The organism is Pseudomonadota bacterium (genome assembly GCA_038533575.1).
Classification (GTDB): domain Bacteria; phylum Pseudomonadota; class Alphaproteobacteria; order Rhodobacterales; family Rhodobacteraceae; genus Shimia_B.
Genome location: JBCAYL010000001.1, coordinates 769,934 through 996,454, shown reverse-complemented (window position 1 = coordinate 996,454; position 226,521 = coordinate 769,934). Strand labels below are relative to the sequence as shown.

General features: G+C 66.1%; 211 protein-coding genes, 4 tRNA genes and 1 pseudogene (1 of these 216 running past the window's edge). 111 read left to right on the top strand and 105 right to left on the bottom strand.

The window, feature by feature from the left end; translation table 11 throughout:
* Positions 1-164 precede the first annotated feature (164 nt).
* Positions 165-1,532, top strand: a complete 1,368-nt coding sequence (locus AAFM92_05100) for a 3-deoxy-7-phosphoheptulonate synthase class II (protein ID MEL7299743.1) — start codon at positions 165-167, stop codon at positions 1,530-1,532.
* A 42-nt stretch (positions 1,533-1,574) separates the two neighbouring features.
* On the opposite strand, the gene AAFM92_05095 is transcribed toward AAFM92_05100, so the two are convergent.
* On the bottom strand, positions 1,575-2,264 hold the full coding sequence (locus AAFM92_05095; protein ID MEL7299742.1) for a PAS domain-containing protein: 690 nt from the start codon (positions 2,262-2,264) through the stop codon (positions 1,575-1,577).
* Between the two features lie 186 nt (positions 2,265-2,450).
* On the opposite strand from AAFM92_05095, the gene AAFM92_05090 reads away from it, so the two are divergent.
* Genes AAFM92_05090 through AAFM92_05075 form a run of 4 tightly spaced genes read left to right on the top strand, consistent with a single transcriptional unit; the run spans position 2,451 to position 5,658 of the window.
* Positions 2,451-3,338, top strand: a complete 888-nt coding sequence (locus tag AAFM92_05090; protein MEL7299741.1) for a YicC/YloC family endoribonuclease — start codon at positions 2,451-2,453, stop codon at positions 3,336-3,338.
* A gap of 3 nt (positions 3,339-3,341) precedes the next feature.
* The gene (gene gmk, locus AAFM92_05085) at positions 3,342-3,977 is read left to right on the top strand and encodes a guanylate kinase (protein ID MEL7299740.1); all 636 of its coding nucleotides are present in this window, start codon (positions 3,342-3,344) and stop codon (positions 3,975-3,977) included.
* Positions 3,974-4,501 (top strand): gamma carbonic anhydrase family protein, encoded by a 528-nt coding sequence (locus AAFM92_05080; GenBank protein ID MEL7299739.1) that lies wholly within the window; start codon positions 3,974-3,976, stop codon positions 4,499-4,501. Before gmk ends, AAFM92_05080 begins: the two co-directional genes overlap by 4 nt.
* Complete coding sequence (locus tag AAFM92_05075) at positions 4,498-5,658, top strand: PLP-dependent transferase (protein ID MEL7299738.1); 1,161 nt, start codon at positions 4,498-4,500, stop codon at positions 5,656-5,658. The genes AAFM92_05080 and AAFM92_05075 overlap by 4 nt, the downstream gene beginning before the upstream one ends.
* Positions 5,659-5,661: 3 nt before the next feature.
* Here AAFM92_05075 and AAFM92_05070 read toward each other — a convergent pair whose 3' ends face one another.
* Positions 5,662-6,051 carry a hypothetical protein gene (locus AAFM92_05070; protein ID MEL7299737.1) on the bottom strand — a complete coding sequence of 130 codons (390 nt, stop codon included), beginning with the start codon at positions 6,049-6,051 and terminating at the stop codon, positions 5,662-5,664.
* A gap of 108 nt (positions 6,052-6,159) precedes the next feature.
* Here AAFM92_05070 and AAFM92_05065 point away from each other — a divergent pair, with 108 nt between their 5' ends.
* The 8 genes from AAFM92_05065 (at position 6,160) to AAFM92_05030 (ending at position 14,464) form a co-directional block, all read left to right on the top strand.
* Positions 6,160-7,194, top strand: coding sequence for an ATP-binding protein (locus AAFM92_05065; GenBank protein MEL7299736.1), 1,035 nt, complete (start codon positions 6,160-6,162; stop codon positions 7,192-7,194).
* Between the two features lie 179 nt (positions 7,195-7,373).
* Positions 7,374-8,411, top strand: coding sequence for a substrate-binding domain-containing protein (locus AAFM92_05060; protein MEL7299735.1), 1,038 nt, complete (start codon positions 7,374-7,376; stop codon positions 8,409-8,411).
* A 107-nt stretch (positions 8,412-8,518) separates the two neighbouring features.
* The gene (pstC, locus tag AAFM92_05055) at positions 8,519-10,003 is read left to right on the top strand and encodes a phosphate ABC transporter permease subunit PstC (protein ID MEL7299734.1); all 1,485 of its coding nucleotides are present in this window, start codon (positions 8,519-8,521) and stop codon (positions 10,001-10,003) included.
* Positions 10,000-11,328, top strand: coding sequence for a phosphate ABC transporter permease PstA (gene pstA, locus AAFM92_05050; protein ID MEL7299733.1), 1,329 nt, complete (start codon positions 10,000-10,002; stop codon positions 11,326-11,328). The genes pstC and pstA overlap by 4 nt, the downstream gene beginning before the upstream one ends.
* 15 nt (positions 11,329-11,343) lie before the next feature.
* A complete protein-coding gene (gene pstB / locus AAFM92_05045) occupies positions 11,344-12,144 on the top strand; it encodes a phosphate ABC transporter ATP-binding protein PstB (GenBank protein MEL7299732.1) in 801 nt (266 codons plus the stop codon).
* Between the two features lie 4 nt (positions 12,145-12,148).
* Positions 12,149-12,862, top strand: a complete 714-nt coding sequence (gene phoU / locus AAFM92_05040; GenBank protein ID MEL7299731.1) for a phosphate signaling complex protein PhoU — start codon at positions 12,149-12,151, stop codon at positions 12,860-12,862.
* On the top strand, positions 12,859-13,545 hold the full coding sequence (gene phoB / locus AAFM92_05035) for a phosphate regulon transcriptional regulator PhoB (protein MEL7299730.1): 687 nt from the start codon (positions 12,859-12,861) through the stop codon (positions 13,543-13,545). Before phoU ends, phoB begins: the two co-directional genes overlap by 4 nt.
* Positions 13,546-13,678: 133 nt before the next feature.
* Positions 13,679-14,464 carry an alpha/beta hydrolase gene (locus tag AAFM92_05030; protein ID MEL7299729.1) on the top strand — a complete coding sequence of 262 codons (786 nt, stop codon included), beginning with the start codon at positions 13,679-13,681 and terminating at the stop codon, positions 14,462-14,464.
* A gap of 76 nt (positions 14,465-14,540) precedes the next feature.
* Here AAFM92_05030 and AAFM92_05025 read toward each other — a convergent pair whose 3' ends face one another.
* Together AAFM92_05025 and AAFM92_05020 are read right to left on the bottom strand one after the other, a co-directional pair.
* Positions 14,541-16,403 (bottom strand): alpha-amylase family glycosyl hydrolase, encoded by a 1,863-nt coding sequence (locus AAFM92_05025; protein MEL7299728.1) that lies wholly within the window; start codon positions 16,401-16,403, stop codon positions 14,541-14,543.
* Between the two features lie 14 nt (positions 16,404-16,417).
* The gene (locus tag AAFM92_05020; protein ID MEL7299727.1) at positions 16,418-17,593 is read right to left on the bottom strand and encodes a phytanoyl-CoA dioxygenase family protein; all 1,176 of its coding nucleotides are present in this window, start codon (positions 17,591-17,593) and stop codon (positions 16,418-16,420) included.
* A 125-nt stretch (positions 17,594-17,718) separates the two neighbouring features.
* Between AAFM92_05020 and AAFM92_05015 the strand changes: the two genes are divergently transcribed.
* The 3 genes from AAFM92_05015 to AAFM92_05005 all read left to right on the top strand — a co-directional run bounded on the left by AAFM92_05015 (position 17,719) and on the right by AAFM92_05005 (position 20,013).
* Positions 17,719-18,732 carry an NAD-dependent epimerase/dehydratase family protein gene (locus tag AAFM92_05015; protein ID MEL7299726.1) on the top strand — a complete coding sequence of 338 codons (1,014 nt, stop codon included), beginning with the start codon at positions 17,719-17,721 and terminating at the stop codon, positions 18,730-18,732.
* 91 nt (positions 18,733-18,823) lie between these two features.
* Positions 18,824-19,261, top strand: coding sequence for a type II 3-dehydroquinate dehydratase (gene aroQ, locus AAFM92_05010; GenBank protein MEL7299725.1), 438 nt, complete (start codon positions 18,824-18,826; stop codon positions 19,259-19,261).
* Positions 19,258-20,013 (top strand): LuxR family transcriptional regulator, encoded by a 756-nt coding sequence (locus tag AAFM92_05005; GenBank protein ID MEL7299724.1) that lies wholly within the window; start codon positions 19,258-19,260, stop codon positions 20,011-20,013. The genes aroQ and AAFM92_05005 overlap by 4 nt, the downstream gene beginning before the upstream one ends.
* A 346-nt stretch (positions 20,014-20,359) precedes the next feature.
* Here the strand turns inward: AAFM92_05005 and tsf are convergent, their stop codons facing one another.
* On the bottom strand, positions 20,360-21,235 hold the full coding sequence (gene tsf / locus AAFM92_05000; protein ID MEL7299723.1) for a translation elongation factor Ts: 876 nt from the start codon (positions 21,233-21,235) through the stop codon (positions 20,360-20,362).
* A gap of 76 nt (positions 21,236-21,311) precedes the next feature.
* A complete protein-coding gene (gene rpsB / locus AAFM92_04995) occupies positions 21,312-22,154 on the bottom strand; it encodes a 30S ribosomal protein S2 (GenBank protein MEL7299722.1) in 843 nt (280 codons plus the stop codon).
* Between the two features lie 243 nt (positions 22,155-22,397).
* Between rpsB and AAFM92_04990 the strand changes: the two genes are divergently transcribed.
* From AAFM92_04990 to AAFM92_04975, 4 genes are all read left to right on the top strand, one after another.
* Positions 22,398-23,300: a PfkB family carbohydrate kinase gene (locus AAFM92_04990; protein ID MEL7299721.1), complete on the top strand. Its 903-nt coding sequence runs from the start codon at positions 22,398-22,400 to the stop codon at positions 23,298-23,300.
* The gene (locus AAFM92_04985; GenBank protein ID MEL7299720.1) at positions 23,297-24,223 is read left to right on the top strand and encodes a pseudouridine-5'-phosphate glycosidase; all 927 of its coding nucleotides are present in this window, start codon (positions 23,297-23,299) and stop codon (positions 24,221-24,223) included. The genes AAFM92_04990 and AAFM92_04985 overlap by 4 nt, the downstream gene beginning before the upstream one ends.
* A gap of 64 nt (positions 24,224-24,287) precedes the next feature.
* Positions 24,288-25,058, top strand: a complete 771-nt coding sequence (locus AAFM92_04980; protein MEL7299719.1) for a DUF502 domain-containing protein — start codon at positions 24,288-24,290, stop codon at positions 25,056-25,058.
* Between the two features lie 10 nt (positions 25,059-25,068).
* Entirely contained in the window at positions 25,069-25,677 is a 609-nt protein-coding gene (locus tag AAFM92_04975; GenBank protein ID MEL7299718.1) for a LysE family transporter, read from the top strand.
* A 75-nt stretch (positions 25,678-25,752) separates the two neighbouring features.
* Here the strand turns inward: AAFM92_04975 and AAFM92_04970 are convergent, their stop codons facing one another.
* The 3 genes from AAFM92_04970 to AAFM92_04960 form a co-directional block, all read right to left on the bottom strand.
* Entirely contained in the window at positions 25,753-26,757 is a 1,005-nt protein-coding gene (locus AAFM92_04970; protein MEL7299717.1) for a patatin-like phospholipase family protein, read from the bottom strand.
* A 10-nt stretch (positions 26,758-26,767) separates the two neighbouring features.
* Entirely contained in the window at positions 26,768-27,541 is a 774-nt protein-coding gene (locus AAFM92_04965) for a 3-hydroxybutyrate dehydrogenase (protein MEL7299716.1), read from the bottom strand.
* A gap of 70 nt (positions 27,542-27,611) precedes the next feature.
* On the bottom strand, positions 27,612-28,262 hold the full coding sequence (locus tag AAFM92_04960; protein MEL7299715.1) for a hypothetical protein: 651 nt from the start codon (positions 28,260-28,262) through the stop codon (positions 27,612-27,614).
* A gap of 323 nt (positions 28,263-28,585) precedes the next feature.
* On the opposite strand from AAFM92_04960, the gene AAFM92_04955 reads away from it, so the two are divergent.
* Together AAFM92_04955 and AAFM92_04950 are read left to right on the top strand one after the other, a co-directional pair.
* A complete protein-coding gene (locus AAFM92_04955) occupies positions 28,586-30,409 on the top strand; it encodes an extracellular solute-binding protein (protein ID MEL7299714.1) in 1,824 nt (607 codons plus the stop codon).
* Positions 30,410-30,503: 94 nt separating this feature from the next.
* Positions 30,504-31,148 (top strand): MIP/aquaporin family protein, encoded by a 645-nt coding sequence (locus tag AAFM92_04950; protein ID MEL7299713.1) that lies wholly within the window; start codon positions 30,504-30,506, stop codon positions 31,146-31,148.
* Between the two features lie 72 nt (positions 31,149-31,220).
* Here AAFM92_04950 and AAFM92_04945 read toward each other — a convergent pair whose 3' ends face one another.
* A complete protein-coding gene (locus tag AAFM92_04945; protein ID MEL7299712.1) occupies positions 31,221-31,853 on the bottom strand; it encodes an XRE family transcriptional regulator in 633 nt (210 codons plus the stop codon).
* Between the two features lie 88 nt (positions 31,854-31,941).
* On the opposite strand from AAFM92_04945, the gene AAFM92_04940 reads away from it, so the two are divergent.
* The 3 genes from AAFM92_04940 to AAFM92_04930 are packed head-to-tail and all read left to right on the top strand — an operon-like array spanning position 31,942 to position 35,274.
* Positions 31,942-33,441 (top strand): class I adenylate-forming enzyme family protein, encoded by a 1,500-nt coding sequence (locus AAFM92_04940; GenBank protein MEL7299711.1) that lies wholly within the window; start codon positions 31,942-31,944, stop codon positions 33,439-33,441.
* Positions 33,434-34,084 (top strand): DsbA family oxidoreductase, encoded by a 651-nt coding sequence (locus AAFM92_04935; protein ID MEL7299710.1) that lies wholly within the window; start codon positions 33,434-33,436, stop codon positions 34,082-34,084. Before AAFM92_04940 ends, AAFM92_04935 begins: the two co-directional genes overlap by 8 nt.
* 8 nt (positions 34,085-34,092) lie before the next feature.
* The gene (locus tag AAFM92_04930) at positions 34,093-35,274 is read left to right on the top strand and encodes an MFS transporter (GenBank protein ID MEL7299709.1); all 1,182 of its coding nucleotides are present in this window, start codon (positions 34,093-34,095) and stop codon (positions 35,272-35,274) included.
* Here AAFM92_04930 and mfd read toward each other — a convergent pair.
* Positions 35,261-38,725 carry a transcription-repair coupling factor gene (gene mfd / locus AAFM92_04925; GenBank protein ID MEL7299708.1) on the bottom strand — a complete coding sequence of 1,155 codons (3,465 nt, stop codon included), beginning with the start codon at positions 38,723-38,725 and terminating at the stop codon, positions 35,261-35,263. The genes AAFM92_04930 and mfd overlap by 14 nt on opposite strands.
* A 51-nt stretch (positions 38,726-38,776) precedes the next feature.
* The gene (locus tag AAFM92_04920; protein MEL7299707.1) at positions 38,777-39,298 is read right to left on the bottom strand and encodes a component of SufBCD complex; all 522 of its coding nucleotides are present in this window, start codon (positions 39,296-39,298) and stop codon (positions 38,777-38,779) included.
* 139 nt (positions 39,299-39,437) lie between these two features.
* On the opposite strand from AAFM92_04920, the gene hemB reads away from it, so the two are divergent.
* The 3 genes from hemB to typA all read left to right on the top strand — a co-directional run bounded on the left by hemB (position 39,438) and on the right by typA (position 42,986).
* Positions 39,438-40,427: a porphobilinogen synthase gene (gene hemB, locus AAFM92_04915; GenBank protein MEL7299706.1), complete on the top strand. Its 990-nt coding sequence runs from the start codon at positions 39,438-39,440 to the stop codon at positions 40,425-40,427.
* Between the two features lie 90 nt (positions 40,428-40,517).
* On the top strand, positions 40,518-41,075 hold the full coding sequence (locus AAFM92_04910; GenBank protein ID MEL7299705.1) for a YSC84-related protein: 558 nt from the start codon (positions 40,518-40,520) through the stop codon (positions 41,073-41,075).
* Between the two features lie 90 nt (positions 41,076-41,165).
* Positions 41,166-42,986, top strand: a complete 1,821-nt coding sequence (typA, locus tag AAFM92_04905) for a translational GTPase TypA (protein ID MEL7299704.1) — start codon at positions 41,166-41,168, stop codon at positions 42,984-42,986.
* A 195-nt stretch (positions 42,987-43,181) separates the two neighbouring features.
* On the opposite strand, the gene alaS is transcribed toward typA, so the two are convergent.
* The gene (gene alaS / locus AAFM92_04900) at positions 43,182-45,839 is read right to left on the bottom strand and encodes an alanine--tRNA ligase (protein ID MEL7299703.1); all 2,658 of its coding nucleotides are present in this window, start codon (positions 45,837-45,839) and stop codon (positions 43,182-43,184) included.
* Positions 45,840-46,187: 348 nt separating this feature from the next.
* Positions 46,188-47,273, bottom strand: coding sequence for a recombinase RecA (gene recA / locus AAFM92_04895; protein ID MEL7299702.1), 1,086 nt, complete (start codon positions 47,271-47,273; stop codon positions 46,188-46,190).
* 195 nt (positions 47,274-47,468) lie between these two features.
* On the opposite strand from recA, the gene AAFM92_04890 reads away from it, so the two are divergent.
* Positions 47,469-48,074, top strand: a complete 606-nt coding sequence (locus AAFM92_04890) for a gamma-glutamyl kinase (protein ID MEL7299701.1) — start codon at positions 47,469-47,471, stop codon at positions 48,072-48,074.
* A gap of 181 nt (positions 48,075-48,255) precedes the next feature.
* Here the strand turns inward: AAFM92_04890 and AAFM92_04885 are convergent, their stop codons facing one another.
* The 3 genes from AAFM92_04885 to guaB form a co-directional block, all read right to left on the bottom strand.
* Positions 48,256-50,661: an ATP-binding protein gene (locus AAFM92_04885; GenBank protein ID MEL7299700.1), complete on the bottom strand. Its 2,406-nt coding sequence runs from the start codon at positions 50,659-50,661 to the stop codon at positions 48,256-48,258.
* Positions 50,662-50,770: 109 nt separating this feature from the next.
* Positions 50,771-51,916 (bottom strand): RsmB/NOP family class I SAM-dependent RNA methyltransferase, encoded by a 1,146-nt coding sequence (locus AAFM92_04880; GenBank protein ID MEL7299699.1) that lies wholly within the window; start codon positions 51,914-51,916, stop codon positions 50,771-50,773.
* Positions 51,917-51,944: 28 nt separating this feature from the next.
* The gene (guaB, locus tag AAFM92_04875) at positions 51,945-53,393 is read right to left on the bottom strand and encodes an IMP dehydrogenase (GenBank protein ID MEL7299698.1); all 1,449 of its coding nucleotides are present in this window, start codon (positions 53,391-53,393) and stop codon (positions 51,945-51,947) included.
* Between the two features lie 349 nt (positions 53,394-53,742).
* Here guaB and AAFM92_04870 point away from each other — a divergent pair, with 349 nt between their 5' ends.
* The 8 genes from AAFM92_04870 (at position 53,743) to AAFM92_04835 (ending at position 62,030) form a co-directional block, all read left to right on the top strand.
* Positions 53,743-55,776, top strand: coding sequence for an ASKHA domain-containing protein (locus tag AAFM92_04870; protein ID MEL7299697.1), 2,034 nt, complete (start codon positions 53,743-53,745; stop codon positions 55,774-55,776).
* Between the two features lie 84 nt (positions 55,777-55,860).
* Positions 55,861-56,451 carry an NAD(P)H-dependent oxidoreductase gene (locus AAFM92_04865; GenBank protein MEL7299696.1) on the top strand — a complete coding sequence of 197 codons (591 nt, stop codon included), beginning with the start codon at positions 55,861-55,863 and terminating at the stop codon, positions 56,449-56,451.
* A 121-nt stretch (positions 56,452-56,572) separates the two neighbouring features.
* Entirely contained in the window at positions 56,573-57,583 is a 1,011-nt protein-coding gene (locus tag AAFM92_04860; GenBank protein MEL7299695.1) for an ABC transporter substrate-binding protein, read from the top strand.
* A 122-nt stretch (positions 57,584-57,705) separates the two neighbouring features.
* Positions 57,706-58,533, top strand: a complete 828-nt coding sequence (locus AAFM92_04855) for an ABC transporter ATP-binding protein (protein MEL7299694.1) — start codon at positions 57,706-57,708, stop codon at positions 58,531-58,533.
* 10 nt (positions 58,534-58,543) lie between these two features.
* Positions 58,544-59,314, top strand: coding sequence for an ABC transporter permease subunit (locus tag AAFM92_04850; protein MEL7299693.1), 771 nt, complete (start codon positions 58,544-58,546; stop codon positions 59,312-59,314).
* Positions 59,315-59,371: 57 nt separating this feature from the next.
* Positions 59,372-60,322 (top strand): sulfotransferase domain-containing protein, encoded by a 951-nt coding sequence (locus tag AAFM92_04845; protein MEL7299692.1) that lies wholly within the window; start codon positions 59,372-59,374, stop codon positions 60,320-60,322.
* 68 nt (positions 60,323-60,390) lie between these two features.
* Complete coding sequence (locus AAFM92_04840) at positions 60,391-61,773, top strand: cytochrome P450 (protein ID MEL7299691.1); 1,383 nt, start codon at positions 60,391-60,393, stop codon at positions 61,771-61,773.
* Between the two features lie 183 nt (positions 61,774-61,956).
* Positions 61,957-62,030, top strand: a tRNA-Gly gene (locus AAFM92_04835).
* A gap of 1 nt (position 62,031) precedes the next feature.
* Here the strand turns inward: AAFM92_04835 and AAFM92_04830 are convergent.
* From AAFM92_04830 to cofG, 18 genes are all read right to left on the bottom strand, one after another.
* Positions 62,032-62,319, bottom strand: coding sequence for a DUF1330 domain-containing protein (locus AAFM92_04830; GenBank protein MEL7299690.1), 288 nt, complete (start codon positions 62,317-62,319; stop codon positions 62,032-62,034).
* Positions 62,320-62,413: 94 nt separating this feature from the next.
* On the bottom strand, positions 62,414-63,394 hold the full coding sequence (locus AAFM92_04825; protein ID MEL7299689.1) for an ABC transporter substrate-binding protein: 981 nt from the start codon (positions 63,392-63,394) through the stop codon (positions 62,414-62,416).
* Between the two features lie 20 nt (positions 63,395-63,414).
* On the bottom strand, positions 63,415-64,260 hold the full coding sequence (locus tag AAFM92_04820; GenBank protein MEL7299688.1) for an ABC transporter permease: 846 nt from the start codon (positions 64,258-64,260) through the stop codon (positions 63,415-63,417).
* The gene (locus AAFM92_04815) at positions 64,257-65,189 is read right to left on the bottom strand and encodes an ABC transporter permease subunit (GenBank protein MEL7299687.1); all 933 of its coding nucleotides are present in this window, start codon (positions 65,187-65,189) and stop codon (positions 64,257-64,259) included. Before AAFM92_04815 ends, AAFM92_04820 begins: the two co-directional genes overlap by 4 nt.
* Positions 65,186-65,614 carry a GNAT family N-acetyltransferase gene (locus AAFM92_04810; GenBank protein ID MEL7299686.1) on the bottom strand — a complete coding sequence of 143 codons (429 nt, stop codon included), beginning with the start codon at positions 65,612-65,614 and terminating at the stop codon, positions 65,186-65,188. Before AAFM92_04810 ends, AAFM92_04815 begins: the two co-directional genes overlap by 4 nt.
* Positions 65,607-66,383, bottom strand: coding sequence for an ABC transporter ATP-binding protein (locus AAFM92_04805; protein MEL7299685.1), 777 nt, complete (start codon positions 66,381-66,383; stop codon positions 65,607-65,609). Before AAFM92_04805 ends, AAFM92_04810 begins: the two co-directional genes overlap by 8 nt.
* On the bottom strand, positions 66,380-67,219 hold the full coding sequence (locus AAFM92_04800) for a dihydrodipicolinate synthase family protein (protein MEL7299684.1): 840 nt from the start codon (positions 67,217-67,219) through the stop codon (positions 66,380-66,382). The genes AAFM92_04805 and AAFM92_04800 overlap by 4 nt, the downstream gene beginning before the upstream one ends.
* 46 nt (positions 67,220-67,265) lie before the next feature.
* On the bottom strand, positions 67,266-68,723 hold the full coding sequence (hydA, locus tag AAFM92_04795) for a dihydropyrimidinase (GenBank protein ID MEL7299683.1): 1,458 nt from the start codon (positions 68,721-68,723) through the stop codon (positions 67,266-67,268).
* Positions 68,720-69,574 carry a hypothetical protein gene (locus tag AAFM92_04790; protein ID MEL7299682.1) on the bottom strand — a complete coding sequence of 285 codons (855 nt, stop codon included), beginning with the start codon at positions 69,572-69,574 and terminating at the stop codon, positions 68,720-68,722. Before AAFM92_04790 ends, hydA begins: the two co-directional genes overlap by 4 nt.
* Positions 69,571-70,818, bottom strand: coding sequence for a Zn-dependent hydrolase (locus tag AAFM92_04785; protein ID MEL7299681.1), 1,248 nt, complete (start codon positions 70,816-70,818; stop codon positions 69,571-69,573). The genes AAFM92_04790 and AAFM92_04785 overlap by 4 nt, the downstream gene beginning before the upstream one ends.
* A 3-nt stretch (positions 70,819-70,821) precedes the next feature.
* A complete protein-coding gene (locus AAFM92_04780; GenBank protein MEL7299680.1) occupies positions 70,822-71,457 on the bottom strand; it encodes a TetR family transcriptional regulator C-terminal domain-containing protein in 636 nt (211 codons plus the stop codon).
* Complete coding sequence (locus tag AAFM92_04775) at positions 71,454-72,455, bottom strand: TIGR03842 family LLM class F420-dependent oxidoreductase (GenBank protein ID MEL7299679.1); 1,002 nt, start codon at positions 72,453-72,455, stop codon at positions 71,454-71,456. The genes AAFM92_04780 and AAFM92_04775 overlap by 4 nt, the downstream gene beginning before the upstream one ends.
* Positions 72,456-72,467: 12 nt before the next feature.
* Positions 72,468-73,133, bottom strand: coding sequence for an NADPH-dependent F420 reductase (gene npdG, locus AAFM92_04770; protein ID MEL7299678.1), 666 nt, complete (start codon positions 73,131-73,133; stop codon positions 72,468-72,470).
* The gene (cofE, locus tag AAFM92_04765) at positions 73,130-73,894 is read right to left on the bottom strand and encodes a coenzyme F420-0:L-glutamate ligase (protein ID MEL7299677.1); all 765 of its coding nucleotides are present in this window, start codon (positions 73,892-73,894) and stop codon (positions 73,130-73,132) included. Before cofE ends, npdG begins: the two co-directional genes overlap by 4 nt.
* Positions 73,891-74,505, bottom strand: a complete 615-nt coding sequence (cofC, locus tag AAFM92_04760) for a 2-phospho-L-lactate guanylyltransferase (protein ID MEL7299676.1) — start codon at positions 74,503-74,505, stop codon at positions 73,891-73,893. Before cofC ends, cofE begins: the two co-directional genes overlap by 4 nt.
* Positions 74,502-75,455, bottom strand: a complete 954-nt coding sequence (cofD, locus tag AAFM92_04755; GenBank protein MEL7299675.1) for a 2-phospho-L-lactate transferase — start codon at positions 75,453-75,455, stop codon at positions 74,502-74,504. Before cofD ends, cofC begins: the two co-directional genes overlap by 4 nt.
* The gene (cofH, locus tag AAFM92_04750) at positions 75,452-76,717 is read right to left on the bottom strand and encodes a 5-amino-6-(D-ribitylamino)uracil--L-tyrosine 4-hydroxyphenyl transferase CofH (GenBank protein MEL7299674.1); all 1,266 of its coding nucleotides are present in this window, start codon (positions 76,715-76,717) and stop codon (positions 75,452-75,454) included. The genes cofD and cofH overlap by 4 nt, the downstream gene beginning before the upstream one ends.
* Entirely contained in the window at positions 76,714-77,790 is a 1,077-nt protein-coding gene (gene cofG, locus AAFM92_04745; GenBank protein ID MEL7299673.1) for a 7,8-didemethyl-8-hydroxy-5-deazariboflavin synthase CofG, read from the bottom strand. Before cofG ends, cofH begins: the two co-directional genes overlap by 4 nt.
* 288 nt (positions 77,791-78,078) lie before the next feature.
* Between cofG and AAFM92_04740 the strand changes: the two genes are divergently transcribed.
* Positions 78,079-78,552: a thioesterase family protein gene (locus AAFM92_04740; protein ID MEL7299672.1), complete on the top strand. Its 474-nt coding sequence runs from the start codon at positions 78,079-78,081 to the stop codon at positions 78,550-78,552.
* Here AAFM92_04740 and pgi read toward each other — a convergent pair.
* From pgi to AAFM92_04700, 8 genes are all read right to left on the bottom strand, one after another.
* Complete coding sequence (pgi, locus tag AAFM92_04735) at positions 78,549-80,132, bottom strand: glucose-6-phosphate isomerase (GenBank protein ID MEL7299671.1); 1,584 nt, start codon at positions 80,130-80,132, stop codon at positions 78,549-78,551. The genes AAFM92_04740 and pgi overlap by 4 nt on opposite strands.
* Positions 80,132-80,803, bottom strand: coding sequence for a 6-phosphogluconolactonase (gene pgl / locus AAFM92_04730; protein MEL7299670.1), 672 nt, complete (start codon positions 80,801-80,803; stop codon positions 80,132-80,134). Before pgl ends, pgi begins: the two co-directional genes overlap by 1 nt.
* Positions 80,800-82,251: a glucose-6-phosphate dehydrogenase gene (gene zwf / locus AAFM92_04725; protein MEL7299669.1), complete on the bottom strand. Its 1,452-nt coding sequence runs from the start codon at positions 82,249-82,251 to the stop codon at positions 80,800-80,802. The genes pgl and zwf overlap by 4 nt, the downstream gene beginning before the upstream one ends.
* A gap of 162 nt (positions 82,252-82,413) precedes the next feature.
* Entirely contained in the window at positions 82,414-82,998 is a 585-nt protein-coding gene (locus tag AAFM92_04720) for an HNH endonuclease (protein MEL7299668.1), read from the bottom strand.
* A 201-nt stretch (positions 82,999-83,199) separates the two neighbouring features.
* Entirely contained in the window at positions 83,200-83,868 is a 669-nt protein-coding gene (locus AAFM92_04715; GenBank protein MEL7299667.1) for an alpha/beta fold hydrolase, read from the bottom strand.
* A complete protein-coding gene (locus AAFM92_04710; GenBank protein MEL7299666.1) occupies positions 83,865-84,509 on the bottom strand; it encodes a DNA-3-methyladenine glycosylase 2 family protein in 645 nt (214 codons plus the stop codon). Before AAFM92_04710 ends, AAFM92_04715 begins: the two co-directional genes overlap by 4 nt.
* The gene (locus AAFM92_04705) at positions 84,488-85,219 is read right to left on the bottom strand and encodes a cobalt-precorrin-6A reductase (protein MEL7299665.1); all 732 of its coding nucleotides are present in this window, start codon (positions 85,217-85,219) and stop codon (positions 84,488-84,490) included. The genes AAFM92_04710 and AAFM92_04705 overlap by 22 nt, the downstream gene beginning before the upstream one ends.
* A 7-nt stretch (positions 85,220-85,226) precedes the next feature.
* Positions 85,227-86,261, bottom strand: a complete 1,035-nt coding sequence (locus AAFM92_04700) for a cobalt-precorrin-5B (C(1))-methyltransferase (GenBank protein MEL7299664.1) — start codon at positions 86,259-86,261, stop codon at positions 85,227-85,229.
* Positions 86,262-86,359: 98 nt separating this feature from the next.
* Between AAFM92_04700 and cobA the strand changes: the two genes are divergently transcribed.
* From cobA to AAFM92_04675, 5 genes are all read left to right on the top strand, one after another.
* On the top strand, positions 86,360-87,214 hold the full coding sequence (cobA, locus tag AAFM92_04695; protein MEL7299663.1) for a uroporphyrinogen-III C-methyltransferase: 855 nt from the start codon (positions 86,360-86,362) through the stop codon (positions 87,212-87,214).
* The gene (locus AAFM92_04690) at positions 87,211-88,473 is read left to right on the top strand and encodes a cobyrinate a,c-diamide synthase (GenBank protein MEL7299662.1); all 1,263 of its coding nucleotides are present in this window, start codon (positions 87,211-87,213) and stop codon (positions 88,471-88,473) included. Before cobA ends, AAFM92_04690 begins: the two co-directional genes overlap by 4 nt.
* 54 nt (positions 88,474-88,527) lie before the next feature.
* Complete coding sequence (locus AAFM92_04685) at positions 88,528-89,745, top strand: MFS transporter (protein MEL7299661.1); 1,218 nt, start codon at positions 88,528-88,530, stop codon at positions 89,743-89,745.
* Between the two features lie 2 nt (positions 89,746-89,747).
* Positions 89,748-90,923, top strand: coding sequence for a pyridoxal phosphate-dependent aminotransferase (locus AAFM92_04680; protein ID MEL7299660.1), 1,176 nt, complete (start codon positions 89,748-89,750; stop codon positions 90,921-90,923).
* A gap of 232 nt (positions 90,924-91,155) precedes the next feature.
* Positions 91,156-92,718: a trimethylamine methyltransferase family protein gene (locus tag AAFM92_04675; protein MEL7299659.1), complete on the top strand. Its 1,563-nt coding sequence runs from the start codon at positions 91,156-91,158 to the stop codon at positions 92,716-92,718.
* Here AAFM92_04675 and AAFM92_04670 read toward each other — a convergent pair.
* Positions 92,715-94,541: an ABC-F family ATP-binding cassette domain-containing protein gene (locus AAFM92_04670; protein ID MEL7299658.1), complete on the bottom strand. Its 1,827-nt coding sequence runs from the start codon at positions 94,539-94,541 to the stop codon at positions 92,715-92,717. The genes AAFM92_04675 and AAFM92_04670 overlap by 4 nt on opposite strands.
* A 74-nt stretch (positions 94,542-94,615) precedes the next feature.
* Positions 94,616-95,353, bottom strand: a complete 738-nt coding sequence (locus tag AAFM92_04665) for a GNAT family N-acyltransferase (protein ID MEL7299657.1) — start codon at positions 95,351-95,353, stop codon at positions 94,616-94,618.
* 121 nt (positions 95,354-95,474) lie between these two features.
* Here AAFM92_04665 and msrB point away from each other — a divergent pair, with 121 nt between their 5' ends.
* Positions 95,475-95,867 (top strand): peptide-methionine (R)-S-oxide reductase MsrB, encoded by a 393-nt coding sequence (gene msrB, locus AAFM92_04660; protein ID MEL7299656.1) that lies wholly within the window; start codon positions 95,475-95,477, stop codon positions 95,865-95,867.
* A 35-nt stretch (positions 95,868-95,902) separates the two neighbouring features.
* On the opposite strand, the gene AAFM92_04655 is transcribed toward msrB, so the two are convergent.
* Positions 95,903-96,382: an outer membrane protein assembly factor BamE gene (locus tag AAFM92_04655; GenBank protein ID MEL7299655.1), complete on the bottom strand. Its 480-nt coding sequence runs from the start codon at positions 96,380-96,382 to the stop codon at positions 95,903-95,905.
* Positions 96,383-96,479: 97 nt separating this feature from the next.
* On the opposite strand from AAFM92_04655, the gene AAFM92_04650 reads away from it, so the two are divergent.
* The 11 genes from AAFM92_04650 to AAFM92_04600 all read left to right on the top strand — a co-directional run bounded on the left by AAFM92_04650 (position 96,480) and on the right by AAFM92_04600 (position 104,076).
* Positions 96,480-97,016 (top strand): DUF177 domain-containing protein, encoded by a 537-nt coding sequence (locus AAFM92_04650; protein MEL7299654.1) that lies wholly within the window; start codon positions 96,480-96,482, stop codon positions 97,014-97,016.
* A gap of 140 nt (positions 97,017-97,156) precedes the next feature.
* The gene (gene rpmF, locus AAFM92_04645; GenBank protein MEL7299653.1) at positions 97,157-97,366 is read left to right on the top strand and encodes a 50S ribosomal protein L32; all 210 of its coding nucleotides are present in this window, start codon (positions 97,157-97,159) and stop codon (positions 97,364-97,366) included.
* 14 nt (positions 97,367-97,380) lie between these two features.
* On the top strand, positions 97,381-98,472 hold the full coding sequence (gene plsX, locus AAFM92_04640) for a phosphate acyltransferase PlsX (protein ID MEL7299652.1): 1,092 nt from the start codon (positions 97,381-97,383) through the stop codon (positions 98,470-98,472).
* Positions 98,469-99,443 carry a beta-ketoacyl-ACP synthase III gene (locus AAFM92_04635; protein MEL7299651.1) on the top strand — a complete coding sequence of 325 codons (975 nt, stop codon included), beginning with the start codon at positions 98,469-98,471 and terminating at the stop codon, positions 99,441-99,443. The genes plsX and AAFM92_04635 overlap by 4 nt, the downstream gene beginning before the upstream one ends.
* A 100-nt stretch (positions 99,444-99,543) precedes the next feature.
* Positions 99,544-99,843 (top strand): integration host factor subunit alpha, encoded by a 300-nt coding sequence (ihfA, locus tag AAFM92_04630; GenBank protein ID MEL7299650.1) that lies wholly within the window; start codon positions 99,544-99,546, stop codon positions 99,841-99,843.
* A gap of 2 nt (positions 99,844-99,845) precedes the next feature.
* Positions 99,846-100,424 carry a MerR family transcriptional regulator gene (locus AAFM92_04625; protein ID MEL7299649.1) on the top strand — a complete coding sequence of 193 codons (579 nt, stop codon included), beginning with the start codon at positions 99,846-99,848 and terminating at the stop codon, positions 100,422-100,424.
* Positions 100,425-100,484: 60 nt separating this feature from the next.
* Positions 100,485-100,561: transfer RNA gene (locus tag AAFM92_04620), tRNA-Pro, on the top strand.
* Positions 100,562-100,657: 96 nt separating this feature from the next.
* Positions 100,658-101,722: a 2'-deoxycytidine 5'-triphosphate deaminase gene (locus tag AAFM92_04615; GenBank protein ID MEL7299648.1), complete on the top strand. Its 1,065-nt coding sequence runs from the start codon at positions 100,658-100,660 to the stop codon at positions 101,720-101,722.
* Positions 101,723-102,008: 286 nt separating this feature from the next.
* Complete coding sequence (locus AAFM92_04610) at positions 102,009-102,422, top strand: hypothetical protein (GenBank protein MEL7299647.1); 414 nt, start codon at positions 102,009-102,011, stop codon at positions 102,420-102,422.
* Positions 102,423-102,650: 228 nt separating this feature from the next.
* Positions 102,651-103,244: a hypothetical protein gene (locus tag AAFM92_04605; GenBank protein ID MEL7299646.1), complete on the top strand. Its 594-nt coding sequence runs from the start codon at positions 102,651-102,653 to the stop codon at positions 103,242-103,244.
* Between the two features lie 298 nt (positions 103,245-103,542).
* Complete coding sequence (locus tag AAFM92_04600) at positions 103,543-104,076, top strand: hypothetical protein (GenBank protein MEL7299645.1); 534 nt, start codon at positions 103,543-103,545, stop codon at positions 104,074-104,076.
* Positions 104,077-104,132: 56 nt separating this feature from the next.
* On the opposite strand, the gene AAFM92_04595 is transcribed toward AAFM92_04600, so the two are convergent.
* From AAFM92_04595 to AAFM92_04565, 7 genes are all read right to left on the bottom strand, one after another.
* Positions 104,133-104,354, bottom strand: a complete 222-nt coding sequence (locus AAFM92_04595) for a hypothetical protein (protein ID MEL7299644.1) — start codon at positions 104,352-104,354, stop codon at positions 104,133-104,135.
* Positions 104,351-105,079 (bottom strand): SMC-Scp complex subunit ScpB, encoded by a 729-nt coding sequence (scpB, locus tag AAFM92_04590; GenBank protein MEL7299643.1) that lies wholly within the window; start codon positions 105,077-105,079, stop codon positions 104,351-104,353. The genes AAFM92_04595 and scpB overlap by 4 nt, the downstream gene beginning before the upstream one ends.
* Positions 105,072-105,863: a ScpA family protein gene (locus AAFM92_04585; protein ID MEL7299642.1), complete on the bottom strand. Its 792-nt coding sequence runs from the start codon at positions 105,861-105,863 to the stop codon at positions 105,072-105,074. Before AAFM92_04585 ends, scpB begins: the two co-directional genes overlap by 8 nt.
* On the bottom strand, positions 105,860-106,870 hold the full coding sequence (nagZ, locus tag AAFM92_04580) for a beta-N-acetylhexosaminidase (GenBank protein ID MEL7299641.1): 1,011 nt from the start codon (positions 106,868-106,870) through the stop codon (positions 105,860-105,862). Before nagZ ends, AAFM92_04585 begins: the two co-directional genes overlap by 4 nt.
* Positions 106,860-107,834 carry an SPOR domain-containing protein gene (locus AAFM92_04575; protein ID MEL7299640.1) on the bottom strand — a complete coding sequence of 325 codons (975 nt, stop codon included), beginning with the start codon at positions 107,832-107,834 and terminating at the stop codon, positions 106,860-106,862. The genes nagZ and AAFM92_04575 overlap by 11 nt, the downstream gene beginning before the upstream one ends.
* A gap of 85 nt (positions 107,835-107,919) precedes the next feature.
* On the bottom strand, positions 107,920-109,659 hold the full coding sequence (gene argS, locus AAFM92_04570) for an arginine--tRNA ligase (protein ID MEL7299639.1): 1,740 nt from the start codon (positions 109,657-109,659) through the stop codon (positions 107,920-107,922).
* Between the two features lie 51 nt (positions 109,660-109,710).
* The gene (locus AAFM92_04565) at positions 109,711-110,850 is read right to left on the bottom strand and encodes a deoxyguanosinetriphosphate triphosphohydrolase (protein ID MEL7299638.1); all 1,140 of its coding nucleotides are present in this window, start codon (positions 110,848-110,850) and stop codon (positions 109,711-109,713) included.
* Positions 110,851-110,936: 86 nt separating this feature from the next.
* Here AAFM92_04565 and AAFM92_04560 point away from each other — a divergent pair, with 86 nt between their 5' ends.
* Positions 110,937-111,266: an iron-sulfur cluster assembly accessory protein gene (locus AAFM92_04560; GenBank protein ID MEL7299637.1), complete on the top strand. Its 330-nt coding sequence runs from the start codon at positions 110,937-110,939 to the stop codon at positions 111,264-111,266.
* Here the strand turns inward: AAFM92_04560 and AAFM92_04555 are convergent, their stop codons facing one another.
* A complete protein-coding gene (locus AAFM92_04555) occupies positions 111,267-111,650 on the bottom strand; it encodes a hypothetical protein (protein MEL7299636.1) in 384 nt (127 codons plus the stop codon).
* A 493-nt stretch (positions 111,651-112,143) separates the two neighbouring features.
* On the opposite strand from AAFM92_04555, the gene AAFM92_04550 reads away from it, so the two are divergent.
* The 3 genes from AAFM92_04550 to xth all read left to right on the top strand — a co-directional run bounded on the left by AAFM92_04550 (position 112,144) and on the right by xth (position 113,960).
* Complete coding sequence (locus AAFM92_04550; protein ID MEL7299635.1) at positions 112,144-112,464, top strand: hypothetical protein; 321 nt, start codon at positions 112,144-112,146, stop codon at positions 112,462-112,464.
* A gap of 300 nt (positions 112,465-112,764) precedes the next feature.
* Positions 112,765-113,088, top strand: coding sequence for a hypothetical protein (locus AAFM92_04545; protein ID MEL7299634.1), 324 nt, complete (start codon positions 112,765-112,767; stop codon positions 113,086-113,088).
* 92 nt (positions 113,089-113,180) lie between these two features.
* Positions 113,181-113,960: an exodeoxyribonuclease III gene (gene xth / locus AAFM92_04540; protein ID MEL7299633.1), complete on the top strand. Its 780-nt coding sequence runs from the start codon at positions 113,181-113,183 to the stop codon at positions 113,958-113,960.
* Here the strand turns inward: xth and AAFM92_04535 are convergent.
* Positions 113,957-115,087, bottom strand: a complete 1,131-nt coding sequence (locus tag AAFM92_04535; GenBank protein MEL7299632.1) for an FAD-dependent monooxygenase — start codon at positions 115,085-115,087, stop codon at positions 113,957-113,959. The genes xth and AAFM92_04535 overlap by 4 nt on opposite strands.
* A 15-nt stretch (positions 115,088-115,102) precedes the next feature.
* On the bottom strand, positions 115,103-115,522 hold the full coding sequence (gene dksA, locus AAFM92_04530; protein ID MEL7299631.1) for an RNA polymerase-binding protein DksA: 420 nt from the start codon (positions 115,520-115,522) through the stop codon (positions 115,103-115,105).
* A gap of 196 nt (positions 115,523-115,718) precedes the next feature.
* On the opposite strand from dksA, the gene AAFM92_04525 reads away from it, so the two are divergent.
* The 5 genes and pseudogenes from AAFM92_04525 (at position 115,719) to AAFM92_04505 (ending at position 120,269) form a co-directional block, all read left to right on the top strand.
* Positions 115,719-116,558 carry a MoxR family ATPase gene (locus tag AAFM92_04525; protein MEL7299630.1) on the top strand — a complete coding sequence of 280 codons (840 nt, stop codon included), beginning with the start codon at positions 115,719-115,721 and terminating at the stop codon, positions 116,556-116,558.
* A 190-nt stretch (positions 116,559-116,748) separates the two neighbouring features.
* Positions 116,749-118,137 (top strand): DUF2927 domain-containing protein, encoded by a 1,389-nt coding sequence (locus AAFM92_04520; protein ID MEL7299629.1) that lies wholly within the window; start codon positions 116,749-116,751, stop codon positions 118,135-118,137.
* 21 nt (positions 118,138-118,158) lie between these two features.
* Entirely contained in the window at positions 118,159-118,326 is a 168-nt protein-coding gene (locus tag AAFM92_04515) for a hypothetical protein (protein ID MEL7299628.1), read from the top strand.
* Positions 118,326-119,513 (top strand): VWA domain-containing protein, encoded by a 1,188-nt coding sequence (locus tag AAFM92_04510; protein MEL7299627.1) that lies wholly within the window; start codon positions 118,326-118,328, stop codon positions 119,511-119,513. Before AAFM92_04515 ends, AAFM92_04510 begins: the two co-directional genes overlap by 1 nt.
* 61 nt (positions 119,514-119,574) lie before the next feature.
* A pseudogene (locus AAFM92_04505) lies at positions 119,575-120,269 on the top strand (M48 family metalloprotease).
* Here AAFM92_04505 and AAFM92_04500 read toward each other — a convergent pair.
* From AAFM92_04500 to AAFM92_04490, 3 genes are read right to left on the bottom strand one after another with little or no spacing between them, the layout of a single operon-like run.
* Positions 120,266-120,814: a PIN domain-containing protein gene (locus AAFM92_04500; GenBank protein MEL7299626.1), complete on the bottom strand. Its 549-nt coding sequence runs from the start codon at positions 120,812-120,814 to the stop codon at positions 120,266-120,268. The pseudogene AAFM92_04505 and the gene AAFM92_04500 overlap by 4 nt on opposite strands.
* Entirely contained in the window at positions 120,811-122,022 is a 1,212-nt protein-coding gene (locus tag AAFM92_04495) for a class I SAM-dependent rRNA methyltransferase (protein ID MEL7299625.1), read from the bottom strand. The genes AAFM92_04500 and AAFM92_04495 overlap by 4 nt, the downstream gene beginning before the upstream one ends.
* Positions 122,023-122,066: 44 nt before the next feature.
* On the bottom strand, positions 122,067-122,672 hold the full coding sequence (locus AAFM92_04490; protein MEL7299624.1) for a DUF6778 family protein: 606 nt from the start codon (positions 122,670-122,672) through the stop codon (positions 122,067-122,069).
* 245 nt (positions 122,673-122,917) lie between these two features.
* On the opposite strand from AAFM92_04490, the gene edd reads away from it, so the two are divergent.
* The 3 genes from edd to eda all read left to right on the top strand — a co-directional run bounded on the left by edd (position 122,918) and on the right by eda (position 125,585).
* Positions 122,918-124,723, top strand: a complete 1,806-nt coding sequence (edd, locus tag AAFM92_04485; GenBank protein ID MEL7299623.1) for a phosphogluconate dehydratase — start codon at positions 122,918-122,920, stop codon at positions 124,721-124,723.
* Between the two features lie 99 nt (positions 124,724-124,822).
* The gene (locus AAFM92_04480; GenBank protein MEL7299622.1) at positions 124,823-124,957 is read left to right on the top strand and encodes a hypothetical protein; all 135 of its coding nucleotides are present in this window, start codon (positions 124,823-124,825) and stop codon (positions 124,955-124,957) included.
* On the top strand, positions 124,947-125,585 hold the full coding sequence (gene eda, locus AAFM92_04475) for a bifunctional 4-hydroxy-2-oxoglutarate aldolase/2-dehydro-3-deoxy-phosphogluconate aldolase (GenBank protein MEL7299621.1): 639 nt from the start codon (positions 124,947-124,949) through the stop codon (positions 125,583-125,585). Before AAFM92_04480 ends, eda begins: the two co-directional genes overlap by 11 nt.
* Here eda and AAFM92_04470 read toward each other — a convergent pair.
* Together AAFM92_04470 and AAFM92_04465 are read right to left on the bottom strand one after the other, a co-directional pair.
* Positions 125,577-125,843 carry a hypothetical protein gene (locus tag AAFM92_04470; GenBank protein ID MEL7299620.1) on the bottom strand — a complete coding sequence of 89 codons (267 nt, stop codon included), beginning with the start codon at positions 125,841-125,843 and terminating at the stop codon, positions 125,577-125,579. The genes eda and AAFM92_04470 overlap by 9 nt on opposite strands.
* Positions 125,844-125,863: 20 nt before the next feature.
* Entirely contained in the window at positions 125,864-128,587 is a 2,724-nt protein-coding gene (locus AAFM92_04465; protein MEL7299619.1) for a glutamine-synthetase adenylyltransferase, read from the bottom strand.
* Between the two features lie 71 nt (positions 128,588-128,658).
* Between AAFM92_04465 and AAFM92_04460 the strand changes: the two genes are divergently transcribed.
* The 6 genes from AAFM92_04460 (at position 128,659) to AAFM92_04435 (ending at position 132,146) form a co-directional block, all read left to right on the top strand.
* Positions 128,659-129,141 (top strand): YbaK/EbsC family protein, encoded by a 483-nt coding sequence (locus AAFM92_04460; GenBank protein ID MEL7299618.1) that lies wholly within the window; start codon positions 128,659-128,661, stop codon positions 129,139-129,141.
* Between the two features lie 99 nt (positions 129,142-129,240).
* Positions 129,241-129,705, top strand: coding sequence for a DUF2852 domain-containing protein (locus tag AAFM92_04455; GenBank protein ID MEL7299617.1), 465 nt, complete (start codon positions 129,241-129,243; stop codon positions 129,703-129,705).
* Positions 129,706-129,881: 176 nt separating this feature from the next.
* Positions 129,882-130,283 carry a DUF2852 domain-containing protein gene (locus tag AAFM92_04450; GenBank protein MEL7299616.1) on the top strand — a complete coding sequence of 134 codons (402 nt, stop codon included), beginning with the start codon at positions 129,882-129,884 and terminating at the stop codon, positions 130,281-130,283.
* Between the two features lie 81 nt (positions 130,284-130,364).
* The gene (locus tag AAFM92_04445) at positions 130,365-130,814 is read left to right on the top strand and encodes an RDD family protein (GenBank protein ID MEL7299615.1); all 450 of its coding nucleotides are present in this window, start codon (positions 130,365-130,367) and stop codon (positions 130,812-130,814) included.
* Positions 130,815-130,911: 97 nt separating this feature from the next.
* Positions 130,912-131,748 (top strand): arginyltransferase, encoded by an 837-nt coding sequence (locus AAFM92_04440; GenBank protein ID MEL7299614.1) that lies wholly within the window; start codon positions 130,912-130,914, stop codon positions 131,746-131,748.
* Entirely contained in the window at positions 131,745-132,146 is a 402-nt protein-coding gene (locus tag AAFM92_04435) for a VOC family protein (GenBank protein ID MEL7299613.1), read from the top strand. Before AAFM92_04440 ends, AAFM92_04435 begins: the two co-directional genes overlap by 4 nt.
* A gap of 35 nt (positions 132,147-132,181) precedes the next feature.
* On the opposite strand, the gene AAFM92_04430 is transcribed toward AAFM92_04435, so the two are convergent.
* From AAFM92_04430 to AAFM92_04420, 3 genes are all read right to left on the bottom strand, one after another.
* Complete coding sequence (locus AAFM92_04430; protein ID MEL7299612.1) at positions 132,182-134,533, bottom strand: TRAP transporter large permease subunit; 2,352 nt, start codon at positions 134,531-134,533, stop codon at positions 132,182-132,184.
* A 15-nt stretch (positions 134,534-134,548) separates the two neighbouring features.
* Positions 134,549-135,442: a TRAP transporter small permease subunit gene (locus AAFM92_04425; protein MEL7299611.1), complete on the bottom strand. Its 894-nt coding sequence runs from the start codon at positions 135,440-135,442 to the stop codon at positions 134,549-134,551.
* Positions 135,443-135,602: 160 nt separating this feature from the next.
* Positions 135,603-136,685 carry a twin-arginine translocation signal domain-containing protein gene (locus AAFM92_04420; protein ID MEL7299610.1) on the bottom strand — a complete coding sequence of 361 codons (1,083 nt, stop codon included), beginning with the start codon at positions 136,683-136,685 and terminating at the stop codon, positions 135,603-135,605.
* Between the two features lie 199 nt (positions 136,686-136,884).
* Here AAFM92_04420 and AAFM92_04415 point away from each other — a divergent pair, with 199 nt between their 5' ends.
* From AAFM92_04415 to AAFM92_04405, 3 genes are read left to right on the top strand one after another with little or no spacing between them, the layout of a single operon-like run.
* Positions 136,885-137,844 carry a homocysteine S-methyltransferase family protein gene (locus AAFM92_04415; GenBank protein ID MEL7299609.1) on the top strand — a complete coding sequence of 320 codons (960 nt, stop codon included), beginning with the start codon at positions 136,885-136,887 and terminating at the stop codon, positions 137,842-137,844.
* A 29-nt stretch (positions 137,845-137,873) separates the two neighbouring features.
* A complete protein-coding gene (locus tag AAFM92_04410; protein ID MEL7299608.1) occupies positions 137,874-139,292 on the top strand; it encodes a cache domain-containing protein in 1,419 nt (472 codons plus the stop codon).
* A complete protein-coding gene (locus AAFM92_04405; protein ID MEL7299607.1) occupies positions 139,289-139,921 on the top strand; it encodes a response regulator transcription factor in 633 nt (210 codons plus the stop codon). The genes AAFM92_04410 and AAFM92_04405 overlap by 4 nt, the downstream gene beginning before the upstream one ends.
* Before the next feature lie 35 nt (positions 139,922-139,956).
* Here the strand turns inward: AAFM92_04405 and AAFM92_04400 are convergent, their stop codons facing one another.
* Together AAFM92_04400 and AAFM92_04395 are read right to left on the bottom strand one after the other, a co-directional pair.
* Positions 139,957-140,085: a hypothetical protein gene (locus AAFM92_04400; protein MEL7299606.1), complete on the bottom strand. Its 129-nt coding sequence runs from the start codon at positions 140,083-140,085 to the stop codon at positions 139,957-139,959.
* A 115-nt stretch (positions 140,086-140,200) separates the two neighbouring features.
* Complete coding sequence (locus AAFM92_04395; GenBank protein ID MEL7299605.1) at positions 140,201-140,572, bottom strand: hypothetical protein; 372 nt, start codon at positions 140,570-140,572, stop codon at positions 140,201-140,203.
* 359 nt (positions 140,573-140,931) lie between these two features.
* On the opposite strand from AAFM92_04395, the gene AAFM92_04390 reads away from it, so the two are divergent.
* Positions 140,932-142,674 carry an acetolactate synthase 3 large subunit gene (locus tag AAFM92_04390; GenBank protein ID MEL7299604.1) on the top strand — a complete coding sequence of 581 codons (1,743 nt, stop codon included), beginning with the start codon at positions 140,932-140,934 and terminating at the stop codon, positions 142,672-142,674.
* 58 nt (positions 142,675-142,732) lie between these two features.
* Complete coding sequence (ilvN, locus tag AAFM92_04385; protein ID MEL7299603.1) at positions 142,733-143,299, top strand: acetolactate synthase small subunit; 567 nt, start codon at positions 142,733-142,735, stop codon at positions 143,297-143,299.
* A 56-nt stretch (positions 143,300-143,355) separates the two neighbouring features.
* On the opposite strand, the gene AAFM92_04380 is transcribed toward ilvN, so the two are convergent.
* Positions 143,356-143,613, bottom strand: a complete 258-nt coding sequence (locus AAFM92_04380) for a hypothetical protein (GenBank protein ID MEL7299602.1) — start codon at positions 143,611-143,613, stop codon at positions 143,356-143,358.
* A gap of 322 nt (positions 143,614-143,935) precedes the next feature.
* On the opposite strand from AAFM92_04380, the gene AAFM92_04375 reads away from it, so the two are divergent.
* Complete coding sequence (locus AAFM92_04375) at positions 143,936-145,081, top strand: aromatic ring-hydroxylating dioxygenase subunit alpha (protein ID MEL7299601.1); 1,146 nt, start codon at positions 143,936-143,938, stop codon at positions 145,079-145,081.
* Positions 145,078-145,317: a hypothetical protein gene (locus AAFM92_04370; protein ID MEL7299600.1), complete on the top strand. Its 240-nt coding sequence runs from the start codon at positions 145,078-145,080 to the stop codon at positions 145,315-145,317. The genes AAFM92_04375 and AAFM92_04370 overlap by 4 nt, the downstream gene beginning before the upstream one ends.
* A 101-nt stretch (positions 145,318-145,418) precedes the next feature.
* Here AAFM92_04370 and AAFM92_04365 read toward each other — a convergent pair whose 3' ends face one another.
* The 6 genes from AAFM92_04365 to AAFM92_04340 form a co-directional block, all read right to left on the bottom strand.
* Positions 145,419-147,818 carry an FAD-dependent oxidoreductase gene (locus AAFM92_04365; protein ID MEL7299599.1) on the bottom strand — a complete coding sequence of 800 codons (2,400 nt, stop codon included), beginning with the start codon at positions 147,816-147,818 and terminating at the stop codon, positions 145,419-145,421.
* A gap of 359 nt (positions 147,819-148,177) precedes the next feature.
* Positions 148,178-150,574: a Hint domain-containing protein gene (locus AAFM92_04360; protein MEL7299598.1), complete on the bottom strand. Its 2,397-nt coding sequence runs from the start codon at positions 150,572-150,574 to the stop codon at positions 148,178-148,180.
* Positions 150,575-151,459: 885 nt separating this feature from the next.
* Positions 151,460-151,545: transfer RNA gene (locus AAFM92_04355), tRNA-Leu, on the bottom strand.
* A gap of 509 nt (positions 151,546-152,054) precedes the next feature.
* Positions 152,055-153,413 carry a TRAP transporter large permease gene (locus AAFM92_04350; GenBank protein ID MEL7299597.1) on the bottom strand — a complete coding sequence of 453 codons (1,359 nt, stop codon included), beginning with the start codon at positions 153,411-153,413 and terminating at the stop codon, positions 152,055-152,057.
* On the bottom strand, positions 153,410-154,000 hold the full coding sequence (locus AAFM92_04345; protein ID MEL7299596.1) for a TRAP transporter small permease: 591 nt from the start codon (positions 153,998-154,000) through the stop codon (positions 153,410-153,412). Before AAFM92_04345 ends, AAFM92_04350 begins: the two co-directional genes overlap by 4 nt.
* Before the next feature lie 60 nt (positions 154,001-154,060).
* Positions 154,061-155,113 carry a TRAP transporter substrate-binding protein gene (locus tag AAFM92_04340; protein MEL7299595.1) on the bottom strand — a complete coding sequence of 351 codons (1,053 nt, stop codon included), beginning with the start codon at positions 155,111-155,113 and terminating at the stop codon, positions 154,061-154,063.
* A gap of 277 nt (positions 155,114-155,390) precedes the next feature.
* Here AAFM92_04340 and AAFM92_04335 point away from each other — a divergent pair, with 277 nt between their 5' ends.
* The 3 genes from AAFM92_04335 to AAFM92_04325 are packed head-to-tail and all read left to right on the top strand — an operon-like array spanning position 155,391 to position 157,038.
* Entirely contained in the window at positions 155,391-156,020 is a 630-nt protein-coding gene (locus AAFM92_04335) for an exopolysaccharide biosynthesis protein (protein ID MEL7299594.1), read from the top strand.
* Between the two features lie 2 nt (positions 156,021-156,022).
* Positions 156,023-156,490, top strand: coding sequence for a disulfide bond formation protein B (locus AAFM92_04330; protein ID MEL7299593.1), 468 nt, complete (start codon positions 156,023-156,025; stop codon positions 156,488-156,490).
* Positions 156,487-157,038 carry a hypothetical protein gene (locus AAFM92_04325; GenBank protein MEL7299592.1) on the top strand — a complete coding sequence of 184 codons (552 nt, stop codon included), beginning with the start codon at positions 156,487-156,489 and terminating at the stop codon, positions 157,036-157,038. The genes AAFM92_04330 and AAFM92_04325 overlap by 4 nt, the downstream gene beginning before the upstream one ends.
* A 146-nt stretch (positions 157,039-157,184) precedes the next feature.
* Here AAFM92_04325 and AAFM92_04320 read toward each other — a convergent pair whose 3' ends face one another.
* Positions 157,185-157,463 carry an usg protein gene (locus AAFM92_04320; protein ID MEL7299591.1) on the bottom strand — a complete coding sequence of 93 codons (279 nt, stop codon included), beginning with the start codon at positions 157,461-157,463 and terminating at the stop codon, positions 157,185-157,187.
* Between the two features lie 194 nt (positions 157,464-157,657).
* Between AAFM92_04320 and gyrA the strand changes: the two genes are divergently transcribed.
* Positions 157,658-160,399, top strand: a complete 2,742-nt coding sequence (gene gyrA / locus AAFM92_04315; GenBank protein ID MEL7299590.1) for a DNA gyrase subunit A — start codon at positions 157,658-157,660, stop codon at positions 160,397-160,399.
* A gap of 75 nt (positions 160,400-160,474) precedes the next feature.
* On the opposite strand, the gene AAFM92_04310 is transcribed toward gyrA, so the two are convergent.
* From AAFM92_04310 to AAFM92_04300, 3 genes are read right to left on the bottom strand one after another with little or no spacing between them, the layout of a single operon-like run.
* Positions 160,475-161,947 carry a carboxypeptidase M32 gene (locus tag AAFM92_04310; protein MEL7299589.1) on the bottom strand — a complete coding sequence of 491 codons (1,473 nt, stop codon included), beginning with the start codon at positions 161,945-161,947 and terminating at the stop codon, positions 160,475-160,477.
* Position 161,948: 1 nt separating this feature from the next.
* Entirely contained in the window at positions 161,949-163,079 is a 1,131-nt protein-coding gene (locus tag AAFM92_04305; GenBank protein MEL7299588.1) for a COX15/CtaA family protein, read from the bottom strand.
* On the bottom strand, positions 163,079-163,840 hold the full coding sequence (locus AAFM92_04300) for an RNA methyltransferase (protein MEL7299587.1): 762 nt from the start codon (positions 163,838-163,840) through the stop codon (positions 163,079-163,081). The genes AAFM92_04305 and AAFM92_04300 overlap by 1 nt, the downstream gene beginning before the upstream one ends.
* 124 nt (positions 163,841-163,964) lie before the next feature.
* On the opposite strand from AAFM92_04300, the gene AAFM92_04295 reads away from it, so the two are divergent.
* Positions 163,965-164,588: a thiamine phosphate synthase gene (locus AAFM92_04295; GenBank protein ID MEL7299586.1), complete on the top strand. Its 624-nt coding sequence runs from the start codon at positions 163,965-163,967 to the stop codon at positions 164,586-164,588.
* On the opposite strand, the gene AAFM92_04290 is transcribed toward AAFM92_04295, so the two are convergent.
* The gene (locus AAFM92_04290; GenBank protein MEL7299585.1) at positions 164,559-165,407 is read right to left on the bottom strand and encodes a lysophospholipid acyltransferase family protein; all 849 of its coding nucleotides are present in this window, start codon (positions 165,405-165,407) and stop codon (positions 164,559-164,561) included. The two genes, AAFM92_04295 and AAFM92_04290, sit on opposite strands and share 30 nt — an antisense overlap.
* A 6-nt stretch (positions 165,408-165,413) precedes the next feature.
* Positions 165,414-166,178: a GNAT family N-acyltransferase gene (locus AAFM92_04285; GenBank protein ID MEL7299584.1), complete on the bottom strand. Its 765-nt coding sequence runs from the start codon at positions 166,176-166,178 to the stop codon at positions 165,414-165,416.
* 255 nt (positions 166,179-166,433) lie between these two features.
* On the opposite strand from AAFM92_04285, the gene AAFM92_04280 reads away from it, so the two are divergent.
* Positions 166,434-167,063 carry a histidine phosphotransferase family protein gene (locus AAFM92_04280; GenBank protein ID MEL7299583.1) on the top strand — a complete coding sequence of 210 codons (630 nt, stop codon included), beginning with the start codon at positions 166,434-166,436 and terminating at the stop codon, positions 167,061-167,063.
* Here the strand turns inward: AAFM92_04280 and AAFM92_04275 are convergent.
* From AAFM92_04275 to AAFM92_04230, 10 genes are all read right to left on the bottom strand, one after another.
* The gene (locus AAFM92_04275; protein MEL7299582.1) at positions 167,060-168,310 is read right to left on the bottom strand and encodes a glutamate-5-semialdehyde dehydrogenase; all 1,251 of its coding nucleotides are present in this window, start codon (positions 168,308-168,310) and stop codon (positions 167,060-167,062) included. The genes AAFM92_04280 and AAFM92_04275 overlap by 4 nt on opposite strands.
* Positions 168,311-168,324: 14 nt before the next feature.
* Positions 168,325-169,425, bottom strand: a complete 1,101-nt coding sequence (gene proB / locus AAFM92_04270) for a glutamate 5-kinase (GenBank protein ID MEL7299581.1) — start codon at positions 169,423-169,425, stop codon at positions 168,325-168,327.
* A complete protein-coding gene (obgE, locus tag AAFM92_04265; protein MEL7299580.1) occupies positions 169,413-170,444 on the bottom strand; it encodes a GTPase ObgE in 1,032 nt (343 codons plus the stop codon). The genes proB and obgE overlap by 13 nt, the downstream gene beginning before the upstream one ends.
* Before the next feature lie 31 nt (positions 170,445-170,475).
* Positions 170,476-170,979, bottom strand: a complete 504-nt coding sequence (locus tag AAFM92_04260; GenBank protein ID MEL7299579.1) for a GNAT family N-acetyltransferase — start codon at positions 170,977-170,979, stop codon at positions 170,476-170,478.
* A complete protein-coding gene (locus AAFM92_04255; GenBank protein MEL7299578.1) occupies positions 170,976-171,518 on the bottom strand; it encodes a GNAT family N-acetyltransferase in 543 nt (180 codons plus the stop codon). The genes AAFM92_04260 and AAFM92_04255 overlap by 4 nt, the downstream gene beginning before the upstream one ends.
* Entirely contained in the window at positions 171,515-172,114 is a 600-nt protein-coding gene (locus AAFM92_04250) for a LysE family translocator (GenBank protein ID MEL7299577.1), read from the bottom strand. Before AAFM92_04250 ends, AAFM92_04255 begins: the two co-directional genes overlap by 4 nt.
* A 165-nt stretch (positions 172,115-172,279) precedes the next feature.
* On the bottom strand, positions 172,280-172,549 hold the full coding sequence (rpmA, locus tag AAFM92_04245; protein ID MEL7299576.1) for a 50S ribosomal protein L27: 270 nt from the start codon (positions 172,547-172,549) through the stop codon (positions 172,280-172,282).
* A gap of 20 nt (positions 172,550-172,569) precedes the next feature.
* The gene (locus tag AAFM92_04240) at positions 172,570-173,253 is read right to left on the bottom strand and encodes a 50S ribosomal protein L21 (GenBank protein ID MEL7299575.1); all 684 of its coding nucleotides are present in this window, start codon (positions 173,251-173,253) and stop codon (positions 172,570-172,572) included.
* A 189-nt stretch (positions 173,254-173,442) separates the two neighbouring features.
* Entirely contained in the window at positions 173,443-174,249 is an 807-nt protein-coding gene (locus AAFM92_04235; GenBank protein ID MEL7299574.1) for a hypothetical protein, read from the bottom strand.
* Positions 174,249-175,073 carry a DUF2059 domain-containing protein gene (locus AAFM92_04230; GenBank protein ID MEL7299573.1) on the bottom strand — a complete coding sequence of 275 codons (825 nt, stop codon included), beginning with the start codon at positions 175,071-175,073 and terminating at the stop codon, positions 174,249-174,251. The genes AAFM92_04235 and AAFM92_04230 overlap by 1 nt, the downstream gene beginning before the upstream one ends.
* A gap of 125 nt (positions 175,074-175,198) precedes the next feature.
* Here AAFM92_04230 and AAFM92_04225 point away from each other — a divergent pair.
* A tRNA-Ser gene (locus AAFM92_04225) sits at positions 175,199-175,288 on the top strand.
* Between the two features lie 285 nt (positions 175,289-175,573).
* A complete protein-coding gene (locus AAFM92_04220; protein ID MEL7299572.1) occupies positions 175,574-176,212 on the top strand; it encodes a PAS domain-containing protein in 639 nt (212 codons plus the stop codon).
* Here AAFM92_04220 and glpK read toward each other — a convergent pair.
* The 4 genes from glpK to AAFM92_04200 all read right to left on the bottom strand — a co-directional run bounded on the left by glpK (position 176,209) and on the right by AAFM92_04200 (position 181,319).
* On the bottom strand, positions 176,209-177,708 hold the full coding sequence (glpK, locus tag AAFM92_04215) for a glycerol kinase GlpK (GenBank protein MEL7299571.1): 1,500 nt from the start codon (positions 177,706-177,708) through the stop codon (positions 176,209-176,211). The two genes, AAFM92_04220 and glpK, sit on opposite strands and share 4 nt — an antisense overlap.
* The gene (gene glpD / locus AAFM92_04210; GenBank protein MEL7299570.1) at positions 177,705-179,273 is read right to left on the bottom strand and encodes a glycerol-3-phosphate dehydrogenase; all 1,569 of its coding nucleotides are present in this window, start codon (positions 179,271-179,273) and stop codon (positions 177,705-177,707) included. The genes glpK and glpD overlap by 4 nt, the downstream gene beginning before the upstream one ends.
* Positions 179,274-179,369: 96 nt before the next feature.
* Complete coding sequence (locus AAFM92_04205; GenBank protein ID MEL7299569.1) at positions 179,370-180,071, bottom strand: RlmE family RNA methyltransferase; 702 nt, start codon at positions 180,069-180,071, stop codon at positions 179,370-179,372.
* 150 nt (positions 180,072-180,221) lie between these two features.
* The gene (locus AAFM92_04200; GenBank protein MEL7299568.1) at positions 180,222-181,319 is read right to left on the bottom strand and encodes a Ppx/GppA phosphatase family protein; all 1,098 of its coding nucleotides are present in this window, start codon (positions 181,317-181,319) and stop codon (positions 180,222-180,224) included.
* Positions 181,320-181,487: 168 nt separating this feature from the next.
* On the opposite strand from AAFM92_04200, the gene AAFM92_04195 reads away from it, so the two are divergent.
* Genes AAFM92_04195 through AAFM92_04185 form a run of 3 tightly spaced genes read left to right on the top strand, consistent with a single transcriptional unit; the run spans position 181,488 to position 183,786 of the window.
* The gene (locus tag AAFM92_04195) at positions 181,488-181,784 is read left to right on the top strand and encodes a virulence factor (GenBank protein ID MEL7299567.1); all 297 of its coding nucleotides are present in this window, start codon (positions 181,488-181,490) and stop codon (positions 181,782-181,784) included.
* A gap of 9 nt (positions 181,785-181,793) precedes the next feature.
* Entirely contained in the window at positions 181,794-182,711 is a 918-nt protein-coding gene (locus tag AAFM92_04190) for a methylenetetrahydrofolate reductase (GenBank protein ID MEL7299566.1), read from the top strand.
* A gap of 10 nt (positions 182,712-182,721) precedes the next feature.
* The gene (locus AAFM92_04185; protein ID MEL7299565.1) at positions 182,722-183,786 is read left to right on the top strand and encodes a methyltetrahydrofolate cobalamin methyltransferase; all 1,065 of its coding nucleotides are present in this window, start codon (positions 182,722-182,724) and stop codon (positions 183,784-183,786) included.
* Here the strand turns inward: AAFM92_04185 and AAFM92_04180 are convergent.
* Positions 183,783-184,211 (bottom strand): hypothetical protein, encoded by a 429-nt coding sequence (locus AAFM92_04180; protein ID MEL7299564.1) that lies wholly within the window; start codon positions 184,209-184,211, stop codon positions 183,783-183,785. The genes AAFM92_04185 and AAFM92_04180 overlap by 4 nt on opposite strands.
* A 105-nt stretch (positions 184,212-184,316) precedes the next feature.
* Here AAFM92_04180 and AAFM92_04175 point away from each other — a divergent pair, with 105 nt between their 5' ends.
* Complete coding sequence (locus AAFM92_04175; GenBank protein MEL7299563.1) at positions 184,317-185,081, top strand: helix-turn-helix domain-containing protein; 765 nt, start codon at positions 184,317-184,319, stop codon at positions 185,079-185,081.
* On the opposite strand, the gene ugpC is transcribed toward AAFM92_04175, so the two are convergent.
* From ugpC to AAFM92_04150, 5 genes are all read right to left on the bottom strand, one after another.
* The gene (gene ugpC / locus AAFM92_04170) at positions 185,072-186,169 is read right to left on the bottom strand and encodes a sn-glycerol-3-phosphate ABC transporter ATP-binding protein UgpC (protein MEL7299562.1); all 1,098 of its coding nucleotides are present in this window, start codon (positions 186,167-186,169) and stop codon (positions 185,072-185,074) included. The two genes, AAFM92_04175 and ugpC, sit on opposite strands and share 10 nt — an antisense overlap.
* A 15-nt stretch (positions 186,170-186,184) precedes the next feature.
* The gene (locus AAFM92_04165) at positions 186,185-187,846 is read right to left on the bottom strand and encodes an alpha-glucosidase (GenBank protein MEL7299561.1); all 1,662 of its coding nucleotides are present in this window, start codon (positions 187,844-187,846) and stop codon (positions 186,185-186,187) included.
* A 63-nt stretch (positions 187,847-187,909) separates the two neighbouring features.
* Complete coding sequence (locus tag AAFM92_04160) at positions 187,910-189,142, bottom strand: carbohydrate ABC transporter permease (protein ID MEL7299560.1); 1,233 nt, start codon at positions 189,140-189,142, stop codon at positions 187,910-187,912.
* Positions 189,142-190,143: a sugar ABC transporter permease gene (locus AAFM92_04155; protein ID MEL7299559.1), complete on the bottom strand. Its 1,002-nt coding sequence runs from the start codon at positions 190,141-190,143 to the stop codon at positions 189,142-189,144. Before AAFM92_04155 ends, AAFM92_04160 begins: the two co-directional genes overlap by 1 nt.
* 152 nt (positions 190,144-190,295) lie before the next feature.
* Positions 190,296-191,654, bottom strand: coding sequence for an ABC transporter substrate-binding protein (locus tag AAFM92_04150; protein MEL7299558.1), 1,359 nt, complete (start codon positions 191,652-191,654; stop codon positions 190,296-190,298).
* A gap of 282 nt (positions 191,655-191,936) precedes the next feature.
* On the opposite strand from AAFM92_04150, the gene AAFM92_04145 reads away from it, so the two are divergent.
* From AAFM92_04145 to AAFM92_04110, 8 genes are all read left to right on the top strand, one after another.
* A complete protein-coding gene (locus AAFM92_04145) occupies positions 191,937-192,962 on the top strand; it encodes a substrate-binding domain-containing protein (protein ID MEL7299557.1) in 1,026 nt (341 codons plus the stop codon).
* Positions 192,963-192,975: 13 nt separating this feature from the next.
* Positions 192,976-194,307 carry a GH1 family beta-glucosidase gene (locus AAFM92_04140; GenBank protein ID MEL7299556.1) on the top strand — a complete coding sequence of 444 codons (1,332 nt, stop codon included), beginning with the start codon at positions 192,976-192,978 and terminating at the stop codon, positions 194,305-194,307.
* Positions 194,304-195,281 (top strand): ROK family protein, encoded by a 978-nt coding sequence (locus AAFM92_04135; protein MEL7299555.1) that lies wholly within the window; start codon positions 194,304-194,306, stop codon positions 195,279-195,281. The genes AAFM92_04140 and AAFM92_04135 overlap by 4 nt, the downstream gene beginning before the upstream one ends.
* Before the next feature lie 103 nt (positions 195,282-195,384).
* A complete protein-coding gene (locus AAFM92_04130) occupies positions 195,385-195,684 on the top strand; it encodes an STAS domain-containing protein (GenBank protein ID MEL7299554.1) in 300 nt (99 codons plus the stop codon).
* A complete protein-coding gene (locus tag AAFM92_04125; protein ID MEL7299553.1) occupies positions 195,681-196,046 on the top strand; it encodes a response regulator in 366 nt (121 codons plus the stop codon). Before AAFM92_04130 ends, AAFM92_04125 begins: the two co-directional genes overlap by 4 nt.
* A 4-nt stretch (positions 196,047-196,050) precedes the next feature.
* Positions 196,051-198,003 (top strand): chemotaxis protein CheA, encoded by a 1,953-nt coding sequence (locus AAFM92_04120; protein ID MEL7299552.1) that lies wholly within the window; start codon positions 196,051-196,053, stop codon positions 198,001-198,003.
* 12 nt (positions 198,004-198,015) lie between these two features.
* The gene (locus AAFM92_04115; GenBank protein ID MEL7299551.1) at positions 198,016-198,519 is read left to right on the top strand and encodes a chemotaxis protein CheW; all 504 of its coding nucleotides are present in this window, start codon (positions 198,016-198,018) and stop codon (positions 198,517-198,519) included.
* Positions 198,519-199,394, top strand: a complete 876-nt coding sequence (locus AAFM92_04110; GenBank protein MEL7299550.1) for a CheR family methyltransferase — start codon at positions 198,519-198,521, stop codon at positions 199,392-199,394. Before AAFM92_04115 ends, AAFM92_04110 begins: the two co-directional genes overlap by 1 nt.
* Here the strand turns inward: AAFM92_04110 and AAFM92_04105 are convergent.
* Both AAFM92_04105 and AAFM92_04100 read right to left on the bottom strand, forming a co-directional pair.
* Complete coding sequence (locus AAFM92_04105) at positions 199,374-199,931, bottom strand: chemotaxis protein CheD (GenBank protein ID MEL7299549.1); 558 nt, start codon at positions 199,929-199,931, stop codon at positions 199,374-199,376. The two genes, AAFM92_04110 and AAFM92_04105, sit on opposite strands and share 21 nt — an antisense overlap.
* Positions 199,928-203,026: a methyl-accepting chemotaxis protein gene (locus AAFM92_04100; protein MEL7299548.1), complete on the bottom strand. Its 3,099-nt coding sequence runs from the start codon at positions 203,024-203,026 to the stop codon at positions 199,928-199,930. Before AAFM92_04100 ends, AAFM92_04105 begins: the two co-directional genes overlap by 4 nt.
* Positions 203,027-203,136: 110 nt before the next feature.
* Here AAFM92_04100 and AAFM92_04095 point away from each other — a divergent pair, with 110 nt between their 5' ends.
* The 4 genes from AAFM92_04095 to AAFM92_04080 are packed head-to-tail and all read left to right on the top strand — an operon-like array spanning position 203,137 to position 206,659.
* Entirely contained in the window at positions 203,137-204,375 is a 1,239-nt protein-coding gene (locus tag AAFM92_04095) for a crosslink repair DNA glycosylase YcaQ family protein (protein ID MEL7299547.1), read from the top strand.
* 38 nt (positions 204,376-204,413) lie between these two features.
* On the top strand, positions 204,414-205,466 hold the full coding sequence (locus AAFM92_04090) for a succinylglutamate desuccinylase/aspartoacylase family protein (GenBank protein ID MEL7299546.1): 1,053 nt from the start codon (positions 204,414-204,416) through the stop codon (positions 205,464-205,466).
* A complete protein-coding gene (locus AAFM92_04085; GenBank protein MEL7299545.1) occupies positions 205,463-206,170 on the top strand; it encodes a fumarylacetoacetate hydrolase family protein in 708 nt (235 codons plus the stop codon). Before AAFM92_04090 ends, AAFM92_04085 begins: the two co-directional genes overlap by 4 nt.
* A 60-nt stretch (positions 206,171-206,230) precedes the next feature.
* A complete protein-coding gene (locus AAFM92_04080; protein MEL7299544.1) occupies positions 206,231-206,659 on the top strand; it encodes a globin domain-containing protein in 429 nt (142 codons plus the stop codon).
* A gap of 9 nt (positions 206,660-206,668) precedes the next feature.
* Here the strand turns inward: AAFM92_04080 and AAFM92_04075 are convergent, their stop codons facing one another.
* Positions 206,669-208,006, bottom strand: a complete 1,338-nt coding sequence (locus AAFM92_04075) for an NAD(P)/FAD-dependent oxidoreductase (GenBank protein ID MEL7299543.1) — start codon at positions 208,004-208,006, stop codon at positions 206,669-206,671.
* 152 nt (positions 208,007-208,158) lie between these two features.
* On the opposite strand from AAFM92_04075, the gene AAFM92_04070 reads away from it, so the two are divergent.
* Positions 208,159-209,310 (top strand): alpha-hydroxy acid oxidase, encoded by a 1,152-nt coding sequence (locus AAFM92_04070; protein MEL7299542.1) that lies wholly within the window; start codon positions 208,159-208,161, stop codon positions 209,308-209,310.
* Positions 209,311-209,388: 78 nt separating this feature from the next.
* On the opposite strand, the gene AAFM92_04065 is transcribed toward AAFM92_04070, so the two are convergent.
* The 3 genes from AAFM92_04065 to AAFM92_04055 form a co-directional block, all read right to left on the bottom strand.
* Entirely contained in the window at positions 209,389-210,234 is an 846-nt protein-coding gene (locus AAFM92_04065) for a DUF4394 domain-containing protein (GenBank protein MEL7299541.1), read from the bottom strand.
* A gap of 135 nt (positions 210,235-210,369) precedes the next feature.
* Entirely contained in the window at positions 210,370-214,452 is a 4,083-nt protein-coding gene (locus AAFM92_04060; GenBank protein ID MEL7299540.1) for a translocation/assembly module TamB domain-containing protein, read from the bottom strand.
* Entirely contained in the window at positions 214,452-216,221 is a 1,770-nt protein-coding gene (locus AAFM92_04055; protein ID MEL7299539.1) for a BamA/TamA family outer membrane protein, read from the bottom strand. Before AAFM92_04055 ends, AAFM92_04060 begins: the two co-directional genes overlap by 1 nt.
* Before the next feature lie 189 nt (positions 216,222-216,410).
* Between AAFM92_04055 and AAFM92_04050 the strand changes: the two genes are divergently transcribed.
* From AAFM92_04050 to AAFM92_04025, 6 genes are all read left to right on the top strand, one after another.
* Complete coding sequence (locus AAFM92_04050) at positions 216,411-218,006, top strand: alpha-amylase family glycosyl hydrolase (protein ID MEL7299538.1); 1,596 nt, start codon at positions 216,411-216,413, stop codon at positions 218,004-218,006.
* 104 nt (positions 218,007-218,110) lie between these two features.
* A complete protein-coding gene (glgB, locus tag AAFM92_04045; protein ID MEL7299537.1) occupies positions 218,111-220,285 on the top strand; it encodes a 1,4-alpha-glucan branching protein GlgB in 2,175 nt (724 codons plus the stop codon).
* Positions 220,286-220,305: 20 nt separating this feature from the next.
* Complete coding sequence (gene glgC, locus AAFM92_04040) at positions 220,306-221,568, top strand: glucose-1-phosphate adenylyltransferase (GenBank protein MEL7299536.1); 1,263 nt, start codon at positions 220,306-220,308, stop codon at positions 221,566-221,568.
* Positions 221,569-221,575: 7 nt separating this feature from the next.
* Positions 221,576-223,003: a glycogen synthase GlgA gene (gene glgA, locus AAFM92_04035; GenBank protein MEL7299535.1), complete on the top strand. Its 1,428-nt coding sequence runs from the start codon at positions 221,576-221,578 to the stop codon at positions 223,001-223,003.
* Positions 223,000-225,090 (top strand): glycogen debranching protein GlgX, encoded by a 2,091-nt coding sequence (gene glgX, locus AAFM92_04030; GenBank protein MEL7299534.1) that lies wholly within the window; start codon positions 223,000-223,002, stop codon positions 225,088-225,090. Before glgA ends, glgX begins: the two co-directional genes overlap by 4 nt.
* A 13-nt stretch (positions 225,091-225,103) precedes the next feature.
* Positions 225,104-226,521 carry the 5' portion of an alpha-D-glucose phosphate-specific phosphoglucomutase gene (locus AAFM92_04025; protein ID MEL7299533.1) on the top strand. 208 nt of this gene lie beyond the right edge of the window, so only the first 1,418 of its 1,626 coding nucleotides appear in the window; the start codon lies at positions 225,104-225,106; the stop codon falls past the right edge of the window.

Genomic DNA, 226,521 nt, shown 5'->3' with positions numbered 1-226,521 from the left:
CAAGACAGCCTTGGAGGCGCGCCTCGGCGGCGTCAAGTTGTGACCAATCAACAAAAGCTGTGCTGCGTCGAAATCCTCTGTTTCCAGGGCGGGAATGCAACGGTATACGCGTAACGCACTGAAAACTTCGGGGGGCGTGCCCCCAAGCGCATAGGATCGAGACAATGACCGAGTGGCAAAAATCTGGCTGGCGTTCCAAGCCAAGGGTCCAGATGCCGGAATATCTGGATGAGGCAAAGCTCAGCGCCGTCGAAGCGCAGCTCTCGCAATATCCGCCGCTCGTCTTTGCCGGCGAGGCGCGGTCGCTGAAGTCCGATCTCGCGAAGGCTGCCCGCGGCGAGGCGTTCCTGCTGCAAGGTGGGGATTGTGCCGAGAGCTTCGGGGAATTCTCCGCCGATCTCATTCGGGACACATTCAAGGTCATGCTGCAGATGGCGGTCGTGCTGACCTATGGCGCGAAGGTGCCGGTGGTGAAGGTGGGCCGCATGGCTGGCCAATTCGCCAAGCCGCGCTCCGCCCCCACGGAGATCGCCGACGGTGTGGAGCTGCCGAGCTACCGCGGGGACATCATCAATGATCTGGCCTTCACGCCCAAGGCGCGCATCCCCAACCCGGAGAAGATGCTGCACGCCTACACGCAGGCCTCTGCCACGCTGAACCTCCTGCGCGCCTTCTCGAAGGGTGGCTTCGCGGATATCCACCAGGTCCATGCCTGGACGCTGGGATTCACCGACCGCGAGGAGAGCGAGAAGTACCGGGAGATGGCGGGCCGGATCTCCGACGCGCTGGATTTCATGAACGCGGCCGGCTTCACGTCAGAGACGAATGACGAGATGTCGACCGTCGATTTCTACACCTCCCACGAGGCGCTCCTTCTGGAATACGAAGAGGCGCTGACGCGGGTGGATTCGACCACCGGCAAGTGGCTCGCCGGATCGGGCCACATGCTCTGGATCGGAGACCGCACGCGCCAGCCCGATGGCGCCCATGTCGAATTCTGCCGCGGGGTGCAAAACCCGATCGGGCTGAAATGCGGCCCCACGACCACGGAAGAGGATCTCAAGGTCCTCATGGCGAAGCTCAACCCGGAGAACGAGGCCGGTCGCCTCACGCTTATCGCGCGCTTCGGCGCGGGGAAGGTGGCCGACAACCTGCCGCGGCTCATCCGGACCGTGCAGGCCGAAGGCGCCAATGTCGTCTGGTCCTGCGATCCGATGCACGGCAACACGATCAAGAGCGCGTCGGGCTACAAGACCCGGCCCTTCGAGAGCGTGCTGCGCGAGGTGCAGGAATTCTTCGCCATCCACCGCGCCGAGGGCACCGTGCCCGCGGGCGTGCATTTCGAGATGACCGGCAAGGACGTGACCGAGTGCACCGGCGGGGTGCGCGCCGTGACCGACGAGGATCTCTCCTCGCGTTACCACACGGCCTGCGACCCGCGGCTCAATGCCTCCCAGGCGCTCGAGCTCGCGTTCCTCGTGGCTGAAGAACTCAGCCAGACGGCCCAGACGCGACAGGCGGCGGCGGTCTGAGGATTTCGGGCTTCGGGGCAGCCTGAGGGCCGGCCCCGGGTCTTACTCGTCGTCGCGCACAAGCTTCAGATAGGGCCGCTCCGCCGCGTGGCGGGGCGCCTCTGGCTTGCCTTTGAAGGGGGCCTTGTCCTCCGCGAACCCTTCCATGGGCTGGGGTCTCGGGGCCGGGCGGCGGTGTATCACCGGCGCCTCCTCGGAGGCCAGAGAGGTGCGCTTCAGCGCGCCGGACAGCTCGAAGCGCCGCGGCGGGCGCCCGATGCTGCCCCGCGTGGGAAAGCAACCGATGGCGCGGCTGATATCGCCGAGATCGCTTTTCAGGGGTAGCAGGACCATCTGCGCGGGCAGGGCAGGCTTCCCGGCGCCCGCCGGGCTCTCCAGCCCCACTTCGAGCACTTCGGGGCCTTCGAAGACGCCCTCGATCGCCTCCACGAGCTCGCCTCTGCTCTTGGGCCCGAAAAGCGAGGTGATCGGCATGCCCCGCACATCCATGCCAAGAAGCTCGTTGAGCTGCGACCCGGCCAGACGGAAGCGCACGATGCCCGCCGTCACGCGCTCCGCGATGAAGGCATAATCGAGCGCGCTCTCGATGCCGCGCGGATCGATATCGGCTCGCAAGGGCACCGTCCGGTTGCCGCGAACACTCATCCAGTAGGCCTCGAGGGCGGCAATCCCGTCGAAGCGCCGGCTGCCCTTGAACTCCACCATGGTCCCCTGCGCGCTGTCGTCGTTCATTGATACACCTTGTTTAATGGGCGACAAAGCCTGTCTGCAATTTGCCGCAGACATGGCCTCAATGTGGCAAGCCTCGTTCGGATTTGGCAGCAATTTTCAGGAATAAGGTTAATGAACATGCCCGCGCTTGAGGGCGGCGAGCGCCCCCTGTATGCGAAGGCAAAAGAGAGCGGGCAGGGAGGCCGAATGCTCAAATCCATGACAGCCTATGCCAGCGCCGCGGGCAGCGACGGCGCGCTTTCCTGGAGCTGGGAATTGCGGGGCGTCAACGGCAAGGGGCTCGACCTGCGCCTGCGCATTCCCGACTGGATTGAAGGGCTCGAGCCCGAAGTGCGCAAATCGCTCGGCGCAGCGCTCACCCGGGGCAACGTGCAGGTCTCGCTCCGCGTCACCCGCGGCGACGCGGCCGGCGCCATGGCGCTGAATGTGGACGCGGTCGATGCCGTTCTCGCGCAGCTGCGCGAAATCGAGGCCCGCGCGGCGCAAGCCCATGTGCCGCTCACGCCCACCCGCGCCGTCGATATCTTAACCATGCGCTCAGTTTCGGAGGGGCAGGGCAGCGACGATGGCGGCCCAGAATTCGCCGCAAAGTTGAAGGCCGACTTCGCAACCTTGGTTAAGGCCTTCGTCGCCATGCGCGTGGAAGAAGGGGCAGCGCTGGCGCGCATCATCAAGACCCAGCTCGAGGCCATCGCAGGCCTCGTGGCCGAAGCCCGGTCGCTTTTGCCCGATCGCGCTGCCGCCCAAGCGGAGACGTTCCGCGCCGGTCTCGCTCGCGTGATGGGCGAGGCGGATATCGACGAGGGGCGGCTTGCCCAAGAGCTCGCGCAGCTCGCGATCAAATCCGACGTCATGGAAGAGATCGACCGGCTCGAGGCCCACATCGCCGCCACGCGCGAACTGCTCGCAACCGAGGGGCCCGTGGGGCGCAAGCTCGATTTCCTCATGCAGGAGTTCAATCGCGAGGCCAACACGCTGTGCTCGAAATCCGGCGACAGCGCCCTCACGCGCATCGGGCTCGACCTCAAGGTCGCCATCGACCAGATGCGCGAGCAAATCCAGAACGTGGAGTAAGCCATGCGGCGCGGTCTTCTCATCATCCTTTCCTCGCCCTCCGGCGCAGGCAAGAGCACCCTCGCACGAAGGCTCCGCGCCTGGGACAGCTCGATCCGCTTCTCCGTCTCCGCCACGACGCGCCCGCCGCGCCAAGGCGAGGTCGACGGGCAGGACTATCACTTCACCGACGAGAGCGCGTTCAAGCGCATGGTGAAGGACGGCGACATGCTCGAATACGCCCATGTCTTCGGCAATTTCTACGGATCGCCCTTGGGGCCCGTTCAGGAGGCGGTGGAGGCGGGCTGCGACGTGCTCTTCGACATCGACTGGCAGGGCGCGCAGCAGATCAAGAACTCCGTCATGGGGCCGAACGTGCTCTCCGTTTTCCTGCTGCCGCCTTCCATCGCGGAGCTGCGTCGACGTCTCGAGGCGCGCGGGCAGGACGACGAAACGGTGATCGCCAAGCGCATGCGCAAAAGCTGGGACGAGATCAGCCGCTGGTCGGAATACGACTACGTGCTCGTCAACGAGGATCTCGACGCCACCGAGGAAAAGCTCAAGACCATCATCGAGGCCACGCGCATGGCCCGCGTCCAACAGCCCGCGTTGCAAAATCACGCCCGCGCGCTGCAACAGGAATTCGAGGAACGCTCATGACGCTCTACGCCCTGGATGGCCACGCGCCGCAGACGCCCGAGGACGGCGATTACTGGATCGCGCCCGGCGCCCATGTGATGGGCAATGTCGTCCTCGCGGGCGGCGTGGGGATCTGGTTCGGCGCCGTGCTGCGCGGGGATAACGAACGCATTACAGTGGGCGCCGGGACGAACATTCAGGAAAACAGCGTGCTGCACACGGATATGGGCTTCCCCCTCACGATCGGGGCGAACTGCACGATCGGGCACAAGGCCATGCTCCACGGCTGCACCATCGGGGAGAATTCCCTCATCGGCATGGGCGCCACGGTGCTCAACGGCGCCAAGATCGGGAAGAACTGCCTCATCGGCGCTTGCGCCCTCATCACCGAGGGCAAAGAGATCCCGGATGGCTCCCTCGTCATGGGCGCGCCGGGCAAGGTCGTCCGCCAGCTCGACGCGGCAGCCATCGATGGGCTCACGACCTCGGCGCTCGGATACCAGGCTAACATGCGCCACTTCCGCGCGGGGCTCGACCCGCAATGACGCGCCGCGTGGCCCCCGCGCCCTTTCCCGGCGTGCCCCTCGTGAGCCCGCTGCAGACCTCCGTGGTCTACACCGCCGAGACGCCCTCGGAGCTCGACGCCGTATACGTGGAGCGCTCAGGCTACACCTATTCGCGCGAAGGCCACCCCAACGCTGCCACGATCGCGGGCATGATCGACCGGCTGGAGGGGACAGAGGGCGGCGTCATGACCGGAAGCGGCATGGGCGCCGTGGCGCTGGCGCTCTTGGCAAGCCTCGACGCGGGCGATCATGCCCTGGGCTCCTCGCAGCTCTACGGCCGCTCGCTCCGCCTCATGGCGGAGGAGCTGCCCCGCCTCGGCATCGCCACCGACCTCTTCGATCCCACGGACGCCGCTGCCGCCGCCGCGCTGATCCGGCCCGAGACGCGCGGCATGCTGGTGGAGGTCGTCTCGAACCCGACGCTGCGCGTGGCCGACATCACGGGGCTCGCAGAGCTCTGCCGTGCCCATGGCATCACGCTCATCATCGACAATACCTTCACCACGCCGCTGGGGTTCAACGCGCTGGAGCACGGCGCGGATATCGTGCTCCATTCCGTGACGAAGCTGCTGAGCGGGCACTCGGACGCCATGCTGGGCTGGGTCGCGGCACGGGATCCGGAGGTGAACACCCGCCTCGATCTCCTCGCCGCCACCTGGGGGACGACGCCCGCGCCCTTCGATTGCTGGATGGCCGAGCGGGGCCTTCTATCCTTTTCGCTCCGCTACGAGCGCGCAGAGGCCAATGCCGCGGTGCTCGCCGATGCCCTCGCTGGTCTGCCCGGTGTGGCGCGCGTGCTCTATCCGCTGCGCCCTGATCACCCGGACCACAACCGGGCAGCCGGGCTTCTCGGCGGTCATGGCGGGACGATGGTCTCTTTCGAGATCGACGGGGGCAGGGCCGCGGCGGATGCGCTGGCCAAGACGGTGCCCGTGGCCTTCGCCCCCACGCTGGGCGATATCAGCACGACGCTCTCTCACGCGGCCACCTCGAGTCACCGCGCGTTGACGGAGGCCGGGCGGGCAGAACTCGGCATCTCAGAAGGGTTTTTCCGGATCTCGGTGGGCGTGGAGCCGATCGACGAGCTCGTCGCGGGCTTCGAACGCGCCGTGGCCGCCGCCGCGCGCGCCGCCTGAGGTTCAGTGCAGCGCAGGCGGCGCTTCGTCGAGCATGATGACGTCGAAATCGAGCTCGGGGGCGATGCGGTTGATATCGCGGCGGATGACGTCGGGCTTCGGCACGGATTTCGTCACCGCGCAGTAGCGGCCCCGGTACCCGAGCGCCTGCAGCCGCTCGGCCACTTCGCCCGGATCGATCTCGAGATCAAAGAGTGGGCTGAGCACCACGGCAGGCTGGAGCAGGGCGAGAAATTCGGGCGTGAGCTGGTCGAACTGGATTGAGCAATGCTCTGCCCCCGGCGCCGAATAGGCCCGCGACGCCGCTGCATAGTCGACCACGCCAATGAAGAGCACAGGCGCGGGCTGCAGGGAGTCGATGGGGGCCGGAAAAGAGGGCGCCTTGAACATCATGGGCCGGGATGCCTTTTAGCGGTGTACCCCTGAGGGTCGAGCGGAGGAAACGTGTTGGGTCTTTGAGTGGGAGTTGTTTCTTATCCCATGAGTTAAGACCGGTAAAGCATGGATAGAATCGCGGATTACAAGGCCGTCGTCGGTGCGCTTCCCCTGCCTGCAGTCATCGTGGGGCAGGGAAAACGCGTCCTCGTGATGAACGCAGCCTCCAGAGAGCTCCTTGGGCACAACGCCACGGGGGCGCACTACACGTTCATCCTGCGCCAGCCTTCCGCAACGGCAGCCTTGGAACAGACGCTTTCGGACGGCGCGGCGCGCACAGCTCGAATCGATCTCAGTGTCGGCGGGGAGCCTTCCGCCTTCACGATCGACATGACGCCGCTGGCGGCCGAGCCGAGCCCCGGGGTCCTTCTCGTCTTCCGCGATGTGTCCGGCGAGGAGGGGCTTGGGCAGATGCGGCGCGATTTCGTGGCCAATGTGAGCCATGAGCTGCGCACGCCGCTCACCGCGCTCAGTGGCTTCATCGAGACGCTGCGCGGCCCCGCCCGTGGCGATACCGCCGCCACCGACCGTTTCCTCGGCATGATGGAGGTGGAGGCCGAGCGCATGCGGCGCCTCGTGCACGATCTCCTGTCGCTCAGTCGGGTGGAGAGCGAGGCACGGCTTCGCCCGGAGACCCGCGTCGAGCTGACGGAGGCGCTGCGCGAGGCCGTGGAGACGGTGCGACATGCCATGAAGGATCACGCCGTCGAGTTGAGCCTCGATCTTCCCGAAGGAGAGGTCTGGATCAACGGGGACCGCGACCAGCTCATGCAGGTGGCGCGCAATCTCCTCGAGAACGCGATCAAGTACGGGGCAGGGGAGGTGGACGTGGCAATGTCGCTGCCCGAGCGCGAGCCCGCCATGCGCGGCCCGGCGGTCCTCCTTGATATCCGCGATAATGGCGAGGGCATCGAGCCCCATCACCTGCCTCGCCTTACGGAGCGGTTCTACCGGATCGATACCCACCGGTCCCGGGAGCAGGGGGGGACCGGCCTCGGCCTCGCAATCGTCAAGCACATCGTCAGCCGTCACCGTGGGCGCCTGCGCATCAGTTCGGTGCGCGGGGAGGGCTCGGTCTTCACCGTGGTTTTGCCTCGGTGAGCCCCTTGCGACGGGGCTGGATGGCCCGGCTCAGGGTGCCGTCGCGGCAAGACGGGACTTGTCGTAAAACCGTTACAAAACCTTTGCAAAAGCGTCGTGCCGCATGGGTAGTGGGTCGCGCATGGCCCCGAGCCACCCGGGGGAACCACACGCTCGAACAAGCTAAGGAGCAACTGTTCATGTCTTTCACAAAAATGACCGCATCCGCGATCGCGATCACGGCCATTGCCGGCGCTGCACAAGCCCGCGACCAGGTCCAGATCGCCGGCTCGTCCACCGTGCTGCCGTACGCGTCGATCGTGGCCGAACTCTTCGGCGACAACACGGACTTCCCGACGCCGGTCGTGGAATCCGGCGGGTCGTCGTCCGGTCTGCGCCGTTTCTGCGAAGGCGTCGGCGTCAACACCATCGACATCGCCAACGCATCCCGCGCCATCCGTGAGAGCGAAATCGCCGCTTGTGCGGAAGCCGGCGTCACCGACATCATCGAAGTGCGCATCGGCTATGACGGCATCGTCTTCGCCTCGCAGATCGACGGCCCGGCCTATGACGCCTTCACGCCGTCGGATTGGTTCAACGCCCTCGCGCCGCGCGTGATGGTGGATGGCGAGCTCGTCGACAACCCGCACACGATGTGGTCGGACTTCAACGCCGATCTGCCCTCCGAGGAGATCATCGCCTTCATCCCGGGCACCAAGCACGGCACGCGCGAAGTCTTCGAAGAAAAGGTGATCGCGGCAGGCTGTGAAGCCACTGGCGCCTTCGAGGCCATGATGGCCGCCGGCATGTCCGAGGATGATGCCGAGGATGCCTGCCTCGAGGTGCGCACCGACGGGCGCTCCGTGGACATCGACGGTGACTACACCGAGACCCTCGCGCGCATCGACGCCAACGCCAACGGCATCGGCGTGTTCGGTCTCTCGTTCTACGAGAACAACACCGACAAGCTGAAAGTGGCCACGATGTCCGGCGTGTCGCCGTCCACGGAGACGATCTCCACCGGCGAGTACCCCGTGTCCCGCCCGCTCTTCTTCTACATCAAGGCGGCGCATATCGGCGTGATCCCGGGCCTCAAGGAATACGCCCAGTTCTTCATGGCTGACCAGATCTCAGGCCCCGGCGGCCCGCTGGCGACCTACGGCATCGTGCCCGACCCCGAGCTCGCCGCGACGCAGGCGATGATCGAGGCAGAAGAGGTCATGGGCTCCGCCATGTAAGCCTTGCAGGGCCCCGCGCGGATGCTCTGCGCGGGGATCTCACGAAAAAAGCGAGGCAGCTCTGTCAGGGGCTGCCTCTCACGTCTCTAGGCTAGGATGCCAACATCATGTCGGCAGGAACCATCGTCCTTCTTCTCCTCGCGCTCGGCGCGGCCAGCTACGTGGTCATGCGTCGGCGGGCCATGATCTCTGCCGGGGGAGACCGCCGCAACCTCCATTCTCTGCCGTCCTACTACGGCTCGAACGGTGCGCTCTCCGTCCTCGTCCCCTCGCTCCTTGCCCTTGCCGCCTGGTCCATCCTGCAACCGATCATCATCGGCGCATCGATCCGCGGGGACATCACCGAACAGCAGCTCATCACCGATGGCCTGAACATGAGCCTCGTGCTCTCGGACGTGCGCCGCGTGGCTGACGGCCTCGACGTCGCCGTGGCGGAAGGTGCCATGACCGAGGAAATGGCCGAGAACATGCGCACCGACTTCACAGATGTGCGCCAGCGGCTGGGCGATGTGGGCGTGGCGCTCGGCTCGGACGTCGACCAGGGTATCCTGCGCAGCGCCCAGGACTACCGCGCGATGACAGCCACCGGCGATAGGTTGCGCATGGTCTTCGTGCTCTTCATCGCTGCTGCGGGCTTTGCCTATGCCTGGTTCCGCACGGACAAGGCCTTCCGGGCGCGCAATACCGTGGAACGGGCGGTGATGGCGCTCCTCGTCGCGGCGGCCTCCATCGCCATTCTCACGACCGTCGGGATCGTGCTCTCGCTGATCTTCAATACGGTCGAATTCCTTCAGATCTATCCGCCCGCGCAGTTCTTCTTCAATCTAGAGTGGGCGCCGAGCTTCACCGGCCGGGGCGGGGCCTCATCGCTGGGGGTGCTGCCGCTCCTCTGGGGGACGCTCTACATCTCCCTCGTGGCGCTCTGTGTAGCCGTGCCCATCGGCCTCTTCGCGGCGATCTATCTGTCTGAATATGCGTCGCCCGCCGTGCGTTCTGTGGCCAAGCCGCTTCTCGAGGTGCTCGCGGGCATCCCCACCATCGTCTACGGCCTCTTCGCGCTTCTCACGGTGGGACCTTTCCTCGTCTCGGTCTTCGGCGATGGCGGCACGCTTGGGGTGACGTGGATGTCCGGCGGGACGGCGGTCATGACCGCGGGCCTCGTCATGGGCCTCATGCTCATCCCCTTCGTCTCCTCGCTCTCGGACGACATCATCAATGCGGTGCCGCAGGCCATGCGCGACGGCTCCCTGGGCCTCGGCGCGACGCACTCCGAGACGATCCGGCAGGTCGTGCTTCCGGCAGCGCTGCCCGGCATCGTTGGCGCGATCCTTCTCGCCGCCTCGCGTGCCATCGGGGAGACGATGATCGTCGTCCTCGGGGCAGGGGCCGCGGCCCGGCTCTCTCTCAATCCGTTCGAGGCCATGACCACGGTCACCGCCAAGATCGTCTCGCAGCTCACCGGGGACAGCGATTTTGCCTCGCCCGAAGCCTTGGTCGCATTCGCCCTCGGTATGACGCTCTTCGTCATCACGCTCGGGCTCAACGTCTTTGCCCTCTACATCGTCCGCAAGTATCGGGAGCAGTACGAATGACCGACGCAACAGCCCCCGCCGCCGCACCTGCCAAGGGGAAATCGCTCCTCTCGGTCGATGATCGCACGAAGAAGCGCAACGCGGCCGAGACCCGCTTCAAGGCCTATGGCGTGGCCGCGATCACGACGGGCATCCTCGCGCTCGTGGTGCTGCTTTGGGCAATTCTGTCCAACGGCCTCCCGGCGTTCCAGCGGACGGTCGTCCAGGTCGACATGACTGTCTCGCAGGAACAGTTCGATGCCGCTGAGGGCACGCTATTCAAGACGGCCGAGTACGAGACGCTCTTCATCGCCGCGCTCTCGGATGCTCTGCAAGACGCAGGGATCGAGGCCGATCTCGACCCCGACGCTCTCGAGCGGCTCGTGGGCTCCGTGGGGGCCGATCTTCGCGAGTTCTATCGCGAGGACCCCGCGCGCATCGGCGAGACAGTACGCTTCGAGCTTCCGGCGGCTTCCGCCGTTGACCGGTATTTCAAGGGCTCGCTCGCCGTAGAGAACATTACCGCGGAAAACCGTTTCATTCAGCCGGAGGACCTCGTCGTGGCCGAGGCCATGACGGAAGCAGGGCTCATGGCCAGCGTCTTCGACTGGAACTTCATCACAGGCGTGGATACCGGCGTGGACAATGCCGGCGCGGCGGGCATCGGCGCCTCCGTCCTGGGCTCGTTCTTCATGATGATCGTGGTGCTCGTGCTTGCACTGCCCATCGGCGTGGCCGCCTCGATCTACCTGGAGGAATTCGCCCCGAAGAACCGCTTCACCGACCTCATCGAGGTCAACATCTCGAACCTCGCCGCGGTGCCCTCCATCGTCTTCGGCATCCTCGGGCTCGCGGTCTTCATCCAGTTCATGCACCTGCCGCAATCGGCGCCCCTCGTGGGCGGGCTCGTGCTCACGCTCATGACGCTGCCGACAATCATCATCTCCACGCGTGCTTCGCTGAAGGCCGTGCCGCCGTCGATCCGCGACGCGGCGCTCGGGGTAGGGGCCTCCAAGATGCAGGCCGTCTTCCACCACGTGCTGCCGCTCGCCGCGCCGGGCATCCTCACGGGCACCATCATCGGTCTCGCGCAGGCCCTCGGTGAGACGGCGCCGCTTCTTCTCATCGGGATGGTGGGTTTCGTGGCGCGCTACCCCGATACCTTCCTCAGTGGGCTCGAAGGGCCGAACTCGGCCATGCCCGCTCAGATCTTCAACTGGGCCTCGCGCTCAGACGCCGTCTTCACCGAGAAGGCATGGGGCGGGATCATCCTGTTGCTTCTCTTCCTCTTCACGATGAACATCATCGCCATTCTCTTGCGCCGCCGCTTCGAGCGCCGTTGGTAAGGAAGGATCAGACCCATGTACGACGATAGCAGACGAGCGGAGCGAGACGTGGCCAACAACGAAATCAAGATCGGGGCCAAAGGCGTTGATGTCTTCTATGGCGACAACCACGCCATCAAGGATGTGAGCGTGGAGATCGAGGACAAGACCGTCACCGCCTTCATCGGGCCCTCGGGCTGCGGCAAGTCCACCTTCCTGCGCTGCATCAACCGGATGAACGACACGATCGACAGCTGCCGCGTGACCGGCGATATCCGCCTCGACGGGGAGGACATCAATCACCGGGACGTGGACCCGGTGCAGCTCCGCGCCAAGGTGGGCATGGTCTTCCAGAAGCCAAATCCTTTCCCGAAGTCGATCTATGACAATGTGGCCTACGGCCCGCGGATCCACGGCCTCGCGAAGAACAGGGCGGAACTCGATGAAATCGTGGAAAAATCGCTGCGTCGTGGTGCCATCTGGGACGAAGTGAAGGACCGCCTCAGCGCCCCCGGCACCGGCCTCTCCGGCGGTCAGCAGCAGCGCCTGTGCATTGCGCGCGCCGTGGCCACCGAGCCCGAGGTGCTGCTCATGGACGAGCCGTGCTCGGCGCTCGATCCCATCGCCACCGGGCAGGTGGAGGAACTCATCGACGAGCTGCGCAAGAACTACTCGGTCGTCATCGTCACGCATTCCATGCAGCAGGCCGCCCGCGTGAGCCAGAAGACGGCCTTCTTCCACCTCGGCAACCTCGTGGAATACGGCGACACCGGCCAGATCTTCACCAACCCCGAAGACTCGCGCACGGAATCCTACATCACCGGACGGATCGGCTAGACCCATGCAAGACCAGCACATCGCCTCCGCCTTCGATCGCGATCTCGAAGGGCTGCAGGCCAACATCATGAAAATGGGCGGGCTGGTGGAAGCCGCCATCCTCGAAAGCACCCGCGCGCTCGCCGAGCGGGACGTGGAACTCGCCGAGACGGTACGCGCCGCCGACAGCGCAATCGACGATCTCGAGAGTTTCATCAACGAGGATTGCGCGCGCGTCATCGCCATGCGTCAGCCCATGTCCAGCGACCTGCGCATCATCCTCACCGTGATGAAGGTGTCCGCCAATCTCGAGCGCATCGCCGATTACGCCAAGAACATCGCCAAGCGGACCACCGTGCTCGCCGAGACCGGCCCGATCAACGGCTCCGACCAGGCTCTCAAGCGCATGGCGCGCGAGGTGGAGGCGATGCTCAAGGACACGCTCGATGCCTTTATCCAGCGGGACCCCGAGCTTGCCGGGGACGTACGCGACCGCGATCACTCGGTCGATCAGATGTACAACGCGCTTTTCCGTGAATTCCTCACCCACATGATGGAAGACCCGCGCAACATCACCGCCTGCATGCATCTCCATTTCATCGCCAAGAACATCGAGCGCATGGGTGATCACACCACCAATATCGCCGAGGAGGTCATCTACCTCGTCACCGGCGAGCATCCCGACGATCCGCGCCCCAAGGGCGACACCGCGCCGGGGATCGAACGGACGACCGCATGAGCGACCAGCCCTCGGTTCTCCTCGTGGAAGACGAGCCGGCCCAGCGTGCCGTGCTCTCCTACAACCTGGAGAGCGAGGGCTACCGCGTGATCGAGGCCGAGAACGGGGAGGAGGCCCTCCTTCTCGTCGACGAGGACAAGCCCGACGTCGTCGTGCTCGATTGGATGCTGCCCAACGTGTCAGGCATCGAGGTCTGCAGGCAGCTCAAGATGCGCAAGGAGACGCGCGCGCTCCCCATCATCATGCTGTCCGCGCGCACCGAGGAGGTGGACAAGATCCGCGGTCTCGAGACGGGCGCCGACGACTACGTCACGAAGCCCTATTCGGTGCTCGAGCTCATGGCGCGGGTGAAGGCGCAGCTCCGCCGCGCGCGGCCCGGCGCGACCGGGGAGAGGCTTCACTTCGAAGACATCACGCTCGATACCGAGCATCACCGGGTGAGCCGGGCAGGGCGGGACGTGAAGCTGGGGCCCACGGAATTCCGGCTCCTGACGACGTTCATGGAGAAACCCGGCCGCGTCTGGAGCCGCGAGCAGCTTCTCGACCGGGTCTGGGGCCGCGAGATCTACGTGGATACGCGCACGGTTGACGTCCATATTGGGCGGCTCCGGAAGGCGCTCTGCAAGGATGGCGGGGACGATCCCGTGCGCACGGTACGCGGCGCGGGCTATGCGCTGGGCTAGGGACATCAACTGCAACCCGCAAGGCGCTGCAGAGAAATGATATTTCTGGCTTAGACAGACGCCACTTGTGGCGAGGCCCGCTTTGCGACTAGCGTCGCGCAAAAGGGATGCGCCATGGCACGTGACTGGGATGATGCTTTCGCCAACATGGCTCATATTCCGGGCAGCGAGGCTTTTCCCAAAGCGGGCGCAGGACGCCGCGGACTTTCGCGCCCGCTGGGGCCGCCACGAGCGCATCAGCTATGGCGATAAAGCTGCTGAAATCATAGATATTTTCTCGCCGAAAGGCGCATCTCGAGGCCTCTTCATATTCGTCCATGGCGGCTACTGGATGCGCACGTCGCCCGATGACTGGAGCCACCTCGCGGAGGGCGCGGTGACGCTTGGATACACGGCCGCGCTCATCGGCTACACGCTGACACCCGCGGCCACGATCCCGGAGATCACCCAACTAGTGGCGCGCGGGATCCGGCACGTGGCGCGGGCCCATGCCGGGCCCATCCATCTGGTGGGGCATTCCGCGGGCGCGCATCTCGCAGCGCGTGCGCTCTGCGATGACACGACGCTGGAGCCCGGTATCCTCATGCGCATGGCAAGTCTGACGGGGCTAGGTGGTGTCTACGATCTCCGGCCGTTGCTCATGACGGAGATGAACTGGACGCTGGGGCTCACGGGCCAGTCCGCGGCGCTCGAGAGCCCGATCTTGCGCCGACCGAAAGTGGATGCGCCGATGACGATCTGGGTCGGCGCGGACGAACGGCCGGAATTCGTGCGCCAGTCTCGCGCCATGGCGCTGGTCTGGGAAGGTCTCGGGGCCGAGATCACGCTGGTGGAGGAGGCGGGTGCGCACCATTTCTCCATACTCGACGGCCTGCGGTCCGCTGATGCGGCGTTGATGCGACAGGTCATGGCTAGGTGACACATACAGGCAAAAGGCTTGTAATCAGTATTATGTGTAAAATACTGATGCCCGCTTATGGCGTTGTATCAACACCTTAGCGCAGCCAGAGCCGTCCATAGCCTGCCAACGAGAGATGATCGCCCGCCAAGACGAGCGGCGCGTCGCTCAGAAGATCGACACCTTCGCGCATGCCCGCCCATCGCAGCCAGGCCTCGCTAAGCTGCTGCGGTGCCTCGCTGAAATTGAAGATGCAGACGACGCTGCCATGGGGCGCGCGCCGTGCGAAGGCGAAGAGCCTCGGGTTGCCGGTCTCGAGCACGCGGCACGGATAGCCGCCGTGAAACTCCGGCACGCGTGCGCGGCGCGCCAGGATGTCCCGGATGCCTGACAGCACCTGCCCCGCTGCGCTTTCAGGATCAGAGAATGCCGCATCGACCGCTTCCCAGTCCATGCGCGGACGGTGGAGCCAGCGGCTGTCATGGGCATGCTCCGGCACGTCGCGATAGCTCCAGTCGTTCTCGAGCGCGATCTCGTCGCCCATGTAGACGAGCGGGATACCCCCGTGGCTGGCGATCAGCGCATGGCCCATGAGGATGCGCGCCACGGCCTCCCTCCCCGTCTCGAGCCCCGCGAGCGAGGCGCAAGTGCCCGAGATGCGCTTGTCGCCCGTGGCCGGATTGTGCTGGAAGAGCGCGCCGCGCGCGAAGGAGCCCGGGAAGACGCCCTCGTAGAAATCCGACAGGAACGCCCGGTGCGCGCCGCCGTCGAGGCCCACAGCGGCGGCGTCCTCGTCGGTCACCGCCCAGCCGATATCATCGTGGCAGCGCAGATAGGTGGCGTAGGTCGCGTTGGTCACGGTCTCGGGAAAGTGGCTGCGCATGACATGTGTCATCATCCGCGTGTCGCGCGCTGCCAGCGCCGACCAGAACTGCACCATGAGCGAGTTGTGATAGGCCAGATTGCCCTCGCGCCCGTCATGGATGCCGCGCCCGAGATAGCCCAGCATCTCTTCGGGGCCCACGATCGCCTCCTCGAGGTGAATGACCGCGGGCGCCACGATCCGGCTTACCGCGCGCAGCGCCTGCAGGATCATGTGGCATTCGGGCTCTGACTGGCAGCGCGTGCCCATCCGCTTCCACATGAATGCCACCGCATCGAAGCGCAGCACATCCACCCCGCGATTGGCGAGCGCGAGCATGATCTCGGCCATCTCGAGGAAGACCTGCGGATTGGCCCAGTTGAGATCCCATTGATGCTCGTTGAACGTCGTCCAGACCCAGCGTCCGGCGCCATCCGCGCCCGCATCCGGGTAATGGGTGAAGTTCCCCGGCGCGTCGTTTGGAAAGACCTCGAGCAGCGTCTCCTCGTATTGCCGGGGCAGCGTGTCATCCTCGAACATGAGGTAGTAATCGGCGTATTTCGCAGTGCCCTTGCGGGCCTTTTTCGCCCAAGCATGCTCCTTCGCGGTGTGGTTGAGCACCATGTCCACGCAGACGCTGATCCCGCGGTCGCGGCAGGCCTTCGTGGCGGCCTCGAAGCTTGCCATGTCGCCGAGCGCCGGGTTGATCCGCCCGTAATCCATGACCGAGTAGCCGCCGTCATTGTCGCCCGGGCGCGGCTTCAGGCAGGGCATGAAATGGACGTAGGTGATGCCGAGATCGGCGAGATAATCGAGCTTCCCCGGCACGTCACGGAAGGTGCCGCAGAAGCGGTCGACGTAGAAGGCATAGCCCGCCATGCCCGGCCGCTGGAACCAGTCGGGCTCGAGGTCTCGCTTGAGATCAAGAAGCCGCAGATCCGCCGGGCGCGCGTCCCACGCACGGCGCATCATCCGCTCGAGCGCGCGCGTGAAACGGGCATAGTCCGGATGCGCGCCATAAAGGCGCTCCAGCATGGGGGTGAGATCGGGCTCGCTCCGCGCGCGGCGCAGGTCGTAGATCGTTGTATCGTCCGTCACGGGTGCAGTGGTCCTCAGGCGCTCTGGCGCTCGGCAAGCGCGCTCAGGGTCGCCGCGAAGTCCACCTGCCCTGTTCCCGCCGCCACGGCCTCCGCGAGAAGATCGGCCATGGAGCGCGGCGCGAGCCCGCCCACCGGTGGGTCGGTGTCGAGATTGGTGGGAAAGGCATAGCCCTCCGCGCTGGCGGCGATGGCCGCGGCCACCTGCGCGGCGTCGAGCCGCCCGGCCTGCTTGAGCTGGATCAGCACGGGCAGGAGCGCCTCCGCCATGGCCGCGCGGTCGATCTGTTCCATGGCGCGCCCGAACGCGGAGGAGACCTGCAAGAGGTTCACCATGCGCGCGATGTCCGCGCTCTTGTTCTCGCCCGCCGCATGGAAGAGCGCGGGGTTGAAGAAGATCGCATCGCCCTTCTCTAGCGCCAGCTGCACGTAGTGCGCCTCGAAATGCGCGCGGAAGGCCTCTTGATGAAAGGCGAGGTAACCCGGCCCGTAGAGCTGGGAAAACGGCAGGAGCTTCGTGGGCCCGCTCTCGACGGGCATGTCCACGTGGGCGATCCCGCCCTGCAGCGTGAGCGTGGCGGTCACGTCATGGGCGTGGCGCGGATAGCGCGCGGCTTGGGCGGCGGACATGAAGCCCAGGTGATAGTCGCGATGCGCCGATTGCGCCTTGCCGCCCGGGCGGACCTGGTTGACCTGCGCCGTCACCTGGTAGTTCGGCCCGAGCCACGCCTCGCAGGCGGCCGCGATGGGCGCGTTGCCGAGATAAAGCGCGAAGCCTTCCGGATCGCGCAGACAGTGCTTTTGCAGGGCGTTCCACACGCGGTCATTCTGGCCCGAGGCGGCGAAGTGATCCCCCTGCCCCGCATTGCCCGCGCGCTCATCGGCGATAATGGCGTTGAAGACCGTCGTGGCCCGGTCGACGGCGCCGGTATCCGCATAGGCGCGCTTAAGCACGATTACACCCGCCGACGCGCCGAGCACCCAGGCCCATTCGGACAGAAGCGCCGCGCGTCCTGGCCCTGCCAGCGTCGCCGCCAGAGCCTCCATGTCGTAGAGCGGGATGTTCTTCTCCACCGACGCGGCGAAAGGCACGTCCGCGGGATCGAGCCGCTGGCTGGTGAGCGCGGCAAACGCGGCGAGGTCGATATCGGCGTCTCGGAAAAAGCCGGCGTCGCGAGGATGTTCGCCCATCTGTGTGCCTCCCATAGCTTTCCCGATCATTGGGTCATGGCACCGCGGCAGGTCAACTCCTTCTGCGCGCTGGCCAGTCCGGTGACGATCCGCTACGCGGAAAGAAAAGAGACGAAGGGGCAGCGATGGAACGGATCTTCATCACGGGCACGGCGGGCTTCATCGGGTATCACCTCGCCAAGCTCCTGCTCGACGAGGGCTACACCGTCGCGGGCTATGACGGGATGACGGCGTATTACGATGTCTCCCTCAAGCAGCGCCGACACCAGATGCTGCTCCAGCACGCCAATTTCACGGCCACCGAGGCCCTGCTCGAGGCGCAGGAGAGCCTCGATGTCGCCGTCGATGCCTGCGCGCCCGATGTCATCATCCATCTCGCGGGCCAGGCCGGGGTGAGGTACTCACTCGAAAACCCGCGCTCCTATATCGAGGCCAATGTCGTGGGCACGTTCAACGTGATGGAGGCCACCAAACGGCACGCCGTGCGGCACCTGCTCATGGCCTCCACCTCCTCGGTCTACGGGGCCAATACCGAGATGCCCTACGAAGAGGTCCACAAGGCCGACACGCCGCTCACGATCTACGCGGCCACCAAGAAAGCCAACGAGGCGATGGCCCATTCCTATGCCCATCTCCACGACCTGCCGACGACGATGTTCCGCTTCTTCACCGTCTATGGCAGCTGGGGCCGGCCGGACATGGCGCTCTTCAAGTTCGTGGACGCGATCCTCGAGGACCGGCCCATAGATCTCTACAATCACGGCGACATGTTCCGCGACTTCACCCATGTGCGCGATCTGGTGCGAGGCATCAGGCTCCTGATGGATGCAGCCCCCGTGCGCCCCGAGACGCCGGAAGACATCATGCCCGGCGACAGCCTGAGCCCCGTCGCGCCCCACCGCATCGTCAATATCGGCAATTCCGGGAAGGTGCGCCTCGAGGATTTCGTGGAGGCCATCGAGGCCGCCCTCGGCAAGACTGCCATCCGCAACTACATGGACATTCAGCCCGGCGACGTGCCCGCCACATGGGCGAATGCCGAGCTATTACAAAGACTAACGGGGTTCCGCCCGGCCACGGATATTCGTGACGGGATCGCCGAGTTCGTCGACTGGTTCCGCACGTATTATGACAAATAGGCTCGCTTAATCCTTGATCGCGCGCCCTGCCCGCGCATAGGCTCCCGCGGCGGTCCGCAGCATCGCCACACACGCACTAGAGACCTCGGGCATGACCTCCATTCTCGTTCTGAACGGGCCAAATCTGAACTTGCTCGGCACGCGTCAGCCGGAGATCTACGGCCATGCCACGCTTGCCGATCTGGAGGCTCTTTGCCGCGAGGCGGCATCTGGCCTCGGCTTCGAGGTGAGCTTCCTGCAGTCGAACCACGAGGGCGCGCTGATCGACGCCGTGCACGGTGCGCGGGGCGTCCATGACGGGCTCATCATCAATGCGGGCGCCTACACCCACACCTCCATCGCGCTGATGGACGCGGTGCTGGGCATCGGCCTGCCCACGATCGAGGTCCATCTCTCCAACACCCATGCCCGCGAGAGCTTTCGCCACGAGAGCTTCCTCGGACGTGCCGCCACCGGCAGCATCCAGGGCTTCGGTCCCGCCTCCTACACGCTTGCACTGCACGCGCTCAAAGAGGTGCTCGCGCCATGATGTCGATGTCCGCTTATCTGGAAGCCGTCACCGAGGCGCACAGCATCGAAGAGCTCTGGAGCATGCATACCGAGCGCATGGCGCAGTACGGCTTTGACCGCATCATGTATGGCTTCACCCGCTACATGACCGCCTACTCCATGGGCGATCCGCAGGACCTCGTGCTGCTCACGAACCACGCCCCCGAATACACCGACCAATTCATCACCGGCGGTCTCTACTTCCACGCGCCCATGGTCCAATGGGCCCGCCACAATGACGGCGCGGCGAGCTGGGAGGTCATCCGGCAGATGGAGAGCTCTGGCACGCTCACCGAACCCGAGCGCAAGGTCCTCGAGTTCAACCAGCGCATGGGCGTGACGGCGGGCTACACGATCAGCTTTAGCGCGGTTTCAACGCGCTCCAAGGGTGCCATCGCGCTCACCGGGCGCGCGGGCCTCAGCCAGGCGGACGTGGACGAGATCTGGGCCGATCACGGCGCGGACATCATCCTCATGAACAAGGTGGCGCATCTCAAGATCATCTCCCTGCCCTATCACGGCGCCCGCACGCTCACCCGCCGCCAGCGCGAGGTGCTGCAATGGGTGGCGGACGGAAAAACGACTCAGGACATCGCCACGCTCCTCGGTCTCACCGTGGCGACGGTAGAAAAACACCTCCGCCTCGCCCGCGAGAGCATGGACGTCGACACGACTGCCCAAGCCTTGCTCAAAATGGCTTTCCAGAACCAGATGTTCGTCCTCGAAGCGTGATTTTTTGAGCACGAGGTCAGTAGTAAGGGAAACCGGACTTCCCTTGCGTCAGCCTTGAGGTATGCTGCAAGCGTTCCGTGAGTGGAGGCTTTGAGCCGGGAACACGGGAGTGGCGCCACGAGATTACGCGGAAAGCGCTCCCATTCTTACTCTACCGGGGCTCCCGACCCGGTCCTTGCACCCTGACTCTTCCCCGATTTGGGGGGTGACAAGACTACGGCGCTGTCTGTCCCGGCAGCGCCGTTTTCGTTTCGGGCAGGCCGCTGCGAATTTTTGAGTGAGAAGAAAAAAAGCCCGCAGGGAAGATCCCACGGGCTTCTGCAATTTAACTTGACCAGAGAAGGACTTAGTTGCCGGCAGCCTTGGCCACTTCCTCGGCGAAGTTCTCTTCCTTCTTCTCGATGCCTTCGCCCACTTCGAGGCGCACGAAACCGGTGATCTCCACACCCGCTTCCTTGGCGGCGGCTTCCACCGTCAGGTCCGGGTTCACAACGAAGGCCTGGCCCAGCAGCGTGACCTCGGCCATGAACTTCTTCATGCGGCCCACGATCATCTTCTCGATGACCGCATCGGGCTTGCCCGATTCTTTCGCGATATCGATCTGGACCTGCTTTTCCTTCTCGACGATCGCGGGATCGAGCTCGCCTTCATCGAGCGCGGCCGGGTTGGCGGCGGCGATGTGCATGGCGACCTGCTTGCCGAAGCCTGCATTGTCGCCTTTCAGCGCCACGAGGACGCCGATCTTGCCCATGCCGTCGGCGGCGGCGTTGTGCACGTAGGAGACGACCTGCTCGCCCTCGACCTTGGCCATGCGGCGCAGCCCCATGTTCTCGCCGATAGTGGCGACGGCATCTGTGATGAGCTCGGAGACGGGCTTGCCGCCGATCTCGGCTTTGCTCAGCGCGTCGGTGTCGGCGGCCATGAGGCCCGCCGTGGCGATCTTGGCGACCATGCCCTGGAAGTCGGCGTTCTTGGCGACGAAATCGGTCTCGGAGTTCACCTCCACGGCCACGCCCGTGCCGCCATCGACGGCCACGGCCACGAGGCCCTCGGCGGCCGTGCGGCCGGATTTCTTCGCGGCCTTCGCGAGGCCCTTGGTGCGCAGCCAGTCCATGGCCGCTTCCATGTCACCGTCGTTTTCCGTCAGCGCCTTCTTGGCGTCCATCATGCCCGCGCCGGATTTTTCGCGGAGCTCTTTCACGAGTGCAGCGGTGATTGCCATCTGCCTATCCTCATTCTTGAAATGTCGTCGGCGGGGCAACGCGCACCCCGCCCTTTCGGGAATTTCGCGGGGGCGATCAGCCCTCGGCCTTCTCCTTGATCTCCTCGGCAGCAGCCTCGGCAGGAGCCTCGGCAGGTGCCTCCGCAGCAGCCTCGGCGGGCGTCGTTTCGGCCACGGCTTCTTCAGCGACCGCCTCTTCCATCTCGCCGAGATCGATGCCGGCGGCACCCATCTGCGCGGTCATGCCGTCGAGTGCTGCGCGGGCCGCGAGATCGCAATAAAGCGCGATGGCGCGCGCGGCGTCATCATTGCCGGGGATGATGTAATCCACGCCGTCGGGGGAGCAGTTGGTATCCACCACGGCCACGACGGGGATGCCGAGCTTCTTGGCTTCCGCGATGGCGAGGTCTTCCTTGTTGACGTCTATGACGAAGAGAAGATCGGGCACGCCACCCATCTCGCGGATCCCGCCGAGCGAAGCCTGCAGCTTCGCCTGGTCGCGCTCCATGCCGAGACGCTCTTTCTTGGTGAGGCCCTCGGCGCCCTGCTCCATCTGCTCGTCGATGGCGCGGAGGCGGTTGATGGACTGGGAGACCGTCTTCCAGTTCGTCAGCGTCCCGCCGAGCCAGCGGTGGTTCATGTAGTACTGCGCGCATTTCTCGGCCGCTTCGGCGATCGGGGTCTGCGCCTGGCGCTTGGTGCCCACGAAGAGCACGCGCCCGCCCTTGGCCACCGTCTCGCGGATGACGTTGAGCGCGGCGTCGAGCATCGGGACCGTCTGCGTGAGGTCCATGATGTGGATGCCGTTGCGGTCGCCGTAGATGAACTCGGCCATGCGCGGGTTCCAGCGCTGGGTCTGGTGGCCGAAATGCACGCCAGCTTCGAGCAGCTGGCGCATGGTGAACTCAGGAAGAGCCATGCTTCTATATCCTTTCCGGTTTCGATCCTCGGCGGGGCGACAGAGCCTATGCTCAACCGGCGGACCTGCGGGGATGTCTCCCCCACGAGGCCCAAGCCCCACCTGCGAAGTGCGCGCCGTTTATCCCCAGCCCCCGCGCGGCGCAAGTCCTCCCCTTCATGTTTCCGCAAATACCTCCCCCGGAGGGCCTGAGGAGGCAATCCCGCCCTTGCCGCCCGCGCGCCTGCCCGCCATGGAGGGCCCATGACTGACACGACGCCCAAACCGGACATCCTCTGCATCGGCGCGGTGCTCTGGGATATCATCGGCCGCTCGGCCTCGGCCATGCGCGTGGGCTCGGACGTGCCCGGCCGCATCTCTCGGCTGCCGGGCGGGGTGGCGCTCAACATCGCGATGACGCTCCAGGGCTTCGGGCTCAAGACCGCGCTCTTGGCCGCGGTGGGACGCGACGCCGAGGGCGATGAACTTATCCGCGCGCTGAAGGCGCTCGGCCTCATCACCGACTATGCCTACCGCTCCGCCGATCTTCCCACCGATCGCTACATGGCCATCGAGGGCGCAAACGGGCTCATCTCCGCCATCGCCGATGCCCATTCGCTGGAGGCCGCGGGGGCCAAGATCCTGCGGCCCCTGTCGGACGGGCGGCTCGGCGCGAAGGACGCGCCCTATGCGGGCATCGTCGCGCTTGACGGAAACCTGACCCTGTCGCTTCTCACCGAATGCGCCACCTCGCCGCTCTTCTCCGCCGCCGATCTCCGCGTCGCGCCGGCCTCGCCGGGCAAGGCGGAGCGGCTCCTGCCCTTCCTCACCCATGGCCGCGCCACGCTCTACGTCAACAAAGAGGAAGCCGGGCTCCTCGCCAAGGCGCCGTTCGAGACGGCCCGTGAGGCCGCCGAGGCGCTCGTGGCGCGAGGCGCACGGCGCGCGCTCGTCACCGACGGGGGCAAGAGCGCCGCTATGGCAACCGCCGTGGGCAGCCTCGAGAAATCGCCGCCCGAGGTCATGGTGGCGCGCGTCACCGGCGCAGGCGACACCTTCATGGCCGGCCACATCGCCGCCGAGCGCGACGGTGCCGGGCCGGAGGCGGCCCTTGACCGTGCCATCGCCGCCGCCGCAACTTTCGTCGCCGGGGAGACCCCGTTTTGAGCCCTGACATTCACTATTCGGAGGCCGTGGCCGCAGCCCGGGATGCGGGGGCGCCCCTCGTCGCGCTCGAAAGCACGATCATCACCCACGGCATGCCCTATCCGCAAAATCTGCAGACCGCGAGCGGCGTGGAAGCCGTGATCCGGGAGGCGGGCGCCGTGCCCGCCACGATCGCCGTGCTCGACGGGCAGCTCCATGTCGGGCTCGAGGACGCGGAGCTCGCGGCGCTGGCCCAGCGGCCCGACGCGCTCAAGCTCTCGCGCGCCGACATCGCCTTCGCGATGGCCACCGGCGCCACCGGGGCCACGACCGTGGCCGCCACCATGATCGCCGCCCATCTCGCGGGCATAGCCGTCTTCGCCACTGGGGGCATCGGGGGCGTCCATCGCGGCGCGGAGGAGAGCCTCGACATCTCCGCCGACCTACTCGAACTGGCCGAGACCCCGGTCACCGTCGTCGCCGCGGGCGCCAAGGCCATTCTAGACCTGCCGAAGACGCTCGAGGTCCTCGAGACCCACGGTGTTCCCGTCATAGCTTATGGCCAGGACGCCTTCCCAGCCTTCTGGTCGCGGGCATCGGGCCTCGCAGCCCCGCTCCGCGCCGACACCGCCGACGAGATCGCCCGAGCCCATGCCACACGCGGCGCGCTTGGGCTGCCCGGCGGTCAACTCGTGGCCAATCCGATCCCGGCGGAGGCCGAGATCCCACGCGCTGTCATCGATCCGATCATCGCCCAGGCGCTCGAGGAAGCCGAGACCACCGGCATCACCGGCAAGGCCGTCACTCCGTTCCTGCTCGGGCGCATCTTCGAGCTGACCGAGGGCGCCTCCCTGGCGGCCAATATCGCGCTCGTGCGCAACAATGCCCGCCTCGGCGCGGAGATTGCTCGCGAATACGTCACGCTGCGGGGCAGCATGTTGTGAAGCGGCCCACGAGCGCGTAAATATCTCTCGATTTCAGCCGATCTCCGGAAGCACGCTCCCCGCCATGGCCGCCACACCGTTCGAAGACCCAAAGAAGAAGCGCCGCGCCGGCTGGATCAGCGGCATGCGCACCAATTTCCTCACGGGTCTCGTGGTCATCGCGCCCATCGGTCTGACGATCTGGCTGATCTGGACGGTGGTGGGCTGGATCGACGGGTTCGTGCTGCCGCTCATTCCCAATGGCTGGACGCCGGACATCCTCCTCAGGCAGCTTCTCGGCCCCTGGGTGCGGGAACTGCTCGGGATCGAGGGTCCCATCGACCCGGATTTCGCCCCGACCTCGATCCGCGGCGTGGGCGTCATCATCTTCCTCGTTTTCACGATGCTCGTGGGCTGGATCGCCAAGGGCTTCATCGGGCGCTCGCTCCTCCGCTGGGCCGAGCAACTGGTGGAGAGCATCCCCGTCGTCCGCTCGATCTATGGCGGGGTGAAGCAGATCGCCGAGACCGTCTTCAACCAGACCGATACGAGCTTCGACAAGGCCTGCCTGATCGAGTATCCGCGCCGCGATATCTGGGCCATCGGCTTTATCTCCACGGATGCCAAGGGCGAGATCGCCAAGAACAACCAGGCTGGCAGCCCGCTCCTCTCCGTCTTCGTGCCCACGACGCCGAACCCGACCTCTGGCTTTCTTCTCTTCTTCCCGAAAGAAGACATCATCGAGCTCGACATGAGCGTGGAGGATGCCGCCAAGCTCGTGATCTCCGCGGGCCTCGTTTATCCCAACGGGAAGAACGGCGTGGACGTCATCGAGCAGCCACAGGCCGCTGAGTAACACGCCCCCGATGATCGAAGCCGCGTTTACCGGGTTCGTCACCGGGACCACTCTCATCCTCGCCATCGGCGCGCAAAACGCTTTCGTCCTGCGCCAGGGGCTTCTCGGCGCCCATGTGGGGCCGCTGGTGCTGCTTTTCTCGCTGTCGGATTTGGTGCTGATGGCGGCGGGTGCGGCGGGCTTCAGCGCGGTGGTGACGCTCGTGCCGTGGTTTCCCAAGGCGATGCTCCTCCTCGGCGCGGCGTTCCTGAGTGCCTACGGGCTCCTGCGGCTGCGCGCGGCCTGGGCGGGGGCCTACGAAATGGCGCTTGCGGGCGGGACACAGTCCCTGAGCAAGACCCTCGCCGTCGGCGCGGCCCTCACTTGGCTTAATCCCCATGTCTACCTCGACACCCTGGCGCTCATGGGCGCGATCTCCACGCAGTTCGAGGGCGCGGGCGGCAAGGTGGCCTTCGTGGCGGGGGGCAGCGCGTCGTCCTTCGTCTTCTTCTCGGTCCTGGGCTACGGCGCGCGCTGGCTCGCCCCAGTGATGCAGACCGCGGCGGCCTGGCGCTGGCTCGATGTGCTCGTCGGTCTCACCATGCTCGCGCTCGCCGCCACGCTCCTCGCCGGCCTCTAGGCCCGGCGCGCAAGAACTTTCCGAAGAAAATTCTCGCCCCGGCCACACACGAATTTCTTCGGAAATTCGTGGCGCCTAGTCGAACATCGCCCTGAGATCGACGGAGCTTTCGACGCCGATCTTCTCGGCATCACCGTCGAGGAATCTGCCCGCCGCGCGGCGGCCTGCGGCCTTGAGCTGCGCTATGACGGTGGCATTGGGCACGGTCTTCGTGGCCACCGATAATTCTGTCATCAGCGCGTCATCGGCGATCATGTGCACCTTCATGTCCTTCATGGCGCCTTTTTCCATCTTCCCCTCCGCGATCAGGCGCTTGACGAAGCTGATGGCGCGGAGTTCGCGGAAGAGCGAGGAATTGAAGCTGATCTCGTTGATCCGGTTCTGGATCTCCTGCGGCGTCGTCGGCAGCTTGCCCCGCTCCAGCGGGTTGATGTTGATGATGACCACGTCGTCGGGAAACTCCGGTTCGAAGAGCGGAAAGAGCGCGGGATTGCCGGTATAGCCGCCATCCCAATAGGCCTCGTCGTCGATCTCCACGGCCTGAAAGAGCGTGGGCAAGCAGGCGGAGGCCATGATCGCCTCAGTTCCGATCTCGTCGCCCTCGAAGACACGGATCTTGCCGGAGCGGACATTCGTGGCGCAAATGAAGAGCGCCGGCCCACGATCCGCACAGACCTCAGCGTAGGAAAAGCGCTCCACGATGCGGTGCAGCGGGTTCTGGTAGAGCGGCCCGTAGGCATAGGGCGACCAGACCCGGGTGGAGAGATCGCCGAGGATGTAGGGCAGCGAGAACTCGATGCTCTGGGAGATCATACTGGCCGGAAAGGCCTCCATCCATGGCGCGATGGCCTCGTCCTCGGCCGCGCCCACCTGCTGCCAGAGCCAGTCGAGATTTTCCCGCGCCGCCTCGCGCCCGCCATGGACGAGCCCTGCCTTGAGCGCCGCGCCGTTGAGCGCGCCGGCCGAGGTCCCCGTGATCGCGGCGATCTCGAGCTCCGGCTCCTCGAGCAGCCGGTCGAGCACGCCCCACGTGAAGGAGCCATGGGCGCCGCCGCCCTGAAGCGCGAGATTGATCCGCATCAGACCTCCATCACAGGGCCGTCCAGCCGCCATCGACGCTGATCGTCGTGCCGGTGATCTGATCGGCGTCCGGTGAGCAGAGGAAGGCCGCCACCCCGCCGAGCTGATCCGTCGTCGCGAACTCCTTGGAGGGCTGTCGCTCGAGAAGCACCTTCTCGATCACCTCCTCCTCGGACATCTCGTATTTCTTCGCCGTGTCGGGGATCTGCGCCTCCACGAGCGGGGTCTTCACGTAGCCCGGGCAGATGGCGTTGGCGGTAATGGGCTCCTTGGCGGTCTCGAGCGCCACCACTTTCGTCATGCCCACCACGCCGTGCTTGGCCGAGACATAGGCGCTCTTGTAGGGCGAGGCGGTTAGGCCATGGGCCGAGGAGATGTTGATCACCCGGCCCCAGCCGGCCTCCCGCATCAAGGGCAGCGCCACGGCGGTGGTGTGAAACGCCGAAGACAGCATGATCGCGATGATGGCGTTCCACTTCTCCACGGGGAATTCATCGATCGGCGCGACATGCTGGATGCCCGCATTGTTGATGAGCACGTCGCAGCGCCCGGCCGCCGCGATGAGCGCGCGGGCCTGCTCCCCATCGGAGAGGTCGGCCTGCACGTAGCGCGCCTTGGTCCCTGTCTCTTCGGAGATCTCCTTGGCCAGCGCGTGGTCCTCGTCGCTGTCGGTGTAGGAGTTCAGCACGACATCCGCGCCCTCCCGCGCGAGCCGCCAGGCAATCCCCAACCCGATCCCTGAATTCGAACCCGTGATGACGGCGGTCTTGCCGGTCAAAGTCATGATGCGCTCCCAAATTGCTGTGCTGCAGCATAAGAGCGGCGGGCGGGATTGCCAGACGAAAGCGCGCGCCTCAGGCGGTCTGCTTGAGGATTGCGCTCTTGGTCTCGGAGAGCCGCTCGGCCTTCAGGCGGTCAAAGGCGGTGAGAAGACAAAGCGCGGCCTGCGGCTCGAGGTAGGAGAGGAGCGCCAGGAGCCGCGCCGGGACCCGCACGTGGAGCGCGTCAGCGCGCCCTGCCCCGTCACTCTGCGCGAAGATCGCGAGCCCCGTGCGCCGCAGGAAGGCTTCCGTTCCCATGCGACAGAGCCCGGCGGCAGTTGCGTCCTCGACGAGAACGGCGCCGCGCATCTGTCCTTTGATCACGGCCCGGCGCAGCGCGTAGAGCTCCCGCATGCGCGCGCGCATCGTGCGCCGCCGCGCCCAGTGGACCCGCGCCATCTCGATGGCGTCATGGGGATGCTCGGTATCCGCGTGAAAAGGGTGCTGCTTGACCCTGTGGAAGACCAGCCAGAAGAGCTCGCCGTCGTGTGATATGGCGCGCAAGGCCGCCGTGCCGTCGACCGGATCGGCAACCCGGTTGCGCGGGTCATACCAGCACCGCACCCAGTTCGACGCGTCATAGACGAGCGTGTCTGCATGCGGTGGTTGGTTGTGGTTTCCCGCCAGGGGTGGGCGTGCATCGAGGAGAGCGGCCCGAAGCCGCCGCGTGTGAAATCCAAACATGAAAGGTCTCTTTAAAACGAGTGCTGAAAAAGTATTCGGTCTAAAATTAACGTGCCGAGAGGGTACACCCGCGCCGCCATCCGGACAAGCATCGCCCCAACACTCGCCGGCCCTATGGGCAGCGTTCCGCCCAAAAAAAACGCCGGCACAAGGCCGGCGTTAAGTCATTGAGGCAGGTTTCATACAGGCAAGAAACCTATCGAGCAGTGACGACAGGTATAAGCAATGTCGCGCCTGACTTAAAGGTAAAAGTTTGAAAACACGCATTTCGCCCCGTAACCTCGCGCTCAAGAAAACAAAGCATCACAGGGATTGTCTCCAAAATGCGACCACATTATTTCGAGCAGCTTCGCACCATCACCGCCGTTTTCGCCCTCGCCGTCCTGCCGGTCTCGGCAGCCGCCGACGGCCATAGCGCGCCCCAGCACGGCATAGCTATGTATGGGGACCCTGCACTCCCCCCGGATTTTGTGTCCCTGCCCTATGCGAATCCTGACGCGCCCAAGGGCGGGCGCATCGTGCAGGGCGAAGGCGGCAGCTTCGACAGCCTCAATCCCCACATCCGCAAGGGCACCGTTCCATGGCAGCTCCGCTTCCTCGCCTATGAGAGCCTCATGGGCCGGTCCTGGGACGAGCCGTTTACGCTCTACGGTCTCCTCGCCGAATCGATTGAGACACCGGAGGACCGGAGCTGGGTCGAATTCACCCTCCGCGAGGAGGCGCGATTCTCCGACGGCTCGCCCGTCACTGTCGAGGATGTCATGTGGTCTTACGAGACGCTGGGGACCGAGGGGCACCCGCGCTATGCCGGGCTCTGGGGCAAGATCGACACGATGGAGCAGACCGGCCCCCGCTCCATCCGCTTCACGTTCAACGTGGAGGACCGCGAGCTCGCGCTCATCACCGGCATGCGCCCGATCCTGAAGAAGGCGCAGTGGGAGGGCCGCGACTTTACCGAGTCAGGGCTCGAGCCGCCCATCTCCACCGCGCCCTATGTCATCGAAGACTGGGAGGCCGGCCGCTTCGTCTCGCTCCAGCGGAACCCGGACTACTGGGGCAACGATCTCAATTTCCGTCGCGGCACCAATAACCTCGATGAAATCCGCATGGAATTCTATGCCGACGGCGCGGTCATGTTCGAGGCCTTCAAGGCCGGTGAGCTCTCCACGCACCGCGAATTCAACGCGGAGGCCTGGGCCACGCGGTTCGACTTTCCGGCCGTGCAGCGGGGCGACATCGTCCTCTCCGAGATCCCCAATGACCGTCCCACGGGGATGACGGGCTTCGTGATGAACACGCGCATGCCCGTCTTCGCCGATTGGCGCGTGCGCCAGGCGATGATCGAGGCGTTCAACTTTGAATTCATCAACGAGACGATGACCGGCGGTCGGCAGGAGCGCATCCAATCCGTCTTCGGCGGCTCCGTGCTCGGCATGTCCACCGGCCCGGCCGAGGGACGCGTGCGGGAGTACCTAGAGCCCTTCGCCGCCGATCTCCTGCCCGGCGCGCTTGAAGGCTACGCGCTCCCCGTCTCGGATGGCTCCGAGCGCAACCGTGCGGGCATCGCCCGCGCCACCGAACTCCTCACCGAAGCGGGCTGGTCCATTCAGGACGGCTCCCTGAAGGACGCGAGCGGCACGCCGTTCGAATTCACCATCCTCCTGCAGGTGGGCGCGAGCGAGAACGAACAGATGATCGACATCTACGTCACCGCGCTCGAGCGCCTCGGCATCACGCCCCGGATCGACAAGGTCGACAGCGCCCAGCACAAGGAGCGCGTCACCAATTACGATTTCGACATGGCCTACTACCGCCGTGGCGTCTCGCTCTCACCGGGCAACGAGCAATTCCTCTACTGGGGCGGCGAGGGTGTGACCGAGCCCGGCACGCGCAATCTCATGGGGATGGACGTGCCCGCCGCGGAGGCCATGATCGATGCGTTTCTCAACGCCGAGCGCCAGGACGACTTCCGCGCGGCCGTGAAGGCGCTCGACCGCATCATCATGGCCGGGCGCTACGTGATCCCGATCTACCACTTCTCCACCGGTCGCATCGCCCACGACGCGGCGCTTCGCTACCCGGAGACGCTGCCCATGTACGGCGATTGGATCGGCTTCCAGCCCGATGTCTGGTGGTACGAAGACTAACGGACGACGGCCAATCGTCGCGTTCGCGCCGGGCTGAGTTGTGCCATGGCGCGAGCGTCACAAAATTGCAATGATCGCCGCGTAACCGCCCAAAATGACACGAAAACTCATCGCCGAAGCGCTCGGCACCGCGCTTCTTCTCGTCTCCGTGGTGGCCTCCGGCATCATGGCCGAAACGCTAACCGATGACGTGGCCCTTGCGCTCCTCGCCAATGCAGTGGCCACGGGAGCCATGCTGTTCGTCATCATCACGGTGCTCGGACCTATATCCGGTGCGCACTTCAACCCAGCCGTCACCCTCGCCTTCGCGCTCCGGGGCGAGATCACGGCGAGCGCGGCGATCCTTTACGTGCTCTGTCAGGTGGCGGGTGGCCTCTCCGGCGTCATCGCGGCCCATGCCATGTTCGCCCAAGAGCTGCTCCAGCTCTCCACGACGCCCCGCGGCACGCCCAATCTCTGGGTGTCGGAGGCCATCGCCACATTCGGGCTGCTCTTCGTGATCTTCGGAGGCCTCCGCGCAAATCCGCAAGCCGTCCCCGCCCTCGTGGCCTTCTACATCACCGGCGCCTACTTTTTCACGAGCTCCACGAGCTTCGCCAATCCCGCCGTCACCGTCGCACGCAGCTTCACGGACACGTTCTCGGGCATCGCGCCGGGCAATGCGCCCGCCTTCATCGCCGTGCAGCTCCTGACGGCGCTGATCGCCACGCACGCGCTCACGCGCCTCTTCCGCGCCTAGGCCAGTCTTCATCTCTCCAGAAGTACTTCGGGGGTGCGAGGGTTGGCCCCCACGCATACCCCGCTCCGCGGCTCAGGTGAGCGAGGTCACCCAGAGGATCGTCGCGTCCTCGGGACTGACGGAAATCACGTTATGCCCCATGGCAGCGTCATAATACGCGCTGTCGCCGCGCCGCATCTCCACGGGCTCGTAGAATTCCGTGTAGAGCCGCACGACGCCGGTGAGCACGTAGAGGAACTCCTCCCCGTCATGGCGCACCCAGCCGTCGAACTCCTCCACCGACCGCGCCCGGACCTGCGCGCGGTAGGGCAGCATGTGCTTTTTGGTGAGCGAGGTGGCGAGCATCTCGTGCTCGTAAGTGGCCGTGGCATGGGCCGTGCCCTCGCCCGAGACGGTCACAGCCATCCGCCCGTTCACCTGCCCCTTCGAGGGCGGCGTGAAGAGCTGCGGGACCGAGATCTCAAGCCCCACGGCCAGCTTTTTCAGCGCATCGTAGGTGGGCGACATCTGCCCGTTCTCGATCTTGGAGAGCGTGGAGCGCGCCAGCCCGGCCTGCTGCGCGGCCTGCTCCAGCGTCCAGTCCCGCGCCTTGCGGAGCTCGCGCACACGCTGCCCGAGATCGAGCGGCGCCGCGATCTCCGTCTCCCCGCTTTCGCGGGCAATACGAATGATGGAGGTCTGGTCGTTGAGCTCTTCCTTGGCCATGGGGCGTTCTAGGCTGCGCCAGCGAGGCTTGCAACGCCGCCGCCCCGCGCGGCTTGCAACTGTGCCCTGCGCGCCCTAGCCGTCCGGCATGGCCGCCCCGGACTTCAATCTCGCCGCCCACGTGCTGGCCCGCGCCCCCGAGCAGCCCGACAAGATCGCGCTCGCTGTCCTGGGCCCCGCGCGGGCGGAGCGCTGGAGCTACGGCAAGCTCGAAGCGGCGGTGCGCGGCGTAGGCCATGGGCTCTTGGAGGCGGGCCTCCGCCCCGGCGACCAGCTTCTACTCCGGCTGGGCAACGGCGTGGCATTCCCGCTCGCCTTTCTCGGGGCCATCGCCGTGGGCATCGTACCCATCCCAACCTCGGCACAGCTCACGCGGCCCGAGATCGACTCGCTCCTCGCCCACATCTCTCCGGCGGCGCTAGTCTGCGGCCCGGGCCTCGCCCTGCCCTCCGAGGCGCACCCGACGATCACGGAGGCCGCGCTCCTTGCCATGGCCAAGGGTCCACCGGCCCAGTTCGCGCGCGGGTCGGCGGAGCGGCTGGCCTACATCATGTTCACCTCCGGGACCTCGGGCCGCCCGCGCGCCGTGGCCCATGCCCACCGTGCCATCCTCGCTCGCGCGATGATGTTCGAGGGTTGGTACGGCCTCACATCCGAAGACCGCCTGCTTCACGCGGGCGCGCTTAACTGGACTTTCACGCTGGGCACGGGGCTCCTCGATCCCTGGACGATGGGCGCCACGGCGCTCGTGCCGGCGGAGGGGACGGCGCTCACTGCCCTGCCCCTCCTCCTCAAGCGCCACGACGCCACGCTCTTCGCCGCGGCACCGGGCGTGCTTCGGAAGCTCCTGAAGGCGCCAGAGAAACTCGTGCTGCCCCGGCTCCGCCACACGCTGACCGCGGGCGATCACCTTCAGCCCGCGCTGCGGGACGCATGGCAAGCGGCCACCGGCAAGGGGCTCTACGACGCCTACGGCATGACCGAATGCTCCACCTTCCTCTCCGCCTCTCCCGCGGGCGCGCCGTCCCTCACCGTGCAGCCCGGGCGCCGGGTGAAGATCATGGAAGACGGCACCATCGCCATCCACCGCGCCGAGCAGGGGCTCATGCTCGGCTACGTCGAGGCCGGACGCGCCGGAGAGACACACGCCCCGGGCCTGACCCAGAACCCAACTGAGGGCCTCTCCCTCTATCTTCCACTGCAAAACGATCACTTCCTCACCTCTGACCGCGCGCGCCAGGACGCGGACGGCACCATCCACTACGAGGGGCGTACAGGCGAGATGATGAACGCGGGCGGCTACCGCGTGAGCCCGCTCGAGGTGGAAGCCGCGCTCGGCAGCCTCGCGGGCATCGAGGATGTGGCCGTGGCCGAGGTGCCCGTGAAAGACACCTCGATCATCGTGGCCTTCCATACCGGGCCCGCGCCGATCTCGCCCGCGACATGGCAAGGCCATCTCGATGCCAGCCTCGCAGGGTACAAACACCCCCGTGCGCTGGTGCACTTGCCCGCCCTGCCGCGCTCTGCCAATGGAAAGCTCATCCGCCGCGCACTCCCCCAGCTCTTCGAGGCCGCCCCCGATGATTAAGCTCGACATCCTTTCCGACCCGATCTGCCCGTGGTGCTACATCGGCAAGACCCAGCTCGACCGCGCGCTGGCCGAGCATCCCGACCACCCGTTCACGATCGAGTGGCATCCCTTCCAGCTCAATCCAGACATGGCCCGCGAAGGGATGGACCGCGCGGAGTATCTGGAGCGCAAGTTTGGCGGCAAGGAGGCCGCCGTGCAGGTCTACGGCCAGATCCAGCGCCATGCCGACGAGATCGGCCTCACCGCGAACCTCGGCGACATCAAGCGCACGCCCAACACAATCGACGCGCACCGCCTGATCCATTGGGCGGGCATCGAGGCACGGCAGGGCCCCGTCGTCGACGCGCTCTTCCAGGCCTATTTCGTGGAAGGCCGCGACATCGGGGATGCGGAGGTGCTGGCCGATATCGCCGACAGCGCGGGGCTTGACGCAGCGGCGGTGCAGAAGCTTCTGGCCACCGACGAAGACGTGCAGATGATCCGCGACCGCGACACCCATAGCCGCGAGATGGGGGTGAACTCCGTGCCCACGTTCATCGTGGCGGGCCAGCACGCGGTGCCCGGCGCGCAGCCGCCGGAGCTGTGGTCGAAGGTCATCGCGGAAATCACTGAAAAGATGGACGAAAGCGACACCGCTTGAGTGCCGTCATGCCGTCGCTGACGGAGGAGCGCGCCTCCCTGCGCTTCATCGCGCTCTCGGCGTTCCTCGTCTCCACCGTCGCGCTCGGCATCGACATGATGCTAGCCTCCCTGCCCGAGATCGGCGTGGCGCTCTCGCCCGCCGATCCCGCCCGCGCCACGCTCGTGATGGGGTCCTTCTTCATTGCGCTCGGGTTCGCCACCCTCTTCGTCGGCCCGCTGCTCGATGCATACGGCCGCCGCCCGGTGATCTTGGCGGGTCTGGCGCTCTACATGCTGGGCGGGCTCGTGAGCTGGGTGGCGCCCACGCTCGAGGTGATGCTGGCGGGCCGCGCGCTCATGGGTGTGGGCGCGGCTGCTCCGCGCATCGGCGTGCAGGCGATCATCCGGGACAGATTTGAAGGCCGCAAGATGGCCGCCACGGTCTCCCTCGTGATGATGATCTTCACCCTCGTGCCGGGCATCGCGCCTCTTCTGGGCGCATGGATCGAGGCGCTTCTGGGCTGGCGGGCGGTCTTTGCGGTCTTTCCGATCTTCGGTACTGTCGGCTTCATCTGGTTTGCCCTGCAACAGCCCGAAACGCTGCGCACCCGCCGCCCCTTCTCCCCCCGCTCTTGGGGCGCGCAGGTCATGGTCTGCCTGCGCTTGCCGGTCTTTCGCCGCGCGGCCTCCATCCAGCTCTTCGTCTTCGCCTCGCTCTACGGGTTCCTGACGGCAGGCCCCGCGATCTTCACGGAGCGCTACGGGATCGGGGACCTCTATCACTACCTCTTCGGCGCGGCCTCGATCACCGGGGCGTTCTCCTCCTTCGTCAACGCGCGTCTTGTCGAGCGGCTGGGCATGGTGCGGCTTCTACGCGCCTCGCTCGTGGCATACGGGCTCGTCGTGGGGCTGAGCCTCCTGGGGCTTGTGGTGGGGCTCGGGCTGCCCGCCTTCTTCGTGGCGATGTTCTCGGGCTTTTTCGTGCTGGGCTTCGTGATCGGCAACGCGCAGGCGCTGGGGCTTCAGCCGCTGCCCGACGCCGCCGGTACGGGCTCGGCGACGTTGCAGGCGGTTTCCACGCTGGGCGCGGGCGCGCTCGCCATCCCCATCCCGCTCCTTTTCACGGGGAGCCCGGAGGCCATGGTAACGGCGCAGCTCCTCTTCGGGTCCGTGGCGCTCTGGTCGGCTTTCCTACTCACGCCGGACTAGGCGCGGCCTTCTTCTTCTTGATCGTCCCTGCGCGTTCCGCGAGGTCGCGGGCGATGGCGAAGGCGCCCTTGATCTTGTCGGCGTCCCTCTTCCAGTCCCGGCGGACGATGATCTTGTTGTCCTTCACCTTCGCGAGTCCGCGCTGATCCTCGATGAAGGCCACGAGCCCCTCGGGGGAGGCGAACTTGTCGTTGTGGAACTGGACCGTGGCGCCCTTCGGCCCGCCGTCGAGCTTGGCGATGCCGGCGCGTTTGCACATGGCCTTGATCCGCACGACCAGGAGGAGTGTGTTGACCTCTTTCGGGAGCGGCCCGAAGCGGTCGATCATCTCGGCGGCGAAGCCTTCGAGCTCCACCTTCGTCGTGAGCGACGACAGCCGCCGGTAGAGCCCGAGCCGCACGTCGAGGTCGGGGACGTAGTCCTCGGGGATGAGCACCGGCACGCCGAGGTTGATCTGCGGCGCCCATTGCCCGTCATCATCGTCGGTGAGGCCCTCGGCTTCGCCGGAGCGGATCTTGGCTATCGCCTCCTCCAGCATCTGCTGGTAAAGCTCGTAGCCCACGTCGCGCATCTGGCCCGACTGCTCCTCGCCCAGGAGATTGCCTGCGCCGCGTATATCCAGATCCTGGCTGGCCAAAGTGAACCCGGCGCCGAGACTGTCGAGCGAGCCCAGCACGCGCAGCCGCTTCTCCGCCGCGGGGGTAAGCTTCATGCGGGGCTTCGTCGTCAGGTAGGCATAGGCGCGGGTCTTCGCGCGGCCCACCCGGCCCCGGATCTGGTAGAGTTGGGAGAGCCCGAACATATCCGCGCGGTGTACGATCATCGTGTTCGCCGTGGGGATGTCGAGCCCGCTTTCCACGATGGTGGTGGCAAGCAGCACGTCGAATTTACCGTCGTAGAAGGCATTCATCCGGTCATCGAGCTCGCCCGCCGCGAGCTGCCCGTGGGCCGTCACGAACGTCACCTCCGGCACCTCCCGCTTCAGCCAGTCTTCCATCTCCGGCAGGTCGGAGATGCGCGGGACGACGAAGAAGCTCTGCCCGCCGCGGTAATGCTCGCGCAGCAGCGCCTCGCGCAACGTGACCGTGTCGAACTCGCTCACATAGGTCCGGATGGCGAGGCGATCGACGGGCGGCGTGCCGATTATGGAGAGGTCGCGCACGCCCGAGAGGCTGAGCTGCAGCGTGCGGGGGATGGGCGTCGCCGTCAGCGTGAGCACGTGGATGTTGGAGCGCATCTGCTTCATCCGCTCCTTGTGCGTCACGCCAAAGCGCTGCTCCTCGTCGATGATGAGAAGCCCGAGGTTTTGGAAGCGGACCTGCTTGGCCAGGACCGCGTGGGTTCCCACGACGATATCGACGGTGCCCTTGGCCAGGCCTTCTCGCGTCTTCGCCGCCTCCTTGGCATTCACGAAGCGCGACAAGGCTCTGACCTGCAACGGAAATCCGCGGAACCGCTCCATGAAGCTCTGCGCGTGCTGGCGCGCGAGCAGCGTCGTGGGCGCGATGACGGCCACCTGCACGCCCGACATGGCCGCGACGAACGCCGCGCGCATGGCGACTTCTGTCTTGCCGAAGCCCACATCGCCGCAGATGAGCCGGTCCATGGGCTGGCCCGCGGTGAGGTCCGCGATCGTGGCCTCGATGGCGGTGAGCTGGTCGTCGGTCTCGTCATAGGGGAAGCGGGCGGAAAACGCGTCCCACATGCCCGGCGGCGGCTCGAGGATGGGCGCCTTGCGGAGCGCGCGCTCGGCGGCGATGCGGATGAGCCGCTCCGCCATCTCCTTGATGCGCTCCTTGAGCTTGGCCTTCTTGGCCTGCCAGGCGCCGCCGCCCAGCTTGTCGAGAAGCCCCTCCTCGTGGCCGAAGCGGCTCAGGAGCTCGATATTCTCCACCGGCAGGTAAAGCTTCGAGTTTTCCGCGTATTCGAGCAGGATGCATTCGTGCGCGGCCCCGGCCGCTGTCACGATCTCAAGCCCCTTGAAGCGGCCCACGCCGTGATCGACATGGACGACGAGATCACCCGGCGCGAGGCTCTGCGTCTCGGTCAGGAAGTTCTCAGCACGGCGCTTCTTCTTCGTCTGGCGGATGAGGCGGTCGCCCAGCACGTCCTGTTCGGAGATGACCACCATCTCTGGCGCCTCGAAGCCGTGCTCGAGCGCCCAAACGGCGAGGTAGACGCCCGGGCCCTTGAGGCCGTTCGCGTCCTTCACCGAGATCGCCTCGACGATGCCTTCATCTTCGATGAGGCCCGTGAGGCGCTCGCGCGCGCCGTCCGAATAGCTCGCGATGACGACCGGCCTATCCTCTACTTTCGCGCGAATATGCGCCGACAACGCACCGAAAAGGCTCAGAGATTCCGACTGTCGCTCCGGCGCGAAATTGCGGCCGACGCGCCCGCCTGCATCTATGGCGCCGGGCCCCGTGGGTTGCGGGAGCGGCGCGAACTGCACCACGCGATGGCCCGCTACAGCAGCCTGCCAGGCGTCGTCATCAAGGTAGAGATTGGCCGGCGGCGCGGGCTTGTAGACGCTGTCGAGCCGGCCTTTCGCTGTCATCGCCTCGCGGCGGGTGTCGTACTGGTCGGCGATGCTCTCCCACCGTGCCACGCGCGCGGCGGTGACCTGGTCGTCGAGGGTGACGGTCGCGTCCGGCAGGTAATCGAAGAGCGTCTCGAGGCGCTCGTGGAAGAACGGCAGCCAATGCTCGAAGCCCTGGTGCTTGCGGCCCGCCGATACGGCTTCGTAAAGCGGATCATCTGTCCCCGCCGCGCCGAATTCGAGGCGGTAATTCTGCCGGAACCGCGTCACCGCCGCCTCGTCTAGGATCACCTCGGAGACCGGTGCGAGCTCCACGGCGTCGAGCTTTTCCGTCGTGCGCTGGGTCGCAGGATCGAAGCGGCGCGCGCCATCGAGGACGTCTCCGAAAAGATCGAGCCGCACGGGCCCGCCCTGTCCGGGCGCGAAGATGTCGATGATGCCGCCCCGGATCGCGTAATCGCCCGGCTCCATCACCGTGGGCGACTGCGTGAAGCCCATCCGCACGAGGAACTTGCGCAGCGCTTCTTCGTCCACCCGCCCGCCGACACGCGCGGTGAAGGCCGCCTCGCGCAGCACATCCCGCGCAGGTACCCGCTGCGTGGCGGAATTCAAGGTCGTCAGCACCACGAAGCGCTCCGGCATGCCTGCGAGGAGCGCGGCGAGCGTCGCCATCCGCGTGGCGGTGATGTCCGCATTGGGCGACACGCGGTCGTAAGGGAGGCAATCCCAGCTGGGAAAGATCACAACCGGCATGTCGGGTGCATAGAAGGCCAGCGCCGCGCGCATGGCCTCGAGGCGCTTGTCATCGCGCGCCACATGCACCACCGCGCCGCCCTCCGCCTCCTTCAGGACGAGCTGCGCGTCAAAGCCCTCTGGGGCCCCTGATGCCGTGATATGCGTGGGAGCGTTCATGGAAGCGTGTCACCTACGCGGGCGCTTCCCCTTGTCAAGATGCGCCCGGCCTCAGAGCGGCCCGAGCTGAAGGTTTTGGTACATCCCGAACATCGCCGTCACGAAGATCGCCACGATGCCCACCACCTGCGTGCCCAGCCGCTGCCGCGCCAGCGCACGGTGCAGCGCCTCGCCGTGATTGGCGCCCCGGTTTATGCGCACCGCCGTCGAGAGCGCCATGCCTCCGACAAGGCTCAGCGGCCCGAAGATCAGGAAAAGCGCCTGCGCGATCTCAAGGTCGTAGACGAAACCAAGAAGCGCCAGCGCGGTCAGGAAGAAGCACACGAAGCCCATCACCCAGAGGCCCGAGACCTCCCCGATGAGCAGCAGACGCCGCACTTTCAGCGCCACCAGCGTCTCGAGATCATCCTGCGCCTCGCCGCCGTGGCGCTTGGCACGCTGGATCATGTCATAGGGGACGCCGAGGACGAAATAGGACGCCGAGGACCAGATGACCGCGAGCACCATCCAATACCAGACGGTGGAGAAGGATCGAAAATCGATCACTTCCATCAGGGTCGTGTAGAAGTCCAAGCTCGCCTCGCCTTGCGCTTTTGGCGCGACCCTATGCGCCAGCCGCGCCGCGCGAAAGGGGCAAAGGGGAGCGGAGGCTTGAGATGTGGGCAGCCCCGTGTCACTGACACCACGCAATCAAAGATCCACGCAGGCCTAGATGACCCACGCCCCCTTCCCCCTCGCCCGCCCGCGCCGCTTGCGCCGCACGTCCGCGCTCCGCGCGCTGGTGGCCGAAAACGTCCTCACGCCCGCGGATTTCATCTGGCCCATTTTCGTGATGGACGGGAAGGACGCCGAGGAAGCCGTGCCCTCGATGCCCGGCGTCGTGCGGCGCACGGTCGATCGCGTGGGCGCCGCGGCGAAAGAGGCATATGCGCTCGGGGTCCCGGCGATCTGCATCTTTCCCTACACCGATCCCGCGCTCAAAACCGAGGATTGCGCCGAGGCCTGGAACCCGGACAACCTCTCGAACCGCGCGATCCGGGAGATCAAGTCCGCCTGCCCCGACATCGCGGTCATGACCGACATCGCCCTCGATCCCTACAACATCAACGGCCATGACGGCTTCGTGGAGGACGGGGTCATCGTCAACGACCGCAGCGTCGAGGCGCTCGTGAAGATGGCGCTCGCCCAGGCCGAGGCCGGCGCCGATATTCTCGGGCCCTCCGACATGATGGACGGCCGCATCGGCGCCATCCGCGAGACGCTGGAGGCCGAGGGCTTCCAGGACGTCACGATCCTGAGTTACGCGGCCAAGTATGCGAGCGCATTCTACGGGCCGTTCCGCGATGCCGTGGGTGCCTCCGGCGCGCTCACCGGGGACAAGAAGACCTACCAGATGGACCCGGCCAATGGCGACGAGGCCATGGAGATGATCGCCCGTGACCTCTCCGAGGGGGCCGACATGGTCATGGTGAAGCCGGGCCTCGCCTATCTCGACATCTGTCGTCGCGTGAAAGAGACGTTCGGCGTCCCCACCTTCGCCTACCAGGTGTCTGGCGAATACGCGATGATCGAGGCCGCGGCCGGCCATGGCTGGATCGACGGAGACACTGTCATGCTCGAGAGCCTCATGGCCTTCAAGCGCGCGGGCTGCAACGGCATCCTCACCTACTTCGCCCCGCGGGCTGCGCGGCTCCTCGCCTAAAAACACCTCAAAGCGTGACAGGCCTGCGCAATCGGCGTATTGTTGCCATGAGACCGGGAAAACCCGGCAGAGCAGATATCAGGCAGTGACATGACCCAGACACGACGGATGTTTTCCCTCGGCCTCTTGGCCGGCACGGCGGCCCTTGCGGGCTGTGGCAACGGAATCGGCAACGCAAACGATCAGCGCATAGACGCCCGCGTCGATGGCACGCTCAATTTCATGTATCGCGAGTTCCCGGGCACGGTTCAGCTGGCCCGGAATGCCAATGGCCTCCTCGTGATGCCCCTCGTCACCGAGGCCGGTCTCGGGATCGGGGGATCCTTCGGGCGCGGCGCGCTGCGCGTGAACGACGTGACAGTGGATTACTACTCCGCCGCTTCCGCCTCCGCCGGGCTCCAGATCGGCGCGCAGCAATATGCCCATGTGCTCTTCTTCATGACCGAAGACGCGCTCATGGATTTCCGCCGCTCCCCGGGCTGGGCCGCGGGCGCCGATATCGAGTACGCGCTCCAGAACGAGGGCCAGAGCATCCGCGCGGAAACGACGACCTCGCTCGCGCCTGTGATCGCCGCCGTCTTCGGGCAGGCGGGCTTCCGCGTGGGCGCCACGCTCGAAGGCACTAAGTACACGCGCATCATTCCGTAGCGGCGCCGCGCGCACCGCAAGTCAAACGAGCTTTTCTTTCCCGCCCGCGCCCCCTAAAGCGCGGGCGACCTCATTCCGGAGCCTCCTCCCATGGACCTGCGCAACATCGCCATCATCGCCCACGTGGATCATGGCAAGACGACCCTCGTGGATGAACTCCTGAAGCAATCGGGGGCCTTCCGGGAAAACCAGGCCGTGGCCGAGCGGGCCATGGATTCCAACGATCTCGAGCGCGAGCGCGGGATCACCATCCTCGCCAAGGCCACGAGCGTGGAATGGCAGGAGACGCGGATCAACATCGTCGATACGCCCGGCCACGCCGATTTCGGCGGCGAGGTGGAGCGCATTCTCTCCATGGTGGACGGGGTCGTGCTGCTGGTGGACGCAGCCGAAGGCCCGATGCCGCAGACGAAATTCGTGACCTCGAAGGCGCTCGCGCTGGGCCTGCGCCCCATCGTGGTCCTGAACAAGGTCGACAAGCCGGACGCCGAGCCCGACCGGGCCCTCGACGAGGTTTTCGACCTATTCGTGGGCCTCGGCGCGTCCGACGAACAGCTCGATTTTCCGGTTCTCTATGCCTCCGGCCGCTCCGGCTGGGCCGATGCGGAGCTCGACGGGCCGAGGCAGGACCTCTCCGCCCTCTTCGACCTCGTGGTCGCCCATGTGCCGCCCCCCGCGCAGCAGGCGCGAAAGGAGGAGCCCTTCCGGATGCTCGCCACGACGCTCGGCGCCGATCCCTTCATCGGGCGCATCCTGACGGGCCGCGTGGAAGGCGGGACCCTCACGCCAGGCGAGACGATCAAGGCGCTCTCGCGCAGGGGCGACCGGATCGAACAGTTCCGCTGCACGAAGATCCTCGCCTTCCGCGGGCTCGGGCAGCAGCCCATCGAGCGGGCGGAGGCCGGCGATATCGTCACGCTGGCAGGCATGACCAAGGCCACCGTGGCAGATACGCTCTGCGCCACGGACGTGGAGGCAGCCCTGCCCGCGCAGCCCATCGACCCGCCGACGATCTCCGTCACCTTCGGGATCAACGACTCGCCGCTGGCGGGCCGCGACGGCAAGAAGGTGCAGTCCCGCGTGATCCGCGAGCGGCTCATGAAGGAAGCCGAGCAGAACGTCGCGATCCGCGTGGAAGACACGCCCGGCGGCGAGGCCTTCAACGTGTCCGGGCGCGGCGAGCTTCAGATGGGCGTGCTGATCGAGAACATGCGGCGAGAGGGCTTCGAGCTCTCGATCGCGCGGCCCCAGGTGATCCTGCGCGACGTGGACGGCCAGCGCATGGAGCCTGTTGAAGAGGTGACGATCGACGTCGATGACGAGTATTCCGGCACGGTCATCGAAAAGCTCACCGGCGCGCGGAAGGGCGACCTCGTTGAGATGCGCCCCGCCGGCACCGGCAAGACCCGCCTCATCGCCCATGTCCCGTCGCGCGGGCTCATCGGCTATCACGGCGAGTTCCTCACCGACACGCGCGGCACGGGCGTGCTCAACCGCGTCTTTCACACCTGGGCGCCCTACAAGGGCACGATCCCCGGGCGCCGTGCGGGCGTGCTGATCTCCATGGAAAGCGGGGTTTCCGTGGCCTACGCGATCTGGAACCTGGAGGATCGCGGGCGCTTCTTCATCGGCGCACAAGAGGACGTCTACCAGGGCATGATCCTGGGCGAACACAGTCGGGAGAACGACCTCGAGGTGAACCCGCTCAAGGGCAAGAAGCTCACCAATATCCGCGCCGCGGGGTCGGACGAGAACGTGCGGCTGACCACGCCGGTGAAAATGAGCCTCGAGGAGGCCATCGCCTATATCGACGACGACGAACTCGTCGAGGTGACGCCAAACGCCATTCGCCTTCGCAAACGCTTTCTCGACCCCCACGAGCGCAAACGTCAGGCTCGCGCCGCCAGCTGATCCAGAGGAGCCGCTGACGCGGCGCGGTTTTTCTGGTGCGCCGACCAAAGGGCGCGTGCGCTGCAACGCCGCGCGCCTGATCTCGGGCGGGATTGCGTGCCTCCGGCGGAGGTACAGGGCACAAAGAAGACACAGCCCGCCTTCTTTGTGCCGATGTACCTCGGGGAGCTCGAGGGGCTGGCCCCTCGATCCCGCTCAACCCGCCAGAACGGCCTTCACGGCGGAGACGGCTTCCTCGGCCTTCGCGGCATCCTTTGCGCCACCCTGCGCCATCGTGGGACGGCCGCCGCCGCCCTTGCCGCCGAGAGCCTCCACGGCGGCCTTCACCATGTCCACGGCGCTGATCTTGGCGGCAAGGTCGTCGCTCACCCCCGCGGCCACGGCGGCCTTACCGTCGGCCTCTGCGATCAGGAGGATCGCGACGCTGCCGTGCTCGGCTTTCAGCCCGTCGATGAGCGGGGGAAGGTCTTTGCCCGTCACGCCGCTCAGGACCCTGGAGACGAAGGGCGTGTCGCCCACCGTCACGAGCGTATCAGTCTTGCCGGTGCCGCCGCCCATGGCCACGACGCGGCGCAGCTCCGCGATCTCCGCCTGCATCTGCTTGCGCTCAGTGAGGAGCTGGCTCACCCGCTCGGGCACATCGGCGGCCTGGCTGTTGAGCGCGAGCGCCGTCTCGGCGAGGCGGTGGTCCTGCCCTGCGAGATAATCGAAGGCCGCGGCGCCTGTCAGAGCCTCAATACGGCGCACGCCCGCAGATGACGCGCTGTCGCCCAGTGTGACGAAGGTGCCGATCTCGCCTGTGCGCGCCACGTGGGTGCCGCCGCAGAGCTCGATGGAATAGGTGTCTCCCTCCGGGCCTCGGCCCGAGCCTGCCTCGTGGCCCATGGAGACGACGCGAACCTCATCGCCGTATTTCTCGCCGAAGAGCGCCTGCGCGCCGAGCGCGCGGGCATCGTCAGGCGCCATGATCCGCGTCTCCACCGGCGCGTTCTGGCGGATATACGCATTGACCTCGCGCTCGACCTTGCGGAGCTCGGCGAGGCCCAAGGCCTGCCCGTGGCTGAAGTCGAAGCGCAGCCGGTCCGGCGCATTGAGAGAGCCGCGCTGGGCCACATGATCGCCGAGCGCGTGCCTGAGAGCCTCATGGAGGAGGTGCGTGGCCGAATGGTTTGCGCGGATTTGCGCGCGGCGCGCAGGCGCCACCTCAAGCGTGGCGCCCTGCCCTTTCGCAACGGTGCCTTCGACCACCTTGCCGATGTGAATGAAGACCCCGGCGGCCTTCTTCGTGTCTGTCACCTCCACGCGGCCCGTGGGGGTGACGATGGTCCCGGCATCGCCCACCTGCCCGCCGCTTTCGGCGTAGAACGGCGTCTGGTTGAGCGCGATATGCACCTCCGTGCCCGCGCCAGCCTCGCCGGCGGACGCGCCGCCCACGACGACGGCCTCGATCCGGCCTTCGGAGGTGTCGAGGTCGTAGCCCAGGAACTCCGTTGGCCCGGCCGCCTCGGCCACGTCGAACCACACGGTCGCATCGGCGGCCTCGCCGGAGCCGGCCCACGCCGCGCGGGCCTTGGCCTTCTGCTCGGCCATGGCGGCGTCAAAGCCCGCCTGGTCCACGGCGCGGCCCTGCTCGCGGAGGGCGTCCGCCGTGAGATCGAGGGGGAAGCCGTAGGTGTCGTAGAGCTTGAAGGCGGTTTCGCCCGGCAGGTCGGCGCCCTCGGGCAGGTCGCCCACGGCATCGTCGAGGAGTTTGAGCCCGCGCGAGAGCGTCTGGCGAAAGCGGGTCTCCTCGCTTAGGAGCGTGTCCTGGATAAGGGTCTTCGCCTGCCCGAGCTCGGGATAGGCCGCGCCCATCTGGCTGACGAGCGCGCCCACGAGCTTGTGCATGTGCGGCTCCTGCACGCCGAGCTGCTGGGCGTGGCGCATGGCGCGACGCATGATGCGGCGCAGGACGTAGCCGCGCCCGTCATTGGAGGGCATCACGCCATCGGCGATGAGAAACGACGTCGAGCGCAGGTGATCGGCGATCACGCGGTGATGCGTTTTGCCCGGCCCGTCGGGATCGGTGGACGAGGCATCGGCGCTCGCTTCGATGAGGGCGCGCATGAGATCGGTGCCGTAATTGTCATTCGTGCCCTGGAGGAGCGCCGCCACCCGTTCGATCCCCATGCCGGTATCGATCGATTGCGCGTCGAGATCCCGCCTCGTGCCGTCCTCGAACTGCTCGTATTGCATGAAGACGAGGTTCCAGATCTCCACGAAGCGGTCGCCGTCTTCCTCGGGGCTTCCCGGGGGGCCGCCCCAATACTGTTCTCCGTGATCGTAGAAGATCTCCGTACACGGCCCGCAGGGGCCCGTGGGACCGGCCGACCAGAAATTGTCATCCGTGGCGATCCGGATGATGCGGTCATCCGAGAGCCCGGCATGCTTTTTCCAGATCTCCACCGCCTCTTCATCGGTGTGGTAGACGGTGACGAGGAGCCGGTCCGTGTCGATCCCGTATTCCTTGGTGATGAGGTCCCAGGCGAAGGGGATCGCGTCCTCCTTGAAGTAATCGCCGAAGCTGAAATTCCCCAGCATCTCGAAGAAGGTGTGGTGTCGTGCGGTGTAGCCGACATTCTCGAGGTCGTTGTGCTTGCCGCCCGCGCGGACGCATTTCTGGGCCGTGGTGGCGCGGGTGTAATCGCGCGTTTCCACACCGGTGAAGAGGTTCTTGAACTGCACCATGCCCGCAGCGGTGAACATCAGCGTCGGGTCGTTGCGGGGCACGAGGGGCGAGCTCTCCACCACCGCGTGGCCGTTCTTCTCGAAGTAGCCAAGGAAGGTGGAGCGGATATCGTTCAGGCTGGGCATGGGCGGCCTCGGAAATTGGCGTCAAGGGCGGACATATCCCCCGCCTCAATGGCTGTCCACGCGCATCCCTACACGAGGTGCTGATTTCGCGCGATCGCGGTGCACGGCGCCTAGACCGACATGCTTTAGGCCACGCCCCGGGCCCGACCCGTGGCCTCCTTCACGGGACGTGCGATGCCTTAGGCTGCGGCTTCCCTTGCTCAAAGAGGCCCCGGATCAAGTCCGGGGCGGGACGCGCCGCACCATCCAACAAAAGAAAATGGGGCAGCCGCACGGCCACCCCAATCCCGATACTCACGGCTACGCCTGTGCGCGCGGCTCTCAGTCCAGAGAGCCGTCTGCCGGCGATCAGGCCTCGAGCACGTCGTCCTCGCCCTCTTCCTTCTCCGCGCCCGGGGGCATGTCGAAATCGAGCCCGTGGGAGGCGCGGATCTTGTCCTCGATCTCGTAGGCGATGCGGGTGTTCTCTCGAAGGAAGGACTTGGCATTCTCGCGGCCCTGGCCAATGCGCTCGTCGCCGTAGGAGAACCAGGAGCCGGACTTCTCCACCACCCCCGCCTTGACACCGAGATCGATGAGCTCGCCCATCTTGGAGATGCCCTCGCCGTACATGATGTCGAATTCCACCTGCTTGAAGGGCGGCGCGACCTTGTTCTTGACGACCTTCACGCGGGTCGTGTTGCCCACGACCTCGTCGCGGTCCTTGATGGCGCCGATGCGGCGAATGTCGAGGCGCACGGAAGAGTAGAACTTGAGCGCGTTGCCGCCCGTCGTCGTCTCGGGGCTGCCAAACATGACCCCGATCTTCATGCGGATCTGGTTGATGAAGATGACCATGCACTTGGAGCGCGCGATGGCGGCCGTAAGCTTGCGCATGGCCTGGGACATGAGCCGCGCCTGGAGGCCCGGCGCGCTGTCGCCCATATCGCCCTCGAGCTCCTTCTGGGGCGTGAGCGCGGCGACCGAGTCTACCACGACCATGGAGACCGCGCCGGAACGCACCAGCGTCTCGGTGATCTCAAGGGCCTGCTCGCCGGTGTCGGGCTGGGAGATGAGGAGCTCGTCGAGGTCCACGCCGAGCTTCTTGGCATATTGCGGATCGAGCGCGTGCTCTGCATCGACGAAGGCGCAAACCCCGCCCTTCTTCTGCTCCTCGGCGACGGCGTGGAGCGTGAGCGTCGTCTTGCCGGAGCTTTCGGGCCCGTAGATTTCGATGATGCGGCCCTTGGGCAGGCCGCCGATGCCGAGCGCGATGTCGAGCCCGAGGGAGCCCGTGGACGTCGCCTCGATATCGGCCACCGGATTGTCGGCCCCGAGCTTCATGATCGAGCCCTTGCCGAACTGCCGCTCGATCTGCGCGAGCGCGCTGTCGAGGGCCTTCTGGCGGTCTGAATTCCTTTTCGCGTCCATGCTGAGAAGATCCGCTGTTGCCATGATTTGGGCTCCTTATGTCACACACCCTCTGCGGGGCGGCAATGACTGCTTCGTTCACCTCTTGTTCGCATTTCTATGCGCTCAAAACGGGAACATTTCAATCAAATTCTACGCGCTTCCTCTTTGGGCAAAACAAGTTAAAGAGGTCTTACCGGCGGGCGAAGTAAGGGCGCTTTTCCGGTGGGGAGGCCGCAAATGCTTGTTTTCTGGCAGGAAAAATTGGTGCTGCTGGCGCTGCCGAAGACAGGGACCTCCGCGCTCGAAGCCGCGCTGCGCGGGCGTGCCGCGGCGGTGTTCGAGAGCCCGCCCGAGCTCAAGCACGTGCCGCTCTTCCGCTACAACCGATTCCTGAAGCCGCTCTTCGGGGTGATCGACGGGGACCGGAAGCTCGAGACGATGGCACTCGTGCGCGAACCGGTGGACTGGCTGGGCTCGTGGTATCGGTACCGGAGCAGGCCGGAGCTCGTGGGCCATCCCAACGGCACATCGGAGATGTCTTTCGATGACTTCGTGGCGGGATATCTCGAAGATCCTCGGCCCGGCTTCGCGAATGTGGGCAGCCCGACGAAGTTCCTCTCTAACGGGCAAGGCAAGCGGGCGGTCACGCATCTCTTCCAGTACGAGCAGCTCCACATGGCGGTGGATTTCCTGTCCGAGCGGCTGGGCGTGGAAATCACGCTCGCTCGGCACAACGTCTCTCCTGCCCGGGACATGCCGCTTTCCCCCGACCTGCGGCGGCGGCTCGAAGTGGACTGCGCGGGAGAATTCGACCTGTGGGAGAGCGCGCACCGCGCGGGATAGGGCGAGAGCTGGTCAGTCGCCCTGCCTGCCCCCACGTTCAAGCACCGAATGCTTCGCTGGCAGCGATTGCGCCGCGCGCCTCTTGTGCACCGCTTGCTTCAGACGAACCGCTCGCCTTGCACCCCCGTCTAACTCGCTGATTGCGACAGCTGTGTCTGCTGGCCCGAGCTCTTCTCCGTGCTCAGGCCTTCACCTGCGAGACGAGCAGCTTTTCCTCGCCGCCCGGCCAGGGCGCGGGGCCCGCGAGGGCGCTTTGCACCACGCTGGTCAGCTCGTTGAGCGAAAACGGCTTGGCCAGGAAGACAGAGTTCGGGATCTCCGCCTGACGTTCAGAGAAGGTCTCCTTGGCGTAGCCCGAGACGAAGACGACCTTCGTGTTGGGCCGTTCCTGGAGCGCCTCCTGCACCCAGGAGGGGCCGTCCTGCCCGGGCATCACCACGTCGGTGACGAAGATGTCCACGGAGACATCGGCATCTTTGAGGGTGTGCAGCGCGGCCTCCGCGCTGTCGGCCTCGAGCACGGTGAAGCCGCGGAGCCGGAGCGCGCGAGAGGCGAAAGCGCGCACGGGTGCCTCGTCCTCCACGAGGAGCACCGTGCCCTTGGCGCTGTCATCCCGCGGCAGCGCGACCTTGGGCACGGCCGGCAGCTCCACGAGCGTGTCTGCGCGGGGGGCCTGCGGGGCGGTCTTGGCCTCGAGCGCGGGGAAGTAGAGGGTGAAGGTGGTGCCGAGGCCCGGCGCGGATTCGAGGAAGATGAAGCCGCCCGATTGCTTGACGATGCCGTAGGCGGTCGAGAGGCCCAGGCCCGTCCCCTCGCCCACTTTCTTGGTGGTGAAGAACGGCTCGAAGATCTGCGCATGCTTGTCCGCGGCGATGCCCACGCCCTCGTCCTTCACGTGCACGAGGAGGTATTCGCCCGCCGGAACGAGGGCACGCCCGCGTTCGAGCGGCTCGGTGAGCACCTGCGCCTCCGTACTGATCCGGATGCGGCCGCCTTCTGGCATGGCGTCCCGTGCGTTGACCACGAGGTTCATCAGCACCTGCTCGAGCTGCCGCTTGTCCGCGCGGATCTGGGGCAGCTCGGTGGGGTGATCCTGCTCCAGCGTCACACGCTCGCCCACGAGCCGGTTGAGAAGGTGGCCCATGTCGCTGAGCGTGTCGCGCATGTCGAGCGCCTCGGGCCGCAGGTTCTGCTTGCGGGAAAAGGCGAGGAGCTGCGAGACGAGGCTCGCCGCGCGGTTGGTGTTCTGGTGGATCTGCATGAGGTCGGCATAATCGGCGTCGCTGGCATCGTGGCGCAGCAGGAGCAGATCGCAATGCCCCGCGATGGCCGTGAGCAAGTTGTTGAAGTCATGGGCCACGCCGCCCGCGAGCTGCCCGATGGCCTGCATCTTCTGGGATTGCACGAACTGCTTTTCGAGTGATTTAAGCTCGGTCGCGTCGTTGAGGACCGCGATGATGACGGTCTCGCCATCCTCCTTCACGCGGTTGAGCATGACCTGCACGAAGACATCCTCCTCGGCATCGGTCACCTGCAGGAACTCTGGGTGGCCGAGCCCCTTGCCCGCCGCTGCATCCTCCACCCAGTCGCGCACGGAGCGGCCGAGGCTCTCGAGGATGTCGGCGAGATTGGCGCCGACCTTCACGGGCCGTTTCAGGAGCTCCCGCGCCGGGCGGTTGGTGGCCATGATCTCCCCGTCGGCCCCCATCTTGAGAAGTGCCACCGGCAGCTCGTCGAAAAAGCTCCACCCGTCCCGCGCCACGTCGGTATCGGGCATCGTGCCGGGCAGCAGGAAGATCTCGCGCCGGCCCCCGGTCGCCTCCACCTCTGCCACGAGGCAGGCGATGGTGCCCTCGGCACTCGAGACCTGGTTCATCTGCCCGGAGCGGATCGGCAGATTGCGAAAGATACGGTCGAGCGATTTCACGCGCCCGCCCACGAGCTTGCGCAGGGCATCGTTCATGAAAAGGATCGCGCCCGAGGCCGAGACCGTCATCATCGGCAGGCTCAGCGTCTGCGCGGGGCTGCCGCCGGGCGCCACGGGCCCGCGCTCCACGATGTCCTCCAGCCGCCAGAGAAAGCTGTCCCGCGTGAGCGCATGGACCGCGAGCCGCACATGGCCCCGCCGGGTCACGATATCGTCACGCGCCGCGCCCAGCGTCATCGCCTTGTTCTGGAGCCGGAAGAGGATCGGCGCCGGATTGGCGAAGAGACCGGAGAAACACTCCGCCAGAGACCGCGCCTCCGCCGTGCTGAACCGCTCGTCGGCGGCGCGGTTGCGCGTCATGATCGCGCCCGACGCATCCGTCATCAGGCTCGGCGCGCTGTCGTTCTGCAGGAAGCCCGCGACCGAGCTCACCATCGCGCGCTGGCGCCACGCGTACCAGGCCGAGAGCACCTTCACCATGAGCGCCATGGCAAAAAGCGCCGCCGCGCAGACGAGCACTGCACGCGCGATCTGCGGTTGGTCGAGGAGGAAGCTGCCGAGCCCGACCATGAAGGCGATGATCATGACGAGGGAGGCCTGCGGTGCGAGCCGTCGAACGAGACGATAAAGCCCTGATTTCTTCTTCAATTTTATCGGCACGCGCGGTCCCTGCCCAGATTCGCTGGGTCCAGAAAACGTTGAAATATTTAACGACCCCTTAAGCGAAGCCGATCCCAGTCGAAAAATCAACTTCAAGTTGAGCTACGGCTCACAAACCCTCGAATACGGCGAGATAAAAGCCGTCGCACCCCTCCAGCGGCGTGAACTGCCGCGTGAGCGTAGGCGGGCGATCGATCTCCGCGGCGAGCCAGTCGGCCTGCGCCCCGTTCTCGGCGGGCAGGAGCGAGCAGGTCATGTAGGCCAGTGTGCCGCCGGGGCGGACATGGGCGCGAGCCGCCGTCAGGATCTGCCGCTGGGTGGCCACAAGCGCGGCGAGGTCATCCGGCGTCAGCGACCACTTGTTGCCCGGCGCGCGTCGCCAGGCGCCAGAGCCGGAACAAGGTACGTCGCAGAGCACGAGATCGAAGCGCCCGGTGACCTGCTCGGGCATGGCGATGGTCTGCCCGGCCCGCTTGGCGCGCACGGGGAGATCCGCCATGCGCTTCGGTTCGGCATCATGTGCGCTCACGCGGAGCCCGCGCGCCGCAAGCGCGAGCGCCTTGCCCCCGCCGCCCGCGCAGTAATCGAGCGCTGTCTGCCCGGGCGCCGTCCCGAGGGACGCGAGCGCCATCTGCGGCCCCAGATCCTGCAGCTCTGCCCCGCCCTCGGTCAAAAGGCGATGCTGGGCCAGCTGGCGCGTGCGCGCCGTGATCCGCACCGCGCCGGGGCAGTCGGGATGCGGCTCGGGCCCGTGGCCCGCTTCAGTGAGCTTAGCCAGCGCCTCGGCCTGCCGGGCCGGATCATCGAGCCGCAGCCAGACCGGCGCGCGGTGCCGCAGCGCCTCCGCGATCCGATCAGCTTCGGGGTAAGCCCCCGACAGAGCCTCCCAGATCCAGGGCTGCAGATCGGCGCGCGTGGCGGCGGAGAGTTGGTCAAAACCTGTCAGCGCCCCGTCGCCCGGACCGAGCGCCGCGGGCGCGTAAGGGCCCTGCCCGAAGATCTCCGACTCGGGCGTCCCTTCTTGCACAAGGTAACCGCGCAGGAGGGCGCGGCCCGATGTGCCGCCCCCCATGGCCGCGCAAGAGGCGCGCCGCCGGAAGATGGAAAAGACGAGGTCCCGGATCGCGGCGCGATCCTTTGAGCCGGCGAAGCGGTGTCCCCGCGTCCAGCCAAGAAGTGCGGGCTCGAGCGCTGCGCCGCCCGTGATGGCATCGAGGATCTCGATGGCGGCCTGCGCGCGCGCAGCGGGGGTCATTTCGCTTGAACTCCGCCGGTCACCGCATTCATATCATACGGTAATTCGGGCTTTCGCGCGTGATCTGGACGTCGTGCACATGGCTCTCTTTGAGACCCGCGCCGGTGATCTTCACGAAGCGGCAATTCTGCCGCATCTCGTCCACCGTGGCGCAGCCGGTGTAGCCCATGGCCGCACGGAGGCCGCCGACGAGCTGGTGGATGACCGTGCCCGCCGACCCCTTGTAAGGGACCTGCCCCTCGATGCCCTCGGGCACGAGCTTGTCGGAAGCGGCGTCCTTCTGGAAATAGCGGTCCGCGGAGCCCCGTGCCATGGCGCCGAGGGAGCCCATGCCACGATAGCTTTTGAAGCTACGCCCCTGATAAAGAATGACTTCTCCCGGGCTCTCGTCGGTGCCCGCGATCATCGATCCCACCATGGCGCAGGAGGCCCCCGCCGCGATGGCCTTGGCGAAATCGCCGGAGAACTTGATGCCGCCGTCGGCGATGACGGGCACATCACCCGCCGCCGCGGCGCAATCCATGATCGCCGACAGCTGCGGCACGCCCACGCCGGCCACCATGCGCGTGGTGCAGATGGAGCCCGGCCCGATGCCGACCTTCACGGAATCCGCCCCCGCATCGATGAGCGCGCGGGTGGCCTCGCCGGTGGCGACGTTGCCCGCCACCACTTGAAGATCGTTCGATAACATCTTGACCCGCCTCACGGCTTCGGCGACGCTCGCCGAATGCCCATGGGCCGTGTCGATGACGATCATGTCCACGCCCGCATCCACGAGCTGCTCGGAGCGCGCAAAGCCCGCATCGCCCACCGTGGTGGCCGCGGCCACCCTGAGGCGGCCGAGCTCGTCCTTGCAGGCCGTGGGATTGAGCACCGCCTGCTCGGTATCCTTGAGCGTCAGAAGGCCGGTGAGCTTGCCCTCTGCATCGGTGATGAGAAGCTTCTCGATGCGCCGCGCCTTCATCAGCGAGATCGCCTCCTCGCGGTCTGCGGGCTCGCGCAGGATCGCGAGGTTGTCGGAGCTCATCATGACCAAGACCGGCGTGTCGTCGGCGGCGGCAAAGCGCATGTCGCGGTTTGTCACGATCCCCACCACGCGGCGCTTCTCGTCCACGACCGGGAAACCAGTGAAGCCGTAGCGCTCGGTGAGCGCCTTGGCATCGGCCTTGGTCTGGTCGGGGCGCAGCGTCACGGGATTGAAGACGATCCCGCTCTCGAAGCGCTTCACGCGCCGCACTTCCCGCGCCTGGTCCTCCACGGAGAGATTGCGGTGGATGACGCCCATCCCTCCCGCCTGCGCCATGGCGATGGCCATGCGGCCCTCGGTGACGGTGTCCATGGCAGAGCTCAGGAGGGGGATGTTGAGCGCGATGCGCCGCGTCACCCTTGTCCGAGTGTCGGCGGTGGCGGGCAGCACCTCGGAGGCGCCGGGCACCAAGAGCACATCGTCGAACGTGAGGGCCTCGCTGATCTCCATGGGTGTCCTCCAGATGGGAGCCTCGGTTGGCGTTCTGCCCTCGCACGATCGGGCGGAAATGGGAAGCGGGCAACGGCAAGTTAGTGCGACCGGAAGAGGGCGCGGCGCGAGCGGATGCCTCCGGCGGAGGTACGGGGCACAAAGAAGCCGGGGACGCGCATCGATCGAAGGCCCGCGCGCGAGGTGACGTCGGAGGGGCCCGGGGCCACCCCGGGGCCATGTCGCGGCCTTGCCGATGGCGAACAGGGAGCGCGCAAGGGTGACGGTCTCGAACATCATTATGACGGGTTTGAATTGGTGCCCCGGCCCCGCCGCGCATAGGCTGACGCCAAAGAGCAGGAACATGACCATGGCCACGGACCCACTCGTCGTCTTCACACCCTCGGGCAAGCGGGGGCGCTTTCCGGTGGGCACGCCCATCCTGACGGCGGCGCGCCAGCTCGGCGTGGATCTCGACAGTGTCTGCGGCGGCCGCGGGATCTGCGCGCGCTGCCAGGTGACGCCCATGGCGGGCGAATTCCCCAAGCACGGCGTCACCGTGAGCGAAGACGCCCTGAGTGGCTGGAACCTCGTGGAGGAGCGCTATGCCCAGAAGCGGGGCCTCGTGGAGGGCCGGCGGCTCGGCTGCCAAGTGACGGTGCAGGGCGACGTGGTCGTCGACGTCCCGCCCGAGAGCCAGGTCTACCGGCAGGTGGTGCGCAAGCGCGCGGAGGTCCGCGACATCACGCTCGATCCCGCGGTGCGGCTCTTTTACGTGGAGGTGGCCGAGCCTGACATGCACGACCCCTCGGGCGATCTCGAACGGCTGAAGGCGGCGCTCGGCGCGCAATGGGGGCTCACGGACTTGCGCGTGGGGCTCTCTGTCCTGCAGGGGCTTCAGCCGGTGCTGCGCAAGGGCGGCTGGCGTGTCACCTGCGCCGTGCACCTGGGCGATGGCGGCAGCCCGCCGCGGATCCTGCAGCTCTGGCCGGGTTTTCACGAGGGCCCGGTCTACGGCGTGGCCGTCGATCTCGGCTCCACCACGATCGCGGCCCATCTCTGCGATCTGAGCACGGGCGCCGTGCTCGCCTCCTCGGGCCTCATGAACCCGCAGATCCGCTTCGGCGAGGACCTGATGAGCCGGGTCTCCTACGCGATGATGAACGAGAACGGGGACCGGGAGATGACGGCGGCGGTGCGCGCGGGGCTCAACACGCTCCTCGGCCAGATCGCCGAGGAGGCGGAGATCGACCCGGGGCGCATCGTCGACTGCGTTCTCGTGTGCAATCCCGTCATGCATCATCTCCTCCTTGGCATCGATCCTTTCGAGCTTGGCCAGGCGCCCTTCGCGCTGGCCACCTCGGAGGCGCTGCGCCTCGCCGCCGCCGAGCTCGATCTCGGGATCCATCCGGAGGGCCAGGTCTACCTCCTGCCCTGCATCGCGGGCCATGTCGGCGCGGACGCGGCCGCCGTGGCGCTCAGCGAGGCGCCCGACCGGGCCAAGGACCGGGTGCTCATCGTGGATGTTGGCACCAACGCGGAGATCCTGCTCGGCACGCCCGAGTGCGTCCTCGCCTGCTCCTCGCCCACAGGCCCCGCCTTCGAGGGGGCGCAGATCGCCAGCGGGCAGCGCGCGGCGCCCGGGGCCATCGAGCGCGTCGAGATCGACCGGGCCACGAAGGAGCCGCGGTTCAAGGTCATCGGGTGCGATCTTTGGTCCGACGACCCGGCCTTCGCGGAGGCCACGGCCGCCACCGGCGTCACCGGGATCTGCGGCTCGGGTATCATCGAGGCCATCGCGGAGATGCGCATGGCAGGCCTCGTCGATGCCAGCGGCCTCATCGGCTCGCCCGCGCAGACCGGCAGCGCGCGCGCCACGCCGGACGGGCGCACCTATGCCTACCTCCTCCACGACGGCAGCGCCGAAGGTGGCCCGCGCATCATGGTCACGAACCCCGATATCCGCGCGATCCAGATGGCCAAGGCCGCGCTCTATTCCGGCGCGCGGCTTCTGATGGACAAGGCGGGCATCGACAGCGTGGACCGCGTCGTCCTCGCCGGGGCCTTCGGGGCCCATATCTCGGCCAAGCACGCCATGGTGCTCGGCATGATCCCCGATGCGCCGCTCGCGCAGGTGACGAGCGCGGGCAACGCGGCGGGCACGGGCGCGCGCATAGCGCTTCTCAACCGCGCCAGCCGGGCCGAGATCGAAGCGACGGTGCAAAAGATCGACAAGGTCGAAACGGCCATCGAGCCGCGCTTCCAGGAGCATTTCGTCAATGCCTCCGCGCTGCCCAACAGCGTGGACCCGTTCCCGATCCTGCGCGGCATCGTGGACCTGCCGGACGTGAGCTTCCAGGCCTCCGCCGACACGTCCCGCAGGCGCCGCCGTCAGCGGGCCTGACCGCGCGCCACGGAGCTCTGGAAAACCCGCCTTCCAGCGCTCGAAGGGCTGTGTCACGGTGCAGGCACCGACCAAGGATTTCCCATGACCGCCCGCATTTTCATTCTCGATGGCCATCCCGGCCCCACGTCCCTCTCTCGCGATGCGCTGGAGCGATATGCAGTGGCTGCGAGGGCGGCAGGGCACGAGGTGCGCCTGTGTCATCTCCACGATCTCGACTTTGATCCCGACCGGGGAAAAGCGGGATACAGCAAGGCGAAGCCGCTCGAGCCCGCGCTCGAGGAGGCGCTCGCCAATCTCGAATGGTGCACGCATTTCACGCTGGGCTTTCCCATGTGGTGGGGCGCGATGCCCGCCAAGCTCAAGGGCTGGATGGACCGGGTGCTCGTCAATGGCCGCGTCTTCACCACGCAAGAGAAGACCCCCATGGGCTTCCCGAAGCCGCTTCTCACCGGGCGCACCGCGCGCGTTCTGATCACATCCGACACGCCGCGCTTCTACATGCGTCTCGGCCACGGGGACGCGATCCACCGCCAGCTCCGCGGGCAGATCCTCGGCTTCGTGGGCTTCAAACCGGTGAAGATCAGCTTCTTCGCGCCGGCGTCCCAACCCACGGAGCGCGCGGTGGACGGGCTCTTCACCAAGATGGAGAAACTGGGGCGCGCGGCGGCCTAGGCACTCTGGGCGAAAAATAGGCGAATGGTCATGTTTGCGGCAGCAAGTGCCGCCCTTGCCCTTGCGAACGCCCAGGATACGCGCCTTACTCCCCCGGAATCAGAACACTTGGGGAGATACCATGCTCAGACAGCTATTCACTGCCGCCGCGCTCGTGGCCGGCACCTCCGCCCTTGCGGGCGGGCACGCCACCGAGATGCCCTTCGCGCTCGACTGGAAATTCGAAGGCCCGTCCGCGCCCTATTTCAAGGCCATCGACGAGGGCTTCTTTGAGGAGGCGGGCCTCGCCGTGGAAATCTCCGCGGGCCAAGGCTCGCTCGACGCGATCCCGAAGGTCGCCACCGGCGCCTTCCCCATCGGCTTTGCCGATATCAACAGCCTCATCAAGTTCCTCGATCAGAACCCGGGCGCGCCGGTCACGGCGGTCATGATGGTCTATGACAAGCCGCCCTTCGCAGTGGTGGGCCGCAAATCGCTCGGCGTGAGCGAGCCGAAGGATCTCGAAGGCCGGGTGCTTGGCGCGCCGCCGCCCGATGGCGCTTGGGCACAATTCCCGGCCTTTGCGTCGGCCAATGACCTCGACGTCGATGCGATCACGGTGGAGCCCGTGGGCTTCCCCACACGCGAGCCTATGCTGGCCGAGGGCAATGTCGCCGCGATCACTGGCTTCTCGTTCTCGAGCTATCTCAACCTCGTGCGCCTCGGCGTGCCGGAGGACGATATCTCCACCATCCTCATGGCCGATCACGGGCTCGATCTCTACGGCAACGCGATCATCGTGAACACGGACTTCGCCGCCGAGAACGGTGAACTCGTCACCGGCTTCCTTGGCGCGGTCGCCAAGGGCTGGGCCGCGGCCATCGCTGATCCGGAGGCCGCCGTGGCGAGCCTGATCGAGCGCAACCCGGCCGCCGATGCCGCGCTCGAGACGCGCCGCCTGCAGCTCTCCATCGACGCCAACGTGGCCACCGACTACGCCATGGCCAACGGCATGGGCGGGATCGACGCCGCGCGCTTTGCCTCCGCCATCGAGCAGATCAAGGAGACCTACGAGTTCCAGAACGATCCGACGCCGGAGCTCTATTTCGACGCCTCCTTCCTGCCCGACGCCTCCATGCGGATGCTGAAATAGGCGTCGCTGGAAGCTGAAAGAAACGCATGTCCCGGGCTTGACCCGGGACCTCTTCCTCGGTGCTCTAGAAGGGGGAGCCCCCGGGTCGTGGCCCGGGGCGTGTTGCGCGAGAGGCAAAGACCATGACCAACCTCATCGAGATCAAGGGCGTCACCCACGCCTACCAGACGAAGGCAGGCCCCCTGCCCGTCCTCGAGCGTCTCGACATCGCAGTGCCCGAGGGCGCGTTCTGCGCGGTCGTAGGCCCATCTGGCTGCGGGAAATCCACGCTCACGCGCCTCGTGGCCGGGCTCATGAAGCCCGATGAGGGCGAGGTCTGGCTCCATGGCGAGCGGGTCACCTCGCCCCGTTCCACCGTCGGCATGGCCTTCCAGAACCCGGTGCTGCTCGAATGGCGCACCATCCTCGACAACGTGATCCTGCCGCTCGAGATCGTCCCCAACAAGATGAGCCGCGCCGAAAAGGAGGCGCGCGCGCGGGAGCTTCTGGCGCTCGTCGGCCTCACCGGCTTCGAGGACAAGCGCCCGAGCGAGCTCTCCGGCGGCATGCGCCAGCGCGCCTCGCTCTGCCGCGCCATCGTGCACAAGCCCGAAGTCCTCATCATGGACGAGCCTTTCGGCGCTTTGGACGCCTTCACCCGCGAAGACCTCTGGCAGACGATGCATGCGCTCCGCGCCGAGGAGCCCTTCACCGGCGTCCTCATCACGCACGACCTCCGCGAGTCGATCTACCTCGCCGATGAGGTCATCGTCCTCTCCGGCCGCCCCGCCACGACACAATTCACGATGGACACACGGCTCGGCGGGCGCACCGATATAGACATGCTCTACACCCCCGAGGCGGGCCAGATGCTCCACGATCTCCGCGAGCAGATCGAGATCGCCCAGGGCCGCAAGACCGAGCCCAGCGGCGCCCTCGACGCCGCCGTTACAAGCGCTGCCGCGGAATAGGACACCTCCGATGAACGACACGCTCAAGCAATGGCTCGTGCCCACGACGGCGATCTTGATCTTTCTCCTGCTCTGGGAGCTCCTCGTCTGGGCCAACGGCTGGCCGAACTACAAGATGGCCTCGCCTTCGGATATCGGGCCCGCCTTCGTGAAGTTCTGGCCGCTTTTCGTCGAATACAGCTGGGACACTCTCTGGCGGACGGTCGTGGGCCTCGTCGTGGCCGTCATCGTGGGCACCGGCATCGGCGTTCTCATGGGCTTCTCGAAAACCATGCGGGACGCGCTCTATCCCCTCCTCGTGGGCTTCAACGCGGTGCCGAAGGCGACCGTCGTGCCCGTCATCGCGCTCCTCTTCGTGGGCCAGCACGATTTCAACACCGTGCTTATCGCCTTCATGATCTCGTTCTTCCCGATCGCGGTGGCCGTCTCCATCGGGCTCTCGACGCTCGAGCCTGAATACCGCGACATCCTGAAATCGCTGGGCGCCTCGAACCTCACCATCTTCTGGAAGATCGCCCTCCCCAAAACTCTGCCTGAGTTCTTCGGCGCGCTGAAGGTCGCCGTCACCCTCGCCTTCATCGGTACGAACCTCATGGAGATCGTGGAGCCCCATGGCCGCGGCCTCGGTCACCTCTTCGACAGTGGGAAGATCAACGCCGACTACCCGCTCATGTTCGCGGTCCTCATCGCGCTCGCCGCGCTCGGCATCCTTCTCTTCTACGTCGTCGTCGTGCTCGAAAAGATCTTCGCCGGCTGGGCCGAGCGCTCCCCCAGCTATTGAGTGACGCCATGCGCCGCGCGCGGTAGCCTCGCACCGACGCACAGGAGGAAGAGCGCCATGACGCGCCCCACGATGCGCAAGGCGGCGCGCCCCGAGACGCTCGATGGCATGCGCGCGGCCATGCAGAACCTCACCACCGAGGCTGGCCGCAGCAACGCCGCCGCGTTTCGTCCACGACCCAGCGACATCATCATCGCGCCCCACGCCAAGTCCGGCACCACCTGGATGCAGCAGATCGTCCATGGCCTGCGCACCGGGGGCGCCATGGACTTCACTGAGATCACGGAGGTCATCCCCTGGATCGAGCTTGCCCACGACATGGGCGTGGACCTCGAGGCCGAGCAGGCCGCCCACCCCCGCGCGTTCAAATCCCACTTCGCTTGGGACAATGTGCCCAAGGGCGGCCGCTACATCATCGTCTTTCGCGACCCCGCCGATGTCATCGTCTCCTTCCACCGCTTCCTCGAGGGGTGGGCCTTCGAGCCCGGCAGCATCGCGCTCGACGACTTCGCGGAGGGCTTCATCAGCTCCGACCGCTGGCACCGGCACGCCGCCTCCTGGTGGCGGCAGCATGGGCGCGACGATGTCCTCTTCTTCACATACGAGCGGATGAAGCGGGAGCTGCCCGCCGTGGTGCAGGCGGTGGCAGACTTCCTCGACCCCGCCATCGGACGCGAAACGCGGGAGATCGCGCTCCGCCAGGCCTCCCTCGATTTCATGAAGCGCCACGGGCGGCAGTTCGACGATCACCTCGTCCGCGCCGCGCGGGACGCGGCCTGCGGCCTGCCCGAGGACGGAGAGGCGAGCAAGCTCGGCCGCGGCGTGGCGGGCCGTGGCGCGCGGCTCCTCTCCGCGCCCATGCGCGCCAAGCTCGCGTCGCGGTGGGAGGCCACCATGGGCGCAGAGTTCGGCTTTGCCGATTACGCCGCCTTCGCGGCAGCCGTGGACGCCCTGCCGCACCCGTCGCTCAAAAATCCGGCAAAGCCCGCGCCCGATCAGCCGCGATAACCGCCCACGGTTGACCCGGGATCAAAACCGACGACCTTAACAAAGGCAGCCAGACATGGAGCCCGGCCATGGCCCTCGACTCCTCACAACCAGCACCGTCCCATCCCGTCACCATCCCCGGCCTCACCTACGAGCCCGGGCTCTGGCAGAGCTACCGCATCGCGCGGCGCAACGTCCTCGAGCTCATCCCCGAGCGTGTCTACCACGAGCCGGTGCTCACCGGCGGCTCGCGCCCCGGCTGGATCATGCTCACCGATCCCGCCGCCCTCGAGCGTGTCCTCAAGACACGCCTCGCCGCCTACCCGAAAAACGCGATCCTCAAGCGGCTCATGAGCCCGCGGCAGGGCACCAACCTCATCATCTCCGAGGGCGAGAGCGCGAAGAAACAGCGCCGCGTCTTCGCCCCCGTCTTCGCCGCGCGGGCCCTCGAGACCGCCAGCGAGGTCATGACCGACGCCGCCCGCACCATGCATGGCCGCATCGCCGCCAAGCGTGACGGCGACGCGCCACTCGATGTCTTCCCGGAGATGCAATCGGCCACCTGCGATATCATCTGCGATCTCGTGCTGTCGGGCCGTGAGACGGTGGACCGCGAGGCGCTGCGTCGGTCCGTGGATGGCTTCGTCGCGTCGCAAGGCCGCATCTCGCTCTTCGATATTCTAGGGGTGCCCAACAGGATCCCCCGCCCCTACGAGCTCACAGACCGATCCCGCCGCCGGATGGATGCCATGGCCGACGCTGTCATCGCGGCGCGGGTGGCGCGGGGCCCGTCGGACCCGCCCGACCTCCTCGATCTCATGCTCGCGGGCGACACGAAGACGGGCGAGGCGCTGGACCCGCTCTCGATCCGCAACAACCTCTTGGGCTTTCTCTTCGCCGGGCACGAAACGACGGCGCTCGCCCTCACCTGGGCGCTCTACCTCCTCGCCTTCGACCCGCGCATCCAGGCCCGCACGCGGGCGGAGGTCCTTGCCGCGCTGGGCGACCGCGACGTGGCCGAACACGGCGACCTAGCGGCGCTCCCCCTCGTGGGCCGGGTCATCGACGAGGCGCTGCGCCTCTACGCGCCCGCGGGCTTTCTCACGCGCGTGGCGCTCGAGGACGACGAGCTTGCCGGCCAGCCCGTGCGCGCGGGCATGACCGTGATCCTGCCCATCCACGCCATGCACCGCCATAGCCTCCTCTGGGACGAGCCCGACGCCTTCGACCCGGACCGTTTCCTGCCAGAGCGGAAGGAGGGGCGGCACCGCTACGCCTACCTCCCCTTCGGCGGCGGGCAGCGCGTCTGCATCGGGGCCGCGCTCGCGCTTCAGGAGGCCAAGATCTTGCTCGCCTCGTTCCTCGCGCGCTACCGCGTCGGCCTGCCCGCGGGCTTCGTCCCGAAGCCGCAGATGTGGTTTACCCTGCGCCCGGCGGACGGCATGTGGCTCACGCTGACCGAAGACCGCTGAGACCGGCAGAGATGACTGGAAGGTAAGCAATCACGGTGGCTTGCGGGGAGATGTTCATCTCCTGACCCGTGCACCCGCTGCATACGCCTTGGAGACGCCCCGTGCAGGGGTTCTGTCCCACTGATGACCCGGCTTCGAGAAGTGTTGACGACCCCCACGGCGGGGCGTATCCCGCCTTTCAGCGCGGGTATGGTGAAAAGGTATCACGCGAGCTTCCCAAGCTTAAGTTACGGGTTCGATTCCCGTTACCCGCTCCACTTACACCCCTTCAACGATGGTGATATTGGCGATGCCCGCATCCACGCGGTGGGCCCGCGCAGCCTGGTATTCCGGCGAACGGTAGCAGGCAAGCGCCGTCTCGAGATCGGGGAATTCGATGACCACGTTGCGCGCGTGATCCGCGCCTTCGAGCGCCTCGTAGCGCCCGCCCCGCGCCAAGATGTTTGCGCCATACTTTTCAAAAGCTTGCGCCGTGCCCTTCGCGTAAAGCGCGTAGGGTTCGGGGTCCGTCACGGTGACATGGGCGATCCAGTAGGCCTTGGGCATCATTCTCTCCCGGAGCTTCGCACGCCCCGGACCTGATCCGGGGCCTCCACCTCCAAGGCAGAGGCCCCGGGTCGATGCCCGGGGCGTGTCGTGTTTAGTTCAGCGCTGCGTCGGTGATGACGGAGGTCCAGGCCCCCTCGGGCGCTGCGGTGATCACCGGGTCAGACCCGCCGGCGAGGAGCGTGTCCACCGTGCGCTGGTAATCGGCCGGATCGAGCGCGCCGTTGGAGCCCGCGGTGAGCTTGGCCACCTCGCCCATCATGCGAAGCTGGTGCTGCTCCGTCTGCGCACCGGTCTGATCGTAATCGAGCACGATCATCGCGGCCTCCTCCGGGTTTGCCTCGGCCCACTTCCAGCCTTCCATGGAGGCGGCGACGAAGCGGGTCATCTTGTCGACGAAAGCAGGGTCTTCGAGGTTTTCCTCGAGGACGTAGATCCCGTCTTCGAGCGTGGCCACGCCCTGCTCCTCATAGCGGAAGGTGACGAGCTCGTCGGGGCTCACGCCCGCGTCGATCACCTGCCAGTACTCGTTGTAGGTCATGGTGGAGATGCAGTCCGCCTGACGCTGCAGGAGCGGGTCCACGTTGAAGCCCTGCTTGAGCACCGTCACGCCATCCTCACCGCCATCGGTGGGGATGCCCTCCTGGCTCATCCAGCTCAGGAACGGGTACTCGTTGCCGAAGAACCAGACGCCGATGGTGCGGCCCTTGAAGTCCTGCGGGCCGGTGATCCCGGTGTCTTTCCAGCAGGTGAGCATGAGGCCCGAGCTCTTGAAGGGCTGGGCGATATTGACCACCGGAAGCCCCCGCTCCCGTGCGGCAAGCGCCGATGGCATCCAGTTGAGCATCGCGTCGGCCCCACCGCCTGCGAGCACCTGCGGCGGCGCGATATCGGGCCCGCCCGGCAGGATCGTCACGTCGAGATCGGCGGCGTCGTAATAGCCGTTTTCGAGCGCCACGTAGTAGCCCGCGAATTGCGCCTGCGTGACCCACTGAAGCTGCAAACGCACCTCGTCTGCGGCCATGGCCCCACCGGCCATGAGCGCCAACGCGGAAGCAGCGAGCGTTGTCTTGATTTTCATGTTAGTCTCCTCTGTCAGGTTCTTTGTGACGGGTGCCAGAAGGTCACCCTCTTTTCGATGAGGGCGATGGCCCCGTAGAGCGCGGAGCCCGCCATGGCGGCCACCGCAATTTCTGCCCAGACGAGGTCGATGGACAAGGAGCCGACCCCGGTTGAGATGCGAAAGCCCATCCCACGGGTGGGAGAGCCGAAATATTCAGCAACGATGGCCCCGATCAGGGCCAGTGTAGCTGCGATCTTGAGCCCGTTGAAAACAAAGGGAAGTGCCGCGGGAAGGCGCAGCTTGATGAGGCTTTGCGTGTAGCCCGCAGCATAGGTGCGCATGAGGTCCCGCGCCTGCGCGTCGGTCTCGCGCAGGCCCTGTACCGCGTTCACGAGGATGGGGAAGAACACCATCACCACGACGACCGCCGCCTTCGATTGCCAATCGAAACCGAACCAACTCACGAGGATGGGCGCGATCCCGACTATGGGGAGCGCGGCCACGAAATTCCCGATGGGGAGGAGGCCCCGGGTGAGGAACGCGGAGCGGTCGATGGCCACGGCCGTGAGGAAGGCTGCGAGCGCGCCGATAACGTAGCCGCGCAGCGCACCCTTGAGCACGGTCTGCTCGAAATCCTGCCAGAGGAGATCAGTGGAGGCGGCGAAGGTCTCGGCCACCTGCGTCGGCGCGGGCAGGATCACCGGCGAGACCTCGAAGGCCCGCACCACCCCTTCCCAGAGGACGAGGATCGTGATCCCGAAGAGGACCGGCACGAAGATCCGCACGGAAAGCGAGGCGCGGAAGCGCCCGTTCGCGAGCCAGATATTGGCACCCCAGGCCAGGGCCCAGAAGATGAGCGCGCCGATGAGCCAGCTCATGGCCGCATCCCCATCCGGCTCAGCGTCACGCGCTGGACCACGTCAAGCAATGTCACGAGCACGCCCGCGAGGATCGCGGCGGCAAAGAGGGCGGACCAGATCGCGAGCGGCGTCCCGAACTGATCCCCGATGAGGATGCGCGCGCCGAGCCCGCTGATCGCCCCGGTGGGCAGCTCGCCCACGATGGTGCCCACGAGCGCCGCCGCGATCCCCACCTTGAGCGAGGTGAAAAGGAAGGGCACCGAAGACGGCAGGCGGAGCTTCAGAAAGCTTTGCAGCCCCGTGGCGCTATAGGTCTTCAAGAGATCGAGCTGCGAGAGCGACGGCGCGCGCAGCCCCGCCACCATCCCGACCAGCACCGGGAAGTAGCATAGGTAGGCGGAGATGATCGCCTTCGGCACGCCGCGCCCTTCAATGCCCACCTGGTTGGACAGGACGATGATCATGGGCGCCAGCGCCACGATGGGCACCGTCTGGGAGATGATCGCCCAGGGCAAGAGGCTCATCTGCGCCACGCGGGAATAGACGATGGCGATGGCCCCCACGATCCCAAGCGTGGTGCCGAGGAGGAAGCCCCAGAGCGTCGAGCGCAGCGTGATCCAGCCGTGGTAGATGAGCGAACGCCGGGAGAAGGCGCGCCCGCGTTCGACCATGGCGCCGGTCGTGTTCCAGAGCTCGCCCGCCACCTGCGTGGGCGTCGGCAGCCGCGGACGGTCCAGCGTGTAGCCCGCCGCGATGTGGGAGGGATTGTCGGCCATGAGCCGCCACACGCTCACCTCGCGGCGTGGCAGCGCGCCCTCGGGGATGACCTCCGCCCCGCCCCGCTCGGCCATGTCGAGCGCCACGCGGATGTTCATGGGCGCGACAGAGGCCCACCAGACGCCCACGATGACGAGGAGCACGGTGAGGACAGGCAGGACCGATCTCATGCCCGCCACTCCATGCGCAGCTCCGGCACGCCGTCGCCACGCCCCTCTTCCTTGCGCTCCACCATGACGAAGCCCTCCCGCAGGTAGAAGCGCTGCGCATCCTTGTTGGGCTCATGGGTCCAGAGTTGGATCCAGTCCCGCCCCTCCTTCACGCGGTCCACGAGCGCCTTGCCCGCGCCGCGACCGGGCGTGGCCGTGTAGAGCCCCCCGATGAGGCATTCGTCCTGCTTGAAGGAGAGGTATCCCGCCACCGGATCACCAATGACCCAGAATTCCCGTGCGGGGATGCCCTCGGCCAGGATCTCGGTGAGTTTCTCCAGCGTCGGCTGCTCCGCGTTCATCCAGTCGAGCCCGCCGAGCCAGCCATGGACGATGGCCGCACAGGCCGGCGCATCCTCCGGTGTGGCGCGCCGCACGTCACTCATAGCTGTGCCCTGCGCGCAGGCCCTCGCGCACCCGGTGCGCCACTTCGAGGAATTCCGGCGTGTCGCGGATATCGAGGGGGCGCTCCGCGGGCAGCGGGCTTTCGATCACATCGGTCACGCGCCCCGGCCGCGGCGACATCACCACGATCTTCGTCGAAAGATAGACCGCCTCCGGGATCGAATGGGTGACGAAGCCAATTGTCTTCTCCGTCTTCGCCCAAAGCGCGAGCAGCTGCTCGTTCAGGTGATCGCGCACGATCTCGTCGAGCGCGCCAAAAGGCTCGTCCATCAACAGGATATCGGCGTCGAAGGCGAGCGCCCGCGCGATCGAGGCGCGTTGCTGCATTCCGCCCGAAAGCTGCCAGGGGTATTTCTTCTCGAACCCTGCAAGATCAACGAGTTCCAGCGTCTTCTTCACGCGGTCAGCCTGGTCTGATTTGCTGTATCCCATGATCTCCAGCGGCAGCCGGATGTTGCCCCCGATCGTGCGCCACGGGTAAAGCCCCGCCGCCTGGAACACATAGCCATAGGCGCGCGCCAGACGCGCCTCCTCGGGGCTGACGCCGTTGACAGTGATACTGCCGCCGGTGGGATGCTCGAGGTCCGCGATGACGCGCAAGAAGGTGGTCTTGCCGCAGCCCGACGGCCCGATAAAGCTCACGAACTCGCCCTTGCCGATATCGAGGGAGACGTCGCTGAGCGCATGAACGGGGCCGTCATTCGTCTCGAAGGTGAGCGACAGGTCCTGCGCGGAGATCACGGCGCTCATGCGGGGGCCCTCACCGCGTCGAGCGCCGCGTCGATCTCTGCCACGATTGCTGGCGCAAGCGGCTGGAGCGGGCGCGGCAGCGGCGCCCTGCCATGGCCCATGAGCTCGAGCATATGCGGCAGCACGCGGATCCCGCCATGGGCGCGGAAGAGCGCCCAGAGAGGCTCGAGAGCGCCATGGCGGGCGGCGAGCTCTGCCGTGCCGCGCGGGCTCCAAATGCCGAGGCAAAGCTCTGGCAACGCACCCGCGATGACGGAGTACCACGCATCCGCCCGCGCGCCGAGCGGCGCGTCGATGAGCGCGTCACCCGAATAACCAAGCACGAAGTCGTCGTGCGTCGCGCCCCTCAGCCGAGTGATTTGCTCATCCATTCCAGTGGCCTGCGCGGGGTTCTTCACCGCCCTCACCCGCTTGTTTCGCGCGAGGCGCACCACGAGATCCTCGGACATGGAGAAATGCGTGGTCGTGGGATTGTTGTAGAGGCAAAGCGGCAGACCACTCGCCGCCGTGACGTCTGCCACGAGCGCGGCGAAGTCAGCCTCGGTCAGTGGCAGATAGGAGACGGGCGCAAGCAGCGCTGCCGCAGCCCCTGCCTCTTCGGCGGCCCGCGCATGGGCGAGGACGTCCGACGTCCTCAGCGCGCCGATGCCCGCGAGGACGGGCGTGCTGCCCGCGGCCTCCACCGATGCCGCGAGGGCCCGCGCCCGCTCGCGGGCCGTGAGATACATGTAGCTGCCCGTGGAGCCGAGGACGCCGATGCTGTCCACATCCGTGGCCGCAAGGCGCGCCACGAGGCGGCCGAGGTGATCGGTGTCGACCACCCCGTCGTCATCCATGGGCGTGAGCGTAAAAGCCGATAGTCCTGAGAGCATGAGTCGTCCGTTACACCCCTGTCGCCGGGATGCCGGAGCGCGCGACCGGTGTGGGCGCGGTGAGCTCTTTCCATTGACTCAAGGCCTTGTTCACCGTCCCGTTGGGTGGGCGCGAGACGAATTTACCGTGGCCTTCTTGCGTGCGCATTTCGCCGTCATGGACGGCCACGTGCCCACGGGTGAGCGTGAAACGCGGCAGGCCCTTCACCTGATGCCCCTCGAAGACGTTGTAATCGATCGCCGATTGCTGCGTGCCGGCGGCGATGGTCTTCTCCTTCTCCGGATCCCAGACGACGAGATCCGCATCCGCGCCGACGAGCACCGCGCCCTTTTTCGGATAGCAATTCAGGATCTTGGCGATGTTCGTTGAAGTCACCGCGACGAACTCGTTGGGCGTGAGGCGGCCGGTGGCGACGCCGTGGGTCCAGAGCATGGGGAGCCTGTCCTCGAGCCCGCCCGTGCCGTTGGGGATCTTGGAGAAATCGCCCACGCCCGTGCGCTTCTGCTCGGTGGTGAAGGCGCAATGGTCTGTCGCTACGACGCTCAATGAGCCCGACATAAGGCCCGCCCAGAGGCTCTCTTGGTGCTTCTTGTTCCGGAAGGGCGGCGACATCACGCGGCGCGCGGCGTGGTCCCAATCGGGGTGGAAATACTCGGTTTCATCAAGCGTCAGGTGCTGGATGAGCGGCTCGCCCCAGACGCGCTTGCCGTTCTGCTTGGCGCGCCGGATCGCCTCGTGCGCCTCCTCGCAAGAGACATGGACGACATAGAGCGGCACGCCGGCCATGTCCGCGATCATGATCGCGCGGTTCGTGGCCTCGCCCTCCACCTGGGACGGCCGCGAATAGGCGTGGGCCTCCGGGCCCGTATTGCCCTCGGCGAGGAGCTTTGCCGTCATCTCCGCCACCACATCCCCGTTCTCGGCGTGGACCATGGCGGTGGCGCCGAGCTCGGAGAGTCGCTGGAAGGACGAGTAGAGCTCATCGTCATTGACCATGAGCGCGCCCTTGTAGGCGAGGAAGTGCTTAAACGTATTGATTCCGCGGTCTTGGACGACGCCCTTCATGTCTTCAAAGACCTGCTCACCCCACCATGTCACGGCCATGTGGAAGGAGTAGTCGCAATTCGCGCGGGTGGACTTGTTGTCCCAGCGTTTCAAGGCATCGAAGAGGCTCTCGCCCTGGTTCGGCAGGCAGAAGTCTACGACCATCGTGGTGCCGCCCGCCAGCCCCGCCCGCGTGCCGCTCTCGAAGTCGTCGGAGCTGTAGGTCCCCATGAACGGCATCTCGAGATGCACATGGGGGTCGATCCCGCCGGGCATGATGTAGCAGCCGGTGGCGTCGAGCGTCTCATCGCCTTTGAGATCAGGCCCGATCTCCGTGATGACCCCGCCCTCGATGGCGATATCGGCCTTGTAGGTGAGGTCCGCCGTGACGACGGTCCCGTTCTTGATGATGGTGGTGGTCATTTTGAATCCCCTAAATCCGCGACCTCCGAAAGGTGCGCGGCCTCAATTTCAATATGAATGTGGCTTTTCACGAGTTCTTTCACCCGGTCTAGCGTGCGGAGGGTGGCCTCTTTATTTTCAGACGCGTTCGGCGAAAAAAGCACCAAGAAAAGAAGCTTGGAGCGAGAACGCTTCTTGGGTGACAGGGCCATTGCGAAGCTATCTGAAAAATCTGCTAGGGCAAGAATAGACGCCTCGGAAATTTCAGTGGTATTCATATAGACCACCTCAATTCCCAGAGCGCTTTCTTCTCCCTCCGAGAAAGCGTCAATTAGAACAGACCCCTCTTTTCCTTGCACTTTAGCCTCGAGGAGGAAATCGATGTCGTACCGAGTCGAATACAAATCGATCAAGCGTGCACGCAACCGCTCAAAGGAATGGCGTTCGATTGCGTCCTCATTCTCATTCAGTTCCTCCACAAACGTTTCGCCGCATTGATCTTCCAATCGAAGAATGGAATTTGGCGACAATTGGAACATTTTGTCGGAACCTGCGCTGGAAATTATTGACTGATCAAACATCTTACGGGCTTCCATTACGGAAGCGGGCTTTACTTGTGCCATAAAATTTTCCTCATCCTGATAATCGCTTGGCGCGTATAAAACCTGATGCTTCAACCATAAGGTCAGGAAGAAGAGCGAGACGAGAAAAACGGGAAATAGCATAACAAACCAAACAAACAATTGCTGAGTCTCATCGCTTAAACTTGGCAAGGCAATTACGGAACTTGTTTCTGCCAATGCTGCGAACACAGCAATTACAGTAAGTGGATTCTTGACATGCGCGTTGGTCCATTTGCTAAGCTCACTCACTCCACGATCTCCGCCGTCTCAAGCACCGCGTGGAGGAGCACATCCGTCCCCGCCTGCGCCCATTCCTTGCTGATCTCTTCGGCCTCGTTGTGGCTGAGGCCATCCACGCAGGGGCACATGATCATGGCCGTCGGCGCCACGTCGTTGATCCAGCACGCGTCATGGCCCGCGCCGCTCACGATATCCATGTGAGAATAGCCCATGCCTTCCGCGGCTTGGCGGACGGCGTTCACGCAGCCTTCGTCGAAGGCGGGCGGGTCGAACTGGCCGACGATCTCGCAGGAGAACTCCACGCCGATCTCTTCGCAGAGCTTCGGGGCGCGCTCCATGAACTCGGCGACCATGGCGTTGAGCTTGTCGAGGAGATGCGTGCGCATGTCGACGGTGAAGACCACCTTGCCCGGGATGATGTTGCGCGAATTGGGGTAGACGTCGATATGGCCGATGGCGCCCACGGCGTTCGGCTGGTTCTTCATGGCGATTTCGTGGACGAGCTCGGTGATCAGCGCCAGACCACGCCCGGCATTCTTGCGCATGTGCATGGGGGTGGAGCCGGTATGGCTTTCCTTCCCCGTCACCGTGCATTCGATCCAGCGCAGGCCCTGACCGTGGGTGACGACGCCGATATCCTTGCCCTCGGCCTCGAGGATCGGGCCCTGTTCGATGTGGAGCTCGAACATCGCGTGCATCTTGCGCGCGCCCACCTCCTCATCGCCCACCCAGCCGATGCGCTTGAGCTCGTCGCCAAAGACCTTGCCCTCGGCATCCTTGCGGGAATAGGCGAAATCCTGGCTGTGCTTGCCCGCGAAGACGCCGGAGGAGAGCATGGCGGGGGCGAAGCGTGTCCCCTCTTCGTTCGTCCAGTTCGTCAGCACGATCGGGTGCTTTGTCCGCACATCCATGTCGTTGAGGGTCCGGATCGCCTCGAGCCCTCCGAGGACGCCGAGCACCCCGTCATACTTCCCGCCCGTGGGCTGGGTATCGAGATGCGAGCCCATGTAGACCGGCAGCGCGTCCGGGTCCGCGCCCGCGCGCGTGGCGAACATGTTGCCCATCGTATCGACGCCCATGGTCATCCCCGCCTCCTCGCACCAGCGCTGGAAGAGCGAGCGGCCCTCGGCATCGGCATCCGTCAGCGTCTGGCGGTTGTTGCCGCCCGCCACGCCCGGCCCGATCTTGGCCATCTCCATGAGACTGTCCCAGAGCCTGTCTGGATCGATGCGGAGGTTCTTGCCGTGCTCCATGGGTCAGGTCTCCTTCGGCGGGGTCAGCAGGTTGCGATACATCGGCAGGAGGAACGCCTCTGCATCGGCATAGAGAGAGGGCAGCTTCTGCGGGCTCAGCCCCGCAATCTGCGCCTCGAAATCGGCGTAGTGCTGGGTCGTGGCCCAGATGGAATACATCAGGTGAAAGGGATCGCGCGTGGCGAGGCGACCGGCATCCATCCAGCGCTGAATGAGCACGATCTTGGCGTGAAAGACCTCGCTCAAGGGATCGAAGATCGCCTCTGATCCCCTTGGAATACCTTGTAAAATCTCACCGGCAAAGAGCCGGCTCTCGCGCGGGAACTTGCGGGACATCTCGAGCTTTCGCGAGATGTAGGCACAGATCTCGTCCACCGGGTCGTCGGTGTCGCTCAGCATCTGGAGCGGCCCGAGCCAGAGCGACATCGTCCGGCGCAGGAGCTCCTTGTAGAGCGCGTCCTTGTCGCTGAAGTAGTAGAGCATGGCCGGCGTGGACATGCCCGCGGCCTCTGCCACCTGGTTGATCGACGCCCCCTTGAAGCCATGCGCGGAAAAGACGTCGAGCGCGGCGGCGATGATCTCCTCTGTCCGCTCGCGCTGGATCCGCGTGGGTCTCTTTGGGGGCGGCGCTTCGATCATGCGCAGGCCGGGATCACGGTCTTGCCGTATTCGGCGATGATGTTCTCCTCGTCCCCGTTATCGAGGTAGATGTTGAACTGCGTGACCCCCACGCTCTCGAGCGTCTTGATCTTGGCGATGTGGTCGTCGGGCGTGCCGAGGACGGCGAAGCCATCGATGATCTCGTCAGTGATGAAGTCGAGATAGGGGTTATCGGACTGGCCGTGCTTCGAGTAATCGTAGCCTTTCCTGTCCTTGATGTAGGCGGTGAGGCTCTCGGGGATGTCCTCGCGGTCGGTCCCGTATTTCTCGACGATGTCGGCCACGTGGTTGCCCACCATGGCCGGGAACCAGCGTGTGGCCTCGCGGCAGGCCTCCATATCGCCGAAATAGGCGGGGGCCGCGGACATGATCTTGTAGTCCGACATGTCGCGCCCGTGCTTCTTGCCCGCCTCCACGGCCTGGTCGCCCAGCCATTTGCAGATGGCGGGCTCGGCGATCTGGAGGATGAGGCCGTCGCCCATGCGGCCCGCGCTGTCGAGGGCCTTGGGCCCATAAGCGGCCACCCAGACAGGCAGCTCGTAGCCCGTGGCCCACGGGAACTGGATCGGGTTCGGCACGTCGCCATACTGCCGCTCCTCGCCGCGCACGAGGCCTTTCACCACGTCGATGAACTCGTCCATTTTCGCGAGCAGCGCGGGCTTCCTGCCCATGACGCGCACGGCGCTGTCGCCGCGGCCCACGCCGATGTCGAAGCGGCCCCCCGATTGCAGCGCGAGGCTGCCGAAGAGCGACGCCGCGTGGGACCATTCCCGCGTGTTCGGGTTCGTCACACAGGGGCCGAAGCGCATGGTCTTCGTGTGCTCCATGCACATGGCCATGGCCGGGAAGCTTTCGCGCCAGAGGATGTGGCTGTCATAGAACCAGCAATAGGTGAAGCCCGCCTCTTCGGCCTGTGCCACCAGCTTGCGCGCGCGGTCGGGCTCCATGAAGCCTTTGAAAGTGATGCCAAATTCCATGGGTGCGCTCCTTTACGTACCGGGGGCCCAGATGCGGATGCCGGCATGGGAGAACGGCACCTGCTTGGAGATGTTGATGCGGATGAGAATGGGAGTGATCGCCTCGATGCAGCGCGCGGCCTCCGCGTCGCCGGCATTGTAGGCGGTGACGCCGAGCTTTTCGCAGAGCGCCATGACCTTCTTTCTTGGCTCGAGCCCGTTGCCGCAGACGAGGACATCGCAGTTGATGGCGGCTTCGAGGTCATTGAGCGTGTGGGCCGAGACGTTGTGCAGCGCGCCCATGACCGGAATGCCAGGCCCGAGGATCGCCTGCGCGGCCTCGGTGGCGGAGCCTTCAGGCGGCATGTCGACCTTCTTCGGGTCGCCGTCCTTCAGGGGCACCACGATGTCGACGAGGATCTTGCCCGCGAGCTTGTCCTTGATGGCCGCGAGCGTCGCGTTGTGGCCGGCCCATGGCACGGCGAGGATGACCATCTCCTCGGCGGCGGCCACGGCCTCCTCGTTGCCCATGCCCGTGATCTCAGCCGCACCGGGCACCTTGGCGGCGAGGTCCGAGGCGGTCTCGGCGGCGCGCGTGGCATCCCGCGAGCCCAGCACCACCGGCACGCCCGCCTTGGCAAAGCGCAGCGCGAGGCCCTTTCCCTGGGGGCCGGTGCCGCCGAGTATGGCAATCGTCATCGAAAAACGTCCTCCGTTTGGGCGCGCAGGATGTCGCGCGCGCTCGTCTTGTCCTTGCGCGGCCAGTGAAGGCCGCGGAGCCGCACCACGGGCGTCTTCGCCGCCTTTGCGACGACGAGGCCCGACGCCGCCGCGATCTCGTCGCTCAGCGCTGGCTCCGTGACGCGGAGCGCCCGGCCCCAGGCGTCCACGCCGCCGATGTCAGATGTCGTGGCGGGCACGCGGTGAAGCCCGATGGCCACGTTGACCTGCCCCACGCGCCACGGCCGCCCGAACGTGTCGGTGATCACCACGCCGATCTCCACGCCGAAGCGATCCTCGAGGGCCTTGCCGATGCGCCGTGCGCTGGCGTCCGGGTCATCGGGGAGCGTGATCACGGTGCCCTCGCCCACATTCGATTCGTCCACCGCCGCATTGGCGGAAATGAAGCCCAGCTTGTGCTCGGCGATGATCGTCCCCTCGTCCTGCTCAGGCCGCTTCCAGGCGCGGACGACGCGGGTCGATTGGGCGAGCACCACCTCGACCTTCGCGGGGTTCTTCGCGAGCTCCGTGGCGAGCTCTCGCGCCTTGGGTGACGGCGCCACTGTGGCGAGGTCGATGACGTTGCCCTCGGCCTTGGAGACGACCTTGTGCGCGATGGCGAGGACATCACCCGCTTCCAGCCCACCATGGACTTCCAGTACGTCGCCGAGGAGCCCGGAGAGGTCATCCCCCGGCTCGATATCCGGGAGCCCCGGGATCGCCGTGATCTCGAGCCTCACAGCGCAGCCTCCAAGGCAGGGACGATGGCGCGGGCGCGGGCGAGACCCTCGCTCGTGTCGATGTCAAAGCTCAGGCTGCGCAACGGCAGCACGGCGCAGGAGAGACCCCGCCGCGCGGCCTCGCGTCCATGGGCCTCGGCAGAGCCCGGCCCGTAATGAAAGGCGAGTGCGTCGGGCGGCGTGACCGCAAGCGCGTTCGTCCCGCCATCCTCGGAGGGGCAGATCACCACCTCTGCCTGGGCGTCGAGGAGCCGCGCTACGTCGCTCACAAGAGGCGCCGCGAGATCGGCGGGGATGAGGCAGATCCGGTCGAAACCGCGCGCCGCGGCCCAGGCTCCGGCTGCCGTCGCCGCGCCGGAGAGCGTGGCCTCCGCCCCCTCCGCGATCACGGTCACCGCCGCCGCCTCCGCCAGCGCCCAGATGCGGCTGCTCCCCGTCACGACCACGAGCTCGGCCCCGTGGGCCATCGCCACCGGCCGCAGGAATGCGAGGGTCCGCGCGAAGAGGGCCTCGGCGAGGCGCGCGCGCTGCGCGTCACTTAAGGATCCGGCGAGCCGTGTCTTTGCCTCAGCGGGGTCCTTCATGGGGACGGCGATGAGCGTGTTCGTCATTCCGCGGCCTCCCGCTCCCGCCTGACCGCGGCTTGGGAGAGGATCTCTCGCGCGAGCCGCGCTTTGTTCTCTGCGTCGGGAATGAGGATGTCGGTGACCACCGGGCGCGGGCCCGTCTCGGCCACGGCATCGGCCAGCCCGGCGTCTGCTGTGTCGATGAAGAGCGTGTCGGCCAATTCGGCATAGCATTCGGCCACGCCGACGACATCGGCGCGCATGCCGAGGGCGGTCATCATCCGGTCCGCCGGGCCTTTCACCACGCGGCCCGCGATGAGCGGCGACACGGCGAGGACCGGCGCGACCGCGCCCTGCACCGCCGCGGCAATCCCCGGGATGCCGAGGATGGGCTGAATGCTCACGAGCGGATTGGAGGGCGCGATGACGATGACGTCCGCCGCCTCGATGGCCTCGAGTGCCCCGGGCGCGGGTGTCGCGGTGCCGAGCCCCTCGATCCGAAGCGCCGTCACCTCGGGCGCGCAACGCTCCCGCACGAAATACTCCTGGAAGCTCAGCCAGCCCTCCGCCGTCTCCACCCGCGTCTGCACGCGGTCATCGGTGGGCAGCACGATCCGTGGCCCGATCCCGAAGGCCTGCGCCATGTCGGCGGTGATGACCGAAGGCCGGTCCCCGCGCTTCAGGCGCTCCGTGCGGTAGATGTGGAGCCCGAAATCGCGATCCCCAAGAAACATCCACGTATCCGCCCCGAGTTCGCCCAGCGTGTCGAGCGCGCGGTGGCCCTCATCGGCGACACCCCAGCCCTGCGTCCGGTTGATGCGGCCCGAAAGCGTGTAGAGCATCGTATCGATATCGGGAGAGACCCAGAGGCCGTGGAAGTCATCGTCGTCGGCCACGTTGCCGATGATGGTGAGTTCGACGTCCGGCAGAGCGGCAAAGCCCTCCGCCATCTTGGCGCCGCCTACGCCGCCCGCGAGAAGCGTCACCTTCGTCATGGCGCCGGCTCCGGGAACATGGCGAGGAAATCGAGCGGATCGCGCGCCCGCGCCACGAGCGGCGCAAGCTCCGCGGGGTCATGGTCGTCATAGACGTCGATCACGTCGTAGACCGTGTTGCGGCGGACGGGTACACGCCCTGCCGCGCGGATCATCCGGCAAAGCTCGCTGGCGGTGATCTCCTGCCCGTGATCGGCGCCCGCGGCCCGCGAGATGCTTTCATTCATGAGCGTGCCGCCGAGATCATTGACACCGCGCGTGAGCATATCCTGCGCCCGCGCGGCGCCGAGCTTGGTCCAGCTCACCTGGATGTTGTCGATGAATCCGTGGAGCATGATGCGGCTCACCGCGTGCATGAGGTCCACCTCCTGGGCCGTGGGCCCGGGGCGCACGGTCTCGGGGCTCTGGGTGTAGAGCGGGCTCTCGGTGTGCACGAAGCTCAGCGGTACGAGCTCGGTGAAGCCGCCCGTGTCCCGCTGGATATCGCGGAGGCGCGCGATATGGGCGGCCCAGTGATGCGGCGCGTCCACGTGGCCGTACATGATCGTGGCCGTTGTCGGGATGCCCACGCCATGGGCAGTGCGGATGATCTCTTCCCAGGCATCGGCGCTCAGCTTGTCCCGCGTCAGCACCTGCCGCACCTCGGTGTCGAGGATCTCGGCGGCGGTGCCCGGCATGGAGCCGAGCCCGCAAGCCTTGAGATCAGCGAGAAACGCCGCATAGGGCATTTTCGATTTCCGCGCGCCGTACCAGATCTCGAAGGGCGAGAAGGCGTGGATATGCATCCCTGGGAGCCGCGCCTTGATCGCCAGAAGGATGTCGCGATAGGCGTGTCCCGGCAGCTTTGGATGGAGACCGCCCTGGATGCAGACCTCCGTGGCGCCGCGCGCCCAGGCCTCTTCAGCGCGTTGGGCGACCTCCTCCGGGCTCAGCCATTCGGCGCCGGCCTCGTCCTTGCGCCTGGCGAAGCCGCAAAACCGGCAGCCCATGTAGCAGACATTGGTGAAGTTGATGTTGCGGTTGACGACGAACGTCACGCGGTCGCCGTTGGCCGTCTGCCTGAGAGCGTCGGCGGTGGCGTAGATCGCCGCCCGGTCCGCGGCATCGGTCACGGAAAAGAGCTGCGTCCCCTCGGCCTCGGACACCTCGCGCCCGAGAAGCGCGCGGTTGAGCACGCGCCAGACCGGGCGCGACGCGCCCTCGAGGACCGCTTGCAGGTCCGCGGAGCGCCTGCGCTCGAAATCGCGTGGATTGGATCTCATGCCGCGCCCTCGAGCGCCTGGTGACGGGCAAGCCCGTCCTGCCGCGCCATGGACGCGATCCGCCGCCGCAGCGCGGGATCGAGATACGGTGCGTCTCCGGCCACGTAACGGGGATAGACGCTGAGCCGCTCCTCGAGCGCAAACCCGGCGGCATCGCAGCTATCGGCGAGCGCGCGCAATTCCGGCCAGTCATGCTGCGGGTTGATGAAATCGATGGTCACGGGGCTGATCCCGCCCCAATCGTTTATCCCTGCGCCCAGGTAGGCCACGTGCCGCTTCGAGAGGTTGGGCGGCGCCTGCAGGCTGATCTCCGGGCTCAGGATGAGCCGGGCCGCGGCGATGGTGCGCAGCATGTCCGAAAGCGTGGGCTCCGGATGATGCTCCATGGCGATGCCGGGCTTGCGCTGGAAATTCTGGATGATCACTTCCTGGATGTGACCGTGGCGGCGGTGCGCGGCCTCGATGGCCTCGAGCGCTTCGAGCCGTTCTTCCCACGTCTCGCCGATGCCGATGAGGAGACCGGTCGTGAACGGCACCTTCCGCTCCCCGGCGCGCTCGAGCGTGCGCAGCCGCTGCACCGGGAGCTTGTCGGGGCAGGCATGGTGCGGGCCGCCCTCCCGGGCCAGACGGCGGCTCACCGTCTCGAGCATCATGCCCATGGAGGCCGATACCGGGCGCAGCTTCTCGAGCTCGGCATCTGTGAGCGTCCCGGCATTCACGTGCGGCAGAAGCGAGGTCTCGCGCAGCACGAGCGCGCACATCTCGGCGAGGTAATCCGTGATCGAGCTGTGGCCCTGTGCCGCGAGCGCCTCTCGCGCTTCCGCGTAGCGCTGCTCCGGCTTTTCTCCGAGCGAGAAGAGGAGCTCCTTGCAGCCGCTGCGCTCGCCCTTCCGGGCCTGGTGCAGCACCTGCTCGGGCGTAAGCAGCGCGGCGCGCGGGTCGGAGGGGTGCTTTACGAACGTGCAATACCCGCAGGTATCCCGGCACATATTCGTCAGCGGCACGAAGACCTTGCGGGAATAGGTCACGCGGCGGCCCCAAGTGGCGTCGCGCAGGTCCGCCGCGCGGCTCATGAGCGCTTCGGTTGTCAGCGATGTCACGTCCTGAGCGGCAGTGCTTGCGGTCACGGGCCACCTCCCTGCCTTGAGCGTGGTCGGCGAGCCGCCGCGTGGTCAAGGAAAATTTTACTAGCTGCTCGAAAACGCACGGACGGCCACGGCCGATGTTTCTGGCGCGCGCAGTCGCGCGTCACCGCGCCTGTATTCCTGCCGCGCTCTTGGGCACTTGGCGAACCGCACCGCCCGACGCGCATGTTTGACACCGCCTGCCCAAGCCCCTAGCCCGCATCCCGGAGACCAAGCATGACCGACCTGCACTTCCAGACACCGCTCGACGAAGACACGCTCCGCGCGCTTTCCATTCCCGCGCCCTGGGGCTTCGGCATCGCCGACCGTGTCCGCTTCGGAGAGCTCGACGTGCTCGCCCATGTCAACAACACCACCTATCTGCGCTGGCTCGAGAATTTTCGCATCAGCTATTTCCGGGAGTATGGCGTGGCCGATTACCGGGGGCAGTTCCCACGCATCGTGCTCCGTCAGATCGGGATGGATTTCCTCGCCGAGATGACGCTCGGCCAGGACTACGTCATCACCGGGCGCACGGCCTCGCTGCGCCAGAGCTCGTTTCGGATGGATTACGCGGTCTGGGCCGGCGGGCGCTGCCGCGCGACCGGCTGGGCGGTGCTCGTGTGGCTCACCGATGACGGCCAGAAGGCGCCCATCCCCGCCGCCGTGCGCGAGACATTCATCACACGCGACGGGGCCGAGGCCGCCTAGCCGCGCAGATAGCGGACAAGCGCCTGCGTCGACGGGTCTTTGCCGTCGGCTTTCTCCTCGCCGTCCATGATCGGGCCGAGGGCGGTGGCGAGCTCCTTGCCCAGCTCCACACCCCACTGGTCGAAGCTGTTGATCCCGAGGATCACCCCCTCCACGAAGACGCGGTGCTCGTAGAGCGCGATGATCTGGCCCAGTGTGAAGGGCGTGAGCTTCGGAATGCAGAGCGTCGTGGAGGGGCGGTTGCCCGGGAAGACGCGGTGCCGGGCCTGGCGCTCGAGCTCGTCGCCCTCGAACTTCCCCGCAACCTTTTCGCGTGCTTCCGAGAGGCTCCGGCCGCGCATGAGCGCCTCGGACTGCGCGAGGCAGTTGGCCTGCAGCAAACGGTGCTGATGCGCGAGGTCCGGCTCGTGGCCCTCTCGCGCGACGATGAATTCGCAGGGGATCACGCGCGTGCCCTGATGGATGAGCTGGTAGAAGGCGTGCTGCCCGTTGGTGCCGGGCTCGCCCCAGACCACGGGCCCCGAATTGTAGGGGAGCGAAGTGCCATCCATGGCCACGCCTTTCCCGTTCGATTCCATCTCGAGCTGCTGCAGATAGGCCGGAAGCCGGAGCAGCCGCTGATCATAGGGCAGCACGGCACGGGTGGCATGGCCGCAGCCCTGATTGTGCCAGAGGCCCACGAGCGCGAGCATGAGCGGCAGGTTCCCCGCGCCCTCGGCCTCCCTGAAATGCGTGTCCATGGCCGCGCCGCCCGCGAGCAGCTCCGCGAAATCCTCCGGCCCCACGGCCAGCATGATCGAGAGCCCGATGGGCCCCCAGAGCGAGTAGCGGCCGCCCACCCAATCCTCAAAGCCGAAGACACGCTCGGGCGCGATCCCCCATTCCGCGGTCTTTTCCGCGTTGGAGGAGAGCGCCGCGAATTGCGCACCGGGATCGGAGACGGATGTCGACATCCAGTCCCGCGCGGTGGCGGCATTGGTCATGGTCTCGATGGTGGTGAAGGTCTTCGATGCCACGATCACGAGGGTCGTCGCCGGGTCGAGCGGCGCGAGGATGTCGGAGATGTGAGCCCCGTCCACGTTGCTTACGAAATGCGTCCGCGGGCCGTCATGGAACGGCGCGAGCGCGGCCACGGCCATGACCGGGCCGAGATCGGAGCCGCCGATGCCGATATTGACCACATCGGTGATCGCGCCGCCCTGCCCCGTGAACGCGCCCGAGCGCACGTCCGTCGCAAAGCGCGTCATCGCGGCGAGCGTGTCCTTGACGCCCGGGATCACGTCCTGGCCGTCCACCATGACGGGGCGGTCATGGCTGCGCAGCGCGGCGTGAAGAACGGCGCGGCCTTCCATCTCGTTGATCTTGGCACCCGAAAACATCGCGTCGCGGGCTTCCGCCACGGGCGCTGCGAGCGAAAGCAGCATCTCCCGGGTCTCGGCGTCGATATTCGTCTTCGCGTAATCGAAGAGCAGCCCATCGGCCTCCAGCGAGAAATCCGCGGCGCGGTCCCCGTCAAAGAGATCGAGGATCGCGCGGTCCTTGACCGCCGCGGCTTTGCGCTGGAGTGCATCGAATTTCATCATTCAGCCCAATGTATGTTGGCGGATTTCAGGACGGTGGCGATGGGGGCCTCGGCCGGTGGCAGCTTTTGCGCCCGTTCGAGGGCTTCCCGCTTTTCCGCGCCGGTGATGACGACATGGGTCGTCATGGCGCCCGCGAGCACGTGCGCGGGCAAGGTCACCCGCGGCTCCGGCGCGCCCGGCGCGCGCATGGGCACGAGAAGCGGCGCGTCCGGCGCCAGTGCTTCGGCGAGCCTGTCAGCGCCCGGAAAGATCGAGGCCGTGTGCATGTCCGCCCCCATGCCCAGAAGCAGGACGGAGATCGGCAGCTCTTCCGCGATCGCGGGCATGAGAGCGGGCAGACCATCCTCCGGCGTCTCGGCATCGGTGTAGAACGGGATGAAGCGCGCGGCGGCCGCCCGATCCTGTAGCAGGCGGGCGCGGATGAGGCGCGTGTTGGAGCGCTCGGAGCTTTCGGGCACCCAGCGCTCGTCGCTCAGCATGATGTGCACGCGCTCCCAATCGAGCGAGGACGCACAGAGCGCATCGAAGATCGGGCCCGGCGTCGTCCCGCCCGGCACCACGAAGGACGCCCAGGGATGCTGGAGGAGGCAGTTCTTGAGATCCCCCGCCAACGTGTTGGCGAGGTCCATCATCATGAGCTCGCGGTCAGCGTATTCGATGAACCTCACGTCTTCAGATCCCGCCAGGAGCGCCCGTCCCGGTGGAGCAGAGCATGGGCATCGAGCGGCCCCATGGAACCTACCTCGTAAGGCTTGGGCACGTCGGAGCGCGACTGCCAGCCTTCGATGATGGGGTCTGTCCAGGCCCAGGCCGCTTCCACCTCGTCTCCGCGCATGAAGAGCGTCTGGTTGCCCCGGATCACGTCCATGACGAGCCGTTCATAGGCTTCTGTCGCGATCTCCGCGTCCGGGCCGAGCGCCTCGGCGAATGTCATGTCGAGTGGCACGTTGATGAGACGCATCCCGCCGGGGCCCGGTTCCTTGATCGTCATGTCCATGGTGATGCCCTCGTCGGGCTGGAGGCGGATCGAAAGCACGTTGCGGCCCGGGTCATCGCCGTCGAAGATCGAATGCGGCAACGCCTTGAAGACCACCGCGATCTCCGAGGCACGGGTCGCCAGCTTCTTGCCGGTGCGCAGGTAGAAGGGCACGCCCGCCCAGCGGAAATTGGCGATATGGGCCTTCATCGCAATGAAGCTCTCGGTGAAGCTCCGCTCGTTTTCCGCATCCTCGCGGTAGCTCTGCTCGGTCTCCGTCGCCTCGTATTGCCCGCGCACGATCTCGTGGGGGGCCACGGGCTGCAGCGCGCGGATGACCTTGAGCTTCTCGTCGCGCACGGCGTCGGGCGAGAATTGCGAGGGCGGCTCCATGGCGATGAGGCAAAGGAGCTGCATGAGGTGATTCTGAACCATGTCCCGCATGGCGCCGGACTTGTCGTAATAGGCCCCGCGCCCGCCCACACCCACGGTCTCGGACACGGTGATCTGGATGTGATCGATGAAATTCGCGTTCCAGAGCGGCTCGAACATGACGTTGCCGAAGCGCACGGCCATGAGGTTCTGCACGGTCTCTTTGCCCAGGTAGTGATCGATCCGGTAGATCTGCGTCTCGTCGAAGAAGCTGGCGAGCGTGCTGTTGAGCTCGCGCGCCGAGGCGAGATCGCGGCCAAAAGGCTTTTCCACCACGATCCGGCTTGTCTCGTCGGCGAGGTCATGCTTCTGCAGGCGTTCGGCGATCGGGCCGAAGAGGCTCGGCGCGACCGAGAAGTAGAACGCGTTCACGTGGTCCTTGTCGATCTTGGCCGCGAGATCCGACCAGCCGGTGTCGCCCTTGGCGTCGATGGCGACGTAGTCGAGCCGCTCGAGGAAGGCGCCGAGATCCTTGTGTTCGGCACAGGCCTTTTCGGCGAATTCCTTGATGCCGTCGCGCACGAGCTCCTGGTATTCCTCGGCGCTGATCTCGGAGCGCGCCGCGCCGATGATGCGCGCATCGCGCGGCATCTGTCCCGAGATGAACCGGCGGAAGAGCCCGGGGAGGATCTTGCGGCGCGCGAGGTCTCCCGTTCCGCCAAAGATCACGAGCTCGAAGGTCTCGACGGGGATAACGCGCGCTACCATGGGAAACCTCTTGGTCGTCTAGCGGTCGGTGTTAGCGATAACGGCCTAGCGCATAGGCCCGCTGCCCCGCCTTTGTCCAGCCATGTCTATCAGCGCCCGGCAGGACCTCAAGGCCGGGCGGGGCGATCCCGCCCCCTGCTGGCCATCTGCGCAGGCGCGCGCCTAGGCGTCGAGCTCGCTGTCCCAGTAGAGGAAATCGAGCCAGCTTTCGTGCAGGTAGCCCGGCGGGAACTTGCGGCCCATGTTGCGCAGCTCCTCCGAGGCCGGTTGCCGCGGCGGCTTGCGCAGGGACATCCCCGCCTGCTTCAGGCTGCGAGAACCCTTCTTCAGGTTGCACTTCGAGCAGGCGGCGACGACGTTTTCCCAGCTCGTCACACCGCCGCGCGCGCGCGGCACCACGTGATCGAAGGTCAGGTCATCGCGGGAGCCGCAATACTGGCATTTGAATTCGTCGCGCAGGAACAGATTGAAGCGGGTGAAGGCCACGCGCTTTTGCGGCTTCACGTAATCCTTGAGCACCACCACGGAGGGGATGCGGATCCGCGTGGAGGGGGAGCGGACATATTCGTCGTACTCCGCGACGATATCGACGCGGTCGAGCCACGCCGCCTTGATCGCCTCCTGCCAGGGCCAAAGCGACAGCGGGTAATACGAAAGCGGACGGTAATCAGCATTCAGAACCAGCGCCGGATGCTGCTTCAGGGACTGCGGCGCGCGGACGAAGTTCGTCCTGAATTCACCGTCCATGGCTATAGTCCATCGTCACGTCCATCGGGGCCAAAGCCTCCTTGCTCGTTGCACGCGGGCTCCGAGACGGACCTAAACTGAACGGGCGGACCGCCTCAGCTGGTTTGGACTATATAGTGGGCGCGGCGACTGGCAACCCTGCATATAGCTCCATTCGCGCGAACACGTAGGACAGAAGTGCAACGCATTTGTGACGGTCGCTCAGGCGTAGCCCAGACGCTCCCGAAGGAAGGCCAGCGCGACGGAGAGCCCGTCGGGCGCAATCCCATGGGCCGTACCCTTCATGATGTGGGCGTAGACATCCGTGAACCCCGCCTTCTGAAGCCCCTCGGCGGCCATGGGCAGGCTCTGGGGCGGGACGACATCGTCCTGATCGCCATGGATGAGCAGGATCGGCATGCGCGAGACGACCTCGTCCACGAGAAGCTCGGGCTCGAGCAGGCGCCCCGAGATCCCCACGACCGCCGCCACCGGGTCCTCGCGGCGCGGGGCGGTGTGGAGCGCCATCATGCACCCCTGGGAAAATCCGAGGGTCGCCACCTGCTCCGGCAGGAGGTCGTGGTCCACCATGAGCGCGTCGAGAAAGGCCTGCAGATCGGCGGCTGCCGCGCGCAGGCCGTCGGCGGCGGCTTCCTCGGAAGAGCCATCGATCCACGGGATCGGAAACCACTGCCGCCCCATGGGCATCATAGGGATTTCCTCGGGCGCATCGGGGCTCACGAACATCGTGTCGGGCAAATGCTCTGCCAGCGGGTCCGCGAGCCCGATCAGGTCGTCGGCATTGGCCCCGTAACCATGCAGAAAGACCACAGCCGAGCGGAGCTCTCCCGAGAGCGGCTCGCGTGTTTTGGCGTCGAGCACCCGTGTCATCCGATTCCCTCCCGGCGTTTCTCCTGCGCGTAGTAGGCCCAGAGAATACGCGCAGCAACCGACCGCCAGGGCCGCCAGGCCTCGGCCATGGCGCGGAGCTCCTTTTCCGTGGGGCGGGCCTCCAGCGCGTAGAGCATCCGGGCCCCCTCCTGAAGCGCCAGATCCCCGGCGGCAAAGGCATCGGCGCGCCCGAGCGAAAACTTGGCGTAGATCTCCGCCGTCCAGACGCCGATGCCCGTCACCTGCGTGAGGGTGTCGATCACCGCGTCGTCCGGCATCCGCCTCAGCGCATCGAAATCCACGTCGGACTGCGCCAGCGCGCGAGCATAGCGCATCTTCTGTCGGCTGAGGCCCACCGCGCGCAGGGCCACGTCATCGGCCCGGGCCATCGCCGCGCGGTCGTGGAGCCCAGCGGCCTCAAGCCTGCCCCAGATCGCCTTGGCCGACGCGACAGACACCTGCTGGGAAACGATGGCCGAAAGAAGCTCCGCAAAACCCTCCGCGCGCAACCTGAGCGGCAGCGGCGCGCAAGCGGCATAGCCGCGCGCGAGCCCTGCATCCCGCGCGGCGAGCCAGTCTGCACCCTCGGCGACGCAGGCGTCCGAGACGATGATGCGCCCTATGCTTGGCTCTTGATCCACGCGATGGCCTCCTCGGCGCTGGCGGCTTTCGGCCCCGGGGGCTGGGGCGGTCGCGCGATCATGGCAACGGGAAGACTGAGCGCACGCGCCGCCGTGAGCTTCGTGGCCGAAGACGCGCCACCGGCGTTCTTCACCACGAGCCAGTCGATCCCCAGCCCCTCGAAAAGCGCCCGTTCATCGGCCACACTGAAGGGCGGCCGCCCGATGAGAAACTCGCCGTTTGGGAACGGAAAGGCGCGCTCCGGCGGATCGATCTGGCGACAGATGAGGTGACAGTTTGCGAGCCCGTGGAAGCGATCGAGCGTCTGGCGCCCCGTGGCCAGAAAGACGCGCGCGCCGGGCGGGATGAGCGCGGCGGCGTCCTCTTCGGCGGCGATCTCGTGCCACCGGTCACCGTCCCCTGCGGCCCATGGCGGCCTCAGAAGCTGGCGGTAGGCGATCCCGAGGGCGCGCGTGACCCGCGCTGTCCGCTCCGAGATCGCGGCGGCGAAGGGATGCGTGGCGTCGAGGACATGGGTGATGCCCGCGTCCTCCAGGTACGCGCGAAAGCCGTCCTCCCCACCGAAGCCGCCCACGCGCGTCTCGATCCGCGGCAGCTCCGGCGCCCGCGTCACCCCGGCGAAAGAGGCCACGGCGGGCACCGCGGCCCCGTGAAGCCAGCTCGCTATGTCCCGCGCCTCGCGCGTGCCTGCGAGGAGAAGAAGCTTCATCGCCCGCTCATGCCTGCGCCAGGATTGCGCCTGCCCGGTCAACGACGACCGTGTCCACGGCCACGCCAGGCACGTAGGCCTGCGCGATGTCCCGCGCGGTCTCGGCCACCCAGGCGGCCATGTCCGGGGCGAGAGCCACGGCCTCCAGCGCGGTGTTGGCGCCACTGAGCTCCGGCATCCCGAAGCGGGTGGCGAGCGCGTCGAAATCCACCTGGCTCCGGGCGGAATGCAGATCTCCCGCGCCTTGCGCGAGCTTCGTCATCTTGCCGATGCCGCCGCCGATGGTGATCCGGGGCACCGGGTGCCGCGCGAGATACTTGAGGAGCCCGCCGGCGAAATCGCCCATGTCGAGCATGGCGTGATCCGGCAGCCCGTGGAGCGCCTGCACAACACGCTCCGAGGTGGCCCCGGTGCAGCCGGCGACATGGGCCAGCCCGTCGGCGCGGGCCACGTCGATGCCGCGATGGATGGAGGCGATCCATGCCGCGCAGGAAAACGGGCGCACGATGCCCGTGGTGCCGAGGATCGAGAGCCCACCCTCGATGCCGAGCCGGGGGTTCCACGTGCGCTGGGCAAGCTCGGCGCCGCCCGGGATGCTGATCCGCACTTCCATGTTCACGGGCTGCCCCAGCGCCGCGCAGGCCTCGCCCACCGCTTGCGCGATCATCTCGCGCGGGACCGGGTTGATCGAGGGCTCGCCCACGGCGATGGGGAGACCGGGCTTCGTCACCCGCCCCACGCCGTCGCCCGCGGCATAGCGCAGACCCGCGCCGCCCGGAGTGACACGAGAAATGACGAGCGCGCCGTGGGTGACGTCCGGGTCGTCACCTGCATCCTTGGTGATGCCCACCTCGGCCCAGCCTGCGCCGCGCGCGCTGTGGGCCACCGCGAAGGTGGGCGTCTCGCCCCGCGGCAAGGTGATCCTCACCTCCCGCACCGGGCCCGCGCCCCAAAGGAGATGGCACGCCGCCTTGGCCGCCGCCGCGGCGCAGGCGCCCGTCGTCCATCCGCGGCGGAGCTCTCCTTCCGGCTTGCGTCCCATGGCGCGGACATTCCTGCTGTGTCCCGGTGACGTCAACAGGCAAGGGCGCGTCGTTTGTCCCCTATCGCTGCAGCGCAGAGGCGCGTATCACCAACTCGATGACGCATCAGCTGCCCTCCCTCCCCGGCTCCGACTGGCCCGTGCACGCGCGCGGCTGGGTGTGGCTCTGCGGCGCGGGGCCGGGCGATCCGGGGCTGATCACGCTTCACGCGCTCAACGCGCTGCGGCAGGCCGATGTGATCGTCTACGACGCGCTCGTGGGCGAAGGCATCCTTGACTGGGCCCCGCAGGCCGAGCGCCTATATGCCGGCAAGCGCGGCGGGCGACCCTCGGCCAAGCAGCGCGATATCTCCCTCCATCTCGTGGAGCTCGCCCGGGCGGGCAAACGGGTGTTGCGGCTCAAGGGCGGCGATCCCTTCGTCTTCGGGCGCGGCGGCGAGGAGGCCCAGACCCTCGTGCAACATGGCATCCCCATCCGCATCATTCCGGGCATCACGGCGGGCATCGGCGGCCTGGCCTATGCCGGTGTGCCCGTCACCCATCGCGACGTGAACCAGTCAGTCACCTTTGTCACCGGCCACGATCAGACCGGCGCGGCGCCGAGTTCGCTCGACTGGACCGCCATCGCGAAGGGCTCGCAGATGATCGTGATCTACATGGGCATGAAGCACCTGCCCCAGATCACCGCCCGTCTCTTGGCCGCCGGACGCGTAGCCGATGAGCCGGTGGCCCTCGTGACGACTGCCACCACTGCGGAGCAGCGCGTTCTTGAGACGACGCTTTCCCGCGCAGTAGAAGACGCCGCGCGCGCGGCGCTCGAGCCGCCGGCGATCATCTGCATCGGGAAAGGCGTCCTCATGCGGCAGGCCCTCGACTGGCAGGCCATGGCACAGGGAATCGCGCCCCGCGACACCGACCCGCTCCACCGGGGGCGCCCCGCTGAGAGCGCATGAAGGCCACGCTGATCGCCGCGCCGAGCTCTGGCGCGGGCAAGACCACCGTCACTCTCGCCCTGCTCCGCGCCCTCGCGCAGGACGGCCATGCGCCCCGGAGCCTGAAACTCGGCCCCGATTACATCGACCCGGCGTTTCATGCCGCCGCCACCGGGCAGCCCTGCCTCAACCTCGATCCCTGGGCCATGGAAGCGTCGCTCCAGCGCGCCATCCTCGCGGGCCCGGGCCCCCTCGTGGTGGAGAGCGCCATGGGCCTTTTCGACGGCGCAGGGCTGCGCGGTGTCGGATCGGCGGCCGATGTCGCCGCCCGCTTTGATCTGCCCATCACCCTTGTCGTCGATTGCGCGCGCGCTGCACACACGGTGCCCGCCCTCGTCGCCGGGCTCGTCGATCATCGCCCCGGCCTCCGCTTTCACGGCGTCGTCCTCAACAATGTGGGCTCGCCCCGGCATGAAGCCTTGTTGCGCGCGGCCTTCGAGGGTCATGCGCTCGACAGCCTTGCCGCCTTGCCCCGGTCGGCGGGCCTGTCGTTGCCGAGCCGGCACCTCGGCCTCGTGCAGGCAGCAGAGCACCCCGATCTCGGGCAAACGCTGGACGCTGCTGCCGCTTGGCTCCGGGGGGCCGTGGATCCGGCAGCGCTTCTTGGCAACGCGCCGGATCCTGCGCCAGAGGCCCCGCGTCTCGACCCACCGGCCCAACGGATCACCGTGGCCCAAGATCAGGCGTTTTCATTTGCTTATCCGCATCTCTTGAAGTCCTGGCAGGAGGCGGGCGCGTCGATCTCGGTGTTCTCGCCGCTGGCCGATGAAGCTGTCCCCGAGGCGGACCTCGTCCTTCTGCCGGGCGGATACCCCGAGCTCCATGCGGGCCGCCTCGCCTCGGCGCACACCTTCATGCGAAGCCTGCGAAACGCCGCTCAATACACTGAAATATATGGAGAATGCGGAGGTTACATGGCGCTCGGAGAAGTCCTGGTCGACGCCGACGGGACCACGCACCAGATGGCAGGCCTCCTGCCCCTCGTCACAAGCTTCGAGCGTCGCGCGCTCCACCTCGGCTACCGCGACCTCACGGCGCGCGGAGGCCCCTTCGGCGGACGCTGGCGCGGGCACGAATTCCACTACTCGACGACGCTGAAGGAAGAGGGCCCGCCGCTCTTCGACGCGCAGGACGCCGACGGGCAGGATCTCCCACCCATGGGTCTCCGCCACGGGCGCGTCTCGGGCTCCTACGCGCATCTCATCGCCCCGCGCGCTTGAGCGCCCTTGTGGCCCCCACGCGGGCGGCGTAACGCTACTTCCATGACCTCCCAGATGCACGATAGGCCCGACGACCGGCGCGCCCTGCGCAACGTCGTCATCCTCGTCGCGGCCATGGCCATGCTGGGCAGTCAGATCACCATGATCTTCGTCATAGGCGGGCTGGCCGGGCAGATGCTCGCGCCTAATCCCTGCCTTGCGACGCTGCCCATCTCGCTCATCGTGTTCGGCTCCATGACGACGGCGCCCTGGCTTTCGCGGCTGATGCAGGCGCAGGGCCGCGTGGCAGGTTTCATGACCGGCAGCGCGGGCGGGCTCGTGGGCTCCATCATCGGGGCCTACGCGCTTTCGACGGCGGATTTCTGGATGCTCCTCGTCGGCTCTTATTTCACCGGCATGTACATGTCGGCGCAGGGCTTTTACCGCTTTGCGGCCGCCGACACCGCCTCCGACGCATTCCGCCCCAAGGCGATCTCCTATGTCATGGCAGGCGGACTCATTTCGGCACTGATCGGTCCGCAACTTACCAAGGTCACCAACGACATCTTCGCGATCCCCTTCATGGGCACCTATCTCGCGGCAGGCGCCATCAACCTCGTCGGCATGGTCCTCTTTCTCTTCCTCGATCTGCCAAAGCCGCCCAAAGGCCAGCACACAAAGGCCGGGCGCACCACGTGGGAGATGCTCAAGACCCCGCAGATCGCCGTGGCCGTCATCTGCGCCATGGTCTCCTACGCGCTGATGAACCTCGTCATGACCTCGACCCCGCTCGCGGTCGTGGCCTGCGGCTTCACGGCCGGCAATGCCGCCGATGTCGTCAGCGGCCATGTGATTGCAATGTTTCTACCCTCGTTCTTCACGGGCCATCTCATAGCGCGCTACGGTGCGGAGCGGATCGTGGCCATCGGGCTCGCCACGCTCGCGCTCGCGGGCGTCGTGGCCATCGCCGGGGTGGAGCTCGCTAACTTCTTCATCGCCCTCATCCTGCTCGGCGTCGGGTGGAATTTCGGCTTCATCGGCGCCACGAGCATGCTCACGGCCGCCCATGCTCCCCAGGAGCGCGGGCGCATTCAGGGCGCCAATGACGCCATCGTCTTTGGCTGCGTGACGCTGGCATCCCTCGCCTCGGGCGGGCTCATGAATTGCTCCGGCAGCTCCGCCGTGGTGGGCTGGAGCGCGGTCAATTTCGCCATGGTGCCCTTCCTCGCGCTGGCGGGCGGGGCGCTCTTCTGGCTCATGCTGAAGACCCGCACAGCGCAACCGGCGGAATGACAATGGAACTCTCGCGCACCATCACCGGGCTCAATGCGGGCGGCGATGACGGCTGGGGCCTCTTCTACGAGGCGCGCCGCCGCAAGGCCGCGGGCGAAACGATCCTCGAGCTCACCATCGGCGAACACGATATCGGGACCCATCCCGCGATCCTCGACGCGATGCATGCCTCCGCCAAGGCGGGGCACACCGGCTATGCCATGGTGCCGGGCGTTGACGCCTTGCGTGATGCCGTGGCCGCGCGGGTCGCCGCGCGCACGGGCGTGCCCACGGGCCGCGAGAACGTGCTCATCACCCCGGGCGGGCAGGCCGCGCTCTTTTCCGCGCACAAGGCCGTGCTCGATCCCGGTGATCTGGGCCTTTTTCTCGATCCCTATTACGCCACCTATCCCGGTACGATCCGCGGCACCGGTGCCCGGGCGCAGGCCATTGCCTGCCGCCCGGAAGACGGCTTCGCCCCACGCGCGGGCGACCTTCGCGCCGCTGCCGCCGCGGGCGCGCGAAGCATCCTGATCAACACGCCCAACAATCCGACGGGTGTGGTCTACGGTCGGGAGACGATCGAGGGCATCGCCGAGGTGGCGCAGGAGGCCGGGCTCTGGGTCATCTCCGACGAGGTTTATGACGCGCAGGTCTGGCGCGGCGCGCATCTGAGCCCCCGCGCCATGCCCGGCATGGCGGAGCGGACGCTCGTCATCGGCTCCATGTCAAAGAGTCACGCCATGACAGGGTCCCGCGTGGGCTGGATCGTGGGGCCAGAAGAGGCGATCTCGCGGCTGATCGATCTGGCCACCGCCACGACCTACGGCGTGCCGGGCTACATCCAGGATGCCGCGCTCTTTGCCCTCCGCGAGGGCGACTGGCTCGAGGCGGAGGTGGGGGCGCCCTTCGCGCGCCGCCGCACCCGCGCCGAGGAGATGCTCGCCGCGCAGCAGGTGGTGGGCCTCGTGCCCTCGGGCGGGGCCATGTATCTCATGCTCGACATCCGCCGCACGGGCCTCGATGGCGAGGCCTTCGCCGCCCGGCTTCTGGATGAGGAGGCCATCGCGGTCATGCCCGGCGAGAGCTTCGGCCGCGCCGCCGCCGGCCATGTGCGCGTGGCCATGACGCTCGAGGATAGCGCCTTCGCGGAGGCCCTTGCGCGGCTCCTCGACTTTGCCGCGCGGCAGAGCGGCTGACGCGAAATCCCTCCGGGACGTGTCGCGAACAGTCCGCGCCGTCGCTTTTGCACAAGATCGCGCCGCATGGGCCGCGTTCCATGGTGCCATGACGGCCTCGTCTCGCATCGGCGGAGCATGGCGGCACGTGCTCACCCAGCGCACCATCGGCGCGCGCCGGGGCCGTGCGGCACGGGGGAGACCTGCGGGGCGTTGAGCCCCCTTCCCCATCTCCCACGCCGAGGACCCTACCATGAACGATCTGACCCCACCCCGCCCCGCCCGTTCCGGCGGGCGCGCTGCGCGTCGCGCGCTTCGTGCAGCACCGCCCGAGAAGACCGACCGCCCGGTATGGCCAGGCCTCGAAGGCGGCACGCTCAAGCTCTTGACGGACACGGAAGTCGAGCGGATCCACGCGGCCGCGCTCACCTGCCTCGAAGACATCGGCCTCGCTGACGCGCCGGCCTCCGGCGTCGACATCATGACCAGTGCCGGCGCGGTCCTCGGAGATGATGGCCGCCTCCGCTTTCCGCGCGCGCTCGTCGAGGACATGCTCGCCAAGGCCGCGCGGGGGATCACTGTTCATGGGCGCGACGCGGCCTTCAATCTCGAGCTGAGTGGGACGCGCGTCCATTACGGGACAGCGGGCGCGGCCGTGCACATGGTCGATATCGACGGGAATGCCTACCGCGAGAGCACGCTACAGGACCTTCACGACGCCGCGCGGCTCACCGAGCAGCTGGAAAACGTGCATTTCTTCCAGCGCCCCATGGTGGCACGCGACGTCGCCGATGCGCGCGAGCTCGATCTCAACACGATCTACGCCTCCGTGACTGGCACGCGAAAGCACGTGGGCACCTCGATCACCGATGCCGCCCACGTGCCGGACATCCTCGAGATGCTGCACATGATGGCGGGCGGCGAAGCGGCATGGCGCGCGCGGCCCTTCGTCTCCAATTCCAACTGTTTCGTCGTTCCCCCGATGAAATTCGCCACCGAGAGCTGCCTGGTGATGGAGGCTTGCATTCGCGGCGGCATGCCTGTGCTCCTCCTCTCGGCGGGTATGGCGGGAGCCACGGCCCCCTCCACCACGGCGGGCGCCATCGTGCAGGCCACGGCGGAATGTCTCGCGGGCCTCGTTTACGTGAACGCCATCGCGCCCGGACATCCGGCGATCTTCGGCACCTGGCCCTTCGGGCTCGACCTGCGCACGGGGGCGATGTCCATCGGCTCGGGCGAGCAGGCGCTGCTGACGGCGGGCTGTGCGCAGATGCATCAGTTCTACGGGCTGCCGGGTGGCGCGGCGGCGGGGGCCTCCGACGCCAAGCTCCCGGACATGCAGGCGGGCTGGGAGCAGATGTGCTCCAACGTCACCGCGGGCCTCGCGGGGTGCAACATGATCTACGAGGCCGCTGGCATGCATGCCTCGCTCCTCGGCTTCTGCTTCGAGAGCCTCGTGATGGGCGATGACCTCATCGGTCAGGCGCTGCGCTGCGTGCGCGGGATCGAGGTTTCTGAAGATACCCTCGCGGTGGACACGATCCGCGAGACCGTCCTGGGCGCAGATGGCACGGGCGGGCCCGGCCACTACCTCGGCGCGGGACAGACGCTGGCACGGATGGAAAAGGATTTCGTCTATCCCACGCTGGGCGACCGCACCTCACCCAAGGAATGGGACGAGAACGGCAAGCCAGATCTCGTGGCCGCGGCCAGGGCCCGGACGGCGGCGCTCCTGGTTGCGCCCAATGGGGCGATGCTCGATCCGGCCACGGACGCCGCGCTCCATGCCCGCTTCGCCCTCCATCTCAGGCCCTAGCTCGCCTCGGCGCGTTCCTCGAGCGCGAGCCATTCCTCTTCCGCGCGCGCGAGCGCCGCGTGCCGCTCCACGAGTGCGTCGGTAGCTTTCTGGAATTTCACCGGCGCGTCCGTGAAGAGCCCGGGCTGAGCGAGAAATGCCTCGAGCTTCGCGATCTCGGCGCTGAGGCGGTCGATCTCGCCGGGCAAGGCATCGAGCCGGTGCTTTTCGGTGAAGCTGAGCCCTGCGCTGGCGGCTCCAGTGGGCGCGGTCTCTTTTTTGCCTAGCGCGCCAGCTTTGGGCGCAGCGGACGGCCGCTCCTGCGTGGGCTTTTGCGCCGGCTTCTGGGCCTGGTAGTCGCTCCAGCCGCCCGCATAGACGATGAGCCGCCCCGCGCCCTCGAAGGCCACAGTGGCTGTCGCCACACGGTCGAGGAAATCCCGGTCGTGGCTCACGAGAAGCACGGTGCCGTCATACTCGCCCAGGATGTCCTGCAGGAGGTCGAGCGTCTCCACGTCGAAATCATTGGTCGGTTCGTCGAGGATCAGCAGGTTAGACGGCTTCGCCATGAGCTTGGCCAGCAGAAGCCGCGCCTTCTCGCCGCCCGAGAGCGAGCGGACAGGCGCGCGGGCCTGCGCCTCGTCGAAGAGGAAATCCTTGAGATAGCCCACCACATGCTTGGGCGCGCCGCGCACCATGATCTGGTCCGCGCGGCCAGAAACGCGCAGTCCCTGCTCGGAGGTGAGCGCCTCCCAGAGGCTGAGCTCCGGATCGATCTGCGCGCGCGCCTGATCGAAATAGGCGATCTCGAGATTGGTCCCGAGCTTCACATTGCCCGCGTCGGGCGCAAGCGCGCCCGTGAGCATGTTGAGCACGGTCGTCTTGCCCACCCCGTTCGGGCCGACGAAGGCGATCCTGTCCCCGCGCTGGACGGTGAGCGAGAAGTTCTTGGCGATGTCCTTGCCGTCGAAAGCCTTCGAGAGGCCCGTGGCCTCGATGACCTTCTTGCCGCTCTTCTTGCCCGCTTCGATCTCAAGCGCAGCCGCGCCCTGCCGGGTGATCTGCGAGGCCCGCTCGGCGCGCAGGTCCTGGAGTGCCCGCATACGGCCCTGGTTGCGCTTGCGCCGCGCGCTGATGCCCTCCACGGCCCATTTCGCCTCGGCCTTGATCTTGCGGTCGAGCTTGTGGCGCTTGTCGTCCTCCTCGGCCCAGGTCCTGTCGCGCCAGGCCTCGAAGGCGCTGAAGCCCTTCTCCTGCCGCCGCACCTCGCCCCGGTCGATCCAGAGCGTGGCGCGCGTAAGCGCGGAGAGGAACGCACGGTCGTGAGAAATAACGACATAGCCCGTGCGCGTGGCGCGGAGCTGGTCCTCGAGCCAGCCGATGGCCTCGATGTCGAGGTGGTTGGTGGGCTCGTCGAGCAGCATGAGCTCCGGCGCCTCTGCCCAGATCTTGGCCAGCGCGGCGCGGCGACGCTCCCCGCCCGAGGCAGTCTCCACCGCGCGCGCCGGGTCGAACTTGAGCCCCTCGCCCGCCATCTCGACGCGGTAGGCCTCACTCGCGTCGAGCGCGGACATCGCGAAATCGCCCAGCGTCGAGAAGCCAGCCATGGACGGGTCCTGCTCCATGTAGCCCACGCTCACGCCCGAGGGCAGCACGCGCTCGCCGCGGTCCGGCTCGACTAGGCCCGCCATGACCTTCAAGAGCGTGGATTTACCGGATCCGTTGCGCCCGACGAGCGCCACGCGGTCCCCGGGATGCACCACGAGCGAGAGCGCGTCGAACACGGGCGTGCCCCCGAAGGTAAGCGAGATGTCATTGAGCTGGAGAAGCGGTGCCTGGGCCATGGCGGGGAGCTATGGCGAGGGGCGCGCAAGGTCAATTCCGGGCATTGCGCGGGCCTGCGAAAGAGGCCCGGCGCTCAGCCGGCGACCGCGCGCAGCAAACGCTTTCTCGCGGCGGGGATGGCCGCGATCTCGAGGCCAGTGAAGACGTGCAAGGTCCCCAGGTCGCGATCCACCACGGCGTGATCGCTCACCCAGCCGCCCATCGCGAGGTAGGTCTTCAGGAGCGGCGGCATCGCGCGCATGGCGCGCCTGACGTCCGGCCGCAATCCCAGCCGTTCGGCGAAGCGCACCACCTGCGGGGCCTTCACACGCGGCCGCCAGCGGCCCGGCGCGAGGTGACGCTCCCGGAGCATGGCGAAGGCGTCGTGATAGGCCTCGGCCTCGGTGCCATCAAAGGAGGAGCAGCCAAAGAGCATCTCGACCCCGCGCGCATCCACATAGGCGGTCATGGCGCCCCAGGCGATGCGCAGGATATCGGGATCGCGCGCGCCGCGCGCCGTGCAAAACCGGCCGAGCTCCGCCATGGGGGCGTCATAGGCCTCGAGCGCGGCAAGCCCGTAATACTGCGCCGAGTAGCTGCGCCCGATCTCGGCTCCCCGGCTCAGCGGCATGAGCCGGAAACAGCAGAGGATCTCGCCGGTGCGGCGCTCCTCGACGACGACATGGTCGCAATGGGCATCGAATGCGTCCCCGTCCCGTGCGACGCCCGCGCGAAAACACAGCGCGCGCAGCCGCTGCACGGCGGCCATGTCCTCCGCGGACCGCGCGAGCCGCGCCCGGTAGCTTCCCCTTTCGAGGCTCAGCATGCCCATCGTTCCCTTCGCCGTTGACGCCGCACCCCTTGGCCCCGCGCGCTTCGAGACATAGCTCTTGGGCAGCGGCATGGCACGGGCCATGTGACAACTCAATGACGCAACGAAACGGACGTACCGCATGGACAAGATCGTCAAATCAGACGCCGAGTGGAAAGAGCAGCTGAGCGACCTCGCCTACAAGGTCACGCGCAAGCACGGGACGGAGCGCGCCTTTACCCACGAGAGCTTTCCGGAGGGGCCCGGCCTCTTCCGCTGCATCTGCTGCGAGGCACCGCTCTTCGATAAGGCGCACAAGTTCGACAGCGGGACGGGCTGGCCGTCCTTTTACCAGCCGGCCGAGGATGCTCCCATCGGTGAGAGCGTCGATAACAGCTGGTTCATGCGCCGCACGGAGGTCCATTGCGACCGCTGCGATGCCCATCTCGGCCACGTTTTCCCGGACGGGCCGCAGCCCACAGGGCTGCGTTACTGCATCAATGGCGTCGCGCTGACTTTTCAGGAAGAAGACTGAGGCCGTCAGAGCCCGCCAGGGCTTGCAAGGGACCCTCAGAGACCGCCGCCGCCATCGTCGCCGCCGCCCAAGATGCGCGTGGCGTCGAAGCGGCCAAGATTGCCGAGCAGCTGCCGCAGGAAGGTCGTGTCCTCCACAGCCGAATCCGTCACGCGGCGCGACAGCGGCACGACCCGCCCATCGGCGAGCGTGAACCGCTCGATGTTGCTGACCACGCCGTCCTCGTCGAAGCGCACGGCCACGAGCTGCCGGTCGATGACCTCCGGCGCGCGGAAGCCGAATTGCCGGCGTCGGTCAGCAAGGTAATAGAACGCGCCATCGGTGAGCACGCCGCTCGTCGAGGGCCGCCCTATGACATCTTCCACCGTCGCGCGCGTATCTACGCCCACGATCACCTCCGCGAGTTCAGCGTCGGTGGGCGCATAGCCGTGATTGCGGAAGGTCGCGGTGCACCCCGCAACGGCCAGTGCGCTTGCCAGCAGCGCCCCCCTCAGGAGCAGTCCCCGTGTGTGCATGATGGCCCTATCCCGGCTTCAGTCGCGCCGCCTTTTACCGGCGGTGGGCATGGTGTAACAGCGCGGACGCGAAATTTTCAAGCGAGAGACGAGGCCCATGGCATCTGACACAGTCCTCCCCCTGGCCAAGCTCCCGGCAGACGGGCCGCACCGCGTGGCGTGGACCGCCTCCGACGCCGACAGGCGCGCGCTCATGGACGCGCTCGATCTCCGCGACCTGCGCAAGCTCAAGGCCACGCTCACCCTCACGCCCCGCGGCAAGCGGGACTGGCACCTGACGGCCGATTGGGGCGCCACGGTGGTGCAATCCTGCGTCGTGACCCTAGGGCCCGTGACGTCCCGGCTCGACCGCAGCGATAGCCTCCTCTTCACCGCCAAGATGCCCGAGATCACCGAGGCGGAGAGCGAGATGCCCGAGGACGAAACGCTCGAGCCCCTGGTGGACGAGGCGCCGATCCTGCCCATCCTGCAGGAGATGATCGCGCTCGCCCTGCCCGCCTATCCCCGCGCCGAGGATGCCGAACTGGGAGAGGCGATCTTTGCAGCACCGGACGTCACGCCCATGAGCGACGAGGATGCCAAGCCATTCGCCGGTCTCGCCGCGCTCAAGTCGAAGCTGGAGGGCGATGGCTGAGGCCACGCCGCGCTTTCAGCGCATGCGCACAGTCTTTCCGCGGCAAACCCCTTGCGCGTGTGAAAGAGGTGCTTTAGAGCCCGCCAAACTTTCGAAATTATGGCGCGCGACCATGCGCGCTCCCGATCCGAGGTTCAGACATGGCCGTTCAACAGAATCGCGTCTCCAAATCGCGCCGCAACAACCGCCGGGCCCACCACAGCCTCGTGGCCGCGAACCCCAACGAGTGCTCCAACTGCGGCGAGCTCAAGCGCCCGCACCACGTGTGCCCGTCCTGCGGTCATTATGACAATCGCGAGGTTATCGCGATGGTGGACGAGATCGACCTCGAAGACGAAGACGCCGCCTAAGTCGCGCGCGCTTCATGACCGGCGCGAGCACCTCCGCGCGAGCCTCGGGCGGTGACGGCGCGATCGTCGTCGCCATTGACGCCATGGGCGGCGACCAGGGCCCTAGTGTGATCGTTAAGGGCATGGCCATCGCCGCCTCGAAGGATCCGACGCTGCGCTTCGTCCTGCACGGGCCGACCGAGCAACTCACGCCGCTGGTGGCCAAGCGCAGACTCACAGAGATCACGACCATCCGCGATGCCTCCGGCGTCGTGTCGATGAACGACAAACCCTCCCACGTCATGCGCCACGGCAAGGACACCTCCATGTGGGCGTCCATCGAGACGGTGCGCGCGCGCGAAGCCAGCGTCTGCGTGTCCTGCGGCAATACCGGCGCGCTCATGGCCGTGGCCATGGTGCGGCTCCGAAAGCTGCCCGGCGTGAACCGGCCCGCCATCGCGGTCCTCTGGCCCTCCTCCAATCCGCAGGGCTTCAACGTCCTCCTCGATGCCGGGGCCGATATCCGGGCCGACGAGACCGACCTCATGCAATACGCGCTCATGGGCGTGAGCTACGCGCGCAACGGGCTCGACATCCCGCGCCCCCGCGTCGGGCTCCTGAACGTGGGCACCGAGGAGCACAAGGGCCGGGCCGAGATCAAGGTCGCCGCGGAGCTCATCGCCGCGCAGGCTCACGAGGCGAAGTTCGATTTCGTGGGCTTCGTGGAAGGCGGGCAGATTCCGGGCGACAAGGTCGACGTGATCGTCACCGACGGCTTCACCGGCAACATCTCGCTGAAAACCGGCGAGGGCACGGCGAGCTTCATCTCGGCCTCGCTGCGCGACGCATTCCGGCACACGCCGCTCTCGCGGCTGGCGGCGCTCATGGCCTATACCTCGCTCAACCGCCTGCGGAAGCGGATCGACCCGCGGCGGGTGAACGGTGGTGTCTTCCTCGGCCTCAATGGTACCGTCGTGAAGAGCCACGGCTCGGCCGATGCCACGGGCGTGGCCGCGGCGATCAATCTGGCCAGCCAACTCGCGCGGTCGGGCTTCACGGAGCGTCTGGCGGCGCGCGTGGCCCAGGCGGGCGGGTTCCTGCCCGCAGATGAAGAGGACAAGGTATGACGACCCTGCGCGCGGTGATCCGCGGCTACGGCCACCACCTCCCCGCGCGCGTGGTTGAAAACGCCGAGTTCGAGAAGACCCTCGACACCAACGACGAGTGGATCCGGACCCGCACCGGCATCGAGCGCCGGCATTTCGCCGCCGAGGGGGAGACGACCTCCCAGCTCGGCGCCAAGGCGGCCCTCGCCGCGCTCGAGGATGCGGGCGTGGCCGCCGACGAGGTGGACGCGCTGATCCTCGCCACCTCCACGGCCGACCTCACCTTTCCCTCCGCGGCCACGATGGTTCAGGCCGAGATCGGGATGACCAATGGCTTCGCCTTCGATGTGCAGGCCGTCTGCGCGGGCTTCGCCTACGCCATGACCACGGCCAATTCGCTGATCATCAGCGGGCAGGCGCAGCGCGCCCTCGTGATCGGCGCCGAGACCTTCTCGCGCATCATGGACTGGACGGATCGCGGCACCTGCGTCCTCTTCGGGGACGGCGCGGGCGCGGTCCTCCTCGAGGCACGCAACGCCAAGGGCACGCCAGAAGACCGCGGCATCCTCGCAGCCGAGATCCATTCCGACGGGCGCCACAAGGATATCCTCTACGTCGATGGTGGGGTCTCCACGCAGACGACGGGCGTCCTGCGGATGCAGGGCAAGGAGGTCTTCCGCCACGCCGTGGAAAAGCTCGCGGGCACCGCGCGCACCACGCTCGCCAAGGCCAGCCTCTCGCCCGCCGATATCGACTGGATCGTGCCCCACCAGGCGAACCTGCGCATCCTCTCGGCCACCGCCGACAGGCTCGGCGTGCCCATGGAGAAGGTGGTTGTGACCGTGCAGGATCACGGCAACACGTCAGCGGCATCGATTCCCCTCGCGCTTTCGGTGGCCCATGCCGATGGGCGCCTCAAGGAAGGGGATTTGGTCGTCACAGGGGCCATCGGCGGCGGTTTGGCCTGGGGCTCGGTGGTTTTCCGCGTTTAATTCCGCCCGCCAAGCGCTTGAATTTGGAAGTTTATTGACCCCCTGATTTCGGGCTCCTAACATCCGCGGCACAAGACAGGGATGGTTAGGGGAGCTATTCATGAGCAAGACGTTGACCCGCATGGACCTCAGTGAGGCCGTGTTTCGGGAGGTGGGGCTGAGCAGGAATGAGTCAGCGCAACTTGTAGAGACCGTTCTGGACGAGATGTCCGATGCCCTCGTGCGGGGTGAACAGGTCAAGATCTCCTCTTTCGGGACCTTCAGCGTCCGCGACAAGGCGGCCCGGGTGGGCCGTAATCCCAAAACCGGCGAAGAGGTCCCCATTTCGCCCCGCCGCGTCCTGACATTCCGTCCCTCGCACCTGATGAAGGAGCGAGTGGCCTCGGGGAACAAGAGCTGAGCATGGAAAAGTCCCGGCAGGCATTTCGAACCATTTCGGAAGTGGCCGATGGGCTGGGCACGCAGCCCCACGTGCTGCGCTTCTGGGAGAGCAAGTTTCCTCAGGTCAAGCCAGTGAAACGTGCGGGCGGGCGACGGTATTACCGCCCGGCCGATATCGATCTTCTCGGCGGCATCAAGCAGCTCCTCCACGAGGATGGCATGACCATCAAGGGCGTGCAGAAGGTGCTCCGCGACCGCGGGGTCAAATACGTGGCCGCCATCGGCGCCCGTGAGGAACCCTCGCGCACGCCGGAGACCATCGAAGGCGTCGTGGTGCCGCTCGAAATCAAGGGGCGTACGCCCGCGCCCGCCGCCGACGCCGCGCCGGAGGCCCCGGCTGCGCCTGAGCCGCCGCAAGAAAAGCCCCTGGCAGCCCCGCCCGAGGCGCAGCCTGCAAATCCCGTGGGTCTCAGCAGAATCAATGCCCTACGTCGCGCAGCTCATGCTGGTGAGAGCCACGATGCCGCGGCGCTCGCGCGTAGCCTCGAGAAGCTCAAGACCCTCGCGGCGCGCATGAAATCCGCCCAAGGACCCTGGTGACAGACCATTGGATTTTGCGGGTTGTACGGGCTTCTCAATAGGCTATACCCCGCCCTCAGTCGGGCTATGGCGCAGCCTGGTAGCGCGTCCGTCTGGGGGACGGAAGGTCGCAGGTTCAAGTCCTGCTAGCCCGACCAAAACTCCACCCCCGCTCCGGCTGATCGACCCCGGTTTGCCCCGTTTTGTACGGCGCCTCGGCGCGCAGAGAACGTTTTGTACAAGGGAGGGACGGCATGGGCGTGTTTCCTAGCCAACGGATCGAAGCGCTCATCGCAGAGGGCGCGATCACCGGCGACCCCGCGATCATCCCCGAACAGCTCCAGCCCGCGTCGCTCGATTTGCGCCTCGGTCCGGTCGCCTACCGCGTCCGCGCCTCCTTTCTCACCGGAGAGGGCCGCTCCGTGGCCCAGCGGCTCGATGATTTCGTGATGCACCGCATCGATCTCTCGGACGGCGCGGTATTGGAGAAGGGCTGCGTCTACGTCGTCCCGCTCATGGAGCGGCTCGCTCTGCCCGACGGTGTGCAAGCCGTCGCCAACGCGAAGAGCTCCACCGGGCGGCTCGACCTCCTGACGCGCACCATCACCGATGACGGCGTGGAGTTCGACCGCATCGCACCCGGCTATGACGGGCCGCTCTACGCCGAGATCTGCCCCCGCTCCTTTTCCGTCCTCGCGCGGCCGGGCATGCGGCTCAACCAGATCCGCTTCCGGAACGGTCACGCCGTCCTCGCCGACGCCGAGCTCACCGCGCTCCACGCCGCGAGCCCGCTCGTGGATGGCGCGGCCACCATCGCCGATGGGCTCGGCTTCTCCGTCGATCTGAAGCCCGCGGATGGCGATCTCGTGGGCTACCGCGCCAAGCCGCACACGGGCGTCATCGACCTCGAGAAGCTGGGCCACTACCCGCCCGCGGAATTCTGGGAGGAGATCCGTACGACCGAGGGGCGCATCATCCTCGACCCCGGCGCGTTCTACATCCTTGTGAGCCGAGAGGCCGTGACCATCCCCCCGGACTACGCCGCCGAGATGGCCCCCTACCTCGCCATGGTGGGCGAATTCCGCGTGCACTACGCCGGCTTCTTCGACCCGGGTTTCGGCCACGGCGAGGGCGCGGGCTCCCGTGGGGTCCTGGAGGTGCGCTGCCACGAGGCTCCGTTTGTACTGGAACATGGCCAGATCGTGGGCCGGCTCGTCTACGAGCGCATGTCCGAAAAGCCCGAGCGGCTCTACGGCACGGGGCTCAAGAGCAACTACCAGGGCCAGGGCCTGAAGCTCTCTAAGCATTTCGCCGCCTGAGGCATCACCGCAGGCCGCTGCGTCCGAGGTCCGCTTCGAGCCCATACTGACCCGTCCCACGCCAAGAATTACTATCTACCTTCACGACATGAAGAAAATTCAATCACTCCAAGTGCTTTGTCACTGGTGCTCTTCGTGACATAGGAGTTGACGCCGCACGCTGCGGTTGCAAGTCATAAATTCATGGCCCTCTTGTCTGAGAGAGCAATTGAACCGCGTAGATCGTACTTGTATGTGGCCCAGCCGAAACTTCACAATTTTCATCTGCCTGTATTTCTATGCCTTCTTGGCGCAGCAAGTCACATACATTGTGAGCGCTCTGTTTGTGGGACGTTTTTCTATTAAAGGTGTCTTCGGCAATGCAGCTCAACTGGCCCTGAATACGATATTTTTATCCGTCATTCTCTACTTCTTATTCCGCCTTACCCGATACCTTTTTGAAAAGTTTCCCGGACGTTCGGCCAGCGATATCATTCCTTTTCCGGGCCTCGTTGTGGTAATCCCGATAATCCTTTTTTTGCAGTCTATCCGGCCGGCATCTATCCCAATCGAATTTTATTATCGCGACTGCGCTGTCAGGATTGGCGGAGAGTTAACATCATGCGGATTTTGGTCTGCTGTGAGCGATCTCTTCGCAATGCTGCTTGTCGCTGCGTTGGTTGTGGTGGTCTTTAAAGGCATAACGCAGAGGGAGAACTAGAACGTGAGCCCTCGTTGGAGACCTCGCGAAGTGACACTTCGTCCTGCCGAGAAACTCCCCGCATTCATCGCACGGCGCTGCTTCGCCGCAAAGGTCAGCTCTGAGCCCAAAGTCATCAATGCTGCGGAAGATACGAATGTCAGTTTTCGAGCATAGCTTTTCTGACACGACAAGTCTTACTATCGTGCTCGCAAAGATACCTCTCAAGTTAGGTGGCTACACTAACACATGCTCCCGTTTCTATCTCGGAAAAAGACAACCTCGACTGCTCCTTCGTGGTGGCAGTCTGCTCTGTCATCGGAGGAACGGGAAACCATTGAAAGCGCCTTTCAGCCGCTCGGAAACATTTCTGCGGAAGCGTTGGCCGCTTCTGGGAATCCATCGGCTATCGGAAGCCTAGTTGGGCATCTCAAGAAGGAAGCCCTTCGTCATCTGGGCTACAAACTATTGGGCCACGCGGATACGCTTGTCACAGACGAAATTTCAGTTCTGAACCTGCATTTCTATTGGGCGGCAAGGGGTGGTTTTTACTACCGCTGGCGCGATCATGACGATTTCGCATTGGAGGAGGCCGTGCAGAGTTTTCAGAGACAGATTGGACTTTCCGAGAACGCTGTGCGTGTCTTTAAAGATGATAAGGAATGGGACTTCATGCCTGCCCATGCGGGGTATCGCCAACTTCGGATCATCGAAGAAAAACGTGGTAACCTGACGCTAGCGCGTGCGCTCTGCGAACAAGCCAGATCACAGGGTTGGGCGGATGATTGGGATAAAAACATCGCACGCCTCAACAAGAAAATCGCCAAACAAACGGCGACTTGATACGAATCTACCCTAGCAACAGTTTCGACGAAGCGGACCTTGTGCCTTGAACGGCGAAAGTCGGCTTCTTCCGCTGAGCAGACCTTGCGCCGTCCAAGCGATCTAGCGCCTGTACCGCCTAGACCTTCGACATCCGCTGGCCGACGCGCATGGCTTGTTTTGTGCGCTTCTGGTTCTTTCTCATGGCGTCCATCTCGGCGCGGTCTTCGTCGCTGACGCCGTCACCGCCCGTCTTGCGGGCGCCCGAGGCAGACTATTCGCGCCGAATGTGGTACCCTCACCCTGGGAGGGATGCGCGATGTTCGACCTCGATACCTTTATCGCGGATTGCCGCGACGCGGTGGACAAGGACCCCACGCACAAGTCAGCCGCGGAGGTCATGCGACGCGCCTTGTCGGACCCATCGAAGGTCCTGGCCGCGCTTGGAGAGCCCACGGAGCCCGGGATCACGCCCCTCTACGCGTCGCCAAACCTGACAATCGTGAACCTGGCCTGGAAGCCTTCGACCACGATCCCCCCGCACAACCACGAAATGTGGGCCGTGATCGGGATCTATGGCGGGCGGGAGGACAACATCTTCTGGCGGCGGGTGAAGGATCATCCCAACGGCCTGATCGAGGCGGCCGGTGCGAAGTCCCTGTCCACGGGCGACGTGTGCCCCATGGGCGCGGACATCATTCACTCGGTCACGAACCCGATCCCGCGATTGACAGCGGCGCTCCACGTCTATGGCGGCGATTTCTTCGAGGCGGAACGGAGCGAATGGGAGCCCGAGCACCTGTTCGAAACCCCGCTCGATATCGAAGAGGTGCGCGCGCGGTTCTCGAAATAGGCCCTGCGGGCGTGCGACGCTGTCCGCCGCCATTCAGCCCGCGCAGGTGCGACGGCTCAGAAGCGCCCGATCCGCCGCGTCACGCGCATGGCCTGCTTCGCACGCTTCTGCTTCTGGCGCGTTGCGGCCATCTCGGCGCGGTCGGCCTCGCTGACGCCCTCGGCGGGCTTGTCCTTCTTGCTGCCGCGCTTCGCGGCCATGTCAAAGCCCTTGTCCATGCCCTTGGAGATCACCTTCCGCATGAACATGCGCAGGACCATGTTGAGTATCTGGTTCATGTCTTCGCCTCGCTTGTTTCGCCTTCGGGGGCGATGTCGTCGTTCTCGTGCTGCGTTTCTCCGGCGTCACCCGCCTCTTCGCTATCGTCCTCGAAGAGATCGGGTTCTTCCGCGTCAGCTTCAAGTTCCGGGTCCTCGCCGTCTTCATCCGCTCCGGGCGGTGGCCGGCTGTCGAGGAGGCCCGCCTGCCGCAGTTCCTTGAGGCCGGGCAGATCCCGCGCCGACTCGAGCCCAAAATGATCGAGAAAGCTTTCGGTCACGATAAAGGTCACCGGGCGGCCGGGCGTCATTCGGCGGCGTCCGAGCTTGATCCAGCCGAGCTCCAAGAGCTGGTCGATCGTGCCCCGGCTCACGCTGACGCCGCGGATCTCCTCGATCTCGGCGCGGGTCACCGGCTGGTGGTAGGCGGTGATGGCCAGCGTCTCGATCGCCGCGCGGGAAAGCTTGCGCGTCTCCACCGTCTCCTTTTGCATGAGAAAGCCGAGATCGGGCGCGGTGCGGATGGCCCAGGCTTCGCCCACGCGGACCACGGCGACGCCCCTGCCCTCGTAGCGCTTGCGCAGGTGTTCCAGTGCCGCGGCGGGCTCCGACCCGTGGGGCATGCGCCCCGTGAGCTCGCGCACCGTCACGGGCTCTGCGCTGGCGAAGAGGATGGCCTCCACCATGCGCTCCTGCTCGCCCATGGGCGGGGCCTCGAAGAGGCTTTCTTCCTCGGGCTCAGCCACCGCTCGCCTCCCGCATGCGCATCTTGAGGGGCGCGAAGACCTCCTCCTGCCGGAGCTCCAGCTTGCCCTCTTTCACAAGCTCGAGCGTCGCGGCGAAGGTCGAGGCCGTGGCGGAGCGGCGGCGCTTGGGATCGCCGGCCCAGTCATCGGGCAGGTAGGACATGATATCGGTCCATTCCCCCGCGAAGCCGATGAGGCCGCGCAGACGGTCGAGCGCCTGCTCCATCGTGAGGATGCTCTCTCGCGCATCGAAGGAGAGCGGGCGAAACTCATCCTTGGTGCGGATGCGGGCATAGGCCTGCATCAGATCGAGGATGGTGGCGGTGTATTCCACGCGGCGCACGCGGGTGACATCCTCGGTCACGCCGCGCGGAAAGAAGTCGCGGCCCAGCCTGTCGCGCCCCATGAGGCGGGCAGAGGCATCGCGCATGGCCTGCAGGCGCTCGAGCTGAAACGCCAGATGCGCGGCGAGCTCCTCCCCGCTCGGCCCCTCCTCTGCCGGGTCCGGCGGCAGCAACAGGCGTGATTTGAGGAAGGCGAGCCAGGCCGCCATGACGAGGTAATCGGCGGCGAGCTCGATGCGGAGCTCCTTGGCCTTCTCCACGAAAGCCAGGTATTGCTCCGCGAGGTGCAGGATGGAGATCTTGCGCAGGTCCACCTTCTGGGTCCGCGAGAGCGTAAGCAGGAGGTCGAGCGGGCCTTCGAACCCGTCCACGTCCACGATGAGCGCCTCGGCCGCAAGGCGGTCGGCGACACTGGTGTCCAGGATGCTGTCCTCGCTCATGCAGCGGCTCCGTTCGTGAGGCTGCGAAGTTCGGCGGTGAGCGCGTCGGTGTCAATGTGTGCCGGTGCCGGCCGCGCGGCGAGGGCGCGGGCCGCCCGGGCCGCGGCGGCCTCCGTCATGGCGCCCACGGTGACGACCTCCTCCATCTCCGCCATGTCGCCATTGCAGTGAAGAATGACGTCGCAGCCCGCGCTGAGCGCCGCCTCGGATCGGGTGCGCGCGCTGCCCGCGAGGGCCTCCATGGAGAGATCGTCGGTCATCAGCAGCCCGTCGAAGCCAATCTCCTCCCGGATGATGCGGTGCATGACAGGCGACGTCGTGGCCGGGCGCTCGGCATCGTGGGCCTCGAAGACGACATGGGCCGTCATGCCCAGCGGCAGGTCCGCGAGTGCTTTGAAGGGGGCGAAGTCTTCGCGCGCGAGGATCTCCGCGGATTTCGTCACGCGGGGGAGGTCGATGTGGCTGTCTTTCGTGGCCGAGCCGTGGCCGGGCATGTGCTTGAGGACGCCCAGGACCCCGCCCGCCACCTGTCCGTTCGCCAGCGCGCGAGCCCGCCGCGCCACCTCGGGCGCTGTTTGCCCGTAGCATCGATTGCGCAGCCGGGGATGGGTCCCGGCGAATGCCGTGTCGCCCATGGGCGCGCAGTTCACGTCGATCCCGATCTCGCGCAATTCAGCGGCGATGAGCGCGCCGCGCAACCAGAGGGCCCGCTCCGGGTCCGGGCTGGCCTCCACAAGGTCGAGCGCGGGCGGATGCAACGCCCAGACCGGGGGCCAGAGCCGCTGCACGCGGCCTCCCTCCTGATCGATGAGCACCGGCGCATCGCGGCCCACGGCCGCGCGCAACGCCGCCGTCAGGCGGTGCACCTGCGCCTTTGTTTCACAATTCCGCTGGAAGAGGATGAAGCCCCAAGGGTCGGCCGCGCGAAAGAACGCGGCCTCCGATGCCGAGAGCTCAGGCCCCGCGCAGCCGAGGATATAGGCCCCGGCCACGGCCTTACTCGACAAGGACCGGGATGCAGGCCGCCTTCGCGGCCACGAGCGCGGAGCAGAAGCGGCGCGCATCGGCCAGATCGTCAAAGCCATGCGCCCGCAGGCGGTAGAAGGTCCGGCCAGCCTTCGTGGCCTGCTGGATCACCCGCTTCTTGCCGCGCAGGTAGGGTCCGAACTGGTCGGAGAGGCGTGCCCATTCCGCGCGGGCGACCTCTGGGCTCTCGAAGGCGCCGAGCTGCGCCAGGCGCGTACCCGCCGGGATCGCAGAAGCCGCGACGTCGATGCCAGCCGGGGCTTCCGGGCGGGCGACGGGGCTCGTATCGAGCGCCACCGGGCGCACCTGGGGCCGGAGCGAGCGGCGCACGCCCGGGCCAAGATCGGGGAGCGTGGCGACAGCGGGGACAGCGGCGATCTCCACAACTGCGGTGTCGTCGGCTTCCAGCCCCTCGCCTGCGCTGTCGAGCGGGGCCAGCGCGCCTGCAATGGTCTCTTCCACGGCCTCGGGGCCCGCGAGGGAGGCGACAAGCTCTTCGACATCCGTGACGTCCGCCGGGGCGAGCGCCGTCATCTCGATCGACGCTTCCGAGACCTCGGCCGTGTCTTCTTCGGTGAAGACTGCTGCAATCTCGCCGATGGGCGCGTCTTCGTCGGTGAGATCCATGGCCGCGGGCGCGAGCACTAGGCGGTCACGCGGCGCGCTCGCCGTGCCGTCCGCGGCGATCTCGTTGACGGCGAGACCCTGGTGATCGGCGGGCCGGCCGCCGGGATCCTCGGGCGCCACGCGCATGGGCCCTTCGAGCGCCATCACCACCGGCACCCCGGAGACGTCCCGCGCGATGAGCTTGTAGCTCCACACGCAAATGCCCGCGATCAGCGCAAGCGACACGACCCCGCCCAGAACGCTGATGAAGGTCCCTGCCCCCACCGCGTAGGTTGCGGGGCGCTCAGCCCCCGTGGAACTGAAATCCGCCTCTGCCATGTCCGCCTCACTGCCTCGGTCGGGGCACCGCCCTTCGCCGATGGTCTCTTGAACTCTGCCTCTGGCTCCGCCCGCGCCTGTTGGGTCAGCGCATTTCGTCGGGAGCCGATACGCCCAAGATACCCAAACCCGCTGAAATCACAACGGAAACAGCGCGGATAAGCGCTATTTTGGCCTGGCTTTCGGAAGTGTTGCCTTCCTGCAAGAAGCGCATGTCGTCGCTGTCGCGGCCCATGGAATAGCGCGTGTTGAAGCGCGCCGTGAGCTCCTGAAGGTAGAAGGCGATGCGGTGTGGCTCGTTGCCGCGCGCCGCGATTTCCACGAGGCGCGGCCATTCGGCGAGCTTCTTGGCGACGGCGACATCGGCCTCGTGATCCAGGCGCGCCGCCTTGGCAAGCGCCGCGTCGGACATGTCCATGTCCTGGGCTTTTGCCTTTGCAATCACGGACATGACCCGGGCATGAGCGTATTGGACGTAGTAGACCGGGTTGTCGTTCGTCGTCTGGCGCACGACGTCGACGTCGAAGTCGAGCGGCGCGTCGTTCTTGCGGGTGAGCATGGTGAAGCGGATGGCGTCGCGGCCCACCATGTCGACGACGTCGGCGGCGGTGACGAAGGTGCCGGCGCGCTTCGACATCTTGAGCGGTTCGCCGCCCTGCATGAGCTTGACGAGCTGCGTGAGCTTGATGTCGAGCGGGGTCTTGCCGTCCGAGAGCGCGGAAACGGCGGCTTTCATCCGCTTGACGTAGCCGCCGTGATCGGCGCCGAAGATGTCGATGAGCGCGTCAAAGCCCCGCTCCACCTTGTCGTAGTGGTAGGCGATGTCGGGGGCGAAGTAGGTCCAGCTGCCGTCGGATTTCTTGATCGGGCGATCAACGTCGTCACCATGGGCGGTAGAGCGGAAGAGCATCTGTTCCCGCGGCTCCCAATCCTCGGGCGTCTTGCCCTTGGGCGGATCGAGCGTGCCGTTGTAGATCAGGCCCTTCTCATCGAGCACGTCGATGGCGGCCTCGATCCGGCCCGTGCCGTAGAGCGACTTCTCCGAGTAGAAAACGTCCATCTCCACCCCGAGCCGCGCGAGGTCGGCGCGGATGAGGTCCATCATCTGTTCGGTGGCGAATTCGCGGACTTCGGCGAGCCAATATTGCTCGCCCTTGTCGAGATAGGCGTCGCCCACCTTGGCCTTGAGCGCCTCGCCCACCGGCACGAGGTAATCGCCCGGATAGGTGCCGTCCTCGAAGGCCACGTCCTGCCCATGCGCCTCGAGGTAGCGGAGATAGACCGATCGGGCGAGCGTATCGACCTGCGCGCCGCCATCGTTGATGTAGTATTCGCGGGTGACGTCGTAGCCCGCGTAATCGAGGAGCGAGGCCAGCGCATCGCCCACGACGGCGCCCCGCGTGTGGCCTACATGGAGGGGGCCCGTGGGGTTGGCGGAGACATACTCCACATTGACCCGTTGCCCGGCGCCCATGTCCGACCGGCCGAACGCCTCCCCCGCCTCGAGGATCTGGCTGATCGTCCCGGTCCAGACACTTTCTGCAAGCGTGAGGTTGAGAAAGCCCGGGCCCGCCACCTCCGCCCGCGCGATGCGGTCGTCGGAGACGAGCTTCGCGGCGAGCGCCTCGGCGATGTCGCGTGGCTTTGCCTTGGCGGGCTTTGCCAGCACCATGGCCGCGTTCGTTGCCATGTCGCCGTGGGCTGCGTCGCGTGGCGGCTCCACGGCCACGTTCGCGAGATCGAGCCCCTCGGTCAGCACGCCCTCTCGCATCAGCGCCTCGAGCGCGGAGATGACGACGGTGCGAATATCAGCGAACAGGTTCATTTCGGGCCTCCGGGGGCGCGCTTACCCACGCCGCACGCCATGGTCAACGGATCAGGAGCCCAAGAGGCGCGCGTGCTCCTGCATGGCGAAGCGGTCGGTCATGCCGGCGATGTAATCGGCGACAAGTCGCGCCAGATCCGTCTCGTCCCGGCGCTCGGCGATCTGCCCCTGCCACTCGGTGGGCAGGGTCTCGGGCGCGGAGAGGAAGAAGGGGAAGAGGTCCTCCACGATCCGCGTGACCTGGGCGCGCTTCTCCATGACCCGCGGCGCGCGGTACATGCGGTGGAAGAGAAAGGTCCGGAGCTCGCCGATCCCGGCCCACATATCCTCCGAAAAGCCGATCACCGGGTGCCCGAGGTCGCGGATATCCTGCGCGGAGCGCGCGCCCGAGGCCGCGAGAAGCGCGCGGGACGTGTCCATCACGTCCTCCACCATGACCCCGAAGACCCGGCGCAGTGCCTCGTGCCGGCGCCGCGACGGCTCGAGCCCGGGATAGAGGCTGTCCACCTCCGCGTAGCACGGGCCGACGATGGGCAACTCCGCGAGGTCCGCATCCGAGAAGAGATCCGCCCGCAGCCCGTCGAAGAGATCGTGGTTGTTGTAGGCGATATCGTCCGAAAGCGCCGCCACCTGCGCCTCGGCGCTGGCATGGGTGGAAAGCTCCAGCCCGTGGACGGCATCGTAATCGGCCAGGGCGTAGGGCAGCGCGCCGATGACGGGGCCATTATGCTTGGCGATGCCCTCGAGGCTCTCCCAGGTGAGGTTGAGCCCGTCCCACTCGGCGTAGTGCTTCTCGAGCGCGGTGACGATGCGGATGGCCTGGGCATTGTGGTCAAAGCCGCCATAGGGCGCCATCAACACATGGAGCGCCTCCTCCCCGGTATGGCCGAAGGGCGGGTGACCGAGATCATGGGCGAGGGCCACCGCCTCGGTGAGCTCGGCATTCAGGCCGAGTGCGCCCGCCAGCGTCCGCGCCACCTGCGCCACCTCGATCGAATGGGTGAGCCGCGTGCGGAAGTAGTCGCCTTCATCCTCCACGAAGACCTGCGTCTTGTGCTTGAGCCGCCGGAAGGCGCTGGAATGGATGATCCTGTCACGGTCCCGCTGGAAGCACGACCGGTGCGCGCTTTCGGGCTCGCCATGGCGACGCCCGCGCGACTGCGCGGGGTCCGCTGCGTAGGGGGCTGCCATCTGCCTCTGGCTCCCGTTCTGCCTCGCGGCTTGTGCCGCCTTGTCCGCTGGCTATATGAAGAGGACGCAAAAGAACAGTGAGAGCCATGCTCACCCTGCCTCCCAAAGTCACCGCACGCGCCTTCGAGCGCCTGAGCGAGATCGGCGCCGCCTCGGCGGGAAAGGTCCTGCGCGTGGCCGTGGAGGGTGGCGGTTGCTCGGGGTTTCAGTACGAGATCGACCTCGACGATGCGCCGAAGGACGATGACCTCGTCCTCGAAGGCCACGGCGAACGCGTGGTGATCGACAGCGTGTCCCTGCCCTTCCTCGCCGATGCCACCATCGATTTCGAGGAAGAGCTCATCGGCGCGCGCTTTGTGATCGAAAATCCGAACGCAACCGCGAGCTGCGGTTGCGGGACCTCCTTCTCCATCTGATCAAGCGGCTTCGGCTTCCTTGGCCTCAGAGTCTGGCTTGGGTCCGGCGGGTGCCGCGGCCTTGGGCGGAGTCGCCTTGGGCGGCGTGGGCTTCGGCGGCGCGGCCTTGGGTGCCGCGGGGCCCGTGGGTGCCGCGCCCGAGTTCGACGCCTGCGTCGCTGTCTCCGCATCCTCGGCCGCGGGCTTCGGCAGCGCCAGCGCCTCATCGGCGAACTGATCGGGCGCCTCGAAGCTGATCGCCCCGGTATTGGGATCCACCGAGACCTTTGGCTTGATCGGCATCGCCTCGAGCGTGGCGGTGAGCTCCCGCACCTGGCGCTCGAAGGTCTCGCGCTGGGTCTCGACCTTCCCGCCGGGTTTCTTTCCAAACAAAAATCGCAGCATGCTGTCCTCCTTGGCCTGATATGTAGAGATCAGGGACCGGAGGCGCAGGGGATGCGGCGCATTTCGCCCAAATTTGCAGGCCGGAGGCGGGAACGTGCCTCCTTAATGGGCGCAGCAGCCCGGCTCGAGCGGCGCGACTGCGCCGAGATCAGGATTTTTCGGCGCGCCTGTGCCGAGGCGCGTGAGGCGCGGCGTGAAAAACGTTACAAAATGCCGCCGCTCCTTTTCTTGCCGATCGCGCCAAAAATCCGTTTCTCGCACACATTCGCACACAATTCGAAGCCGCGCGCACAGATCCCGGCCCTTTGTGATCACAGCGCGCGCACCTGGCTCTCCAAGCCGCTCATTTATGTGATGCGACGTACACTTCCCAAATCGCGGGGCCTCCCCCAACTCTCAGTCATCGGACGGCGGCACCGACAAGCAAACGCCACCGGCCGCACCACATCAAACCCCGGCGCTGACCCCGCCACACACAGAAAAGGAAAGACCCATGTTCAAGAAACTCGCAATCGCCGCCGCCATCGTCGCAACCGCCGGTGCCGCTTCCGCCAACAACAGCTTCGGCATCGTCGGTGGCGCAGAATTCGGTGACAGCTTCTACGATGTGCCCCTCGCACGGACGCTCGGCGAAGGTTCCGTCGTCATCGAGAACTTCGCAGGTGACGTGCTCGGCCAGACTGCCCTGAACTCCGGCACCAACACCGATGTCCGCGTGCCGCTGTCGACCCGCGTCGGCGCCAGCGACCTGACGGCAAAGCTCATCGTTGACGGCGTGGTCGTGGACGAAGCCATGATCGAAGTCCGCCGCTAATCGCAGCGACCTCCCTAGAAAAGAAGGCCGGAGCCCCGCTCCGGCCTTTTTCGTTTGCGCAGATGAGATTTGGTTCCCGCCCCGTTCTGCGCATTTTCACACAGGTTAGATTCCCGCCTCGCACACTCTTTTTCGTGATATATCAGTGACTTGTTTTGCGCCGCGAGGCCCCCATCTGTCTTTCATCAGCAAGCGGTATCGACCCCTTCCGCACCAAGCTGACACTTAATCACGCGGCCCCGACCGGCCGCACCACACACTTAAAAGGGCTCCGACCAGCCCGCTCTGAAAGGAAAAGACATGTTCAAGAAACTCGCAATCGCCGCAGCACTCGTCGCAACCGCCGGTGCCGCATCCGCCAACAACAACTTTGGCATCCTCGACAACGCCGCCACGGGCGACGCCTACTATGACGTCCGCGTCGTGAGCTCGCTCGGTGAAGGCACCGTGCAGATCGAGAACTTCGCCGGTGACGTGCTCGGCATGGCCTCCGTGAACGCAGGCGCCAACACGAATGTCCGCGTGGACTTCGGTGCCGACCGTGTTGCAGCCGGTGACCTCGTCGCCAAGCTGATCGTGAACGGCGAAGTCGTCGACCAGGAAGACATTGACGTCCTGCGGTAACTTCCCCTACCGCACGCGATGAAGAAAGCCGGAGCCTCCCGCTCCGGCTTTTTTCGTTGCCCCGGGGGCCCGGCTGCGCCACATCTCGCCCCATGAAGATCGCATCCTTCAACATCAACGGTATCAAGGCGCGGACGGAGGCCCTGCCCGCCTGGCTCGACGAAGCGACGCCCGACGTCGTCGTGCTCCAAGAGATCAAGAGCGTGGACGAAGCCTTCCCCCGCGAGCTCTTCGAGGAGCGGGGCTACAATGTCGAAACCCACGGACAAAAGAGCTTCAACGGCGTGGCGATCCTCTCGAAGCTGCCGCTCGAGGATGTGACCCGCGGCCTGCCGGGCGACGACAGCGACGAGCAGGCCCGCTGGATCGAGGCCACCGTCGTGGGCGCGCGCGCGGTGCGCGTCTGCGGGCTCTACCTGCCCAACGGCAATCCCGCGCCGGGGCCGAAATTCGACTACAAGCTCGCCTGGATGAAGCGCATGAAAGCACGCGCGGCGGAGCTCATGGCCGCCGAGGAGCCCGCCCTCATGGCCGGTGACTACAACATCATTCCCCAGCCCGAGGACGCCAAGCGCCCCGACGCCTGGCGCGACGACGCGCTCTTTCGCCCCGAGGCGCGCGCCGCCTACCGCGAGATCCTCGCCCTGGGCTTCACGGAGGCCTTCCGCGCCCGCACACAGGGCGCGGGGCATTACAGCTTCTGGGATTATCAGCGCGGCGCGTGGGAGAACGATGACGGCATCCGCATCGATCATTTCCTGCTGACCCCGCAATGCGCCGATCTGCTCGAAGACTGCCAGATCGACCGGGATGTCCGTGCGGGCACGAAGCCCTCCGACCACGTGCCAATCTGGGTGAAGCTCGCCGCCTAAGCCGCTGTGGCGTCGTAATTATAGAGCCAGTCGAAGCGCCGTGCGATGAGCCCGGGCGCCAGTGTACTGACCGCGCGCAGACCGGTATGCCCGATGAGGCGGGCCACGGGATTGCCGTGGTGAAAGCGCGTCGCGTTCGCGCGCACTTCCTTCATGACCCGGGCCACCCGGGGCGCGCGGATATGCTCGTAGGCGCCGAGCGCGGCGTCGGGCTCTCCCCCGTGCCGTTCCCAGCACGTCGCGAGGATCAGGGCATCCTCGAAGGCCATGCAGGCCCCCTGCGCGAGGTAGGGGAGCATGGCATGGGCCGCATCCCCGAGCAGCACGACGCGCCCCTCGGACCAGCGCCGCGGCAGCGCGTGGTTGTAAAGCCCCCAGCGGTGCACCTTTTCGGCGCGCGCGATGAGCTCCGCCACCGGGCCGCCGAATGCCGCGAAGCGCGCGGCCATCTCGGCCCGCGGGACCTCCTGCCGCCAGCCTTCCGCGAGGGGGGCTGGCGTGTCCTCTCCGGCCACGACGTTGATAAGTTCGCCACCGCGCATGGGATAGACGACGACATGGGCGCCCGGCCCCATGTAGACGCTCACACCGCCTTCTCGCACGGGCTCCGGCGGAACGACGATGGCGCGCCACGCCGCCTGCCCCGAAAAGGTCGGCTCCGCGAGATCCGGGGCCACGTGGCGGCGAAAGCTGCTCTTCACGCCGTCGGCGGCGATGAGGAGATCGACATCGGGCGCGGTCTCCGGCGTCACGGCCTGGCCGAGATGGAGACCCACCCCCGCCGCACGGCACGCTTCTTCGAGAAGTTTCAGGAGATCGGCGCGGTGAAACAGGCGCACCTCGCGCCCGGCGCCATTCGGCAGGATCGCCACTCGCTTGCCGTGGTGATCGTGGAGCGTCGTCCCCCGCCCCAGAAACGCGCCACCGGGATCGACACCGAGGGCACGCAGCACGCAGAGCCCGTTCGAGGCGACCTGGATGCCCGCGCCCACTTCTGCGAATTCAGGCGCCCGCTCGTAGACATCGACCGTGGCCCCCATGCGCCGAAAGCTAAGGGCGGCCGCGAGGCCGCCCAATCCGCCGCCGACTACGGCGACGCGCTTTCCATGTCCTGCTCTTGCGCTCAATGCGCCTCGCCCGGATCAGTCGTCCCGATGGACCTTCTCGCGGCGCTCGTGACGCTCCTGCGCCTCGAGCGACATCGTCGCGATCGGGCGGGCGTCGAGGCGCTTGAGAGAGATGGGCTCGCCAGTCACCTGGCAATAGCCATACTCGCCCTCGTCGATGCGGCGCAGCGCGGAGTCGATCTTGGCGACCAGCTTGCGCTGGCGGTCCCGCGTGCGAAGCTCGAGCGCGCGATCCGTCTCCTCGGAGGCGCGGTCTGCAATGTCGGGAATGTTGCGTGTGCTGTCCTTCATGCCCTCGATCGTGTCGCGGCTGTCGGACAAAAGCTCCGCCTTCCAGCTCAGGAGTTTCCGGCGGAAGTATTCGATCTGCCGGTCGTTCATGAACGGTTCGTCTTCGGCGGGCTTATACTCGTCTGGGAATATTTCGGCTTTCATGGCGCACCCTGCTTTTTATCTCGCATTAGGCTTTGGCGCGGCCGGGCTCCCCCCCTTTTGCGCCCCTGTGGAGGGGTCCTATCCAGTTGACCTTGCGTTGTCACTAGGCAAAAGCCCCGTAAACAGGCTGTTGCCGCGACTTGTGATCACGGCGAGGCTGATTACCGGTCAGATCGGGCAAAAGTGGTGAGAAATCATGCTATTTAAGTCGACAGAGAGCTACATCGCGACGGAAGACCTCACCGTGGCGGTGAACGCGGCTGTGACGCTGGAGCGTCCGCTCCTCGTGAAGGGCGAGCCCGGCACCGGGAAGACGGAGCTCGCGCGGCAGGTGGCCGGATCGCTCGGGCTCGAGATGGTGGAGTGGCACATCAAATCCACCACGCGCGCCCAGCAGGGTCTCTATGAATACGATGCCGTGAGCCGCCTGCGGGACAGCCAGCTCGGCGACGAGCGCGTCAAGGATGTGGCGAACTACATCAAGCGCGGTAAGCTCTGGCAGGCCTTCACCGCGCCGGAGAAGGTCGTGCTCCTCATCGACGAGATCGACAAGGCCGATATCGAGTTCCCCAATGACCTGCTGCAGGAGCTCGACCGGATGGAGTTCCATGTCTACGAGACGGGCGAGACGGTGCGTGCGGTCAACCGCCCGGTCGTCATCATCACCTCCAACAACGAGAAGGAGCTGCCCGACGCGTTCCTGCGTCGCTGCTTCTTCCATTACATCCGCTTCCCGGACGCCGAGACGATGCGCAAGATCGTCGAGGTCCATCACCCCGGCATCAAGGACAGCCTGCTCACCACCGCCCTCACCCAGTTCTACGAGATCCGCGAGACGGCGGGGCTGAAGAAGAAGCCCTCCACGAGCGAGGTGATCGACTGGTTGAAGCTCCTCCTCGCCGAAGATCTCTCTGCCGAGGACCTGCGGCGCGACGGCGCGAATGCGCTCCCCAAGCTCCACGGCGCGCTCCTGAAAAACGAGCAGGACGTGGCGCTTTTCGAGCGGCTCGCCTTCATCGCGCGCAGCCAGCGATAGACCGCCGCGCCACATTCTCGCCGCATTTGGCCCCTCTTTCCGCCACGCTCGATTCCTAGGAATTCGCAAAAGAGTTAACGTGGGACGGCAGGCGCGTGCGGCAGGGATTTTTGAGAGCTCAGGGGCGCTCCCGGGCCGGTATCGACTGTCTCACCGCGGGGTCTTCCCGCCACTGCCGGAGCGCGCTCTGATGCGGCGCGGCACCCGGCGTTTCCTCTTTCTCGCCTTCCTGACCCTCGCGGGCTGCGCGCCCATCGCCAACACCGTCGACGTAGCCAGCCGTTCCGCCATTCCGGGCCTCGACCGCCTGCCGCCGATGCGCACCTTCGCCACCGTCCCGGTCGCACCGCCCGTGCGCTCGAACCGCGACATCGCGGAGGATTTCATCGACCTGACCTTCGAGATGGAGAGCGGGCGCAGGCTCGCGGTGCTCACGCGCTTCGAAGGCCCGATCACGCTGCGCGTGGAAGGGCGCGCCCCCGTCTCGCTCGCGCCCGATCTCGGGCGGCTCCTGACGCGGCTCCGGGCCGAGGCCGGCCTCGACATCACCGTCACCGAGGAGGCCAGCGCCAACATCAACCTCATCACGCTGCCCAAGGCCACCATGCAAAAGGCGGTGCCCGGCGCGGCCTGCTTCGTGGTGCCCAACGTGCGCGGCTGGGAGGATTTCAAGCAGGCGCGGCGCGGCCCGCGGGTGGACTGGGCCCGGCTCGGCAGCCGCCAGCAGGTCTCCGTCTTCCTGCCCTCGGACGCCGCGCCGCAAGAGCTGCGGGATTGCCTCCACGAGGAGATCGCGCAGGCGCTCGGCCCGCTCAACGATCTCTATCGCCTCTCCGACAGCGTCTTCAACGACGACAACATTCACACCGTGCTCACCGGCTTCGACATGCTGGTGCTGCGCATGCATTACGCGCCCGAGCTCCGCAACGGCATGACCGAGGCCGAGGTCCGCGCGGCCCTGCCCGCCCTCCTCGCCCGGCTGAACCCGGCTGGCGAACGCGCGCAATCGCGCTTTCCCCGCGCCACCAACCGGGCATGGAAGGACGAAATGCTGAAGGCCCTCGGCGCCGAGCGTTCGCCCCTCGGACGCAAACAGGCCGCCGAGAACGCCATCGCCATCTCGCGCCGCTCCGGCTGGGATGACACGCGGCTGGGCTACGCGAACTACGCCCTCGGCCGCCTCACCATCGCCTCCGAGCCCCGGCGCGCCTATGCCGCCTTCCGCGAGGCCGACGCGATCTATGCGCGCGATCCCTCCACCGCGCTCCACCGCGCCTACGTGGCCGTGCAACTCGCCGCCTTCGCCCTTCTCGACGGGGACGCGGTCTCCGTGATCGACATCACGGGCCGCCACATCAACACCGCAGCGCGGCACGAGAACGCGGCCCTTCTCGCCTCGCTGATGATGTTCCGCGCCGAGGCGCTCGAGCTTCAGGGCCGCCACGCGGAGGCCCGCGCCGTCAGGATGGACAGTCTCGGCTGGGCGCGATACGGCTTCGGCTCCCAGCGGTCGATCTCCGCGCGGCTGCGCGAGATCGCCCTGCTCAACCCGGCGAAACACGGGCGCGTGTCCTTCTAGCGCCCCTTCGGAGGCGCTCCCATGGTCCCCACTCTGGCCTGTATGGTCCTCTTCGGCAGCTACGGCGCGTGGCGCGCCAAGCAGAGCGGCGGCAAACTGCTCGACATCCTGCAATATGCGGGCTCCTTCGCGATCTTCGGCATGATCGTGGGCGTGATCGCCGCCATCATCCTCTCCCGCCTGCTCTGATGTTCCTGCCCTTCTTCGAGGCCCTGCGGGAGGCGCGCGTGCCGGTCTCGCTGCGCGAATACCTGTCGTTTCTCGAAGGTATGAAGCGGGGACTCGCGACCTACGACGTCGACGCCTTCTACTACCTCGCGCGCACGACCATGGTGAAGGATGAGCGCCACATCGACCGCTTCGACCGCGCCTTCGCGGCGAGCTTCGCGGGCCTCGAGGCGATCTCCATGGAAGACGTGCTGGAGGCCGTGGACATCCCCGCCGACTGGCTCGCCAAGATGGCCGAGAAGCACCTGAGCGAGGCCGAGAAGGCGGAGATCGAGGCCATGGGCGGCTTCGAGAAGCTCATGGAGACGCTGCGCGAACGCCTCAAGGAGCAGGAAGGTCGCCACCAGGGCGGCTCGAAATGGATCGGCACGGCGGGCACCTCCCCCTTCGGCGCCTATGGCTACAATCCCGAGGGCGTGCGCATCGGCCAGAAGGAAAGTCGCCACAGGCGCGCCGTGAAGGTCTGGGACAAGCGCGAATTCCGAAATCTAGATGACAGCGTGGAACTCGGCACGCGCAACATCAAGGTGGCGCTCAAGCGCTTGCGCCGCTGGGCGCGCGACGGGGCCGCTGAGGAGCTCGATCTGGACGGCACGATCCGCGCCACCGCCGAGCACGGCTACCTCGACGTCCAGACCCGGCCCGAGCGAAGGAACGCCGTGAAGGTGTTGCTCTTTCTCGACGTGGGCGGGTCCATGGACCCCCATATCAAGGTCGTCGAAGAGCTTTTCTCGGCGGCGCGCGCGGAGTTCAAGCACCTCGAATATTTCTACTTCCACAATTGCCTCTACGAAGGCGTCTGGCGCGACAATCGCAGGCGCTGGAACGCGCAGACACCGACCCATGAGGTGCTCAGGACCTACGACCCCGATTACCGCTGCATCTTCGTTGGCGATGCATCGATGTCGCCCTACGAGGTCGCCATGGCGGGCGGAGCCAACGAGCACTGGAACGAGGAGGCCGGGGAGGTCTGGCTCCGCCGCGCGCGGGAGCAATGGCCCGCCCATCTATGGATCAACCCGGTGCCGCAGAAGTGGTGGGACTACACGCAATCGGTGCAGATGATCCGCACGATCTTCGAGGATCGCATGGTGCCGATGACCCTCGACGGCATCGACGCGGGCATGCGGATGCTGAGCCGCGGCTAGGCGGCGCGCAGCGGCGCCGCACCCGCTTGAGGCGGGCCGCGGCACGCACCATATCTCTGCCATGACCTGGTTGATGCCCATCCTTCTCGCCGTGGCCTATGGCTTCTTGATGATGCGCTTTTCAGCGTGGTCCACGAAGCGGCAGCTCAACGAGAAGTCACGCCCGCTCGAGGATCCCGCCCTCGAGAGCGCCTTCAACGCCATGGCGCGTGCGCTCGACGTGCCGCGGATCAAGGTCAATCTCTACGACGTGGACATGATCAACGGCCTCGCCGCGCCGGACGGGCGCATCTTCATCACCCGCGGCTTCTACCAAGAGTTCCGCAAAGGCAGCGTGAGCGCTGACGAGCTGCCGAGCGCCACGTGGCCGAGCTCGTGGGCCACGTGGCGCTCGGCCATACCCGCCGCCGGATGATCGATTTCACCGCGCAAAACGCCGCGCGCGCCGCGCTCATGATGATCATCGGGCGCTTCATCCCGTTCGTGGGGCCCTACATCGCCAATGCGCTGATCTCGCTCTTCGCCGCCAAGCTCTCGCGGGAAGACGAGTACGAAGCCGATGCCTATGCCTCGGCGCTGCTGCTGAAATCCGGGATCGGGCTCGAGGGGCAGAAAAGCCTCTTTCAGAAGCTCGACGCGCTCACGAAGTCCCGCGCGGGGGCCGCACCCGCCTGGCTCCTGAGCCACCCGAAGAGCCCGGAGCGGATCGCGGCCATCGAGGCCAACGAGGCCCGCTGGCGCGCCTCGGAGGTCTAGGCCCCGCGCTCCATGGCCTTCGCGAGCCGCGGCAGGCGCGCCTTCTTCAGAAGCGCCCGCAGGGTGGGCGGGCAGCCCTCCATCCCCTGGGCGTTGGCCCAGACCGTCTCCACCGACTGCCGGATTTCTCTCGGATAGCTGACAAGCAGCGAGGTCAGGAAGTGATCGGGCCCGTCGCGGCGGATCCCTTCTTCGATGAGCGTGCCGCGCGGGAAATCCTTGGCATTCTCTGTGAGGAGGACCTCCGCAGAGCCCGCGATGGCGGCGGCGAGCACGTGGATATCGTTCTCATCAGGCAGGTAGAGGCGGCGCTCGTCGCTCTCGCGGGGCCGCACCATGGAGCCCGGCCAGAGCCCGCGCAGGAGCGCGATCTCGCCCTCCGCCTGGGCTCCCGCCACGGGGCCGAGACGCCCGGCGGCGATGCGCCATTCCTCGAGGATCCGGTTCGACCAGAGCGGCTCGAACGTCCCCGCGCGGGCGGCGTGGAGAAGGATCTCGCGCTGCACCGTGGGGTAGAGCACGCAGGCATCGAGCAGGACTTTCATAGGAGCCTCAGGAAGACGGCCTTGAGATAGCTGGTTTCGGCGAGCGCGGGATGCTGCGGATGATCCGGGCCCGCCGCGCCGGTATGGAGCACCTGCGCCGCGCGCCCGGCCCGCGCCACGCCGCGCAGGCTCGCGCTGCGGAACTTGTCGAGCGTGGCTGCGTGGGAGCAGGAGCAGAGCACGAGTGTCCCGCCGGGGGCCACGAGCGGCGCGGCGAGGCGCGCGGTTTTCTCGTAGGCCCGGAGCCCCGCCTCGAGCGCGGGCTTGGCCGGCGCGAAGGCGGGCGGGTCGCAGACGACATGATCGTATTGCGCGCCAGCCTCGTTCAGCTCCGTGAGCACCTCGAAGGCATCGCCCTGCCGGGTCTCGTAGCGGTCGGCGGCCTCCATGCGGCGCGCGCCTTGCTCGGCCAGCGCGAGCGCCGCCGCGGAGCCATCGACGCCCGTCACCCGCGCCGCGCCCGCCGCCAGCGCCGCGAGCCCGAAGCCCCCCACGTGACAGAAGACATCGAGCACCGTCCCGCCCGAGACGAAGCCCTGCAGAAAGGCGTGGTTCGGACGCTGATCGTAGAAGAGGCCCGTCTTCTGCCCCTCGAGGAGATCGGCCATGTAGGTCGCGCCGGACATGGGCACGGGCACCGGGCCCTCGGGCGCCGCGCCCGCGATCACGGTGCGCAGTTCCGGCAGCCCCTCGAGGCTCCGGGCGCGGCCGGTGCCATTGAGGATCACGGTGGGCATGCCTCGCGCCGCGAGGGCCGCGGCAAAGTCCTCCTTGCGGGCATCGGCCCAAGCGGCGTTGGCCTGCAGGACCGCGACATCGCCGAACCGGTCGATCACGACGCCGGGCAGGCCGTCCCCCTCGGCATGGACAAGGCGGTAGAACGGCGCGACGTAGAGCCTTTCGCGGAGCGCCAGCGCCTGCGCGATCTTGGCATCGATCCAGGCTGCATCCACCGTCTCGCCCACGTCGCGGGTCAGGATGCGGCCCGCGATCTTCGAGGCCATGTTCACCGCCACCACCCCGATGGGCGCGCGTCCGGCATCCTCGAGCACTGCCAGCGACCCCGCCGGGAGTTTCTTCGTGCGCCGGTCGAGCACGAGCTCGTTGCCATAGACCCAGGGCGCGCCGTGGCGCAGCCGCCGGGCATCGGCATTGGGTTTCAATCGGATGACGGGACGGTCGGACAAAGAAGAAGGGGGCAGCGCCATGCCACCCCCTCTAGAGCCTTCTTCAAGCGATGTGTAGCGCGCGCTTAGAGCGCGGTGGCCACGGTCAGCGGGCGCGCCAACTCAGCCTTGATGACCTGGGCCAGGTGGGCCGACAGGCGCATCTTCTGCCCGTTGCCGTTGCGATCGGATTCGATGGCCGCACGGCCCCCAAGCGCGTCGAGGTCCGCGTTCACGCGGCGCTTGGGCACGAGGACAGCGCCGGTCTGCGCGTCGCGCACCGTCATGTCGAAGCGGATGGAATGCACGCCGCCCACGGTGTAGCGCGCCTTCTCGGTGAGCGAGTGGAAGCGCACGACCTCCACGTCCACCATCACGGGCTGCACGCCCTCGAGCGCGCCGGTGCCTTCGGCGAAGGCCGCGCCCATGAGCTCGGTGATCTGGGCGTGACGGTCCCCGATGGGGTCACCGCGCCACACGATATCGGCGATGGGATAATAGCTGTTGGCCTCCGAAACGCGCAGGTCGCGCGGGACGTCCACAGTGATCTCGGTGACGTCGAAGGACGGCTGGATCTCTTGGAAGCCGGGCACTTCAAGGGGTGCGGAGCGCGTGGCCGTTTCCACGGTGGCGCAGGCCGCAAGCGAGGCACCCATGCAGGCGATCGCGCAAAGACGCAGAAAACGGGGCATGCTCTTATCCTTTCAGTGACCCGAGGTTGTCTCCGCTGTGGCTGGTGAAGCGGGCTGAATTGGGGCGAATTTGAGATAATTGCCGGAATTTCGGGGGAAGCGTGCCATGATGTTGCCGCGATGCGCAGCGGCGGTGGCATGCAAAAGTATTCCTCGGGATACGGTTGTTAGCGCTATCATCCTTCGAAAAGCCGTGATACGCGCCCGCCATAAGCCAGTCCCTTTCCCTCACAGGAGGACCCGCAATGCCCCTCGACGCGACCATCGCCAAGGTCACCGACCGCATCATCGCCCGCTCCGCCGAGACCCGACGCACCTATCTGGGCCGCATGGAAGCCGCCGCCGCCGACGGCCCGCGCCGCGCCCATCTCACGTGTGGAAACCAGGCCCATGCCTATGCCGCCATGGGCGAGGCGCAGGACGCGCTCGCCACGGGCCGCGCGCCCAATATCGGGGTGGTGACGGCCTACAATGACATGCTCTCGGCGCATCAGCCCTTCGAGCGCTTTCCCGATCTCATCCGCAAAGCCGCCCGCGCCCGCGGCGCCACCGCGCAGGTGGCCGGCGGGGTCCCCGCCATGTGTGACGGCATCACGCAAGGCCAGGTGGGCATGGAGCTTTCGCTCTTCTCCCGCGACGTGATCGCGCTCGCCACGGGCGTGGCGCTCTCGCACAATTGCTACGACGCCGCGCTTTATCTCGGCGTCTGCGACAAGATCGTGCCAGGCCTCGTCATTGGCGCGGCCACTTTCGGCTACATCCCCGGCATCTTCATCCCCGCCGGTCCCATGGTCTCGGGCCTGCCCAATGACGAGAAGGCCGCCGTGCGCAAGAAATTCGCCGCTGGCGAATGCGGCCGCGAGGAGCTCATGGCCGCCGAGATGGCCTCCTACCACGGCCCCGGCACCTGCACGTTCTACGGCACCGCCAACTCCAACCAGATGCTCATGGAGTTCATGGGGTTGCACCTGCCCGGGTCGAGCTTCGTGAACCCCAATACCCCCCTGCGCGACGCGCTCACCGAGGAGGGAGTGGCGCAGGCGCTTCGGATCACGGCGCTCGGCAACGATTATCGCCCGGTGTCGCAGGTGCTCGATGAAAAGGCCTTCGTGAACGGCATCGTGGGCCTCATGGCCACGGGCGGGTCGACAAACCTCGTGCTGCACCTGCCCGCCATGGCGCGGGCGGCGGGCGTCCTGCTCGAGCTCGAGGATTTCGCGGAGATCTCGGCGGCCACGCCGCTCATGGCCAAGGTCTATCCCAACGGCCTCGCGGACGTGAACCACTTCCACGCCGCCGGCGGGCTGCAATACCTCATCGGCGAGTTGCTGGAGGCGGGCCTCCTGCACGCCGACACGAAGACGGTCATGGGCGACGGGCTCGGCGACTACACCAAGGACGCGCAGGTCTCCGAAGGCCGCGCCGTATGGATCGACGGCCCCCGCACGAGCCAGAACGACAAGATCCTGCGCCCCGCCAAGGACGCGTTCCAGAAGACGGGCGGCCTCAAGCGCCTCGAGGGCCCGCTGGGCACCGGCGTCATGAAAGTCTCCGCCGTGGCCGAGACCTATCACGAGATCACCGCGCCCGCGCGCGTCTTCGAAGACCAGAACGCCGTGAAGGCCGCGTTCCAGCGCGGCGAGTTTACCGAGGACACGGTGGTCGTCGTGCGCTTCCAAGGGCCGAAGGCCAACGGCATGCCCGAACTCCACAACCTCACGCCCTGCCTCTCGGTCTGCCTCGACCGCGGCCTCCACATCGCGCTCGTGACCGACGGGCGCATGTCAGGGGCCTCGGGCAAGGTCCCCGCGGCGATCCACGTGAGCCCCGAGGCCGCCGACCACGGCCCCCTCGCCTATGTCGTCGATGGCGACATGATCCGCGTGGATGCCAAGGCGGGCATCATCGACAATCTCACCCCGGGCTGGCGCGAGCGCGTGCCCGCCACGCCCGACCTCGCAGCCAATGGTCACGGCGTAGGCCGGGAGCTCTTCGAGGTGTTCCGCGCCACGGCGGGGCCGGCTTCCTCCGGTGCGGGCGTCGTCGTATGAGCTGCTTGAGTGAGTGGTTAAGAAAGAGAGCTAGTGATGGTTAGCAGTCTTAAGTCCGAGCGACGACTCTATGGCATAGTCGGACCTCACGGTGCATTCATGACGACCAAAGCCTTTGAGACGCAAGAAGAGGCAATGAAGCACATCAAGGAGAACTACGCACCAGGCGAAGACCTCGCAAAGTTCGCCATAATCCACGTAAACGTTATTATCGAAGACGCAAATGACTCCTGAACAGCAATCCGCGGCGGCAGCCGAGATCTGCGCGGCGGCACCCGTCATCCCGGTGCTCGTCGTGGAAAGTGCTGCCCATGCCGCGCCGCTCGCGCGCGCTCTCGTGGCCGGTGGCGCGCCCGCGCTCGAGGTGACGCTGCGCACCGAGGCCGCGCTCGATGTCATCCGCGAGATGGCGGGCGTCGAGGGCGGGCTCGTGGGCGCGGGTACACTTCTCAGCGGGCGCGACGTGGAGCAGGCCAAGGGCGCGGGCGCCACGTTCGGCGTCTCCCCGGGCTCCACGGCGGATGTCATCGATGCCTGCATCGCCAATGACCTGCCCCTCCTGCCCGGCGCGGCCACGGCGACCGAGGTCATGGAACTCCTCGCGCAGGGCTACACCATCCAGAAGTTCTTTCCCGCGGAGGCCGCGGGCGGTGCGGCGCTCCTCAAGAGCCTCGCCTCTCCCCTGCCGCAGGTGCGCTTCTGCCCCACCGGCGGGGTGAGCCCGGCGAATGCGCCCGACTACCTCGCGGTCCCCAACGTGGTCTGCGTTGGTGGCTCCTGGCTCGCGCCGAAGGACGCGGTGGAGGCCGGCGACTGGACGCGCATCGAGGGCCTCGCGCGCGAAGCGGCGGGCTTAGCTTAGGCGCGCCTTCCGTCCGCCCCGGCGGCCCGTTACGGGCGGCGCCTCGAGCGCGGCGCGCAGCGTTTCCGTCATCGGGTGGCCCGGCGCGTCCGCCGCGTAGGTCTCGATGAGAAACCGCACCTGCGCCAGCGTGTCCGCGCTTTCGGGGACGCTGATCGCCCAATCGAGAAAGATCGAGCGGCACTCGCCGCCGGTGATCCCGTCGATCCGGTAACTTTCGCGGATGAGCCCCTTGGGGTCGGCCTCGGCCAGGTCCATATGCGTCTCCCTTTCGCCGCTCAGCTAGGCGCGGCCTCCGCGCCGGCAAGCGCGGCTTCGATCCGTGCGACGGTCGTCGCCGCACCGTCCTCCAGCGCGGCCACCAGCGCCGCCTCGCTCTCCTGCCCCGTGATGCGCAGGATGAACGCCATCGCCGCCTGTCCCACGCCTTGACCATGGGCCTCCGAGAGACCGATGAGGGCGGCCCCGGCCCGCACCTGCCAGAGCTGGCGGCCATGGGCGAGAAGGTCCGCCGCATCCGCGACATCCGAGAGCTGGCCTGCGACGTCTCGCGCATCGCGCCCGCTGAGAAGCGCCTGGGATTGCGCGAAAAGCTCGAGATCCTGGAGCCGTCCGGGCCCATCCTTGGCGGTGAGCCCCCCGGCGCCGGGCCGCGCCGCGAAGATGCGCGCGCGCATGTCGGCCACGTCGGTCTTGATCTTTGCGATCTCGCTTGCGTCCCGGGGTCGCGCGAGAAGCGCGCAGCGGAAGGCCTCGATCCGCGCCCCGAGCGGCACGCTACCGGCCACGGCCCGCGCCCGCGTGAGCGCGAGGTGCTCCCAAGTCCAGGCCTCGCTCTGCTGGTAGCTTTCCCAGGAGGCCACGGAGACGGCCACCGGCCCGTTCCGCCCCGAAGGCCTCAGCCGCATGTCCACCTCGTAGAGCCGCCCCTGGGCCATGGGCGCGCTCAGCGCGGTGATGAGCGCCTGGGTGAGCCGGGCGAAGTAACTGCGCACGGGCAGCGGCCGCGGCCCCTCGGAGGCCTCCGCCGCCCCGGCATCGTAGATCAGGATGAGATCGAGATCGGAGGCGGCGTGGAGCCGGCCTGCGCCGAGCGAGCCCATGGCCACCACCGCCGCGCCCTGCCCGGGCTCCGGCCCGTGCTTGCGCGCGAACTCGCCCGTCACCACAGGCCATAGCCCCGCCAGCACCGCCTCCGCGAGATCGGCGTACTGCCGCCCGGCCTCCTCGGCATCCACGAGGCCCCGCAGGTGATGCACGCCGACGCGAAAGCGCATCTCCTTGGCCCACGCCCGGGCCGCATCGAGCCGCGCCTCGTAGTCGCCCTCCCGCGCGAGCCGGTGATTGAGCGCGGCCACGAGCTCCGCCGCGCCGGGCCAAGGCTCGAAGAACGCGCCGCCGATGACCGCATCGAAGACGCCCGCATTGCGACCGAGGTACTCCGCGAGGCGCGGGGCGGTGGTGACGATGTCGGTCAGGAGGTCGACGAGCTGCGGATTGGCCTCGAAGAGCGAAAAGACCTGAACGCCCGCGGGCAGACCGGCCAGAAAGGCATCGAAGTGCCCCAGCGCGCGCTCGGGCTCCCGCGCGTCGCCCAGACGGTGCAGGATGCGCGGCTTCAGCCGCTCGAAGAGCCGCGCCGCCCGGGGCGAGCGCAGCGCGGGATAGCTCAGCCAGCGCCGGGTGATCTCGGTGCCGAAGTCGGGCGTCTCCGCGCCCTCCTCCCGCGTCACGGGGCGCGGCGCGAAGAAGGGCTCGCAGAGCGCGTGCACCGCCTCGAGATCGTCCCTGAGCCGCGCCTCGAGCGCTGCGCGCGTGGTGCCCATGAAGGCCGCAAGCCGGTCAAAGCCCTCCGCGCTCTGGGGCAGCACGTGGGTCTGGGCATCGCGCAGCATCTGCAGCCGGTGCTCCACCTCGCGGTGGCGCGTGTAGGCGGCAGCGAGCGTGCCGGAGACATCGCTCTCCACCCAACCCGCCTCCGCGAGCGCGGCCAGCGCGGCCAGCGTCCCCCGGTGCCGAAGCCGCCCGTCGCGACCGCCTGAGATGAGCTGCCGGGTTTGGGCGAAGAACTCGATCTCCCGGATGCCGCCGCGCCCGAGCTTCATGTCGTGCCCCGGCAGCGTGATCGGGCCCGCGAGCCCGTGATGGGCGCGGATCTTGCGCAGGATGTCATGGGCATCCTCGATGGCCGCGAAATCCAGATGCCGCCGCCAGACGAAAGGGCGCAGCGCCTCGAGAAACCGCGCGCCCGCCGGGATGTCGCCCGCCGCGGCGCGCGCCTTGATGAAGGCCGCGCGCTCCCACGTTCGCCCGAGGCCCTCGTAATAGGTCTCGGCAAAGCGCGTGGTGACGACGACGGGCGTCACCGAGGCATCGGGCCTCAGGCGCAGATCGGTGCGGAAGACATAGCCCGCTTCGGTCACCTCCGAGAGCCGGCGCATGGCCGCGCGGACCGCGCGAATGAGAAGGCTGCGCCGCGTGCCCGCTTCGGCGGCGTCGAGGCCGTGATCGTCCATCATGCAGATGAGATCGATGTCGGAGGAGTAGTTGAGCTCGTGGGCGCCCATCTTGCCCATGGCCAGCACGAAGAGGCCGGTCTCCCCGGAAAGCTTGCCGCGCGCCTGAAGCGGCGCGAGTTCGGCGTCGATGGCGCGCGCCACGGCGCGATCGGCGAAATCGGTGAGCGCGGCGGTCACCTGTGCCAGGTCCCACGCCCCGCCCAGATCGAGGAGCGCCACAAGCGCGGCCATGCGCTGCTTGTCCCGGCGCATGGCCCCGGGGGCCGCATCGCCGAGCAGCGCGTCGAGCGCGGCCTCGGGCGCGGCCATGGCCGCGGTGATCCAGTCCGCCTCCGCCCTCAGGATGCCGTGGAGATACGGGCTGCAGCCCGCCGCGCCACCGGCCAGGTCGCGCAACGGGCCCGCATCGTAGAGCCGAGCCACCTCAGCGGCGCGGTCGGGCTCGAAAGGCGCGGGCCAGCAGGTGATGGCAGGGGGCGTCATGGCGCCATAGACGCGCGCGGGGCTGGCGAGGTCAATGCGCGGCCGCTAGGCTCGCGCGGCGGAGGAGAGAGATGTCAAAGAGCCTGAAGCGCGTGGCGCGCGCCCTCGAGGAGATCGGCCTCGACACCGAGATCGTAGAGGTGGGCGCGGCGCGCACCGCTGCCGAGGCCGCCGCCTCGCTCGGATGTCTGGTGGATCAGATCGCCAATTCCATCATCCTGCTCGGGCGCGAGACGGGGCAGGTAAAGCTCTTCCTGACCTCAGGGGCCAACCGGGTGGACGTGGCGCGCGCAGCGCAGGCGGCGGGCGAGCCCCTTGGCAAGGCCGATGCCGCGGTGATCCGCGCGCAGACGGGTTTTGCGATCGGGGGCGTCTCCCCCTTGGGACACACGACGCCCCTGCCCGCCTGGATCGACCCGCACCTCCTCGGATTCGAGCGGATCTACGCTGCAGCGGGCACGCCACGGCATCTTTTCGGCCTCACTCCGCACCAGCTCGTCCAGATAACGGGCGGGCAAGTTGTTGATGTCACTGAGACTTCCGGATCAATGTAAAAAAGTTTCACATTATCTCTTGTCCCGGCCCGAGGGAGCTCACATATTCGGGATGTGAAAGCAATTCACATTATTTCAACCGCCCCACAGGAGATCACGATGTCCACCCTCGCCCCCGCCGCTCATGACGAGGCGTTTCGCCGCTCGAATTGGTTTTCCCGCGCAGAGGCTTGGCTCGATGCACGGGGTCGCGGCGCATGGATTGCTGCCATGGTGCTCGGCTTCATCCTCTTCTGGCCCGTGGGCCTTGCCCTGGTGATCTACATGACCATGACCAACAAATGGGCCCGCTCGCCGTGGTCCTGCGGCCGCCGCGCCGCGTCCATGTCCTCGGCCGCGTCGGCCATGAAATCGTCCGGCAACGCCGCGTTCGATGCCTACAAGGCCGACACGCTGCGCCGGCTGGAAGAGGAGCAGGAAAGCTTCGAAGCCTTCCTCGAGCGCCTGCGCGCCGCCAAGGACAAGGCCGAGTTCGACCAATTCATGGACGAGCGTACCAAGAAGGCCGATGAGGGCACCGATGGCACCGACACCGGTGACAAGGGCCCCGAGACCCAGCACTGAGCCTACCCTTGGGGGCCGCCTGAGCGGCCCCCCAAAGCACTCCGGAACACCTCGCCGCAGCCCGACCCTGCACCCTTTCCCTGCACCCTTTGCGCATGAAAGTGACGCCGATAATGACTGCCACCCTTCAGCACGATAGCCTTTCCCCATCCGCATCCATTTCAGATCACGGCCCCATGACAAAAGCTCCGCCCCGCGCCCATAACTTCTCCATCCTGCTCTTCGGCATCTTCGCCCTGCCCGTGTCCATCGTGGCCATCGTCAATTCCACGTTCCTCGGGATGGTGCTCACCGCCTTTCTCGGGATCGTCTGGCTCCGCCTCTCCGGCATCCAGACCGGCACTCCGGTGGACGAGGCGCTCGACAAGCTCGGCCCCCGCGCCGAGGCGCGCAAGGAAGTCCATTCGAGCGGCAATGCCAGCTTCGACGCCTACCGCCGCGAGCTCCTCGAGCGGCTCGAGCAGGAGCAGGTGGCCTTCGACGGCTTCCTCGAGCGGCTTCGCGCGGCCAAGGACAAGACGGAATTCGATGATTTCATGGATGCCCGCGCCAAGATCGCGAGCGACGCCAGCGACTGATCATCCCCCCGCATAAACACAGCCCCAAGGCCCGGCACATGTCTGGCCCGGGGCCACGCAAGACAGAGTCCCGAGAGACCCATGACCGTTCCCTATGCCAACCTCCCCGATCCCGACCGGCAGGCCGGATTCTACGCCGGGGTCCCGTTCAAGCGCCTCGTGGCCTTCATCGTGGACCTTCTCGTGATCCTCATCGCCGCAGTGTTGGTCTCGCTCTTGAGCCTCGGGCTCTTCTTCTTCGTCTTCCTCTTCGTGGTGACGGTCGTAGGCTTTCTCTACCGCGTGACCACGTTGGCCAATCGCTCCGCCACCTGGGGCATGCGCCTCACGGGCATCGAGCTCCGCCGCCACGATGGTGAGGCCTTTTCCTTCGGGGACGCGGTGCTCCACACGGCAGGGTTCTATGTCTCCGTGGCGCTCGCACCGGTGCAGTTTCTGTCGATCATCCTCATGCTCACGACCCCCCGCGGGCAGAGCCTGACGGACTTCTTCTTCGGGACCGTCGCGCTCAACAGGATGGCCCGCGCCTGAGCGGCGATATGCAGGCAGTCACCTCGATTTGATCTTTCCCCTTGCAGAGTGAGCGCGCGTTGCTAGGCTTCTGAGGTGATCCACACTCGGAGCCACGATGCGCCACTCCGTCCCCCTCGCGCCACAATTCTATGTGACGGCGCCGCAGCCATGCCCCTATCTCGAGGGGCGCATGGAGCGGAAGCTGTTCACGGCGTTGCAGGGCGACACCGCGGAGATGCTCAACGACAGCCTGTCAAAGCAGGGCTTCCGCCGCTCTCAGAACGTGCTCTACAGGCCGTCCTGCGCGGATTGCTCTGCCTGCCTCTCGGCCCGGATCAACATCGCCAATTTCGCACCGTCGCGCTCCCAGAAGCGGGTGCTCAAGCGCAATGGCGATCTCGTCCGGCAGGCCACCGCGCCGTGGGCCACGGAGGATCAGTTTGACCTCTTTCGCCGTTATCTCGACACGCGCCATGCCGAGGGCGGCATGGCCGACATGGACATTTTCGAGTTCGCCGCGATGATTGAGGAGACCCCGATCCGCACCCGCCTCGTGGAATACCACCGGCCGGATAACGGCGGGCGGGACACGCTGACGGCGGTCTGCCTGACCGACGTCCTCGATGACGGTGTCTCCATGGTCTACTCGTTCTACGAGCCTGGGCTGGAGCGGCGCTCGCTCGGCACGCACATCATCCTCGATCACGTGAAGATCGCGCGCGAGGCCGGCCTGCCCTACGTCTACCTGGGCTACTGGGTCCCCGGCTCGGACAAGATGGGATACAAGGCGCGCTTCCAGGGCGTGGAGATCTACCGGCAAGGGCAGTGGACCCCGCTCACGGATCCCGACGATTACGCCACCGACGTGGACCCCCTCGCCGTGGAGCCCATCGCAGAGCAGGTCGCGCAGATCAGCCTGCCTGACGTGCGCCCGGCCCGCGGGAAGTCTTGAGCACCCGCCTCCACGCCGTCACCCTCGTTGTTCCCGATTACGACGCAGGCCTCGCCTTCTACGCGGGCGTGATGGAGTTCACCGTCACGGCCGATATCGACCTCGGCGGCGGCAAGCGCTGGGTGCTCGTGGCCCCGCCAGGCGGCGGCGCGCAGCTCCTCCTCGCGCGGGCCGCCGACAGTGGCCAGGCCGAGAGCATCGGGCGACAGGCCGGGGGCCGCGTGGCATTCTTCCTCCAGACCGACGATTTCGAGGCGGAGTATTCCCGCATGAAGGCGCGAGGCGTCACCTTCGAGGAAACGCCGCGCCGCGAGAGCTATGGCATGGTCGTGGTCTGGCGGGACCCGTTCGGAAACCGCTGGGACCTGCTCGAACGCGCGGACGCGGCGGGGGGCTGAAGGCGCCCCCCCGCTCCCTCGGGAGCTCAGTCCACTTAGTTCCCGATGAGGTCCGGGACGATCGTCACGATGCCCGGGAACGTCGCCAGCAGCGCGAGACCGAAGACCTGGATCAGCACGAAGGGGATGATGCCTCGGTAGATATGTCCCGTCGTCACCTCCCGCGGCGCCACGCCGCGCAGGTAGAAGAGCGCGAAGCCGAAAGGCGGCGTCAGGAACGAGGTCTGCAGGTTGATCGCGATCATGATCGTCACCCATTTGGGATCGAGCGACCCGCCATAGATGACCGGGCCCACGATGGGCACCACGATGTAGATGATCTCGAGGAAGTCGAGCACGAAGCCCAGGATGAACATGATGATCATCACGATCAGGAAGACCCGCCATTCCTCGTCGAAGCTGCGCAGGTACTGCTGGATGTAGTGCTCCCCGCCGAAGGAGATGACCACGAGGTTGAGAAGCTGGGAGGCGATGAGGATGGTGAAGACCATCGAGGTCACTTTCGCCGTCTCGCGCACGACCGGGCTCAGCACCCCTCCCGAGAAGAGCACCCAGCAGGCGAAGAGCAGGCCGAACATCGCGTAGAGATAGGCCGCCATGGCCGCGACATAGGCGATGCGGTTCTCCACGAGCACCATCTCCTGCCCCAGGCGGAGATCGAAGTTCACCCCGAGAAGCAGCATGATCACGAGGGCGAAGGACGCCCCGAGGATGACCCGCGGGCTCCGGTTCTGATCGCCGAGCTTGCGGTAGGCGGCGAGCATGATCGCCCCCGCCGCGCCGAGGGCGGCCGCCGGTGTCGGGTTGGTGATGCCGCCGAGGATGGAGCCCAGAACGGCCACGATTAGCACGAGGGGCGGGAAGACCACGCGGATGAGCTCGTTGGCGGCCAGGCGTTTCACCGCCTCGGTGCAGCCGTAGAGCGTCAGCAGAAGCGGGATCGCGAGAAGCACGAGCCGCGGCCCCGCCGTCATGTCCGGCGGCAGGAGGACGGCATCCACGAGGATGGCCAGCGCCACGCCCGCAAATCCGATGGCGAGGGGCCGGAAATCCTGGCTGGGCGCCACGCCCCGCGCCGTGGTGAGCACGAGCGCCAAAAGGATGAACCCCGTCGCAAGCCCGCCGCCGATAGGCGCGGCGGCTGCGATGCGGTCGGTGATGGCCGCGGCGAGCTCCTCCTCGGAAAGCGCGCGGCTGTCCTGGATCCCGCCGGCCTCGTCGATGGCGGCCTGTTCGGCCAGGGCCGTGTTCCAGGCCTCTTCGCCGTGCAGCTCGATCATCGCCGCCGCGCAGGGCTCGGAGACGTTGGTGCGGAGCGACGCGCCCTCCTGCAGCGCGGTGCGCGAGGAGACGGAGATGTCCTGGCTGCCGATCACGCCCACCTGGCCGAGGAGGATCGCCCCGCCGATGAGCGCGACGGGGGCCGCCACGAACCAGCTCAGCGCCTCGTTCCGCGTCACGACCTCGCCGCCGCCATCGCCCAGCTCCACGGCGGGCGCCTTCGACGGGTTGAAGAGCGCGAAGATGAAGGCGTAGGCCGCGTAGAGCCCCGCGAGGAGGATGCCCGGCAAGAGCGCGGCCTGGAAGAGCGTGCCCACCGAGACCACCGCGGGCTCGCCCAGATAGGTCAGCGCGTCGGTGCAGCCCACCGACTGCGCACGCTCTTCCTGCGCGCGGCTGTAGAGATCGCCCGCGAGCGTGCCCAATAGCACGATCACGATGGAGGGCGGGATGATCTGGCCCAGCGTGCCCGAGGCCGCGATGACGCCGGTGGAAAGCTCCGGCGAGTAATTGTTGCGCAGCATGGTGGGTAGCGACAGGAGCCCCATCGTGACCACAGTGGCGCCCACGATGCCCGTGGAGGCGGCGAGAAACGCGCCCACGACGACGACGGAAACGGCGAGGCCGCCCGGCAGAGGGCCAAAGACCTTGGCCATGGTCGTCAGCAGGTCATTGGCGATCTTCGAGCGCTCGAGCGTGATGCCCATGAGCACGAACATGAGGACGGCCAGCAGCGTCTCGATGGACTGGCCCGCGAGCACGCGCTCGTTGATGCGGTTGACGAGGAAGGAGATGTTGCGGTCCATCGCCTGTTCCCAGCCGCTAGGGAACACGGGTTCCTCGATTCTCGGTAATTCCGGGTATCGGAAGATCGATATGCTCTCCCGGGCGACACCGTCATTGACGAGCGCGAAATACTCCGCCGTCGTCGTGTCGATGGCCGCGTGGATGAGCAGCCCCGCGCTGTCGAGCCCCGCGATGATCCCGAAGGACAAGACCGCCGAGCCCGCGATGGCAAAGGCCACCGGGAACCCCGACAGGATCGAGCCGAACAGGCACAGGAATACGATGAGAAGGCCGACCTCGACGCCGTCTAGTCCAAACATGACCCCTGCCCTTTTTTAGTGAATTTCTGCGGCAAGCTCAGCCTCTTCGTCGCCGAGCTTGTCCTTGTCGAGAAAGCGGCCCTCGCTTTCTGGGCCTTCCTTCCACTCGAGATAGGACCGGTAAAAGAAGGTCACCGCCTGCAAGAAGATGAGCCCGATGAGCACGATCAGGAGGACCTTGAAGAGAAAGTAGGCATTGAAGCCCTGGGGGCTGAAGCCGATCGTTTCCACGTTCCAGCGGAACGCGCGGGATTTGCCGTCCACGAGGCGCTCCAGGGTGTCGGAGGCCGAAACCTTGGGCGTCACGAGGTGGCGCCACATGAAGTACCAGGAATACATCCACGCCAGCACCGCGAAGGGGATCATCAGGAAGAGCGAGCCCACCATGTCGATCACCCGCTTGGTGCGATAGCTCACCGCCGAGTAGATCAGGTCCACCCGCACGTGGCCGCCCTGCACGAAGGTGTAGGTGCAGCAGAGGCAGACGATGATGGCGTTATAAAGCTTCAGCTCCTCGGCATACCAGGAGATGTCCTTTGTGAAGTCGATCCCGAAGGCAAAGGAGATCTGCGCCTCGAGGAAGATCCGCTGGATGACGACGATGACGACCTGCTGGAGCACCATCAGGAGCCCTGCCCAGGCGGCGAAGCGGCCCACGGTGTTGGCGATGGCCTCGGAGCCCCGCACGAAGCCCCACATGAACCCGGTCTTCCAGAAGCCCACGGCGGTCACGGTCAGGAAGATGGCGAGAATGGCGAAGAAGAACTCCACCGAGCCGCCGTAATAGATGAACCGCATGACCGCCTGCGGATCCGACCAGTTGAGCCAGGATGCGGGATGGGTCAGCGCGTAAAAGGTGTTGTAGAACCCAAGGGCCAGGTTCGTGAAGAACCAGCTGAGAGCCTCCATGGGCAGTTCCCCCTGTCATTTTATTGCCGACCCTCCCGGGGTCGGAAGACTTTTGGGAAAAGTCTTCGCCAGCGCGGCGGTGGCCCTGCGGGCAAAGACTTTTGCGAAAAGTCTTGGGCGCCAGGGCCCGGCGATCGGGCCCTGGCTGTGAGAGAGGCGCTTAGCCCGCCGCGAGCACGCGGTTGCGCTGGCGCACGAACTCGGCGTCGGACTTCTGAAGCCAGTCCGAGGACTTCGCGAGCGACGCGTCGAAGGAGGCACGGATGCGCGCGAAGAGCTCGTCACCCATGTTCTCGTCGAGCACCTCGGCGGAGGCGCGGCCATAGGCATCCCAGACGTCATCGGGGAATTGCAGCGTCTGCACACCCTGGGCCTGGAGACGCTCGAGAGCGGCGCCGTTATTGGCCAGCGTCTGGCTGAGCTGGTAGTGCGTCGTGGCCTTGGCGGCGTTGTCGAGGATGGCCTGGTGCTTCGGCTCGAGGCTTTCCCAGACGTCGAGGTTGATGCCCGCCGCGAGGCCCGAGCCCGGCTCGTGGAAGCCCGCGGTGTAGTAGACCTTCGCCACTTCCTGGAAGCCCGCGCGCTCGTCCGCGAAGGGACCGACCCACTCGAGACCGTCGAGAGCACCGGAGCTGAGCGCCTGGTAGAGTTCGCCGCCCGGAATGTTCTGGACGGACACCCCGAGACGACCGAGCACCTGGCCACCGAGGCCCGGCATGCGGAAGCGCAGGCCAGCGAGGTCGTCGGCGGAGTTGATCTCGTTGCGGAACCAGCCACCGGACTGGGAGCCCGAGTTACCGGCGAGAAGCGACTTCAGGCCGAAGATGGAGCCGAGCTCGTCATGGAGCTCCTGGCCGCCATCGTGGTGGTACCAGTTCGTCAGCTCCTGCGCCGTGGCGCCGAAGGGCACGGCCGTGAAGAACGCGTAGCCCGGGTGCTGACCGATGAAGTAGTAGTCAGCAGAGTGGTAGAGGTCCGCCTGGCCCGACGACACGGCGTCAAAGACCTCGAACGCGCCCACAAGCTCGCCCGGTGCCTTCTTCTCGATGAGCAGTTCCCCACCCGACATCGCGTCGACTGCCTCGTTGAAGTAGGTGGCCGCGTCATCGAGCACCGCGAAGCCGCGGGGCCAGGACGTGACCATGGTGAGCGTGCGCGCATGGCCCGCGGCGATGGCCGGGGCTGCGAGGGCGGCGGTGGCGCCGCCAAGCGCGGACGTTTTAAGGAATGAACGACGATCCATAGATTTCCTCCCGTTAAGCTGCGCGCGGGCAATACCCGACTCACGCGCAGCCTGATCGTTGCAAGTGGCGCGGACCCTAGCGAAGCGCGCGCGGGCCACAATACCCAGCACTACGTAGTCAGGGGCCGCCCGCCCATCGGGCCGCGCTTTGGAGATGCCGACAATGGCGTGTACACTGGCGAAAAACGGGAGGATGGCCATGACGTCGCAAAGCGCTCTGCTGGCCCGGTACGGCGATCTGATGCTGGCCCATGCCGGCATCGAAACCGACCTGATTTTCAACAAAGGCGTCGATCTGCCGGGCTTCGCCTCCTTTCCCCTCATGGAGACGGCGGAGGGCCGCGCCTTGCTCGAGACGTCCATGGCCGAGCTCCTCGACGTCGGGGCGCGGGCGGGGACGGGCGTCATTCTCGAAAGCCCGACATGGATGGCCAATCGCGATCGCGCGGCGGGCATCGGCTACGCGCCGGCCGACGTGCTGCGCATCAATCGCGATGCGCTGGCCATGATGGCGGGTTTGAGGGACCGCGCGCCGCGCGTGTCCGGCAAGACTGGCGGGCCCATCATCCTCAGCGGCAATATCGGTCCGCGCGACGATGCCTATGCGCCGGCCGACCAGATGTCGGCAGAGACGGCGGAGGCCTACCACGCGGAGCAGATTGCGGCCCTCGCCCAGACGGAGGTCGATGTGATCAGCGCCTACACGCTGGCCTATCCTGCGGAGGCCATCGGCATCGTGCGCGCGGCCCGGGCCGTGGGCCTGCCGGTCGTCATCTCCTTCACGGTGGAAACCGACGGCACGCTACCCACCGGCCAGCCCCTCGGCGCGGCCATCGCGGAGGTGGACGCGGCCACAGCGGGCCAAGCCGCCTACTTCATGATCAACTGTGCCCATCCCGATCACTTCGGCGACACGCTCGAGCCTGCCCCCTGGATGGACCGGCTCCGCGGCCTCATCGTCAACGCCTCCCGCTGCTCCCATGCCGAGCTCGACGAGGCAGAGCACCTCGATGACGGGGACCCGGTCGAACTCGGCCAGCAGATGGCCGCGCTTCGGCAGCGATTTCCGCATCTTACGGTCCTCGGCGGATGTTGCGGGACAGATATGCGTCACATGGCCGAGATCGCACAGGCGGCGCGCGCGCTGCCCGTTGCCTGACCCGGCCGGATCGGGCAAGAACGCACCCCATGGGGAGGGCATTCGCGCCGTTACATCTATCCTACGCCCAGAAGCTCGTCTTTCTGGCGGCGGTGCCGCTCGTCCTCGCGGTGGCTCTCACCGGGCTCATCGTCACCGATCAGTCCCGCGCTCTAGCCGAGCGCGAGATCAAGGCGCTGGAGACCGAGCTCCTCGAGGCCAAGAAGGCCGAGCTCCAGAATTACGTCACCCTCGCACGGAACTCGTTCTTCTGGACCTACGGCAATGCCGCCCCCGATGACGAGGACGCCAAGGACCGCGTGAGCCAGATCCTCTCGGCCATGATCTACGGCGATGATGGGTTCTACTTCGTGTACGACTATGACGGGACGATGCTCGTCTCGCCGCGTCAGACCGAGCTTATCGGGCAGGACCTCTCGGGCCGGACGGACAGCATGGGCACGCCCATCACGGACCTCCTCATAGACGTGGGCCGCACCGGCGCGGGCTATCACACGTTCCTCTGGCCCAAGCCCTCCACCGGCGAGGAAGCCGAGATGATCGCCTATGTCACCGCGCTCCCCTCCTGGCAGTGGGTCATGGGGACGGGCGTCTTCATCGACGACGTGCTCGAAACGGTGGCCGCCGCCCGCGCGGACATGGAAGCGCGCATCGACCGCACGTTCATGCAGATCGGCGCGATCACCGCGCTGGCGCTCCTCCTCGTCTTCCTGAGCGGGCTCTACATCACCATCCGCGAACGCCGCCGGGCGGATGTGAAGCTCAAGGACCTCACGCAGCGCATCTTCGACACGCAGGAAGAAGAGCGCAGCCGCGTGGCCCGCGAGCTCCATGACGGGATCAGCCAGATCCTCGTCTCGGTGCGCTACGCGCTGGAGGCCGGGCGGCGGCGGCTCGTGAACGGCGATGTGCGGGCCAAGGACAATATCGACCGGGGGATCGACGCCCTCGGGGGCGCGATCCAGGAGGTGCGACGCATCAGCCGCGACCTGCGCCCCGGCGTGCTCGACGATCTCGGCCTCGGCCCCGCGCTCAAGGCGCTGGTGGAGGATTTCGGCGCGCGCACGGGCATCGCCACGGATTTCAAAACGGTGGTCTTCCGCAACCGGCTCGACGACGAGGCCAAGATCGCGCTCTACCGCGTGGCCCAGGAGGCGCTCACGAATATCGAGCGCCACGCCCAGGCCACCGAGGTCACGCTCTCGCTCGAGGGCAACCGCCGCGGCGCGCGCATGCGCATCTCCGACAACGGGCGCGGGCTCAGCGAGGACCGCCGCGGCGATCCCCGCTCCGGCCTCGGATTGCGCAACATGGAAGAGCGGGTGGAAAAGCTGAACGGGACGCTCCGCATCCTCTCCTCCCGCCGGGGGACGGTGATCGAGGCCAACGTGCCGCTCTCGCACATGCTCTCGCCGGACCGCAGCGACACGAAGAAAGGCGCCGCATGACGACCCGCGTGCTCATCGTGGACGACCACCCCATGGTGGCCGAGGGGATCGAGGCGATCCTCGAAGGGTATGACGATCTCGAGGTCGTGGGCGTGCTCGGCAATGGCCGCGCGGCAGTGGCGGAGGTCGGCGCCGCGGCGCCCGATGTCATCCTCATGGATCTCAACATGCCCGAGGTTTCGGGGCTCGCGGCCACGGAGATGATCCTCGAGAAGCACCCCGACATCCGCATCCTGATCCTGTCCATGCATGACAGCCCCGAATACATCTCCACCGCCCTCAATCACGGCGCGCGGGGCTATCTCCTCAAGGACGTGCCCACCGAGGAGATCAAGACCGCCATCGACACGGTCATGGCCGGCGGGCAATACCTCTGCACCGGGGCCGAGGGCGCCTTCGCCCCGTCCACGCGGGACGGGCGCGAGCCGCTCACCAGCCGCGAGCAGACCATCCTCCTCGAGCTCGCACAGGGCCAGTCCAACAAGGAAGTGGCGCGCACGCTCGACATCTCCGTGCGCACGGTCGAGACGCACCGCAAGAACATCAAGCGCAAGCTCGGGATCAGCACCACCGCGGGCCTCACCCGCTACGCCATGGAGCACGGCGTGCTGCAGGGCACGGGCCGCTAGGCGCTCAAGCTAATAACTGACGTCTTTTCAGCGTGTTAAAACGCACAGCTCATCGCGGCAGCCGAGGCGAGCTTTGGCAGGCCGAGACCAACGAGGAGGAGTGCGGCAAGGAGCGGCGCGCGGTAGCGGTCGCTATGCTTCATTTTGACGAGACCACGGATCATGGGAACCTCCTTCACCGTGAAGAGAGATTAGCACACCCGCCAAAACTGAACAATATAGTTTAGAAGTATTCGGCGAGATCGCGCGGCGCCCGTGCGGCTCGCTCTCGCGAAGGCATCAAAAGCGCATCGCGCTCGCCACCGGGCGCATGACATCCCCGTTCGAGGCGGCATATTGCCCGTCCGCCCGCCCGGCCACTTCGACGCAGGTGCTCCCCGCGCGCGGGCCCGCATCGAAGCTGTAGCAGAGCTCGGTGCCCGCGCCGCGCCAGATGCCCTCCCAGACCCCTGCCCCGGATTGTGCGGAGGCCGAGCCGTCCGCGTAGAAGACGAGGGTCGTGAGCGCTTCCCCGGCCCGGGCCTCCAGCAGGAGCGCCTTGCCGCGCACCTGGGCCGTGAAATCAAGGACATCGAGCGTTGTGCAACAGGCGGGCATGCCCACCGAGGCAGCGATGGCGGCCGCTGCGACCAAGGTGTTTTGTATCATCACGGCGGGCGCCTCCCGGGCGGCAAACTCAGTCCTGAAATTCGATAAACCGTAGGTAGCGCGCGGCAGGCGCGAAGCACGCAAAATTCCCGTCGCCGGAAAACACGCCAGGGGAGATCTTGAAATAATATTGCGCGGCCTGCTCTTTCCGCGATATTTCCTACAGACGGTGTTGACCCCATCCCCGCGCCATGCATAACGTCCCCGCACTCGGAGGATCGCGATGTTCGACGTCGTCGTACTTGTAGGAATAAGGCGCATGGGCCGGTAACGGTTGACCATAACGATCCCATGCGCCCCCGACTGACCCCCGGGGGCTTTTTTGTGACCGAATGCCAGAGCGGAGAGAGAACATGGCGCAGATGACCGGAGCAAAGATGGTGGTTCAGGCCCTGAAGGATCAGGGTGTGGACGTCGTATTCGGCTACCCCGGCGGGGCCGTGCTTCCGATCTATGACGAAGTCTTCCAGCAGAACGACATTCGCCATGTCCTCGTGCGCCACGAGCAGGGCGCGGTCCATGCCGCCGAAGGCTATGCGCGCTCCACGGGCAAGCCCGGTGTCGTGCTCGTGACGTCCGGCCCCGGCGCCACCAATGCTGTCACGGGCCTGACCGATGCGCTCATGGATTCGATCCCCATCGTCGTGCTGACGGGCCAGGTCCCCACCTTCATGATCGGCTCTGACGCGTTCCAGGAAGCCGACACCGTGGGCATCACGCGCCCCTGCACGAAGCACAACTGGCTCGTGAAAGAGACGGACACGCTCCCCAAGGTCATGCACGAGGCGTTTCACGTGGCCACCTCCGGCCGCCCCGGCCCCGTGCTCATCGACATCCCGAAGGACATCCAGTTCGCCACCGGCACCTACACGCCGCCCCAGAAGGTCCAGTCGCACTACCACCCGCAGGTGAAGGGCGACATCGAGGGGATCACCGATCTCGTGTCGGCCATGGAAAAGGCGGAGCGCCCGATCTTCTATACCGGCGGCGGCGTCATCAATTCGGGCCCCGCGGCGAGCCAGCTCCTGCGCGAGCTGGTGGAGGCGACGGGCTTCCCGGTGACCTCGACACTCATGGGGCTCGGCGCCTATCCCGCCTCGGGCGAGAAATGGCTCGGCATGCTGGGGATGCACGGCCTCTACGAGGCCAACCTCGCGATGCATGACTGCGATCTGATGATCAACATCGGGGCGCGTTTCGACGACCGCATCACCGGCCGCATCGATGCCTTCTCGCCGCGCTCGAAGAAGGCCCATATCGATATCGACCCGTCTTCGATCAACAAGGTCATCAAGGTCGACATCCCGATCCTCGGCGATGTGGGCCATGTCCTCGAGGACGTGCTCAAGGTCTGGAAGAGCCGGGGCCGCAAGACCAACGGCGCGGGCCTCGAGAAGTGGTGGCAGAAGATCGAGAGCTGGCGCGAGGTGCGCTGCCTCGACTACGCGGCCTCCAAGGAGACGATCAAACCGCAATATGCGCTTGAGCGGCTGGAAGCGCTGACGAAACACCGCAAGGACCGCTTCATCTGCACCGAGGTGGGCCAGCACCAGATGTGGGCCGCGCAGTATCTCGGCTTCGAGGAGCCGAACCAGTGGATGACCTCCGGTGGCCTCGGCACGATGGGCTACGGCTTCCCCGCCTCCATCGGCGTCCAGCTCGCGCACCCGGACGCGCTCGTCATCAACGTGGCGGGCGAGGCCTCTTGGCTCATGAACATGCAGGAGATGGGCACGGCGGTGCAGTACCGGCTGCCCGTGAAGCAGTTCATCCTGAACAATGAACGCCTCGGCATGGTGCGCCAGTGGCAGGACCTGCTGCACGGCGGGCGCTTCTCGCATTCATGGTCCGAGGCGCTGCCCGATTTCGTGAAGCTGGCGGAGGCCTTCGGCGCGAAGGGCATCATCTGCTCGGATCCGGCCGACCTTGACGACGCGATCATGGAGATGCTCGCCCATGACGGCCCGGTCATCTTTGACTGCTGCGTGACGAAGCACGAAAACTGCTTCCCGATGATCCCGTCGGGCAAGGCCCACAACGAGATGCTTCTGGGCGAGGCCTCCACCGAGGGCGCGATTGATGCGAAGGGCAGCGTGCTCGTCTAGGGCACCGCTTTCTCGGGGCAACTTTTGACCCCGTGGCAGACAAACGAAAGAAAGACCGATGTCAGCACTCAAGATCAAGAAAGGCGCGACGAGCCACAGCGCCTACAACCTCCGCCCCACGTTTTCGGATGTGGAAGAGCGGCATACGCTGGCCGTCATAGTGGAAAACGAGCCCGGCGTGCTCGCGCGCGTGATCGGGCTCTTCTCGGGGCGCGGCTACAACATCGAAAGCCTTACCGTGGCCGAGGTCGATCACACCGGTCACCGCTCCCGCATCACCATCGTGACGATCGGCACGCCGCAGATCATCACGCAGATCATCGCGCAGCTCGGACGCATCGTGAGCGTTCATGATGTCCATGATCTGACCGTGGAAGGCCCCGCCGTGGAGCGCGAGCTCGCACTCTTCAAGGTCACGGGCCAGGGAGACAAGCGCGTGGAGGCGTTGCGCCTCGCCGATATTTTTCGCGCCTCGGTCGTGGATTCCACGCTCGAAAGCTTCGTCTTCGAGGTCACCGGGGCGCCGGAGAAGATCGACGCCTTCGCCGATCTCATGCGGCCCCTCGGGCTCGACGAGATCGCGCGCACCGGCGTCGCCGCCCTCGCGCGCGGCACCGTCGTCTAGGCGAAAAGCCCCGCTGCCGGACTCCGGGGGCGTGCCCGGCAGCGGGACGCCTGCCCTCAGCCGTCCGTGACGGGAAGAAGCGCAGCTTCCTCCGCCTGCGCCAGCTCGTCCGCATCCACGAGGCCGTCCTCGGTGATGTCGATGAGGATGAACATCTCTTCCGTGAGTTCGGGCATCGCCGTCTGCATCTCCTCGAGGCTCAGGAGCCCGTCGGCGTTCAGATCGGTTTCGGCATCGATCGTCAGCGCCATGGCAGGCATCGAGAGCCCCGCGAACGCGGTGGCGAGGGCAAGTCTGCGAATGAGGTTGGTCATGGGTTTCTCCTTGGTCCTGTCCTCCTTCTCAGAGGAGGTGCGCCGACCCTGATCCGCCGCGCCGCCCGGCGCGAGGGCCGGCGGGCGGTTGGGCCAAAACGCACGCTTGCCTGCTCAAACCCGCCCCGCCCGTGCACGGGAATCCGCCGCCGCAAACGCCCCCACCCCGGCTGGGCGGAGCACTGCCTGCCCCGGCGGGCGCACGGCGCGGATCGCCGCCGGTGGACTGGTCGCTCCGCGACACGGGCAGGTCGTCGGCAAGCGCGCCCGCTGGGCTGGCTAGCGGCTACTCTAGGGCCCAACGAAGGGAGGGAGACACGCCATGGCCAGAGATCTCGACGCCTCCGCGCTCGACGCGGTCCGCCGCCCCATCGCGCAGGCCCACGGGCTGCCCAACGCCCATTACACCGACCCCGCACTCTTCGCAGAGGAGGCGAAGGCCACGCTCCTTTCCACTTGGGCGGGCCTCGCCGTGGCTGCCGACATCCCAGAGCCGGGCGACGCGCGACCCCTCACCTTCCTCGGCATTCCGCTCCTCCTCCTGCGCGACAAGGCGGGGGATGTGCGCGTCTTCCAGAACATCTGCCGCCACCGCGGCATGATCCTCGTCTCCGAGCCAAAGAGGATCACCGGGGCGATCCGGTGCCCCTACCATTCGTGGTGCTACGCGACGACGGGCGATCTCGTGAGCACGCCCCATGTGGGAGGCCCGGGCCGGAACACCCACGAGGGGATCGACCGGGCCACGCTCGGCCTCATTGAAGTGCGCTCCCATGTCTGGCGCGACGTGGTCTTCGTCAACATCTCGGGCGATGCGCCGCCTTTCGCAGAGGTCCATGGCGACCTCATGGCCCGCTGGGTGGAGCACGATCAGCCCCTGCACCACGGCGGCGCGGAGAGCCACTTCACGCTCGAAGTGGCCACGAACTGGAAGCTCGCCGTCGAGAACTACTGCGAAAGCTATCACCTGCCCTGGGTGCATCCCGGGCTCAATGCCTATTCCCGGCTCGAGGATCATTACAACATCGAGGCGCCGGGTCGCTATTCGGGCCAGGGCACCCTCGTCTACCGGCAATTCGAAACCGAGGACGGCCCCGCCTTCCCCGATTTCGCGGGGCTCTCGGAGAAGTGGGACACCGGCGCCGAATACATCGCCGTCTACCCCAACGTGCTCCTCGGCGCGCAGCGCGACCATGCCTTCGCCATCGTGCTCGAACCCGTAGCCCATGACCGCACGCGCGAGCACATCCATCTCTACTACGCCTCCGACGACACCAGCCGCGCCAACCGCGAGACGAACGCGGCCACGTGGAAGGACGTCTTCGAGGAGGACATCTTCGTCGTCGAGGGGATGCAGGCGGGGCGCGCCGCGCCCGATTTCGACGGTGGCCGCTTCTCGCCCGCCATGGATGGGCCCACCCACTGCTTCCACGACTGGGTCGCGGCGCGGATGCAGGCCGCCTCGTGACGTCTGCTGCGCTCGACCAGAGCCACCCGAGCGCGCTGCACACCGCGCTCCTCGCGGCCCATGACGCGGGCGACGGGCCCGGGATGGTGGCGCTCTATACCGAGGCGGCGGACCGGGAACCGGAGATGGACGCGGAGATGTTCTTTCTCACGCAGGCCTACATCTTCGCGCTCGAGGCCGGGGATCCGCGCGCGGCGGGGCTTCGGGCACGGCTGCGGGCGGCGGGACGGATTTAGCGCGCAGGAGCGAGGGGCCAGCCCCTCGCGCTCCCCGAGGTACGGGGCACAAAGAAACGGGTCATGATGAAGCCCGGATTGGCGCTCGAGTGTGGGCCGGGTCAGGCCCGCAGGCGGGCGCCCTCCGGATCGAAGGGCGCGCGCTCGAGGACGCGGGCCCGGTGCGCCCGGCCGAGGATCATGACATCCACCTGCCGGTCCTCGGGGACCGCGCTCAGGTAGGCCAGTGCGAGGGAGGCGCCCACGCCGTGCCCGTAGCCGCCGGAGGTGACGCGCCCGAGCCCCGTCCCGTCGGGGGCGAAAATCGGCTCCCCGCCGGAGGCATCGGCCTCGCGCGCATCGATCTCGAGGATCTGGAGCGTTTCTCGCGGCCGGGCCCCGGCGATGGCCGCGTAGCCGGCCTTGTTGAGGAACTCCTTGTCCATCTTGATGAGCCGCGCGAGGCCCGCTTCCTGGGGCCAGTACTCGGGCGAATACTCTCGCGACCAGGAGCCGTAGCCCTTCTCGAGCCTGAGCGACATGAGCGCGCGGGAGCCCACCGGGCCCGCCCCCACTTCCCTGCCCGCCTCGAGAAGCGCGGCGAGGAGCGCGTCCTGATCGGCCTCGGCGCAGTGCAACTCCCAGCCCAGATCACCGGTGAAGGAGACGCGGAGCGCGGTGAGGCGCACGCCCGCCAGCGTGATCTGCTTTGACCGCATGAAGGGGAAATCCTCGGTCGCGAGGCTCTCATTTGTCAGCCGCTGGAGGAGATCGCGCGCCCGTGGCCCGGCGACGTTGAAGCCGCAGAGCGCCTCGGTGAGGCTCTCGAAGGTGGTATCCTCAGGCAGCGGGACCTCCTTCCAGAAGCGCTGATGATAGCGCTCGGCCATCCCCGAACCGATGACGAGGAAATCCTCCGCGCCGGTGCGCGTGATCGTGAAATCCCCCGCGATCCCGCCGCGCTTGCCGATGAGCGGGGTCAGGCAGGAGCGGCCCACGGCCCGCGGCGCGTAATTGGCGAAGACGGCGTTGAGCCATGCCTCCGCCCCGGGCCCGGCGACTCTGTACTTGGCGAAGTTCGAGATGTCGATGATCCCGGCGGCCTCCCGCAGCATCCGGCATTCGCGGCCCACGGCGGCGAACCACGGCTGGCGGTCGAAGCCCGCGCTGTCGGGCGTGTCGGCATCATAGTAGAGCGGGTGCTCCCAGCCGTAATTGAGCCCGAAGACCGCGCCGAGCGCCTTTTGGCGGGCATGGGCGGGGCGCATCCGCTGTGGGCGGCCGGCCGCGCGTTCCTCGCCCGGGAAGTGGATGGCGAAGCGGTTGGCGTATTGGTCCTTCACGCGGGCCCTGGTGAAATCGGCACCGGCCCAGTCGCCGAAGCGCGCCACGTCCCAACCGAACATGTCCTGGTGGCTTTCGCCCTCCACCATCCACTGCGCGGCGGACAGGCCGATGCCGCCCGATTGCGAGAAGCCGGGGATCATGCCGGTGCAGAGGAAGTAATTCCTGAGATCGGGGTGCGGCCCGTAAAGCGCCGCGCTGTCAGGCGACCAGATCATGGGCCCGTTGATGACCCGCTTGATGCCCGCCTCCCCAACGGCGGGGACACGTTCGATGGCGCGCAGCATGTTCTCCTCGATGCGCTCGAGATCATCGGCGAAGAGCTCGTGCCCGAAGCCCTGGGGCGTGCCCGCCTCGGCCCAGAGGCGCACGTCCTTCTCGTAGGCCCCGACGAGGAGCCCCTGCCCCTCCTGGCGGAGATAGTACTCCCCGTCGCGGTCGGCGACCGACGGCAGGCGGCGATCGAGGGCGGCGATCTCCGGGATCGTCTCGGTCACGAAATACTGATGCTCGGTGGGCAGGAGCGGCAGCGTGATGCCCGCCATCTTCGCCACCTCGCGCCCCCAGAGACCGGCGGCATTGACCACCCACTCGGCTTCGATATCGCCCCGGGGCGTCTCCACGCGCCAGCCCCGCGCGGTGGGCACCGTCGCCGTCACGGGCGTGAAGCGGTGGACCTCCGCGCCCATGGCGCGCGCGCCCGCCGCATAGGCCTGCGTGACGCCGGACGGGTCCACGTTGCCGCCCTCGGGCTCGAACATGATGCAGCGGATGCCCTCGAAATCGACGAGCGGATGCAGCGCCTCCGCCTCCGCCCGGCTCACCTCGTGAAAGGCCATCCCGTAGAGCCGCGCCTTGGCGGCCTGAAGCCTGAGCTGGTGCTCGCGGGCCTCGGTCTGCGCGAGGTAGAGGCTGCCGGGCTGGAACACCCCGCAGCCCTGCCCCGTCTCTTCCTCGAGCTCCTTGTAAAGGCGCATCGTATAGGACTGGAGCCGCGAGATATTGGTGTTGTCGTGGAGCCCGTGGATATTGGCGGCGGCGTGCCATGTGGAGCCGGAGGTCAGCTCATCGCGCTCGAGGAGCATCACGTCCCGCCAGCCGAGCTTTGCCAGATGATAAAGGATCGAGCACCCGATCACTCCGCCGCCGATCACGACCGCCTGGGCATGGGATTTCATCGCTGCCTCCTCCTCGCCGCCCAGCCTAGCGGGACGCAGGCGGGGGCCTGTCCTCAACGCGACATTTTCGGGGGCTGAAATGCCGATTTCACCGGCGGTGCGGCATCCCGCTGAAGACGACCGCAGCCTCGGCCCGCAGGAGGGCGCGGGCCGAGGCCCTGCACAAGCGCGCCCACCCAGGCTCCGAAACGGGTGAAGCCCGGCCGCGGCACTCCCCCCATGGAGCGGCGGTCCGGGCTTCAAGTCGCGCGGGGCCGGAAGTCCCCAAGGCCCCGCGCGGGCTACATTTCTCATCTGCGAGCGTCACATCCCCGGGCTCAAATTGGCAGCTGCCCCGCGGGATATGCATCCGGGAGGACCTAACTCGCGATAAGAAGCGCAGCCTCATGCCGTTTGAGCGACTTCCGCGCGGCCACGTAATCGATGAGGCCTGCTTGGGTCTTGAGCTCGGGGAAGAGCGCGAAGATCTCGTCGCGCGCGGCCCGCCCCATGGAGCCCAAGGTGTAGTCGCCGGGCTGGAACGTCTCCGTCCAGGCCCCGTTGGAAAGCACCACCTCATGGCTCTCGCACATGAAGTGGACATAGGTCGTCTCCACGTCCCCGAGGCGGGTGACGCCGTCCATGCCCACGAGGTGCTTGGCGGCCACGAGAACCTCCCGCTCTTCGAAGTAGAGCTGGGTCTTGTCGCTCGCCATGAGCATCCGGTGCTGGGGAGACACGATGATATCGCGCTCCGGCAGCCCGTGGCCGAGGGCCCCGGCCTTCACGAGGACGGGCCGCATCTCCTGCGCGCGGGCGAGCTCCTCGGGGCTCAACGTGCGCGCGCCGGTCCATGCGATTTCCTGGATGCCGTTGTCGCGGGTGATGACCTTGTCGCCGGGTTTCAGGCTCTCGACCGCGCGCTCGCCGCGGGGCGTGGCGATGGCCGTGCCGGGCGTGAAACATACGATGATGTTCTCGATTTCCTTGAAGGTCAGCTGGCCCTCGAGATTGCCCTCGTCGTCGAAGTAGAGGACGCGGCCGAAATCGGAGTCTCCGTCCGGATCCCTTCCATCGCGGATGATCTCGAGGGAGCCGCCCTCGCTCGTTGTGCCGGTGAGATCGAGCGTATCGAAATCATCGCCGCCCGTGCCACCATCGACCGTGTCGCCGATAAAGCTTCCGGCATTCTCGGCGGGGTCGACGGGATCGCCGTTCTCATCGACATCGCCGGCCTTGAAGACATCACGGTCGTCTCCGCCGCTGAGCTTGTCCGCGCCCGCGCCGCCGATGATCGTGTCATTGCCGTCCTGACCGAAGATCACGTCTTCGCCGTCACCGCCCACGAGGCTGTCATTGCCGGGCGCGCCGGGATCGGGCGCGATGTTGAAGACGATGTCCGTGAAGTTGACGCCGGTATTGTTGTCACCGTCCTGCTCGTGATCGACCTCCCAGCGGGAGACCGGCCCGGGGATGGTGACGAGCACGGAATGTTCCGCCGCATCGTCGGGGCGGTAATTGTCGTCCTTGCTCTTGGCGGTTTCAGCGCCGGGCACGTGATCGTCATCTTTGAGCTTGAGGCCCGAGCCCGCATCGCTCAGCACGACCTGGATCGGGTTCCCGTGCGGATCGTAGGCGCGGACGACGACGCGCCCGTCGCCATCGATGTCATTGATGCGGAATTCCACGTCCTCGAGCGGGCGCGAGGATGACCACGTGTAGGTGGCGCTGTTGTGATCGCCGTTGAGCACGCTTTCGAGCGAGGAGCGGTCGCCGACCTTCGGATCGAGGTCGTCGGTGTTCTGCCGCGTCGTCTCGAACTGGGTGTCGACCTGGTGATCGTTGCTCGTCGTGAAATCGAAGGTGATCTCGGCCGCGCCGGTATCCTGCGTGAAGCCGTCGGTGGCGACGTCGTTGCCGAAATCCGCCTCGTTCGACCACTTGAAGATCTCGTGGCGGGGGGCCCCGTCATCGCCGAAGATGGTGTCGTTGCCGGTGCCGCCATAGACGGTGTCATCGCCCGCCCCGCCGCGGATGATGTCATCGCCCTTGCCCGCGACGACGGAGTCGTCGCCGCTGCCAGCGAAGATGTCGTCATCGCCCTTGCCGCTTTCGATCGTGTCGTTGCCGCCCTCCGCGAAGACGATATCGTCCTGCTTGTCCTCGCCGGGGAGGATGGCGTCGTTGTTGTCGATGCGGTCGCCATCGGGGTCGCCGAGGTAATCTTCGTCAATGAGCTCGCCGTCATCGGTGCCTTCGACGATGCCGTCGAGCTGCGCCACGGGCTCCGCTTCATACTTGAGGTTGTCGATGGCGCCGGACCCGTTGAGGATCACCATCATCGATTGCACACCGTCCACGTTGAAGTGTTTGGTGAAGATCTCGTTGTCGTCCTTGCCGTGGATATCCACGGTCTTGATGAGATTGCCGTGCGCGTCGAAGAACTTGACCCACGCGCTCTCCTCGATGTCGAGGAAGGTCAGCGATTTCACCTTGGCCTCGTTTTCGAAGTCGATGGTGAAGATGCCGCCATCGGCCTCGTCGTCGGGGTCGCTGCTGTCACCATCCTCGGAGATGATGAGCACGTTGCCCAGCGTGTCGGTGGCGAGATCGTCGTCCTCCCCGGTGGGGTGGCTCGTGTCAAAGATCATCGCGTCCTTGGGATTGCCGTGCAGGTCGGTCGCCGAGATCGTGATGCCCTGATCCTGGAGCTCGTCGTCGATCTTGTCTCCGGCGTGGAAGCCATTGAAATTGATATGATAATGGGTCTTGCTCATCACGCCGTCTCCTTAGGCCCCCGCCAGCGGGCAGCGCGCCACCCGCTCGAGCCGAGCTACTCTGTACCCGTCCGTGGACGGCCCCTTGGGACGCAGACGCATGGTGGGCATCCGCCCCCCGGCACCGGAAAAGAAGTCTTGCCACATACTCACTGCGGACATCCTCACACGTCTACGCCCCGCCGGACCCAGAAGCAGATCAGCCCAGGAGCGATCACTCACAGAGTCCGAGTTGGGAGAGTGCGATGCCACGCGAGCTCGACCGTGATCAGATCACGGCACTCCGCCATACGGCGCTTGCGCGCCAGCGATGCTCACGAACCCCCGCGACAAACAGCAACGTCACGAACCGTGTGCGACCGCCCCCATGGCCTTCGTCTTCACCCCCCAGTTGGGCCCTGAAGTGGTAGCCGCTGGCCGACCTCGGACAAAGTTTAAAATCGTTCACAAAGACGGGTTAAATCCGACGAAAATGCAGCACAGCGCCCGATGGTTGTTTGTTAACCTTTGTCCATTGTTCGCGATGCGCCGCGTGAGCGCCCCACTTTCGCCGCATTTTTGCCGTCTTTCGCCCCATTTCGGGCACATTCGCGGCATCCTGAGCGCGGATTTCCGGGCGATCACCACCCCCGCCCGGCCGCACGCGGGCCCATTGTTTCCAAAGACACCGGGCGGGCGGCGCGGAAACGACCTTGGGTCACTTCGCGCGTGCGCCGCCCTACTTTCGCCATGGTTGTGTCGAATTGTTTCCGCGGCGGGCGCAATTGGGCAATTTTGCCATCTTTGATGCCGCGATTTGGGCAATGACGACCGAATCGGGGCAAGGATGCGACCTCAATGAGGCAAGGCGAGATGCACGGGGCGTGGAAACAGGCGATGTGCCGCTGGTACCCAAGGCCGGACTCGAACCGGCACGGCCGTTAAGCCGGCGGATTTTGAATCCGCTGCGTCTACCATTCCGCCACTTGGGCACACTGCCTCGGGTAGCCTCGCCGCATACCACGGTCAAGCGGTCCGTGAGGACGTGGTCTTTGTCCGTCATCGAGTTGGGAATGGCGGCAAGGCGGGCAAGGCTGAGCTTGGTTTGTGGGTCAACGCTGGCCGCTTGAAATCACCCCAAGCCGTCGCCAGCTCAGGTACGGGTGGAGAGAAGGTTCATGCAAATCGACATTTGGGACCTCGTAAGACTGCTTGCACTTCACCCAGAAGTCCTGGGCTTTCTGGTAGTGGTTTCGTCTTTCGGTGTTGGGCCTGTGATCGTTCTCGCCGTTGCTCTTTATGAAACGTGTTGGCTGCGGAAACACACACGAGCTCCTCAGTTTAGAGACTTGATCATGCGCGAGCTAAGGATGCCCGATATTGCTCACATCTCCTATGCCGACGGGCATAAGCCCCCACAATCACTGTAAAAAATTTAATCCATCGATCCTGCCGTGGGCTCGGAACGGACGCCGGGCTAAGGCTACGGATACGTGTGCCGTCAGCCCGGGAACATGACCCCGACGAGCCAGAGCGTGATTGCCGGAAAGCCCACCAGCAGCACCACGCGCAAGAGATCGGCGGCCACGAAGGGTGTCACCCCTGCATAAGTGCGCACCATGGGGATGTCGCGGGCCATGGAATTGATGATGAAGAGGTTCATCCCCACCGGCGGCGTGATCAGCCCCACCTCCACCACGATGAGCGCGAGGATGCCGAACCAGATCGCCGTCTCCTCCGCCGAGAGCCCGAAATCGAGCACCTCGATCACCGGGAAGAAGATCGGGATGGTGAGCAGGATCATGGAGAGCGAGTCCATCACGCAGCCGAAGACGAGATAGGCGAGCAGCATCGCCGTCAGCACCATGAGGGGCGCGAAGCCCTGCCCCGTCACCCATTCCGCCAGCGCCTGCGGCGCCTGCGTGATGGCGAGGAAGGAATTGAAGAGCGCGGCCCCGAAGACGATGAAGAAGATCATCGCCGTGGCCTGCGCCGTCCCGAGGATGCTCTCCTTGATGCCCTCCCAGTTCAGATCGCCGGTGGAAAGCCCGTAGAGCCCCGTGAGCACGGCCCCCACGGCCGCGCCCTCGGTGGGTGTGAAAAGCGCGTCGGGCCCCGGGTTCGACCAGTCCCAGTCGCCCGCGATGCCGTACATCACGAGCCCGAAGATGAAGAAGACGGGCCATGTCTGCGCCAGGCTCTTCATCCGCTGGCGGTACGGCACGCGCGCCGCCTGGTCCGCCGCGGAGGGGCGGATGCGCACGTAGATTGCGACCGTCACGATGTATCCCAGCGCGGCGATGAGGCCGGGGATAAGCGCCGCGATGAACATCTTGACGATGTTCTGCTCGGTGAGGATCGCGTAAATCACGAGGATGATCGAGGGCGGGATGAGGATGCCCAGCGTGCCACCCGCGGCAAGGACCCCCGTGCTCAGGCTGTCGGAATAGCCGCGCTTGCGCATCTCGGGCAGCGCCACCTGTCCCATGGTGGAGGCTGTGGCCAGCGACGACCCGCAGACTGCCCCGAAACCCGCGCAGGCGCCCACGGCCGCCATCGCCACGCCGCCCTTCCGGTGGCCGAGCCAGTCCTGCGCGGCGCGGAAGAGCGCGCCCGACATGCCCGATTTCGTCGCGAACTGCCCCATGAGGAGGAAGAGCGGCACGATGGAGAGCGAGTAGGAGGAGAATGTGTCGTAGGTGAGCGTTTTCATCTGCGCGAGCGGCGCCGCAGGAGAGCCGCGCACGATCCAGACGCCGATGAAGCCCGTGAGCGCCATGGCCACCGCGATGGGCACCCGCGCGAAGATCGCCGCCAGCATGAGCGCAAAGCCCGCGAGCGCGAGCTCGATCCCGCTCACGCCTCCTGCTCCACCGCGCGGCCCGCCGCGAGCCGGTTCCAGCCGCGCCAGACGGTATAGAGGCTCACCAGAAAGAACGCGACCGCCCCGAGAAGCGCGAGGCCGTAGGGGATCCAGATGGGGATCTCGAGCTCGTAGGTTGTCTCCGGGAAGAAGGGCTTGAAGCCCATGGCGAGCCGGTCCCGCCAGGCCTCCGAGAAGAACGGGAACTTCTCCCCGAAGCCCAGATAGAAGCGCCACATTACGACGAAGGCCGCGAGCGTGATGAGCACGTCGCCCAGCCACGCCGTCACGTGTCTCCCCCGCCCGGGCAGCGCGTTTGTGAAGATGTCGACCGTCACGTGGCCGCGGCGGAGCTGGCACCACGGCAGGAACGCGAAGACCGCGATCGCCACGCCCGCCTCCACCAGCTCGTAATCGCCGGTGATCGCCCGGATGGGCCCCGTGTTGATCCAGCGCCCGAGAATGGACACGAGCGTCATGAGCGCGAGCCCCACGAGCACCGCGCCGCCGAAATAGGCGAGCCCGCGCGCCAGCGCCTCGGCGCCGCGCCCGGCCCGTGCTTCCAGTCTCGGAGCGATCTGCACCCGGCCCTCCATGGATGTCGTGCGGGGGTGTTTACCTCACGCGCCGCAGGCGTCCAGCGCTCACATCGCCTCGTCGTACTGCGCCACGAGCGCCCGCGCGAAATCGACCATCTCCTGCCCCGGCAGCCCCCGCGCGGTCACCTCCTCGATCCAGGCCGCCACCTGCGCGGCGCCGATCTCCTCGATTTCGGCGAGGACGGCGTCGTCGAGCGTATGGACCTCGTTGCCCGCTGCCTCGATCACCGCGAGGCCCACATCGTCGCCCTCGTCCATGGCGCGCCCGGCCAGCGCGGAGACCTCGCGGCCCGAATTTGCGTCGATCACGGCCTTCAGATCATCGGGCAGCGCGTCGTAAGAGGCACGGTTCATGCCCCAGACGAAGAAGGTATTGTAGAGCGCGCGGTCGCCGCCGATCTGCGTGTGGCTGTCGGCCAGCTCGTGGACCTTGAGCGGCGGCACGATCTCGTAGGGGATGACGCCGCCATCCACCGTCCCGCGCGACAAGGCCTCGGGGAAGGCCGGCACCGGGATGCCCACGGGGCTTGCCCCGAGCGATTCCAGGAGCTGGTTGGCCTGCCGCGACGGGCCGCGCAGCTTCAGCCCCTCGAAATCAGCGAGGGTTTTCACCGCCGGACCCCGCTTGTGAATGATGCCCGGCCCGTGGAGATGCACGGCCAGGATCTTGATGTCTCCCATGCGCTCGGCCACGTAGCGCTCGGTGAAATCCCAGAGCGCGCGGGAAGACGCCTCCGCCGACATCGACGCCATGAAGGGCAGCTCGAAGACCTCCGTCTCCGGGAAACGGCCCGGCGTGTAGCCCGGCAGCGCCCAGCCCCCGTCGATCACCCCATCGCGGATCTGGTCATAGAGCGCGGGCGGCGCCCCGCCGAGCTGCATGGCCGGATAGAGCTCCACCTTGATGCGTCCGCCGCTTTCGGCCTCCACCTTCCGCGCCCAGGGCTCCATGAAGCCCGCCGGCACGCTGGCCTGGGGCGCAAGGAAATGCTGGAAGCGGAGCGTGACCTCCTGCGCCGCCACGCCCGAGGCGGACAATGCTGCCACGAATGCCCCCAGAACGGCCGCAGCGAGGCCTCCGCGTAGATAGTCTTTCATCGTTGTCCTCCCGGGCCATGCGCCCCTGCCGGAGCTAACGCCAACCCGATGGCCCTCCGCAAGCCAGACTTGGGCGGCGGGCGCGCCGTGGCAAGGCCGACCCGGCGCCGCACGGGCTGGAGCGGCCGCGAAAGCCGCACACGCGGGCTCACCATCGCTTGACCCTCGCCGCGCCGTGCGGGCCCCGGCACCCGGGCCCATGCGCGCAGCACCATGCCGCGCCTCTGCCCCCTTCGCCGCGCTTGACCCGCGCGCGGCCCGCACGCAGAAAACAGCCATGCGCGCGCCGTCCATGACCCTCTCTCCCGCCGGTGACATTTCCATCTCCGACAGGCTGAGCCGCCTCGCCTCGGAGACGGGTGGCGAGACGGTCACCCTGGGCTGGATCCTCGACCAGCTTCACGAGCGCGCTTTCGGGCTGTTCTTGCTGGTGCTGGCGCTGCCCTGCTGCATTCCGTTCCTCTACGGCATCCCGCAGATCGTGGCGCTGCCGCTCATGTTCATCTCGCTGCAGCTGCTCGTGGGGCGCAATGCGCCCTGGCTGCCCCGGCGCCTCGGTGACCGGGCGGTGACGGCTGGGGCGCTGACCGCGCTCTCGGAGCGCGCCGGGCCCTGGCTCAAGCGGCTGGAGATGCTGAGCCGCCCGCGGCTCGCCGCGCTGACACGGGCACCGGTGGAGCGCGTCGTGGGTGCGGCGCTCGTGCTCTTCAGCGCCTCGATCCTCGTGCCGCTGCCGGCTACGAATACGGTTCCGGGTCTCGCGGTCGTCATCGTCGCCGCCGGGCTCCTGCAGCGCGACGGGCTCCTCGTGATCCTCGGGTGCCTTCTCGGCTCGGCCTGGATCGCCTCCCTCGTCTTCGCGGGGGCGACGCTCGTCTCCCTCCTGCAATCCTGGGCCGGGATTTGACGATGCGGGCGCTCATCATCGGGGCCGCGCTCGGCTCCGCCGCGCTTCTCGCCGGGGCGTTCGTCTTCCAGTGGCTCGGATACGCGCCCTGCCGGATGTGCATCTGGCAGCGCTACCCCCACGTGGCGGCGGCGCTCATCGGGGTGCTCTTTCTCCTCGTGCCCCTGCGCGCGCTGGCCTGGCTCGGTGCCGGGGCGGCGGCGGCCACGGGCGGGATCGGCGTCTTCCACGCGGGCGTCGAGCAAGGCTGGTGGGAGGGCCCGGCAAGCTGTTCGGGCGGCGGCTCCCTCAGCGGGCTGAGCGCCGGCGATCTCCTCAGCACCGAGGCCGCGCCCGCCATCGTCATGTGCGACGAGATCGCGTGGCAGTTTCTCGGCCTCTCCATGGCCAGCTGGAACGCGGCGCTGAGCTTCGGCCTTGTGGCCCTCTGGATCGCGGCGGCGCGCGCGCCCCGCACGGGGCTCGCATGACCCGGCTCGTAATACGCCTCCTCGCGCTTTACCTGCTCGTCGTGGCGGGGGCCTTTGGCTGGTCGGCACTGGCCAATGAGAACGACACCGCCCTGCGGGCCTGGCGCTCGGTCTCCCCGGCCAAGGTGACCTTCGGGCTCGGCAGCCAATGGGGCACGACCTTCACGGTCGAGGATGAGGACGTGGCCCTGCCCGCGCGCTTCGCCGTGCCGGAAGACCTCGCGGACGCAAATCTCCTCCTCGTGCTCGTGGGCTCACCGAGCGAGGCCGCGCAGCTTCCAGGCATCGCGGGCCTGATCTCCGATCCGGCCCAGACCTTCGAGGAGGTGGTGCGCGACGACGTGCAAACCCGGATCGCCTCGAGCCAACTCAGTCTCCGCCTCCATCCGCTTCCGCTCGTCGTGCGCCGGACGGAGGTCGTGGTCTACCCGCTCGACGTGCTGCAGGGGATCGACATCAGCTGTGCCAGCGAGGCGCTCACGGCGCTCTTCGAGTTCGCGCCACGGGATGCGCTCGCGCGGTTTTCCACGCCCTGCACTGAGAGCTGAGGCCCGGCGGCCTTCATCCCTGCGTGCGGACTATCACTCTTTTGGAAACGGTGCATGCACACATGGCGCCGGTAGCCAAGTGTATAGACGCGATTTGTGCGCCCGCTGCACGGGTGCGGCGCGGTCTGTGGCAGGCGCTTCCGGCGTTAATGAAGCGGGAAGTCCGACGGGCCGAACTCGCCCGTCACGTGCCGCCACTGCCCCGGCGCGATCGCCTTGCGATGGATGAAGCGGACCGAGTTGAGCGGTCCCTCGATCTCGCCCTGCCAAAAAGCGATGAAATCGAAGAGCTTCGGATGATCGGGGGCAAGGTCGTAGTCCTGCCACACGAAGGTATTCAGAACATTGGGATAATCCGGCATCCCGTAGAAGAACTCGGCGGTCGTGAGGCCGTAGCCCTTCAGAAGCATCTCTGTCTCTGTCATGCGTTCTCCTCTCGTCTCTTCAGTGTGAGAGAGCCCTCGCGGATGTGTCAACAATTCCAGCAGCTTGGCATGGCATTGGAGCGGCAGAGAGGCATTTTGATGCCGAAAATGCAGGCACGGAATTGCACACCAGATGAAGGGAGTGATAAGCTGACGAGAACAAAATCTAGCGGAAGCGAGAGCTAGGGCGGGACATGAGCGACGACACGGAAACCCCTGAAACCGATGGTGAAATGCCGCCTGAGCGGCCTGAATTCGGCGGGCCGTCAATCTCGATCTCCGACGAGATGCGCGCCTCCTATCTCGATTACGCGATGTCGGTCATCGTCAGCCGTGCGATTCCGGACCTGCGCGACGGGCTCAAGCCCGTGCACCGCCGCATCCTCTACCACATGGACGACTCGGGCTACACGCACGACAAATCGTTCCGCAAATCCGCCAAGCCCGTGGGGGAGGTCATGGCCAACTACCACCCCCATGGCGACGGCGCGATCTACGACGCACTCGTGCGGATGGCGCAAGATTTCTCCATGTCCGTGCCGCTCATCGAAGGGCAAGGGAATTTCGGCTCCATGGATGGCGATAATCCGGCGGCCATGCGCTACACCGAAAGCCGCCTGCGCCGCGTGGCCCGCGCGCTGCTCGACGATATCGACAAAGATACCGTTGATTTTCAGGACAATTACGACGGCAAGGAAAGCGAGCCCACCGTCCTTCCGGCACGGTACCCCAACATCCTCGTCAACGGCGCGGAAGGCATCGCCGTGGGCATGGCAACGCGGATTCCGCCGCACAATCTGGGCGAGGTGGTGGACGCAACGCTCGCCCTCATCGAGAACCCGGACCTCTCCACCGAAGAGCTCATCGAGATCGTACCTGCGCCCGATTTCCCCACCGGAGGCCAGATCCTCGGCCGCTCCGGCGCGCGGAAGGCTTATCTGGAAGGGCGTGGCTCCGTGATCATCCGCGCGAAGACCCGCGTCGAGGAGTTGAGGAAAGACCGCTACGCCATTGTTATCGATGAGATCCCTTACCAGGTGAACAAGGCCACGATGATCGAACGGATCGCCGAGGCCGCCCGGGACAAGCGCATCGAGGGGATCGCCCACGTCCAGGACGAGAGCGACCGCTCCGGGGTCCGCGTGGTCATCGAACTCAAGCGCGACGCCACCGCCGAGGTGGTGCTCAACCAGCTCTATCGCTTCACGCCCATGCAGCAGAGCTTTGGCTGCAACATGCTCGCGCTCAATGGCGGTCGCCCGGAGCAGCTGACGCTGCGCAAATTCCTCACGGCTTTCATAGACTTCCGCGAGGATGTTGTCATTCGCCGGACGGCGTTCGAGCTCAACAAGGCGCGGGATCGCAGCCATGTGCTCTGCGGCCTCGCCGTTGCGGTCTCCAACGTCGACGAAGTGGTGCAGACCATCCGCCAATCGGCCGATGCCGCCGCCGCGCGAGAGGCCCTCATGACCCGCCGCTGGCCCGCGGGCAGCATCGCCGATTACCTCCAGCTCATCGACGATCCGCTCAGCAAGATGAACGAGGACGGCACCTATAACCTCACCGAGATCCAGGCCCGGGCGATCCTCGACCTGCGTCTCCAGCGCCTGACCCAGATCGGTGTGAAAGAGGTCACTGACGAGCTTGAAGAGCTGGCAGGTAAGATCAAGGAATACCTCGCAATTCTCGGCTCCCGTGAGCGGATCATGGAGATCATCGCCACCGAGCTGAGCGAAGTGAAAGAGGCGCATGCCGTCCCTCGTCGCACCGAAATCCTCGACTGGTCCGGCGACATGGAGGACGAAGACCTCATCGAGCGCGAGGACATGGTCGTCACCGTCACCCAAGGCGGCTACATCAAGCGCACCGCCCTCGCCGATTTCCGCGCCCAGAAACGCGGCGGCAAGGGGCTGAGCGGCATGTCCATGAAGGATGAGGACGTCGTCACGACGCTCTTTGTCGCCAACACCCATACGCCGCTCCTCTTCTTCACGACCGACGGCATGGTCTACAAACTCAAGACATGGCGGCTCCCCCTCGGTGGGCGCACGTCGAAGGGCAAGGCCATCGTCAACATCCTGCCCATCCCCTCGGGCGTTTCCATCGCGGCGATCATGCCCGTGGACCGCGAGGAGGAGGACTGGGACGAGCTTCAGGTCGTCTTCGCGACCTCGGCGGGCACCGTGCGCCGCAACGCGCTGAGCGACTTCGCGAATGTCATGCGGAACGGCAAGATCGCCATGAAGTTCGAAGGCGAACACGCTGAAACCAAACTGATTAACGCGCGCATCGCCTCCCATGATGATGACGTGATGCTGGTCACGCGGCTCGGTCGCGCGATCCGCTTCAAGGCCACGGATGTCCGCGTCTTCAACTCGCGCGCCTCTGTGGGTGTGCGCGGGATCAACCTCCGCGATGAGGACACGGTGGTCTCCATGTCGATCATCCGCCGGTTCGAAGCGAGCCCCGACGAGCGCGCGGCATATCTCAAGATGCGCCGTGCCATGGCGGGCCTCGCAGACGATGCCGAAGCCGAGGAGGAAGAGGGCAATGCCGACATGCCGCTCAGCCAGGAGCGCTACGCGGAGATGTCCGCGGCGGAGAACCTCATCCTGACGATCACGGCAGAAGGCGCCGGCAAGCTCTCGTCGTCACACGATTATCCCCTGCGCGGGCGCGGCGGCCAGGGCGTGACAGCCATGGACAAGGCCATGCGCGCCGGGCCGATCATCGCGAGCTTCCCGGTGGATCTCGACGATCAGATCATGCTGGTGACGTCGAATGGCCAGTCGATCCGGGTGCCGGTGGATGGGATCTCCTTCCGCTCGCGCGGTGCGGGCGGTGTGAAGGTCTTCAACACGGCCAAGGGCGAAAGCGTCACCTCCGTGGCTTATATCGCCGACAGCGGTGAAGAAGAGCCCGCAGAAGAGAGCTGACAGCGGGCATGACCTCTGGGCCCGGCGGTCGCCGCCGGGCACCAGCATGTCGCGCGGCGCAGCCGCACCTTTAGGTCACAGCTCGTAAATCTCGGAGAATTTTGCTTCGATGTAGCCAAGAAGCGGGCCCTCACTCGGCTCCATCCCCGCGGCATGGGCGATCGTGGCCCGCGGCTCCCGGAGGCCGCCATGGATCTGCACGTGGCTCCTGAGCCATGCCGTGGCCGCGCGCGTATCTCCCCGGGCGAGGTCCGCGTCGAGATCGGGGATGTCGCGCCGCAGCGCCTCGTGCAGGCAGCCGGCATAGACGTTCCCCAGCGTGTAGGTCGCAAAATACCCGAACAGCCCGACGGACCAGTGCACATCCTGCAGGCAGCCGTTGGAGGGCTTGTCCACGGCAAAGCCGAAATCCGCCTCGAAGCGGGTGTTCCAGGCCTCTTCGAGATCGCCCACCGCCAGCTTGCCGGAGATGAGCTCGCGCTCGAGATCAAAGCGCATGAGGACATGAAGGTTGTACTGGACCTCGTCGGCCTCGGTGCGGATGTAGCCCTGCCCCACACGGTTGACGCAGCCGAAGAAGGCCTCCGCGTCCATGCCAAGATCGCCGAAGGCCTCGGTCATGCGGCCGTGGAGGAAGCCTGTGAACGCGCGCGACCTCCCGAGCTGGTTTTCGTAGATGCGGCTCTGGCTCTCGTGGACGCCCATGGAGACACCCGACCCCAGCGGCGTGAGCGCGTAGGCATCGTCGATATTCTGCTCGTAGCAGGCGTGCCCGACCTCGTGGATCGTCGAGTAGAAGCAGTTGAAGGGATCGGTGGGCGAGGTCCGCGTCGTGATCCGCACATCATGGCCCGACCCGCTGGAGAACGGGTGCACTGCCTTGTCGATCCGGCCCTTCCGCATGTCATAGCCAAAGGCCAACGCCAGCTCCTCGCTCAGCTTCAGCTGCGCTGCCTCTCGGAACGTACCTTGTAGCGACTTTGGCGTGTTCGCGCCGAGGATGCGGTCCCGCAACGCCACCAGCCGCGGCCGCATCGCGCCGAACATGGCATCCAGATCAGCCGCCGTCGTGCCCGGCTCATAATCTTGGAGAAGCGCGTCGTAGATGTCGCCACCCGACGCCAGCGCCGCGCCTTCCTCCTGCCGGAGCTTCACGACCTCCGCCAGCACGGGCAGGAATGCCGCCACATCCTCGTTTGCACGCGCCTCGGCCCATTGGCCCTGCGCCCGGCTCGTCACCCGCGCGATCTCGGCGGCAAGCCTTGCGGGAACCTTGGTATTGCGCGCGTAGTCTCGGCGCATGTGGCGCAGCTTGGCTTGGCTCACCTCATCGAGGGTCGTGTCCTCGATCCGCCCGAGCCACTCCCCCATGCGGGGATCCGTGCGGCGTGCATGGAGCACCCCCTCCAACGCGGCCATCTCCTCGCCCCGCTGCTCGGCAGCGCCGCGGGGCATCATCGTCTCCTGGTCCCATCCCAGGCGCCCCTGAATCTGGCCCAAGGCCTGCGTCTCACGGTCGAATGCCATGAGCTCGTCGAAAGGGGTCATGTCAGGCCTCGCGGAAGGAAGATTGGATGGGATGCGCGGCCAGGAAAGTCGCGTAGATCGTCGCGAGCCAGAGCAGGATCCCGACGCCCTGGTGAATGATCGCGATCCAGAGCGGCGCACCCAGCAGCACCGTGGCGATCCCGATGCCCATCATCAGCGTGATGAGGAGGCCCACGCGTCCCACGGCCTTGCGGGTGCGCTTGTGCGGGCTGCGGGCGACGCGGATACCCAGATAAATCGCAAAGGCGAAGACGACGTAGCCCCATGTGCGATGCATGAATTGGACCGTGCCCGCGTTCTCGAAGAAGTTCCGCCAGAGCGGCTCGAGGTCAAACCCCGTGGGGGGGAAGATCTGCCCGCCCATGAGAGGCCAGGAATTGTAGGCCGTCCCGGCGTCGATCCCCGCCACGAGCGCGCCGAGCAGCATCTGGATGAAAAGCGCGCCGGTGAAGACCCATGCGAGGCTGGTGAGCCCGGCCTCGCCCGCGCGGCGCGCCTGCATGATCTCCCGCTCGGGTCGGCTCAGGAGCGCGATGTAGCGGGCCAGAACGGCGAGAATGATGAAGGCGAGCCCAAGATGCGTGGCCAGCCGGTAAGAAGCCACATCGAGCATCGTGCCCGTGAGGCCGGAGGAGACCATCCACCAGCCAATGGCGCCCTGAAGCCCGCCGAGCGCACCAACGAGCAGAAGGCGCGGCGTCCACCCCGCCGGGATCTGGCGGCGGATGAGAAAGTAGAGGAAGCCGAGGCCCCAGACGAGCCCCACGAAGCGGCCGAGCTGCCGGTGGCCCCATTCCCACCAGTAGATCACCTTGAACTCCGCCATCGTCATGCCGGCATTCTGAAGCTGGTATTCCGGGATCTGGCGATAGCGCTCGAGTTCCGCCTCCCAATCCGCCGCATTGAGCGGGGGGATCGCGCCGGAGAGCGGCGCCCATTCCGTGATCGAAAGGCCGCTATCGGTGAGCCGGGTGAGCCCGCCCACGGTGATCATGGCCACCACGAGCACGGCCAGTGCAATGAGCCAAGCGCGGATCGCGAGCCGGGCACCGGACCGGCCACGGTCGATCGCGCCTTTCTGGGCCTGCGGTTTGGGCGTGTCGCCCACATCCTCAAAGATTGATCTCGCCATCAGTGATCCTCTGACGTTTTCGCGTATTTGCGCACCATCTGCCGGAGAACACCGTGCAGTGTCTGCACGTCCGCCCGGGTGAGCGGCATCCGGCTCCACAGGTTGCGCAGGTTCGTTTTCATGTTGGCGGCCTTGTGGTCCGGGAAGAAGAAGCCCGCCGCCTCGAGCTGCGTCTCGTAGTGGCGCGCAAGTGCTTCAACCTCTTCCCCGTTTGCCCAGTCCCCACCCTTGGCGCCCTTTGGTTCGTTGACTTCCAGTACGATATCTGAGGCCGCGCGCTGCCATTCATAAGCAGTCAGAAGGACGCACTGCGCGAGATTGAGGGAGAAAAAGGCCGGGTTCACAGGGACGGTGATGATCGCGTTGGCACGGGCCACGTCATCGTTTTCAAGCCCGGCCCGTTCCGGCCCGAAGAGCACCGCCACCCGCTCTCCCGCCGCGATTTTCTCCGCCGCGATCTCCATGGCCCGTTCAGGCGCGTAAACGGGCTTCGTCAGGTCGCGACTGCGGGCGGTGGTGGCGAAGGTGTAGGTGCAATCGGCCACGGCGCTCGCCAGGTCGTCGGTGAGCATGGCCTCGTCCAGGAGCCGGCCCGCGCCCGAGGCCATGGCCACGGCCTTCTGGTTGGGCCAGCCGTCGCGTGGGGCCACGATCCGCATGCGGTCGAGGCCGAAATTCCACATGGCGCGCGCGGCGGCGCCGATGTTCTCGCCCATCTGCGGGCGCACGAGGACGAAGGTGGGTTGGGGTGTCTGTGACATTGGCCGTCCTGATACCTGCCGGGGCCCGACAAGCCAAGGCGTCCGAGGCCTCTACGGCCATCGCGACGCATCTCGTTGCCGCGCTCCTGAGCCCTTGCTATGAGGCGCGAAAAGGAGCCGCACCATGGCCGATGCAGAGCACCCGCAAATCTATCTCGTGAGCCCGCCGGAGATCGAACTTTCGCGCTTTCCCAAGCTCTTGGCGGCCTGCCTTGATGCGGCTCCGGTGGCCTGCTTTCGGCTCGCGCTGTCGTCGAAAGATGAAACCACGCTCTCGAAGGCGGGCGATGCCTGTCGCGAGGTTTGCCATGCGCGCGACGTGGCGATCGTGATCGACACGCACGTGCAGCTCGCCGAGCGGCTGGGGCTCGACGGCGTGCATCTGCCGGACGGGTCGAAATCGGTCCGCAAGGCGCGGAAGGCGCTTGGCGGCGATGCGATCGTCGGCAGCCATTGCGCCCAATCCCGCCATGACGGGATGACCGCGGGAGAGGCCGATGCGGACTATGTCTGTTTTGGCCCCACCGCCCCCACGGCCCTGGGCGACGGGGCCCATGCCGAGCGTGAGCTCTTCGAGTGGTGGTCCGAGGTGATCGAGGTCCCGGTCGTGGCAGAGGGTGGGCTCGGCGCGGAACAGATCGCGGAGTTGGCGCCCTACGTCGATTTCTTCGCGTTGGGAGACGAGGTCTGGAGCGCTGCGGCGCCCGAGACCGCGCTGTCAGAGATCGCCGCCCGCCTCAAGGGCTGAGGCGGCATCCACCGGCTCCGCCACCACGTCCCGCAAGAGCCGCGCCGCTGCCTTCCTGTCAGAGAGCTCCGAGAGAGAGACAGGCGGGTGGAAGATCACGCGCACGCCACCCTGCCGCCGCGCCGACAGGACGCGCAGGAGATGGCCTTCGAAACTCATATCACCCCACCAGCCGTAAAAGCGCGGATCGGCGTCCCTCGGAGCCTCATAGACGAGAGATATGGGCTGCAGCGCGAACCGGTCGCTGCCCTCGTCATCGAAGAAGGCCGAGAACAGCGTGGATTGAAACTCAAGCACCCGCTTTCCGTCCGTCGATGTGCCTTCGGGGAAGAAAACGAGGTGGTGTCCTTGGGAGATGCGCTCCTGCAAGAGCGCCTTTTGCGCCACGGCATCCCGTCGCTCCCGGCGGATAAAGATCGTCCCGGTCGCACGGGCCAGCCATCCGATCCCGGGCCAGCCCGCCACCTCCGCTTTCGAGATGAAGTAGATGGCTTGCGGCGCGTTCAGCGCGAAGATGTCGAGCCAGCTCACATGGTTGGCCACCGCGGCCCCCGGCCCTGACATGGGCCGACCTTCCACGCGGTACCCCATGCCAAGAAGCACGAAGGCCGACCGGCAGACATAGCGCGTGATGTGCGGCGTGATCGGGCGGCGCGTGCCGAAAAGCGGCTTTTCCACCAGCCGGACAAGCAAGAGCAGCGCGAGGCAGCCGAACGTGTTTATGGCCAGGGGCAGCCCCCGCACCACCGCGCGCGCGATTCCGGCGGCGGTCAGCGGCGCAAAGTTCGGGGTGTCCTCGGACGTCCAGGTACGGCTCATGGAGTCTCAGACCGCCGCCGCATATTGCGCCCGCAGGCGAGGATCCATGCGCGCGATATCAAGGATGAGGCAGACATCGGTCGTGTTGAACGGCCGGTCGATGAAGGCCCCGTCCCCAACGAAGCCACCAAGGCGCAGATAGGCCTTTATCAGAGCAGGGATCGCGGCGGTGGCCGCGCGGCGGTCGATTTTGGCCTCGGGCAGTAGGTCCATGGGCTGGTAATCGAGGGAACGGACGCGGAGATCCTCGGGCGCCAGATGGCGCGCCCGCAGGAGGGATAAGGGCGCCGCCAGCTCGGTCAGGTCGGTGCCATGGAAGGAGGCCACGCCGAAAAGAACCTCGATCCCATGCTCTTGGATATAGCGCGCGAGAGCCTGCCAGAGCAGGTACATGGCCGAGCCTCCACGGTAATCAGGATGAAGACAGGACCGCCCGAGCTCGAGAAGCTTGCGCCCGCTTTCCGTGAGGGCGGTCAAATCGTATTCACCCGCGCAGTAGTACCCGTGAGCCTTCGCAGCATTCCCGGGCATCAGCCTATAGACACCCACGACGTGCTCCAGCTGCGTGCTTCCGCGCCGATCATCGACGAGGACAAGATGCGCGTAATGCGGGTCGTGCACATCAACCTCGAGCTGCGCGTCGTGATCCACGAGCGGCCCGTCGCCGCCAAGCTCTTCCACGAATACCCTGTAGCGCAGGCGCTGCGCGCCCTTCAGGTCGACCTCGCTCCGCGCCAGGCGCACGGAAAGATGCGGATCATGGGCAATCATGTGGCGGCGACCCCGAGCATGGCGCGTACCTAGGGCTTGCCCGCCGGGGACGCAATCGCCCCGCGCCGCATTCTCCGCCGCGATCCGCTGCACGGATCGGGCAGCATTAACCGCGCCTTAACCTTGGTTGTGCTTCGCTTGACGCATGGAAGTTGTGCGCGCGCCCGGCCGCACGTAAAAGTTGTAGAGGTCGCGGGCGCGATGCTACGAATGACGCACCGCCACGGGCGGGGCTGGATGTATTGAGGGGTTGCCATGGCCGTACAGGATCGCATCACACCGCTTGTTGGCTCGCGGATCTGCCATGACCTGATCAATCCGCTCGGTGCGATTTCCAACGGTGTCGAGCTCCTGAACATGACGCCGGGCGCCGGCGGGCCTGAGATCGCCTTGATCTCCGAAAGCGTGGAGGCCGCGAACGCGCGCATCCGTTTCTTCCGCATCGCCTATGGCGCGACCTCGGACACGCAGGTCCTCGAGGATACGGAGGTCATGGCAGTTCTCGATGGCATGGCCCTTGGCGGGCGCCACAAGTTCATCTGGACCGCACCGGGCGCGCATCCCCGCCGCGAGGTCCGGCTCGTGTTCCTTTTGCTGCAGTGTCTCGAGACGGCGATGCCCCATGGCGGCGCCATCGAGGTCACCGGCCATAAAGGCCTCTGGACGCTGCGCGGACGGGGCGAGCGCTATTCCGAGATCGCGGAACTCTGGGATATCATCACCAAGGCGCACGACCCCGCCGACCTCGCGGCGGCCCATGTGCAATTCGCGCTCGTGGCCATGCTGCTGGAAGAGATGGGCCTGATCATCGACATCGTGCAGAGCAACGAAGAGCTCGCACTCCACATCAAGCACTTCGAGGCCCGGACCGCCGCCGCCGGCTAGGGCCTGACCGCGCCCTTCCCTCGCACGAGGTACTTGAAGCTCGTGAGCTGCGCCGCGCCGACCGGACCACGCGCATGCATCTTGCCCGTGGCGATCCCGATCTCGGCGCCCATGCCAAACTCGCCACCATCCGCAAACTGCGTGGAGGCGTTATGCATCAGGATCGCGCTGTCGACCTCGTTGAAAAAGCGCGTCACCGCCGCTTCGTCCTCCGCGAGAATGCAGTCGGTATGGCTGGACGAGTATCGCCGGATATGCGCGATGGCCGCGTCAATATCGTCGACCACGCGCGCGGCGATGATGCTGTCGAGATATTCGGTGCCCCAGTCTGCCTCCGTGGCGGCCGCGGTCCCTTTGAGCCCCTCTGCGCGCACCTCGACACCGGCATCCACCAACATATCCACAAGCGCCTGCCCGAGCTCGGAGGCCTCCTTGTGAACCAAGAGGCACTCCGCGGCCCCGCAAATGCCTGTTCTGCGGGTCTTCGCGTTCAAAACGACCCGTTTTGCAGTCTCCAGATCCGCGCTTTGGTCGACGTAGATATGCACAATACCCTCAAGATGCGCGAATACCGGGACCCTCGCCTCACGTTGTACAAGGCCGACGAGCCCCTTGCCGCCGCGCGGCACGATCACGTCGATCGTCTCGGTCATGCCAAGCATCTCTTTCACGGCGGAGCGATCGCGCGTGGGCACGCGCAGGATCGCGTCTTCCGGAAGCCCGGCGGCGCGCAACCCTTCGACGAGGCAGCGATGGATCTCCTCGGAGGAATGGAAGCTCTCGGACCCGCCGCGCAGGATGACCGCGTTGCCTGACTTCAGGCAGAGCGCACCCGCATCGGCGGTCACGTTCGGGCGGCTTTCGTAGATCACGCCGACCACGCCGAGCGGCGTGCGCACGCGCTCGAACGCGAGGCCATTGGGCCGCTCCCAAGCGTCGATCACCTGTCCGACCGGATCCTCCTGCGCCGCGACCGCCCGGAGGCCCGCGCACATGGCCTCGATACGGCCTTCATCGAGCATGAGGCGATCGAGCATCGGCGCGCTCAGCCCCTTCTCGCGACCGAACGCCATATCCTGCGCATTGGCCTCCATGATCTCCGCCCGCCGCTGCCAGACCGCCTCCGCGGCGGCCTCCAGCGCGGCACGCTTGGCCGCCGGATCGGCGAAAGCGAGCTCCGCCGCGGCAGCTTTCGCCCGCGCGCCGAGATCGGCCATGGTGGCGGCGATGGTATCGAGGTCTTTCATGGGTCGAAGGCTCCCTAGAGTGCCATGTCGTCGCGGTGGATGAGGGCGGCGCGTCCTGAATAGCCCAGTACGTCGGCAAAGTCAGCGGTGTGCAGGCCCTTGATCGCGTCCGCCTCGGTGGAGGTATAGCGGCTGAGCCCGATGCCGAGCGCCGTGCCATCCGGGCCCGTCACCGTGATCGCGTCCCCCCGCCCGAACGCGCCCGTGACCTTCGTCACGCCCGCGGGCAGAAGAGACTTCCCCTGTCCCAGGGCGCGCACGGCTCCGGCATCGAGAACCACGGCACCGCGGGGCTTCATCGAGGAAATCCAGCGTTTTCGCGCAAGGGCCGGGTCGTCCTTGGCTGCAAACCAGGTCGCAGCCCCGCCTGTCTCCAGTGCTTTCAAAGGGCGTTTCACACCGCCCCGCGTGATGACCATCGCGCAGCCCGCACCGACTGCCATCTTGGCGGCCATGATCTTGGTCTTCATGCCGCCCTTCGACAATCCGGACCCTGCATCGCCCGCCATGGCCTCGATCTCCGGCGTGATGCGCTCGATCCGGTCCAGCCGCGTGGCACACGGATCTTCAGCCGGGTTCGCGGTATAGAGCCCGTCCACATCCGACAGGAGGACAAGGAGGTCCGCCCCCACGGTGACAGCGACCTGCGCGGCGAGGCGGTCATTGTCTCCATATCGGATCTCATCGGTGGCGACTGTGTCGTTCTCGTTGACAATGGGCACGACGCCCAGCCCGAGAAGCTGCGCGAGGGTCGCGCGCGTGTTGAGGTAGCGCCGCCGATCCTCGCTGTCTTCGAGCGTCACGAGGACCTGCCCTGTCACGATATCGAAGGGCGCCAGGGCCTCTTCGTAGGCGCGCGCGAGCCGGATCTGCCCGACCGATGCCGCGGCCTGTGACTTCTCGAGTGCGAGCACCGGCTCCCTGAGATCGAGGACACCGCGCCCGAGCGCGATGGACCCCGAGGACACGAGGATCACGTCCTTGCCCTGCTCCTTGAGCCAGGCCACGTCCTCGGCGAGCGAGGACAGCCACGCGCGCTTGAGCCCATCCGGTCCGACGAGAAGCGCCGAGCCGATCTTGATGACGACGCGGCTTGCATCGCTCAGGGTTGCCACGGCTCTGCATCCTCCGGAGCGTCTTCTTCTGCGGCGGCCGTGATCTCCGTGCGGAGGGCGCGCAGCACCGGCGTCACCCCCTCGCCCGCGACGCCCGACATCAGGTAGACGCGCGACTTCGCCGCCTCTTCCAGCGTCTTCTTCGCCGCCGCGCGTTCGTCTTCGTCGAGCGCATCGATCTTGTTGAGGGCCGTGATGCGCGGCTTCTCCGCCAGATCGCCACCATAGGCCTCGAGTTCGGCGATGATTGTGGCGTAGTCGCCGCCGATGTCGTCCGAGGTGCCATCCACGATGTGGAGCAAGGCCGAGCACCGCTCGACATGGCCGAGGAAGCGATCCCCGATCCCCTTGCCCTCGTGCGCGCCCTCGATGAGGCCCGGGATATCCGCCATCACGAATTCATGGTTGTCGACGCCCACGACCCCAAGGTTCGGGGTCAGCGTCGTGAAAGGGTAATCGGCAATCTTCGGCCGCGCATTCGACGTGGCTGCGAGAAAGGTCGACTTGCCGGCATTGGGAAGCCCCAGAAGCCCCACATCCGCGATGAGCTTCAGCCGCAGCCAGATCGTCCGCTCCACGCCAGGCTGGCCCGGATTGGCGCGACGCGGGGCCTGGTTGGTGGCGCTCTTGAAATGGAGATTGCCGAAGCCGCCATTCCCGCCGCGCGCGAGCACGATGGTCTGCCCCTCTTCGGTCAGATCGGCGATCACGGTCTCTTCGTCTTCATCGAGGATCTCGGTGCCCACGGGCACGCGAAGGACGATATCGCTGCCGTCCTTGCCGGTGCGCTGGGCGCCCATGCCCGCCTGCCCGTTCTTGGCAAAGAAATGCTGCTGGTAACGAAAGTCGATGAGCGTGTTGAGGCTCGGAACCGCTTCGACAATGACGCTGCCGCCCTTGCCGCCGTCGCCGCCGTCCGGCCCGCCATACTCGATGTATTTCTCGCGCCGGAAGCTGACGCAGCCGCCGCCGCCCGCGCCGGAGCGGATATAGACTTTCGCGAGGTCGAGAAACTTCATGTGCGTGCGCGCTCCTTGGCGTTTCCTTGGCTCAAAGCGCGTGCGCTTGCAACGGGGCGGCGAGCGCCACCTTTTGAACATCCACGTCGTGGCCGAGCACGGGGGCGTATTCCCGGCGGATCTCTGTCTTCTCGAAGCCGAGCTTGAGGAGGATACCGCCCGAGCGGTCATTGCCGAGATGCCAGCCCGACGTGAGGGCGCCGCCGCCCCGCGCGAAATGCCAGGCGACGAAGGCCGTGGCGGCCTCGGTCATGACGCCCCGCCCCCAGGCTGCTTCCTTGAGCCAGTAGCCGAGATTGCCATCCGTTAGGGAGATCACGCCGAGCGGCTCCGCCTCGCAGATGACCGCGCGATAGTCGGGATCGGCGGCCGAGGTCTCCAGCCAGGCGCGCGCGTCGTCGAGCGTGAAGGGATGCGGCGGGCCACTCAGCCAACGCTGCACGCGCGGGTTGGTGATGTGCTCGGTGATCCAGCCGGCATCATCCTGCCCCAGCACCCGGAGCGTCAGGCGCTCCGTCTCGATGGGCTCGGTCATCCCTTCAGCCGCTTGTGATACGTCCATGTGGGCACGGTCGCGTTTCGAGCGACAGAATGGGCCTCGGCATCGCCGATATACGTGAAGCCACAATTCGTCAGCACCCGGGCAGAGGCCGGGTTGTCCTGAAAGACGCTGCCGAAGACGGTTTCGCAGTCTTGGGGGTTGGCGCGGAGCAAGGCAGCCACGGCCTCCCGCGCGAGACCCTGCTGCCAGAACGGCGGCGCGAGCCAGTATCCGATCTCGGACTGGCCCCGGTCCATTCGCTCGAGGCCGATGACCCCGACAAGCTCCGAGAGCCCCGTCTCATGGCCGTCGAGGACCCAGATGTCCTCCACACGATCCGGCGCGAGCGCACCGCGAATGAAGGCCTCGGAGGCTCCGGGCGGGAGCGGATGCGGGATACTCGTCGTCATCTGCGCCACGCGCACGTCGCCGGCATGCATGTCGAGCGGTCCGCGGTCGGAAATCCGCAGCGGCCTCAGGATGAGGCGCTCCGTCTCGATCGTCGCTTGGGGCTGGATGGGATCCTGGATCATGGCAGGTCTCCTGCGGCGGCGAGCGCGTAGGCCACGCTGGCCACGGTGAGGGCGGCGAGCGCCCAGAAAAGATACTTCTCGGATGGCGCGCCCTGGAGCTTGCGCGCGATGAGATGCCCTGCTCCGGTCCAGAGAGGATGGAGCGCAATCTGGCAGAGGCCGAGCGCGAGAGCGACCGTCGCAGTGGCGATGAAAGGATCGGTGCCAGCGGGGATGAAGCTCGTGAACGCCGTGGTGATCATGGCCCAGGCCTTGGGATTGAGTGGATGCACGATGAGCCCGGCCAGAAAGCCCGGCGCGCGCGCCTCCACCTCGCCGGGGACGAGCCGCATGTTGGCCACGCGCCACGCGAGCCAGCAGATGTAAGCAGCCGACATCCACTTCAGCGCGGCAAAAACCACAGGCGCAGTGCTGGCGAGCTCCAGAAGGCCGAAGCCCAGCGGCCAGATGATGAGCTGCTTTCCCGCGACCACACCGGCCACAAAGGGCAAGGAGCGCGCGAGGCCGAAACGCGCGCCGGTGGCCAAGAGCGCCATGTTGGCCGGGCCCGGCGTGCCCACCTGGCTCGCGGCGAATGCGACAAGGGCAAAATTCATGATGGCACCCTCCGCCGGGCGGGTTCGCGCCCCTCGGCGGAGGCGGATATCAGAACCTGGGCCATGGGACGGCCCTCCATCGAAAAAGCTCTCGCGAGAAACGAGAAAGGGGACCGGCTGGTTTGCCGATCCCCCTGGTTGTCTTTTGAAACCTTGTGGTTCGGCTTACTCCGCGGCCTCGGCCGTTGGGAGCACGGAAATGAAGGTGCGGCCCTTGAGGCCCTTGTGGAAGGTCACGGCGCCCTCATGGGTGGCGAAGATCGTGTGATCCTTACCCATGCCCACGCCCTCGCCCGGCCAGAACCTCGTGCCGCGCTGGCGGACGATGATGTTTCCGGGGATCGCCGTCTGACCGCCGTAAAGCTTCACGCCGAGGCGGCGACCCGCACTGTCGCGACCGTTCCGGGACGAACCACCTGCTTTTTTATGTGCCATAGCTCAGTCTCCTCTTTCTCTCAGCCTTCAGCCACTTTGGCTTTGGCTTGTTCGATCCAGCCTTCGCGCTCGATCCGGCCCTTGAAGTTCAGCTGCTCGTCCATAGCAGCGACGTCTTCTTCGGTCCATGCCGCGATCTGAGCGAAGGACGTGACGCCAGCGGCGAGCAGCTTCTTCTCGAGCGCGGGGCCCACGCCGCTCAGCTCCTTGAGGTCGTCGGCGCCAGAGGCGGCCTTGGGTGCCTCTTTCGTCTCGGACTTCGGCGCGGCGGCTTTCGTGTCCGCCTTCTTCGTGGCGGCCTTCTTCTCGGCCTTGGGCTTTTCAGCCTTCGCAGGCGCAGCGGCAGTGGCCGTGAACCCGGACCCGCCAATCGCGGCCTTGACGCCGGACTTCGCCGCGCCTTTCTCGAGGATCTCGGTCACGCGCACCAGCGTGAGCTGCTGGCGGTGGCCGACCGTGCGCTTCGAGGAGTGCTTCCGGCGGCGGCGCACGAAGTTGATGACCTTGTCACCCTTGATCTGGTCGATGACCGTCGCCTGAACGCCCGCGTCCTCGACAAGAGGCGTGCCCACCTTGGAACCCACCATCAGGATATCGTTGAATTGCACGGTCTCGCCCGCGTCCGCTGCAAGCTTTTCTACGCGGAGCACATCACCCGCCGTGACCCGGTACTGCTTGCCACCGGTTTTCAGAACCGCAAACATGCGTCTTTCCTCATTCTTCCGCGTCGCTTCGGCCACCATGCGCTCGCAAGATGCGGGCTTCGGTGTTCGTGGCTTTCGCCGCCTCGGACTGCGCGCCTCATAGGGCGTCAAAAATACAGCACCACGCGGCTCTCTCCACGCGGAGGGTGCCGTATCGCGCCGGTCGCCGTCTAAGTCAAGCGATAAGGGCTACAATTCCTGCTGTGCCATGAAGCGCCCCGCCGCCGATCCGAGATCGTAGGAGATGTCGCTGAAAAGCGCGTTGAAGCTCGCCATGATCACGGTGTTGAGCATCTGGCCATCTGCCGTCTTGGACAGCGCGATATAGGCCGCGAGGTCTTCCTCCGGGAGCGGACGGTAGGCCGTCATCAGGTAGGCGTAGAGCCATGAGGACACGTCCGCCTCAACGGCCTCGTCCCCGGCCCAGAGCTGCGCGATGAGCGCGTTGAGACTGACCCCATCGAAACCGCCCGCCGTGTGCACGCCGAGCGCGAAGGCCGCATTGGACTCAAAGGCACCTTCGACGTTCTGCCCCACGAGATCGTTCACTTCGGTGAACTCCATAACCTGTGCGTGCAGCACGGGCTGGGTGTCCTCGGCATCCTCGAAGAGCTCCAACGCGATCTCTTCCATCTCCGGCTCGATGAACGCGCGCCGGGCGGAGACTTCCAGCGCCATGATCCGTTGGCCCACATCTCCCTCGAGAAACGCGAGCAAGGGCGCGAGGTCCCGGCCTTCGAGCCTGCGGCGCATTTCACCGTTGAGTGCGGCTTCGCGGGTCTCCCATTCATAGATGCGGCGCACTTCCGAGGCCCAGGCCTCGCCGCCCCGCCCGGGGAACATGCTGTCTTCCAGCGCAAGGGCCGTGGCAGATCCTTCCTCCACGAGGATCTGCACGACCTCGCCGATCTGGAGCGCGTCGAGGAGCCGGTCCACCTCGTCGGCGGCGGCAACCGCAGGCAGGGCGAAGAGGGCCGCGGCCCAAATAACCCGCATCAGATGTCCTGCTGCGGATAAAGGTCGACCATGCGGGCCGCCAGGGTCTCGAAACGATCCGCCTGCAGCTGGAATTGCACGGCATTCATGAGCTCGTAGACACGCTGCATCAGCGGTTCGCGCAGGGCCTCGAGATAGGCCAGCATCTCCTCATCCGTGAAATCCCGGTAGGTGAAGGCCGCGTTCGTCACCGACCCGATGATCATCGCCTGCTCCATCTCGGCCGCGCGCGACAAGAGAACGGCACGCAGCTCCTCCTCGCTCCATTCGGTGTCGACGAGGCCAGCCCCCTGCGCCGCCATCAGGAAACGGACCTGCACCTCCGTGATCGACCGGATGGAGTTCTCGATGGAGCCGATGGCCGAGGACATGTCGCGGAAATACTGGATCTTGGGGCTATCGGCCTCGAGGAGCTCCGCCGCGATTTCCTCTCCCGCCATGGCGCTTTCCGCGCTGTCATCCATGTGCGCCGCGTTCTCGGCCTCCACGAGGCGCTGCCCGAGATCGGAGGCATAGAAATCAGCCGCGTGATTGAGCATGTCGTCGTCCATGGTCTGCTCGAGGATGTCGAGCGCATCCGAACGGAGGCCCTCGCTCGCGAAGACCTCGTCAGCGAGGCGGGTCCAGTCGGCGCCGAAATTCTCCTCGCTCAATCCAAGCATGGACGGCGCCTGCCCCGCGCTGAGCCGGAGGCTATCGAGGGCCACGTCAAAGCCCGTCACTTCCATGAAGGCCGCGATCTTGGCCCGGTCTGCCGCCAGGGCCGGGGCGGCGAGCGATGCCGCCACGGCGATCCCCGCAAAGACAGTTCGGATGAAACTCATGCTGCTCTCCTTTTCGGCTTTGCAAAACGGTATCTCAGGGGCGCGGTTTATCAAATGGCAAAGCCGCGCTGAATGGCGCTTGCTCCCTGACGATGTCGTGTGTATCCCGCCGCCACCCAGACCGCGGAGAGGTGCCGGAGTGGTCGAACGGGGCGGTCTCGAAAACCGTTGATCCTTCACGGGGTCCCAGGGTTCGAATCCCTGTCTCTCCGCCACTTTTCCCGCTTGTGTTCCATACGATGATGCTTCGCCGTCGTGGCATGCGGCAGGCCGTGCGCGTCCTGCTCCATGGATGGTATTTGTGTGCGGTGCCTTCGAGGCGGTCTGATGGCTTTTCCTACAATTTTCATCAATCAGCTTAGGGTCTCAAAGATATTTCCAAACAATTGCTTATGGACTTTTCTTGAGATGCCGGGCGCGATGGCCCGCGTGCCTTTAATGCCCCGTTAATCACCTTCAATCAGAACGAATACAGAACGTATTTTATGTAAGGTGGCGCCTTGGTCCGTTTCTCCGAGCTCGATCCTCTGATCGATGTCCTCCCCCTGCCCGTCTTTCTCGTCGATGTCTGCCGCGATGACGTGTTTCGCATCTTGAGGCTCAATCGTGCTCATTGCCGTGTCACCGGCCTCGAGGAGACCGCGTCCCGGCACAAAACGGTCGCCCAACTGCTCGGTGATCCCGCGGCGGCGCGCACGGTGGATGAGCGATATGCAGCCTGCGTCGATGCCAAAGAGGACATGGAGTACGAAGAGGAGCTGGTTTTTGGCGACCGTCGCATCGCCTTCACCACCCGGCTCAGCTTCAATCGGGACCCGGAGACCGGCCGTGACGTCATTTTGGGCGTCGCAAATCCGCTCCTATCGAAGCCAAGCGATCTCGCGGCCAGCGACCTGCTGCACGACCTCTCGATCCTGCGGATGAATCTCGCGAAACTCGGCACAGCCCTTTCATCACTCAGCGACGCGCCGGCGCCCGGGTCGGTACAGCTTTCGGCGCTCCGGACAGTGGCGCGCATGACCCAGCAGTCTGCCGATGATCTTTCCGCGAAGCTCTCACGAAACGACACGTGGGAAAGGCCGGACAAGATGCCCGGCACCGTCCAGTCTCTGCACCGATGCCTCGCGGAAATCGCCTAGCTGCGGCTCAACGTGCGGGAAATCGCGTCCTTCCAGCCCTCGTAGCGCGCTGAGCGATCGGCCTCGTCCATCGCGGGCGCAAATCGACGATCCAAGGCCCATGCCGCGGCAAAATCCTCTTGCCCGGGGTAAAGACCCGCCCGCTGCCCCGCGAGCCAAGCAGCGCCGAGGGCCGTCGTTTCGAGGACCTTTGGCCTGTCCACCTCGGCGCCCAGGATGTCGGAGAGAAACTGCATCGTCCAATCGGATGCGCTCATGCCACCGTCGACGCGGAGGACCGCATCCCCGTTCATGGCGTCGTGCGCGCCCATATCCGCGCGCATCGCTTCCCAGAGGTCCCTTGTCTGGTATCCCACGCTCTCGAGCGCAGCCTTCGCGAACTCGGCCGGGCCACTCCCCCGCGTGAGACCGTAGATCGCGCCCCGGCAATCGGCATCCCAATAGGGCGCGCCAAGGCCTGTGAAGGCGGGCACAAGGTAGACGTCTTGCCCCGGATCCGCCTTTTCGGCGAGCGGCTGCGTCTCCTTGGCCTCGCGGATGATTTGTAGGCCATCGCGCAGCCATTGGACCACCGCACCGGCGATGAAAATCGAGCCCTCGAGGGCGTAGGTCGTCTTGCCGCCAAGCCTGTAAGCGATTGTCCCGAGGAGACGGTTCTTGCTCTCAACAAGCGTTTCACCGGTGTTGAGGAGTGCAAAGCACCCGGTGCCGTAGGTGGATTTGAGCATGCCAGGCTCGAAACACGCCTGCCCCAGCGTCGCGGCCTGCTGGTCACCGGCCACACCGTAGATGGGGATCTCGGAGCCAAAGAGATCCGGCCGCGCCGTGCCGAAATCCGCGTCGCAATCGAGGACCTCGGGAAGCATCGACATGGGGATGCCGAAGCGCTCGCAGATGGTCGTGGACCAGCGCCCCTTGCGTATGTCGTAAAGCATGGTGCGGGCCGCGTTGGTGGCGTCCGTCACATGCCGGGCGCCGTCGGTGAGCTTCCAGATCAGGAAGCTGTCGATCGTCCCGAAGGCAAGCTTGCCCTCTGCCGCAGCCTCTTTCGCGCCGTCGACTGTCTCGAGAATGTGGCGCACCTTCGTGCCGCTGAAATAGGGGTCAGCGAGCAGGCCCGTCTTTGCGGTGATCGTCGCCTCAAACCCCTCTTCGCGCAATTCGCGGCAAAACGGCTCTGTCCGTCGATCCTGCCACACGATGGCGTTGTGCACGGGCTTGCCCGTCTCCCGATCCCAGACGACCACGGTTTCGCGCTGATTGGTGATCCCGATGGCGGCCATGTCGGCCGCTTTCAGATCCGCCCGCTCGAGAACGGCACGCGTGGTGGCGACCACGGTGCCCCAGATGTCCGCCGGGTCATGCTCGACCCAGCCCGACTGCGGATAATGCTGGGGGAATTCCTCCTGCGCCGTGGCGATCGGCGCCATGTCCTTGTCGAAGATGATCGCCCGGCTCGACGTGGTGCCTTGGTCGATGGCGAGAATGTAGCTCATGCGGCCTCCGCTTGCTTGAGCGCGCGCGTCACCCACTCGTCAAGCGTCTTGATCTCTTCTTCACTCAGCCGAAGCCCGAGCTTCGAACGGCGCCAGATGGCGTCCTCGGCGGTGGTGACGTATTCGTTGGCGATGAGCCATTCCATCTCGCGGGCCGTGAGCGTCGCGCCGAAGGCCTGGCCGAGGTCCTCTTCCTGTTTGGCGTCGCCAAGAACCTCCCAGGCATCCGTCCCGTAGGCGCGGATGAGCCTCTTGGCCCAACGGTCGCTGAGGAAAGGATAGTCGGACTGCAGCGCCGCAATCTTGGCCTCGACCTCGGACACTTTGAAATCTCCGCCGGGCATGGGAACCCCCGCTGTCCACGCCGGGCCGGGGATCTTGATCGCCTCCTCCAGCTTCTCGATCGCATGCTCGGCAAGCTTGCGGTAGGTCGTGATCTTGCCGCCGAAGATATTGAGAATGGGCGCCCCGCCCTCGGTGTTGAGGCGCAGAACGTAGTCCCGTGTCGCCGCAGACGCGGACGATGCACCATCGTCGTAAAGCGGGCGCACCCCGGAATAGGACCAGACGACATCCTCGGCAGTCACGGGCTTCTTGAAGTACTTCGTCGCGAAGGCGAGCAGGTAATCTCGCTCCTGCTCCGATATCTCGGGCTTGAGAGCGGGATCGGAATGATCGGAATCGGTGGTGCCGATGAGCGTGTAATCCGTCTCGTAGGGGATCGCGAAGATGATGCGCCCGTCTTCCCCCTGGAAGAAATAGCACTTGTCGTGATCGTAGAGCCGCTTTGTGACGATGTGCGAGCCGCGCACGAGACGGACGCCCTCGAGCGTGTTCTGTCGCACCTTCGCGCGGATCACGTCCTGGACCCAAGGGCCGGCCGCATTCACGAGCGTGCCGGCCGTGATCTGGCGTGTGCCGTCCTTGTCTTCGAGCGTGACGGTCCAGTGGTCCGCGCCGCGTTCGGCACTGATGACCTTCGTACGCGGCATGATCGTTGCCCCGCGGGCCTCGGCATCCCGGGCGTTGAGAATAACGAGCCGGCTGTCTTCCACCCAGCAATCGGAATACTCGTAGGCTTTCTCAAATCGCTCCTGCAGGGGCGCGCCCTCGGGCGACCCGTGAAGCTTGACCGTGGACGTGGCGGGCAGGATTTTCCGACCGCCGAGATTGTCGTAGAGAAAAAGCCCGAGCCGGATCAGCCAGGCCGGGCGCCGTCCCTTCATCCACGGCATGACCGTGGAGAGCAGCTTCGAGGTCGGCGTGGTCGATTCAAAGCGCATGTCCTTGTGGTAAGGCAGCACGAAGCGCATGGGCCACGAGATGTGGGGCATGGCGCTCAAGAGACGCTCGCGTTCGATGAGGCTCTCGCGCACCAGCCGGAACTCGAAATACTCGAGATATCGCAGCCCGCCGTGAAAGAGTTTCGTGGAGGACGACGAGGTCGCCCAGCCGAGGTCGTTCATTTCAGCCAGCGCAACGTTCATGCCGCGCCCGGCCGCGTCTCGCGCGATGCCGCAGCCATTCACGCCGCCACCGATGATAAAAAGCTCGTAGTCTGCCATGGGTCATCCCCCCTGCAGGTGTGTCCGTTCAGTAAACTATTTGCGCTTGGTCATGGTTTCCCATGACAGCGGCGGGTTTGCAAATCAGGCGCGATTTCAGCCGCGGAAGCCCGTCGCGACGACAAATTTCTCGCTGGAATCGGAGCGCGAGGCCGGTGGCTTCACATTCGCGACCTTGGTAAACCTTTGCTTGAGAAGGGCCTGGAGCCCGCCCTCTGCGCCGCCGGCAAGGACCTTGGCGACGAATGTCCCCTGCGGCGCCAAGACGTCGAAGGCGAGCTCCGCTGCGGCCTCGCAAAGCGCCATGATGCGGAGATGGTCCGTCTGCTTGTGGCCCGAGGACGCCGCGGCCATGTCGGACATGACCACGTCCGCCTCGCCGCCCAGCCAGTCCTTGACCTTGTCGTCAGCCCCTTCATCGAGGAAATCCAGCACGTGAAGCTCGGCCCCCGCGATGGGCTCCACCTCCTGCAAATCCACGCCGAGCACCGTCCCACGCGGTTTTCCGGCCATGTCTCCCAAGGCGTTCACGCGCGCGACGGCCACCTGGCTCCACCCGCCGGGCGCACAACCCAGATCGACCACACGCGCACCCGGCACGAGAAATCGGTGCTTGTCGTCAAGTTCGAGGATCTTGAAGGCGGCACGCCCACGATATCCCTCTGCCCGCGCCCGCTTGACGTAGGGGTCGTTGAGCTGCCGTTCGAGCCAGCGCGTGGAAGAGAGCCGTCGGCCCCGCGCGGTCTTGACCTTGATCTTCAGGTCGCGCTTTCCCCGGCCGCTGTCATTCTTTGCCATTTGCCTCAATTGCCTCGCATCTCTTGGCGGCCATTATCCCGGCCTTAAGCCCGCCCGCTGCATACCGCGTCCGGTGTAAATGGTGAACGGGTCCCGCTCCGGCGGGAGAGCCGGGGTAAGGCGCCGGTGTCTTCGGGCACCGGCGTTGCCTCAGCTGAAGCGCAGAACGCCATCCTCGCTCATCTGCGCGTAAAGCAGGCCCTCGCGTAATCCCCGATCCGCCACCGACAGCCGGTCCGTCGGCCAGACACGGAGCACCGCCTGCAAGATCGCCGCGCCGGACATGATGAGTGCATGACGGTCCCGCCCGATCCGGGGATCCGTCCGCCGGCCTTCGGGGCCGAGGGACAGGTAATCGCGGATCACCGCGTCGATCTCGTCAGAGGTCATGGTGAGGCCATCCACCTTGGTGCGGTCGTATCTCTTGAGGCCGAGATGGCTTGCGGCCACCGTCGTCACCGTCCCGCTCGTGCCCACGACCTGGAAGCCTTCCCGCGCATTCTCGGCGTTGTAGGGTGTGAACTCCGCGAGGTTCTCCTCGAAGAACCAGCTCATGAGCGCGAAGCGCGCCGCATCATCGCTCACATCATCGAACTGGTCGCGCAACGTGGCCACGCCGAGCGGCACCGAGATCCAGTCAACGACCTTGGCGCCTTCATGGGGGCCCTCGAAGCCGGTGTGGAGGCCCATGATCGCCTTCTTGCGTCGCTGGGGCGGGACGTCTGAGAGATCGATCCAGACGAGCTCTGTCGAGCCGCCGCCGATATCGACGACGAGCAGCTGCTCGGCCTGCCTCGAGACCAGCGGCGCGCAGGAGATAACCGCGTAGCGTGCCTCGTCCTTGGGTGCGATGATCTCGAGCGCGAGCCCGGTCTCACGCCGCACATACCGGACGAAATCCCGCGCATTGCGCGCCCGGCGGCAGGCCTCGGTCGCGACGAGCCGCATGCGCGATACGTTGTGCTGCTTGAGCTTGTGCTTGCAGATGCGCATCGCCTGCACGGTCTTCGACATCGAGGCCCGAGACAGCTTTCCAGAGGTCTCCAACCCAAGCCCGAGCTGCACGGGCTTCGAGAAGCTGTCCAGAACCTCGAAACCATTACCCGAAGGCCGGGCAATGAGCATGCGACACGAATTCGTCCCCAAATCGAGCGCCGCGTAGAGCGGGCCCTGGGGCGTTGGGGGCGATGCCGACGGTTCGACCGTTTCCGGGAGCGCGCTCGCATCGCCCGAGCGCTGTGGCGCCATCGTTTGCGCCTTTCATAACGAGTTGAGATGAAAGCTAGTGACGAATGCGTGATGACGCAACAGGTAGGGTGGCGTGGGCCGTCGCGGGTGACGGTCGTTTTGTCGAAAATGAGCCATGCCGATCCGCGCGGCGTCGGTATTGAGGATGCAATGAAGGGGAGAGCAGAGATGCCCGACGTCACGGTCGTCTACTGGCGTGATATTCCGGCGCAAGTCATCGTCGGCAAGGGCCGCCGCGGCGCGAAAAGGCAGCTGCCCGAGCGATTCGAGCAGGCCATCGATGCGGCTGCCATGCGCCTTGGAGCATCGGACACGGATGCTTATCTCGCAGAGTGGCGGAAGGCGGCGCCCTACCCCGTCGACGGCGATCCGACCGAGGTCGCCGAGGCGGAGGCGGCGCGGCTCGACGCAGAATACGACAAGGCGCGGCTCGTGGCGCTCGTGCAGAACCGAGGCAAGGCCTGAGAGGGAACCATGGGACTTCTGAATTTCGCCCGCAGCGAACAGCCGGCGGCCTCAAACCCGGAACTGGAGACCTTCCTCGAAGGCTTCTCCATCGAGGTGATGCCCCGCACGGCCGAAAAGATCGATAGCTTCCGGGAGCTCCTCCCCGAGGGCACCCGGGTCTACGTTGCCCATATCGAGGGCACACCCATCGAGGATATGGTCGCGACAACCAAACGACTGGCCGACGAGGGCTACCCGGTGATGCCGCATTTTCCGGCGCGGATCATCAAGGACGAGGCGACGCTGCGTGACTGGATCGCGCGCTACCAGGGCGAGGCGAATGTCGATCAGGCGCTCCTCCTCGCGGGCGGCGTGACAACGCCCCACGGCGATTACGACAGCTCCATGCAGCTCCTCGAAAGCGGCGCATTCGGCGATGCCGGGTTCAAACGGCTGCACGTGGCCGGGCATCCCGAAGGCAATCGCGACATCGACCCCAGCGGGGGCTCCGCCAATGTCGACGCTGCCCTCCGCTGGAAGCAGGCATTCTCGGACACGAACGATGCAGAGATGGCCATCGCCACCCAGTTCTGCTTCGAAGCCGAACCGGTCATCGCATGGGCAGATGCGCTCAAGGCCGCGGGCATCACGATCCCGATACACATCGGTGTGGCGGGGCCCGCCAAGCTGCAGACCCTGATCAAGTTCTCCATCGCGTGCGGCGTCGGGGCCTCGCTCCGGGTGCTGCAGCGGCGGGCAAAGGACGTGACGAAGCTGCTCCTGCCCTTCGAGCCCACGGAGTTCATCGCCGAGCTGGCCGCGCACAAAGCCGCACACCCCGACTTCAACATCGAAGCCGTTCACTTCTTTCCTCTCGGCGGCATCAAGACGAGCGCCACCTGGACACAAACCCACGGCGGCGCCGCAGGCCGGCCCGCCGCATAAAGGACCCTGAATGACCCGGACCGTTATCGAGTCGAAATCGAAGACCGCAATCATCGGCTTCGACCAGCCCTTCTGCGTCATCGGAGAGCGCATCAATCCCACGGGACGCAAGATCCTCAACGAGGAGCTGGAGCGGGGTGACTTCTCCCGCGTGGAGGCGGATGCCTTGGCGCAGGTCGCCGCGGGCGCCAACGTCCTCGACATCAACTCTGGCGCGGTCTTCTCCAACAAGATGGCCGAGGATCCGCGCTACGCCGACAACAACTTCGTCGAGCCCGGGCTCATGAAGGCGCTGGTCGAGCATGTGCAAGCCGTCACCCATTGCCCGCTCTGCATCGACAGCTCGGTGCCCGGCGCGCTGGAGAACGGCCTCGCCGCGGCGGAGGGCCGTCCTCTTCTGAATTCCGTGACCGGCGAGGAAGAGCGCCTCGAGGCGATCCTGCCGCTCGTCAAGAAGTACAACGTGCCCGTGGTGGCAATCTCGAACGACGATACCGGCATCAGCGAGGACCCCGACGTCCGCTTTGCCGTCGCCAAGAAGATCGTCGACCGCGCCGCCGATTTCGGCATCCCAGCCCACGACATCGTTGTCGACCCGCTCGTGATGCCCATCGGCGCCATGGGCACGGCCGGTCTCCAGGTCTTCACGCTCGTCCGCCGCCTACGCGAGGAGCTCGGCGTGAACACGACCTGCGGCGCCTCCAACATCTCCTTCGGGCTCCCGAACCGGCATGGGATCAACAACGCCTTCCTCCCCATGGCGATGACCGCAGGCATGACGAGCGCCATCATGAACCCGGTCGCCCTGCCCGTGGGCGCCAAGCGGCTCGAGGAAAAGAAGGCTGAAGTGGCCGCGGCGGGGATCATCCTGCCCGACGGCATGGACGACGAAGCCTTCTGCGCGCTCTTTGGCCTGGGCTCGACGAAGCCCCGACCGGGCAAGGAAATGGAAGCCATCCGCGCCGCGAACTTCCTCACGAACAATGACGAGGGCGGCGCGGCGTGGATCAGGTTCAACAAGCCTCCCGGCGAGGCCGCGGGCGGGCGTGGCGGTCGCAGACGTCGCCGCGCCTAGACCGCGGCATCCCTCTGCCTCAAGGCCTTGCGCATGGGCCAGAGCACTGCAGCGAGGAAGACAAGGTTGAGGGCGACGTTCATCGGAGCGCCCGCCACCACCGAAAACGTGGAATCCACGGCGAACCAGCTGAGCGCTGCGTTGCGTATGACTGCGCGCGCAACGCTTGGGTGATCGCCCAGGAGCTGGGTCGCCACCGTCCAGATCGCGGCACCGAAGCCCACGGTGAGGCCGCCGGCAATGGCGAGGAGAAGGCGCGTTGCCGGTTCCGGGGGCCGTGGCGCGCCGTGGAACGGCCAGTGCGCGATGTCGAGGAAGATCGCAGATGGCCAGTAGAGCGACGGCCACGCTCCCGCGGCAAGGACGATGCCGGTCACGGCGAAGAGCAGGCCTGTCGTGCGCAGGGATTTCTGTTCTCGGGTCATGGGAAACGCCTCCTTGGTCGACAGGAGGTCTCGCGCCCGCGCGTCAGCAAAACAATTACCTTGGAGGTAACTGACCAGCGCACCGGCCCCTGATAGGCTCGGGGCATGGAAAGCTTTTCCGATCTGCTGCGGCACTGGCGCAGCCTGCGCCGCCTCAGCCAGCTCGATCTCGCGCTCGAGGCCGGCGTCAGCGCGCGGCATATTTCATTCCTCGAAACCGGGCGCGCGCGGCCCAGCCGCGACATGGTCCTCCATCTGGGCGCGATACTTCGCGTCCCGCTTGACCGCCGCAATCAGATGCTCGGCGCCGTGGGTTTCGCACCGAAGTTCTCCGCGCGCGCGTGGGACGATGCGGAGATGGCGCCGATCCGCCGCGCCGTGGACTGGACGCTCGAACGCCACGCGCCCTATCCGGGCATCGCCATCGACAAGCTCTGGACGATCCGGCGCATGAACGCGCCCGCTCGGGCGATCTTTGGGGCCATGGGTGCTGTTGAAGGCGCGAGCATGATCGACATCGTGCAGCGCCGCGAGGTTCAGAGCGCCATCGAGAATTGGCCCGAAGTGGCGCGCCATCTTGCGCTGAGGCTCCGGGCCGAAAGTGCGGCTCAAGGGGGCATCCCGAAGCTCGATGACGCCGAAAGGCACCTTTCAGGCGCCGCTGGTCCGAGCGGAGAAGGCGCGCCAGCGGTGCCGACGATCTTCAAGCTGGGCGGCGAGCGCCTGGCGCTGGTGGGCACCATCGCGCAGTTCAGCTCCACGGGCGACAGCGTCGTCGAAGAGCTCAAGATCGAGCTCTTCTTTCCATCAGATAACGAAGCCGAGCGCATCCTCCGCGACTTGGGAGGTGCTGCGACGGATCAGCGGTAGAGAAGCGACATCCCGTTCGAGAAGAGGTGAATCTTCTCCTTCGCGGCGGTCAGCTTTGGCGAGGTGCCGCGAAGATCCCTATGGATCCCGGGCAGTTTGCCGATGACAGGCGAGGCTGCACCCTCGTCCTTCACGAAGTAGAGCAGCGTCACCTCTCCAAGGGCTTCAGTGATCTCCACCTCACCGGAATAGGCATAATTCTCGCCATCGGTTTGCACCATGTCCTCGGGGCGGATGCCGACATTGACCTTGAGCCCCTCGTCCGACGCCTTCGTCGGGATGGCGGCCTCGATCACGCCGCCACCGCGATCCACACGCACCTTGGTGACCTCGCCGGTCTCCACGACCTCGCCGGACAAAAGGTTCATCTGCGGCGACCCGATGAATTGCGCCACGAATTCGTTCTCGGGCGTCTCGTAAAGCTCCAGCGGCGAGCCCACCTGCGCGATGCCCTTGTTGGCCAGAACCACGATGCGCGAGGCCAGCGTCATGGCCTCCACCTGGTCATGGGTGACGTAGATCATGGTGCTATCGGGCATCTGCTCCTTGAGCTGCGCGATCTCGATCCGGGTGGCCACCCGCAGGGCGGCGTCGAGGTTCGAAAGCGGCTCGTCGAAGAGATAGACCTTCGGGTCGCGCACGATGGAGCGGCCGATGGCCACCCGCTGGCGTTGACCGCCGGAGAGCGCCTTCGGCAGGCGGTCGAGATACTCGGTGAGCTGCAGCTTCTCGGCGGCGTAGGCGATCGCCTTGTCGATCTCCGCCGGGCTCTTCTTGGCGAGCTTGAGGGCGAAGGCCATATTATCGCGCACCGTCATGTGCGGGTAGAGGGCGTAGGACTGGAACACCATCGCGATGCCACGCTCGGAGGGGGGCACGTCGTTGACGACCTGCCCGTCGATCTTGAGCTCCCCGCCGGTGATCTTCTCAAGCCCGGCAATCATCCGCAGAAGCGTCGACTTTCCGCAGCCGGAGGGGCCGACGAATACGATGAGCTCCCCCTTCTTGATATCGAGATCGATATTCTTGAGCACGTTGACCGTGCCCCCGTAGGTCTTCTCAACGTCCGTGAGCAGAAGTTCGGCCATGTCTTCCCTCTCCCTTTATTTGCGTTTTTTGTTCAGTGCGATCGTGGCCTGCCAAGGCCCGAGGTGAAGCCGGAAGTCCGGCCCCGGTGCGATGGAGCCAAGCTCCGATCCGATGGTCATCCAGTCGCCGTCCGGCACATCCACCGACGCGGGCTCGTCGCTCATGTTGAACGCGCAGAAGAGCTCTTCTGTCGGGTGCGAGCGTGTGAAGCGAAGGACCGTGCCATGCGCCTCGAGCTCGGATTGCTCTCCCTGCCGGAGCGCGGGATGCGCGCGCCGGAAGCTCAGTGCGCGGCGATAATGATGAATGAGCGCCGCGGGATCTTCCTCCTGCGCCGTCACGGCGTGGCTGAGATGCTCACCGGGAACCGGAAGCCACGGCAGCGCGTCCGTGAAGCCGCCATTGGTGCTCTTTCGGTCCCAGACCATCGGCGTCCGGCAGCCGTCCCGGCCCTTGAACTCCGGCCAGAACTCGATGCCGTAGGGATCCTGCAGCGCCTCGAACGGCACGTCCGCCTCCGGCAGGCCGAGCTCCTCACCCTGGTAGAGACACAGCGACCCGCGAAGGCAAGTCATCAGCGTATGAAAGAGCCGCTGCGCATTCGGCCCGAGGTTCCAGCGGGTGGCGTGGCGCACGACGTCGTGGTTGGAAAATGCCCAGCAGGCCCAGCCTTCGGGGGCAGCGGCATCGAAATGCTTGAAGACATCCGCGACGAATTGTGCCGTGGGGCGGTCACCGGACAAAAGCTCGAACGCGTAGCACATGTGCATGCGCTTTTCGCCTTTTGTGTACTCCCCGAGGATCTCCAGGCCCTTCTGGGCATCGCCAACCTCGCCCACGCATGTCGTGCCGGGAAACTCATCGAGAAGCGCGCGGAAGCGCTCGAGGAAGGTGATGTTCTCCGGCTGCGTCTTTGAATAGAGGTGAAGCTGGTGATTGTAGGGGTTCACCGACGGCGCGATCGTCGCGTTTCTGAGCTCCGGCGGGCAAGGCGGATTGTCCCGCAGGTCCTTGTCCGCGAAATAGAAGTTCACGGTATCCAGACGGAAGCCATCGACACCCCGGTTCAACCAGAAGCGCGTGACGTCGAGCAGCGCGTTTTGCACGTCGGGATTGTGGAAGTTCAGGTCAGGCTGCGAGACGAGGAAGTTGTGCAGGTAATACTGCTCTCGGCGGGCGTCCCACTGCCAGCCGGAGCCGCCGAAGATCGAAAGCCAGTTGTTCGGCGGCGTGCCGTCGGGCTTCGGATCGGCCCAGACATACCAATCGGCGCGCGGATTATCGCGGGAGGCACGGCTTTCGACAAACCACGGATGGACGTCGGAGGTGTGTGACAGAACCAGGTCGATCATGACCTTGATGCCCCATTGATGGGCCGTGTCCACGAGGATGTCGAAATCGGCGATCGTCCCGAACATCGGGTCGACATCACAATAGTCGCTGACGTCGTACCCGAAATCCTTCATCGGCGACTTGAAGAACGGACTGATCCAGATCGCATCGACACCGAGCGAGGCGATATAGGGGAGCCTTTGCACGATGCCGAGCAGGTCTCCCACGCCGTCACCGTTCGAGTCCTGATACGACCTCGGATAGATCTGGTAGATCGCTGCGCCGCGCCACCAATCCGGGTCGGTCACGACGCGCCCCGCCATCTCTTGGGCCTGCTGGTTCATTCTTCAGTCCGTTGTCTTGCGAGCATTGTGGGTGGTGCCCCGGGCCATAAGCCCGGGGAGAGCTTACTTGACCGAGCCCGCCAGAAGGCCGCGCACGAGATACCGCTGCAGCGCGAAGAACACGACCAGCGGCACTGCGATGGAGACGAAGGCCGCCGTGGCGAGGATTTCCCAGTTACCGCCCCGCGTGCCCAAAAGCTCCACGATCGCGTTCGTCATCACCGTGGTCTGTCCGGTCGAGTCGATCAGGAAGACGCGCGCCACGAGGAGGTCATTCCACGTCCAGAGGAACTGGAAGATCGCGAACGACGCCAGCGCGGGGAAGGACAGCGGCAGGATGATCCGCATGAAGATCTGGAAATCCGTGGCGCCATCGACGCGGGCATTCTCGATGATGTCCCGCGGCAGGCCAGCCATGTAGTTGCGCAAGAGGTATATCGCGAGCGGCAGGCCGAAGCCCATATGCGCGAGCCAGACGCCCACATATCCTTTCCCGATCCCGATCCAGTTGTGGAACTGAAGAAGCGGGATCAGCGCGAGCTGTAGCGGCACGACGAGGAGGCCCACGACGACGGCCACAAGCAAGGCCCGGCCCGGGAACTCCATCCACGCCAGCGCGTAAGCTGCGAAGGCTGCCACCAGGATCGGAATGATCGTCGCCGGGATCGTCACGGTGAGTGTATTGAAGAAGGCCGGCGCCATGCTTTCGTTCGAGCCCTCGAAGAGCATGTAATTGTAATTCTCGAAGGTGAATTCCGGCGGGCTCGAGGCCGTGGTGAAGACACGCGGAAGACGTTCGCCTTCGAAGCTGACCGTGTTGGACAGACGGAACGCGCCGTCTTCCTCGATCGTCAGCATCTCACCGCCGCGGAGTTCGGCCGTCTCACCGGGCGCAAAATCCTCCGGTGCGCGTGAGGACCAGCCCCAGGCCGTCACGACCGTATCCGTGTTATCGAAGAGCTGACCTTCGATGACGAAGAGGTCGCCTTCCGGCGTTTCCGTGCCTTCAAGGCGGATCGCGGGGTTCTGCGCTTCTTGCGTGGACAGGGCCGACCACCAGCCCGAGCTCGTGATCTGATCCGCCGTCCGGAACGAGCTCACGAAGAGACCGACCGTCGGGAAGAGCCAGAGGAAGACCAGGAAGAGCACGGCGAGATTGGTGACCAATCCGAGCGAGCTTTTCTCCCCGGCGATCCCGTCATCGGACGCCTTGCCGGTGTAGAGCCCCTTGATGACCTGCTGAGCAGAGGTGACAAAGCTGCCCCGATTGGGGCCTTGATCGTCTATAGCAGCCATCAGCGTGTCTCCTTGCGAACTTGGATGATGTTCCAGACAAGGATCGGGGTGACCATGAGCATGATGACCATGGCAGAGGCCGATCCCACGCCCCAGTCATTGGCGCGGAAGAGCTTGTCGAACATGTAGTTGGCGAGAACCTGTGTTTCCCATTGCCCGTTGGTCATGGCGAACACGATGTCGAAGACCTTGAGTGTGGCGATGGTGATCGTGGTCCAGACCACGACGATCGTGGGCATGATCTGCGGCACCTTGATCTTGAAGAAGATCGAGAAGGGCCCTGCCCCGTCCACGATCGCGGCCTCGACCGTTTCTTCCGGGATGCCGCGGAGCGCCGCCGACAGGATGACCATCGCAAATCCCGTCTGGATCCAGATCAGGATGATCATGAGAAAGAAGTTGTTCCAGAACGGCACGGTGATCCAAGTGATCGGTTCACCGCCGCCCATGGCCATGTAGATCGCGTTGAGCACACCGATCTGGTCGGTCCCCTCGGGCCGCGCCTCGTAGACAAGCTTCCAGATCACCGAGGCGCCGACGAACGAGATCGCCATGGGCATGAAGATCAGCGATTTCGCGATATTGCCCCATGCGAGACGGTCGGTGAGCTGTGCGACAGCGAGACCGAAGGCCGTCGATGCGGCAGGCACGACGAGGAGCCAGAGGAAGTTGTTGCGGACGGCTTCCCAGAACTTTGGCTCGTTGGCCATCTGCTGGTAATTCTGAAGACCGACAAACGCGTTGCCCGCGTCACGGTCGAGCACGGAGAGCCGGATAGTTTCGAAGACCGGGTAGGCCAGGTAAAGGCCGAGCGCCGCGAAGGCGGGAAAGAGAAAAAGCCAGGGCCGGATCATGTTGGCGCGGTTGATGTTGCGCCCCGCGTTGGGCCCCTTGGCAGGAAAGAGCACTTTGTCGAGCACCCAGTTCGAGCCGTAAAAGTACAGCCCGCAGGCGGCCACTGCGAAGATAATCGTGAATAAGCCGAGCAGTGCTGGATGCATGGTGCCCTCCCTTGGCTATGGTGTGAGCGGCCCTTCATTCGAACGAGGGCCGTCTCTGAAACCAATGTGCCGGACGTCGTATCGGTTCCGGCATGGTGGAGGATGGCTCCACCCATTGGTGTGAGGCGAGGCCAAGCCTCGCCTCAACAGTTTTACTTGATGGCGTCCCAGGAGTCTTGGATTTCCGCCGTCACCTCTTCTGCGGAGGCACCGCCGGCATAATCCACCATGCCCGTCCAGAACGTGCCCGCGCCAATGGCGCCCGGCATCAGGTCGGAGCCGTCGAAGCGGAACGTGGTCGCATCGAGAAGGATCTGGCCAAGACCGCGCTGGGTCTCGTTCAGGTAAGCCTCGATGTTCACGCCGTTATGCGGGGTCAGGAAGCCCGTCTGGGCCATCATCACCTCGTGGGCGAGCGGCAGCTTCAGGAACTCCATGAGCTCGTTGGTCGCGTCGGAGGGATTGGTGATCGCCATGAGCGTACCACCACCGAGGACCGGATTGCCGAGATCTTCGCTCTCGTAGGACGGGAAGTAGAAGAAGTTCGTATCCACGCCGAACTCGGTGCCGTCCGGGAAGAAGGCCGGCACGAAGGACGCCTGTTTGTGCATGTAGCACTGCGGCGGCGATGCGAAGAGGCCCTGCGGGCTGTCGCGGAAGTCGGTCGTGGCGACCGCGTCCGCGCCGCCGGACACCTTGGCGTCGTCACGGGCGAAATAGCCGAACTCTTCGATGGCGTTGATGACGCGCGGATCGTTGAACGGGATCTCATTCGCGACCCACTGGTCATAGACCGCGGGCTCGACGGTGCGGAGCATCATGTCCTCGACCCAGTCGGTCGCCGGCCAACCGGTGGCCGCGCCGGATCCCAGACCGATGCACCAGGGCGTCTCGCCGTCGGCGACGATTTGCTCGGTCAGCTCCTTCAGCCCCTCGAGGGTTGTCGGCACTTCGTAGCCTGCATCCTCGAAGTTCTCCGGGGAGTACCAGACGAGCGACTTGACGTTCACGTTGTAGAAGAAGCCGTACATCTGGTCGTCGCCGTTCTCGTCGGCGTAGGTGCCCAGATCGACCCAGCTCTCCCCCGCGGCGTAATTCTCGCCGACCCAATCGGCAAAATCACCCGGAAGCGGTGAGAGAAGCCCGTTGCCGGCCATCACGGATGCGAGACCCGGCTGCGGGAAAACGGCCACGTTGGGGGCGGACCCGGCTTCGGCATCGATCACGATCTGCTGCTCAAAGCTGTCGGAGCCCGTGTAGATCGCCTCCGCGCCGGTGGCGTCCATGAAGTAGGCCAGGGCGTTGCGGAAGAAGTCGTCCTCGGGGTTCAGCCACGGGCCGGAGATGGTCACCGTCTGACCAGACAGATCGGGCGCATTTTCGGCCCAGGCATTGTAGCTGTCCCAGCTGAAGGGACCCTCGCCCGGTGCAAAGGTCAGGTGGCCGCCAGCGGTGGCCATGCCTGCCGTGAGCGCAAGCGTCGCGGAACCTGCAAGAAGCAGATGTTTCATTTCTTTATTCCTCCCAGTCGCGCCCCCTCTTGGAGCGCTGTTGCGGTCATCCGCACCTCGGCGCGCGTGAGCGTGTCACGCCAAAGCGCTTTGGATGCGCATGACACTCGCGCAGGCTCCGATGGCTGTCAATCAAGTTTGCTGGGGCTACAGAGGAAGCCCTCTTTGCCGGATTTTCTTTGCAATTGCAGCAAGATGGTGCAGGCGCAAGCTTTTGACGCCGTGCGTGAGTTGCGCATAGGCTCCACCGGGACTTGATAGCGCTTTGGGTGATAAAGGCTCATGAATCTGAAGGAGTTGGCCGCGCATCTGGGCCTCAGTCAAACCACTGTGAGTCGCGCTTTGAACGGGTATCCGGAGGTTTCGGAGACCACGCGCCAGCGCGTGTCCCATGCCGCAGAGCAGCACAATTACCGCCCCAACACGCGCGCAAAGAGCCTCGCCACCGGGCGCGCCATGGCGGTGGGGCATGTCATCCCGACCTCCACGCGCCACGAGATGGTCAATCCGATCTTTGGCGACTTCATTTCCGGAGCCGGCGAAACCTACAAGCAGCACGGCTATGACATGCTCCTTTCCATGGTGGAGGACGGGGATCAGCCGCGTGTCTACCGGGAGCTGAAAGCCAAGGGCACCGTGGACGGCTTGATCGTCCATGCCCCGGAGACGAGCGATCCGAGGATCGGCCTCCTCAGCGATCTGGAGATTCCCTTCGTTGTCCATGGCCGGGCAAGCGACGAAGCACGCCCCTACGCGTGGCTCGACGTCAACAATACGTCCGCCTTCGCCCGCGCGACCGAACTCCTCCTCGACCTCGGCCATCGGCGCATCGCGTTTTTGAACGGGCTCGAGAGCATGGACTTCGCGCGCCGCCGCCGGGCGGGCTTCGAACGGGCACTGTCGAAGGCAGGCCTCGCGCCCGATCCTGCGCTGCTGCGCTCTGCCGAGATGACGGAGACATATGGCTACAGCTCGGCAAAAGAGATGCTCGCGATGGATCACCCGCCCACGGCGTTTCTCGTCTCCTCCCTCATCATCGCGCTTGGCGTTAGGCGCGCCGTGGAGGAACAGGGCCTTGTCCTTGGGCGTGACGTGTCCCTCATCACCCACGATGATGACCTGAGCTACCTGCGCAATGGGGGGGACGTGCCGGTCTTCACCGCGACCCGCTCCTCGGTCCGCGATGCGGGCCGCCTCTCTGCCCAGATGCTGATTGACCAAATCGGCGCTCCGGCCAACACGCTTCCCACGCGCCTTCTGGAGGCGCCGCTGATCCACGGCCGCTCCACCGGCCCCTGCCCCACCTGAGGATCCACCGAACATGAAGAAACGCTCCCGCGCCGACTTTCCCGACGGCTTCCGCTTCGGCGCAGCCACGGCCGCATACCAGATCGAAGGCCACGCCAAGGGCGACGCGGGTCCCACGCATTGGGACACCTGGGCGGCCGTTCCCGGAAATGTCGTGCGGGCCGAGGACGGTGCGGTCGCCTGCGACCACTACACACGCTACGAGGAAGACCTCGACATCCTGAAAGATGGCGGGTTTGACGCCTATCGCTTCTCCGCATCCTGGGCGCGCGTCATGCCCGAGGGCGTGGGCCGCGTGAATGCGACGGGGTTGGATTTCTACGACCGCCTCACGGATGCCATTCTGGCGCGGGGGCTTGAGCCGCATCTTACGCTCTATCATTGGGAGCTGCCCGCCGCGCTGTCGGACCGCGGCGGATGGGCGAGCGCAGACATCGCCGCGTGGTTTGCCGATTACGTGGAGGTCATCGCCGGCAAAATCGGTGACCGTACGAAGAGCATCGCCACGCTCAACGAGCCCTGGTGCGTGGCATGGCTCGGGCATTTCCTCGGCGGTCATGCCCCGGGTCACCGAGACATACGCTCCGCGGCGCGCGCGATGCACCACGTGATGAAGGCGCACGGGGCCGGGATGACGCGCCTCCGGGAGATGGGCCTCGACACTCTCGGGATCGTGCTGAACTTCGAACACGCCGCCCCTGCGACCGAAAGGCAAGCGGATGCCGCGGCCGCCGCGCGCCATGACGCGATCTATAATCGGTGGTTCATTGAGGCCATCACGAAAGGCCGCTATCCCCAGCCCGTGGTCGACGTGCTCGCCCCTCACATGCCGCAGGGATGGGAAGAGGATCTGCCCGAGATCAGCCAGAAGATAGATTGGCTCGGGATCAACTACTACACCCGCATGCTCCACGAAGATGCGCCGGGCGAACCGTGGCCTGCGTATTGGTCCACCCGCGGCGACCTCGAACGCACCCAGATGGACTGGGAGGTCTATCCCGACGGTCTCGCCGGTTTTCTCAAGCGCCTGAAGACCGACTACGTGGGCGATCTGCCCATCATCGTCACGGAGAACGGCATGGCCTGGGGCGACGAGGTCGAAAACGGTGCCGTCCATGACCCGGAGCGGCAGCATTATATCGACGTGCATCTCGACGCCATGCAGGATGCCATCGCCGCAGGCGTCAATTTGCAGGGCTTCTTCTACTGGTCTCTCTTGGACAATTACGAATGGGCGTTCGGCTACGAGAAGCGTTTCGGCATGGTGCATGTTGACTTCGAGACCATGAAGCGTACGCCCAAGGGCTCCTATCACGCGCTCAAATCCTGGCTGGCAGACACATGACAAAGCACGCTCCCGACACGCTCAACCTCGTGGCCGATATCGGCGGCACAAACACGCGCGTGGCCTTGGCCGACGGGCGGCGGGTGATGAAGGAAACGATCCGGAAATACCCCAACGCGAAGTATCCCGGGCTCGAGAGCATTCTCAAGGAGTACGTCTCTGCCGAGGACGGCGTGGATACAGCCGCCTGCTGCGTGGCGATTGCCGGGCCGGTGAGAGACGGTGTCGGCAGCCTGACCAACCTGAACTGGACGATCGACAAGGACATGCTCCGCCGCGCCACGGGCGCAGAGACCGTCGCTGTGCTCAACGATCTTCAGGCACCGGGTCATGCGCTGGGCTACATCGATGACGCAAACCTGACCCAGCTCCTGCCGCAGCCCGAGGCATCGCCCAACGCGGCACGCCTCGTCATCAACATCGGGACGGGCTTCAACGTGGCCGCCGTCTTCGAGACAGAAACGGGTCGCTACGTCCCGCCCGCCGAGGCCGGCCACGCCAACCTGCCCATCCGCACCGATTCCGATCTCAAGCTCTGCAAGTTCGTCGAGACGGCGCACGGCTTCCCGGCCGTGGAAGACCTGCTCTCCGGACGCGGCTTGGAACGCGCCTACGGCTTTCTTGCCAAGGAGGCAGACTCACCGGCGGAAAAGAGCTCGCAAGCCATCATGTCCGCGCTGGAAGACGGCTCGGACCCGATGGCCGAAGACGCAGCGCGTCTCTTCGTCCGGCTGTTCGGCACCGTCGCGGGGAACCTCTCCCTCATTTTCCTGCCGTTTGGCGGCGTTTACCTCGTGGGCGGCATGGCTAAGGCCATGAAGCCCTACTACGCGAGCTTTGGCTTTGAGGCGGCCTTCCGGGACAAGGGGCGCTTTGCCGGCTTCATGGGAAATTTCGGCGTAACCGTCGTCGAAGACGACTTCGCGCCGCTCACAGGGTGCGCGAGCCACATTACCGCCCTCACAGGCGGTTGAGAGGTGCGCTGCGGCCTCAAAAATCCGTCGGGTGTAACGCTTAATTAAGGCTGCCGGGCCTACTCCTCGGGCGACACAAATGAGCCCGCGGAGGAGGAGCCGAATGGCCAGCCGGCCAACCCTTTTGATCGACAGACTGCCCGAAATCGCGACGGCAGCATCGCTGCTCGCGATCATGGAAAAACTGCGTCGCGGCCCCTGCTCCGTGAAGCTCGAAGCCTCGCGCGTGACGAGCTTGGGCGCCAGCGGCGTCGAGGCTCTTCTCGTCCTGACGAAGACGCAGCGAGATCGTGGTGACAGCCTCGTTCTCGAGGCGGCATCAGAGCCATTCCTGGCCAGCCTCGCGCAATTCGGCGTCCCCCCGGACGCGCTCAGCAGCCCGGCGACGGAGGCCACTCCATGACGATCACTATCCTCGCGGTCGATGACAGCCGCACCATGCGGGCGATGATCCGGTCAACGCTCGATGAGGCAGGCATCGAGACGCATCTCGCCGAAGACGGCGTGCACGGTCTTCGAGTCCTCGAAGGGCTGGAGCCGGATGCAATCATCACAGATATTAACATGCCAAATCTCGACGGCTTCGGCTTCATCGACGTTGTCCGGGCGCAAGACAGGCACAAGAAGACGCCGATCCTCGTCCTGACCACGGAATCCGCGCCCGAGCTCAAGGCACGCGCGCGGATGGCCGGCGCAACGGGGTGGGTGGTCAAGCCCTTTGATCCCGAGAAGCTCGTGCGGGCCCTTCGGATGATCGCGGGCTGAGCGCGTGGCATCGGGCAAGGATATCCATGGTGATCCAGAGGTGTTGCCTGCCCCCGATCCCATGGAGGAAATCCGGAGAGGCTTCTTTCAGGAGTGCGAAGAGCTTCTCGAGGTCATCACGGACGGGTTGGACGCGCTGCGCACGGGGAACGCACCGCAAGACGGCTTTGACGCCGCGTTCCGGGCGGTTCATTCCATCAAGGGCGGCGCGGCTGCATTTGGATTGGCGGACCTCACGGATACCGCGAACGAGCTCGAAACCCATCTGTCGCGGCACAGAAGCGAAAAGAGCCTGCCCTCGACCACGGAGGCCGGGGATCTTGAGCGGATCGCAGACCGGCTTGCGCGGCTCGTGTCGGTCGCGGCCGAGGGGCGCAGCGCCGCGGGCCAGCAACTAAAATCAGATGATGATCATGGTCACGCTGAAGACGATGCAACTGAGCAGGACCTGCTGACCCTCTCGCTGTCACCGGGGACGGATGAGGACATTCAACAGGTGCTGACAGAGCTTGGAGCCCTCGGTGACCTGAGCATCTCTCCGGATCTCTCCGCGCTCCCAAGGCTCGAGGAATGGTCCCCGGAGACACCGAAACTCGGCTGGACCCTCACACTCAGGACGGAGCTATCCGCCCATGAAGTGCGCGAAGCGATTGCACATCATGACCCCGGCCAGCTGCTCCGCGGCCTGCCTGAGCCCCGCACAGCGGAGGCGTCAACCGAGGGACCAACTCCCATATCGCCCAAGGGGCATACGATCAGGGTGGACCTTGAGCGGGTGGACCGCCTCATGAACCTCGTCGGCGAGCTCGTCATCAACCAGGCGATGCTCACAAGGTCCGCCTCCGATCTCGGCGTTCGCGGCAATTCGGATCACATGCTCGGGCTTGAAGATCTCATGCGCCTCACCCGGGACCTGCAGGACAGCGTCATGCAAATCCGCGCGCAACCCATCAAGCCGCTCTTTCAGCGCATGGCGCGAATCTGCCGCGAAGCGGCGCTGACCTCCGGCAAGAAGGTGGAACTCGTCACCGAGGGCCAGGAGACGGAAATCGACAAGACCGTGATCGAAGGCTTGGTCGACCCGCTCACGCACATGATCCGCAACGCGGTGGACCACGCCATCGAAGCTCCGGGCGAGCGCAAGAGCGCAGGCAAGCCCGCACGGGGTGTCATCACGCTGCGCGCCTCTCACAGGTCGGGTCAGCTCGTCCTCGAAATCACTGACGACGGCGCGGGGATCGATCGCGGCAAGGTGCGGGATCGCGCCGAAGCAAAGGGGATGATCACGCCCGGCGCCGAGCCAAGCGATGCCGAGCTCGATCATCTGCTCTTCATGCCCGGGTTCTCCACGGCAGCGAGCCTGTCGTCCCTATCAGGTCGAGGGGTCGGGATGGATGTGGTGCGTTCGGCAGTGCTCGGGCTCGGCGGGCGCATCTCCGTCGACAGCACGCCCGGCGCGGGCACGCGCTTCGAGATTTCCCTGCCGCTGACGCTCGCAGTGCTGGATGCCATGGTCGTGTCGGTGGCCGATCAAACGCTCGTCCTGCCGCTGTCCACGATCCACGAGACGATCACAATCCGCCGCGAAGACATTCTCGAGCTGACACCCGCTGCCAGGATGCTGCGGTACCAGGGGCGTCCGATCATGCTCTCCGACCTCGGGGAGGCGCTCGGCTACCACGGCCGGAGGACCGACCTCCACGACCGTATCGCCCTCATCATCGACGGAGAGGGCCGCGCGCCCACCGCCCTCGCAATCGACGAGATCCATGAACAGCGCCAGGTCGTCATCAAGGGCCTGCAGGAAGGTTTTTCCGCGGCAAGCTCCGTCTCCGCCGCGACGATCCTCGGCGACGGACGCATCGCCCTTATCATCGACCCCCTCGATCAGAGCCTCACCGGTGGTTCCCATCCGGGCGTCCGGGGCAGCGCCATCCCCCTCGATCTCAGCGCATGACGGGAGCCAGCCTTGTCCCTGCCCTACTCACCAGACGACCACGACGACGACACCAGCAGAGCGGACCAGATCGAACTTCTGTCCTTCGCGATTGCGGGTCAGGACTATGCGATCGACATCATGCGCGTTCGCGAAATCCGGAACTGGACAGCGCCGACCCCGCTCCCGCGGACACCGGACTATGTCCGCGGCGTGATCAATCTGCGAGGAACGGTCCTGCCGATTCTCGATCTGGCCACGCGCCTCGATCTCGAAAGCAGAGCGCATGACGAGCGCAGCGTGTTCGTCGTCATCCACTGCGATAAACGCGTCTTTGGAGTGACGGTTGATGGCGTGTCCGACATCCTGACCGTGCCGCGCTCCATGCTGCAGGAGCCACCGGCCATCGAAGAGCCGACGGATCCGGGCTGTGTGAGCGCGCTCATCCTCGAAGAAGACCGCATGATCCGGGTGCTTGACGCCTCGCGTATCGCACCGGCCCTTCCGCACAGAGGCCAGAACGCGCCCGCTGCCTGATGACGCAGAACGCGGGGCCTGGTGAGATCGCGGTGGACGGCGAGGTCTTCTCCGCCATCGCAGAGATTGCCAAGGAAGAAGCCGGCCTGCACCTCGGGGACACAAAACGCGCCATGGTCTCCGCTCGCCTCATGCGGCGGGTGGCGCGTCTGGGGCTGACGAGCCTCGCAGACTACCTGCCTTACATCTCCGATCCGGGCGCCCCGGAGCGCCGCAGGATGGTGTCAGCGCTGACGACCAACGTCTCTAGCTTCTTCCGTGAACCCCACCACTTCGAAGCGCTGCGTCGCGAAATCCTGCCGCCCCTGATCGACGCGGCGCGGCGAGGCGGTCGGGTGCGGCTTTGGTCCGCCGGGGCGGCCCATGGACAGGAGGCCTATTCCATCGCGCTCTCCGTGCTGGACCTTGAGCCTTCCGCGCCCCAGCTCGACATCCGCATTCTCGGTACGGACATTGATCCTTCCGTCATCCGGTTCGCGCAGCTGGCGGCCTATCACCGGTCCATGGTGGGCGATGTGCCGGAGCGGCTGCGAAAGTCGTACTTCCACTTTGATGCGTCCTCGGAGACCTATCTGGCCAAGGCGCCGCTCCTGCAGCTCGTGATTTTTCGCGAGCTCAACCTCCACGGGCCGTGGCCCATGCCCGGCCGTTTCGACGTCATCTTCTGTCGGAATGTCGTGATCTATTTTGGGGAGGACGCGCAGAGCGCGCTCTGGCCACGGTTCGAGGCGAAGTTGACGGATGGCGGCTGGCTGATGGTGGGGCATTCAGAGCGCATCCCCGACGGCGCCGCGCCCAACCTACAACCGCGGGAGCACACGATATACCAGCGCGCCTGCGGAGCCGAGCCGCTTTCAGAGGAGCTCCACCCCTGAGAGCTTACGCGCGCCGTCCGCTTTGGTGCCTGTCTCGAGCGCCAGGCGGGCAGCGTCGCGCTCGCGAAGCCTCAGCTGTTGCACGCGGCCAAAAGCGGGCCAAGCACGCAACCGTCTTGCCTGGCGGCCGCCGGTCGATGCCGCCACGCATGCAATTCCCTCCTCGCGAAGGAAGCCTTCCACGAAAGCCACGTTCGCGTCCCCCGTGCTGCCGCGGCCATCAAGCATGCGCGCACCGCCGAATATTTTGGCTCGCAGGCGCTGGCGTTCCGCCCCGGCGGCGACGACGCCGTTGATCAAGAGCTCCAGGAGATTGACCTCTGGCCCCTGCTCGCGTGGCGTGGCCAAAGCGCGCGGCGGGAGCAGCAGATGGTTCATACCGCCGACCCCGCGCTCCGGATCCCAAAGGATCGTGGCGACGCACGAGCCCAAGATCGTGCTGAAGCAGGCATCCGGAGATGCGGCGATCCGAACTTCACCGTGGCGGATATGCTCGGTCGCGGGGCCCTCTTGGCGCATCGAGAACGGCCCGTTCAAAACTCTTCCCAGATCTCTTCCGAGTTGGGTTCTTCGAAGGCCTCCGGATCAAGGATGTCAGCCTGCACGGGCAAGCGACTGGCAGGATCTGCCCGTGTAACGGCCCCCTGTCGCTCCACCGCGGATGATGATTGCGGCGCGGGGAGAAAGTCCTGTCCGGCGGCCATGGCTACCGGAAGATCGGATGCGTCGTCGGTCCGCGATGGCTCCCTTTCCTTTGACACACGAAACTGGGCCATCGCATCGCGCAGCTGCGCGGCCTCCGTCGTCAAGGCATGGCTCGCCGCCGTCGTCTCTTCAAACATGGCCGCGTTCTGCTGCGTGACGCGATCGAGGTTGGTGACGGCGGCGTTGATCTCCGCGATCGAGCCGCTTTGCTCCGTCGCGGAGCTGGCGATGCGGGAGACGTTGCTCGACACATCTTCGATCGTCTCGACAATGGCCCGCAAGGCGCGTCCCGCTTCGCCCACCATCTCGACGCCGAGTTCGACATGGCCGCCGCTCTTGGAGATGAGCGCCGTGATCTCCCGTGCCGCGTCAGCCGACCTTTGGGCGAGGGCGCGCACCTCGGAGGCCACCACGGCGAACCCGCGCCCCGCGTCGCCTGCGCGCGCGGCTTCCACCCCGGCGTTGAGCGCAAGGAGATTGGTCTGGAACGCGATGTCATCGATCACAGAGATGATCCGCGAGATCTCCCGCGAGCTGTCGGAGATCTGCCCCATGGCCTCCACGGCCTTCGAGACCACGTCACCGGACTTTTGCGCGTGATCCCGGGCGCGCCGCACGACGGCATCTGCCTGCTCCGTCTCTCCGGCGGCGAGGGCGAGGTTCTTCGTGAGCACGTCGAGCGCGGCCGCCGTCTCTTCGAGTGTCACCGCCTGGTTCTCTGTGCGGCGGCTCAGATCCTGGGCCGCATTCGTGATCTCGCCGGCTTCCGCGCTGATGGCATCCGCGTTCTCGAGGACACCGCGCATCGCCGCGGACAGCATTTCCAGCGCGTGGTTGAGGTCCACGCGGAGCGCGTCGTAGCCCTCTGCAAAGGGCTCGCTCAGCCGCTCGGACAGGTCCCCGCGGGCAAGGGCGGCCAGCGCATTGCTCACGGAGTCCATGACCTTCGCCTGCTCGTCCATCAATTGCCGCTTTGCCGCCTCCGCGGCCAAGAGCTTCTCGTGATCGCGCGTGATGTCCTGGCCGATGAGAAGGAGGCGCGTGGGCACGCCCTCCCGGTCGAGCACCGTGGTCATGCCTCCTTCCAGGATGCGCTCCGTGCCGGCGGTGACAAAGCGGGATTGGCCCGGCAATTCCTCGTCAGAGGCCCCGCCCCCGTGCCGCGCCTCTGCGGGCTGAAGAAGATCATCGAGCGCCCGCCCTCGCAATCCCTCGAAGGGCGTGGTCATGAGCGTGCAAAATGCCGGGTTCGCCGTGACCAGCTGACCTGACATGTCGAACTCGGCCATGACCTGGCGCGTGTTGATCGCCTCCAGCATGGCCTCGCGCATCCGCTCTTCAGTCACGTCCTTCCATTCCACCACGTAGCCGATCGCGTCGTGCCCATGGTCGCGCACCGTGCTGAAGGTCAGGACGAAATCGAGATCGCCGACCGCGAGATCCAGGCGATAGGGCAACGCGTCCCTGACCGAGAGGATGCCGCGGATGCGCTCGGGGTCCTCCTGGAAGATGTCGATGGAGCGCCCGATCACCTCCCGCGGCTTGAGGTCCGGGACGCGGGCACGCATCGTATGGATGTTCTTGACCAGGAGGTCCTCGAAGGCCTGGTTGGCGTAGGCGATGCGCATGTCGAGATCGATGAGCGTCTGAGCGGCAGAGGCGCCTTCGAAGGCCGCGCCCTTGAACGAGCTGTCTCGCGCCAGTTCCTCGTTTTGCACCATGGCATCTCGAAAGTCCGCGAGTGCCCGCGCCATCCGGCCGATCTCGTCTCGCCTGCCGGTGAAGGGAATTTCTTCCTCGTGATGCCCGCGCCGGATGCGCGCCATCGCCGCCTGCAATTGCGCGAGGGGCCGGGTCACGGATTGCGCACTCGCGAAGGCGGCGAGAACGGCGAGCACAAGGAGGATCCCACCGTCTCGCACCATCTCATCCATCATGGCGGTTTCCGGCATGGCAATCTCTTCTGCGGATTGCAGAACGATCAGGGCCGATGTCTCGCCGAGGAACGGGAGCGGTCTGAAGGACGCGAGCACATCCCTGTTCGCGATCTCCACTTCCACCTGCCCCATACGCCCTGACAGGGCCTCACGGGCGATGCTTGCCTGAAGCTGGGCCTGCGCTTCCGGCCTCAAATCGCTTCTGCCGCCCATGGGATTGCCACGTGGGTCGACCAGCAGCGTCTGGCCCGTCGCGCCAAGGTTCGCGCGGTCGCTCAGGATCGTACGAACCTCGTCAAGTCGCAGCTCGAAGATGAGGACGCCGATCGCTGTCCCTTCGCGGTCGCGGAGCGGATGGGCCACGAGGTTGGTTTTGACGCCATCAGCGGAGCCAGCGACGCCGTAGGCTGGCAAAGAGGGCTCCGGCTTGAGCGCGGCCTCGAATGCCCCGGACAGGCCCGCGGGCACCGACGGCCCGTCGCGCAGGTTGCTCCCAAGTTCAGGGCCCTTCCGGGCCGAATAGACGACATCGCCATCGGTGTTGACGAGGAAGACATCCGCGAAATCGCGACGATCCACCAAGCCGTGAAAGTAGCCGTGATACCGATCATGGGCCGCACGATAGAATGGCTCGGACGCCGTCTGCCCGCCGGCCGCCGAAAAATCGGCGCGCAATGCTTCCGGAGCGCCGCCATCCGGGAAGAGCTCATTCATGCGCAGCCATCCCTTGCGGAAGGCCCGGAAGGCCGTCGTCACGAAAGGGCTCTCGCCTTGGGCGACGACCTCGCGCTCGATATCTGCGGACCAGAGCGAGAGGGTTTCCGCGCGGTTGCCGATTTCAGCCTCGAGCCGCGCCTCCGCTGCGCGGCGCAAGGCGCTCGCGGCGTGCTTGTGCGCGAGGTAATCGGCCATCAAAAGGGTGACGATCACCATGGCGATCATCAGCACCGGAAGCTTCACCCGGATCGAGATGTTTTGCAGTAAACGCATGGCGGCCCCTGGCGATTGCGGGCACCATCGACGCGAGGGGCTAAATTTTGCTTAATCTTGGTTCCAATGGGTGGCAGCGGCTGTGCAGCAAGTAGCTAGAGTTTTCGGAAATGAGTGAGGCGTCGCGCCCTGTCCTCCGAAACGCGGATGCCCGGCGTCTGTTTCTCGATGCCCACGGCCTGCTGTCGCGCCCCGGTGGCTCTGCCACGCGCGCGGGTATCGCCGACGCGGTCCACGCGCTCGGCTTCGTGCAGGTCGATTCCATCAACACGGTCGCACAGGCGCATGATCACATTCTCTGGTCCCGGCGACCGGGCATCCGGCCGGGTCAGGCCCATGGCTGCGCAGCCAAGCCGCGAACGCTCTTCGAAGGCTGGACCCATGACGCCGCCCTGATCCCTTCGGAGTTCTTCAAGCACTGGCGGCACAAACACGAGGCCGATGCGGCACAGCTTTCAAAACGTTGGGAAAAGTGGGGCCGTAAAGGCTTCCACGAGGAATGCGACACCGTCCTGCGCCGCCTCTCTGACCATGGCCCTCTGACAGCCGCCGACGTCGGCGACGGCACGCGCCAGAACGGTGGCGGCTGGTGGGACTGGCAACCCACCAAGGTGGCGCTCGAATACCTCTGGCGCACGGGGGACGTCGCGATCTGTCATCGCAAGAACTTCACCAAGCATTACGATCTGACAGAGCGCGTCCTGCCACCGGAAGCGCTGAATGCGCGGACGACGCACGCGGAGAGCCTGGATTGGTCCGCCTTGGCCGCGCTCGAGCGGCTCGGCTTTGCCACTCCGTCGGAGCTTCAATCCTTCTGGGACATCTTTACCAAGAAGGACCTCGCATCATGGTCGAAGTCCCGACCGAGTGACATCATCGATATCGACATCGAAGGTGCCGATGGGAGCCTGCGGCCTTCGCTCATTGCGGCCAATTGGCAAGAACGGCTTTCCGCGCTTCCAAGCCCGAGTGAAAAGCTCCGCATTCTCAGCCCCTTCGACCCTGCCCTGCGCGACAGGGCACGTGCCAACCGGCTCTTCGGCTTCGACTACCGGATCGAGGTCTTCGTCCCCGAGGCGAAGCGCAAGTATGGCTACTACGTGTTTCCCATCCTCGAGGGCACGCGCCTGACCGGGCGCATCGACCTCAAGGCTGACCGGGCGGCGGACACGCTGCTCGTGAAGGGCTATTGGCCGGAACGGGGAGTGAAGCTGGGCAAGGGCCGCGCCCTACGCCTCGGGACTGAGCTCGAGCGGATCGCCCGGCTCGCGGGCGTGTCGCGCATCACCCTCACCGACGCACCGGCCGCAGATATCCTCAAGAGCGCGCCCGGGCTCGCCTTCGCCTGAGCCCTTGCACTTCGCGGCATATCGAGAACACTCCGCCCATGACCAAACCCCCTTCGACGCGCGGTTCGTTCACCATCGGCGACACAGAGATCGCGCGCGGCACGCGCGAGACGGTGGGCCTGCCCGTTTCCGTCTTCGCCAATCACACGCCCGCGGAGCTCATGGTTCATGTGATCCATGGCAAACGACCTGGCCCTTGCGTCTTCGTGAGCGCGGGTATCCACGGCGACGAGGTCATCGGTGTCGAAGTGTGCCGGAGGCTGCTGCGCGCACCCAACCTCGACACCCTCAAAGGCACTCTCCTCGTCGTGCCCGTGGTCAACGCTTTTGGTTTTCTCAACCACAGCCGCTACTTGCCGGACCGGCGGGATCTGAACCGCTCCTTTCCCGGGTCCTCTAGCGGATCGCTGGCAGCACGATTGGCGAAGCTCTTTCTGGCGGAGGTGGTGCTGCGCTGCGATTTCGGGATCGATCTGCATTCCGCAGCCGTGCACCGGACCAACCTGCCCCAGATCCGCATTTCGCCGGGCAACACGCGCACCCGCGCGCTTGCCATGGCCTTCGGCGCGCCGGTGGTCCTGACATCCCCGCTGCGAGACGGGTCCCTTCGCGGAGAGGCCAAGGGACGGGGCGTCGATGTTCTTCTCTACGAGGCCGGTGAAGGTCTCCGGTTTGACGAGACCAGCGTGCGCGCCGGTGTGGCCGGCATCCTGCGCGTGCTTCACGCGGAGGGGATGATCTCGCGCCGTGGCGTGCCGCGCTCCGCCTCCACGCCGCTCATGGTGGGCGACAGTGCATGGCTCCGCGCGCCGGCGGGCGGCCTCGTGCGCATGTACCGCTCCGAAGGCGAGATCGTCGCCGAGGGAGATCTTCTGGCGACCGTGTCCGACCCCTTTGGCGCCGAGGACGTGGAGCTTCTTGCACCGTCGGGCGGCATCATCGTTGGGCGCGCCGTCATGCCCATCGTGAACGAGGGTGACGCGCTCTATCACCTCGGCGATCTGCCAGCACGGCGCGACGCCGAGGCGGCCATGGAAGATCACACCGAAGCCCTCGCCAAACCACTCTTCGACGAGGATGAGATCATTTGACTTCCGCCACAGACGCCTTCCCCGCCCCGCCTGTCCCACGCCTCGCCATCGCTGACACGGGCCAGACCTTCCCCATCAACCGGATCTTCTGCATCGGGCGAAACTATGCGGCGCACGCTGCCGAGATGGGTCAGGAGGTGGAGCGGGAGCGCCCGTTCTTTTTCACCAAGGGCCACCATTCCGTCGTGCTGTCCGGGGGCGAGGCGTTTTACCCGCCGGGCACGACCGACTACCATCATGAAATCGAGCTCGTGGTCGCAATCGGAGGCACGGCGGCGGAGATACCGGAGAGCCGCGCCATGGATCTCGTCCTCGGATACGGCGTGGGCCTCGACATGACACGGCGCGATCTCCAGCAGGCCAACCGGAAGAAAGGCCTGCCCTGGGACGTTGGCAAGGATGTCACCGGCTCCTGCATCCTGTCCCCCCTGACACCTGCCGCGCAGTTCGCGCCGGGCGATCAGCGGATCCACCTCTCGGTCAATGGCAGCCTCCGCCAGGACGCCTCGCTGCGCGAACTCATCTGGTCACTCCCCGAGCTCATCGCGTTCCTGTCCACGCTCTACACGCTCGAGCCCGGCGACATCATCCTGACGGGCACGCCCGCCGGGGTGGGCCCCGTGATGCCCGGCGACACGCTGGAGGGCGGTATTGATGGCCTTCAGCCCCTGAGCGTGCGCATCACCGGTGGGGACACCCGTTAGTCAATCGTGAACGCTTGGCCGCTAGACCGCGCTCGTGAAACGAGGTGCGGAGAGATAGAGATGACCCCGGAAGAAGCGCGTCACGTGACCGTAAGCTTCGGGCGCGTGTTCCCCTACAGTTCGAAGCTCGCAACCGTCTTCTACGAGGAGCTCTTCGACCTTGACCCTGCCTCGCGAAGCCTCTTTCCCGAAGACATGGCCGGCCAGCGCGAGAAACTCGCGGACACGCTGCACCTTGTTGTAACGAACCTCCTGCGACTGGAGAAGGTCATGGCAGCGATAGAGGCGCTGGGACAGCGTCACGCGTCCTATGGCGCAGAGCCCGCGCATTACGAGGCGGTGGGCCTCGCGCTCATCTCGGCGCTCAAGCGGGTGACGCCTGCGGGCCTCTCTGCGGAAGAAGAACGCGCGTGGATTACCGCCTATCAGGCCATTTCCAGCGCCATGCAGAACGCAGCAATGGCGGGTCAGCAGGCGCGCAGTGCATAGGCGTCCCGGCTAGGCCGCCTTGCCTCGCTCTTCAGCGGCCCGCTTTTCATCCGCGAGGCGCTTTTCGTCAGCGGCAAGATAGAGCGGCCTCAGGCCCGTGATCAGCCGCGCGCCCTTCGAGAAGGTCACGTAGGACCAGAACCAGCTTAAGAGCACGAAGACCGGGCGCCGCACGCCGATCAGGAAGTAGACGTGGGCAAAGCCCCAAATCCACCAGGCCGGCGCGCCCGAAAGCCTGAGCCATCCCCAGTCAATGACCGCTGCGTTGCGCCCGATCGTGGCGAGGTTGCCGCGATGCGAATACTTGAACCCGCGCTTGGAGACCTTCTTGCCCTCGGCCATCCGCGCGAGACGTTTGCCGACATAGGCGCCCTCCTGCTTCGCCGCCGGGGCGATCCCGGGGACGTCGAGATCCTTGGTCCATGCCACCTTGGCGGCATCTCCGATGACGAAGACCTCGGGATGCCCGGGCAGTGACAGGTCCTCTTCCACTGCGATCCGACCGGAGCGATCCGTCTCGGTGCCGAGCCACGCGCCGAGCTTGCGCACCTTCACACCCGCGCCCCAGACCTTCGTCGCGGCGGGGATGAACCCTTCCGAGGTCTGGACCCCGTCCTCAGAGATATCCTCGACCATGGTATCGAGCTGCACCTCGACCCCGAGCTTCTCGAGCGATTTGAGTGCCTTCTCCGAAAGCTCCTCCGGCATCGTCGAAAGAACGCGCGGCCCTGCCTCCACGAGTACCACCCGCGTCTGCGTTGGATCGATGTTGCGGAAATCCTTGGCGAGGGATCGGCGCGCCAGCTCCGATATCGAGCCCGCGAGCTCCACGCCCGTGGGCCCTCCTCCCACGACGACGAAGGTCAGCTCGCGCGCCTGCACCTCCGGGTCCTTGGCCACCTCGGCGCGCTCAAAGGCCATCAGGATCCGCTTCCGGATCTCGGTGGCATCCACGATGCGCTTGAGACCCGGCGCATGGGGCTCCCACTGCTCGTTGCCGAAATACGAGTGCTGGGCGCCGGTTGCTATGATGAGCTGATCGTAATCGAAATCGGCCGTATCGCAGATCACACGGCGGCGCTCCAAGTCGATCTCCTGCACCTCCGAGAGCGCCACGCGCACATTCTTTTCATCGGCGAAGAGCCCCCGGATCGGCCATGCGACATCGGCCGGTGACAGGTCCGCAGTCGCCACCTGGTAGAGCAGCGGTTGGAAGAGGTGGTAGTTTCGCTTGTCGACGAGCGTCACGTCCACTGGCGCGTCCTGGAGCTTCTGTGCTGCCGCGAGGCCGCCAAATCCGGCTCCAATGATGACGACCTTCGGGCGCTTGGGTGCTTGGGCTGCCATGGCGGCATCTCCTTACGGGTTCTCACAAAGAGGTAGGATCAGAACCACCGACGCCAATGAAGGTTTCGAGGCGACGCGGCACGCGAAGACTGTTCTTGCGGCAAATTGCACTAATTGGTAAGGCGACCTTACCAATCAGGAGGATGAGAGCCATGGGCCTGCAGAACTGTCACAATTTCCAAGACTTTCGGGCCCTTGCGAAACGACGGCTGCCGAGCCCGATTTTCCACTACATCGACGGGGCGGCGGATGATGAGGTCACCTACCGGCGCAACACCACCGCCTATGACGATGTCGACCTGATCCCCTCCGTCCTCAACGGCGTGGCCGAGGTGGACATGAGCGTGGAGGTCATGGGCCAAAAGCTCGACATGCCCGTCTACTGCGCCCCGACAGCGCTTCAGCGCCTCTTTCACCATGAGGGCGAGCGCGGAGTGGCGAAGGCCGCCACGAAGCACGGGACGATGTTTGGCGTGTCGTCGCTGGCGACCGTGACGGTGGAGGAGATCGAGAAGCTCGCTCCCGGGCCGAAGATGTTCCAGTTCTACTTTCACAAGGATCGCGGGCTCAACGACGCCTTGCTGGAGCGCGCCAAGGCGGCCAACTTCAACGTTATGGCACTCACCGTCGACACGATCACCGGCGGCAACCGGGAGCGTGACCTGCGCACGGGCTTCACATCGCCGCCGAAGCTGACCCCCTCCTCCGTCTTCTCGTTCGCCACGCACCCGATGTGGGCCTGGAATTTCTTCACCAAGGAGAAGTTCGACATGCCGCACCTCTCTGGCCACGTCAGCGCCGGCACCAATCTGGCCGTCAGCGTGGGCGACTACTTTTCCACGATGCTCGACCAGGACATGAACTGGAAGGACGCCGAAGAGCTCTGCAAGAAATGGGATGGGCAGTTCGCGCTCAAGGGGATCATGAGCGTCGAGGATGCCAAGCGCGCTGTCGATATCGGATGCACCGGCATCATGGTCTCCAACCACGGTGGACGGCAGCTCGACGGCGCGCGCGCGCCCTTCGACCAGCTTGCCGAGATCTGTGATGCCGTGGGCGACAAGATCGATGTGGTCTGCGAGGGCGGCATCCAGCGCGGCACGCATGTCCTCAAGGCGCTGAGCGTCGGCGCGAAGGCCTGCTCCGGCGGACGCCTCTACCTCTACGCACTCGCCGCCGCCGGGGGCGCTGGCGTGGAGAAGGCGCTTGGAAACCTGCGCACGGAGATCGAGCGCGACATGAAGCTGATGGGCATCACGAGCCTCGATCAACTGAGCCGCGAAAATCTCCGCTTCAGAAACTGAGCGCGCTGCCCAGGGGGACCGGGCAGCGCGAGGTGGGGGGCGGTTCACACCAACCGCCCCCCGGGCACTCTTCCTTGGTCACATACCCGAGCTAATCGCAAATCCGGAAAAGTTGCCCATCCCGAGATCGGCGAGGGGCGTTGCAGCCCCGGTGCCGAGATCGATGGAATAAAGCCCTGCGGTCTCTGCCCCCTCGATCTGGAGAATGGCGAAGGCGAGATCGGTCCCCTCTTCGGGGGAGACGATGTCAAAGCCCCCTGACGCGGCGAGATCGACGCTCATGCCCCCCACGGTGACGGCCCCCACGGTGCCAAGTTCACCCGCATTGTTGGCCAGCGTCACGAGCGCGTCCGTTTCGCTATCGAGCGCATACTGTGCCGTGGCGCTCGCGGTCATGCCGGCCACGGCATTGGTGTAGGCATTGGCAAAGATGCTGGGCGCGCGGCCCGCATTGGCATCGCCTTCGGCGTAGAAGGCATCGGTAAAGCGCAGCACAGAGCCCGCGCGCTCGTCATTGTCGCCGAAACCCTCGGGGAAATAGACGAGGTTCGCGCCCGAGGCGGAGACGGCGCGCACTGCGTCGATGGCGTTGTTGAAATCAAAAGCCACCGCGCCCGCGCCGAGCATGGCGTCATCCGCAAACTGCGCCATGAGATCAGTGATCTCGCCGGAAGACGGATCGATGGTGACAACCTTGCCCTCCGAGATCCCGAGGAGGTCGCCTGTCACGGGCCGGTACGCGATGGCGGAGAGCGCCATGCTCAACGCGACGGTCTCGACGTCTCCGGGTGCTGCGATGGAGCCCATGGTGACAAGCGTCTGCCCATCATTGGCCAGGGCATAGCCCATGATGCCCGCGTGCCCATCGGCCTGCACGGCAGTGGCAGAGGCGACGAGAGCCGCGGATGTGAGAAGGTGACGCATGGGATGTCCTTTCGATGCAACGGGCCGCCCCGACGCCAAAGCGCGGGGTATGCCGTCAGTCACGAAAGGATCTGCGAGGGAGTTTCAGCGCGTTTGAGGGTTTTTGCGCCGCGCGGCGCAAGCCCCTGAAGGCGCTCAATAATCTCTTTGCCAGAAGATGCCGACACCGGTCTCGCCGTCGCTCGAGGCCGAGCCGCGCAAGGTGGTGGTTTCGTTGAGATCAAAGTTCAGGCTGAGCGTCGTATTGCCTCCGGAGCCGACCTCCACCTCGGTATAGATGTCCTCATCAAGCTCTGCTCCGATGGCGAGCGCCGCCTCCCCCGTCTCTGCGTCCGTGCGCAGGTCGAGGTCATCGACGCCGAGGCCTGCCCGCGCGCTTTCGAGGAAACCGGCGCCGCCGGCACCGCTCAACTGGCGCAGCGAAGAGACGAGCCGCGCCACCTGCAAGGGGCTCAGCGTCTCGATCCCACGACCGAAGAGGACGCGGGCGAGGATCTCGTCCTCGGGAAGCTCGGGCGAAGAACTCAGCTCCAGCTCGGGGGCATCGACGGGCCCCGACAGACCGATCCGCGCGGTGATGTCTTCCACTTGAGAGACGGCCGCGATGTCGATCCGCGGCAGAAACGTCCCCGCGATGGTGATACGCCCTTCGTCCAGATCGAGGCGGCGCCCGAGGAAATCGAGCCGCCCGCGTGTGAGGTTGAACTGCCCCGCCGGGATCGGCGTTGCCGCGGTCCCGGTGATGCGGAGCCCACCCTCGAAGCCTGCATCCAATCCACGGCCGCGCACGAAAATCTGGTTGATGGCCTCGACGGTCACATCGAGGGGGATGCGCGGGCCGCCGCCTCCGCCATCGGGCTCCCGCCCGTCCAGCCGCAGACCAGCCCGCGCAAGGGTCTCGCGCACATCCCGTGGCGCGCCTTCGTGCCGGATGGATGGGATCGCGGTTGCGCCGCCGAGGCCCGTATCGGGGATGCGGATTTCCACGTCTTCCACGCGCACGAGCCCACCCACGGCGAGCTGGTTTTGCATGGAGCCCGCCACCTGCAGATCGGCTGTGACCTCGCTGGTGAGGACATCGAGATAGGCGACCGGCAAACGCACTGTCCTGAGGCCGAGGTCGACGGCGAACGGCGACGCCAAGCCTGCCGTGCCGGAAATCCGGATCGGAACGCCATCCAGGGCGGCGGAGGCATCGAGCCTCGCCTGCCCGCCCGAGAGATCGATATCCGCGTCGATCGGGCTCAGTGTCAGCCCCAACGTGGGATCAAAGACCCGAGCACCCGCGGTGCGGATCGTTCCGGACACCGCGTCTAGGCTGGGTGGCCCCGCGAGGCCGAGGTCGAAAGATGCCGTCCCCTCGAGGGACCGCCCGGACGCGAAGGCATTGGCGATGGCCAGTGGCAGCGTGCCCGAGGCGTCTGCCCGGACCGCGCCGCCCGGAAGGCCCGCTTCTGCGTCAATGTCCACGCGCGCCCCGCTATCGGTGGTGGCACGCGCGCGGAGATCGGGCGTGCCCCGCAAATCGCTCACATTCGCCGAGACCGCCGCGCCGCCAGCAAGACCGGGCACAAAGCGGGCGAGAGACGCGACGCGCGCCTGCAGCTCCAGCGCGTCCGAGAGCGCGCCAGACACATCCGCGGAGAGCCCCGTGGCGCTCGAGAGGCTGGCCTCCACCTGCTGCGCGCCAGTGAGGTCGCTTAGCGTTGCCGTGACCGACGCGCTCCCAGCGAGCTGTGGTGCCAGAAACCCGAGCGAGGCAGCCTCCGCCGCGAGATCGATGCGGGAAGCCGCACCCAGCGGCTGGCCCGTGATCCGCGCAGACAGGCCGGGCGTGGCCGTGACGTCCGCCGCGATGTCGAGAGCCCCGGTGAGATCGCGCAGCTCCGCATCGACGTTCGCCGGGCCTTCGAGGAGCGGGACGATGAAGCCGAGGTCATCGGCATTCGCCCGCACGATGACGACAGCGCCCGGCTGCGTTGGCCGCCCCTCCACACGTGCCGTAAGCCCCGGCGTGGCCGTGATGTCTGCCTCGATGAGCGGGCCCGCTTCGAAATCGCTCACACGCGCCGAGATGCGCGCGGGGCCGGGCAGCGGCGGCGCGAAAGCGGCGAGATCGGCGATCTCGGCCAGGATATCCAGCGCCTGCGCCTCGCCGGCTAGGGGACCGTTCACCGTGGCCCGGAGACCGGGGGCCACTGCGAGTTCTGCGGCCAACGTGGGCACGTCTTCAAGCGCCACCGAGGCCGCGAGTTCAGCGACGCCACTCAGCTGCGGCACGAAGCGTTCGACCTCTTGGAGGGCGCCGTTCAGGGTCACCTCAGCACCGGGCCCGGAGAGCGGGCCAGACACTGTTGCGTCGAGCCCGAACGCCGCCGAAAGCGCGCCCTCCAAGCGGCGTGCTCCGAGCGCGTCGCCCAGGGAGACCTCCAGGCTCACGGGTCCATCGACGAGGTCGGTGAGAAGCCCCACGTCACGGAGGTTGGCGGTGACGTCCAGCGCGCCATCGGCGGACGAGACCTCGCCGTCGGCGGTGGCGCGGAGCTCCGCGTTTTCGATGACGAGGTCGTCGATCCGCGTGCCGTTTTCATCGCGCGCAAAACCGAGGCCGAAGGTGGTCTCCGGGCTGACAAGGCCGGCCGCCGGCTCGATCCCGACATCGAGCCCGTTCGTGCGGCCACCGAGCGTGAAGACGATGGCACCGCCGGGGACTTCCATGTCACCGTCGAGATTGGCCGACACCTCTCCGGCGAGATCGCGCCCCGCGATCGCCGAGAACGGCGAGATGTCCGGCGCCTCGACGGTGAGCGCTGCCCGCAAGGCCACGCGGCCATCGGTGGGCGTGATGACAGCGGATCCGTTGGCCGTCCCGTTCTCCAAGGCGAGTTCCAGACCCGTGAATGAGAAGCTGCCATCCTCCGCCGACAGGGCCGTGACAAGCTCGGCCTCCGCGCCCACGGCCTCCGCAAGAGCCGGGTCCCCGGGAAAATCGAGCCCGCTGACCACGGCCTGAATGTCTCCGGCAAAGGGCCGCGCGGTGCCGGGGGCAATCTGTCCACGGCCCGTGATCGTCGCAGAGCCCACGGTCACCGTGCCGGCATCGACGTCTTGCGTGGTGAGGCTCAGGTCCCAGAATTCAGAGACGGACGCATCGAAGGCGACGGAAAGCTCGCTTCGGGCCAGCGTGACCTCGGTGCCGGGGATCGCGGCACGGCCCTCACGGGCGAGAAGCCCCGTGAGATCAATGCTTTGTGGGGCACCGTCTGCAAGCGCCGCGGAGCCTGTGAGGAGGAGCTGCGCCGCTTCAAGACGCAGGTCCTCAAGCGTCAGCGCACCGTCGGCGCCCGCATTGCCCGATGCCGTGAGGAAGGTCTCGGGTCCGAAAAACGCGCGGTTCGAGGGCTCAAGAAGCGGGCGGATATCGCCCGACAGGTCGACGGCGAAAGCCCGTCCGGCTGCACCGTCTTCGTTGAGCGTCGCCCGTCCGCCGAGGCGCTCCTCACCGTCCGTGGCCAAGACGAAATCCGCGGCAAAAGCATCGAGCGGACCGGCTCCTTCGATATCGAGACCGACCGAAGGCAGACCGGGAAGCGCAAGCGCCGTGGCCACGATCCCGCCTGCGGGCTCGGCCACGCGGAGCTCGACGCCGAGCTCTTCGGTCTCGGGTGAATAGCTCAGGTCTATGATCGCGGTCCCGGGCCGATCGTCGACGCGCGCGGCATCGAGGGTCACGGCCAGCGCGCCGTCCGCCAGCGCGGCGGAAATCTCGGCCGTGGCGCGGACCTCCTCGCCGAGGAGCGGCGCGCCGAGGAAAATCTCGTCCACCGCGAGCCTGTCGATCTGGATCGCCACTGGCAAATCCGGGATCCGAAAGCCCGACGCCTCCGCCTCCGGCACCTCGACCCCTTCCTGCGGAACGGGCCCTCGCAGCACGTTGAGGTTGGCGGCGGTCAGCTCTGTCACCTCGAGGCGGCCACGCAGCAGCGCACCCCGGTTCCAATTCAGGCGCACGTCGCGGAGCTCGAGCCAAAGGCCCTCGTCATCGGAGATGCGCAGCGCCTCCATGGTGGCCTCCGCGGTGAGGGCGCCCGCGAAACCATCCACTTCGACGACCCGACCGTCGCCCGAGAGCTGATTTTCGATGAGGCGTTCGATCTGCCCGCTCTGCGCCCATGCCGCCGGAGCCAGGAGGATGAAGAGGAGTGCGAGAACGCGCATCAGAATGCCTGCCCCAGACCAATGTAGAGTGCGTAATTCGTGCCGTCCGAGCTGTCGCCCACGGGCACACCCACGTCGACGCGGAGCGGGCCGAGCGCAGTGTTGTAGCGCAGACCGAGGCCCGCGCCGCTGTGACCTTCACCGTCCTCGAAGGTCGCGCTCTCGGAGATGAAGCCGTAATCGAAGAAACCCACGACGCCGATGGCTTCGGTGATCTCCTGGCGGAGTTCGAGCGACAGACCCGCGAAGCCGCGCCCGCCAGTCGTGCCCTCTTCCGCGTCAACGCCGAGGGATTCAAAGCCCTGCCCGCGCACCGTGCCACCGCCGCCCGAGAAGTACAGAAAGTCCGGCGGGGTGCCCTCACGCTCGGCCGCGAGGATGGTGCCGAATTGGGCCCGCGACGCGAGCACGGTGCGCCCGCCCAGCGCGCGATAGGCACGCAGATCGCCGTCGAACTTCAGCCCCGTATCGCCGCCCGCCACCGCGATGAAGGGCTGCGCCTCGAGAAAGCCGAACGTACCGGAGGAGGGATTGAGCGGATCATCGCGCCGGTCGCGTTCGGCGTCGGCGCCGAGAATGAGATGTCCAAAGGTGCGGGATCCGAAGGCGTCCTCGGATCCCGAAAAACGAAAACCCACGGCCTGACCGATCACCAGCGTATCGTTCACGCGCCGCGACCGACGGGCCGTGAGTTCGACGAGATTCTCTTCGAATGTCTCGTCATCGATCCGCTCGATGGCGGCGGTGAGGTCCAGCGTATCGTCGGCGCGTCGGAAGCCGGGGATCGTGAGCGTCGTGGCAAAGCGGAAATCCACACCGCCGGTCTCGCCACCGATGCCATCGATCTCCGCGTCAAAGCGCAGACGCTCCGCCCCTCCGAAGAAATTCCGGTTGATCCAAAAGGCCTCGAGCGCAAGCCCGTTCGTCGTCTCGATCTGGGCGCCAAAGCCCAGCCGCCGCAGAGGAGCGGCCTCGAGACCGAGTTCGAGGTCGAGCGTCCCGTTCGCGTTGGGCTCGGCTGCCTCGCGCACGACGACGGAGTTGAACGTCCCCGTGTCGACAAGCCTGCGCCGGACATCGCGGACGGCCGCCGGAGAAAACGGCTCGCCGCGGGGCATGCCTGCGATCTGCTGCAAGCGCCGCTCGCTGACCGTGGCATCCGGCGGGGTGATCAGCCGTCCGAAGCGGAGCGGGGGCCCCGGATCGACGCCCAGCGCCACATCAAGCTCGGATGCGCTGTGACGGGCGATGATCTGCTGGTCGGTGATCTCGGCCTTGGCGTGGGAGGCATCGCGCCAGTCATCCACCGCCTGCCGCGCGGCATCTCTGACTTGCGCGGTGCCTGCCGTGACCCCCGGCGCAAATCCTTCGATGGCCGTCGTGCCCGGTGCAAGAGGCGCGATGACCGCGCGGCCGAACGTGAACCGCTGACCTAAGTCGATATCGACGACCGGCGCGCCGAGAGAGGGCGGCGCGTTGAAGGAGGTAAGGCTGCTCGCCTCGCGCCCACCGAAGCGGATCGACACGGACGCGCTGAAGAAGCCTTCCTCGTAGAGCACGGCAAGCAGGCGGCCGTAATCGCCCTTCGCCGTCGTGATGACATCGCCGGATGTCTCCTCGGGCCCCGCAGACAGGACGAGCGCCTCGCCCTCCAGACGCTCCACGAGGTCCTCGCTCGCGCCGTCGACACGCAGCTCTTGCGAGAGTGCGGGACCGAATATGAAAATGAGGCTTACAGCGAGAGCGGAGCGGAGGGTCGTTGGGAACAAAGCGCGCGCCACTGGCATTCCTGTCATTGAATTGGGCGCGCCACATAGCTTGCCCCGAAGTCATTCACATCGTCTACGCAGGTAGACGGCGCGAGTGCAACGCACGAGGGGGAGCTTTGTTGCAAAAGACTGCCGATCCTGATCACTCTCGGTGTGTCATAGATAAAAGCCGAGAGGACCCGAGCAGCCATGACAACTAAAGACGAGTGGTGGCGGGGCTCCGTGACCTACCAGGTTTACCCGCGGTCTTTCCAGGACACGAGCGGCGACGGCGTGGGCGATATCAAGGGCATCACGGAGCGGCTGGACCACATTGCGTCGCTCGGCGTCGATGCCGTCTGGCTGTCGCCTGTCTTCACATCGCCCATGAAGGACATGGGCTATGACGTCTCCGACTACACCGGCATTGACCCGCTCTTTGGCACCATGGCCGATTTCGACGAGATGATCGAAGAGGCGCATAAACGCGGTCTGAAGATCATCACCGACCAAGTGATCAGCCATGCCTCCGACGAGCATCCGTTCTTCGAGGAAAGCCGGCAGAGCCGCGACAACCCAAAGCATGACTGGTTCATCTGGGCCGATCCCAAGCCCGACGGCACACCGCCCACGAACTGGATGAGCGTCTTTGGCGGGCCGGCATGGACCTGGGACACCCGCCGCAAGCAATACTACATGCACAACTTTCTGAGCGCGCAGCCGGACTGGAACTTTCACAACAAGGCGGTGCAGGACTACCACCTCGAGTGCATGGAATACTGGCTCAAGCGCGGGGTGGATGGCTTCCGTCTCGATACGGTGAACTACTACTTCCATGACAAGCTCTTGCGGGACAATCCGGCCAACTACCTCGATTGGGGTCCGCATGCGGCCAAGCCCGTGGACATGCAGTTTTGCCTCTTCTCGAAATCGCAGCCGGAAAACCTGACCTTCCTCGAGCGGATCCGGCAGCTCCTCGAGAAATACGATGCGCGCACCACGGTGGGCGAGGTCGGGGACAACCATCAATCCATCTCGCTCATGGGCAAGTACACGTCCGACAACCGCCTGCACATGGCCTACTCTTTCGAGCTTCTGGGGCCGGACTACGCGCCCGATTTCTTCCGTGAGCGGATCGAGAACTTCTTCAAGGGCGCGCCTCAGGGCTGGCCCTGCTGGGCGTTTTCGAACCATGACGTGCCGCGGCATGCCGGGCGTTTCCTGCCCCATGGCAAGTCTCTTGACGCCATCGCGAAGCAATCGGCGGCGCTGCTTCTGACCTTCCAAGGGTCGGTCTGCCTCTACCAGGGCGAGGAGCTCGGCCTCGTGGATACCGAGCTCGAGTTCCACGAACTCACCGACGTCCAAGGTATCGCCTACTGGCCCGAGCCCGTGGGCCGCGACAACAACCGCACGCCGATCCCGTGGGAGAAAAAGGGCAAGAATGCAGGCTTCTCCGACGCCAAATCGACGTGGCTACCGGTCAAGCAGCCGGCCAAGGATCGCGCCGTTGACGTGCAGGAGAAGGACAAGGACAGCGTCCTCAACTTCTACCGCGCCATGATCAAGCTTCGTGCCGAGCACGAAGACCTGCGGACCGGCGCTCAGACCTTCCTCGACCTGCCGGATCCCGTCATCGGCTATGACCGCGGAGACGACTTCACCTGCGTCTTCAATCTGTCCAAGCGGAAGGTGAGCGTGCGGCTGCCCTGCCCCGTGTCGCCGCTGATCGAGGTGGATGTGAGCTGCTCGAAGGACCGCGTTGACCTCGGCCCCAATGGCTTTGTCATCGCGCGGAAGTCCTGAGACCGCTCAAAATCGATATCAGGCCCGGGGGGTTGCACCTCCCCCCCGGCTTATGAAACGCCAGAGGGGTCCGAAAGAGACCCAGACTTGAAGGGAGACAGATCGTGCCAAGCCCGACCCATCCCCCCCATTTGAGCGAGGACGACATTCACGCCCTGCTCGATGCACGCCACGACGACCCGTTTTCAAAGCTCGGCGTTCACAAGACCGGCTCGAAGAGTTGGCTCGCCGCACTCCTGCCGGGCGCTGCCTCCGTATCGGCCACGCTCGGCAAGAAGACGGTGGAACTCGCCGACCTCGGCGGCGGCCTTTTCGCTGGCCCCGTACCCACGTCGAAGTCGCGGGCGGTTCTGAAGGCTGAAAACCTCGACCATGGCGCTTCCTTCGAGGATGCCTACTCGTTCGGCCCCGTGCTGGGGGACATGGACATCCATCTCATTTCCGAGGGCACCCATCGCCGCCTATGGGACGCGCTCGGCGCCCATGTCATGGAGCATGAGGGCGTCGCGGGCACGCATTTCGCCGTCTGGGCGCCCAACGCAAAGCGCGTGTCGGTCGTCGGAGATTTTTGCGGCTGGGATGGCCGCCGCCTGCCCATGCGCAAGCTTGGCTCGTCCGGTGTCTGGGAGATCTTCGTCCCCGGCGTGGGCGACGGGGCCTTCTACAAATACGAGATCGCGCCAGCCGAGGGCGGCTTTCATTCGAAATCCGATCCGTTCGGCTTTGGGTCGCAGCATCCGCCGGAGACGGCGAGCGTGGTGCGCGACATCACGGGCTACGGCTGGAAAGACGACGCCTGGATGGCGGGCCGCCCGTCAAAGAACGAGCGCTCCGCCCCCATTTCGATCTACGAGGTGCATCTCCCGTCCTGGCGCCGCGCCGATGGCAAGCGCCCGCTCAGCTACAAGGAACTCGCCACCGAGCTCGTGGACTACGCCAAGGAGATGGGCTTCACCCATCTGGAATTCCTGCCGGTCTCCGAGTTCCCCTTCGACGGCAGCTGGGGCTACCAGCCGATCGGGCTCTACGCGCCCACGATCCGCATGGGCCCGCCGCACGAGTTCCGCGATCTCGTGGAAGCCGCGCATGGGGCCGGGCTTGGCGTCATTCTCGACTGGGTACCTGGGCACTTCCCCACCGACGCCCACGGGCTCTCCATGTTCGATGGCTCGCATCTCTACGAGCATTCCGACCCGCGCGAGGGCTTCCACCAGGACTGGAATACCGCGATCTTCAACTACGGGCGCACCGAGGTGAAAAACTACCTCACCGCCAACGCCCTTTACTGGCTCAAGGAATACCATGTCGACGGTCTCCGCGTGGATGCTGTGGCCTCGATGCTCTACCGCGACTATTCCCGCGAGGCGGGCCAGTGGATCCCCAACAAGGACGGCGGTCGCGAAAACTACGAGGCGATCGATTTCCTCAAGGAGATGAACACGCTGGCCTATGGCGAGGTCGAGGGCATCCTCACCGCGGCCGAAGAATCCACGGCCTTCGGTGGCGTCTCGGCCCCTGTGGATGCGGGCGGGCTCGGCTTCGGCTACAAGTGGAACATGGGCTGGATGAACGACACGCTGCGATACATCGAGAAAGACCCGATTTATCGCCAGTACGATCATCACCTGATCACCTTCCCGCTCGACTGGGCCTACACCGAGAACTTCATCCTGCCGATCAGCCACGACGAGGTCGTGCACGGCAAGGGCTCCATGATCGACAAGATGCCCGGCAACGAATGGGAGAAGTTCGCCAACCTGCGCGCCTATTACGGCTACATGTGGGGCTTCCCGGGCAAGAAGCTCCTCTTCATGGGCTGCGAGTTCGGCCAGTGGCAGGAATGGAACCACGATGAGAGCCTCGACTGGGACGCGCTCCTCGGCGCCAACCAGAAGGGCCTCCAGACGCTCGTGAAGGACCTCAACCGCGTCTACACCTCCACGCCTGCGCTTCACGCGCAGGACTGTGATCCCGCGGGCTTCACCTGGCTCGACAACGATCCATCGCAAAGCCTGACCGCCTGGGCGCGCTTCGGCGGCGGGGAGACCTGCATCGTTGTTTGCAACTTCACGCCCATGGAACGCCATGGCGTCCGCATCGCGGCCCCGTCGAAGGGGCATTACAGCGAAATCCTCAACACCGATGCCAGCCTCTATGGCGGCGGTGACCGGGGCAACGGCGGGGGCGTGCATACGCAAGATATCGGCCAGAGCGGCCAGGATCAGAGCATCGAGATCACGGTGCCGCCGCTCTCGACCCTCATCTTCAAACTGGACTAGAGCTCTCGGGAGGAGACCAGATGCCCAGACCAAAGAGACTTTCCCAACGCGCCATGGCCTTCGTGCTCGCCGGGGGCCGCGGTTCACGGCTCAAGGAGCTCACCGATACGCGCGTGAAACCGGCGGTCTATTTCGGGGGCAAGACGCGGATCATCGACTTCGCGCTCTCGAATGCCATGAATTCCGGCATCCGCCGCATGGCACTGGCAACCCAGTACAAATCGCACTCCCTCATCCGGCACTGCCAGCGCGGCTGGAACTTCTTCCGCGCGGAGAGGAACGAGTTCCTCGACATCATGCCCGCTTCCCAGCGGGTCAATGAAGACCGCTGGTATCTCGGCACGGCGGATGCCGTCACACAGAACATCGACATCGTCGACAGCTACGATATCGACCACGTCGTCATCCTCGCGGGCGACCACATCTACAAGATGGACTACGAGGTCATGCTCGAGGAGCACGTGGAAAAGGGCGCCGATGTCACCGTGGGCTGCCTCACCGTGCCGCGCATGGACGCCACCGCCTTCGGCGTCATGGCCGTCGACCAGGAGGAAAACATCACCTCCTTCCTCGAGAAGCCCGCCGACCCGCCAGGCATCCCGGGCGACGAGGAGCACGCGTTGGCCTCCATGGGGATCTACGTCTTCTCCTGGCCCTTCCTGCGCTCGCTCCTCCTCGAGGATCGCGACGACCCGAATTCGTCCCACGATTTTGGCAACGACCTCATCCCGAAGATCGTGAAGGGCGGCAAGGCCCATGCTCACCGCTTCGACCGCTCCTGCGTGCGCCATCCTGACACGTCCGCCTATTGGCGCGATGTCGGCACGCTCGACGCATTCTGGCAGGCCAATATCGACCTGACCGACTTTACGCCCGAGCTCGATCTCTGGGACACCGACTGGCCCATCTGGACCTATTCGGAGAGCGTGCCGCCCGCAAAGTTCATCCACGACGAGAAAGACCGCCGCGGGGTGGCGATCTCGTCCATGGTCTCGGGCGGGTGCATCATTTCCGGCACGGCCGTGCGGAACTCGCTCCTCTTCACCAAGGTCAAGACCAACAGTTACGCAGTGCTGGATCATTCGGTGCTTCTCCCGAATGTCGTCGTCCATCGCAATGCGCGCCTCACCAAGTGCATCGTGGACCGCGGGGTGGAGGTCCCCGAAGGCCTCGTCGTGGGAGATGATCCGGAGGAAGATGCAGCCAACGGCTTCCGCGTGACCGAGAAAGGCACGACCCTCATCACCAAGCCCATGATCGACGCGTATCTCGCCAAGCAGTAAGCGCACGATGAAGGTCCTCTCTGTCACGTCCGAATGCGTGCCTTTCGTCAAGACGGGGGGACTCGCGGACGTGGCCGGGGCCTTGCCCGGCGCCCTGAAGGGTCAGGGCATCGAGATGAAGACGCTTCTGCCGGGCTATCCGGCGGTCATGGCGCGTCTTTCCGATCCGGCGCAGGTCTACGAGCGCACGGAGCTCTACGGCGCGGCGGCGCGGGTTCTGGCCGAGACGGTGGATGGCATCGATCTCCTCGTTCTTGACGCGCCCCATCTCTACACGCGCGGCGGGACGATCTACCTCGACGAGGACGGCAAGGACTGGGCCGACAATCCGGAACGCTTCGCAGCCCTCTCGCGCGTGGCCAGCGACATCGCGGGCGGCGCGCTCGGGACTTGGATGCCGAAGATCGTCCATGCCCATGACTGGCAGGCTGGCCTCGCCCCGTACTACATCGCCCGATCCGAGGCCGCGCCCCGGGTCGCAACCGTGCTCACGATCCATAACATCGCCTTTCAAGGCCTCGCGCCGGGGGATCGCGCGGAGCATCTCGGCATCTTGGGCCAGGATTTCCATTCCGGTGCAGCGGAGTACTGGGGCCAGGTTTCGACGCTGAAAGCCGGGCTGACCTCAGCCACGAAACTCACCACCGTCTCCCCCACCTATGCCGAGGAGCTCATGCGACCCGATTTCGGCATGGGCATGGACGGCATCCTGCGGGACCGACGGGCCGATCTCGTGGGCATCCTGAACGGCGTAGACACGCATGTCTGGAACCCGGCCGCGGACAAGAAGATCCATGTCTACAAGAGCCCCCGCGGCAAGGCGAAAAACAAGGCTGCGTTGCGCGCGGAGTTCGGGCTGCCGGAGGCGGATGGGCCGCTCTGCGTGCTCATCTCGCGGATGACGGAGCAGAAAGGGCTTGATCTGCTGCTGGAGGCGCTGCCCGCCCTCACCGAGGCCGGCGGCCAGCTCGCGCTTCTGGGATCCGGCGATCCGGTGCTCGAGGCCGCCTTCGCCGCCGCCTCCCGGGATCCGAATGTCGCGGTGAAGATCGGATATGATGAAGCGCTCTCCCACCGCATGGTGGCTGGCGGAGACGCCATTCTCGTCCCGTCCCGCTTCGAGCCCTGCGGCCTGACGCAGCTCATGGGCCTCGCCTACGGCACACCGCCCGTGGTGGCGCTGACGGGCGGCCTCGCGGACACGGTGATCCCGGCGACGCCCGCCACGCTCGCGCGTGAGGTGGCCACGGGCATCCAATTCTCACCGGTCACCGCAGAGGCGCTGACGAACGCGCTCACGAAGCTTTGCGCGCTCTACGCCGACGCGAAAGCCTGGGGCAAAATACAGCGCAACGCCATGGCCCACCCCGTGGGCTGGGAGACCTCTGCCGCGGCCTACGCCGCGCTCTACGGGAGCATCGCCCCATCGCCATGAGATCGCTCCAGCTCTCCGCCGGGCGGCCCTACCCGCTCGGCGCGACCTTTGACGGCGAGGGTGTGAACTTCGCCGTTTTCTCCCAGCATGCCGAGCGCGTGACCCTCTGCCTTTTTGACGATGAGGGGAACGAGGCGCTTCTCGTGGACCTCGCCGAGCGCGACGGCCATGTCTGGCACGGCTACTTCTCGGGCATGCAGCCCGGGCAGCAATACGGCTACCGCGTGCATGGGCCCTACGCGCCCGAGGAAGGCCACCGGTTCAACCCGCACAAACTCCTCATCGACCCCTACGCCAAGAAGCTCACCGGGCACCTCACCTGGGACGACAGCCTTTATGGCTATGAAATCGGGCACAAGGATGCGGATCTGAGCTTCGACACCCGCGACAGCGCGCCCTTCATGCCGCGCTCCGTCGTCGTGGACCCGGCTTTCACCTGGGGCGCAAAGGGGGGCCGCATCGACCGGCCCTGGAACGAGACGGTCCTCTACGAGGCCCATGTCAAAGGCCTCACGCAGAACAGGGAGGACGTGGCACACCGGGGCAAGTTCCTCGGCATGGCCTCCGACCCGATCCTCGACCACCTCACCGATCTGGGCATCACGGCGATCGAGCTCTTGCCCGTGCAGGCCTTCGTCGATGACCGCTTCCTCGTCGATCAGGGGCTGCGCAATTTCTGGGGCTACATGACGCTCGGCTTCTTCGCGCCGGACCCGCGCTACCTGAGCTATGCCGACATCGCCGAGTTCCAGCAGATGGTGGCGCGCTTCCACGCCGCCGACATCGAGGTGATCCTCGACGTCGTCTACAACCACACCGCCGAGGGCGACCAGAACGGCCCGACGCTGGCCTTCCGCGGCTTCGATAACTCGAGTTACTACCGCCTCTCGGAAGGGCGCTACTACGTCAACGACACGGGCACGGGCAACGCGCTCAACTTCGATCATCCGTTCACGCTCCGCCTCGTGATGGATTCGCTCCGCTACTGGGTCGAAGTCATGCGCGTCGATGGCTTCCGCTTCGACCTCGCCTCCACGCTCGCGCGCACCGGCGGCGTCTTCGACCGCGACGGCCCCTTCATGCGCGCGATCCGGCAGGACCCCGTGCTCAACCGCGTGAAGCTCATCGCCGAGCCCTGGGATGTGGGCATGGGCGGCTACCAGCTCGGCGCCTATCCCGCGCCCTTCACCGAATGGAACGACAAGTACCGCGACCAGGTGCGCCGCTACTGGCGAGGCGACGAGGGCACGGTGCAAAAGCTCGCCACGCGGGTGGCGGGATCGAGCTTCCGCTTCGACCATGACGGGCGGCCTGCGACCTCCTCGATCAACTACCTGACGAGCCACGATGGTTTCACGCTCATGGACGTCGTCAGCTACAACATGAAGCACAACGAAGCGAACGGCGAAGGCAACCGCGACGGCCACGGCGAGAATTTCTCGGGCAATTGCGGGGAAGAAGGCCCTAGCGAGGACCCAAAGGTCATCGCCAAGCGCGCGCAACGGCGTCGCAACATGCTGGCCACGCTCATGCTCTCCCAAGGCACGCCGATGATCCTGGCGGGTGACGAGCTCGGAAATAGCCAGGGCGGCAACAACAACGCCTACAGCCAGGACAACGAAACCGGCTGGATCGACTGGGACGGCGCCGACGAGGATTTCCTGCAATTTTGCAAGGATGTGATCCTTTTCCGGCGGGCCACGCCGATCCTGCGCCAGACACGCTTTCTCCATGCGCGCCCGCGCCTGATCGACGGCGTCCCTGATCTCTTCTGGCGGCGCGCGGACGGGCAGGCCATGACCTCGGACGATTGGGGCCAGGCCAAGCTGAAGTTCCTCGGGGCCGAGATGCGCATGGCGCGCGGCACCCCTCCCTACGAACGGCGCCTTGGCGCGATCTACATCATCTTCAACAACGGCGGGGAGATCCGCGCCACGCTGCCCGAAGCGCCCGAGGGGCAATTCTGGGCGCGCGCCTTCGACACTGCGGGCGGCATTCCTCCAGAGGACCGCCCGCGCACGACAACCTCCATCGCGGCCGAAAGCGTCGTCGCGTTTACACTTAGGAACATCGCCGAAAAGAGCTGACCGGGAGACCACCATGACCACCATCGCCACGAAGCCGATTGACGGCCAAAAGCCGGGGACGAGCGGGCTCCGGAAGAAAACCCGGGTCTTCATGGCACCCCACTACCTCGAGAACTACGTGCAATCGATCTTCGATGGGATCGGCGGGGTCAGCGGCAAGACGCTCGTGGTGGGCGGCGATGGCCGGTATTTCAACGATCGCGCGATCCAGGTGATCCTGCGCATGGCCGCCGCCAACGGCGCGGCGCGCGCCATCGTGGGCGAGCGCGGCATCCTCAGCACCCCCGCCGCAAGCCATCTCATCCGCAAACGCGGCACCGATGGCGGCCTGATCCTCTCGGCCTCGCACAACCCTGGCGGACCGGAGGAGGATTTCGGCCTGAAGTACAACGGGCCCAATGGCGGCCCGGCGACCGAGGGCGTGACCGACAAGATCTTTGCGCGGACCAAGGAGATCACGGAGTACCACATTCTCGAAGCGCAGGACGTGGATCTCAGCAGCCAAGGGGAAACAACGCTCGGTGAGATGGCAGTGGAGATCGTGGACCCCGTGAGCGACTATGCCGACCTCATGGAGAGCCTCTTCGATTTCAACGCCATCGGCGGCATGTTCGTCTCGGGCTTCCGCATGCGCTTCGACGCGATGCACGCGGTGACGGGCCCCTATGCGCGGGAAATCCTGGAGAACCGCCTCGATGCGCCCCTTGGCACGGTCGTGAACGGCGAGCCCAAGGAAGACTTCGGTGGTGGCCATCCGGACCCCAATCCGATCTGGGCCAAGGAGCTGATGGACGCGATGTATGGCGCCAACGCACCGGATTTCGGGGCAGCCTCCGACGGGGACGGCGACCGCAACATGATCGTCGGGCGAGGTGCCTATGTGTCTCCGTCAGACTCGCTCGCCGTCCTCGCGGACCTTGCCCACCTGGCCCCCGGCTACGCCGATGGCCTCGCCGGCGTGGCGCGCTCCATGCCCACCTCCGCCGCCGCCGACCGCGTGGCCGAGGCGAAGGGCATCGCTTCTTTCGAGACGCCCACGGGCTGGAAGTTCTTTGGCAACCTCCTCGATGCCGGGCATGCCACCATCTGCGGCGAGGAGAGCGCAGGCACGGGCTCCAACCACGTCCGAGAGAAAGACGGGCTCTGGGCGGTGCTGCTGTGGCTCAACATCCTCGCGAAAACGGGCAAGAGCGTGTCTGACCTCTTGTCGGACCATTGGGCCAAGTACGGGCGCAACTACTATTCCCGTCACGACTACGAGGCGGTGGACAGCGAAGCGGCGGCGGGTCTCATGGACGCGCTCAGGGAAAACCTCGGCGCGCTGAAAGACGGCGATTTCGGCGGCATGACAATCGAGGGCGCGGATGAGTTTTCCTATGACGACCCGGTGGACGGCTCGCATGCCTCGGCGCAGGGCATCCGCATCTTCTT

Coding starts and splice junctions, on each gene's coding strand:
- AAFM92_05100 (MEL7299743.1), top strand. CDS start 165: ATGACCGAGTGGCAAAAATCTGGCTGGCGTTCCAAGCCAAGGGTCCAG.
- AAFM92_05095 (MEL7299742.1), bottom strand. CDS start 2,264: ATGAACGACGACAGCGCGCAGGGGACCATGGTGGAGTTCAAGGGCAGC.
- AAFM92_05090 (MEL7299741.1), top strand. CDS start 2,451: ATGCTCAAATCCATGACAGCCTATGCCAGCGCCGCGGGCAGCGACGGC.
- gmk (MEL7299740.1), top strand. CDS start 3,342: ATGCGGCGCGGTCTTCTCATCATCCTTTCCTCGCCCTCCGGCGCAGGC.
- AAFM92_05080 (MEL7299739.1), top strand. CDS start 3,974: ATGACGCTCTACGCCCTGGATGGCCACGCGCCGCAGACGCCCGAGGAC.
- AAFM92_05075 (MEL7299738.1), top strand. CDS start 4,498: ATGACGCGCCGCGTGGCCCCCGCGCCCTTTCCCGGCGTGCCCCTCGTG.
- AAFM92_05070 (MEL7299737.1), bottom strand. CDS start 6,051: ATGATGTTCAAGGCGCCCTCTTTTCCGGCCCCCATCGACTCCCTGCAG.
- AAFM92_05065 (MEL7299736.1), top strand. CDS start 6,160: ATGGATAGAATCGCGGATTACAAGGCCGTCGTCGGTGCGCTTCCCCTG.
- AAFM92_05060 (MEL7299735.1), top strand. CDS start 7,374: ATGTCTTTCACAAAAATGACCGCATCCGCGATCGCGATCACGGCCATT.
- pstC (MEL7299734.1), top strand. CDS start 8,519: ATGTCGGCAGGAACCATCGTCCTTCTTCTCCTCGCGCTCGGCGCGGCC.
- pstA (MEL7299733.1), top strand. CDS start 10,000: ATGACCGACGCAACAGCCCCCGCCGCCGCACCTGCCAAGGGGAAATCG.
- pstB (MEL7299732.1), top strand. CDS start 11,344: ATGTACGACGATAGCAGACGAGCGGAGCGAGACGTGGCCAACAACGAA.
- phoU (MEL7299731.1), top strand. CDS start 12,149: ATGCAAGACCAGCACATCGCCTCCGCCTTCGATCGCGATCTCGAAGGG.
- phoB (MEL7299730.1), top strand. CDS start 12,859: ATGAGCGACCAGCCCTCGGTTCTCCTCGTGGAAGACGAGCCGGCCCAG.
- AAFM92_05030 (MEL7299729.1), top strand. CDS start 13,679: ATGCTTTCGCCAACATGGCTCATATTCCGGGCAGCGAGGCTTTTCCCA.
- AAFM92_05020 (MEL7299727.1), bottom strand. CDS start 17,593: ATGGGCGAACATCCTCGCGACGCCGGCTTTTTCCGAGACGCCGATATC.
- AAFM92_05015 (MEL7299726.1), top strand. CDS start 17,719: ATGGAACGGATCTTCATCACGGGCACGGCGGGCTTCATCGGGTATCAC.
- aroQ (MEL7299725.1), top strand. CDS start 18,824: ATGACCTCCATTCTCGTTCTGAACGGGCCAAATCTGAACTTGCTCGGC.
- AAFM92_05005 (MEL7299724.1), top strand. CDS start 19,258: ATGATGTCGATGTCCGCTTATCTGGAAGCCGTCACCGAGGCGCACAGC.
- tsf (MEL7299723.1), bottom strand. CDS start 21,235: ATGGCAATCACCGCTGCACTCGTGAAAGAGCTCCGCGAAAAATCCGGC.
- rpsB (MEL7299722.1), bottom strand. CDS start 22,154: ATGGCTCTTCCTGAGTTCACCATGCGCCAGCTGCTCGAAGCTGGCGTG.
- AAFM92_04990 (MEL7299721.1), top strand. CDS start 22,398: ATGACTGACACGACGCCCAAACCGGACATCCTCTGCATCGGCGCGGTG.
- AAFM92_04980 (MEL7299719.1), top strand. CDS start 24,288: ATGGCCGCCACACCGTTCGAAGACCCAAAGAAGAAGCGCCGCGCCGGC.
- AAFM92_04975 (MEL7299718.1), top strand. CDS start 25,069: ATGATCGAAGCCGCGTTTACCGGGTTCGTCACCGGGACCACTCTCATC.
- AAFM92_04970 (MEL7299717.1), bottom strand. CDS start 26,757: ATGCGGATCAATCTCGCGCTTCAGGGCGGCGGCGCCCATGGCTCCTTC.
- AAFM92_04965 (MEL7299716.1), bottom strand. CDS start 27,541: ATGACTTTGACCGGCAAGACCGCCGTCATCACGGGTTCGAATTCAGGG.
- AAFM92_04960 (MEL7299715.1), bottom strand. CDS start 28,262: ATGTTTGGATTTCACACGCGGCGGCTTCGGGCCGCTCTCCTCGATGCA.
- AAFM92_04955 (MEL7299714.1), top strand. CDS start 28,586: ATGCGACCACATTATTTCGAGCAGCTTCGCACCATCACCGCCGTTTTC.
- AAFM92_04950 (MEL7299713.1), top strand. CDS start 30,504: ATGACACGAAAACTCATCGCCGAAGCGCTCGGCACCGCGCTTCTTCTC.
- AAFM92_04945 (MEL7299712.1), bottom strand. CDS start 31,853: ATGGCCAAGGAAGAGCTCAACGACCAGACCTCCATCATTCGTATTGCC.
- AAFM92_04940 (MEL7299711.1), top strand. CDS start 31,942: ATGGCCGCCCCGGACTTCAATCTCGCCGCCCACGTGCTGGCCCGCGCC.
- AAFM92_04935 (MEL7299710.1), top strand. CDS start 33,434: ATGATTAAGCTCGACATCCTTTCCGACCCGATCTGCCCGTGGTGCTAC.
- AAFM92_04930 (MEL7299709.1), top strand. CDS start 34,093: ATGCCGTCGCTGACGGAGGAGCGCGCCTCCCTGCGCTTCATCGCGCTC.
- mfd (MEL7299708.1), bottom strand. CDS start 38,725: ATGAACGCTCCCACGCATATCACGGCATCAGGGGCCCCAGAGGGCTTT.
- hemB (MEL7299706.1), top strand. CDS start 39,438: ATGACCCACGCCCCCTTCCCCCTCGCCCGCCCGCGCCGCTTGCGCCGC.
- AAFM92_04910 (MEL7299705.1), top strand. CDS start 40,518: ATGACCCAGACACGACGGATGTTTTCCCTCGGCCTCTTGGCCGGCACG.
- typA (MEL7299704.1), top strand. CDS start 41,166: ATGGACCTGCGCAACATCGCCATCATCGCCCACGTGGATCATGGCAAG.
- alaS (MEL7299703.1), bottom strand. CDS start 45,839: ATGCCCAGCCTGAACGATATCCGCTCCACCTTCCTTGGCTACTTCGAG.
- recA (MEL7299702.1), bottom strand. CDS start 47,273: ATGGCAACAGCGGATCTTCTCAGCATGGACGCGAAAAGGAATTCAGAC.
- AAFM92_04890 (MEL7299701.1), top strand. CDS start 47,469: ATGCTTGTTTTCTGGCAGGAAAAATTGGTGCTGCTGGCGCTGCCGAAG.
- AAFM92_04880 (MEL7299699.1), bottom strand. CDS start 51,916: ATGACCCCCGCTGCGCGCGCGCAGGCCGCCATCGAGATCCTCGATGCC.
- guaB (MEL7299698.1), bottom strand. CDS start 53,393: ATGGAGATCAGCGAGGCCCTCACGTTCGACGATGTGCTCTTGGTGCCC.
- AAFM92_04870 (MEL7299697.1), top strand. CDS start 53,743: ATGGCCACGGACCCACTCGTCGTCTTCACACCCTCGGGCAAGCGGGGG.
- AAFM92_04865 (MEL7299696.1), top strand. CDS start 55,861: ATGACCGCCCGCATTTTCATTCTCGATGGCCATCCCGGCCCCACGTCC.
- AAFM92_04860 (MEL7299695.1), top strand. CDS start 56,573: ATGCTCAGACAGCTATTCACTGCCGCCGCGCTCGTGGCCGGCACCTCC.
- AAFM92_04855 (MEL7299694.1), top strand. CDS start 57,706: ATGACCAACCTCATCGAGATCAAGGGCGTCACCCACGCCTACCAGACG.
- AAFM92_04850 (MEL7299693.1), top strand. CDS start 58,544: ATGAACGACACGCTCAAGCAATGGCTCGTGCCCACGACGGCGATCTTG.
- AAFM92_04845 (MEL7299692.1), top strand. CDS start 59,372: ATGACGCGCCCCACGATGCGCAAGGCGGCGCGCCCCGAGACGCTCGAT.
- AAFM92_04840 (MEL7299691.1), top strand. CDS start 60,391: ATGGCCCTCGACTCCTCACAACCAGCACCGTCCCATCCCGTCACCATC.
- AAFM92_04830 (MEL7299690.1), bottom strand. CDS start 62,319: ATGCCCAAGGCCTACTGGATCGCCCATGTCACCGTGACGGACCCCGAA.
- AAFM92_04820 (MEL7299688.1), bottom strand. CDS start 64,260: ATGAGCTGGCTCATCGGCGCGCTCATCTTCTGGGCCCTGGCCTGGGGT.
- AAFM92_04815 (MEL7299687.1), bottom strand. CDS start 65,189: ATGAGATCGGTCCTGCCTGTCCTCACCGTGCTCCTCGTCATCGTGGGC.
- AAFM92_04810 (MEL7299686.1), bottom strand. CDS start 65,614: ATGAGTGACGTGCGGCGCGCCACACCGGAGGATGCGCCGGCCTGTGCG.
- AAFM92_04805 (MEL7299685.1), bottom strand. CDS start 66,383: ATGAGCGCCGTGATCTCCGCGCAGGACCTGTCGCTCACCTTCGAGACG.
- AAFM92_04800 (MEL7299684.1), bottom strand. CDS start 67,219: ATGGATGACGACGGGGTGGTCGACACCGATCACCTCGGCCGCCTCGTG.
- hydA (MEL7299683.1), bottom strand. CDS start 68,723: ATGACCACCACCATCATCAAGAACGGGACCGTCGTCACGGCGGACCTC.
- AAFM92_04785 (MEL7299681.1), bottom strand. CDS start 70,818: ATGGAGCACGGCAAGAACCTCCGCATCGATCCAGACAGGCTCTGGGAC.
- AAFM92_04780 (MEL7299680.1), bottom strand. CDS start 71,457: ATGATCGAAGCGCCGCCCCCAAAGAGACCCACGCGGATCCAGCGCGAG.
- AAFM92_04775 (MEL7299679.1), bottom strand. CDS start 72,455: ATGGAATTTGGCATCACTTTCAAAGGCTTCATGGAGCCCGACCGCGCG.
- npdG (MEL7299678.1), bottom strand. CDS start 73,133: ATGACGATTGCCATACTCGGCGGCACCGGCCCCCAGGGAAAGGGCCTC.
- cofC (MEL7299676.1), bottom strand. CDS start 74,505: ATGACGAACACGCTCATCGCCGTCCCCATGAAGGACCCCGCTGAGGCA.
- cofD (MEL7299675.1), bottom strand. CDS start 75,455: ATGACGAAGGTGACGCTTCTCGCGGGCGGCGTAGGCGGCGCCAAGATG.
- cofH (MEL7299674.1), bottom strand. CDS start 76,717: ATGAGATCCAATCCACGCGATTTCGAGCGCAGGCGCTCCGCGGACCTG.
- cofG (MEL7299673.1), bottom strand. CDS start 77,790: ATGAGCCGCGCGGCGGACCTGCGCGACGCCACTTGGGGCCGCCGCGTG.
- AAFM92_04740 (MEL7299672.1), top strand. CDS start 78,079: ATGACCGACCTGCACTTCCAGACACCGCTCGACGAAGACACGCTCCGC.
- pgi (MEL7299671.1), bottom strand. CDS start 80,132: ATGAAATTCGATGCACTCCAGCGCAAAGCCGCGGCGGTCAAGGACCGC.
- zwf (MEL7299669.1), bottom strand. CDS start 82,251: ATGGTAGCGCGCGTTATCCCCGTCGAGACCTTCGAGCTCGTGATCTTT.
- AAFM92_04720 (MEL7299668.1), bottom strand. CDS start 82,998: ATGGACGGTGAATTCAGGACGAACTTCGTCCGCGCGCCGCAGTCCCTG.
- AAFM92_04715 (MEL7299667.1), bottom strand. CDS start 83,868: ATGACACGGGTGCTCGACGCCAAAACACGCGAGCCGCTCTCGGGAGAG.
- AAFM92_04705 (MEL7299665.1), bottom strand. CDS start 85,219: ATGAAGCTTCTTCTCCTCGCAGGCACGCGCGAGGCGCGGGACATAGCG.
- AAFM92_04700 (MEL7299664.1), bottom strand. CDS start 86,261: ATGGGACGCAAGCCGGAAGGAGAGCTCCGCCGCGGATGGACGACGGGC.
- cobA (MEL7299663.1), top strand. CDS start 86,360: ATGACGCATCAGCTGCCCTCCCTCCCCGGCTCCGACTGGCCCGTGCAC.
- AAFM92_04690 (MEL7299662.1), top strand. CDS start 87,211: ATGAAGGCCACGCTGATCGCCGCGCCGAGCTCTGGCGCGGGCAAGACC.
- AAFM92_04685 (MEL7299661.1), top strand. CDS start 88,528: ATGCACGATAGGCCCGACGACCGGCGCGCCCTGCGCAACGTCGTCATC.
- AAFM92_04680 (MEL7299660.1), top strand. CDS start 89,748: ATGGAACTCTCGCGCACCATCACCGGGCTCAATGCGGGCGGCGATGAC.
- AAFM92_04675 (MEL7299659.1), top strand. CDS start 91,156: ATGAACGATCTGACCCCACCCCGCCCCGCCCGTTCCGGCGGGCGCGCT.
- AAFM92_04670 (MEL7299658.1), bottom strand. CDS start 94,541: ATGGCCCAGGCACCGCTTCTCCAGCTCAATGACATCTCGCTTACCTTC.
- AAFM92_04665 (MEL7299657.1), bottom strand. CDS start 95,353: ATGGGCATGCTGAGCCTCGAAAGGGGAAGCTACCGGGCGCGGCTCGCG.
- msrB (MEL7299656.1), top strand. CDS start 95,475: ATGGACAAGATCGTCAAATCAGACGCCGAGTGGAAAGAGCAGCTGAGC.
- AAFM92_04655 (MEL7299655.1), bottom strand. CDS start 96,382: ATGCACACACGGGGACTGCTCCTGAGGGGGGCGCTGCTGGCAAGCGCA.
- AAFM92_04650 (MEL7299654.1), top strand. CDS start 96,480: ATGGCATCTGACACAGTCCTCCCCCTGGCCAAGCTCCCGGCAGACGGG.
- rpmF (MEL7299653.1), top strand. CDS start 97,157: ATGGCCGTTCAACAGAATCGCGTCTCCAAATCGCGCCGCAACAACCGC.
- plsX (MEL7299652.1), top strand. CDS start 97,381: ATGACCGGCGCGAGCACCTCCGCGCGAGCCTCGGGCGGTGACGGCGCG.
- AAFM92_04635 (MEL7299651.1), top strand. CDS start 98,469: ATGACGACCCTGCGCGCGGTGATCCGCGGCTACGGCCACCACCTCCCC.
- ihfA (MEL7299650.1), top strand. CDS start 99,544: ATGAGCAAGACGTTGACCCGCATGGACCTCAGTGAGGCCGTGTTTCGG.
- AAFM92_04625 (MEL7299649.1), top strand. CDS start 99,846: ATGGAAAAGTCCCGGCAGGCATTTCGAACCATTTCGGAAGTGGCCGAT.
- AAFM92_04615 (MEL7299648.1), top strand. CDS start 100,658: ATGGGCGTGTTTCCTAGCCAACGGATCGAAGCGCTCATCGCAGAGGGC.
- AAFM92_04605 (MEL7299646.1), top strand. CDS start 102,651: ATGCTCCCGTTTCTATCTCGGAAAAAGACAACCTCGACTGCTCCTTCG.
- AAFM92_04600 (MEL7299645.1), top strand. CDS start 103,543: ATGTTCGACCTCGATACCTTTATCGCGGATTGCCGCGACGCGGTGGAC.
- AAFM92_04595 (MEL7299644.1), bottom strand. CDS start 104,354: ATGAACCAGATACTCAACATGGTCCTGCGCATGTTCATGCGGAAGGTG.
- AAFM92_04585 (MEL7299642.1), bottom strand. CDS start 105,863: ATGAGCGAGGACAGCATCCTGGACACCAGTGTCGCCGACCGCCTTGCG.
- AAFM92_04575 (MEL7299640.1), bottom strand. CDS start 107,834: ATGGCAGAGGCGGATTTCAGTTCCACGGGGGCTGAGCGCCCCGCAACC.
- argS (MEL7299639.1), bottom strand. CDS start 109,659: ATGAACCTGTTCGCTGATATTCGCACCGTCGTCATCTCCGCGCTCGAG.
- AAFM92_04565 (MEL7299638.1), bottom strand. CDS start 110,850: ATGGCAGCCCCCTACGCAGCGGACCCCGCGCAGTCGCGCGGGCGTCGC.
- AAFM92_04560 (MEL7299637.1), top strand. CDS start 110,937: ATGCTCACCCTGCCTCCCAAAGTCACCGCACGCGCCTTCGAGCGCCTG.
- AAFM92_04555 (MEL7299636.1), bottom strand. CDS start 111,650: ATGCTGCGATTTTTGTTTGGAAAGAAACCCGGCGGGAAGGTCGAGACC.
- AAFM92_04550 (MEL7299635.1), top strand. CDS start 112,144: ATGTTCAAGAAACTCGCAATCGCCGCCGCCATCGTCGCAACCGCCGGT.
- AAFM92_04545 (MEL7299634.1), top strand. CDS start 112,765: ATGTTCAAGAAACTCGCAATCGCCGCAGCACTCGTCGCAACCGCCGGT.
- xth (MEL7299633.1), top strand. CDS start 113,181: ATGAAGATCGCATCCTTCAACATCAACGGTATCAAGGCGCGGACGGAG.
- dksA (MEL7299631.1), bottom strand. CDS start 115,522: ATGAAAGCCGAAATATTCCCAGACGAGTATAAGCCCGCCGAAGACGAA.
- AAFM92_04525 (MEL7299630.1), top strand. CDS start 115,719: ATGCTATTTAAGTCGACAGAGAGCTACATCGCGACGGAAGACCTCACC.
- AAFM92_04520 (MEL7299629.1), top strand. CDS start 116,749: ATGCGGCGCGGCACCCGGCGTTTCCTCTTTCTCGCCTTCCTGACCCTC.
- AAFM92_04515 (MEL7299628.1), top strand. CDS start 118,159: ATGGTCCCCACTCTGGCCTGTATGGTCCTCTTCGGCAGCTACGGCGCG.
- AAFM92_04510 (MEL7299627.1), top strand. CDS start 118,326: ATGTTCCTGCCCTTCTTCGAGGCCCTGCGGGAGGCGCGCGTGCCGGTC.
- AAFM92_04500 (MEL7299626.1), bottom strand. CDS start 120,814: ATGAAAGTCCTGCTCGATGCCTGCGTGCTCTACCCCACGGTGCAGCGC.
- AAFM92_04495 (MEL7299625.1), bottom strand. CDS start 122,022: ATGGCGCTGCCCCCTTCTTCTTTGTCCGACCGTCCCGTCATCCGATTG.
- AAFM92_04490 (MEL7299624.1), bottom strand. CDS start 122,672: ATGCCCCGTTTTCTGCGTCTTTGCGCGATCGCCTGCATGGGTGCCTCG.
- edd (MEL7299623.1), top strand. CDS start 122,918: ATGCCCCTCGACGCGACCATCGCCAAGGTCACCGACCGCATCATCGCC.
- AAFM92_04480 (MEL7299622.1), top strand. CDS start 124,823: ATGACGACCAAAGCCTTTGAGACGCAAGAAGAGGCAATGAAGCACATC.
- eda (MEL7299621.1), top strand. CDS start 124,947: ATGACTCCTGAACAGCAATCCGCGGCGGCAGCCGAGATCTGCGCGGCG.
- AAFM92_04470 (MEL7299620.1), bottom strand. CDS start 125,843: ATGGACCTGGCCGAGGCCGACCCCAAGGGGCTCATCCGCGAAAGTTAC.
- AAFM92_04465 (MEL7299619.1), bottom strand. CDS start 128,587: ATGACGCCCCCTGCCATCACCTGCTGGCCCGCGCCTTTCGAGCCCGAC.
- AAFM92_04460 (MEL7299618.1), top strand. CDS start 128,659: ATGTCAAAGAGCCTGAAGCGCGTGGCGCGCGCCCTCGAGGAGATCGGC.
- AAFM92_04455 (MEL7299617.1), top strand. CDS start 129,241: ATGTCCACCCTCGCCCCCGCCGCTCATGACGAGGCGTTTCGCCGCTCG.
- AAFM92_04450 (MEL7299616.1), top strand. CDS start 129,882: ATGACAAAAGCTCCGCCCCGCGCCCATAACTTCTCCATCCTGCTCTTC.
- AAFM92_04445 (MEL7299615.1), top strand. CDS start 130,365: ATGACCGTTCCCTATGCCAACCTCCCCGATCCCGACCGGCAGGCCGGA.
- AAFM92_04440 (MEL7299614.1), top strand. CDS start 130,912: ATGCGCCACTCCGTCCCCCTCGCGCCACAATTCTATGTGACGGCGCCG.
- AAFM92_04430 (MEL7299612.1), bottom strand. CDS start 134,533: ATGTTTGGACTAGACGGCGTCGAGGTCGGCCTTCTCATCGTATTCCTG.
- AAFM92_04425 (MEL7299611.1), bottom strand. CDS start 135,442: ATGGAGGCTCTCAGCTGGTTCTTCACGAACCTGGCCCTTGGGTTCTAC.
- AAFM92_04420 (MEL7299610.1), bottom strand. CDS start 136,685: ATGGATCGTCGTTCATTCCTTAAAACGTCCGCGCTTGGCGGCGCCACC.
- AAFM92_04415 (MEL7299609.1), top strand. CDS start 136,885: ATGACGTCGCAAAGCGCTCTGCTGGCCCGGTACGGCGATCTGATGCTG.
- AAFM92_04410 (MEL7299608.1), top strand. CDS start 137,874: ATGGGGAGGGCATTCGCGCCGTTACATCTATCCTACGCCCAGAAGCTC.
- AAFM92_04405 (MEL7299607.1), top strand. CDS start 139,289: ATGACGACCCGCGTGCTCATCGTGGACGACCACCCCATGGTGGCCGAG.
- AAFM92_04400 (MEL7299606.1), bottom strand. CDS start 140,085: ATGATCCGTGGTCTCGTCAAAATGAAGCATAGCGACCGCTACCGCGCG.
- AAFM92_04390 (MEL7299604.1), top strand. CDS start 140,932: ATGACCGGAGCAAAGATGGTGGTTCAGGCCCTGAAGGATCAGGGTGTG.
- ilvN (MEL7299603.1), top strand. CDS start 142,733: ATGTCAGCACTCAAGATCAAGAAAGGCGCGACGAGCCACAGCGCCTAC.
- AAFM92_04380 (MEL7299602.1), bottom strand. CDS start 143,613: ATGACCAACCTCATTCGCAGACTTGCCCTCGCCACCGCGTTCGCGGGG.
- AAFM92_04375 (MEL7299601.1), top strand. CDS start 143,936: ATGGCCAGAGATCTCGACGCCTCCGCGCTCGACGCGGTCCGCCGCCCC.
- AAFM92_04365 (MEL7299599.1), bottom strand. CDS start 147,818: ATGAAATCCCATGCCCAGGCGGTCGTGATCGGCGGCGGAGTGATCGGG.
- AAFM92_04360 (MEL7299598.1), bottom strand. CDS start 150,574: ATGAGCAAGACCCATTATCATATCAATTTCAATGGCTTCCACGCCGGA.
- AAFM92_04340 (MEL7299595.1), bottom strand. CDS start 155,113: ATGAAAGACTATCTACGCGGAGGCCTCGCTGCGGCCGTTCTGGGGGCA.
- AAFM92_04335 (MEL7299594.1), top strand. CDS start 155,391: ATGCGCGCGCCGTCCATGACCCTCTCTCCCGCCGGTGACATTTCCATC.
- AAFM92_04330 (MEL7299593.1), top strand. CDS start 156,023: ATGCGGGCGCTCATCATCGGGGCCGCGCTCGGCTCCGCCGCGCTTCTC.
- AAFM92_04325 (MEL7299592.1), top strand. CDS start 156,487: ATGACCCGGCTCGTAATACGCCTCCTCGCGCTTTACCTGCTCGTCGTG.
- AAFM92_04320 (MEL7299591.1), bottom strand. CDS start 157,463: ATGACAGAGACAGAGATGCTTCTGAAGGGCTACGGCCTCACGACCGCC.
- gyrA (MEL7299590.1), top strand. CDS start 157,658: ATGAGCGACGACACGGAAACCCCTGAAACCGATGGTGAAATGCCGCCT.
- AAFM92_04310 (MEL7299589.1), bottom strand. CDS start 161,947: ATGACCCCTTTCGACGAGCTCATGGCATTCGACCGTGAGACGCAGGCC.
- AAFM92_04305 (MEL7299588.1), bottom strand. CDS start 163,079: ATGGCGAGATCAATCTTTGAGGATGTGGGCGACACGCCCAAACCGCAG.
- AAFM92_04300 (MEL7299587.1), bottom strand. CDS start 163,840: ATGTCACAGACACCCCAACCCACCTTCGTCCTCGTGCGCCCGCAGATG.
- AAFM92_04295 (MEL7299586.1), top strand. CDS start 163,965: ATGGCCGATGCAGAGCACCCGCAAATCTATCTCGTGAGCCCGCCGGAG.
- AAFM92_04290 (MEL7299585.1), bottom strand. CDS start 165,407: ATGAGCCGTACCTGGACGTCCGAGGACACCCCGAACTTTGCGCCGCTG.
- AAFM92_04285 (MEL7299584.1), bottom strand. CDS start 166,178: ATGATTGCCCATGATCCGCATCTTTCCGTGCGCCTGGCGCGGAGCGAG.
- AAFM92_04280 (MEL7299583.1), top strand. CDS start 166,434: ATGGCCGTACAGGATCGCATCACACCGCTTGTTGGCTCGCGGATCTGC.
- AAFM92_04275 (MEL7299582.1), bottom strand. CDS start 168,310: ATGAAAGACCTCGATACCATCGCCGCCACCATGGCCGATCTCGGCGCG.
- obgE (MEL7299580.1), bottom strand. CDS start 170,444: ATGAAGTTTCTCGACCTCGCGAAAGTCTATATCCGCTCCGGCGCGGGC.
- AAFM92_04260 (MEL7299579.1), bottom strand. CDS start 170,979: ATGACCGAGCCCATCGAGACGGAGCGCCTGACGCTCCGGGTGCTGGGG.
- AAFM92_04255 (MEL7299578.1), bottom strand. CDS start 171,518: ATGATCCAGGATCCCATCCAGCCCCAAGCGACGATCGAGACGGAGCGC.
- AAFM92_04250 (MEL7299577.1), bottom strand. CDS start 172,114: ATGAATTTTGCCCTTGTCGCATTCGCCGCGAGCCAGGTGGGCACGCCG.
- rpmA (MEL7299576.1), bottom strand. CDS start 172,549: ATGGCACATAAAAAAGCAGGTGGTTCGTCCCGGAACGGTCGCGACAGT.
- AAFM92_04240 (MEL7299575.1), bottom strand. CDS start 173,253: ATGTTTGCGGTTCTGAAAACCGGTGGCAAGCAGTACCGGGTCACGGCG.
- AAFM92_04235 (MEL7299574.1), bottom strand. CDS start 174,249: ATGCGGGTTATTTGGGCCGCGGCCCTCTTCGCCCTGCCTGCGGTTGCC.
- AAFM92_04230 (MEL7299573.1), bottom strand. CDS start 175,073: ATGAGTTTCATCCGAACTGTCTTTGCGGGGATCGCCGTGGCGGCATCG.
- glpK (MEL7299571.1), bottom strand. CDS start 177,708: ATGAGCTACATTCTCGCCATCGACCAAGGCACCACGTCGAGCCGGGCG.
- glpD (MEL7299570.1), bottom strand. CDS start 179,273: ATGGCAGACTACGAGCTTTTTATCATCGGTGGCGGCGTGAATGGCTGC.
- AAFM92_04205 (MEL7299569.1), bottom strand. CDS start 180,071: ATGGCAAAGAATGACAGCGGCCGGGGAAAGCGCGACCTGAAGATCAAG.
- AAFM92_04200 (MEL7299568.1), bottom strand. CDS start 181,319: ATGGCGCCACAGCGCTCGGGCGATGCGAGCGCGCTCCCGGAAACGGTC.
- AAFM92_04195 (MEL7299567.1), top strand. CDS start 181,488: ATGCCCGACGTCACGGTCGTCTACTGGCGTGATATTCCGGCGCAAGTC.
- AAFM92_04190 (MEL7299566.1), top strand. CDS start 181,794: ATGGGACTTCTGAATTTCGCCCGCAGCGAACAGCCGGCGGCCTCAAAC.
- AAFM92_04185 (MEL7299565.1), top strand. CDS start 182,722: ATGACCCGGACCGTTATCGAGTCGAAATCGAAGACCGCAATCATCGGC.
- AAFM92_04180 (MEL7299564.1), bottom strand. CDS start 184,211: ATGACCCGAGAACAGAAATCCCTGCGCACGACAGGCCTGCTCTTCGCC.
- AAFM92_04175 (MEL7299563.1), top strand. CDS start 184,317: ATGGAAAGCTTTTCCGATCTGCTGCGGCACTGGCGCAGCCTGCGCCGC.
- ugpC (MEL7299562.1), bottom strand. CDS start 186,169: ATGGCCGAACTTCTGCTCACGGACGTTGAGAAGACCTACGGGGGCACG.
- AAFM92_04165 (MEL7299561.1), bottom strand. CDS start 187,846: ATGAACCAGCAGGCCCAAGAGATGGCGGGGCGCGTCGTGACCGACCCG.
- AAFM92_04160 (MEL7299560.1), bottom strand. CDS start 189,142: ATGGCTGCTATAGACGATCAAGGCCCCAATCGGGGCAGCTTTGTCACC.
- AAFM92_04155 (MEL7299559.1), bottom strand. CDS start 190,143: ATGCATCCAGCACTGCTCGGCTTATTCACGATTATCTTCGCAGTGGCC.
- AAFM92_04150 (MEL7299558.1), bottom strand. CDS start 191,654: ATGAAACATCTGCTTCTTGCAGGTTCCGCGACGCTTGCGCTCACGGCA.
- AAFM92_04145 (MEL7299557.1), top strand. CDS start 191,937: ATGAATCTGAAGGAGTTGGCCGCGCATCTGGGCCTCAGTCAAACCACT.
- AAFM92_04140 (MEL7299556.1), top strand. CDS start 192,976: ATGAAGAAACGCTCCCGCGCCGACTTTCCCGACGGCTTCCGCTTCGGC.
- AAFM92_04135 (MEL7299555.1), top strand. CDS start 194,304: ATGACAAAGCACGCTCCCGACACGCTCAACCTCGTGGCCGATATCGGC.
- AAFM92_04130 (MEL7299554.1), top strand. CDS start 195,385: ATGGCCAGCCGGCCAACCCTTTTGATCGACAGACTGCCCGAAATCGCG.
- AAFM92_04125 (MEL7299553.1), top strand. CDS start 195,681: ATGACGATCACTATCCTCGCGGTCGATGACAGCCGCACCATGCGGGCG.
- AAFM92_04110 (MEL7299550.1), top strand. CDS start 198,519: ATGACGCAGAACGCGGGGCCTGGTGAGATCGCGGTGGACGGCGAGGTC.
- AAFM92_04100 (MEL7299548.1), bottom strand. CDS start 203,026: ATGCGTTTACTGCAAAACATCTCGATCCGGGTGAAGCTTCCGGTGCTG.
- AAFM92_04095 (MEL7299547.1), top strand. CDS start 203,137: ATGAGTGAGGCGTCGCGCCCTGTCCTCCGAAACGCGGATGCCCGGCGT.
- AAFM92_04090 (MEL7299546.1), top strand. CDS start 204,414: ATGACCAAACCCCCTTCGACGCGCGGTTCGTTCACCATCGGCGACACA.
- AAFM92_04080 (MEL7299544.1), top strand. CDS start 206,231: ATGACCCCGGAAGAAGCGCGTCACGTGACCGTAAGCTTCGGGCGCGTG.
- AAFM92_04075 (MEL7299543.1), bottom strand. CDS start 208,006: ATGGCAGCCCAAGCACCCAAGCGCCCGAAGGTCGTCATCATTGGAGCC.
- AAFM92_04070 (MEL7299542.1), top strand. CDS start 208,159: ATGGGCCTGCAGAACTGTCACAATTTCCAAGACTTTCGGGCCCTTGCG.
- AAFM92_04065 (MEL7299541.1), bottom strand. CDS start 210,234: ATGCGTCACCTTCTCACATCCGCGGCTCTCGTCGCCTCTGCCACTGCC.
- AAFM92_04060 (MEL7299540.1), bottom strand. CDS start 214,452: ATGCGCGTTCTCGCACTCCTCTTCATCCTCCTGGCTCCGGCGGCATGG.
- AAFM92_04050 (MEL7299538.1), top strand. CDS start 216,411: ATGACAACTAAAGACGAGTGGTGGCGGGGCTCCGTGACCTACCAGGTT.
- glgC (MEL7299536.1), top strand. CDS start 220,306: ATGCCCAGACCAAAGAGACTTTCCCAACGCGCCATGGCCTTCGTGCTC.
- glgA (MEL7299535.1), top strand. CDS start 221,576: ATGAAGGTCCTCTCTGTCACGTCCGAATGCGTGCCTTTCGTCAAGACG.
- glgX (MEL7299534.1), top strand. CDS start 223,000: ATGAGATCGCTCCAGCTCTCCGCCGGGCGGCCCTACCCGCTCGGCGCG.